Genomic DNA, 230,686 nt, shown 5'->3' on the forward strand with positions numbered 1-230,686 from the left:
CAGATCGCCGAACTCGCGCCCGATCAGCAATAGATCCGGTTGCAAAGCCTCACTACGGATCAGCCCGGCAATCTGGTGACTACTCAGCTGTGCATCCCACAAACAGCAGGGTTGCAGATCGAGACGGCGCAGCCGGTCCGGCTTGAATGCCGCCACACTGCGCAACAGGTTGTCGCTGTTGCTGCCACCCAGCACCAGCACCTCCAGGCGGTAGTCGCTGTGCTTGTCACGCAGCTTCAACGCCAACTCCAGCGCGCCCTCATCGAACGGACTGAGAATCCGCCGTGACTGCGCACTTTCATCGATCTGCCCGTCAGCGCCAATCGCAATGGGGTGCAACGGATAGCGATTGTCAGCGACACCGGCCAGCAGCACCAGAATGTTCATCACAGCCTCCCCCGCTTCAACCTGAAATTACCGTGGCCGCAGCCAAGCGCCCGAAAATTGCCGCCTTGCCCAGCGCTGATCCGGTCATGTAGGCCGCACCATGCAGTCCGCCGACCATTTCACCTGCAGCCAGCAGCCCATCGATAGGCTCGCCGAAAACGTCATGCACCCGCATCTGCGGATCAACACGCACGCCACAGTAGGTGCCGAATACGGCTGCGGTAGAGGGATAGGCATAAAATGGTGGATGACTGAGAGGGCGCAACTCGCCGTGCATATGCACCAGATGCCGGCGGCCAAAGGCCGGTGCCTGGCCCTGGATCACGGCCTGGTTATAGGCCTGCACTTCAGCAAGAAAGTCTTCTACCGGCAGCTCCAGCATCTGCGCCAGTTCTTCCAGGCTATCGGCTTCGACAAACAACCCTTCCTCCAGCCGGCGCTGAAAATCGAGAATCCGTACCCGGTTGTCACCGTCGGCCATGATCTCGCGATCTAGAATCTGGTAGGTCACACCATAGGACTGCTGCATGCAGGCATCGCCGAGCAGCTTGTAGGACAGCGACTCGTCAACATAGCGCCGACCTTCCTGATTCACCGCAATGGCGCCCTTGTAAACCGCCAGACAGGCGTGGTGGTTGTGTTCGTCCATCGGGTGTTTGCCATAGGTACCCTTGATATGCACCATATCCCGCACATCGGCGCCCAGGGCCCAGGCCATGCGCAGCCCGTCACCCTCATTGCCCTCACCACCGATAAACACTGCATTGTCATACAGCGGGGAGAAGCGATGGATCATCTCGCGGTCATGCACAAAGCCGCCGCTGGCCAGAATCACCCCGCGCGACGCCCGAACCTCCAGCGGACTCCCGGCCTGCTCGGCAGCTACTCCGGTAACCCGCCCGCTGACATCGCGTTGCAACCGACGGGCTCGCGTATCGCGCAGCAGTTCAACCTTGCCGGTCGCCAAGGCGGCCCGTTCCAATTGGCGTATCATGTCGGCAGGATCAACATTGTGTACTCTGGGCACCGACTGCCCTGAGGCGGTTTCAATGACAGGCAGGAAACTGACACCGTGGTGCTTAAGCCACTCATAGGTTGCCAGTTGCTGGTCGACGTAGGCCTTGACCAATGCCTCGTCACATTCACCCTTGCCCACCTCGATCAGATCCCGATACAGCAGTTCAGAGGAATCCTCGATACCGCGTTCCTGCTGCAGATCAGTACCAGCGAAGGCCAGACAACCTCCGCTCATGGCTGAGGAGCCTCCTGTCGCCGAGGTCTTTTCCAGTATCAACACCTGAATTCCCGCTTCAGCCGCCGTCAACGCGGCAGTAAAACCAGCCAGCCCCCCACCGATCACCAAGAGTTCAGTCTCAAGACGGTTGCTCATGCCGTGCGCTCCTCGGTGGTTTCGAGCAGACGTTCGCCCAGCCCGTAAAAATCAAAAATCTCTCTGACTCGTAGTGGGTCTGGGCGGGCCGAAAAATAGTTGCGATTGCAGCTGCGGGTGCCGTTGGCCCGCTGCAGGTCGACCATCGCCTCGGCCTGCTTGATCCAGGCACCAAGCGAATCGAGCACCGGTACGCCGTCCACCTCACTGATACCGTGAGTAGCCAGCAGCACATTCAGCGGTGCCTCACCGGGAATGATCACTTCGGCGCCAGCGGTAATCAGTGCCCGTGCCGCACTGCGGAACTGCTCGATCAAAGGCTCAGGATCGCTGAAGGCCGCCAACACATCGGCGAAGCGGAAGCCAACGTGACGCACACCGGCCAGTCGCCCACCCAGCCCATGCCGAGCCGCGTTGTCGCTGACCAATTCAGCCAGTTCGTCGATGAACACCAGTACGCCAAAACGCCGGCCAAGCATGCAGGCAGTCAGCATGGCCGACTCACCGTAACCAACCACCGGGATGTTAAGCAGGCTACGGATTTCCCGCAGCGCCGGCTCCGGCAGGGTGCTGATCGCATAGGCGTCGTAACCCTGAGCTTCGGCATTGATACCGTTGGCCATGAACTGCAAGCCATGCAGGTACTGGAGAGCGCCGTACTTGATATCGTCGCCCGGATAATTGCTGCGGTAGGTGCCAGGCTGCATACCGTGCATATCGATCACGGTATCGGGGCGGGCCACTTTGCGGAAGTGAGCCCGCAACGCAGCGTCATAGGCGCCCAAGTCGCTGAGAACGGTAAAACTCTGATGCCAGATGCGAATGCTCATGGTCAGTCCCTGGTTGGCTGATTGTCGATGGACAGAGTGTCGGTGACGCTGTATTGCGCAGCATCGGCGCCGGCCAGACGGCCCAGCACCGACCCCGAGGTGAGCCCGGCACCACCGGCGTATTTGACGTAGTAAAGGTTGCCGACCAGCTCGCCGGCGGCATACAGCCCTTCGATCGGCTGACCCTGTTCGTCCTGAACCCGCGCCTGGCTGTCGACCTGCAGGCCGCCAAAGGTAAAGGTGATGCCACAAGTAACGGCATAGGCAACGAACGGCGGTTTGCTCAGCGGGTTGGCCCAGTTCGACTTCGGCAGACTCAAACCCTGAGTACAACGGCCATCACGTACCGCCGGGTTGAAGGGGATATCGGTACGCACCGCTGCGTTATAGTCGGTCAGGGTCTGCAGCAATGCTGCTGCATTTATGCCTTCGAGCCTGGCCGCCAGCGCTTCAAGGCTGTCGGCCTCGATACGGGTGGCCTGACGCACCCGGTACTCATCCGGCAGCAGGTGCTCGCTGTGCTGATCGAAGATCTGCCAGGCAACACCTCCGGGTTGGCGCAACACCTTCTCACCCATGCCGGAGTAGGTGTAATTGCGAAAATCCTCGCCCTCGTCGATAAAGCGCCGGCCATCGGCATTCACCACCACACCGAGGTGGAAATAGTTCTTCTGCATGTTGAGCAGGTTGATGTCACCCTGCGCCGGGGCGTTGAGGTCGTAGAACACGGCGTGGCAACCGGACCAGTTACCATGAGCCGCCGCACCGACATCCAGCGCCATCTGGATACCATCGCCGGTATTGAAACGTGAGCCACGCACCTTGGCCAGATCCCAGCCCGGCCCCAGGTACTGGGCACGCCAGCGCAGATTGGCGTGAAAACCGCCGGTGGCAACAATAACCGCAGGTGCGGCATACACCTCACCACGGTCGGTCAGCACCTGCCAGCGCCCGTCGCCACAGCGGTTCAGCCGCTTGCCGCGGGTATCATAGACAAGCTCAACTCCCTCCTGCACAGCCCGGCGAGTCAGAGCATCAACCAGTCCCAGGCCACCGCCGGACACCTCGACCGTCAGGCCGCCCCAAAATTTGTACTTACCGTCGACCTTGAACGCCTGGCGGCCATAGATCGGCATGAAGCGCACGCCCTTGCCGGTCATCCAGCACAGGGTATCCAGACTACGGGTAACCACGGTATCCAGCACTTCGGGGTCAGCCCGATACTGACTCATCGCGGCCAGCTCACCAAAGAAATCGTCCTCGCTGTAACTGCCGAAGTCACTGTTGTCCAGCTCACTGTCGAGCAGGTCGGGCATCAGCAGTTTGAGGTCGTTAGCACCCTGATAGGCAACCCGAAAAGCACCGCCAGTATGAGCCGAGTTGCCGCCTTTGAGCGCTTCGGGGGCACGCTCAAGCAGCGCCACTCTCGCCCCCTGCTCACGTGCAGACAGGGCTGCGCAGAGGCCGGCATTGCCGCCGCCGAGAACGATAACGTCGAATGAATGCATGCTGCTCTCCGTCTGTTGCGGTGATGCTGTCATCACCTGACATGGCGGCATTATCCAAGCGTGAAACCGGTAGTAGGAGGCACCAAGACCGAAGGGGTTTTTCGGATTAGCTGCAAAGTAATGCGAGGCTTTCCAGCAAAGCATGACTTTGATAGCAGCTGCGCCCCGGCTAGAATGCGCTCATGTCTATCCAACACGCCCTGCTTACCTCCCTGCTGGAACAGCCCTCAACCGGCTATGAACTGGCCAATCGCTTCGATCGCTCGATCGGCTATTTCTGGCAGGCCAGCCATCAGCAGATCTATCGTGAACTGGCGCGCATGGCCCGTAGTGGCTGGGTGCAGGTCGAGGAGCAGGACAATGGCGGCAAGCGCCGGCGCAAGGTCTACCGGGTGCTACCGGACGGACGTGAAGAGTTGATTCGCTGGGCGCGCAGCCCGGAGCTGTCACTGAACAATACCCAGGATCTGCTGGTAAAACTGCGAGCTGAAGCAGTGATAGGTCCGCTGGGGCTGGATGCCGAGCTGCAGCAACTGATCGAGCAGCATCAGGCACGACTGGAGGTTTACCGCGAAATCGAGCAGCGCGACTTTGCCGCCGCCAATCTGAGCAGGGCCCAACAACTGCAATATGCCATTTTGCGCAAGGGCATCATGACCGAGGAAAACTGGCTGGCCTGGGCGCAGCAAGTTTTGCCCCTGCTGCACCAAAACCAGCCATAGGATTACAGCGCCAGACGTTCCCGCGCGGCCTGATACTCGCGCTTGAGTCGTTCAACCAGCTGTGCCGCTGGTACCACTTCCTTCACTGCACCAACCCCTTGACCAGCACCCCAGATATCACGCCAGGCCTTGGACTTGCTGCTGCCGCCGGAACCAAAGCTCATCTTCGACGGATCAGACTCAGGCAGGCTCTCCGGATCCAGACCGCTGTTGACGATGCTCTGGCGCAGGTAGTTGCCGTGTACCCCGGTGAACAGGTTGGAGTAGACGATGTCCTCGGCGCTACTGGCAACGATCATGTCCTTGTAGGCCTGGTCGGCATGGGCTTCTTCAGTGGCAATGAAGGCCGAGCCAATGTAGGCCAGGTCGGCCCCGGCGGCCTGGGCTGCCAGCACCGCATTGCCGTTGGCAATCGAGCCGGACAGCAGCAGCGGGCCGTCGAACCACTCGCGAATTTCCTGGATCAGCGCGAACGGCGACTGGGTACCGGCATGCCCGCCAGCACCGGCGGCTACCGCAATCAGGCCATCGGCGCCTTTCTCGATGGCCTTCTTGGCGAACTTGTTGTTGATGATGTCGTGCAGCACGATGCCGCCATAGGCGTGGACCCGCTGATTCAGATCCTCACGAGCACCCAGCGAGGTGATGATGATCGGCACCTTGTACTTTTCGCACAGTGCCAGGTCGTGCTCCAGCCGGTCATTGGACTTGTGTACGATCTGGTTGACCGCAAACGGCGCGGCCGGTTTGTCCGGGTTTTGCGCATTGTATTCGTCCAGCTCGCGAGTGATGCGCTCCAGCCACTCTTCCAGCACCGGTCCGGGACGCGCATTGAGCGCCGGGAACGAGCCAACCACCCCGGCCTTGCACTGGGCAATTACCAGATCAGGGTTGGAAATGATGAACAGCGGCGAGCAGACCGCCGGCAACGACAGATTTTGCAGAATTGCGGGAAGAGCCATGAAGCCTCCGGAAACAGGTGGAAATTGATCAGGCCTGGCCAGCCAGAATCGCCTTGTAAGGCTCCATGCGCCGGGCCATTTCCGCACCCAGTGCCTGCAGTCCGCTCAGCGGCCGTACCATGACTTCGAATTCAAGAATCTTGCCCTGGTCATCGAAACGCAGCATGTCGATGCCCTTGAGCGCCTTGCCGTTGACCTCGGCACTGAACTCCAGAACTACGCTGGAGCCGCAGTCACTGACGAAGCTGCGATGATAGCGGAAATTCTCGAAAACCTGATTGACGTTTTTGAGTACCAGCTTGATGGCCGCTCGCCCTGGATAGGGGGTATGGGCTACCGGCGAGCGAAACACTATGTCATCGGCCAGCAACGGGTCCAGCTCTTCCATTGCATTACGTTCGAGAATCCGGTGCCAGGTATCAAGGGTGGCCTGGGCAGCCGGAGCAAGGGTATTGGATGACATGGGCGGCTCCTGTTGTTGGAATATTTATGCAACTGGTTGCATATCAATACCCCAAGCCACCCGATTTTGCAACGGGCACGACCAGCCACTCGTCATTACCAGCGGCTTAGCCGTGTGGTGATCCATGCACACTTATGGATGGCCACGCCGCTTCGCGACTCGCCATGACGATGCTGGAGCTAAATAATCCGCGAAAACCGCTGACTACCATCAACCTGCTGGTAGGCGTCGAACACCATGCACACCGAGCGCACCAGCAGTCGCCCGGCCGGCAATATTTCGATGTTGTCGACATCCAGCCGGATCAGGCCATCACGGTGCATTTGCTGAAGAATCGGCCAGCAATCGGCAAAATAGTTCTGAAAGTCGATGCCAAAGCGCCGCTCGATATCACCGAAACGCAATTTGAAATGACAAATAAGCTGGCCGATCACGGCCCGGCGCAACCGGTCGTCAGCATTGCAGCTTAAGCCGCGCCGGGTCGCCAGCCGGTCATGGTCGAGGCTGTCCTGATAAACCTTGATGTCGGCCGTGTTCTGGCAATACAGATCACCGATCTGACTGATGGATGAAACTCCCAGACCGATCAAATCGCAGTGGCCATGGGTGGTATAGCCCTGGAAGTTGCGCTGCAACTCACCCGACTCCTGGGCCAGGCTCAAGCTATCGTCGGGCAGGGCGAAATGGTCCATGCCGATATAACGGTAGCCGGCATCGGTCAGTTGCCGGATGCTGGTTTCCAGCATCTGTAGTTTGGCTTCCGGGCTGGGCAGATCGGCTGCGTTGATCCGCCGCTGCGGCGGAAAACGTTCGGGCAGATGAGCGTAGTTGAATACCGACAACCGATCCGGCTTGAGCGCGATGATCGCCTCTACGGTCTTGGCAAAACTCTCCGGGTTCTGCTTGGGCAGGCCGTAGATCAGATCGATGTTGATCGAGCGGTATTCCAGCGTGCGCGCCGCATCCATCACCGCCTGGGTCTGCTCAGGGCTTTGCAGCCGGTTGACCGCGCGCTGCACTTCGGGATCCAGATCCTGGACCCCGAAACTGACCCGGTTGAAGCCGATTTCACGCAACATGCCCATGGTCGACCAGTCCGCCTCACGCGGGTCGATCTCGATACTGTAGTCGCCGATATCGTCATCGTGCAGGTTGAAATGCGCCCGCAGCTTGGCCATCAGCCCACGCAGCTCCTCATGCCCGAGGAACGTGGGCGTGCCGCCGCCGAAATGCAGTTGTTCAACCTGCTGGTCCGGATCAGCATGGGCCGAGACCAGCTCGATCTCGCGGAACAGGCTCTTGAGGTAAGGCTGGGAGCGGCTGCGGTCCTTGGTAATGACCTTGTTGCAGGCGCAGTAGTAGCAGATGTTGGCACAGAACGGCACATGCACGTACAGCGACAGTGGCCGGCGTGCAAAGCGGCTACCTTCCAGCGCCTGAAGCAGATCGGCAGGCTCGACACCGTCATGAAACTGCACGGCGGTGGGATAGGAGGTATAGCGCGGCCCTGCGGTATCGTAACGGCGGATGAGTTCGGCATCCCAGCGGATGGTATTGAACATGGGAGGACGCTCCGAATGTATGACTCTGATGTCGTACAGCCTACCGCCAGCGCCTTGCCGACACCTTGACGCATATCAACGGTGCGCCATTTGCCTGTACCACCGGTCACTCACCGAGGCTTTTCAGCCCCAGCCGCCGAGCCAATTTGTGCAGGTTGCTCGGGTCCAGATCCAGCATTCGCGCCGCGGCGCTCCAGTTGCCATCGGTCACCGCCAGTGCCCGGCGAATCTGCTCGCGCTGACAACTGTCCACGCTGATACGCATGGGCTGCACACCCGTAGGTGCCGCGCCAACACTGCGTTCGTCCCTGAGCACCGGGGCGACACTGGCCGGCACATCCAATACTCCCGTATCCAGGACCAGCATGGCCTGGCGCGAGCCTTCACGCCCCAACGCCCGGATCGCCGCCCGACTGATCACGTGCTCAAGCTCACGCACATTGCCGGGCCAGTCATAGGCCAGCAGTGCCTGTTCGGCATCGCTGGCCAGACGCAGGCTGCGCACGCCCAGACGCGCCCGATTGAGTTCAAGAAAGTGCCCGGCCAGCAGCAGGATGTCATTGCCACGCTCACGCAGGGCCGGGATCGGCACCGGGTAGACCGAAAGCCGGTGGTACAGATCGGCCCTGAAGTCGCCCTTGGCCACCGAGTCGGCCAGATTACGGTTGGTGGCTGCGATGATCCGCACATCAACCCGCAACGGCTGGTCAGCGCCCAAACGCTGAATCTCGCCATTTTGCAGGGTTCTCAGCAGCTTGGCCTGGACACTCAGAGGCAACTCACCGACCTCATCGAGAAACAGGGTGCCGCCGTCAGCGGCATCGAATCGGCCACTGCGATCGTTGGCCGCCCCGGAGAATGCGCCTTTGACATGGCCGAACAGCTCGCTTTCAGCCAGCGACTCCGGCAACGCCGCACAGTTGACCTGAACCAACGGCTTATCCGCACGCGCCGAGTGGCGATGCAGCCAATGGGCAAACAGCTCCTTGCCCACCCCGGTTTCGCCACTCAACAGTACCGGCAAGTCTGAATCGGCCACCACTGCCAGCTCCTCGAGCAAGCGGGTGACCGCCGGGCTCTGACCGACAATGCCATGCTCGAAGCGACCAGGCAGCGTCTCGGGCGCAGTCACCCGGTCCAGACGCAAGGCCCGGTTTTCCTGCTCCAGGCGTGTTACCCGCAGTAGCGCCTCAACCAACGGCAACAGCTCCTGAAGACGCAACCTGGCCTGTTCGTCAAAGGTACCGGCGCGCAGTGCGTCAAAGGTCAGAGCCCCCCACAACTCACCTTCCACATACAGACTGACACCCATGCAATCGTGTACCGGCAGCGGCGCACCGGGGCTGTCGTCGAGCAAGCCGTCATAGGGATCCGGTAGCGGGCTGCCCGGCTCGAACCAGGTCGGCTCACGGCGCGACAGCAAGGCTGCCAGACGTGGGTGGCGTGCAATCTCGAAACGCCGGCCCAGCGCATCCTGCACCAACCCCACCGCCGCCAGAGGCCGCAGGCAGTCATCTTCGCGCTGTAGCAGCACCACCGCGCCACAGGCAAACGCCTCGCGCAATACGTGCACCAGGCGCTGCAAACGTACCGCAGCGGGCAGATCCGCAACCAGGTCAGGTAAAAGCAGCTTGTCGATCATGGTTCAATCTACCCTGTGACGGTCAAATAAACCCTATTTTTGATGAGTAATAATGACCATAAAAATCAAAATGCCAATAAATATCAACAACTTAAAAACTGGCACAGAGCTTGACATGGTTCAGTTAGATCCACTGAACGGAGCAAGTGCATGAACATCGACTATCTCAACAGCCCTTTGGGCGATCTGGCCCGCAGTATTCCCGGCGCCACCAAAGTGTTTCACGACTACCGCCTGGACTTCTGCTGCAATGGTCATCGGACCCTGGCCGAAGCCAGTGCCCGCAAAGGCCTGGAGCCAGATGCAGTGATCAATGAATTGCAGCGCCTGAGCGCCGGCCCCGGCGATACCCAGGACTGGAGCAGCGCCAGTGCCGCGGAACTGATTGATCACATTCTGCATCGCTATCATGCCCGGCACCGCGAACAACTGCCGGAACTGATTCGCCTGGCCCGCCGGGTCGAGCAGGTACATGGTGACCGGCCCGAGTGCCCCAACGGCCTGGCCGATCATCTGTGCGCCATGCTTCAGGAACTGGAAAGCCACATGCTGAAAGAGGAGCAGATCCTGTTCCCGTTATTGGCCCGCGGGCATGCCGCCATGGCCTCCGGCCCCATCAGCGTGATGCGCTTCGAGCATGAGCAGCATGGCGATGCGCTCGAAGGGGTTATCAACCTGACCAACGACATCACCCCGCCACCCGGTGCCTGCAACACCTGGCAGGCGCTGTACCGCGGGTTGGAAGAACTGCGCCAGGACCTGATGCAACACATTCATCTGGAAAACAACATCCTGTTCCAGGCCTGACCGGCATTACAGCACGAACATTGCCTTGGCACAGATAACCAGCAGCACGGCATGCAGCAACAGACTGACGTTCAGCCAGTGCATGCCGCGCTCGGCAATCAACTGGCGGCGGCGCAACACGATCAACGCCAGGTAATGACCGATGATCAGCAGCGCCAGCAGAATTTTAAGACTCAGCAGCGTGCCGAAGGTGGTCGCCAGTGGGTCGGCCAGCAACCGCCGATAGGGCCAGGCCAGGGCGATACCCGCGCCATACAGCAGTAAGGCCACCCAATGGATGACATGGCGCGCACGCTGGCCCAGCAACTCTGCCAGTCTGGTTCGGCTGGCTGGCTCCAGTTCACGCACAGCAGGCCAGAGAATCAGAACCTGGAAAAATAGTGCGCCAATGAAGGCGATAGCCATCAGCAAATGCAGGCTCTTGAGTAGCAGATAGGTCATTGTTCGGGTCCGTCGGCCATGGCTGGTTTCAGCTTACTAGAAGTACCTCCCAAATAAAGGCTGCTACCGAGGTACCCCCAAGGACATATTGTCGCAACCGCTCCTGTAACGGCAGCATGCGGCAACAGCAAGGAGATTTCCATGGCCCTATTCGGTCTGGGCTTTCGCCCCTTTTTTCTAGCCGGCAGCCTGTACGCCGCACTGGCGGTCCCCTTGTGGATCGCCGCCCTGTTCGGCCTGATCGACTGGCAGCCGGCCGGTGGCTGGCTGGCCTGGCACCGGCATGAAATGCCCTTCGGCTTCGCCGTGGCCATTGTGGCCGGTTTTCTGCTGACTGCCGTGCAGAACTGGACCAGCATCGCCGGTCTGGCCGGGCGTCCTTTGGCACTCCTGGCCGGGCTGTGGCTGGCTGCCCGCCTCGCCTGGCTGCTCGGCGCGCCCAACTGGCTGCTGATCCCCCTGGATCTGATCTTCCTGCCGGCAGTGGCGATCGTGCTTGGCCTGCGTCTGTGGCAAGTGCGCCAGGCACGCAATTACCCGATCGTGCTGGTGCTCGGCCTGCTGACATTGTGCAACCTGCTCAGTCTGATCGGCCTGGAACGCAACGATCACGGCCTGCAACGCCAAGGCGCGCTGGCGGCCATCTGGTTAATTGCCGCGCTGATCGGCCTGATCGGTGGCCGGGTCATCCCCTTCTTCACCAGTCGCGGGCTGGGGCTGAACGCCCAGGTCACGGCCTGGCCCTGGCTCGATCACACTCTGTTGATCGGCGGCTTGTTGCTGGCACTGTTGGTACTCAGCGGTATTGGACTGGTTGCCGCTCCCTGGCAAGCCGTACTGTTTCTGGTGTTGGCCGCAGGACACCTAATCCGCCTGCTGCGCTGGCACCACCCGGGCATCTGGCGCGTGCCGCTGCTCTGGTCCCTGCACTTGGCTTATGCCTGGCTGGTACTGGCCCTGCTGATCAGCGGCTTTTGGCATCTGGGCTGGCGTCCCGGCTTCAGCCAGGGCCTGCATCTGCTGACCATCGGGGCCATGGCCGGCATGATTCTGGCCATGATCGCCAGAGTCAGCCTCGGCCACACAGGTCGGCCGCTGCAGCCACCCCTCAGCATGGGAGTGGCCTTCGCCCTGCTCAATCTGGCGGTACCACTGCGCGTCTGGCTGGCGCCCAGTCAGCCGCTGGCCGGTTTCTGGCTGAGCAGCCTGTGCTGGACAGCAGCCTTCGCCCTGTTTCTCTGCCACTACGCGCCCATGCTCTGGGCCCCACGTGCAGATGGAAAGCCAGGCTGAACTGCAAACCAGTTACCTCTTTGGGGGCATGGCTTGATGGCCGTCAAGAATTTACTCTGAAACTCTGCCTTCGATGATGGAACGCTCATGCCACTCAGCAAACCGCACCGCCTGCAGGTCCTCCACCACCCACTGCTGGCTCATTTCAGCCCCGCAGTGCAAGACCAACTGCTGGCCGACGCTCACTACCGTGAGTATCACTCCCACGCGCAGATTTTGCGCCAGAGCGATCCTGCCGAGCGTTTCTTCATGGTGCTGGAGGGCCGCGTCAAGCTGTATCGCATATCTGCCGATGGCAAGGAAAAGGTGGTGGAAATCATCCAGCCGGGCCACACCTTCGCTGAAGCGGTGATGTTCATGCGCAAGTCGGTCTATCCGGTCTGCGCCGAAACCCTGGATGCGGTCAAACTGGTCGCCTTCTCCAACCGCCTGATGCTGCATCATTTGCAGGAAAACCCGCAGACCTGTCTGCACTTGCTTGGCCACCTGAGCATTCGTCTGCATCAACGCCTGGACGAACTGGAAAATCTGACGCTGCAAAATGCCACTCAGCGCCTGGCCCTGTACCTGGCTGGCCAGGTCAAGGACCACTCGCAGGACAGCGCCGCCATCGACCTGATGCTGCCCAAGGGCCTGATCGCCGCGCGGCTGTCAATCAAGCCGGAAACCCTGTCACGGGCCATGGCAAATCTGCGCGAACGCGGGCTTATCGAGAGCAAGGCCCGGCATATCCGGATTCCCAGCCTGTCGCGGCTGCTCAATGAATTCTCCCAGGGAGACTGCTCGAACGTTCAAGCAGACTCTGGAAAGCCTATACTTTGCAGCGACAGATCCTGACCCAGAGAACCAACCCCACCCATGTTCTGGTTTTGGCGCACACTGGCCTCCCTGTGTCTCGGCCTGGCTAGCCTGGGCGTAGTACTGCCCGGCCTGCCGACCACGCCCTTTCTTCTGGTAGCGGCCTGGGCTGGCGCTCGCGGCTGGCCAGAACTGGAAGCCCGCCTGCTCGCCCACCCGCATTACGGTCCGCTGATCCGTAACTGGCGCGAGCACCGGGCCGTTCCGCGCCGAGCCAAATGGCTGGCCAGTGCCCTGATGCTCAGCAGCGTGCTGATGATCTGGCTGCTACCAGCACCACAACTGCTCCGCTGGCTGTTGCCGGCCTTCCTGCTGTGCGTCGCGCTGTGGCTTTGGACCCGGCCGGAGCCCTCCAGCCACACTGGATAGATCGCCTGCCTCTACTACAGTTAGACCTGACGGCGTTCATATCTGACTGAGTAATGAAGGAAAGGAGAACTTCATGGCCTTGCCCACCCCTGTGCCACGGAGCCGGCAATATCAGGCTCTGGGCCTGTCCACCCTGGCCTTCACGTTGTGCTTTGCGGTCTGGACGGTGTTTTCCATCATCGGCCTGAGCATGAAAACCGAGTTCGGCCTGAGTGATACCCAGCTCGGCCTGCTAATGGCCACGCCAGTACTGACCGGTTCGATCAGTCGGCTGTTTCTGGGGATCTGGACCGACCGCTATGGCGGCCGCTGGGTATTCGGCCTGCTGATGCTGACCAGCGCCGCCTGCACCTACCTGCTGACCTATGCACAGAATTACCCCATGCTGCTGCTCGGCGCACTGGGTGTAGGCCTGGCGGGGGGCGCCTTCATTGTCGGCGTGACCTACACCGCCGCCTGGTTCGAGCCCGAGCGTCAAGGCACGGCGCTGGGCATCTTCGGCGCCGGCAATGTCGGGGCGGGGGTCACCAACTTCGCCGCCCCCTTTCTGCTGGTCGCCCTCGGCTGGCAGGGAACGGCTCAGGTCTATGCAGCTATCCTGGCCATCATGGGCGTGGTGTTTTTGCTCGCCGCCCGTGAGGACCCTCTGGCCGCCGAACGCAGACAACAAGGCGCGCCGGGAATGCTCGAGCAACTCTCGCCCCTGGCCGACCCCAGGGTCTGGCGCTTCTCGCTGTATTACTTCTTTGTGTTTGGCGCTTTCGTTGCCCTGGCCCTGTGGCTGCCGCACTATCTGATGGGCGTCTATAAGGTCGACATCAAGACCGCCGGGATCATTGCCGCGCTTTATACCGTACCTGCCTCGCTGTTTCGCATTCTCGGCGGGGTGCTGTCAGACCGCTACGGCGCCCGCAAGGTTATGTACTGGACCTTTCTGGCTTCGGTAGCCTGCACCTTTGTGCTCAGCTATCCGGCTACCGATTTCATCATTGCAGGTGTCCAGGGCGAGGTTCGCTTTCACTTTGAAATCAGCCTGTATGCCTTCACCGTGCTGATCTTCATCCTCGGATTCTTCATGTCGCTGGGCAAGGCGGCGGTGTTCAAACATATTCCGGTCTACTATCCCAAGCATGTCGGCGCGGTTGGCGGGGTGGTCGGCATGGTGGGGGGGCTGGGCGGTTTTTGCCTGCCACTGACCTTCGGCATGCTCAATGACGTCATCGGCATCTGGCAAAGCAGCTTCATGCTGCTGTTTCTGATCGTCGCTGCGGCACTGGGCTGGATGCACTACAGTATTCGCCGGGCCGAGCGGGTCGAATGGCAAACCCAGCAAGTCTCGACCGATCTGCCGGAGCTGGCCACCCCCAAGGCCTTTGTGCTGGACGACTGGCGTCCGGAAGATCCAGAGTTCTGGGACACCACCGGGCGACGCATCGCCACTCGTAACCTGTGAATCTCGATCCCCAACCTGTTGCTGGCCTTCGCGGTCTGGACCATCTGGAGCATTCTGGTAGTAAAGCTGCCAGCCCTGGGCTTCAGTTACAGCGCCAACCAGTTGTTTTGGCTGGCCGCCTTGCCGGCACTGTCCGGCGCCACCTTACGGATCTTCTACAGTTTCATGGTGCCGATCTTCGGTGGTCGGCGCTGGACGGCATTGTCCACCGCCAGCCTGCTGCTGCCCTGCCTGTGGATCGGGGTTGCTGTGCAAAATCCGGATACGCCCTACCTGATTATGCTGATCCTGGCCTTGCTGTGCGGTTTTGGTGGCGGCAATTTTGCCTCCAGCATGGCCAATATCAGCTTCTTCTACCCGCAGGCACACAAGGGCGCAGCCATGGGCATGAATGCCGGGCTCGGCAACCTCGGGGTGTCCGCCATGCAGTTGCTGGCACCGCTGGCCATTGCCAGCAGCGTCTTCGGCGGCATGGCCGGTGAGCCGCTGATCATTCAGGAGGGCAGCAACGCTGGCAATCCGGTCTGGCTGCAGAACGCCGCCTTCATCTGGGTGCCACTGATCGTAGTGGCCGCCCTGGCGGCCTGGTTCGGCATGAACGACATCGCCGACGCCAAGGCCAGCTTCAAGGATCAGGCGGTGATCTTCAAGCGTCAGCACAACTGGCTGATGTGCTGGCTGTATATGGGCATGTTCGGCAGTTTCATCGGTTTTGCCGCCGGTTTCCCGTTGCTGGCCGGCATGCAGTTCCCGGAAATGGACCCGGTCAAGTATGCCTTCCTTGGGCCTCTGGTTGGCGCTCTGGCGCGCCCGGTCGGCGGTGCCATGGCCGACAGGCTTGGTGGCGCACAAGTAACCCTCTGGGCCTTCGTGGTCATGATCGGCGGGGTCATCGGTGTGCTGAGCTTTCTGCCGAGCGACCAAGGGAGCGGTAACTTCTGGGGCTTCTTTGCCATGTTCCTGCTGCTGTTCGTCTGCTCGGGTATCGGTAACGGCTCGACCTTCCGCATGGTTCCGGTGATTTTCCATGATCTGCTACTGCGCGAGCTGGGCAACGAACGCGCCGAAGAGGCCCAGAAGGCCGCCAACCGCGAATCGGCGGCGGTCATCGGTTTCATCTCGGCGATTGCCGCCTATGGCGGTTTCTTCATCCCCAAGGCCTACGGCAGCTCCATTGAACTCACTGGCAGCGTGGCCGCGGCCTTCATCGGCTTCATCCTGTTCTACGCCAGCTGCATTGCCGTAACCTGGTGGTTCTATGCCCGGCGCGGAGCACCCGCGCCGTGCTGAGGGAGGTAAAAAATGGGTTGCTTATGCGGCCCCAAGGGAGATGATCTTTGCCGGTCAGCCACCACTGGCGTTCATGAACCGCAGAATCTGTACCTGATCCACTTCGAACTGGTGACGGGCCGGTTTGAGCTGCATGGCCCGGTCCAGGGCCTGATGAATCGGTGCGTCAGTGGTCGGGTGGCGGCGCACCAGCGCGCGCAGATCGATGGCGTTTTCATGCCCCAGGCACAGCAGCAGCCGACCTTCGGCAGTCAGCCGCACGCGGTTGCAACTGGCGCAGAAGTTGTGCGAGTGCGGCGAGATGAAACCGATACGCGAGGCCGGGTAATCCGCTACCCGCACATAACGGGCCGGGCCACCGGTGCTTTCGGTGCTATCGAGCAAACTGTAGCGTTCAGCGATCCGGGCACGGACTTCATCGCTGCTGCACAGCGACTCAGCGCGTGAACGGCCCACTTCGCCCAGCGGCATCTCCTCGATGAAACTGATATCCAGCCCGTGGTTCAGGGCGTAGTCGACCAGCGCCGGGACTTCGTCGGCATTGCGCCCTTTCATCACCACCACATTGAGCTTGATACGTTCGAAACCCGCACTGCGCGCGGCCTCAATCCCGGCCAATACCTGCGCCAGCTCGCCAGTGCGGGTGATCGCCCGGAACCGGGCGGGGTCGAGGCTATCGAGGCTGATGTTGAGGCGTTTGACACCGGCATCGGCCAACGGCCGGGCCAGCTTGACCAGTTGCGAGCCGTTGCTGGTCATAACCAGTTCACGCAAACCGGGCAGCGCGCTGATGCGCTCACACAACCCGACAATACCCTGACGCACCAGCGGTTCGCCGCCGGTCAGGCGGATTTTCTTCACCCCGCGGGCGACGAACAGCCGGGCCAGCCGTTCAATCTCCTCCAGGCTCAAGACCTGCTGGCGTGGCAGAAAGGTCATATCCTCGGCCATGCAGTAGACGCAGCGAAAGTCGCAGCGGTCGGTCACCGACAGCCGCAGATAATCGATACGTCGGCCCAGGCCGTCGATCAGCGCTGCCTCAGTCATGACGCCCTCCTATTGCACCAGTGGCGAATCAGCGGCACGCAGAACGATACCTTCGATCTCGGCCTCAGCCATCAGGGTTTCCAGATACTGCACTACCGCCTTGCGCCAGACCCGCTCACCCAGCTCCCGGGCGATGCTGTCGCGAACATGCTCATAGGGCAGTTGGCGGCCATCAATACGCTGATCGACCCTGACGATATGCAGACCGTAACGCGACTCCAGTGGCTGCGCCGACAAGCCTTCTGGCAGACGCAGCAACTGCCGCTCGAACTCGGGCACGGTCTGGCCCTGGCTGATCTGACCCAGCGCCCCGCCCTGCTCTTTGGATGGGCAATCGGAATGCCGCTTGGTCAGTTCGGCAAACCGCTCGGGCGCTTCCTGCAACTGACTGATCAACTGCAGCGCCACCTCACGCTGCTGGCTGCGCCCCACCGCATCCTCGGCCGGCACGGCCAGCAGGATATGACTGGCCGCCACCAGTGGAGCACTGCAATAGCGCGCCTGATTGGCCTGGTAGAAACGTTGCAGGCTGGCCTCATCGGCTTCCGGCACCTGCACCTCGCACTCCAGCAAGCCACGAATCAGGGCCTCTTCGGCCGTTTCACCCGCAGCGGGCCGTACTTCCACACCCAACTCGGCAGCCCGCTGGTCCAGCAACTCTCGAATCACCAGTGCCTGAGCCGCCAGATAAATCGCATCCTCACGATTCTCGGCCGGGTGATACTGCATTTCCCGGGCAATCGCCTCGGGGTCCAGCTCGATACCGTTGACCCTGACCTGCGGCCACTCGGCACGCTCACTGCTGGCAATGATCGCAGCGTTGTTCATCGCTCTACTCCTGTACGGGTCTGAAAGCGTGCAGGTAACTGCCCTGCACGCACCAGGCTCTCAACCACGTTGACGGACGATCTGATAACGGCGACCCAGATACCACACCGGGGCACTGATGATGTGCACCAGCCGGGTAAAGGGGAACAGCACGAACAGCGTCAGGCCGAGGAACACGTGCAGTTTGTAGACCAGGCTGACCGGCTCGATCGACGCAGCCGCCAGGAACGGCTGGAAGGTCACGGTGTACTGTGCCCAGTTGGCCAGCAACACCATCACCGAGCCATCCATGTGTCCGGCCGAGGCCGGAATGGTGGCCAGACCCAGCAGCAGTTGCGCCAGCAGCACCCAGAGAATCATGATGTCCGAGAAGCTCGACTGGGCACGTACCCGCGGGTTGGTCATGCGCCGGTGAATCAGCATGAGCAGACCGACCAGACACAGGATGCCGAAGAACCCGCCCGACACCATCGCCAGCAACTGCTTGTTCGAGGTGCTGATGACATGGTGATAAATCGCCTCCGGAATCAGCAGGCCAACGAAGTGCCCGGCCAGAATGAACAGGATGCCGATATGGAACAGGTTGCTGGCCAGACGCAGGCCCTTGTCATGCATAAGCTGACTGGAGTGCGCCTTCCAGGTGTATTGCGACAGATCGAAGCGCGCCCAACTGCCGATCACGAACACCGCCAGGGCAATGTAGGGATACACGCCGAACAGAAGAAAATTGAAGTTTGACATGCTTGCCTCCTAGGCCTTGCCGGCCGATACGGCGTTATCGTTGAACCCGACCCAATGCACCGGCACCGCCTGCTCTTCACGCGGTTTGCCCGGTGCCCGGCTGGTGCCGCAGGCACCCTGGCTGTCGCCATTGAGGAAGGTCACTTCCTCTTCCTGCCAGTCCCGGTCGAGTGCTTCCAGACTGTGATCGGGCTGGCCCGGTTCGATACCGGCGGTGGCCGTTTCCGGCTCACACCCGGCAATCTGCAACAGCGCCTGCAAGCAAGCGGCATAGTCCGACTCACGCTCGGCCAACCGGGCAGCCAGCAGCGCCAGCAGGTGCTGTACGTCGGCCAGACCTTCGCGGGCCTCCAGATCCTCTCGACTGGCAAGAAACTCCAGGTACAGCGGGATGTAGTCCGGCAGCTCCTTGACCCCGATGGCAAAACCGGCAGCCTCGTACTGGGCCATCAGATCGACCATCGCCTGACCGCGATCGCGCGACTCGCCATGCACATGCTCGAACAGCAACAGCGACAGGTAGCGGCCACGCTCGAACAGCTCGGTCCAGGCTTCCTGCACGTCCAGCAATGGCTGGCCAGCAACACGCTCCAGCAGCGCCTGCAGGGCCTGACGCTGGGCCGGGCTGACCTCCCGGGCAGCGGCAATCGCTTGGTTCAGCTCATCCCGGGCCGCCTGGACGGCGGCCTCGGGGTAATCGAGCAACAGGGAAATTACCTTGAGAATTCGCATGTTCAGTTCTCCCAGATCTGCACGGTCTTGAGCACGTCACGGCGGCTGGCCTTCTTGCCACCGAACATGTTGACCTCGGAACTGCCATTGCAGCCGCTGCCGAAGCTGAAGCCACAACCATTGCGCTCGGCAAAGACTTCGCTCAGCGCCTCTTCGCGGTGCGCGGTGGGGATCACGTAGCGGTCCTCGTAGTTGGCAATCGCCAGATAGCGGTACATGTCTTCGGCCAGCGCCTTGGTCAGACCCACCTCTTGCAGTGCCTTGAGGTCTTCCACCCCGTCGACCTGCTGGGCCCGCTTGTACACGCGCATGGCCAGCAGGCGCTTGAGCGCCAGCTTGACCGGCGCTTCATCACCGGCAGTCAGCAGGTTGGCCAGATAGCGCAGCGGAATGCGCAGGCTGTCGACATCCGGCAGAATGCCGTTCATCCCGACCTTGCCAGCCTCGGCTGCATTCTGGATCGGCGACAGCGGCGGCACGTACCAGACCATCGGCAGCGTGCGGTATTCCGGGTGCAGCGGCAGCGCCAGCTTCCAGTCCACCGCCAGCTTGTACACCGGCGATTGCTGAGCCGCCTCAATCACCGACATCGGCACGCCATCGGCCAGCGCCTGCTTGATCACCTTGGGATCATGCGGATCAAGGAAAATCTCCAGTTGCTTCTGGTACAGGTCCTGCTCGTTCGGGGTACTGGCCACCTCATGAATCCGGTCGGCGTCGTACAGCAGTACGCCGAGGTAGCGAATCCGGCCAACACAGGTTTCCGAGCAGACGGTCGGCATGCCCGACTCGATCCGCGGATAACAGAAAATGCACTTCTCGGATTTGCCGCTCTTCCAGTTGAAGTAGATCTTCTTGTACGGGCAGCCGCTGATGCACATGCGCCAGCCGCGGCACTTTTCCTGGTCGATCAGGACGATGCCATCCTCTTCGCGCTTATAGATCGCGCCACTCGGGCAGGCGGCCGCACAGGCCGGGTTCAGGCAGTGCTCGCACAGACGCGGCAAGTACATCATGAAGGTGTTTTCATACTCACCATAGATGTCGGCCTGGACCTGGTCGAAGTTCTTGTCCTTGCGCCGTTTGGCGAACTCGGTGCCAAGAATTTCTTCCCAGTTCGGGCCCCATTCGATCTTCTCCATGCGCTTGCCGGAAATCGCCGAACGCGGCCTGGCGGTCGGCTGGTGGGCCGACTCGGGTGCGGTGTGCAGATGCTGGTAGTCAAAATCGAACGGCTCGTAGTAGTCGTCGATGGTCGGCATGTCGGGGTTGGCGAAGATGTTCGCCAGCACCCGGAACTTGCCACCGATCTTCGGGTTGATCGAGCCGTCCTTGTTGCGTACCCAGCCACCCTTCCACTTGTCCTGGTTCTCCCACTCCTTGGGATAGCCAATGCCGGGTTTGGTCTCGACGTTGTTGAACCAGGCGTACTCCATACCTTCACGGCTGGTCCATACGTTCTTGCAGGTAATCGAGCAGGTATGGCAGCCAATGCACTTGTCCAGGTTCAGCACCATGCCCACTTGTGAACGAATCTTCATGGCTGTCTCCTCAGTCGATATCACGCGGCAAGGGTTGCGGCAGAGCGTCGCCGCCCAGTCCGCCATGTTCGGCACCATCCAGCCAGTCGACCTTGCTCATCTTGCGTACCACAACGAACTCGTCACGGTTGCAGCCCACGGTGCCGTAGTAGTTGAAACCATAGGCCTGCTGGGCATAGCCACCGATCATGTGAGTCGGCTTGAGCACCACCCGGGTGACCGAGTTGTGGTGACCGCCACGAGTACCGGTCATTTCACTGCCCGGCATGTTCACGATCCGTTCCTGGGCGTGGTACATCATCACCATGCCCTCCTTGACCCGTTGACTGACCACCGCCCGGGCGACCAGCGCACCGTTGGCGTTGAAGCACTCGACCCAGTCGTTGTCTTCGATACCGGCTTTTTGGGCATCGATTTCCGACAGCCAGATGATCGGCCCACCCCGACTGAGAGTGAGCATGATCAGGTTGTCCGAGTAGGTGCTGTGGATGCCCCACTTCTGGTGCGGGGTGATCCAGTTCAGCACGATCTCGGTATTGCCGTTGGGCTTCTTGCCCTTGACGTACTCAATGGTGCGGGTGTTGATCGGCGGGCGATAACTCATCAGCTGCTCACCGAACGCCTGCATCCACGGGTGATCCTGATAGAACTGCTGACGACCGGTGATGGTGCGCCATGGAATCAGCTCGTGGACGTTGGTGTAGCCGGCGTTGTAACTGACCTTCTCGTCTTCCAGGCCAGACCAGGTCGGGCTGGAAATGATCTTGCGCGGCTGCGCCTGAATGTCACGGAAGCGGATCGCTTCGTGCTCCTTGGCCAGTGCCAGATGGGTGTGATCGCGACCGGTGAATTTCGACAGTGCCGCCCAGGCCTTGACCGCCACATGACCATTGGTCTCGGGTGCCAGGCTGAGTACGACCTCGGCAGCATCAATGGCAGTATTGATCTGTGGCCGGCCCTGGCTGACACCCTCTTCCTGCACCACATGGTTGAGCTTGCCGAGGAACTCGACCTCATGCTCGGTATTCCAGCCGATCCCCTTGCCACCGTTACCCAGCTTGTCCAGCAGCGGCCCAAGCGAGGTGAACTTCTTGTAGGTGTTGGGGTAGTCACGCTCGACCACCATCATGTTCGGGCAGTTCTTGCCCGGTACCGGCGCTTCACCGGCGGTTTTCCAATCCGTACCACCGAACGGCTGAGCCAGTTCGCCGGGGCTGTCATGCAGCAGCGGCACGGTGACCAGATCCTGTTCGACCCCAAGCACACCCTCGGCCACCTGGGAAAACTTCTTGGCGATGGCCTTGTAGATTTCCCAGTCCGACTTCGACTCCCAGGCCGGGTCCGCCGCCTGCGACAGCGGATGGATGAACGGGTGCATGTCCGAGGTGTTGAGATCGTCCTTTTCGTACCAGGTGGCGGTCGGCAGCACGATGTCCGAATACACGCAGGTACTGGACATGCGGAAGTCCAGCGTGGTGACCAGATCCAGCTTGCCGATCGCACCCTCATCGACCCACTCGGCCTCATGTGGCTTGAAGCCGTCTCGCTTGCCCAGATCCTCGTTGAGCACGCCATGCTTCTCAGCGCCCAGCAGGTACTTGAGCATGTACTCATGGCCCTTGCCGGAGCTGCCCAGCAGGTTGGAGCGCCAGATGAACAGGTTGCGCGGGAAGTTGTCCGGGTTATCGGGCTGCTCACAGGCGAACTTCAGACTGCCGTCCTGCAACGATTGCAGTACATAGTCCTTCGGCTCCAGGCCTTTGGCTGCCGCTTCACGGCAGATCTGCAGCGGGTTGCGATTGAGCTGCGGCGCGCTGGGCAACCAGCCGGCACGTTCGGCGCGGACGTTGTAATCGAGCATGTGCTCGGGGAACTGGCTCTTGTCGGCCAAGGGTGAGAGCACTTCATGAATGCTCATCTTCTCGTGGCGCCACTGCGAGCTGTGGTTGTAGAAGAAGCTGGTGCTGTTCATTTGCCGCGGCGGACGGCTCCAGTCCAGGCCGAAGGCCAGTGGCAGCCAGCCACACTGCGGGCGCAGTTTTTCCTGACCCACGTAGTGCGCCCAGCCACCCCCGGTCTGACCCACGCAACCGCACAACATCAGCATGTTGATCAGGCCGCGGTAGTTCATGTCCATGTGGTACCAGTGGTTCATCGCCGCACCGACGATAATCATCGACCGGCCATGGGTCTTGTCGGCGGTATCGGCGAACTCGCGGGCGATCTGGATCACCTTCTCACGCGCAACACCGGTGATCTGCTCCTGCCAGGCCGGGGTGCCGGGAACGCTGGCATCGTCGTAGCTGCTGGCAACGTTGCCACCACCCAGGCCACGATCAATCCCCAGACCGGCGGCCTGAATATCAAATACCGTGGCGACCTTGACCGCCCGGCCGTCACCCAGGGTCAGGCTGCGGGCCGGCACCCGGCGCAACTGAATTTCCTCGCCCTCGACGTGCTGGAAATGCTCGTGCAGTTGGCCGCCAAAATACGGGAAGGCCACCTCGACCGCTTCGCCGCCATCGAGCTGTGACAGTTGCAACTCGACATCGCGGCCGTCACGCCCTTCACGGGCCTCGATATTCCATTTTCCGGACTCGCCCCAGCGATAACCGATCGAACCCAACGGCGACACCAGCTCACCGGTCGGGCCGTCAACCGCCACGGTTTTCCACTCGGGATTGTTGTCCTGGCCAAGCTTGCCATCCAGATCGGAGGCGCGCAGGAACCGGGTCGGCTGATAGCCGCCGGCCAGGGGCTCAAGCAGCACCAGCATTGGCAGGTCGGTATAGCGGCGCACATAGTCGGTGAAATAGGCGCTGGGTTTTTCCAGGTGAAATTCCTTGAAGATCACATGGTTCATGGCCTGGGCCAGCGCCGCATCGGTGCCCTGCTTGGGGTTGAGCCACAGGTCGGTGAGCTTGGCCACCTCGGAGTAGTCCGGGGTTACCGCCACGGTCTTGGTGCCCTTGTAGCGCACCTCAGTGAAGAAGTGCGCATCCGGGGTCCGGGTCTGCGGTACGTTGGAACCCCAGGCAATGATGTAGTTGGAGTTGTACCAGTCGGCCGACTCCGGCACGTCGGTCTGCTCGCCCCAGACCATCGGCGAGGCCGGCGGCAGGTCGCAGTACCAGTCGTAGAAGCTCATGCACACCCCGCCAATCAGCGACAGGTAGCGGCTGCCGGCGGCGTAGCTGATCATCGACATGGCCGGAATCGGTGAGAAACCAATCACCCGATCCGGGCCGTACTGCTTGATGGTATAGACGTTGGCAGCGGCGATGATCTCGGTCACTTCCTCCCAGCTGGAGCGCACAAAGCCGCCCAGACCACGCTTGCTCTTGTACGAGCGGGACTTGGCCGGATCCTCGACAATACTGGCCCAGGCCTCGACCGGGGTCTTGCCCGCCCGGGCCTCACGCCAGAGTTTGAGCAGCGACTTGCGCACCTTGGGATACTTGACCCGGTTGGCGCTGTAGATATACCAGCTGTAGCTGGCACCGCGCGGGCAACCACGGGGCTCGTGGTTGGGCAGGTCCGGACGGGTGCGCGGATAGTCGGTCTGCTGGGTTTCCCAGGTGATCAGGCCGTTCTTGACGTAGATCTTCCAGGAACAGGACCCGGTACAGTTGACCCCGTGGGTCGAGCGGACGATTTTGTCGTACTGCCAACGCGCACGGTAGACGTTCTCCCAGTCACGCGACTCCTCGCGGGTCTCGCCGTGACCGTCAGCGAATTCGCCCTGCTTCCTCTTGAAGAAGCGCAGTTGATCGAGCAGATGGCTCATGGTGGTTCTCCTCATTCCGAACGGATAAGCCGTTCAGTGGCTATCGGGATTGCTAGCGGAACTGCTGCCGTTTTTTGCTTTATTTGATCGTCACTTCCTGTTGACGGAGGGCCTCAAGCTCACGATCCACCGAGGACACGTAGTACTCCTCGGAGAACGCCCCCTCAGGTTCCTTGAGCCAGACAAAACAGAGGGCGAAGCTGATGAAGGCCCCGGCGGCAATGATCATGAAGAACTGCGACGGGGATACGAACGTATAGAGAGTAAGGTAGCAGACCGCCCCGACATTGCCATACGCGCCCGCCATCCCCGAGATTTGCCCGGTGATGCGCCGCTTGATCGAGGGGATGATGCCGAAGGTCGCGCCCTCAGCCCCCTGCACGAATACCGAGCAGGCCACAGTCACCGCCACGGCAACCAGCAACGGCCACTTCTCGCTCATCAGCCCCATCATCAGGAAGCCGACACCGATACCGAACATGTAGGCCAGCATCACGAAGCGGCGATTACCCAAACGGTCGGACACCAGCCCGCCCATTGGTCGGGCAACCAGATTGACGAAGGCGAACGAGGCGGCAATGATCCCGGCGGTTGTCGGAGTCAGCCCCCAGGTCAATTCGAAGAACATCGGCAGCATCGACACCACCGCCAGCTCGGCACCGAAGTTGGCGAAATAGGTCGAGTTCAGCGCGGCGACGCTGTTGAACGGATACTTGTCATCCTCCGGCACGCCCTTCTTCAGGATCGGCACGTTGACCCGCAGGATCTGGATGATCTGGTACAGCACCACCAGGGCAATCACCACGTAGCAGACCGTTGCGCCGGTTGCTGACAGGTAGCCCATGTCCTCAATCCGCCAGACCAGGATGCCCAGCACGCCGACCATGGGGATGGTCCAGAGAATCAGCTTGATCATGTCGGCCCAGGTACTGACCTCCATGGCACTGGCCTTCTTCGGCTTGTGATGCACGGTACCGGGCGGGCCGTCGGAAATCGCAAACCAGTAGTAGACCCCGTAGGCCGCCATGATCAGCGCCGAGCTGGCAATCGCCCAGCGCCAGCCTTCCGGACCGCCGAAGATATGGATCGCGATAGCCGGCAGGCTCATGGCTGCAGCAGCCGAACCGAAGTTGCCCCAGCCGGCATAGAAGCCTTCGGCAAAACCGATGTCCTTGGGCTTGAACCACATGGCGGTCATGTGGATGCCGACCACAAAACTGGCGCCAATCGAGCTGAGCACCAGGCGTGATACCAGCAGTTGTACGCGGCTGTCACCAAAGGCGAAGAACAGCGCCGGCAGCGCCATCACCACCAGCAGCACCGAGAACACCCGGCGCGGCCCCCAACGGTCCAGCGCCATCCCGACGATGATCCGCGCCGGGATCGTCAGCGCCACGTTGGCAATGGCAAACAGCTTGATATCGTCCGGGGTCAGCCAGTCGAGGCTTTTCAGCATGCTCGACGCCAGCGGCGCCATGCCGAACCAGACGAAGAAAGTGATGTAGAAAGCGATCCAGGTCAGATGCAGCGCCCTGATTTCCGGATTCTTCCACTTGAACACATCAGCAACTTTCATGTTCCGTTACTCCTTGCAACTCAGGGGCAAGCCTGGATCAGCACCGGGCACGGAGCCCGGCGCGCCAGGAAGGCACTGACACTGCCAAAAGTCATGTAGTCGAGTTCATCGACCAGCAGATTGAGCGAGCGCGATATGAAGCCACCGTCCGGCTCGTTGCTGTGACGGGCAATCACCAGCAGGTCGGGCTTCTTGTGCTCGGCAGCCTTGAGGATCATCTTGCGGGCGTCGCCTTCGGCCAGAATCACATCGGCATTGAGGCCGGCCTGACCGACCCGCTCGGCCGCCTCGCGCAGAAAGCCCTGGAACTCGGCGCGTTGCTGGCTGAACAGTTCGGAACTGGCGTCACTGGTGTCCAACGAGCCTTCAACCACCCCGATCAGCATGATCAGCGGGTCGAGCGGCTTGAACATGGCGATGGTGGCATCCAGCGCCTTGCGGGAATTACGTGAGTTGTCGTAAGCGATCATGATTCTCATGGTCTGTCTCCGCTCAGGGGTTCTTCACATAGGCATTGCGGCGCAGGTAGAACCACCAGTTGAGAACCAGGCACAGGGCGTAGAACACCGCGAACCCGTACATGGCCACCTCCGGGGTGCCGGCCTTGACCTGCTCACCAATCACGATCGGGGCAACGAAGGAGCCGTAAGCGGCCACCGCCGAGGTCCAGCCCAGTACCGGGCCAGCCTTCTCGCGGTCGTAGATCACACCGATGGTGCGGAAGGTCGAACCGTTACCGATGCCGCTGGCAGCGAACAGCACCAGGAACAGCACCAGGAACAGGAAGAAGTACTGCTCAGGCTGGCTGGAGCTGTAGGCCTGCTGCAGCACGTAGCCGACCGCCACCGAGGCTGCGACCATCACCACCGAGATCACCTGGGTGACAATCGAGCCGCCAACCTTGTCAGAGATCCAGCCACCCAGCGGGCGGATCAGCGCACCGATGAACGGGCCAATCCAGGCATAGGTCAGCGCGCTGGGCGCATTGGGGTTGGCCACCCGGGTTATCGTGCCGTCGGCTGCCACCTCGGTAACGAAGCCGAAGATCACCGTGATTGACAACGGCAGCGCCATCGAGAAGCCAATGAAGGAGCCGAAGGTAAGGATGTACAGCACGCTCATCGACCAGGTGTGCTTGTCGCGGAAGATCGCGAACTGGCGCTTGATGTTCGGCTGAATGCTGCCCGGCAGCAGCCGCAACAAGCCCAGGGTCAGCCCCATGATCAGGATCATGGTCAGCCACATATTGAGTACACCCAGCCCCACCGGAGCCGGCAGATACAGATACAGGCCCACCGCAGCGGCAATGAAGCCCACGCCGTACAGGCCAAGAATTTTGCCGAAAGCACCCAGGGCGCTGCCCGGATTCGGGGTAATTGGCTCAAGGTTGTTCATGCCGAACCAGCCGGCAAACGCCAGCGGAATCAGAAACACCAGCCAGACCCAACCGGCGTTCTGAATCCAGGTTTCAGTCCCGGCCGGAATTCGTCCGATCAAAGTGCCGCTGTCCTGGGTCAGCACCATGGAACCACCGGCAAAAGCTCCAAACACCCCGGCGGTCATTACCAGCGGAATCAGAATCTGCATGGTGGTCACCCCGAAATTGCCCAGCCCGGCATTCAGGCCCAGGGCCAGACCCTGCTGGTTCTTCGGGAAGAAACCGCTGATGTTGCTCATCGAGCAGGCGAAGTTGCCGCCGCCGATACCCGAGAGAAAGGCCAGCAACTGAAACACCCACAACGGCGTATTGGGATTTTGCAGCGCCATGCCAGCACCCGCGGCCGGAATCATCAGCAGCGCGGTGGTCAGAAAGATGGTGTTGCGACCGCCAGCGATGCGGATCATGAACGAGGCCGGAATCCGCAGGGTCGCCCCGGTCAGGCCGGCGATGGCGGTCAGGGTGAACAGTTCAGCCGGAGCAAAGGGAAAGCCCAGGTTGATCATCTGAACGGTGACGATGCCCCACATCAGCCAGATGGCGAACCCCATCAGCAGACTTGGGATAGAAATCCATAGATTGCGGTTGGCAATTTTCTTGCCGGTGGACTCCCAGAAAACCGGTTCCTCCACATCCCATTTCTTGATCATGCTCATGGCGCATCCTCTGTCTGGTGCAAGTCGGGACCGGCCATACCGGCTCCATGGCTCGCACGCTAAGGGGATGTGGCCTGGCAAAACTTGATCTGGATCAACACGACCATTTCGCACAGGCGAGCAAAATCGGGCTCATACCTCTTTTTGGATACCTATTTAAAACAAAATAAATCCATTAAAATCAAACAATTAAAAGACTGAGACACAACATAGGGAGTAGCCCGCCAGCAGCCCGGCTTATTGGAGATACCTACCGCCGGTGATTGCAAAAATCGGCGTCTGGCGCACAATTGGTTCTACCTGCCGCCAGAATCTGCCAAGCTCTCATGCCCAACACCCCGCCTGACCCGCTCACTCCCCGCCATTCAGTGGTGTTCCACACGCTGCTGGCGTTTGTGGTGATCATCGGCGTGTCGGTGTTAAGTCTGCTCGGCAACCTGTACATGGCTGATGCCCTGGAAGGTGACGCCGCCGCCATCAACCAGGCCGGCAGCCTGCGCATGCAGGCCTACCGTCTGGCCCTGACTGCCACCCAGGGCGATGACGAGCGGCTGGCCGAACGCCTGCAACGGCTGGACGATACCCTGACCTCGCCGGCGCTACTGCTGACCGTGCGCCGCCACCCCAACAGTGCGCTCCCGGAGCGCTACGCCACCATCGTCAGCCATTGGGCCTATACCATGCGCCCACAACTGGCCGACCAGCCCCGTGATCTGGCGCGTTATCTCAGCGAACTGGATGCCTTTACCCAGGAGCTGGACGGTTTCGTGCGCAGCCTGCAGGAAGCCTCGGAACGCAAACTGGGGGTGATTCGGGTACTGCAGGTCGGCACCCTGTTCATCATCGTGTTGATCGCCTTTTTGCTGATCAACCGCCTGCACAACAACCTGGCGACACCGCTGCGCGCGCTGACCGCCATGGCCCGGCAGATCGGGCGCGGCAACTTCAGCAGCCGGGTCGAGGTTGCGGGTGATACCGAGCTGAGTCTGCTGGCTCGCACGCTCAACCAGATGAGTCAGGAGCTGGCCGAGCTGTACGCCCAGATGGAACAGAAAGTCAGCGACAAGACCGCCGAGCTGCAACGCAGCAACGCCAGCCTGCAACTGCTGTTCAACGGCGCACAGATGCTCTACAGCCAGCCCCAGGACCCCGGTCAGATGATGGGTCAGTTGCTCAGCAAAGTGCAGGAAGCACTGGGCAGTGGCCCGGTCAGCCTGTGCCTGAACCGCCCCGGGGAAGCCGGCAGTCACACCGCTATCAGCTCGCTCGATATGCTGCCACCCTACTATTGCGACCTCCCCCAGTGTGCAGCCTGCCCGGCGCAGGCCAACCAGGGGCTGCTGGCCAACGGCAACCGGCTGATCAGCTTTGCCATGCGCTCCGGGGCCAGCGAGCTGGGCACCCTGCGGGTTGAGCATCCGGCCGATCAGGCACTGGAGCCCTGGCAGGAACAGTTGATGCTCACCCTGGCAGACCTGTTTGCCGCCTCACTCAGCCTTGCTGGTCAGGGCGAACAACAGGCACGCATGGCGCTGATGGAAGAGCGTGCAGTCATCGCCCGCGAACTGCACGACTCGCTGGCCCAGGCACTGTCGGCGCAGAAGCTGCAGTTGGCACGACTCAAACGCCTGGCTGCACGTGGCGCCGACAGCGAGACCCTGAGCGCTACCGCTGGCGAGATTGAACAGGGATTGAATGCCGCCTATCGACAACTACGCGAGCTGCTCACCACCTTCCGTATCAAGGTCAACGCCCCCGGACTCAAGCCAGCCCTGCACGCCACCGTGGAAGAGTTCAGCAGCAACTCCGGGCTGGACATTCATTTCAACTACCAGCTCGATCACTGCCCGCTGACCCCCAACGAGGAAATCCACTGCCTGCAGGTAGTCCGAGAAGCCCTGAGCAACGTGCTCAAACACGCCAAGGCCAGCCAGTGCTGGCTGAGCCTGTATCAGGACCGCAAGGGCATGATCCATGTCCAGATCGAGGACAACGGCATTGGTATTGGCGACAGCGTCAGCCCTAGCGGTCACTATGGGCTGACCATTTTGCGTGAACGTGCCGAAGGTCTGCATGGCGAGGTCAGCATCGACCCACGCGAAGCTGGCGGCACCCGGGTCTGGTTACGCTTTGCCCCCGACTATCGACGAATCCCCCTGAGACAGGAGTCAGTCTGAAATGAGTGAAGAGGACATCACCCGCATTCTGTTGGTCGACGACCACCCGATGATGCGTCGCGGTTTGCGTGACCTGCTGGAACTGGAAGACGACCTGCAACCGGTCGGTGAAGCCGGCAGTGGCGCAGAAGCCCTGCAGCTGGCCGAGCAGCACGAGCCCGACCTGATTCTGATGGACCTGAACATGCCCGGTATGGATGGCATCGAAACCGTCCGCCAACTGCGCGACGCCGGCTGCGATGCCCGAATCGTGATGTTTACCGTTTCCGACGAGCACGGCCATGTGCTTGAGGCCCTGCGCCAGGGGGCCGACGGCTATCTGCTCAAGGACATGGACGCCGATCACCTGGTCGAGCAGATCCGCAAGGCCGCCCACGGTCAATTGGCCCTGAGCCCGGACCTGACCATGGTGCTGGCCCAGGCCATTCGTGAGCGCCCCAGCAAGCATCAGCCTAGTTCAGCCGCGTCTCTGACCAAGCGGGAAAAGGATGTGCTCAAGCTGATCGCCAAGGGCCACAGCAACAAGATGATCGCGCGCCGCCTGGATATCACCGAAGGTACGGTCAAGGTCCACGTCAAACGCCTGCTCAACAAGCTGGGCATGCGCTCACGCACCGAAGCGGCGGTCTGGGTAGTGGAAAACCATCTGAACTGATCAGCCGCTGGCAATACGGGTCTTCAACTCCCAGATCTGCTCGACCAGCCGGTCCTCAAGCAGGTCAGCCTGCTCCTGGGTACAGTCCGTGCCAAAGCGCTTGCGCAGGCCCAGGTCACTCAACACGATGTGTTCATCCGGCTGCACCTGGCAGCGAGCCAGGCAGGCTTTGACGCAATGCAGCCGGCAGCCATCGATGGCGACGATCGGACGCCCGGAGCGGGCCAGTTTGACCAGCGCCGCAACGCCACCACCAACGCCGGCAATACAGGACATTTCCGCCACTCCGGCCCGATCCAGGCGCAGCGCCAGGTTATTGGCCAACTGTGCGACATTGGAGCAGCCGGAACAGGAGTAGATCAAAGGGTGTTCAGATGTAGACGACATGTTTGTCACCTCGCTGAGGTTACATGTAACAGAGTCAGACAAGCAGTTGCTCGAATGGCCAGTAGCGCACCAGATCTCCCTGTTTCAGGGTCCGCTCCGGCTCGATCTCCACCAGCCCTGCGGCCCAACAGGCTGCGCTGAGCATGGCCGAGCCCTGGTTCTCGTGCAGCACCGCCTGTTGGCCAGTTGCACAGGACTCGTGGCGGCCACGCAGAAACTGACGTCGTGGCCGGGCCTTGGGCCAGTCAAAACCGGCCGGCAGCAAATACGGCATGGGGTTGTCGGTCAGGCAGCCCTGAGCCTTTAGCAACCAGGGCCGCGCCACCATCAATGCGGTAACCAGAACCGCCACCGGGTTCCCCGGCAAACCGATCCACGGCGTCCCGGCCACCTCGCCAAAGGCCAGCGGCTTGCCCGGTTGAATCGCCAGCCGCCACAGTTGCAGACTGCCCAGATCCTGCACTGCCAGTTTCAGATGATCTTCTTCACCAACCGAGACGCCACCCGAACTGAGCAGCACGTCAGCCTGTCCGGCCAGTTCGGCCAGACGGTTGCGGGTGAGCGCCAGATCATCGGCCAGGCATCCACCATCGATCACCTCCATCCCCCAGCCCTGCAACAGACTGAGCAATGTATAGCGATTGGCATCGTAGATCTGCCCGCCGGCCACCGGCTGCCCTGGCTCACGCAGCTCATCACCACTGCTCACCAAGGCGACCCGCAGACGCCGGTAGACCGGTATCCGGGCCAGCCCATGACTGGCCAGCAGGCCAATGTCCTGAGCCCGCAAGCGCTGCCCTTTGGGCACCAGAAGATCCCCACGGCGCAATTCTTCAGCCTGACGGCGAACATGCTGACCCGGCGTCAATGCCGGCAGCAAAACCTGCCCACCTTCGACCCGGCACTGCTCCTGCGGCACGACACTATCGGCCCCAGGTGGCAATGGTGCACCGGTAAAGATCCGCACTGCTGTCTGCGGCGCCAGAAGATCAGCCTGATCACCTGCCGCCACCCGCCCCAAAACCGGCAACCAGCCGCCCGCAGCCGGCAGATCACTGGCCCGCAGCGCGTAACCGTCCATCGCACTATTGTCCCAGGCCGGCACATCCAGCAGCGCGTGCTGATCCATGGCCAGCACCCGGCCAAGCGCCTGGTGCAGCTCCACCGGCTCGCTGACCAGCGGGTCCGGCATGAACTCAAGCAGATGGGCCAGTGCCACTTCCAGCGGCAACAGATGCTGGCTGGTCGTGCAGTCGCATTGGCTCATGACCGACTCCCGCAACATGCCACCTGCTGTTCAATCGGCTTGAGGTGAGGCACGGCGTTGCACGGTCGGGTCCGACTATCCAGTTGCAGCGCCAGAATCCCATCCCATGCAGTGCGACAGGCACCCGGCGAGCCCGGCAAACAACACACCAGCGTGCCATTGGCAAAACCGGCCAGCGCCCGGGACTGCACGGTCGAAGTACCAATTTCCTGGAACGACAACTGACGAAACAGCTCGCCAAAGCCATCCATGCTCTTGTCCAGCAGCGGGCTGATGGCCTGGGGTGTATTGTCCCGCGCAGTAAACCCGGTCCCCCCGGTGATCAGCACCACCTGAACGTCCGGCGCAGCAATCCACTGCGACACCTGGGCCCGCAGCAGGTAGATATCGTCGATCACCAACTGCCGGTCAGCCAGCACATGGCCTGCAGCCTGCAAGCGCTCAACCAGAGTGCGACCGGAGTCATCGGTTTCCAGAGTACGGGTATCGCTGACCGTCAGCACAGCGATGCGCAAGGGAATAAAAGCCTGAGAAGCCAGGTGGGCCATAAGCCAAACCTCCTAGAAAGTCTGGCTTTGAGCATGCAGTTGATCAGCACTGACCGATAGTGCCCTATGGAGGTACATACCCGGAGCATTGGAGGGGTATGGCACTACCCCCTCACACATCCCCACCCTGGATTGCCACGCCGCTGCGCGGCTCGCAATGACAGTTTGGGAGTAACAACCCCAATCGCCACACACCGCCTCCACCTACCCGTCATTGCGAGGACCTCAGGTCCGTGGCAATCCATAGGCCACCTCATACGCACCCCGGTTGCACCCACCATCAAACCTGCGCAACACTGCCCCTCCCGAAAGCACCCCAAGGATGGCCGTATGATCAGGGAACCCTGTGTCTACATCATGAGCAACAAACCCAACGGCACACTGTACGTTGGCGTCACCTCCAACCTACCTGCCCGCGTCTGGCAGCATCGAACCGGAGCAGTACCCGGCTTCACCTCCCGGTACGGACTCACCAAACTGGTCTGGTATGAAAGACATGAACAAATGGCAGAAGCCATAAGTCGAGAGAAACAGCTAAAAGCCGGCAACCGCGCAGGAAAAATCCGCCTGATCGAAGAAAGCAACCCACACTGGAACGATTTGTATACGACCCTGTAAGAGTGCGGCAGCGAAACCCTGGATTGCCACGCCGCTACGCGGCTCGCAATGACGACCGGGAGTAACAGCCCCAATCACCACACACCGCCCCCACCAACCCCGTCATTGCGAGGGCCAAAGGCCCGTGGCAATCCAAGCGCCCTCATCAACAACACTCCTGGATTGCCACGCCGCTACACGGCTCGCAATGACGGCCGGGAGCAACAAACCCCATCACCGTGCCCACGCCCCACCCCCGTCATTGCGAGGGCCGAAGGCCCGCGGCAATCCAAGCGCCCGCATCAACAACACCCCTGGATTGCCACGCCACTACGCGGCTCGCAATGACGGCCGGGAGCAACAGCCCCAATCTCCGTGCCCACTTCCCGCCCTCGTCATTGCGAGGGCCGCAGGCCCGTGGCAATCCATAGGCGGCTACACAACACCCCACCTCAAACCCAGCGCTTCAACGCCGCATCATCGCTCTCACGGGCATCGACCCAGCGTGGGCCGTCCGCGGTGTCTTCCTTTTTCCAGAATGGGGCCTGGGTCTTGAGGTAGTCGATGATGAAATGACAGGCCTCAAAAGCTGCCTCTCGGTGAGCAGAGCTGACGCCAACAAACACGATTGGCTCACCCGGCTCCAGGCGTCCAACCCGGTGCAACACTTCAACGGTCAGCAGCGGCCAGCGCTCACGGGCCAGATCGACAATCTTGCCCAGCGCCTTCTCGGTCATCCCCGAATAGTGCTCAAGCAGCATGCCGGCCACTTCCTGGCCGTCATTGAAATCACGCACATAACCAACAAACCCGACCACCGCACCAACCCCAAGCTGATCGGCATGCAACTGGTTGAGTAACTGGCCAGGATCGAAGCAGGCCGTCTGCACCCGTATCGCCATATCAGCCTCCGGTTACCGGCGGAAAAAACGCCACTTCATCGCCATCGGCCAAAGGCTCATCCAAACCACACAATTCCTGATTGCGAGCGCACATCAGACGCGGTTCGGCCAGCACCTGCCAGGCTTCACCCCGGGCCAGCAGCAAGTCACGCACCGCAGCAACGCTATCGAGTTCAGCCGACCAGGGCAGTTGCTCCTGATCACAATTGAGGGTTTCCCGGTAACGGGCGAAATAGTTGAGGGTCAGCATCAGTCCGGCTCCGCCTGGTAGTCGCCACTCTTGCCGCCGTGCTTGCTGAGCAGCCGGGTCGATTCGATCACCATGCCCTTGTCCACCGCCTTGCACATGTCGTACAGGGTCAGTGCGGCGATACTGGCGGCGGTCAGGGCTTCCATCTCTACCCCGGTCTGACCGGCCAGTTTGCAGCGCGCCTCGATCCGTACCGCATCCGGCGCCTCGGCAAACAGTTCGACCTTGACCCCGGTCAGCAGTAGCGGGTGACACAGCGGGATCAGTTCATGGGTGCGTTTGGCCGCCTGGATGCCGGCGATCCGGGCTACGGCAAATACATCCCCCTTGGGATGGCCGCCGGTCTGGATCAGCTCCAGGGTTTGCGGGAGCATGCGCACCCGGCTTTGCGCCACGGCTTCACGGAAAGTCACCGCCTTGTCGGTGACATCGACCATATTGGCCCGGCCCTGGCTGTCGAGGTGAGTAAGCATCGATGATTCCTGTAACGTCGTCATGCCTCTACTCTACCGCAACCGCCCAGGCCGGGCATTACCTCTAACGAGGGGGTTACCTGGATTGCCACGGACCTACGGCCCTCGCAATGACGGAGTAGAGCCAACGCACCACACTCTACCCTCACCCCAAACCGTCATTGCGAGCCGCACAGCGGCGCGGCAATCCAAAAGGCGGCTCTGCACACCCGAACACCTGGATTGCCACGGGCCTGCGGCCCTCGCAATGACGGAGTAGAGCCAACGCACCGTACTCCCCCCACCCCAAACCGTCATTGCGAGCCGCGAAGCGGCGCGGCAATCCAAGGGACGACTCTGCACACCCGAACACCTGGATTGCCACGGGCCTTCGGCCCTCGCAATGACGGAGTAGAGCCAACGCCCCGTACTCCACCCCTCACCCCAAACCGTCATTGCGAGCCGCGCAGCGGCGCGGCAATCCAAGGGATGGCTCTGCACACCCGGGCACCTGGATTGCCACGGGCCTACGGCCCTCGCAATGACGTAGTAGAACCGACGCCCCCCACTCCACCCCCACCCCAAACCGTCATTGCGAGCCGCACAGCGGCGCGGCAATCCAAGGGATGGCTCTGCACACCCGGGCACCTGGATTGCCACGGGCCTTCGGCCCTCGCAATGACGTAGTAGAACCGACGCACCGTACTCACCCCTCACCCCAAACCGTCATTGCGAGCCGCACAGCGGCGCGGCAATCCAAGGGACGGCTCTGCTCGCCCGGACACCTGGATTGCCACGGGCCTGCGGCCCTCGCAATGACGGAGTAGAACCGACGCACCGCACTCTACCCCCTCACCCCAAACCGTCATTGCGAGCCGCGAAGCGGCGCGGCAATCCATGGCCCACGAATGAGCCCCAACTCAGCTCACCCGCAACACATCCGGCGGCGTCAGGTAATCGCTGCTGGAGCCACGCCGTTCGGCACTGTCATCAATCTCCAGCCGAGCAATACTGCGCAGGTGTACCTCGTCCGGGCCATCGGCGATCCGCAGTGAGCGGGCGCTGGTCCACAGATCGGCCAGTGGGGTGTCCGGGGTCAGGCCCATGGCGCCGAATACCTGCATGGCGCGATCAACCACACCACCCAACATCGCCGGCACCACCGCCTTGATCATGGCAATTTCGCGGCGGGCCTTGCGCGCGCCAACCTGATCGATCATCCAGGCGGTCTTGAGTACCAGCAGCCTGGCCTGCTCAATCTCCATGCGTGAACGGGCGATCCACTCACTGATGCTGCCATGCTGATGCAGGTAGCGGCCAAAAGTCTTGCGCTCCTGAGCCCGGTCAACCATCAGTTCCAGCGCCAGCTCAGCCATCCCGATGGCACGCATGCAGTGATGGACTCGCCCCGGCCCCAACCGGGCCTGGGCCATCATGAACCCATCCCCCTCATTGCCCAGCAGATTCTCGACCGGCACCCGAACATTGCGCAGCAGCAGCTCACAATGACCTTCGGCCGAAACGTGGTTCATCACCGGAATATTGCGCACAAGCTCAACGCCGGGGGTATCGAACGGGACGATCATCATGCTCTGCTGACGGTGACTGTCCGCATCCGGGTCGGTCTTGCCCATTACAATAAGAAACGCGCAGTCAGGATGAGCCGCATTGGTGATGAACCACTTGCGCCCATTGATCACATAGTGATCGCCATCACGGCGGATCAGCGTCTGGATATTGCTGGCATCCGAGGACGGTACATCCGGCTCGGTCATGGCAAAGGCCGAGCGAATCTCACCATTAAGCAAGGGCAGCAGCCAGCGCTGGTACTGCGCATCCGTGGCAAACAGGTGCAGCAACTCCATGTTGCCGGTATCCGGCGCATTGCAGTTGAATACTTCCGAAGCCCAGTGAATCCGGCCCATGATTTCCGCCAGCGGGGCGTACTCCAGATTGCTCAGGCCGGTCCCCGGCTCATCCTCGCGCAACCCAGGCAGAAACAGATTCCACAGCCCCTCTTCCCTGGCCAGGGCCTTGAGGTCAGCCATGAACGGCGGCGGATAGTCACCCGCCGCCACCGCCCGGTGCCACTCAGGGATGCGTGGCACGATGTAACGCTCCATGAACCCACGCAACTGGGTCATCAGCGCCTGGGTCCGTTCACTGTATGCAAAATTCATGAGGTCAACTCCAATCGAGGGGGTTGAACTCACGTTAATCCAGTCAATTAATTTTGATTTTGATCAGAATCAAAAATAAAAGCCGTGAATACCACAGGGCGCACCACTGCGGCGGAACAAAAGTCCAGCACAGCTTGAGAGCGACACCTTTAACACTCTGCCCCTACGTCGGGTTGGTTTACAAGGCCACGGATGACGCTTTTGCTTATCGCCCAGCTTCGGTATCACTACTGATTTGACGCTTTGCTCACCGGAAAATCAGGAGCGTAGCGAGTGATTTTCCGAGTGCAGCAATTTGTTATGTGTTTAATTTAATGTTGGATTCAATTACAACTTCGCCATTGGTGTAATTAACTGATGAAGCCTTGCACTCCCTCATACCCCTTATACTCACACCATCTTCGAGCACTTCCATAAGCTTAACCTGTTCCCCTTCCTTGATTTGCTTTATGCCCTCTAAATCTTCGACTTTAAGGGTGACAACTGAGTTTGCGTCGCTTTTAATAGAGCCAACAGAAATAATTCGTTTAGACTGGGTGTATATTTTTACAATCAGGCCACTTTCGGAGGATAATATTTTTGAAAGCTGTTCCCCTCCTTTTATTGGCTCTCTCACTGATGAATAAACCTTACTATAAGAGTCAACAATCGAAAAGTAATTCAAGTAGAAAATATTTTCGAGATCAATATCGGAAAAATGGAGGCTTTCTTGACCTTTTAACATCTCACATGACAAATATGCGATGTTTGGACTCAAAGGAAAGAAAAAGAACGCAACCTCCGTGCTTTCATCTTCCATTTCCAGGAGATATCTCTTAGGAATAACTCTTAATGCATCTGTGATATTTACCTGTCTTCTTACCACTGGATTGTCAGATGTCACGAACGGAAATTTTGTTGAATTATAAATGATTGTCGCATGTGGATGTATCACATGCCCTAAATCAGTGCTAACAAGCAGCCTTTTTGCAACGTCCTTTAAAGCAGATTGATAGTTATCCTTCCCTTCAAAAGCATCCATCCATTCAGCAATTTTATCCCAAGCACCTTGGAAAATTTCAACGAAAGCCTCTACCCTCATAAGCTGGAGAGTGACAAAGTAAGACATAAATGACATGTTTTCGTTTCTAGTCCTACCCTTTCTAATTTCATCAAATACTTTAGGATAAACACCTTCAACTTTAGACAAATAGCTTTCAATTACTGGCTGTTTAGAATCATCTTCAGGGAGATTGTAGAAGTAGGATTTTACAAGTGTTTTATGCCTAATAGATCTCAGCTTCCAGCCAGCCGTTAAATTTTTGTCATTGACGTATATTCCACTAGTAAAATTTGGATTTACCTTCTTCTCATAAGATACGTCAGCAATAAAATTTTTTAAGTAGCAAGCTGGCACTAAATGTTGGTTCTTTTTCTCTGGCATACGCAACAGCTCTCTAAGACACATAACAGTGAAGTGGATCGACGGCTTTATGACCACATACCAAAGGTTTTTTATGATCACGCTTATGGCGACGGCCGCTTCCAAACAACCCCCAACTAAATCAACCATCTAGGCAGTTACGTATTACTCGATTGTGTAATCGCGTGACGTCTCTATTTTGTTTGTGCCGGCGGCGTTGAATGATGTCAGTGTGCCTTGCGCGAGCGTTGTTGCCAAGGGCATGGGTTTACCCCGTTTCCAAGGCAAAAAAACGGCTGCCTTCTTGCGTTGGCAGCCTAATCGAGAGCAGGAGATATCCGCTATCGGGGGGAGCAGCGCATCACGCTGATTGCAACATCATTGCCTTGTGCTCGTTGATCAACTGTTCGACCACGCTCGGGTCGGCCAGGGTGGAGATATCGCCAAGCCCTTCATACTCGCTGGCAGCGATCTTGCGCAGGATACGGCGCATGATTTTGCCCGAGCGGGTCTTGGGCAGACCTGGAGCCCACTGGATGCAGTCGGGCGAGGCAATCGGACCAATCTCGCGGCGAACCCAGTTCTTCAGCTCCAGACGCAGTGCTTCACTGGGCTCGACTCCAGAGTTCAGGGTCACGTAGACGTAGATGCCCTGGCCTTTGATGTCGTGGGCAATACCCACCACCGCGGCTTCGGCCACCTGCTTGTGCGCGACCAGTGCGCTTTCGATTTCGGCGGTGCCCATGCGGTGCCCGGAGACGTTGAGTACGTCATCGACCCGGCCGGTGATCCAGTAGTAGCCATCCTCGTCGCGGCGTGCGCCGTCTCCGGTGAAGTAAGTGCCCTTGAAGGTCTTGAAGTAGGTTTCGACAAAGCGATCATGGTCGCCAAAGATCGAGCGCGACTGCCCCGGCCAGGAATCCAGCAGTACCAGATTGCCTTCGGTGGCGCCTTCGAGCACCTGACCTTCGTTGTCGACCAGTGCCGGCTGTACGCCAAAGAACGGGCGAGTGGCCGAGCCCGGCTTGAGCGCGGTGGCGCCCGGCAGCGGGGTGATCAGAATGCCGCCGGTCTCGGTCTGCCACCAGGTGTCGACAATCGGGCAGTTGCCCTTGCCGACGGTCTGGTGATACCAGTTCCAGGCTTCCGGGTTGATCGGTTCACCGACCGAGCCCAGCACCCGCAGGCTGCTGCCATCGGCGCCGCGCATGGCGGCATCACCCAGGGCCATCATCGAGCGGATGGCGGTCGGTGCGGTATAGAGGATATTGACCTTGTGGCTGTCGATGACCTGAGCCATGCGGGTCACGTCCGGGTAGTTCGGTACACCCTCGAACATCAGGGTAGTCGCCCCGTTGGCCAGCGGGCCGTAGATCAGGTAGCTGTGGCCAGTCACCCAACCGATGTCGGCGGTACACCAGTAGACATCGCCGTCCTGATAGTCGAATACATACTGGTGGGTCAGCGAGGCGTACAGCAGATAGCCGCCGGTGGTGTGCAGAATGCCCTTGGGCTTACCGGTCGAGCCGGAGGTGTAGAGGATGAACAGCGGGTCTTCGCTGTCCATCGGCTCCGGCGCGCACTCGGCGTCGGCGGCGGCCATTAGTTCGGCGTAATCCAGATCGCGGTGATCGTGCCAGGCAATATCGGCACCGGTATGGCGCACCACGATGACCTTGTCGACCGTCTTGATCTCGGGATGGGTCAGGGCTTCATCGACGTTGGCCTTGAGCCCGGTCTTGCGACCCGCCCGCACGCCTTCGTCAGCGGTGATCACCACATTCGAGCGACCGTCGAGAATCCGGCCGGCCAGTGCCTCGGGCGAGAAACCACCAAACACCACCGAGTGAATCGCGCCGATCCGGGTACAGGCCAGCATGGCCACCGCAGCCTCGGGGATCATCGGCATGTAGATGGTCACCACATCGCCCTGGGCCACGCCCTGGTGCTTGAGCGCGTTGGCGAAGCGGCAGACCTGCTCGTGCAGTTGGCGGTAGGTGATGTGCTTGGACTGGCCCGGCTCGTCGGCTTCCCAGATGATCGCGGTCTGATCGCCACGGGTTTCCAGGTGGCGGTCCAGGCAGTTGGCCGAGACATTCAGGTGCCCGTCAAGAAACCACTTGATATCGACATTGTGGTCATCGAAGGAGGTCTGCTTGACCTTGGAAAACGGCTTCATCCAGTCGATGCGCTTGGCCTGCTCGGCCCAGAACGCCTCCGGATCGCTGACAGAGGCCTGATACATCTGCTGGTAGCGTTGCTCGTTGATCAGTGCCTTGGCGGCAAACTCCGGGGATACCGGATGCAAGGTCTCGGTGGTCATGGGCACCTCATGGGAGAGTTTTAAAATTGTGGCCCTAGTGTCGTAGCCACACCCCTCCCATTCCATTCGACCAAGGTCTTAGCGGGATTAGACCTTTGGTGAACGGGTGCCACGCGGTTGACCTGCAGCGGCTTCCAGCTTACGTTAACGTCAATATAGACCGGGCTCGCAGCCCATTGGCTACCCGAGGCACCGATGTCCGAAACCTACAGCATTTCCGATCTGGCCCGCGAACTGGACATCACCACCCGCGCCATCCGTTTCTACGAGGAACAGGGCATGCTCAGCCCCGAGCGGCGCGGCCAGGAACGCATCTACAGCCCACGCGACAAGGTCACGCTCAAGCTGATTCTGCGCGGTAAAAGGATCGGCTTTTCCCTGGCTGAGTGCAAGGAGTTGATCGAGCTGTACGACCCCAGCCATGGCAATCGCAAACAGCTGGAAACCTTCCTGCACAAGATCAGCCAACGACGCCAGCAACTGGCCCAGCAACTGCTGGATATCCAGCAGATGCAACTGGAGCTGGACACCGCCGAAGAGCGCTGTCTGGCGGCATTGGCAGGGGGCCAGACCAGCGCCTGAGCACTCTCACTCCGGCTTCCATCTCCTACACTCCCATGAAAACACTGATTAATTGCACGCGAGCCCAGCAGCCCTGTTGGCGCTGACCTGTTCTGGACCGTTAGATGCCAGGGATGGCATCTAAGAGCGTACAGGGATGTATTTACAGCGTGTCCAGAACAGGTCAGCGACAATTGGGCCAACACCGAAATTGCTTTAATCAGTGTTTCCCTATTAACAACCATTGACGTTGGTCGCAAGCAAGTTTACGTTAACGTAAAGGTAAGCAAAATTACCGGTACTGGAAAAACTCTGACAACTACAAGCACAGGAGCCGCCATGTACTACCCCAGCCTCAACTTCGCCCTGGGCGAAACCATCGACATGCTGCGCGAACAGGTCCAGCATCTGGCGGCTGCCGAACTGGCTCCACGGGCGGCGCAGATCGACCGTGACAACAGTTTTCCGCATGACATGTGGCGCAAATTTGGCGACCTGGGTCTGCTGGGCATCACGGTCAGCGAAGAGTACGGCGGCGCCGGGCTTGGTTATCTGGCCCATGTGGTGGCCATGGAGGAAATCAGCCGGGCTTCGGCCTCGGTAGCGCTGTCCTACGGGGCCCACTCCAACCTGTGCGTCAACCAGATCTTCCGCAATGGCACCGCCGCACAGAAAGCCCGTTACCTGCCCAAACTGATCAGCGGCGAACAGGTCGGCGCGCTGGCCATGAGCGAGCCGAATGCCGGCTCCGATGTGGTCAGCATGAAACTGCGGGCCGAACAGCGCGGCGACCACTACGTGCTCAACGGCAGCAAGATGTGGATCACCAACGGCCCGGACGCCGATGTCTACGTGATCTATGCCAAGACCGAACCAGACCAGGGCCCGCACGGCATCACCGCCTTCATCGTCGAGAGTAGCGCCAAGGGCTTTTCCCGGGGCGACAAGCTGGACAAGCTGGGTATGCGCGGCTCCAACACCTGCCCGCTGTTCTTCGATGACGTTGAAGTGCCTGCCGAGAATGTCCTGGGCGCGCTCAACGGCGGGGTCAAGGTGCTGATGAGCGGGCTGGACTACGAGCGCGTAGTGCTGTCTGGCGGCCCAACCGGCATCATGCAGGCCTGTCTGGATGTGGTGGTGCCTTATATCCACGACCGCCAGCAGTTCGGTCAGAGCATTGGCGAGTTCCAGTTGATCCAGGGCAAGGTCGCCGACATGTATACCCAGCTCAACGCCAGCCGCGCCTATCTCTATGCAGTCGCCCAGGCCTGTGATCGCGGCGACGCCACCCGCAAGGATGCCGCCGGGGTAATCCTCTACAGCGCAGAAGCAGCCACCCGAATGGCGCTGGATGCGATCCAGATTCTCGGCGGCAACGGCTACATCAACGATTACCCCTGTGGACGTCTGCTGCGCGACGCCAAACTCTATGAGATCGGCGCCGGCACCAGCGAGATCCGGCGCATGCTGATTGGCCGGGAACTGTTCAATGAGACCCGCTGAAGCCCGGAGCCGGCCATGACCATACTCGCCTCGCATCTGAACCGGCACGCTACCGAGTTCGCCAGCAACAGCAGCGCCATGCAGGCGCTGGTCGCGGACCTGCGTTTGCAACTGGCACAAATCGCTGAAGGCGGTGGCGCCAAAGCCCAGCAGCGCCATCTGGAACGCGGCAAGTTGCTGCCGCGCCAGCGCATCGACACCCTGCTTGATCCCGGCTCGCCGTTTCTGGAAATCGCGCCGCTGGCCGCCCATGAGGTCTACGACGAGCAGGTGCCGGCTGCCGGGCTGATCGCCGGTATCGGTCGGGTTTCGGGGGTCGAGTGCCTCATCGTCGCCAACGATGCCACAGTCAAAGGCGGCACCTACTACCCGCTGACCGTGAAAAAGCACCTGCGCGCCCAGGCGATTGCCCGCGAGAACCGCCTGCCATGCATCTATCTGGCCGATTCCGGTGGCGCCAACCTGCCGCGCCAGGACGAGGTGTTCCCTGACCGCGAGCACTTTGGCCGGATTTTCTTCAATCAGGCCAATCTGAGTGCCGCCGGCATCCCACAGATTGCCGTGGTCATGGGTTCCTGCACCGCCGGCGGAGCCTACGTGCCGGCCATGGCCGACGAGGCGATCATGGTCCGCAACCAGGCGACCATTTTTCTCGCCGGCCCGCCACTGGTCAAAGCAGCTACCGGCGAGGTGGTCAGCGCCGAAGAACTGGGCGGTGCTGACGTGCACTGCAAGACCTCCGGGGTGGCCGACCATTACGCCGAGAACGATGAACACGCTCTGGCGCTGGCCCGGCGCTGCATCGCCAACCTCAACTGGCGCAAGCAGGGTCAGTTGCAGGTGCAGCCCCCTCGCCCGCCGCGCTACCCGGTCGAAGAACTGTACGGCGTGATCCCCAGCGATAGCCGCCAGCCGTTCGACGTTCGTGAAGTGATTGCCCGGCTGGTCGACGACAGTCAGTTCGATGAATTCAAGGCGCTGTACGGAGCCACCCTGGTCTGCGGCTTCGCCCACCTGCACGGCTACCCGGTCGCGATTCTGGCCAACAATGGCATCCTGTTCAGCGAGTCCGCCCAGAAAGGTGCGCACTTCATCGAACTGGCCTGCCAGCGCGGCATCCCGCTGCTGTTTTTGCAGAACATCACCGGCTTCATGGTCGGCCAGAAATACGAAGCAGGCGGCATCGCCAAGCATGGCGCCAAGCTGGTCACCGCCGTGGCCTGCGCCCAGGTGCCGAAATTCACGGTGATCATTGGCGGCAGTTTCGGTGCCGGCAATTACGGCATGTGCGGGCGCGCCTACGACCCGCGTTTTCTGTGGATGTGGCCTAATGCGCGGATTTCGGTCATGGGTGGCGAACAGGCCGCCGGTGTGCTCGCCCAGGTCAAGCGCGAGCAGGCCGAACGCGCCGGCGAAAGCTTCAGCAGTGAACAGGACGCCGCCATTCGCCAACCGATCCTCGACCAGTATGAACACCAGGGCCACCCCTACTACTCCAGCGCCAGGCTCTGGGACGACGGGGTCATCGACCCGGCGCAAACCCGTGAGATTCTGGGCCTGGCCCTGTCGGCAGCGCTCAGTGCGCCGATCGAGCCGACCCGCTTCGGGGTCTTCCGGATGTAGGGCCAGGGTCACAACAGACACAACGAGCGAGACAGCGCATGACCACCTTCAACACCCTCGAACTCGACTTCAGCCCGCGTGGCGTGGCGACCCTGTGGCTCAACCGGCCAGAGAAGAACAATGCCTTCAATGCCGAGATGATTGCTGAACTGCTGCAGGCCTTTGATCGCGTGCAGCAGCACGACGCGGTGCGCTTCATGCTGCTGCGCGCCCGTGGCAAGCATTTTTGCGCCGGGGCCGACCTGGAATGGATGCGGGCCGCCGCCGCGCTTGATTACAACGCCAACCTGGAGGATGCCCAAGAGCTGGCCGAGGTCATGGCCCGCCTTGAGCAGTTGCCGGTCCCGACCCTGGCCGTGGTGCAAGGCGCAGCTTATGGTGGCGCACTGGGGCTGATCAGTTGCTGTGACATGGCCATCGGCACCCCGGACAGTCAGTTCTGCCTGTCGGAAGTGCGTATTGGCCTGACCCCGGCAGTGATCAGCCCGTTCGTGGTCAAGGCCATTGGCGAGCGTGCCATGCGCCGCTACGCCCTGAGCGCCGAGCGCTTCAGCGGTGAAACCGCCCGCGAGCTGGGGCTGCTGGCTGAATGTCACCCTGCCGCGGAGCTGGAAGCTGAAGTGCAACGCTGGACCGACAACCTGCTGCTCAACAGCCCTGCCGCACTGCGCAGTACCAAGGCGCTGCTGCGGGAGGTCAAGCATGGCGAACTGTCACCGGCGCTACGCCGTTATACCGAGGAGGCCATAGCCCGCATCAGGGTCAGCCCCGAAGGTCAGGAAGGGCTCAAGGCGTTTCTGGAAAAACGCCCGCCACGGTGGCAGCAGTCATGAGCCTGCGCCAGTCTGGATTGCCACGTCGCTACGCTCCTCGCAATGACGGTGGGGTACGGCAGGCGGTGCCTCGTCGTCGCCATACCCCGCGCACCCGTCCGCTGCTATCTCGTCATTGCGAGGGCCAACGGCCCGTGGCAATCCATTGGCCCCATACACATCCAGCCAAGGTAACCCCGTCATGATCCAAACCCTGCTGATCGCCAACCGTGGCGAGATCGCCTGCCGGATCATTTGCACCGCCCGGGCGCTGGGCATCACCACGGTAGCCGTCCACAGTGACAGTGACCGCGATGCCCGCCATGTCCGTGAGGCCGACCGCGCCATCAGTCTGGGCGGAGCCAAGCCCGCCGACAGCTACCTGCGCAGCGCAGCCCTGATCGAGGCGGCCCGGGCCAGCGGGGCCGAAGCCATCCATCCAGGCTATGGCTTTGTCTCGGAAAACGCCGGTTTCGCCCGCGCCTGCGAACAGGCCGGATTGATTTTCATCGGCCCGCCAGCCAGCGCAATTGAAGCCATGGGCAGCAAATCAGCGGCCAAGGCCCTGATGGCAGAGGCCGGAGTACCACTGGTGCCTGGTTATCACGGCGACGAGCAGAGCCTGCAGCGATTTCGCGCCGAAGCCGCCCACATCGGTTACCCGGTACTGCTCAAGGCCGCCGCCGGGGGCGGTGGCAAAGGCATGAAGGTAGTCGAACGCGAAGCCGACCTGGAGCAGGCCCTGGCCTCAGCCCAGCGCGAAGCCCAGGCGGCCTTTGGCGATGCCCGCATGCTGGTGGAAAAATACCTGCTCAAGCCGCGGCATGTGGAAATTCAGGTATTCGCCGACCAGCATGGCCACTGCCTGTATCTCAACGAGCGCGACTGCTCAATCCAGCGCCGTCACCAGAAAGTGGTGGAAGAAGCCCCGGCTCCCGGCCTCAGCCCCGAGCAGCGCCAGGCCATGGGTCAGGCAGCAGTACGCGCGGCCCAGGCCATTGGTTATGTCGGGGCTGGCACCGTCGAGTTTCTGCTGGATCAGCGCGGCGATTTTTTCTTCATGGAGATGAACACCCGGTTGCAGGTAGAACACCCGGTCACCGAGGCCATTACCGGTCTGGATCTGGTTGACTGGCAACTGCGCATCGCCAGCGGCGCCCCCCTGCCCCTGAGCCAGGAGCAGGTGCCGCTGAACGGTCATGCCATCGAAGTGCGCCTGTACGCCGAAGATCCGGCCAACGAGTTTCTGCCGTCGACCGGTACCCTGGAGCTTTACCGTGAAGCGCCCCCCGGCCCGGGCCGGCGTATTGATAGCGGCGTGAGCGAAGGTGACAGTATCTCGCCCTGGTACGACCCGATGCTGGGCAAGCTGATCGCCTGGGGCGAAGACCGCGAACAGGCCCGCCGCCGGTTGCTGGCCATGCTCGATGAAACTCTGGTTGGCGGCGTCAGCACCAACCTGGCCTTTCTGCGGCGGGTGCTCGCGCATCCAGCCTTCGCTGCCTGTGAACTGGACACCGATTTCATCCCACGCCATCAGGCCGAACTGCTGCCAGCCACCACGGACTTGCCAGACAGCTTCTGGGCGCTGGCCGCCGACGCCTGGTTGCTGACCCTGCCCACCGAGATCCGATCTGATGACCCCTACTCACCCTGGTCCGCCCGGAGCGGCTGGCGCGCTGGCCTGCCCTGCACCCAAGCCCTGTATCTGCAGTGCCGCAATCAGCAGCGCCGGGTGATGCCAGGGTTGCACAGCCGGCTGGAGGGCAATTGGCTGATCGCTGACGACGGCCAACGTTATCGTGTGCTACGCCAGGACCGGCACCTCTATCTGGATTGGCACGGAGAGCTGTACCAGCTTGCCGAGGTCGACGCGCTGGCAGCCGCCGAACAGCATCAGCATCCCGGAGACCTGAGCGCGCCAATGAACGGCAGCATCGTCAAACTACTGGTCAACCCAGGCGATCAGGTCGAGGCCGGGGCCACGCTGGTGATTCTCGAAGCGATGAAAATGGAACACAGCATCCGGGCCCCGCAAGCCGGTACCGTGCAGGCGATATATTGCGCCGAGGGGCAGTTGGTGAGTGAGGGGGAGCCTTTGGTGGAGCTTGGGGGTGACTGAGTGCCCAGCGCTTTCTGGATTGCCACGGGCCTGTGGCCCTCGCAATGACGCAGTGGAACCAATACACCGTGCCCTACCCTCCACCCCATACCGTCATTGCGAGCCGCGTAGCGGTGCGGCAATCCAGGGTGCGGTTGTGCTGTGCCCCTTCCCTGTGCGCCGCTTATGCGAAACACTAGGACTATGAGCATACAACTATCAGGAACCCCATGACCCAGTCCCTACCCCAGCACGTCCGTCTGGTCGAAGTCGGTCCGCGTGACGGGCTGCAGAACGAACAGCAACCGATCAGCGTGGCCGACAAGGTCCGGCTGGTCGATGATCTGAGTGCCGCCGGTCTTTCCAGTATTGAAGTGGGCAGCTTCGTCTCACCCAAGTGGGTACCGCAGATGGCCGGCTCGGCCGAAGTGTTCGCCGCCATCAAGCAGCGCCCCGGCGTCAACTACAGCGCTCTGACCCCGAACCTGAAAGGTTTCGAGGCGGCGCTGGCTGCCGGGGTCAAAGAGGTTGCGGTGTTCGCGGCCGCCTCCGAGGCGTTTTCGCAGAAGAACATCAACTGTTCGATCAGCGAAAGCCTGGAGCGCTTTGCCCCGGTCATGGCCGCGGCCAAGGCCCATAACATCCGGGTACGCGGCTATATCTCCTGCGTACTCGGTTGCCCTTACGACGGCGAAGTCGCCCCCGAGCAGGTCAGCAGCATCGCCCGCGAGCTGATCGCCATGGGCTGCTATGAAGTTTCGCTCGGCGACACCATTGGCGTGGGCACCGCTGGCGCTACTCGCCGGCTGTTCGAGATAGCGGCCCGTGACATTCCCCGAGAACAGTTGGCCGGACACTTCCACGACACCTACGGTCAGGCCCTGGCGAACATCTACGCCAGCCTGCTCGAAGGCATCAGCGTGTTCGACAGCTCGGTCGCCGGGCTGGGCGGCTGCCCCTACGCCAAGGGCGCCACCGGCAATGTCGCCACCGAGGATGTGCTCTACCTGCTCAATGGCCTGGGTATCGACACCGGTATTGACCTGGACCGCCTGATTGCCGCCGGCCAGCGGATCTGCGCGGTATTGGACAAACCCAACGGCTCACGGGTAGCCCGCGCCTGGCTGGCCAAAGCCTGAGGAACCTGCTTAGGAGATCGCCTTGAACGCGCCACTATGGACCCCCAGCAGCGAACGGGTTGCGGCCAGCCGGATGACTGCGTTTCGCCACTTCGTCAATCAGCGCCACAACCTGCAACTGAGCGATTACCCAGCCCTGCATGCCTGGAGCATCGAGTCACGGGCCGCGTTCTGGCAGGCGATCACCGATTTCTTCGCCGTGCATTTCCACCAGCCGGCTGAGCAGATCCTCGAAGAAGGCCCATTGATGCCCGATGCACGCTGGTTCCCTGGCGCCACCCTGAACTTTGCCGAGCATCTGCTGCGCCGCCGCGACCAGCATCCGGCGCTGGTGGCAGTGGCCGAAGACGGCAACCGCGAGGTGCTCAGCTACGCTGGTCTGGCCGCCGAGGTTGCCGGACTGCAACAGCGGCTCAAGGCCATCGGCGTCGGGGTCGGCGACCGGGTGGCGGCGTTCATGCCCAATACCTGGCAAACCGTGGTCGGCATGCTCGCCACGGCCAGTCTCGGCGCCACCTGGTCATCCTGCTCGCCGGACTTCGGCACCCAGGGCGTGATTGACCGTTTCGGCCAGATCCGGCCCAAGGTCCTGATTGCCTGTGCCGGCTACCGTTACGCCGGCAAGACCCAGGATGTCAGCGCCAAGCTCAACGAGATTCTCGCCCAGTTGCCGGATTTGCAGCAGTTGCTGGTCGTGCCCTACGCCCGCGCGCAGACCCGTGCTGACGAGTTTCACACCCGCGCCGCCGTCAGCCTGTGGCAGGACTTCTACCAGCCCGGCGGTGAGCCTGACTTCACTCCGGTAGCGTTCGAGCAGCCGCTATACATTCTCTACTCCAGCGGCACCACCGGAGTACCCAAATGCATCGTGCATGGTGTGGGCGGCACCTTGCTGCAACATCTCAAGGAACTCGGTCTGCATACCGATCTGGACGCCGAGGATACCCTGTTCTACTTCTCCACCTGCGGCTGGATGATGTGGAACTGGCTGGTTTCAGGATTGGCACTTGGCGCCACCCTGGTGCTGTTCGATGGTTCGCCCTTTCACCCCGGCGCCGAGCGTCTGATCGACCTGATCGACGCTGAGGACATCAGCGTATTCGGCACCAGCGCCAAGTACCTGGCGGCACTGGAGAAGGCCGGTGTACGTCCCGGCCAGAGTCATCGTCTGGAGCGGCTCAGGACAGTCCTCTCGACCGGTTCACCGCTGGCCCACGAGGGTTTCGATTATGTCTACCGCGAGTTCAAGACCGACCTGTGTCTGGCCTCGATTTCCGGTGGCACTGACATTGTTTCCTGCTTCGCCCTGGGCAACCATACCCTGCCGGTGTGGCGCGGTGAGCTGCAATGCAAGGGCCTGGGCATGGCAGTCGAGGTCTGGGACGATGACGGTCAGCCGCTGAGCCAGGGCAAGGGTGAACTGGTCTGTACCCGGCATTTCCCCTCCATGCCGGTGGGATTCTGGAACGATGCTGACGGCAGTAAATTCCGCGCTGCCTACTTCGAGCGCTTCCCGGGCGTCTGGGCCCATGGCGATTATGCCGAGGTGACCGAACATGGCGGGCTGGTGATTCATGGCCGCTCGGATGCAGTGCTCAATCCCGGCGGCGTGCGCATCGGTACGGCGGAAATCTATCGCCAGGTGGAAAAGATCGACGAAGTGCTGGAATCCCTGGCCATCGGTCAGGACTGGCAGGGCGATGTCCGGGTGGTGCTGTTCGTGCGCCTGCGTAACGGCCTGACGCTGGATGAACCATTGCGCGAGCGCATCCGTCAGCAGATCCGCCGCCACACCACGCCGCGCCATGTACCGGCGCGCATCGTGGCGGTAGCCGATATTCCACGCACCCTGAGCGGCAAGATTGTCGAGCTGGCGGTACGCAACGTAGTCCATGGCCGGGCGGTGAAAAACACCGAGGCACTGGCCAACCCCGAGGCGCTGGAGCTGTTTCGCGACTTGCCGGAGCTGCGCTCCTGAGCCTCAGGAGCGCCCGTGATCGGCCGGATCTACCCCCTTGATCCGATGCCAGCCATCGTCGGCGCGCTCAACCCTATAGCGCGCCCAAAGAGCAAACTCGGACAACCGGCAAATACCCTCGGCTCCCAGCCCATTGCCGGCCACCACCCGATAGCGTACCCGGCCACTGCGACCGGGCCGGCGTGGCAGAATGAACAGTATCTGACGCACCGCCCAGTTGCTGCCCGGCAGGCCATTGCTGTAGCAGCCTGACTCGACCAGATCGGCCTCACTCACCCCGTGGCTTTTGGCATGTTCGTTGGCCAGCTCGACCAGATGCAGCAGGTCATCGAACTCGATATCGACATAAGCGTTCATCTGCCGCAGGGCATAGTGAAAGTCCTCTGGAGCAATCCCCGGTGTGCGCTGGACCTGATAACGAGCCAGTGCCAGCGGATAGCGACGCCAGTGAAACAGATTATTGAACAGCAGCGCGGCCGCCACGATTACCAGCGCATCGAGAAGAATCGGGTAGAGCAGAAAGCCGAAACCGGCCTGCTGGATAGCCGGACCACCCAGGACCGCAATCATCGCCGTTGCCCCACCCGGTGGATGCAGGCAACGTAAAACCATCATCAGGAAAATACTGGCACCAACCGCCAGCGCCGCAACCCAGGCTCCCAACGGCAGCCAGGTGGCACAGGCTACACCTACCGCGGCAGAAACCAGATGACCACCCACCACCGACCAGGGCTGCGACAACATCCCGTGCGGCATGGCGAAAACCAGCACCGTGGTTGCCCCCATTGAACCGGTCACCCACAGTGCAGTATCACCGCCCAGTGCCTGATGAGTGATCCAGTAGACCAGCAGCAATGCCAGGGTGGCACCAACAGCGGAGATCAGTTTTTCCTGGTAGCTGGTACTGTCGGGAGTCCAGCCGATCCCGCTCAGCAGCCAGCGAAAACCTGTACGCCCCATGCACGCCCCCAAAAAAGCGACCATGATAACGGCTGCGACCACTGATCGCACCATTTTGGGGCAATCACACGCAACACCAGAATGACCTATGCTCTGAGAAATGACTTTGTATGAGGTAAACAACCATGCTCGCGCTGGCTGACGAACCCCTGAACATGAGTGATGCCGCTGCCGTGCTGCTCACTCAGGAGCAGATCGATGAACTGCTCGAACGACTGCCCGGCTGGACCCTGCGTCAGGTCGATGGCATTCCCAGAATCGAAAAAACCTACAAGCTCAAGGACTTCGCCCAGGCGCTGGCGTTGACCAACCGGATCGGCGAGCTGGCCGAACAAACCGGCCACCACCCGGCACTACTGACCGAGTGGGGCAAGGTCACGGTAAGCTGGTGGACCCACTTCCTCGGCGGCCTGCATCGCAACGACCTGATCATGGCGGCGCGCACCGAACAGCTGGCGGATTGAGCCGCCGTTATTCACCAGCACTCAAGGTGCCGATATTGCAGGCCAGCGTTGCTATCCATAGGTCGCGGAACACCGGGATTCCGAATGGCGCCCAGGCGGATTTTTTCTCTGGTGGGGTCTGGGCCATGCTCGGGAGCTCTCATTCAGGAAGAGGGATGAACTCGTCTTCATCTCCCGGCACGGTGGGGAAGCGCCGGGCTTTCCAGTCCGCTTTGGCTTGATCGATACGCTCCCTGCGACTGGACACGAAATTCCACTCCACAAACCGTGGTGCCATCTTCTCACCACCCAAAATACCGATGCGGGATTCACTGACAGCCTCCACGACTACACCGGGGTGGTTGCCAATGATCGCCAGGCAATGCTCGGGCACTTCCGTGTCCCGCGCTTTCAGCTTGCCACTGGCCACATACACCGCCCGCTCTTGCGCGTCAGGCAGCATCAGGGTCTGTCCAGCCTGCAGATGAGCTTCCACATAGAGGGTTTCGGCAAAGGTCTTCACTGGCGACACCTGACCATAGGCGCTGCCCATCAGCACACGGACCGACACCCCCTCTACAGTGAGCGCAGGTATTTGCACCGCAGGATAGTGGTAGAAGGCAGGCTCGACCTCTTCTGCCGCTTCCGGCAGCGCCAACCACAGTTGCAGCCCATGCAAACGATGGGATTGTGCCTTGACCTCGGGACGCTCCCGCTCGGAATGCACGATACCTCTGCCGGCCACCATCAGGTTGATGTCGCCCGGACGAATCGGTTGCAGACTGCCAAGGGAATCACGATGCAGGATCTCGCCCTCGAACAGATAGGTCACCGTCGCCAGATTCACATGCGGGTGGGGACGGACATTGATACCCTGACCCGCTGGAAACTCTGCCGGCCCCATGTGATCGAAGAATATCCAGGGGCCCACCATCTGGCGCTGGGTACTGGGTAGCGCCCTGCGCACGGAAAAACCACCAAGATCCTTTTCATGAGGCTGAATAATCAACTCAATCGCGCCACAGCCCAGAGAAAAATCACACTCAAGCTCAGTACGTACCGTTTCATTACTCATAACCCCCCCTCCATTTATGGGCCCCCGATATGGCGTGCCCAAGGTGCCGGTTCAGGCGCTATCGGTCATATCAAAGAGCAGCACTTCAGCGCGCGTATTGGCTTGTAATTCAATCTCCCCGTCTTCCTGAATGGCCACGCCATCCCCGGCAGACAAGGCCAGATCGCGCAATTGCAACTGCCCGCTCACAACCTGAAGCCAGGTTTTTCTTTTCGCGGAAAGTGCGCGACTGAGTGAGTCCCCGCTCTCAATGATCGCGGCGTACAGGTTGATATCCTGATGAATTGTGACCGCCCCATCCCGGCCATCGGGTGCACCGATCAACCGCCACTGGCCACGCCGTTGGTCGTCACTGAAATGTTTCTCTTCGTAGCTGGGCGCAAGACCGGACTGCTGGGGAATAATCCAGATTTGCAAAAAGTGCACGGGGTCCTGGTCGGAAGCATTGAACTCGCTGTGTAAAATGCCGGTACCTGCCGACATCCGCTGTACATCACCCGGTCGGATTACCGAGCCGCTCCCAGTGCTGTCTTTGTGCGCCAACGCACCTTCAAGCACATAGGAGATGATTTCCATATCCCTATGGCCATGGGTTTCAAACCCTTTCCCCGGCTGCACCTTGTCCTCATTGATTACCCGCAAGGGGCCATAGCCCATATGCGCAGGATCGTAATAGTGGCCAAAGGAAAAGCTGTGCCGGCTGTTAAGCCAGCCAAAGCTCACGGCTCCCCGCTCGCTTGCTAGACGCACCTGCAACATGAGACCTCCATCAATCCCAGCCCTGGTTTTACCTTCGAACCTCAGCATCAGGACTGGAAACAGCTGATCAACAAGTCGACAGTCCGTGTTTGTATCAGGGTAGCCATAATGGGGAGACTTGCCACTGCTCATAGTGCATGGAAACTAGTCTGAAATCTGTTGTAGCCAAATTGTCTAATTACCAGCCCACAACGGGGCTAACATCAGTGAACGGACCGCGAAAACTATGGTCCGAATCTGTGACCAGCCGTATACGAGCAGCGTACAAGGTCATCGACGACGAATCGTTCCATCACACCAATGACGGAACGTGGCAAGGAACCCACAAGGTCACTGCTAAAAATAAGAAGGCACCCACTATGAAACAACTTATCAAGGGCAAATTGCCCACCATTACGCTGATTTTTCTGGCAACCGGACTGCTGTTGATCCTGCCAAATATCCATTGAAAGACGCTGTTGAGGTTCACGGTTAAAATGGCGCTTTATTTTGTGCCGGAGTAACCGTGAACCCCTCAAAGCCTTTTGCCGATTTGGTCTGGTCCGATGATGGCCAGCCCTATTCCAGCCAGTTCGACGACGTGTATTTCTCACGCGAATCAGGCCTGGAAGAAACCCGGCATGTGTTTCTGGCCAACAACCAACTGGCCGAACGCTGGGAGAAGCTCAGGGCTGGCGAGCGCTTCTGCATTGCCGAGACCGGTTTTGGTACTGGCCTCAATTTTCTCTGTGCCTGGCAGCTATGGGATCAGTCCGCCCCGCCAGATACCCACCTGCATTTTGTCAGTACCGAAAAATACCCCCTGAGCGCAGCGGATATGCAGCGCGCCGCAGTACTGTGGCCGGAGCTGGCGCTCTGGTCAGAGCAGTTGCTGGCTCAGTACAGCGACCTGACACCCGGCTGGCACCAGTTTCAGCTTGATCAGGGGCGGATCACCCTGACCCTACTGATCGGCGACCTGCTGGACAGCCTGCCGCTGCTCGACGCCAGCGTTGACGCCTGGTTCCTCGACGGCTTCGCCCCGGCCAAGAATCCGGACATGTGGCAACCAGCGCTCTATGCCCAGATGGCCCGGCTGTCGCGCCCGGGAGCGACACTGGCAACCTTCACCAGCGTCGGTGCTGTACGCCGTGGCCTGCAGGACGCCGGCTTTGTCATGCGCAAGGTTAAAGGCTATGGCCGCAAGCGAGAAATGCTCGCGGGCACGTTTGCTGGCTCAGCCAGCGCGGCCTGGCAAGCCCCCTGGTATGCCCGCCCGGCTGCTCCCAGCCTGCCTCAGCGCCAGGCGCTGGTGATCGGCGCGGGCCTGGCTGGCTGTGCCACGGCGTTTGCCCTGGCCCGGCGCGGCTGGCAGGTCACTGTGCTGGAACGCCATGCCGAGCCAGCACAGGAGGCCTCGGGCAACCCTCAGGGGATTCTCTATTGCAAGCTGTCGGCGCATCAAACACCGCTGTCACGGTTTGTCCTGAGCAGCTACGCCTACGCCCTGCGGGTACTGCATGAACTGCTTGAACAAGACGGCCGGCAGTGGCAGCCCTGCGGTGTTCTGCAATTGCCAACCAGTGACAAGGAAGCCCAGCGCCAGCAGGCACTGGCCGATCTGGGCTGGCCCGATACACTGCTCAGACTGGTCGATCAGGCCGAGGCCAGCCAACTGGCCGGGGTAGCAACGCCCAGTGGCGGGCTGTGGTTCGAAGGCGGCGGCTGGGTCAATCCGCCGAGCCTGTGTCAGGCGCTGTTGCAGCATCCAAACATCCAGTTGCTGGCCCACCATCAAACGCTGAGCCTTGCCGCCAGCGAATACGGCTGGCAGGCGCTGGATCATGAAGGGCAGATACTGGCCAGTGCGCCTCAGGTCGTGATCTGCGGCGCGGCCGACAGCCTGCGTCTGGCGCCCAGTGCGCACCTGCCACTCAAGGCCATTCGTGGGCAAGTCACTCATCTGCCAGCCACAACAGCAAGCCAGGCATTGCGCACCGTGCTCTGCGCCGAAGGCTACGTTTCACCAGCCCGGCTGGGCGAGCATCACGTAGGTGCCAGCTTTCGTTTCGACCGGCTGGACACCCAACCCAGCCAGGAGGAAACCGAAAGCAATCTGGGGCTGCTGCTGCAGCTTTCCCCCGCCCTGGCGGCCAGCCTCCAGGTCGAACAACTCGACCCCGCCAGCCTGCCGGCGCGGGCCGCGCTGCGCTGCACGACTCCGGACTACCTGCCGGTCATTGGTCCGTTGGTGGACGCCAAAGTTTTCCGTGAACGCTATGCCGAACTGGCCAAAGACGCCTCACGCCAGCCGACAGCAGGCGCGCCCTGGCTGGCCGGGCTGCATATCAACGCAGCGCATGGTTCACGCGGGCTGATCAGCGCGCCCTTGAGTGGCGAGCTGGTAGCGGCCTGGATCTGTGATGAACCCCTGCCCCTGCCCCGCGACCTGGCCGAAGCAGTACACCCAAGCCGGTTTCTGCTGCGCGAACTGATTCGCGGACGAGGCCGTGCGGGCCAGGCTTGAGGTATTAAACTAGAGCCGTCACGCCCTCATACAACAGCTTGCCGCCGGTCAGGAACAGAAAGATGTAGCACAACTGATAGATCAGCTTTTCATTGCTGCGTTGCAGCAGCCAGAAGCCCAGTCGCACTCCGATCGGCGCCAACGGCAGCAGTACCAGTGCGGTCAGCAGGTTGGCGGTATTGAACTGGCCAAGATAGATATAGGCCGGCACCTTGGCCAGGTTGGTGATGGCGAAGAACACCGCGATGGTGCCCATCAGAATGGTCTTTTCCAGTTTCTGTGGCAGCAGGTAAACATTGATCGGCGGCCCACCGGCATGAATCCCGAAGCTGGTGAAGCCGGCTACTGCCCCCCAGAAACCGCCGCGCAGTCTGCCCGGCCCACGCTTGGGCGGCTCGCCGCGGCGCAACCAGATATTGAGGGTGAAGACCAGAGCGATGACTCCGATGATGATCTGGATGTGTGCATCATTGAGCATCCGGAACGTCAGCGCGCCAATCACCACGCCAGCCAACGACGCCGGAATGATGATCCGCAAATTGACCGCATCCCAGCGGCCACGAAAGGTCCGCAGAGCCATCAGGTCCATGGCACAGAGAATCGGCAGCAGAATGGCCGCTGCCACCTGCGGCGAGACCACCAGGGCCATCAGCGGTACCGACAGAATCGAGATATTGCCGCCAAACCCACCCTTGGCAAGACCGTATAGCAGGACGGCGGGAACGGCACAGAGATAGAAAAACGGATCGGTGATCATGACAAAGCGGGCTTAGGGCATACCTGAATAACTGGCCCGGCAGTGTATCATCTATGACTCAACCGACCATGGCATCATCCGAGAAGTAGACCATGCTGATTCCCTATCAAATGCTCGAAGCCGATACCCTGCAGCGTCTGCTGGAGGATTTCGTCACCCGCGACGGCACCGACAACGGCTATGACGACACGCTCGAACAGCGCGTCGCCCGTCTGCGCACCATGCTGGAACGGCGTGAGGTGTTGATCGTATTCCACCCCGACACCGGCGATACCAGTCTGGCTCACCGCCGTGACGTCCCGCGCGAGATGCTGGACGAGTTGGAGTAAGGGAGCCTCTGCATCGCGGGCACAACAGCGCCTCAGCGCAACAAATCCGCCAGCGCCATCATCGCCGGACGAGTAGTCGGGAAGGTGTAGCCGCTGCTGGCGATCGGGTGGGATGACAAGCGCACCACTACCAGGCCGACCGCCGGGTTGACGTGAATCATCTGCCCATGCACCCCCAGCGCCTCATAGCCACCATCGGCGTTGTGGCTGATCCACCACTGGTTGCGATATGAGTAGCCTGGCTGGAAGTCCCGACCCGAGGCCTTGAAGGCTTCCCGATCGGCGCCTTCAAGAATGCTGCGCACCACACTGGCATTGACGATCTGCCGACCATTGAAGCGCCCCTCGTTGCGCATCATTTCGCCGAAGCGGGCCAGATCGCGCAGCGTGGCATTCATCCCGGCCCCGGCCCAGCCGGTCCCATGCCGATCCAGCAGCATGTAGGCGTCCTGTTCGGCCCCCAGTGGTTGCCAGATCCGCTCGCTGATCAGATCGGACAGGCGCTGACCACTAGCCCGGCGTACCAGCCAGCCCAGCACTTCGGTGTGCACGGTGCGGTAGATAAAGCCCTGGCCATGCTCACCGGCGGCACCGATCGTGGGCAGGTAACTGTACAGTTCACGGGCCCCCGGATAATCGGCCGGAGCTGGAACCATGCCGGCGGCCACGGCGTACTGCAGCACATCGGAGCGCTCATCACCGTAGATTTCGCTGTAATCGATGTCAGCGGTCATGTTCAGCACCTGCTGCACGGTCGCGCCCTGCCAGCCGCTGCCTTCCAGTTCCGGCAGATAATCGGTCACCTGCGCATCTGCCTTGATCAGACCTTCCTCGATCAACATGCTGGCAATCAGGCCGGTAAAGGACTTGGTCACCGACCACAGCTGGTGTGGCAGATGGGCAGTCTGGCCCTGGTGATAGGCCTCGTATATAACCTTGCCGTCCTTCATGATCAGGGTCGAATCGGCGTAGCTATCGGTCAGATAGTCGATAAAGCTCAGTTCATTGCCATCGGGTCCGGTAAAACGCAGCGCCTCGATCCGCTCACGCCAGTCCTCACCAACTGGCAGCTCGGATACCGGTCCTGCACCCCGGGCAATATTGCGACTGGGCAACAGCTCGCGCATGTGGTGGAAGGCCCAGCGAACATTCGGGTACTGAGACAGAAAGTTGGCCGCGGTAACCTGACGTTCAGCCGGTGGCGGGAAGCCCTGCATCAGTTGCAGACGGTCCAGACGCACGCTATCAGGGCTGGGCAAGCTTGGCGATTGGGCCAGAAGCGGAGTGGAAAAGCTGGACAGCAACACACACAGAGCCAGAGGACGAAGACGCATGGACAACTCCCATTGTCATTGTTGTTTGCATCCAGCCTAGCGGCCCTTGGGCGTTGCGTCATCATCGAACACAGTCAGTGATAACGGCCAATAAGCCTTTTGGCCAGACACAAAAAAGGGGCCGGCAAGCCGGCCCCAAAAACAACAGGAGCAGTTTTACTTCAGATCAACGCTGGGCCACGGCCGCCGATTTCGGCAGTTTGAAGGTCCAGAGCATGCCGCCCTGGTTGAAGTCCTTCACCCGCTCGGCCACTTGGCCACCCCACAGCGGTACCGCGCCACCCCAGCCGGACAGGACAGATACATACTGTTCGCCGTCCATTTCCCAGGTCACCGGCGAGCCGATTACCCCGGAACCAGTGTTGAATTCCCAGAGCTTCTCGCCGTTCTGGGCGTTGAACGCCATCAGGTAGCCTTCCGGGTTACCGGTAAATACCAGGTTGCCGGCTGTGCTCAGTACCCCGCCCCACAGCGGTGCCGGGTTCTTCACGCGCCAGATTTCCTTGCCCTGAACCGGGTCGATGGCACGCAGGACACCGATGTAGTCGTCATGCAGCGGCTTGATGGTAAAGCCCGCACCCAGATAGGCGGCGCCTTTCTTGTAAGCGGTGCCTTCGTTCCAGATGTCCATGCCCCACTCGTTGGAAGGCACATAGAACAGCCCGGTCTGCTGGCTGTAGGACATCGGCATCCAGTTCTTGCCACCCAGGAACGCTGGCGCGCTGAATACGGTCCGGCCGGCTTCGCCTTCGGCAGTCGGCGCACCTGGACGGTTGCTGTCATCGAACACCGGCCGGCCATTGCGATCCAACCCCTTGGCCCAGGTGATCTTGTCAACGAATGGGAAGCCACGAATGAACTTGCCGTTAGTACGATCCAGGACGTAGAAGAACCCGTTACGGTCGGCAGTGGCAGCGGCTTTCACTTCCTTGCGACCATCGCGGTAGTTGAACGAAATCAGTTCGTTGACACCGTCATAATCCCAGCCGTCGTTCGGGGTGGTCTGGAAGTGCCACTTGATCTCACCGGTATCCGGGTCGAGTGCCAGACGCGAGGCGGAGTACAGGTTGTCACCACGGCGCATGTGCGAGTTCCAGGGAGCCGGGTTACCAGTACCGAACAGCAGCAGGTTGGTTTCCGGATCGTAATAGCCGCCCAGCCAGGGTGCCGAGCCGCCGGTCTTCCACAGGTCGCCCGGCCAGGTCTTGTTGGCCTGACCACCGGAGATACCAGCTTCAACCGCTTTGCCGTCCTTGTAGACATAACCCATGTGACCTTCCACGGTCGGACGGGTCCACAGCAGTTCACCGTTGGTCGGATCATAGGCCTCGATCTTGCCGACTACCCCGAACTCGCCACCGGATACCCCGGTGATCAGCTTGCCGTTGATGATCAGTGGTGCGGCGGTAATCGAGTAACCGGCCTTGTAGTCTTCCACGGTCTTGCGCCAGACCACTCGGCCAGTGTCCTTGTTCAGGGCAACCAGACGCGCATCCAGAGTACCGAAGATCACCAGGTCGCCGTACAGAGCGACACCCCGGTTGATCACGTCACAGCAGGGCATGATGCCGTCGGGCAGGCGGTGGTCGTATTGCCACAGCTTGCGACCGGTCTTGGCGTCCACGGCAAACACCCGCGAATAGGAACCGGTGATATACATCACCCCGTCCTTGATCATCGGCTGGGCTTGCTGGCCGCGTTGTTTTTCACCACCCAGAGAAAACGCCCAGACCGGTTGCAGTTGGTCGACGTTGCTGGCGTTGAGCGCGGTCAGCGGGCTGTAACGCTGGCCCTGCAGGCCCATGCCATTGGTGACGATCTGGTGGGTGGTAGTGGCATCCGTCAGGATGTCTTCATCGGTCACGTTGGCGGCGGCCATGCCAGAGAAAGTCATGGCACTCACCAAGGCGGTGAGGATGAAGGGCGAGCGTACACGTTGTGTCATTGCTGCTACCTCTGAGTGATTGTTGTGTGTTGTTCATGTCAGCGGCGAAACGGGAAATTTTCCTGCTTCTGGCTGTGATTCTTCGCCGCGGGGGGCTTGGCAACAATTCAACCCAGGGGTGATTTATCTCATCACTTGGTAGCAGTACCGAGCTGGGAGCCACCAGCCAGAGCGGCTGAATAGCAGGCAAAAAAAACCGGCTTGCGTGAGGAGGTGAATACGCAAGCCGGCGGCAAATAAAGCCAAGTCACACTATCGATTCAGATATCCTCGTACAGCCCAGGCCGCATATAGCGCAGGCCATGGCGCGCATAGAGTTCCGCCATGCGACCATCGAGAATCATTTCCTCAGCCACATCTGCCAGCGCATAAGCCAGCTGGCGGTTGGCTTCATGCACCGCCATACCCAGATCCCAGACCTGCTTGCCCATGCTGGGATAGGCGTTCTCGGTCAGCTGCATGCCGGCATCAGGGTGCTGGGCCAACAGCCAGTCGATCTCGGCCTGGGTCCCCATGACCGCATGCACTTCACCGTCAATCATGGCCTGAAAAGCCGCACGAACACTGCGATAGTGGCGAGTCATCTTACTGAGCTGACCGTTCATCACGGTGGTCAGGTAGAACGACGGCACGGTGTCTTCCTCCACCCCGATCGGATGGTACTGGAACACCGAGATGCTCTTGACCTCCTTGATCTTGCGCGGGTCGTAGGCAGCCTGCCAACGCTCGCGCTGGTAAGGGCCAAACATGTGCACCAGCTCGAAGGCCGGATGCCCCAGGTCATCGCGCTTGCTGCTGAAGGCCCGGTCATTGGGTACCCGCAGCATCACATCGGCAATCTGCCCGGGGCGCAGATAGTGACCACGCCACAAATGATTGCGGAAATCGCCGTCGATGCTCTCGTCAGCGACCATCCACTGGATCTCCAGCCGGGTGCCAAGGCCATCGGCTAACGCCTGAGCCAGCTCGACATCGACGCCGCGGGGGGTATCACCATCCATGAAGCTGTACGGCGGGAAGTCCTGATACAGGGCTACCCGCAGCACACCCGACTCGATGATCTCGTCATATTCGCGGATATGGGTAATGTTCAGCGCCTGTGCCGGCAGACATACCAACAGGCACAGCCACAACCAGCATCGCCGCAGGTTCATGACTTATTGCTCCACGGCAACGGTTTCCAGCCAGGTCCGAATGGCCCACAGGGCTTCCTGACTGAGGATATCGGCCATTTTCGGCATATATACCCGGCCATCGCGCACTGCACCGTTGATTACCCGCTCCTTGTACCACTCGTCGCCGTAATCACCGACCTCAAGGTAGCGCAGGTCCGGGGTCATGCCGCCGGAAATGCCCTCCAGGCCATGGCAGGCTGCACAGTTCTGGTTATAGGCTGAAGCCCCGATCCGCACCGCCAGATCATGATCCGGATGCGGCTCGCGGTAGGGATTGCTTTCATGCCACTCATCACCCAGCTTCTCCAGGCCCTTGGTATCCACCGGCTGGGGAGTCACATCACCATGAGCGAAGGCCTGACCGGCTGCCAGACACAGCCCCAGGGCGGAAACTTTCAGAAGGTTCTTGTAATGATTCATACTGCTCACCTCGCGGCCGTGTGGTTCACGGAATTTTTTCAAGTGTCGTGACCATGGTAGGAAGCCCCGGGTAGTAGCCCAATCCTGCTTTGGTGGTCGGGGTTTAGTTCCTTGGTAGTAGATAAATCAGCCTCCCCCGGTGGTTGGCCGTCCAGTGTTATTTTCCTGCGTAGACCGGGTGTTTTTCCGTTTCTTGATTGAGCCGCGCTCCCGAAGATGAAGGCGAGGCACAGCATTCGCTGACCGCTCAACCAACAGGAAAGATGCCATGACAACAAAAAACCAGCACAACCCGAGGCCTGTCGCCCACGCCGTCAGAAGCCTGATTCTTGCTACCAGCCTGGGCCTGGCCAGCGGCGCCGTTCTGGCCAAGCCGGTGACCTGGGACGACATTGCCAACGATCACCTGACCACCCACGACGTACTGATGTACGGTCTGGGCAACAGCGCCCAACGCTGGAGCCCGCTTAAGCAGGTCAATGCCGACAACGTGTTTCAGCTCACCCCGGCCTGGTCCTTCTCCTTTGGCGATGAAAAACAGCGCGGCCAGGAATCCCAGGCCCTGGTTCATGACGGCGTGATCTACGTTACCGGCTCCTATTCACGCATCTTTGCCATCGACGCCCGGACCGGCAAACGCCTGTGGAGTTACGCCCACCGCCTGCCCGATGACATCCGCCCATGCTGTGATGTGGTCAACCGCGGCGCCGCCATCTATGGCGACAAGGTGTTCTTCGGCACCCTTGATGCCGGCATCGTAGCCCTGAACAAGGACACCGGCCGGGTAGTCTGGCGCGAGAAATTCGGCGACCATCGCGCCGGTTACACCATGACCGGCGCACCGACCATCGTCAAAGACAAGAAAACCGGCAAGGTCCTGCTGATCCATGGCAGCTCCGGCGATGAATTCGGTATTGTTGGCAAACTGTTTGCCCGCGATCCGGACACCGGCAAGGAAATCTGGATGCGGCCTTTCGTTGAAGGCCACATGGGTCGGCTGAACGGCAAGGACAGCACACCGACTGGCGACATTAAAGCACCGAGCTGGCCGGACGACCCCAACTCACCGACCGGCAAGGTCGAGGCCTGGAGTCACGGTGGCGGCGCGCCCTGGCAGAGCGCCAGTTTCGACCCGGAAACCAACACCATCATCGTCGGCGCCGGCAACCCCGCGCCCTGGAACGGCTGGGCCAGAACGTCACCAAACGGCAACCCGGCCGACTACGACAGCCTCTACACTTCGGGTCAGGTCGGTGTTGACCCGACCACCGGTGAAGTGAAGTGGTTCTATCAGCATACCCCCAACGATGCCTGGGATTTCTCCGGTAACAACGAGCTGGTGCTGTTCGACTACAAGGACGCCAAGGGCAAGACCATCAAGGCCACCGCCCACGCCGACCGCAACGGGTTCTTCTACGTGGTCGATCGCAGCAACGGCAAACTGGTCAATGCCTTCCCGTTCGTCGACGGCATTACCTGGGCCAGCCACATCGACCTGGAAAGCGGCCGCCCGGTAGAAGTCGAAGGCCAGCGCCCACCCCGCCTGCTACCCGGACAGGAGCGCAGTGAGGCAGTCGAGGTATCTCCGCCGTTCCTGGGTGGCAAAAACTGGAACCCCATGGCTTACAGCCAGGACACCGGTCTGTTCTACGTGCCAGCCAATCACTGGAAAGAGGACTACTGGACCGAGCAGGTCAGCTACAACAAGGGCTCGGCCTACCTGGGCATGGGCTTCCGGATCAAGCGCCTGTATGACGATCACGTTGGCATCCTGCGGGCAATGAACCCAACTACCGGCAAGGTCGAATGGGAGCATAAGGAACCGCTGCCACTGTGGGCCGGGGTGCTGGCCACTGCCGGAAACCTGGTCTTCACCGGTACCAGCGACGGCTATTTCAAGGCCTTCGACGCCCGGACTGGCAATGAGCTGTGGCAATTCCAGACCGGCACCGGAATCATCTCGCCGCCGATCACCTGGGAGATGGACGGTGAACAGTATATTGGCGTGACCACCGGTTATGGCGGCGCTGTACCGCTATGGGGTGGCGATATGGCCGAGCTGACCAAACCGGTCGCCCAGGGTGGCTCGTTCTGGGTCTTCAAGCTGCCGGGCTGGAGCCAGTCCACCGCCAAACGCTGACCACCACATGACGCGCCCGGCCCGCCGGGCGTCGTCACAGGAGACATAGCATGCCAAACCTTAACTACCCACTGATGTTGCTGGCACTGAGCAGCCTGCCGGTCAGCGCCCAGTTTGCCGATATCGATCAGGCTGATGCCGAAGTCATCAACGGCTGCCTGCTGATGCCCGGTACCCAGTGCGCTGGCAAGGATCTGCGCGGTGCCGATCTGCGCCACCAGGATCTGCGCAAAGCTGATTTCACTGGTGCCGATCTGCGTGATGCCGATCTGCGTCACGCCCGGTTCGACCAGGCTCGACTTGACGGTGCCGATTTGCGCGGCGCCAACCTCAACCGCGCCAGCCTGCAACAGACCGCTATGCGTGGCGTCAACGCCAGCAATGCCAGCTTTGTCGGCGTGCAGGGCTGGAATCTGACCGCCCAGAACGCCCGCTTCAACGACGCCGATTTCACCGGCGCCAACCTGGAGTTCGCCCGTTTCAGCTCATCGATCATGCACAAGGTGATCTTCCGCGCGGCCAATCTGGAGATGGCCTGGCTACCGAAAACCGATCTGGCCGGCGCCGATCTGCGCGATGCCAATCTGCAAGAGTCGAAAATGAATCACGCCAATCTGGAGAATGCCGACATGACCGGGGCCCGGCTGCATTATGGCACCTATCTGAACCTGCACATGACCGGCTGCACTGCCTGCCCGTTCGACTGGGAAAAGCAGTTGCCTATGACTCAGTTGGGTAAGTGAGAGCAGGCCTCGGAATAGCGCTATTCCACAACGCCTCTGGAAACCTCAAACGCCGCTGGCGAGAGCAGATGCTCCCGTTTCCCAGGGATGATGACGCGTGATCTGGCGGAGTTCTGCGTGGGCTGAACTGCGTTTCCTGGGAGCCTCGAGCATCTGCTCGAGGTCGGCGGTGCAACGAGACCGCGCGGGAGCAGATGCTCCCGCCTCCCGGGGGTGTTCCCCGACCAACAGCAACTACCCCGCCGCCTGCACCCGAATCACTCCGGCATCGATAGCCAGGTGCACCAGTTCGGTCAGTGAGCTGACCGCCAGTTTCTGCTTCAGCACGGTGAGATTGTTCGACACTGTCTTGCCGCTGATGCACAGCCGTTCGGCGATCTGCTTGGGCGGCATGCCCTTGGCCAGCATGACGAAAATCTCGAACTCACGCTGGGTCATCTCCCGCAAGCGTGGGTCGAGCTGGTCATCACTGCCGGCACAAGCCAGCTGGGTAGCCAGCTCCTGTTCGATATAACGCTGCCCGCCCAGACAGCGGCGTACCGCCTCCAGCAGCACTTGCGGCGCCGCACTCTTGGTAATGAACCCCAGGGCGCCGGTCGCCAGCGCCTGACGCACCAGCGGCAACTCGTCATGCATGCTGAAGAACAGAATACGCAGCGACGGCCAGCGTTGCAGCAACCGGCGGGCGGTTTCAATGCCGCTGATGCCCGGCAGGCCAACATCCAGAATCACCAGATCCGGCACTTGCCGCTGGGCTGCCGTCAGCGCGTCCTCGCCACTGGTTGCTTCCTCGATCTGCGCCTGGCCCAGCATCATCGCCAACAGGCTGCTGTAACCCTGGCGCACAATGGCATGATCATCAACCAACAGAATGTTCATCAGAGTACTCCCTTGAGAGGAATATTCAGGTTGAGCAACAGGCCCTCTCCAGGCCGGGTAATGATCCGCAGCAGACTATTCAGGCAACGGGCACGCTCCTGCATCGAACGCAACCCCAATCCCGACTCTGGTTCAGCCGACAGCCCGCAGCCATTGTCCTGCACGCTGACCACCAGACTGTCGCCCCGGCGCTGCAAGCGTACCCAGACCTGATCAGCCTGAGCATGCCGGGCAACATTGTTGAGCGCTTCCTGCAACAGCCGGTACAGATGGGTTCGGGCCTGCGGTTGCAGTTCCGGCAGATCCTCATCCAGTTCCAGATGGCAGTCGATGACCTGCTGATGCTGCCACTGCTCGGTCAGCTGACGCAGCGCCTGTTCCAACCCCAACCGCTCCAGCACCACCGGATGCAGCTCGCGTACCAGTCGGCGAAAACCCTGTTGCAGGCCGTCACAGGCCTGCAACAGGCGTCCAGCGTGATCGCGCACATGCTCAGGGCGATCTGCGGCCTCGCGCAACATGAAGGCTTGGGCACGGATACCGGTCAGGTACTGGCCCAAGTCGTCGTGCAGGGTATGCGCCAGTTCGGTACGCTCGCGTTCCTGCAGATTCATCAGCGCATGGGTCAGTTGCCGGTTGCTGGCCTCGGCCCGCTGCAAGGCGGCAGCCATGCCGTTGAAACGCTCGGCCAGATGGTTGAGCTCGGGCTGCTGGCTGGGCATCAGCCGGGCATCCAGATCACCGGTACGGATCTGCTGCAAGCCGCTGAGCAGTTCGTTGTAGGCCCGCAGCCCACGGCGCAGACCAAGCTGGATTACCAGCAGCGACAGAACAAAGGCAATGGCAAACACTACCAGCAACTGAATGACCGACTCCCAGGCCTCCTCCAGCTCGTCATGCGGGTCCGGGCTGATCATCCATTGCTGACTATCGGGAAAGGTCACGTATACGGGCGGGAAACCACGTTCGATCGCGGGCCGCATCCAGTGCAACAGCCAGTCGGGAAACTCGTCACTGCTGGTCAGCACCAGTGGCTGGTCTGGACGGGAAATACGCACGTGGCGAATATTCTCGAACGGTTCCAGGGTACTCAGGTCGGCACTGCGTGACAGCCCGTCGAACAGATGCAGGGCCAGGGCCCGGCCGCTCTCCAGTTCGCGCACCACATCCTTTTCGGCCTGACGCAGCAGTACCAGCAGGGTTACTGCCAGCACCAGCGCGAAAGCCGCGCAAACCCACAATTGCAGGCGCGCGGCGGTCGACAGACGCATCTCACTTGACCACGAAGTGGCCAGTCATCCCGCGACTTTCCAGACCCTTGAGATAGAACTCATAGCGCCCAGGTACCAACGGGGTGAAAAAGATTTCCGCCTGTCCGGGCTTTTCGAACTCCAGCTCGTGCAGGTAGGCGGTCTTGATCTCGACATCTCCGGCCTCAACCTTGCGCAGGTGCGTGACCTTGAAGAAATCCGGCGCCTGGAAGGCGTATTCCTTCTGCCCGGACGAGATGATCTTGAGCCGATAGGCCTGACCGGTTTCGACCTCATATTCCTTGTGCGTCATGGCGAAGTCACTTTCTTCGTTACCCAGCACCAGATCAGGCAATGTGACCGGGCGGCGAGTCAGATCACCGGCAGCCAGGGCGCTGTTGGCCAACAGCAAGCTGGCACTCAGAATCGCGGCAGACAGGAATATTGGGGTGTTTTTCATGGTTATGGCCCTTGTTCTCATGTTGTCGAGGTTCATGCTCGGACATAGGACAAGTCACCGAAATAGTACCTTGGTACTGGCGCGTTGGTACTTTCTTCATATTTACCCCCGACTTGCGCAGCACCATGCTGGAGCCATCACAAGAAGGAGGCTCTATGCGCACATTCGCCCTGCATACTCTGATCGGCCTGCTGATGCTGTTCAGCGCCACTCTGATCGCCACCCGGGCCCACGCCAGCCTCGAAGTCTCGATTGGCTATGTGGCCTGGACCCCTGATCCCGGCCCGATCATGTCCAATGTGATTCCGGAACCTGAAGATGCCGGTCTGCAAGGCGCGCAGCTGGCAATCGTCGATAACAACAGCACCGGGCGCTTTCTCAAGCACAATTATCAGTTGCAGGTGGCCAGCGCCAGTGAACTGGATGCCACCCTGGACGCCGCCCGTGCCTTGCACGCCGAAGGTGTACGGCTGTTCGTCACCAACCTGCCGGCCGCTCCGTTGCAGCAACTGGCTGGCGAGTTCAGCGACAGCCTGCTGTTCAATGCCGGTAGCTACGATGATGGCCTGCGCAGCCAGAGCTGCCTGCCCAACGTGCTGCACACCCTGCCCAGCCGGGCGATGCTGACCGATGCCCTGGCCCAGTTTCTGGCGGTACGCAAGCAAACCCGCTGGCTGCTGATCAGCGGCAGTACCGAAGACGACCTGGCCTATGCCGAGGCGGTCAAGCGCAGCGCCAAGCGTTTCGGCCACCGGATCGTCGCCGAGAAACAATGGAGTTTCGATACCGACCTGCGCCGCGCCGCCCAGGCCGAAGTACCGCTGTTCACCCAGACCCGCGAATACGACGTGGTGATCGTCGCCGACGAACGTGGCGATTTTGGTGAATACATCCCCTACAACACCTGGTACCCGCGCCCGGTAGCCGGCACCCAGGGCCTGACTCCGGTTGGCTGGCACAAGACCGTGGAAACCTACGGCGCCGCGCAATTGCAGAAGCGCTTCGAGGATCAGGCCGGACGCTGGATGAACAGCCTCGACTTCGCCGCCTGGCTCGGGGTGCGCAGCATCGGCGCCGCCGTGACCACCCTGAAGCATGCCGACGTTGACGAGATTCGTGCCCTGAGCCTGTCCGACCGCTTGCCACTGGACGGATTCAAGGGCCGGCGCCTGAGCTACCGCACCTGGAACGGCCAGTTGCGTCAGCCGATCCCGGTGGTCCATCCGCGTGCGCTGGTGACCAACTCGCCCCAGGAAGGTTACCTGCACCCGGTGACCGACCTGGACACTCTGGGCTTCGATCAACCGGAAAGCCAGTGCGATCTGCTGGCGGGCCGTTGAAGGTTACTGGCCGCCGAGGCCAGACACCTTCAGATAACTACAACGACAACAGGAAAACCAACATGAAAACCTCATTTCTCAAAACCGGGTTACTGACCGGCGCTCTGCTGCTCGGCGGCTTCAGCCTCAACGCCCTGGCCGAAACTGCCTATGTCACCAATGAAAAGGACAACACCGTCTCGGTGATCGACCTGACCAAGATGGAGGTTGTCGACACCATTGACGTCGGCATGCGCCCACGCGGCGTGCTGCTGTCCAGTGACAACAAGCTGTTGTACATCTGCGCCAGCGACTCCGACCGGGTCCAGGTGATTGACCTGGAAACCCGCCAGATCATCAAGGAACTGCCCTCCGGCGCCGACCCTGAGCAGTTCGCCCTGCACCCCAATGACCGCTGGCTGTATATCTCCAATGAGGACGATGCCCTGGTGACCGTGATCGATGTAAAAACCAATGAAGTGCTGGCCCAGATCGACGTTGGCGTCGAACCCGAGGGCATGGCGGTCAGCTACGACGGCAAGTGGGCGGTCAATACCAGCGAAACCAGCAACATGCTGCACTGGATCGACACCAGCACCAACGAACTGGTCGACAACACCCTGGTCGACCAGCGCCCGCGCCACGTCGAGTTCACCAAGGACAGCAAGACCCTGTGGGCCTCGGCAGAGATTGGCGGCACCGTGCATGTGGTCGATGTCGACAGCAAACAGATCCAGCACACCATCAACTTTGCGATCAAGGGCATTCACCCGGATCGGGTTCAGCCGGTCGGGGTAAAACTCTCCAGTGACGGCAAATATGCCTTCGTCGCCCTGGGGCCGGCCAACCATGTTGCGGTGGTCGACGCCCAAACCTATGAAGTGCTCGACTATATCCTGGTCGGCCGGCGGGTCTGGCACATGTCGTTCAATACCGATGAAAGCCTGCTGCTGACCACCAACGGCGTCAGCGGCGATGTCACCGTGATCGATGTCGCCAGCCTCAAGCCGGTCAAGAGCATCAAGGTCGGGCGCTATCCCTGGGGCGTGGTGGTGACCCCCTGATGCAACTCGACGTACGCGATGTCAGCTTCGCCTACGGCCAGCGGCTGGCGCTTCAGGGCGTCAGCTTCACGGTGCAGTCCGGCCGGCTGAACGCCCTGCTCGGCCCCAACGGCGCCGGCAAGAGCACACTGATGGCCCTGTTCAGCCGCCTGTACCGGTTGCAACAGGGCGACATCCTGCTCGGCGAGCTGTCGATCCGCCGGCAACCGCGCCAGGCCCTGCGTCAGCTCGGTGTGGTGTTTCAGCAAAGCACGCTGGATCTGGATCTGAGCGTGCGTCAGAACCTCGCCTACCATGCCGCGCTGCACGGCCTGTCACGCCGCCAGGCCGCCCCACGCATCGAAAGCGAGCTGCAGCGCCAGGGTCTGCTCGAGCGCCAGCATGAACAGGTCCGCCAGCTCAATGGCGGCCATCGCCGCCGAGTCGAGATCGCCAGGGCGCTGCTACATGAACCAAAGATTCTGCTGCTCGATGAGCCCAGCGTCGGCCTTGATCAGGCCAGCCGCCTGGCTCTCAACCAGCACATCCGCCTACTGTGTGCCGAGCGCGGGCTGACGGTGGTCTGGACCACCCACCTGCTCGATGAGATTCAGGCCGAAGATCCGGTTGTGGTGCTGCACCAGGGCCGGATACTGGCCGAAAACAGCGCCGCCGAACTGGTACACAGCAGTGGCACAGCCAGCCTCGGCGATGCCTTCGCCCGGCTTACCGGGCAAACGGAGGCGGCATGAACCTGCGCGCTTATCTGGCCTGCCTGGGCGGCATCCTGCAACGCGAATGGCTGCGTTTCATTCTCCAGCGCTCGCGGTTTCTCAGCGCCCTGGTCCGGCCGCTGCTATGGCTGCTGGTGTTCGCCGCCGGGTTTCGGGCGGCGCTGGGTGTCTCGATCATTGCCCCCTATGACACCTACATAACCTACGAAACCTACATCCTGCCTGGGCTGTGCTGCATGATTTTGCTGTTCAATGGCATGCAGGGCTCACTGTCGATGGTCTACGACCGTGAAATGGGCAGCATGCGGGTACTGCTGATGAGCCCGCTGCCCCGGCCGTTTCTGCTGGTCGGCAAACTGCTCGGCACCTCGCTGATCTCGCTGATTCAGGTCTATGCCTTTATCGGCATTGCCTGGCTGTTCGACATCCAGCCCCCGCTCTTCGGCCTGCTGACCGCCCTGCCCTCGCTACTGCTGGCAGCCTTGCTGCTCAGCGCCCTGGGCCTGCTGCTGTCAAACGGGATACGTCAGTTGGAGAACTTCGCCGGGGTGATGAACTTCGTGATCTTCCCGATGTTCTTCCTGTCCTCGGCGCTCTACCCGCTGTGGAAAATGCGCGAAGCCAGCGAATGGCTGTACTGGCTGTGCAGTTTCAACCCCTTCACCCATGCAGTGGAACTGGTGCGCTTCGCCCTTTATGAGCGTTTCAACGCCATGGCCCTGATCATCTGCCTGGGCCTGCTGCTGGTGGTCACCAGCCTGGCGGTACTGACCTTTAACCCGCAGCATGCGGCGCTGCGGCGCAAGTCGGAATAGGCGGCGGGCATGCTTTGCGCTGTGCCCTTAAAGCATTTACTACTTTAGTATCGATTTTTTGTCCCAATGTATCATTTGCAAATCACCATCCCAGGGGTGTAATACATAAACATACACAAGAAGCAGCGGCCTTCGAGCAAGCTGCCCTAGCCACAGGTTGGAACAGCCATGTACAAGATACTCATCGCCGATGATCACCCGCTGTTCCGAGAAGCCATTTGCAATGTGATTCGCGAAGGCTTTCCCGGTACAGAGCTCATGGAAACCTCGGACCTGGACAGTGCTCTTGAACTCGCCAAGGAACAGGACGATCTGGACCTGATCCTGCTCGATCTGAACATGCCCGGCATGCACGGGCTCAACGGCCTCATCACCCTGCGCAACGAGTCGCCCTCGATTCCGGTGGTGATTGTCTCCGCCGAGGAAGACAAGCAGGTGGTGCTGCAGGCGATCACCTACGGCGCGGTCGGCTTCATCACCAAATCCTCACCACGTACGCAGATGACCGAAGCCATCGAGCAGATTCTCGGCGGCAATGTCTACCTGCCCTCGGATATCATTCGCGCCAACCGCACCATCACCCGGCGCAGCCCGGAAGAAACCCCGATCTCCCCCGAACTGCTGTACGCCCTGACCCGTAAGCAGCTGCTGGTCCTCGAGCGTATGGCCAAGGGCGAGTCGAACAAGCAGATCGCCTATCACCTGGATATCGCCGAAACCACGGTCAAGGCCCACGTCTCGGCGATTCTGCGCAAGCTCAATGTCCACAACCGGGTACAGGCGATTCTCTCGGCCAGCGACGTGGATTTCAGCGCCTATCTGCGCCGCTAAGGCGGCGTGGAAGGCTGTTGCAGCGTGGTTGCAATCAGCCCTGTTGCGCCAGCAAATGGCTCATCGCGGTTTTCAGCTTCATGGGTTTGACCGGCTTGTGCATCAGCACATGGCCGAGTTCGCGCACCTGCTGTTTGAGTTCGTTGCTGTAGTTGGCAGTGATCAGCAGCACCGGTAACGGCTTGCCGCGCCGGGCGTTGATACGGGCAACCACATCGACGCCGTTCTCATCGTTATCCAGGTGATAGTCGGCGATCAGCAGGTCGGCCGGCGCGTGGAACTGATCGACCTGCGCAGCCAGATCATCTTCAGACAACGCGGTAACCACCTCGCAGCCCCAGCCTTCGAGCAGGGTGCGCATGCCGGCACAGATCGAAGCATCGTTATCCAGCACCCAGATTCTGGCCTGCTCCAGATGCTGACCGATCATGGCGGTCACCGGTCGCTCACTGACCGGCTCGTGACGCAGCCGGCCAAAGGGCACATCGACCGAGAACACCGAGCCCTTGCCCTCAACCGAATGTACCCGAATGCGATGGCCCAGCATGCGGGCGATCTTGTCGACAATTGCCAGCCCCAGGCCCAGGCCCCGGTCCTTGGTATTCGCCGCCGGATTGACCCGTTTGAACTCCTGAAAGATCTCCTGCAGCTTGTCCTGGGGAATCCCCAGCCCGGTATCCCAGACCTCTATACGCAGGCCATGGGCATGCCGACGACAGCCCAGCAGGATTCGACCACTGCGGGTATAGCGGATGGCGTTGGACAAGAAGTTGCGCAGAATCCGCGCCAGCAACTGCGGGTCGCTGCGCACCACCGCCTGGCTGCCAACGAAGCTGAATGTCAGCCCTTCGCTGGCCGTCACCTGACGGTACTCGTTGGCCAGATTGTCGAGCAGCTCTGACAGGGTGAAGTCGCAGATATCCGGCTTGATCACCCCGGCATCCAGTTTGGAAATATCGACCAGAGTACCAAGCAGGTTTTCCACATCCTCGAGCGAATGACTGACCTGGCGGATCAGGCCAGCGCTATGATCGGGTACCGGCTGTTCGAGCAAGGCTCCGGTAAACAGCCGGGCGGCGTTGAGCGGTTGCAGCAGGTCATGGCTGACAGCAGCAAGAAACTTGGTTTTCGACAGGTTGGCCTGCTCGGCCTCGCGCTTGGCCTCGCGCAGGCGCGACTCGGCCTGGGCCCGCTCGCTGATTTCCTGACGAAGCTGGTCGTTGAGCGCGGTCAGTTCCTGGGTACGCTCGCGCACCCGCTGCTCCAGATGCTGATAGGCCTGATGCAGGGCCTCGGCGGTTCGCCGCCGATCAGTGATATCGCGGATCAGTACAAAGATGCCGATCACCTCGCCTTCGGCATTGCGGTTGGGCACATAGGAGCGCAACAGGTAACGTTCCTGCTCCTCAAGGTTCGATTCGGCGAACTCGAAGGTCACGCTTTCGCCGTTGAAGGCCCGCTCGATGTAGGGTTCCAGACGGGCAAACTGCTCCTCACTGTGAGCCCGGCGCAGGCTGTGGCCGTGAATGTCGCCACGCGGCCAGCCGTACCACTCGTCATAGACCTTGTTGGTGAACTGATAGGTCAGGTCGTCACTCACATAGGCGATCATCGCCGGCACATGATCGGTGATCAGTCGCACCCAACGCTCGCTTTCCAGCAAAGCATTGGCGTACAGGTCATGCTCGGTAATATCGGTATAGGTGTTGACGAAACCGCCAGTCGGCATCGGGTGGGTGCGCACTTCCAGCACCCGACCATTGCTCAGGCGCTGCTCGCTGCTGAGCAATGGCTCACCATCCTCACACAGGGTGTAGGGCGTGAACAGATCCAGCTCGCTGTCTTCCATTACCTCGGCAAACGGTCGATGGGCCTCGATCGGCGCCAGTCCGGCCAGCTCCAGGAAACGCCCGTTCCATAACTCCAGCGCGCCTTCGTCGTTGACCACCGCCACACCTTGCGACAGGCTGTCGACCGTGCGCTGCAACAACCGGGTCTTCTGCGCCAAGGCCTTCTCGCGGCGTGCCGCTTCGGAATGCTTGAGGTCGGTGATGTCGGTGTACATGATCACCAGTCCGCCTTCACGGGTCGGCCGCTCGCTGACCTGCACCCAGCGCTGGTTACGCAACTGATAAAGCAAATGACCGTCGGCCCCGGCCTCGATATCCACCACCAGCCCGGTCGAAGTCGCCAGGCGCTTGACCTCGCTCAGAGTGGTGCCTTCCACCACCCGCGCCCGGGTTCCTTGCCAAAAGGCAGCAAACCGGCTGTTGAACAGCACGATGCGCATATGCCGATCAAACAGGACGAAGGCATCGGACACGCTTTCGATTGCATCGATCAGGTAATGATGGGCGGTCTCGGCCCTGGCCCGGGCCTCGCTAAGCAGGCGGTTGCTGGCCTGCAGTTCGGCCATGGTTTCGTTGAGCGCCTGGGTCCGCTCGCGAACCTGCTCGGCCAGTTCCACCGAATGCTGGAACGCCGCGTAGCTCTCGGTGCGCTGGCTGGAGCTGGACTCGACACGCTCGATCAGCGCCGCGTTAATCCGCCGCAACTTGTTGACCTCGGCCCGCAGCGCCAGCAGCTCATCATCGCTGCTCGGCAGCAACGCCTGTTCAGTGTGGTAAGGCAAAGGCCACCCCGGTGAAGGTCTGATTGATGTGCATGCCGTTGTACTGCTCGCCATAGGTGTTGAAACCAATCACCCGGTTGTTGGCGAGAAAGCGACCGAGGCTGTCGGCTTCACCGCGTAGCTCACTTTCCATCCGACGCAGAAAACAGTCGCAGCCAATGATCAGTACCGGTTCACCCAACTGCTGACGCAAACGCTCAATCTCCAGCCGCAAATCAGGCAGCAGCGGCCCCGGCTGCATGGCGGTCAGCACGATGCCGGTATCCACCGCGCAGTAGAAAGTCAGGCTGCCATCCGGGTTGACCCGCTGGATCGAGCGCACATAGAACTGATCACGAATGCGCACCGCCAGCACATTGAGGGCAAAATGGCTGAGGCTCAGCTCGCTCAACGGCACCCCGACCAACCGGGCATACTCCTCAGCGGCTGGCTCGGCATTAAGCTCCAGCACGGTGCGGGTTTCGCTGTCAGCGGCGGTGACCACCAACTTGTCGGCCAGAGGTTGCAGGTGATGGGTGGTGAATACCTCGAAATTGAGCCAGGTATTGAACATCACCACCACCGCCGCGCCGGTATGAAAGCGGCCCTGATGGTAAACATGGGTATGGCTGAGGTGATTATCGTCGCCGGCCGAGCCGCCAAAATGCGGGATGCTGCCCAACGCTGCGCTAAGGGTCGAGAGCACGACTTCCTCACGACTGGACAGGCCATCGAGCAGAGTCAGGGCGAAGGTGTGATCCTTGATTGGCGCCAGACCGGTATGCCGGCAGTGACTGAGCATGCGCTCGACCGCCTGCTGGGCATCGACCAGGCTGAAGTTGTCCAGCTCACGGATCAGCGTGCAGTCGACGGCAAAGGCCCGGTGATCAAAACCGATGGCCGTAATACAGCCGCGGCCATAGCCCTGCGAGGTAATTTCCCCGGCACTGGTGCAACCGGTCAGCGCCACTCCGCCGAAATGCTGCTCCAGCGCATCCGCCAGGGTCGCCAGGTCGTACTCGGCCGAACAGAAAAACAGCACGAAGCCCAGGTGCGGGTGCAGCAACTGGCTGGCCAGGTCCTGAGCCGCCTGTTCCGGCTCTGCCGCGTCGGTCATCGCGGTCTTGAAACAATCGGCCAGCTTGTGCGGCATATCCGCCTCCCCACCTTTGACTATCTGCCTACCAGCACCACACCACCGCCCCTTCCTCGTCATCGCGAGGGCCGCAGGCCCGTGGCGATCCAGCCCTTACTCCCAGCAACCCCGATGGATTGCCGCGGCGCTTTGCGCCTCGCAATGACGGTGGGGTGAAACACGTCACCGGCATTCTCTTGCCCCGTCATCGCGAGGGCCGCAGGCCCGTGGCGATCCAGTCCGTACTCCCAGCAACCCCGATGGATTGCCGCGGCACTTCGTGCCTCGCAATGACGGTGGGGTGAAGCACGTCACCGGCATTCTCTTGCCCTCTCATCCTCTTCCCCGTCATCGCGAGGGTGGGTCTAGTTTGATTGTAGGGAGCGGCCACCGGGCTCGACATACTACTTCGGTACTGGGTGAATAAACCTTGGAAGTAATGGCCACCCGCCGTGACCCAAAACGCAACAACCGGGGCAAGCCCCGGTTGTTGGTAGTGCCTTGCCGGTTTTACCAGCTCAGCGCGACACCCAGCGCCACAGTGCTGGTTTTCTCCAGCTTCAGGCTGTTAGTGCGATCATCCAGCTCGAAGCGGTTGTACTCGCCAACCAGGGTCAGGTTGTCGTTGACACTGTGGAACAGCGCCACACCACGGGTCTTGTAGTCAGCCTTGACGCCAATACCGTTGCCGTCGTCCTTGGTCTTGCCGTAGGACAGCGCCAGACGGTTCTTGCCGAACTTGTAGGAACCCTGCAGCAGGTGACCCTTGCTGTCGATCTCGCGCAGTTGCGCCTGACCGGCGTTATTGGTGAAGAACGGGTTGACACCCTCGGCATCAAAACCGGAGGCGGTCAGCGACAGGTTGCCCATCTTGGCCTGGACACCGTAACCAAGGCCCTTGGAGGTCACAGAGTCAACGCTGCTGTCGGTGTTCTTCGAAGTCTGACGCTGGCCGTTGATCCAGGTGAACAGGTCGACACCACCCAGTTGGGCCTGATAGGTGATCTCGGTCTCGAAACGCGGACGGTCCTGATAGTTCTTGCCCACCAGCGAATCATCGGTGGTATCGACCGGATCCATGATACCGGCAGCCACCCGGAAGCCATTCATGACCGGCGAGCGGTAGGTGATCTGCGCAGTCGGGAACGGATAGGGATAACCGCTGCCAATGTTGCCAAAGGACACGCCACCGAAATCAACCAGCCCCAGGGTGTCGCTGACCTGACCGTAGCCGGCCAGGAACTCGTCGACGAAAATGTTGGAACGGGCGAACAGACCGAAGTCCTTACCTACCAGGAACTCACCCCAGTCGCCACCGATGGTGCCGTAGAACTGACGCACATCGATGTCGGTCGCGGTGCCGTTGGTTTCGCTGTCATTGATGGTGACCCAGAACGAGGAGCGTGCGCCCAGTTGCAGATCGCCCATGTCCTTGCCCATGTTGAAACCGATGTAGTTGGGCAGAAAGCCCATTTTCACCCGCGACTGCTTGCGCTCGCGGGCCGGATCGGCGCTGTCGACATCCGAATGGACATAGAAAACGTTGATGTAGCCGTCCGCAGAGAAAGTCGTGCCATCCTGATCGTACAGGGTGATGGCGGCGGATGCGGGTGCGCTGATGATGGCTGCGGCCAGTGCAGTCAACAGCGGGCTGGCAATCTTTTTCTTGTTCATTGTGCTCTCCGATGGATTCATGGCTGACGTTGTAATGCCGTCGGGCCGATTATCGGAAAGCCTCGGGAACCACCCCATTCTGCCAAGGGCGCGAATCCACCAGTCTTTGGTGGCAGGCAAAAAGCCTCGACCAATCAATGCTTTGGCATGTGCTACCAGCACTACCTTGGTAGCGGTCCAGGCACTAAACAGCTCTTGAATCAACCCGGCTGGGCACTGACCAGACGGATACGCCGGGCCTTGATGAAGAAACTGTGCAGCAGGTGCTGCCAGTCCCGCTCGGAGAGGGTGCGCAGCGTCAGCAATTGCTCGTCCAGCGACGACTGCAGTGGGTAGAGTGCCGCCTGCCAGGCAGCGTCGAAAGCGCCGTCGGCGGTTTGCCGCCGGGTCTGGATACTTGCTGCCAGGCGAGCCGCAGCCTGGCGCACCTGCTCGAACGGCAGCTCCCGCAAATACTGGTGCTGTTGTTCAAGACAGGCTATTGCCGCCTCATCGATCAGAGTCAGCGGCTGGTTCGGTGACTGGACCAACAGCAGTATGCCCGGCCAGCCGGACAATGGATGATAGCGCGCAACCACCCAGTAGCCGAGTTGCTGGCGGGTGCGCAACTGGTCGAAGAACGCCGGCGCCAGCCAGTGTTCAAGCAAGCGCCAGCCGATGTGCATCAGTGACCCGGCAGTCGGCGCCGGCAACCAGACCACCAGGGCCCGATCCGGATGGGCACAAGGCACCGGTCCGGACTGCATGAACGGCAAGCTCCAGTCCCAGGAGAACGGCGCGGCCACGGCCGGGAAGCGTTCACTCAGGTGGCCAGCAATGACGCCGTCAGACTCGCCCGACCAATCTTGCGGATGCAGCCAGAGCAACTGAGCCTGGGCACACAAGCGCCGCCAATCCGCCAGCGTCAACACCGGGGCGTTCAACAGTTGATCCGGCCCATCCTGCAAGCGCTGCAACAGCCGGTAGGCCGGCAAGGCCTGCACACGCTGACGATGATCGTGCTGCTGCAAGCGCCAAAGCACCGTCAGTTCAGTCTCGCTCGGAGGGTTCAGGCTCGCCAGCAGTTCGCCGAGCAATTCGGGCAAAACCTCGCGCGGGCCGCTCAAAGTCAGCTCTATACGCCCTTCCAACGCCTGCCAGTCGAGCTGCACGGCCCGCAGGCTCGCCTGCTCGGCCAGCACTTCGCATTGCAACTGCCAGAGCCTGACCAGCCCGCTCAGACTGTTGAAGTCGGCCTGCTCGGCAGGCCAGCACCAGGCCAGGCGGGTCCGTTGCCAGGTGCCAACCGGCTCATTGCCGAGCCGGCGCACACCTGGTGGCATTGTTGTCTGAGCCGCCCCCTGCTCTGCGCGGCTCCGGCGTCCCCAGGCCGGCCAGTCGTCCGGTGCAAGTGCAATACCAGTGATCGGCGGGGGCGTCCGTCGCAAGGGCTGGCAAGCATAGGAGGTAGCTGTCCAGCGGCACTGCTCAGGCGTAATCTGGCCAGCGTTGCAACGCAGTACATGCGGTGCATCCTGTAACGCGGTCAACAACACTTGCCATAGCTGTGGCTCAGGACGCTGCCAGTCTTCGCTCTTCAGAAGCTGCTCGGCGCCCTGACGCAGCAGCCGTTCGGCCAACTGGGCGCACCAGATCAAGGGTTCACCCTGGGGCCCACGGCTGAACGCCTGATCAGCCCAGTCTTGCCGTTGCTCACAAGGCCAACCCTCTGGACCGGTCGCGGCCAGCGCGGCCAGCCATTGCTGCCAGGCACTGAGCAAAGTGGCGACGTCCAGCGCTGGTGACAACGGCTCCAGTTCAATCACCAGCAGCGCCGGACCGCTGACACCCGGCTCGATCCGCGCCTGCCAGTTCAGCACCACTCCCTGGCGCCGCAACCAGCCCAGAGCCGCAGCCGGCGCCGCACTGTTGAGCCAGGCCAGAAGCCAGTTGGCCGCGGCCGATTCGGCCGGCAGATTCGCCAGTGACCACAGCAGGGTCCAACTGCTGGAGCCTCCGGGGCCAGACCAGTCAATCAGCTGCGCGGGCGAGCGCAGCATGAGCTGTGGCCGTTGGCGCGGCTCACGCTCGCCCGCCGACAAGCTCCGTCCAAGCTGCTCAACCAGTCTCGATAAATGCTCAAGACTCGCTGGTGCATGCACCACCAGAGTCATTGCCCCGGCGCGGTAGTAGCGTCGATGAAAATCGTGCAGTTCGTTCGCCAGGCGTTGCGGCTCGGCAGCCAGACTCTCGGCATTGCCGGCAGAGAAACGCCCCCCCGGATGCCGGGGATCGAAACACAAGCCCAGCACCGCCTGACGATGAATGTCCGGGTCGGCCAGCCGGGTACGGAATTCGGCATCGATCACCTGACGTTCACTGGCCACCAGCGCCGGGCTGAACAATGGCTGCGCCAGCATATCGAGCAGATGCGCCAGACACTCGTCCAACCCCTCGGGGCTGACGCTGAAGTGCAGGCGCGTGCGCTCCGGCGCGGTGCTGGCGTTGAAACGTCCGTCCCAACGGCTGACCCGTTCAGGAAAGCTGCCCGCTTGCGGATAACCGGCCGAGCCCATGAACAACAGGTGCTCGAGCAGATGGGCAAGCCCCGGATAGGCATCGGGCTCATCGTGACTGCCAACATCGACCAGCGCCACCGCCGTGGCCCGACTGGCCGCCGGATCAGCGATCAGCAGGCAGTGCAGACCGTTGGCATGCCGATACAGTTGATAGTCACGCCCGTCTGCCGGTGTGACAGGCAAGGCCAGGGCTTGCATGACGCATCACTCCGTTATGGATTTCCAGTCATGGTGAAAGGCGGTTTCGCCGCTGGGTACTGTGCTTTGGTACCGACAGGCGCAATACCAAAGTCGCAAATGATCTCAGCTTTTGAGCATCTGCCCGAGCATGGCTCGCAACTTGCCGGCCTTGACCGGCTTGTTCAGCACCGGGATGCCCAGCTCACGCAAGGTCTGCTGGCAGTGCTCGCTGCGATCGGCGGTGATCATGATGGCCGGGATCGGCCGCTGGAAATGCTCGCGCAACAGACTGACCGCCTCATCACCAGTACGCCCCTCATCCAGGTGATAGTCGACCAGAATCACATCCGGCATGTCATCGCCCAAGACTTCCAGCGAGCTTGCGGCATCCAGCGCCAGATAGACCAGCGCGCCCCACTGGCCAAGCAGGTCACGCATGCTGTCGAGAATGATCGGCTCGTTGTCGATCACCAGCAGCCGTCGCCCCTGCAACGGGGTACTGAGCTGTTCGATCAGGCCGGGAGCAACCTGGGGCGTGGCTGGGGCCATACGGGCCAAAGGCACATCAACCGCGAACATCGAGCCACGCCCTTCTATCGAGCGCAATGTGATACGGGTGTCGAGCAGATTGGTGATCCGTTCGACAATGGCCAGCCCCAGCCCCACACCCTTGCGCTGGCCGGCTCTGGCGCCCTGAAGCTGGTTGAACTCCTGAAAAATCTCGTCGAACTTGTCCGCCGGAATCCCCCGCCCGGTGTCCCAGACCTGAATGCTCAGTCGGCTACCCCAGAGCCGGCAGCCAATCAGCACCCGGCCCTGGTCGGTGTAGCGAATGGCGTTGCTCAGCAGGTTGCGCAGAATCCGGCTGAGCAGCCGATAGTCGGTCCTTACTGCCCAATTCCCCGGACGTGAACGTAACTGCAAGCCTGCGACATCGGCCACCGCCCGGAACTCATCAACCAGCGGATCAACAATGTCGGCCAGAGCATAATCGCCCCACTCCGGCTTGACGCTGCTTTGGTCCAGACGAGCGATATCGAGCAAGTCTGTCAGCAGATCCTCGGTGCTTTCCAGGGCACTGTGAGAGCGCTCGACCAGTTGCGCCTCAGCGGCTTCCAGCGAGCGCTCGCGCAAGGTCGCCAGCAGCAACCGGGCGGCATTCAGCGGTTGCAGCAGGTCATGACTGGCTGCGGCCAGGTAGCGGTCCTTACTGCGATTGGCCTGTTCAGCGGCATCGCGAGCATCGCGCAGTTCCCACTGTACCCGCTCACGCTCGATGATCTCGTGGCGCAGATGATCGTTCAGCGCTTCCAGCTCACGGGTGCGTTCCTGTACCCGCTGTTCCAGCTCATCATTCAGCCGCTGCATCGCCACCTGAGCCTGCTTGCGCTCGGTGATATCGGCCACGAAAGCCTCAACCACCGACTCAGCGGCATCCGGCTTGAGCAGCAGGCTCATGCGCACATCGATGGCCCGGCCATCTTCGCGCAACAATTGGGTTTCATAGCCGGTAAGCTCGCCGTTGAGCAGCAAGGTCTTGCGAATACTCTGAAACTCTTCGCGGCCACCGATGAAAAAGCCTTCTGCCAGGCTTGGGTAGGCCTGCACTACATCATCAACCGTCGGATAGCCCAGCAGTTTGGCCATTGACGGGTTGGCGGCCAGCAACCCGCGCTCCAGGCTGGCCTGAAAAATCCCCAGGGCAGCATTCTCGAACAACCACTTGTAGCGATTGCGCTCGGCCTCCAGCTCTTCCAGCCGGATCAGCAGTTCGGGGTAATAGTTCTTGCGCGAAGAATGCGAACCCAGGCCCAGCAGGCCGGTGAGCACATCACCGCGCTGATCAGAGCGCTTCGGCATACACCACTTCGACATCGCGCAGGTTGGACTCACGCGGGTTGGTGAGGATGCAGGGGTCATCCATGGCATGGAGCGACAGCATCGGCAAATCACTGGTGCCAACCCCATGCATCGACAGGGTCTGCTGGAAGCCAACCGCCTGCTTCAGCTCGATCAAATGTTGCACCAGGCGCTGGCGTACCTGTGGCGTGGTCAGCCCACGGGTATCGATCCCCAAAGTCTCGGCGATGACCTTGAAACGGTCGGGCGCTGCATCGAAATTGAACGCCACCACATGCTCGACCAGAATCGCGTTGCACAGCCCATGCGGCAGATCGAGAAACCCGCCCAGGCTGTGCGACATCGCATGCACCGCACCGAGAATCGCGTTGGAAAACGCCAGACCGGCCTGCAGGCTACCGAGCATGACCTTCTCACGCAGCGCCACATCCTGTGGGTTGGCGATCATCGGCACCAAGTGGCTGTTGAGCAGGCGCATGGCCTCCAGCGCATGGGCGTCAGTCATCGGCCCGCTGCCGGTGGAGACGAAGGCCTCAATGGCATGAACCAGCGCATCGACCCCGGTGCAGGCAGACAGAAACGCATCCATGGTCATGGTGGTTTCCGGGTCGATCAGCGAGACATCGGGCACCACCGCCTTGCTGATGATCGAGAACTTCACCCGTTCCTGCTGATCGGAAATGATCACGAACTGCGAGACATCGGCCGAGGTGCCGGCGGTGGTAGGAATGCAGATCAGCGGCGGGCCTGGGGCACGAATAGTATCGACCCCTTCAAAGGTGAGAATGTGCCGATCATGCGCAACCACGATGCCGATGGCCTTGGCGCAATCCATAGGGCTACCGCCACCGATGGCGACGATGACGTTGCAGCCCGCAGCCCGGTAAACCTCGGCGCCGTGCATCACCTCTTCGGTGCGCGGGTTAGCCGAAACCTGGGTGAACAGCACATAGTCGATGCCCTGCTCCTGCAGGCTATGCTCGACATCGGTCACCCAGCCGGCGGCTTGCACACCGGGGTCGGACACCAGCAAGACCTTCCTGGCGCCAAAGTTGGACGCATAGTTGGCAACGGTTTTGCGCGACCCTGCGCCGAAAATGATCTCCGGGGTAACGAACTTGCGAAGCATACTGATATCGTGGGGCATGGCGCTGGCATCAAGTGTTGTAGTTATAGGTATGCAGACTACCGCATTAAGCAACGCTTTTTAAGCATCTGGACCGTCACCCTAGACTGAAGTAGCGGTTTTACCCTCCCCAAGTTGCATGGCGAGCGCAGCGCCACTGATCAAGCATTGACCCCATCACACAGGACTATGGATCGCCACGGGCCTACGGCCCTCGCGATGACTGGAGTTAGTGCAAGGCCGTACTGACCCGATGACGGGAGTTGGTGCGAGGCTGTGCTGGCGGGCCCGCACCCACACCGTCATTGCGAGACGCGTAGCGTCGTGGCAATCCAGGCGACCGGCTGGCCGTCACCCTATAACAAACAAGAAGCCACGGAGGCACCCATGCTCGCTCGTCTGATCCTGCTCGGCAGTCTGCTGCTCAGCAGCGCCCTGCACGCCGTACCACTCAAGGACGAGATTCAGAGCCTGTTTCCCAAAGCCACCCGGATCGACGACAAGCTGGCCAGCCCGGCGGTCTACCCGGTTTACCAGTTGGACGAGCTGATCGGCTACGCCTTCGAGTCCAATGACTACTCGACCCTGCAGGGCTTTTCCGGCAAGCCGATCCGTCTGCTGATCGGCATGGACCCACAGGGCACGCTCACTGGCATCCACATCCTCGAACACCACGAGCCGGTGTTTCTGCATGGCCTGGGCGAGCAGTCGCTGTTCAACTTCATCGACCAGTACCGTAACACCAACATCGGCAAGCCGATCATCGTCGGTGGCCGACGCAGCGGCGGCAGCGACTCGGTGCATCAGTTCGACGGGGTCAGCAAGGCCACGGTCTCGGTGGTGATTCTCAACGAAACAGTGATGATTTCCGCTATGGAGGTCGCCCGCAATCTGCTTGAGGGGTTTGCCCAGGGACCGCTGGCGATCGCCCGCCCGGAGCTGTTCGAGCCGCTGGAGTGGGGCCAGTTGTTGCAGCGCGGCTACCTCCAGCACTGGCGCCTGGACGATGCCCAGGTAGAACAGGCTCTGGGCCACTCGCTGAGCCATTACAGCCAGCTCGATGATGACCCTGAGCTGCCCTTCAGCGAGCTGTGGTTCGCCTACCTCAACGCGCCCAGCATTGGTCGCAACCTGTTGGGCGAACCGGCCTTTGGTCAAGTGATGGAACAACTCAAGGATGGAGAACAGGCTCTGCTGATCATCTCACGTGGACGTTACCGGCATGTACCGGACGACTTCATTCCCGCCAGCGCGCCGAGCCGGGTAGTGCTGGTGCAGAACGGCCACCCGATCGAGCTACATGACATGGACCTGGGCAGCGACCTGCTGCCGGACATCCCCGGACTCGAAGCCGAGCAACTGACCGCGCATATCTTCCGTATCAAGCCACATGCCGGCTACAACCCGGTTGGCGACACCGCGCTGCAACTGAACGTGACCCTGCAACGCAACCATCTGATTTCCAGCAGTACCCAGTTCACTCAGCCGTTCAGCCTGGATGAAACCCTGTTCGAGATTCAGGCCCCACCGGTGGCAGCCAAATCCGTGCCCATGTGGTTGCGCATGTGGCAGGAGCGCTGGTGGCAGATTGTGGTGGTGATCGCCGCGCTGGCGCTACTGAGCTGGATCTTCATCAACCAGCACCAGTTCAGCCGCAACAGCCGCCGCTTCCATCAGTTGCGCGCCGGTTTTTTGATCTTCACCCTGGTGTTTCTCGGCCTGTATGCCCAGGGCCAGCTCTCGGTGGTCAACATCTTCACCCTGTTTCTGGCGCTGTGGCAGGACTTCGATATCACGGTATTTCTGATGGACCCGGTGATCTTCATCCTCTGGAGCTTCACCTTCGTCAGCCTGTTCCTCTGGGGCCGCGGGCTGTTCTGTGGCTGGCTGTGCCCATTCGGCGCGTTGCAGGAAATGCTCGGCTGGGTGGCGAAAAAGCTCCGGATCAAGCAGTGGAAAGTACCTGACCCGCTGCACCAAAAACTGCAGTGGCTGAAGTACCTGATCCTGATCGTTCTGGTGCCGGTATCATTTTATTCGCTGACCCTGGCCGAGCGCCTGGCCGAGGTCGAGCCGTTCAAGACCTCGATCACGTTGTTCTTCGTCCGCACCTGGCCGTTCGTACTCTACGCCGTGGGCCTGCTGGCACTGGGGCTGTTCATTCACAAGTTCTACTGCCGTTATGTCTGCCCGCTGGGCGCCGGTCTGGCAATCCTCGGCAAGCTGCGGCTGTTCTCCTGGCTAAAGCGCATCGACGCCTGCGGCCAGCCTTGCCAGCACTGCAAGAACCACTGCGAGATCAACGCCATCCACAAAAACGGCAAGATCGACTACGACGAATGCATCCAGTGCCTTGAATGCATCGTCATTCTCAATAACGACGACCAGTGCGTCGCCAGCATCAGTGCCCGCAAAAAAGCCGAAAAGGCGCGCAAGAACGATAATCTGATTGCCAGTGACTGGGTGCCGGCCAAATAGCAGGCCGCACCCACCCCATATCGAACCGGCATACCAACCATCAATTTGTTGTATTGGCAGGCGTTTAACCGGCGCTTGTAGGATTGCCTCCAAACAACAACCGATGCAGAGGAATGCCCGTGAATCTGGGAAAAATCCTGACCCGTAGCGCACGCTACTGGCCAAACCACGAGGCCGTAGTCGATTCGCGCAAACGCCTCACCTATGCCGAACTGGAATATCGCAGCAATTGCCTGGCCTCAGGCCTGCTCAACCTGGGTCTCAGTGCCGGCACCCATATCGCCATTCTGGCCCCCAACCGGGTCGAGCTGGTGGAAGCCGAAGTTGCCTTCTACAAGGCCGCCATGGTCAAGGTGCCGATCAATGCCCGGCTGTCGATTGAAGAAATCGTCCGGGTACTGGAAGACTCGTGCAGCAGTGCAGTCATCACCATCCCGGCGTTCGCCAAGGCCCTGCAACAACAATGCGAGCGGCTACCCAAGCTCCAGTGGATCATCAGCCTGGACGACGATGGTGGCGACATTCACTACCAGGACCTGCTGCTCAAAGGCAGCCCCGAGCCGATCAACGCCGACCCGGCCGATGAGCAACTGGCCGTGCTGCACTACACCTCCGGCAGCTCCGGAGTGCTCAAGGCGGCGATGCTCAGTTACGGCAACCGCAAGGCGCTGATCCGCAAGAGCAGCAACAGCCCTACCCGCCGCGCCCAGCCCGGCGAGGTAATGGCCCATGTAGGCCCCATTACCCATGCCAGCGGCATGCAGATCATGCCGCTGCTGGCGGTGGGCGCCTGCAACCTACTGATCGAGCAATACGACGATCAGAAGCTGCTGGAGACCATTCAGCGCGAGCGGGTCAACCGCCTGTTCCTGGTCCCGGCGATGATCAACCGTCTGGTCAACTTCCCCGGGGTCGAGAACTACGACCTCAGCAGCCTGAGCCTGGTGCTCTACGGCGCTGCTCCGATGGCACCCGCGCTGGTCAAGCGCGCCATGCAGGTATTTGGCCCGATTCTGGCCCAGGGCTACGGCGCCGGGGAAACCTGCTCGCTGGTCAGCGTGCTGACCGAGCGCGATCACATCGACAGCCTCAATGGCGACAACAAGCGTCTGGCGTCCTGTGGGCGCTGCTATTTCGAAACCGACCTGCGGGTGGTCAACGACAACTTTGAAGACGTCAAGCCAGGCGAGATCGGTGAAATCGTCGCCAAGGGCGAAGACATCATGCAGGGCTACTGGCAGGCCCCGGAACTGACCGCCGAGGTCATGCGTGACGGCTACTACCTGACCGGCGATCTGGCCACGGTGGACGAGCTTGGCTACATCTTCATCGTCGACCGCAAGAAGGAAATGATTATCTCCGGCGGCTTCAACGTGTATCCCACCGAAGTCGAGCAGGTGCTCTACAGCCTGCCGCAGATCTTCGAGGCGGCGGTGGTCGGCGTACCCGACGAACAATGGGGTGAAGCGATCAAGGCGGTGGTGGTCCTCAAGCCCGGTCAGCAGCTCAGCGCCGAAGAGATCATCCAGTATTGCGGCCAGCACCTGGCCGGCTTCAAGAAACCGCGCAGCGTCGACTTCGTCAACGAACTGCCCAAGAACCCCAACGGCAAGGTGGTCCGCCGCCTGGTACGCGACGCGTACTGGCAGGGCGTGGCGCGCAAGATCTGATCCGGAGACAACTCATGATTCAACCCAGTGAAAAAGCTCAGGCGCTGATCGAGCGCATCAAGGCCTTCGTCAACGACGAAATCAAACCGCTGGAGCAACGCGAGGGCCTGCAGTGGGGTGAGGCCCCGCCCAAGGCACTGCTGCGCGATCTGTGGAAACGCTCCTGCGAGCAAGGTTTCTACAATGTGATGCTGCCCGCCGAACTGGGCGGCGCCGGGCTCAGTGTGGTCGACCTGTGCGCGGTCAAAGAGGCCACCGTGCTGAGCGGCACCCAACTGGCGCCGCATATTCTCGGCGAACTCAGCGGCCCGCCACGCATCGGCCACCTGTTCAAGGTCGCCAGCGAGCTGCAGATCGAGCAGTTCCTGCAGCCGGTGTGCCGTGCCGACAAGGCGGTGTGCTTCGCCCTGACCGAAAGCGATGCAGGCTCCGACGCCTCGGCGCTGAAAACCACCGCCGTACGCGACGGCGATCACTATTTGCTCAGCGGCAGCAAGCGCTACATCTCCGGCGCCTCCTACGCTGATATCGCCGTGCTGCTGGCGCAGACCGAAAGCGATGGCAAACCAGGCGGCATCTCGGCGTTCTTCGTCGATCTGCATGCACCCGGCGTGACGGTAAAGGATGATTACGGGGTAATGTCCGGCAAGGGCAGCCATGGCGATATCGTTCTGGATAACGTCAAGGTGCCGGTCGCCAACCTGATTGGTGAAGAAGGCCAGGGCTTCAAGCTGGCTATGGGGCGGATTACCCTGAACCGTCTGCTGCACTGCCCGACCATGCTCGGCATGGCCGGACTGGCGCTGGAACTGTCAATCCAGCATGCCCGCAGCCGCAGCCAGTTCGGCAAGCCGATCGCCATGTTCCAGGCCGTCAATCACATGATTGCCGACATGGCCACCGAGCTGACGGCTGCGCGCAGCCTGGTCTACACCAGCGCCGCGCAATACGATGCCGGCGGTGATATCCGCACTCAGGCCTCGATGTGCAAGCTGTTCGTCTCGGAGACCTGTTTCAGCATCATCGACCGCGCCGTGCAGGTGCATGGCGGGGCCGGGCTGATCCAGGGCCATCCGGTGGAGCTGCTGTTCCGCGCCAGCCGCATGATGCGCATCCTCACCGGCACCAGCGAGATTCAGCGCAATACCATCGCTAAGGGCATTTTGATGCCCTAGTCGCCATCAGCCGCCGGGCCAGGCTCCACCGGCTCGGCGTGCCAACGGCCGGAGCGTGCCAGATCCAGCAGCAGGTTACGCACCAGATCGCGCATGCAGGAAGCGGCAAAGGTCAGCGGCCGGTGTACCGAGTAGGCAATCGACACAGTGCGGCGGATGCTCGGCTCGATGATTCGGCGCGCCTGTGGATGGAACTGCTCCTCCAGCGCCGGCCAACTGGTAATGGTCGCCGCCAGCCCGCTCCTGACCAGGCTACTGATGCCCTGGGCCGAATGCTGCTCGTAGCAGATATTCAATACCACCCCCTGCTGCATCGCCACCTGCTCCAGGCGCCGGCGCAAATGCAGCGAACGCGGCCCCATCACCAACGGCGAAGCCGCCGCCTCGGCAAACCGGATAGTCGGGCCCTGGGTTGGCATGTCGATACGCCCGTACCAGCACAGTTCCTCCACCAGCACCGGCTCGGCACGAACATGCTCAAGCTCCTCGGCATTGGGCACCACACCGAAATCGACCTTGCCCAGTTCAATCGCCTGCCCGCCTTCAGTACTCAGGCCGTCACGTACATGTACCTCGATACCGGGAAACTTCTCCCGCGCCTGGGTGATGATCAGCGGCAGCAACAGCGCCGATGCCGCTACCGGAATGGCAATCGACACCTGGCCTTTGGGATCGCCCTTGGTGGAGACCAGCTCGTCCTTGACCGAGTCGATTTTCTGGATCACCGAGCGCGCCACTTCGTAGAGCCGACGCCCGGCATCGGTCAGCACCACGCCGTCATGCTGGCGTTCCAGCAGGCGCATTTCCAGCTCCTCTTCGAGCATGCCGATCTGCCGGCTCAAGGCCGGCTGGGCGATATAGGCATTGCGCGCCGCCGCCGAGAAACTGCCAGCCTCGGCGATGGTGATCAGATAACGCAGTTGCTTCAGGGTCATGGCAACGGACCTTTCAGGGGCATATCAAAACGGCATGGAGCATATCGAAATACTGTATTTGTGAGCACTTTTTAGCCGCCCTAGTATGACAGCCATCACGAACAAGCATAAACCACCCATAACCTACTTATAATAAAAAGAGGTTCACAGTGTTGATAAACAGAACGGGCAACCAGCCCCCCTTCCGTCTGCTGCTGTTGTCTCTGGCCTGTGCCGCCGCGCCTGTCTCAGCCGCCAACTTCCAGTGGGGCGAAATCGACGGCCAGATCACCTCCTCGCTGTCGATTGGCGCCAGCATCTCGACCGCCAACCCGGACCCGGACCTGATGCGGGCCGCCAGCGGTGACGACGGTCGACGCAACTACCGCTCCGGTGATGTCTTTTCCAAGCTGTTCAAGGGCACTCATGACCTGGAGCTGCGCTACGCCGACAGCGGCGTGTTCCTGCGTGGCACCTATTGGTACGACTACGCCCTGCGCGATGAGAACCAGCGTTTCAAAAACGTCGAGGACTCCGGGCGCAAGAACGCTGCCAAGTCGGCCGGTTTCGAGTTGCTGGATGCATTTGTCTACCACAACTACAGCATTGGTGATCAACCCGGCTCGGTGCGCCTGGGTCGCCAGGTGATCAACTGGGGCGAAAGTACCTTCATCCGTGGCGGTCTGAATGTCATCAACCCGGCCAACGTCGCCGCCCTGCGCCGGCCCGGCTCGGAAATCAAGGAAGGCCTGACCCCGGTCAACATGCTCTACGGTATGCAGAACCTGACCGACAACCTGTCCGCCGAGGCGTTCTACCAGCTCGAGTGGGACCAGACCGTGCTGGATAACTGCGGCACCTTCTTCGCCGGTAACGACACCCTGCCCGATGGCTGCGACGGCCTGTTCGTCGGCGGTGATTTCAGCGGCAACGCCACCGCCCGTCAGGCCCTGGACCCGTTCGGGGTAAATCTTGATCCGCAAGGCATCCAGATTCGTCGTCGTGGTGACAACGATGCACGTGACAGCGGCCAGTGGGGCATGGCCCTGCGCTGGTTCGTACCGGCACTGGATACTGAACTGGGCTTCTACGCTGCTAACTATCACAGCCGCCTGCCCTACAGCAGCTCGATCGCCAGCCCCTACCTGACCAACACCGACTTCGCCCCGCAACTGTGTGCCAACCTGGGCCTGGCTGGCGCAGCCTGCTCAGGCTTTCTCGCCAGCGATGCCGGACGCAATCTGGCTGGGGTTCTGCGTATCGGCACTTCGGGCTACTTCGCCGACTACCCGGAAGATATCCGCCTGTACGGCCTGACCTTCGCCACTACCCTGCGCAGCGGCACCGCACTGCAGGGCGAGCTGAGCTATCGACCGAATCTGCCGCTGCAGTTCAACGGCACCGATCTGGTCCAGGCCTCACTGAACAATCCGGATCGCTCGCCGCTGGTTGCCAGTGGCGCCGTGAACTCGGTCGACAATGGCGTCTCCAGCGGTTATCGGCGCAAGGAAGTCACCCAGTTGCAGGTCAGTGCTACCCACGGTTTCACCCGGGTGATGGGCGCCGACAGCATGATTCTGATCGGTGAAGTCGGCATGACCTGGGTTGGCGGGCTGGAGGGCCGGTTCGGCCCGCGCTACGGCCGCAACAGCACCTATGGCCAGGGAGAACTGCGTGACAACAGCATCTGCCTGGCCAACTCGCAGACGCCACAACACTGCAACAACAAGGGCTTCGTCGCCCGCCACTCCTGGGGCTATCAGGCCCGGGCAGTCTGGAACTACCTGGATGTAATCGCCGGCATCGACCTGCGCCCCAGCCTGTCCTGGTCGCATGACGTAAAAGGCTATGGGCCGAATGAGACGTCCGCCTTCAACGAAGGCTCACGCGCCATCAGCCTGGGCCTGAACGCCGCCTTCAACAGCACCTACAACGCCAGTGTGTCGTACACCAATTTCATGGATGGCGATTACGGCGTACGCGCTGATCGTGACTTCGTCAGCGTCAGCTTTGGCATTACTTTCTGAGCGAGCCATACAATGACAAACTTCAAACGCACCCATGGCCTGATCCTCTCTTCCATCCTGCTCAGCCTGCCGACTCTAGCCGCAGCTCAAAGCGAGCAGGCCGCCCGTCTGGGCGACGACCTGACACCCATCGGCGCCGAACGCGCCGGCAATGCCGACGGCAGCATTCCAGCCTGGACCGGCGGCCTGGCGCAAGACGCCGCGCAGGTCCATGCCAACGGCACACCCACAGATCCCTTCGCCAGCGAGCAGCCACTGTTCACTATCACGTCCGAGAATCTTGAGCAGCATCGCCAGCAGCTCAGCCCCGGCCAACTGGCCACCTTCAATCGCTACCCAAGCAGCTACCGGATACCGGTCTACCCCACGCATCGCAGTGTCGATCTGCCGGATCACGTCAAGCAGTCGGCCGCTCGCAATCTGGGCCAGGCCCGGCTGGTCAATGACGGTAATGGCCTGGAGGGTTTCGCAGGAGCCATCGCCTTCCCTATTCCGAAAAATGGCCTGGAGGTAATCTGGAACCATATCACCCGCTACCGTGGTGGCAGTTCACGCACCGTTAGCGATACCGCCGCCCCCTACCCCAATGGCAGCTACAGCATCACCACCACGGAGCAGTTTTTTACCCAGCGCGAATACCTGACCGATCACGCCCCCGGTAAAGCCGATGACCTGCTGTTTCTCTACAGCCACAAGATCATTGCCCCTGCCCGCCAGATCGGTGAGGTAGTACTGGTGCATGAAACTATCGACCAGGTTAAGAATCCACGCCGCTCCTGGATCTACAACGCCGGCCAGCGCCGTGTGCGTCGGGCTCCGAGTCTTTCCTACGATTTCACCGGCGCCACCACCGCCGGGTTACGTACTGCCGACAGCCGCGACATGTTCAATGGCGCCCCGGATCGTTACCACTGGGAGCTGGTCGGCAAACGCGAGCTGTATGTGCCGTACAACAGTTATCGCCTGGCCTCTCCGGAGCTCAAGTACAGCGACATCGTGCACCAGGGCCACCTCAACCAGGAGCACACCCGCTACGAGCGGCACCGGGTCTGGGAAGTGGTCTCCACCCTCAAGGATGGCCAACGGCATATCTACTCCAAGCGCCGCTATTTCATCGACGAGGACAGCTGGGCGATTTTGCTGGCCGATCATTACGACAGCCGTGGCGAGCTCTGGCGGGTAGGCGAGAGCCATGCCTTCTACAATTACCAGCAACAGGCTCCCCTCAGCGCTGGCGACCTGTTCTATGACCTGCACAGTGGCCGCTACATCATCACCGGCATGGGCAACGAACAGCGCAGTGCCTACGACTTCAGCTACCGCGCCAGCAGCTCCGACTATTCACCCGGCGCGCTGCGCAGTGCTGGCGTGCGCTGATCCGGAGCCTCTGGTGAACTCGCGTCTCCAACAACTGCGGCTGTCATTCAGGAGCCTGAACCTGAATGACGGCCAGGCACCCGACCCGCGCTTTACCCTGGCCAACGAGCGAACCTTTCTGGCCTGGATCCGCACCGCGTTGGCCTTGCTTGGCGGTGGCGTGGCTATCGAAGCCTTCACCGTGGAGTTGCTCGAACCGCTGCTGCGCACCTTGCTGGCCACCGCACTGATCGGCCTGAGTGCCACACTCAGCCTGGGTGCCTGCTGGCGCTGGCTGAGGGTCGAACGGGCGCTGCGGCATCGTCAGCCACCACCGATCTCCGAACTGGTGCCGTTGCTGACCCTGGCCGTAGCCCTGCTGGCCATGGTCAGTGCTGGCCTGTTCTGGGGGCTGGCATGAGCGTCAGCCGCGATGAGGGCTTGCAGGTCGAACGGACTCTGCTGGCCTGGGTACGCACTCAGGTGGCACTGGCCATGTTTGCCGGCCTGACCCTGCACTGGTTCGGCCTGCATCACCTCAGTGCCCTGTTCATGGCCGTACTGCCATTGCTATTGTCATTGTCTCTGTATGTCGGCCAGCGCCGCCGCTTCAAGCGCCAACTGGCGATGCTCGCTGCCGAACAGGGACAACCTTCGCTGCTGCCGGTGATGAGCGTGGGCCTGGGTGTGAGTGTGCTGGCGCTGATCGCGGTCAGCGCGCTCTAGAAGTATCCGGCTCGCCGCCAGGGCGCCCGGACAACCAATAACAATGATTCAGAAGGTGCTATTCATGCTGTCTGCCCTCACCCGGCTCAAGGATCGAAGCCGTTTGCCCCTGCTGATGATCTGGCTGCTGGTCATGGCTGGCGTTTCCTCCGCCCAGGCCGACACCGACTGGCCGAACAAACCGCTGAATCTGCTGGTCGGCTTCAGTCCGGGTGGCGGTGCCGATACCCTGGCGCGGCTGGTCGCCCGGGAACTGGAAAGCGAACTCGGGCAGCCGGTCATCGTGCGCAACATTGCCGGTGGCGGCGGGATCGTCATGGCCACCAGTCTGAAGTTCGCCGCCGCTGACGGCTATACCCTGGGCATGGCCGCCAACTCGGCGTTCGATGGCATGCCCTGGGTAGCCCCGCTGCGTTACGACACTTACGACTTCGACTACCTGACCACCATCAGCCAGTTGCAGAACGCCCTGGTCGCCAGCGGCAACGCGCCGTTTTCCAACTGGGACGAAATGATCGCCTATGGCCGCCAGCACGGGCTGAACTACGGCTCGGTGTCGCCGATCACCCGCGAGGTACTGAACATGGTGGCCGAGCGCGAAGGCATCCGCATCCGCATCATTCCAATGCGCGGCGGCATGGAGATCATGAACAGCCTGATTGGCGGCCATATCGACATTGCCTGGAGCGCCGGGATCCACCAGGCCTTCCTGCGCAACGGCAAGATTCGGGTGATCGCCTCACTGAACGATGAGCGGCTGCGTACCTCACCACAGCAACCGGCCATCACCGAACTGGGCTACCCGATGGGCTATACCGGCTATTTCATGTTCGCGGTACCCAAAGGCATGCCAGCGCAGATCCATGAGCGTCTATCGGCAGCCCTGATCAGGGCCAGCCAGTCGCCCACTGTGGCGCAACTGGCCGAACAGCGCATGGGCTTTCCCAATATCGTGATGAGCCCTGAGCAGCTTACCGAGTTCATTCACAGCGCCGCCGAGGATTATCGCCGGGCCGCTGCCGACTCAGCACCCTGACCCAAGGAGCCTGCTACTGCCATGCTTGAACGTAACCTTGACCTGTGGGCCGGCCTGCTGATCACAATCGCCGGCCTGATTGGCCTGTTCTATCTGATCCCGAACCATATCGGCGCCGGCTTCGGCTTTGGCCTGTCACCGCGCTTTTTCCCCTACCTGTGCGTGGGCGCCATCACCGTGCTGGGCGCGCTGCTGTTCATTACCCGGCTACGCGACAAGCAGCCTTCGACCCGGCGTATCGAACTGAACCGCCGCAGCCTGCTGCGTCTGTTGTTGCTGATCGGCCTGATGGCCGTAAGCCTGTTGCTGCTGCAACTAATCGGCTATCTGGCTGGCGCCATGTTCCTGGTGGCCACCTTCATGCTGGCGATGGGCGAGCGCCGACTCAGCTGGATTCTGCCAACGGCGGTGGTCTGGCCGCTGCTGCTCTGGCTGTTGTTCAAACTGGCGCTGGGCGCCCCCCTGGACTGACGAGGATTGACCATGCACGATCTGCTGCTGGGGCTGGCCGACGCCTTTACCCTGACCAATCTGCTGTACATCGCCCTCGGCGTACTGATCGGCCAGATCTTCGCCGCCGCACCGGGCGTCGGCGCACTGATGGCCATCACCATCGCTGTGCCCTTCACCTTCTATCTCAGCCCGGTCACCGCCATTGGCCTGCTGGTCGGAATCAACAAGGGCGGCACCCTGGGCGGGGCGGTCTCGGCCATTCTTATGAACACCCCAGGTTCACCGGAGGCCACCGCCACCACCTTCGACGGCTATCCAATGTCGCGCAAGGGCCAGGCACTCAAGGCCCTGCGCACCGCTCACGCCTCATCGGTGACCGGCGACGCTCTGAGCGATCTGGTGCTGTTCCTGGTCGCAGCACCGCTGGCACTGGTGGCCATGCGCATGGGCCCGCTGGAAATGGCCGCAGTGGTACTGGTCGCCTTCGTGGTCGTTGGCGGCATGGTCGGCAACTCCGTACTCAAGGGCCTGATTGCCGCCGCCCTTGGCGTGCTCCTGAGTCTGGTCGGCACCGATCCGGAAACTGCCGGTGAGCGGCTATCTTTCGGCATCCCGGAACTGATGGATGGTCTGGCCATCAGCGCGGTGGGCATCGGCGTGCTGGCACTTGGCGAAATCTTTCGTCAGGCCATCTATCACCAGCGCGGCAGCCTGCACCGGCTACCGGATGCCGGCCTGGGCAATCCGGCACAGAACCATTTTGGCTGGCGCGACTATCGCCACATCGCCCCCACCATTTTCAAGTCGACCGGCATAGGCACCCTGATCGGCGCCATTCCGGGGCTGGGTTCGACTGCCGCCGCCTTCCTCGGTTATGCCTCGGCCAAGCGCTCGGCGAAAAACCCGGAGAACTTCGGCAAGGGCGATATCCGTGGCGTCGCCGCCACTGAAGCGGCCAACTCGGCGGTCGTCGGCTCCAACTTCATCCCGCTGCTGTCGCTCGGAATTCCCGGCAACGTCGCCGCTGCGCTGATTCTCGGTGCCTTCGTCATCCACGGCATCACCCCCGGCCCGCAACTGTTCACCGATCAGGCCCGGCTGGTATACGCGATCTTCGGCGCCATGGTTATCGGCACCCTGTGCAATCTGTTCTTCGGCCTGTTCACCATGCGCCTGTTCGCCAAGATCATCCGCCTGCCGCTCCAACTGATTCTGCCCTGCGTCGTGCTGCTGTGCGTGACCGGCATCATCGTCGCCAGCAACTTGTTCAGCGCCTGGCTGCTGATCGGCTTCGCCGCGCTGGGCTTTCTGATGCGCATGCTGGACTTCTCCTTCGTCACTTTCATCATCGGCTTCGTACTCGGCCCGATGTTCGAACTCAACGTGCGCCAGAGCGTGCTGCTGGCTGACGGCAACATTGGCTATCTGCTGGACCGGCCCATTGCCTGCGCCTTCATTCTCCTGGCGCTGGTACTGATCTGGCGCCTGAGCCGGCGTCAGGCACAAGCCGGCAAACGATTGGCTGTCTGAACCCTCCCTTTCCGCGAGCGTATGCTCGCGGATTCTCCATACTCAGTTCATGCCTGGGCCGCTCTGGCCCGAGCAAGTCCCAAGCCCAACAACAACTCACGCACGCCATCGCTGCTGCCCAGCAGCGGCGCCCGCAACTCATCGGCAATCAGCCCCTGCAAGGCCAAGGCCGTCTTGACCGGGGCCGGATTCGGTTCGCTGAACAGGGTCTGAATCAACGGTAGCAAGCTGAAAAAAGTCGCCCGGGCGGCCAGCCACTGCTGGCTCTGCACCTGTTCATACAACGCCACGAACTGTTCGGGATGAATATGCGCAGCAGCAGCGATCGCCCCCTGAGCGCCCAGGCACAGGGCCGGGAAGATCTGGGCGTCTTCGCCGACCAGAACCGCCGCATTGCCACTGGCCAGCAGCGCCAGGGTGTTAGCCGGGTTGCCGCCGCAGTCCTTGACCGCCACGATGCGCTCATGCCGGGTGATATTCAGCAACGTCTCACAGGCCAATGTGGCCCCGGTACGATAGGGAATATCGTAGAGAATGACCGGCAGCCGGCTGCGCTCGGCCACGGTATTGAAAAAGCTCTCCAGCGCCGCCTGCGACGGGCGGATGTAATACGGCGCCGGCACCAGTACAGCGGCCAGCGAGCGTTGCTGGATCTCGTCCAGCCGGCCCAGCAGATCCGCCAGGTGATTGCCCGCCAACCCCATGACCACCTGCTCAGCCGGGGCCAGTTCCAGCACCGCATCCAGCACCGCCAACTGTTCAGCCTGGCTCAGGGCCGCGGCCTCACCAGTGGTGCCACACACCACCAGGCCATGCACCCCGGCATTCAGCAGATGGCCAACCAGGCGCCGCAAACCGACAAAGTCGACCTGGCCCTGATGAAACGGGGTAACCACAGGTACCCAGATACCTTGAAACGATGACATGACACTCCTCCTGATCAATGACCGATTCGGTGCTGTCAGAGGAGAGAAAGGGGCTAGCGGGGATCGAGTCCGGGGCAGGTTCCTGTCAGCTCATCTGACAGGACAGTGCGCCCGGTCAAATAAGCGACTGTTTCTTTGATTTCTTGGCGACCACGGCGCAACGCTCGCAACCGGCCTGGCCGGTACGGGAAACAATTGCACTACTGAGCAGGGTTAATAACATGACATTGCCTGATATGGGTCGCTCAGCACTTTTAACGGTTCGGAGGGATCGGCGTCAAGCCGGTGACCGTTTTTTTACCTCAGTCATGCTGGCGGCAAGTTGGCTTCGGTCTGTATACCGCTGGCTGGCTCACCAGTCTGTTGATAGCCGCAGCGACTTGACAGCCCTCCTGCCCTCAGCGAACCTTGGCGGCAACGCCGCCAGGCGTCTCCGTCCGCGGAAAGGGCTGCGCCCAAGGCATCAAACCACAGTTCCATACGAATCCCGGCCTGCCGGGCGGACACAGGCTTGTCAGGGGAGTCGTATGTCCGCACAGCACACCATTCGTCACGGCCGTTTCAATCTCGAGCAGCAGCGCAAACGCGCCAAGGACCTGCTCAAAGCCATCAACCGCCAGGAACCCGAAGCACTGGCCCGTGTAGTCCGGCATATTCCGCCACGCGAACAACCACTGAAACTGGCCGATGCCCAGTGGGTGATTGCCCGTGAGTGCGGGTTCAGCAGTTGGCCCAGGCTCAAGGCGCATATCGATGCGCTGGATTTTGCCAGTCGCCATGCGGGGCTGCATGGCGATCAGGATGCCAGGACCCTGCATATCCGTTGTGGCTCGGACATTCAGCACAGTCTCAAGGTCGCCGGTTTCAGCGGTGACTTTCTCGAGTTTTCCGACCCGTTCTGCATCGGCCCGGTGCCGGCCAGCGATGACCAGACCCTGATCCAGCAACGCGCCGCTTTCCTCGCCAGCGCCTTTGATCTGAAACCGGCCGATTCACTGGCCCGACTCAGACAGGCCTACTCGACCCTGGAGCGACTGGACGAGTACGAACGCCTGGTGCTGTGGTTCGAGCATGACAGCTACGATCAGTTGATTCTCGCCTACCTGTTGCACCGGCTGCATCATGAGCCGCCCAAAGCACGCATTGAGCTGATCGCAGTGGACAGTATTCCCGGTGTCGAGCGCTTCATTGGTATCGGCCAACTGGCGCCAGATCTGCTGGCCTGGCTCTGGCCCCAGCGCCAGCCGGTCAGCACGGAACTACTACGGCTGGGCAGCCAGGCCTGGGCAGCGATCAGCGCAGACACGCCGCACGCCCTGACCGAACTGATTGCCACAGGCACCCCGGCACTGCCGATGATGGGCCGAGCACTGCATCGACATCTGCGTGAGCTACCGGCCCGGAACACCGGCCTGAGCCTGAGCGAAAGCCAGATTCTGCAGATCGTCGCTGAGCACGGTCCATTACCGGTCGGCAAGGCCTATGCGCATCTGATGGCTGAACGCGAGCCCCTGCCCTATCTCGGCGACCTGATGTACTGGTGGCTGATTCAGCCACTGCTCAACGCCGCCGAACCGTTACTGGCAATTGTCGCGGACGCCGAGGCCAACTGGCCGCAACGCCAACTCGCCCTGACCGCAACCGGACAACGGGTGCTTGCCGGCCAAATAAACTGGCTGAGCCTGCCCCATAGCGAGCGTTGGGTCGGGGGTATACGCATCGTTCCCGGCCAACCGAACTGGTGCCTGTCCTGCGACCTTATGCCACGCGCCGAAAGGCGCTGAATTCCATCTGATATGGTTTTTATTTGAAAACCTGAGTCTGTTACGTATCAGCCGCGCCAACGATCATCCTCATCAGCCTGATAACGACTGATGGGGTAACACCATGAGCGAGAGAATTCCCGCCAAGATCATTGACACCGGTACCGCCTATGGCCCCGACGGCCCTATTCACACCCGCAGCTTCAGCGGTCGCTACCGTCTGTTGCGGTTGCTCGGCGCCGGGGCGCTGTTTGTGCTGTTCTTTGGTACGGCCTGGCTGAGCTGGAATGAACGGCAAGCGGTGCTGTGGGACTTGGCCGCCCGCAAATTCCATATCTTCGGCGCTACCTTCTGGCCGCAAGACCTGATTCTGCTGTCAGCGATTCTGATCATCGCTGCCTTCGGCCTGTTCTTCATAACCGTGGTCGCCGGTCGCATCTGGTGTGGCTACACCTGCCCACAAAGTGTCTGGACCTGGATTTTCATGTGGGCGGAAAAGGTCACCGAAGGCGATCGCCATCAACGCATACGCCTGGATGCCGCCCCCTGGTCGGCCAACAAGTTGCTGCGCCGCAGCGCCAAACACGCCATCTGGCTGGCCGTCAGCCTGATCACCGCGTTGACCTTTGTCGGTTACTTCACCCCGATCCGCGAACTGGCCAGCAACCTGCTGACCTTTAACCTGGGTACACAGTCGGCTTTCTGGCTGTTCTTCTTCACCGCCGCCACCTACATCAACGCCGGCTGGCTGCGGGAAAAGGTCTGCCGCGACATGTGCCCCTATGCCCGCTTCCAGAGCGTGATGTTCGACCGCGACACCCTGGTCATTGCCTATGATGCCGGTCGCGGCGAACAGCGTGGCCCCCGACGCAAGGACAGCGACCCGAAAGCCCAGGGCCTGGGTGACTGCATCGACTGCACCCTGTGCGTACAGGTGTGCCCAACCGGGATCGACATTCGCAATGGCCTGCAATTCGAGTGCATCGGCTGCGCGGCCTGTATCGATGCCTGCGACAGCGTGATGGACAAGATGGGGTATGCCCGTGGCCTGGTCCGCTACACTTCGGAACGGGCGCTGGCGGGTGAGCGCACTCACTGGCTGCGGCCACGGCTGATCGGCTATGCCGGTATGCTGGTGTTGATGATTGGACTGTTTGTCGTCGCCCTGATCGAGCGGCCACTGATGTCGCTGGATGTCACCCGCGACCGTAACCTGTTCCGCGAGAACAGTGCCGGACAACTGGAAAACGCCTATAGCCTGAAAGTCATCAACAAACGCCAGCAGGCTGGCCACTACCAACTGAGCCTGGACGCGGCAGAGGATTTCCAGCTGGCAGCACCTGGCCCCGTATTGCTGAGCGCTGAAGACATCCGCGACATTCCGGTCAGTGTCGTCTGGACCGGTGAGCAGGCTCCCGCTCCGCGCCAACACATCCGTTTCGTGTTGACCGCGCTGGATGACAGCGGCCCGCCAGTGGTGGCCAAATCCACCTTCGTGGCGCCGGTACGCCGCTAGCTGCACAACGCTGTAAGTCTGGAGACGCTGATGAAACGCTATGAACGCCTGGCCGATGATATCGCCGGCCTGATCCGCAACGGTATTCTGGCCCCCGGAGAGAAAATCCCCTCGGTGCGCCATGCCAGCCAGACTTACGGGGTGAGCCCGTCCACCGTGTTTCAAGCCTATTATCTGCTTGAGGACCGTGGGCTGATTCAGGCCAGAGCCCGCTCCGGTTATTTTGTCCGGGCCCTGGCCGGTCTGCCGCTGCCGGAGCCACAACCCAGCCCGGCCGCACATGAAACCACCGATGTCGACGTCAGCGAACTGGTCTTTTCGGTACTCGGCTCACTGAAGAACCCACATACTGTGCCCTTCGGCTCAGCCTTTCCCAGCCCTGACCTGTACCCGCTAGCCCGACTGGCACGCTCCATGGCGCACAGCCTGCGCACGCTGGCACCGCATGACATCATTGCCGACATGACCGCCGGCAATCCGGATCTGATGCGCCAGATTGCCCTGCGCTACATGGTCGGCGGGGTCAGGCTGCCGATGGAGGAGCTGGTCATCACCAACGGCGCACTGGAGGCCCTCAACCTGTCGTTGCAGAGCGTGACCCAGGCCGGTGATCTGGTGGCCATCGAATCCCCGGCCTTCTATGCCTGTTTGCAGGTACTTGAACGCCTGCAGCTGAAAGCTGTGGAAATCCCCGTACATCCGCGTGACGGGGTGGACCTGAACGTTCTGCGTGATCGACTGCGCAGCTTGCCGATCAAAGCCTGCTGGTTCATGAGCAGTTTTCAGAATCCGGTGGGCTCCAGCCTGAGCGAACTGCGTAAGCTGGAACTCTACGGCTTGCTGCGCGAGCATCAGGTACCGCTGATCGAAGATGATGTGTATGCCGAACTGTACTTTGGCGAACGTCCGCCCAGGCCGATCAAAAGCCTCGACGACGACGGCCTGGTGATGCATTGCGGCTCATTCTCCAAAAGCCTGGCGCCCGGCTACCGGGTTGGCTGGGTAGCCGGCGGGCGCTTTGCCGAACGGATTGCCCGGCTCAAGCTGATGACCACCATATCGCCCTCAGTGCCGGCCCAGACCGCCATTGCCGATTACCTGCAGCATGGCAGCTATGACCGCCACCTGCGCAAGCTGCGCTACACCCTGGAGCGCCAGCAGGATGCCATGCTGGCGTCGGCGGCACGGCACTTTCCCCAGGGCACCCGCGTAACCCGCCCCAGCGGCGGCTATTTTCTCTGGTTCGAATTCCCCGAACAGGTCGACTCATTGCAACTGTTCAAGCTGGCCCTGGCCCAGGGCATCAGCCTGGCACCGGGGCCAATCTTTTCCGCCAGCCAGGGCTTTCGCCACTGCGCGCGTCTGAACCACGGCCACCCCTGGAGCACTGATAGCGAACAGGCCATGGAACTACTCGGGCGCATGCTGCGGTCGTTCTGACAGGCAATCTGCGGTGCCGCTCAGCCAAGGCACAGCCCGCACCGCCCAGCCTGATCAGCTAACCGACGACGACTCCAAGCGGCCAGCGGCTGCGACAGCCTGCTGCCTGCGCCGCACCAGCACCACCAGCCCGGCGCTGACATACATCACCAGTGAATACAACGCCGCCGGCACCGCCAGTTGCTCGTCCTGCAAGAAACTGGTGGCGATCAGGATGGCCAGGGTGCTGTTCTGGATGCCGGTTTCCAGGGTGATCGACGTGGTCTGCGCCGCATTCAGGCGCAGCGCCAGGGCCAGCAGCAGGCCCAGCGTCAGCATGCCCAGATTGAGCAGAACGATGGCCGCGCCGGTCTGGTGCAGCCCGGCCAGCACATCGTCGCCCTCACGTACCAGTACCCCCAGTACCAGCATCGCCAGAAACAGCGCACCGAACAGGCTGATCTTCGGTTCCAGCCAGCGCGCCACTCGCTCGCTGCGGGCCCGGACCCACATCCCAATTACTACCGGCAGCAGAGTCATCAGCAGCAAACTGAGCATCATCTGCAACGCTGGCACCTGCACGCTTTGATAGCCGCCACCAAAGACCATGAACGCCAGCCCGACCAGCAGCGGAATACTGATCACCGCCAGCAGGCTGCTGACGGCGGTCAGACTGACTGACAGCGCCAGATCACCGCGCGCCAGCCAAGTCACCAGATTGGAGGTCACCCCGCCGGGACAGGCCGCCAGCAGCACCAGGCCGATGGCCAATGCCGGCGTCGGCATCAGCCAGGCCGCCAGAGCAAAGCCAACCAAGGGTAACAGCAGCATCTGCCCGCCGAGCCCGGCCAGAGCCGGGCGGGGAAAACGAAAGATACGGGTAAAGTCGCCGGGGCTGAGCGTCAGACCCATTCCCAGCATGATGACAAACAGACACAGGGGCAGCAGCACCTGTGCAACAAGATCGCCGGCCATGAATTATCCTCGCCGGGTGCGATGCTTGCGCCCCGCCCCGGCTTGTCGTTATGTCGAGGTCAGTCGAGCAGATCGGGCTGCAGCCGCGCGATCATCTCGTACTGCGGCTGGAAGTTGCCCCACACCACCAGGTCCGAGCCGGTGAAGGCGCGGGTCTTGCGCGCGATCTCGGCCGGAATCGGCTGGGCATCGGCACCGGCTGCCTGAACCAGCAACTGGGTCTCGCAAGCCTTCTCCAACTGGATGAACAGCGACACCGCGCTGTCTACATCCTTGCCCACGGTCAGCAGGCCATGGTTCTGCAGAATCAGTCCAACATGGCCCTCGGCCAACTGATCGGCAATCGCATCACCTTCACCCTGCTGATGCACCACGCCGTTGAACTGCGAAAACACCGCATGCCGCTCGAAGAACACGCAGCCATCCTGAGTCAGCGGCTGCAACGGCTTGCCGAACGCCGACCAGGCCCGCCCCTTGGGCGAGTGAGCATGGGCCACGGCATTGATCTGCGGGTAACGGGCATGGATACGTGAATGGATCATGAACGCCGCCAGATTGACCAGGGCTTCACCTTCGACCAGCTTGCCGCTGTGATCCAGACGCACCAGATCGCTGGCGCGAATCAGCGCAAAGTGCACACCCACCGGATTGACCCAGAAGGTGTCCGGCTCGACCGGATCGCGCACGGTGATGTGCCCGGCCAGTCCTTCATCGAACTGGTACAGGGCAAACAGCCGGAATGCCGCCGCCAGCCGCTGCTTGAGATAGGCGCGGTGCTGGCAGGGATCGGTGAAACTTGGCGGCAGCGGAATCTTCGCTGCACGCTCGCCACCCACGGTGCTCATTTTTACCTGCTCGATCATGCTGCTGTTCATTGTTATTCCTCAGTCAGGCTCGCAAGAACCTGCGACACTAACGCGGCACAACCTATGTGTATAATGGCTATTTTTCAGGAATTTCTATGCAGGAAATTCATTCAAAGGGCGATCTCAACCTGTTTCGCGTGTTGCTGGCCGTGGCTGATAGCGGCAGTACCATCGAGGCCGCCAATCAACTGCACCTGTCGCAGTCGGCGGTCTCGCATGCCCTACGGCGGCTGCGCGAGATGCTCGGCGACCCATTGTTCGTCAAGCATGGCCGGCAACTGGTAATGACCGCCCACACCCGCAGCATCCTGCCCAGAGTGCGCAGCGCCCTGGACGAACTGGCCACCACCACCCTGCGGCACAGCGCCTTTGACCCCACCCGTTCAGCCATGACCTTCCGCTGCGGGCTGCGTGATGCATTGGAGTTTCTGCTGATGCCGACCCTGCTGCAACGCGCCCGCACACAGCACTGGCAAGTGCGTTTTCATAGTCAGCGGGTGCTGGGCGAAGACATCGAGGCGCGGATTCTGGCCGGCGAGCTGGATGTGGCGGTCAATCTGGAATATCCGGTCAGCGAGCAACTGGCCAGCCGCGAGCTGGTGCGCGAACAGCTCAGCGTCATGGTCGGCCCCCAGCACCCGGCCTACCACAGCGGCCAGTTGAGTCTGGACGACTACGCCAAGGCCGAGCATGTGCTGGTGACCCTGACCGAACGCGAACGCAGCCTGGTTGAGCAGGACTTGCTCGGCCTGCAAGGCCAGCAGCGGCGCATCGCCCTGCACTGCGAGCACTACCATGCCGCTGCCCAGGTGGTCGCTCAGACCGACCTGCTACTGACCATGCCGCGCAGCTACGCGCAGAATCTGGCCCGGCTCAACGGCAACCGGTTACTTGCGCTGCCCTTCCCCAGCCGACCGATTCCGGTACGTCTGTACTGGCGCAAGTCACTCGGCCAGGAACCTTATATGCGCTGGCTGCTGGCGGAACTGGAAGCCTTGCTGCGCGGCATGCAGTCAGCCGCTGCGCCATAGGCCCCAAAACCGGGTAATCCACCGCCACTCACCGCACTCACACAGCCTGCGGGTGACTTGAGCATTTGCTCATATCCGCAGTGTTGTTGAGCATTTGCTCACTCTTTTCGGCCTCTGCATGGCAGAACACCCGCTGAACAGGCGGCTGGCACGCTTGATGCTTGATCACAAACATACCAACGAATCGACAAAGCCCCCCAGGCAGGAGATTCCCATGTTCAACGCTCAGCCCATCGCCATGAACTTCACCGACGACCCGCATCTGGCTCTCTGGGATCTTGGACGTGAGCTGGAGCCGGCTGCCGGGACCCATCTGATCAGCCCGCGCAATGGCTATTGGCACCATGGCATCTATGTTGGCCGAGGCCGGGTGGTTCACTACGCTGGGTTGTGCCGTGACATTCATGGCGGACCGGTAGAAGAAGTCGGCATCGACCGTTTTGCCGCCGGCGAACCAGTGTTGATCCACCAGCGCCCTGACACGACGTTCAGCGGCCGCGAAGTTGTGCACCGCGCCCGCTCACGCCTGGGAGAACGCCGCTATCACATCCTCACCAACAACTGCGAACACTTCTGCAACTGGTGCCTGAGCGGTCAGCACCGCAGTTATCAAGTGCGCAGCTACCTGATCCACCCGCTGGCCGCCTACCGCCTGGCCCGGCGGCTGGCACCGCGCTGGCTGGGTCAGCTTGGCGGCGTGCAAAGCTGGCTGGATGGGCTTGTCAGCCGCTGGAGTCTAAACACTATCAAGTTGGGCTGGCCGCATTGGGGTAGCCTGAACAGACTGCGTACATGGCTCGGCTACTGACGACAAGATCTGGTTCTGATCAATATCAGCCAGATCAGCATTGAAACATTTAGAAATATCTGTACGCAACAGCCAGCACAGCTGTTAACACACAACTGGAATAGAATATTCACTCTATTGGCCACCACCCCCCATACATGACTCTCCTGATAGCGTTTGCTGTCCTATCCATTCTGGTTTCCTTTCTCTGTTCCGTACTTGAAGCAGCGCTGCTGTCAATGACACCAAGCTTCATCGCCAACCAAAAAGCCGAAAAGCCTCGGCTCTACGAGCGCCTCAAGCACCTCAAGGAAAACGTCGACCAGCCACTCGCGGCGATCCTCACACTTAATACTGTGGCGCACACGGTCGGCGCCACCGGAGTCGGTGCGCAGGTCACTATAGTGTTCGGCGATGGCTACCTGGGTATTGCCTCCGCAATCATGACCCTGCTGATCCTGGTTCTCTCTGAAATTCTGCCCAAGACTTTGGGGGCACGCTACTGGCCAATACTTGCGCCAGTACTGCCGTCTTTTCTTAACGGCATGATCGTACTGCTCAAGCCGTTCATTCTACTATCCGACCTGGTTACCCGCAGTCTCGGCGGCAAGACACCCGAACATAACATCCGCGAAGAGATCAAGGCGCTAGCGCTGCTCGGCCGTGAACTGGACAAACTCGACGACGACGAACAGCGCGTGATCAGCAATGTGCTGGACCTGCATATGATTCGCCTGCGAGACATAATGACTCCACGCACCGTGTGTGAAGCGCTGGCTCCAGAGATGTCGCTGGCCGACGCCCTGACCCGCGTGCAAGACAGTCAGTTCTCACGCTACCCGGTGATCAGCGACGACGAGACCCCCCTCGGCGTAGTGTTCAGGGTCGATATCCTTGGCACCGACGACCTAAGCGCACCTGTGTCCTCGGTAATGAAACCGGTCAAGGTGGCGCAAGACTCACAGAATGTCGAAGCCCTGCTTAGTCAACTGCTCAACGAACAGCAGCACCTGTGTCTGGTATACGACGAGTTCGGTAGTTGGGGTGGACTGGTGACAATGGAAGACATCATTGAGACGCTGATTGGCAAACCGATTCTTGATGAAACGGACGACATCCCGAACATGCGCCGACTGGCCAAGCGACTGTGGGAGCACCGACTAAAAGCGGTGCGCTGAACACAACAGATCCCGGCCTAAAGCCCCCCCGCCTTAACCACCGCGGGGGGGGGGGGGCTTTAGTTCACTGCATCGCTGCCTCAAGCCCGGTCTTCACGCTGCTCTGAGCGTCAGGACCGATCTCGACAAAGGTGTCATTCTCGCGTGTAAACACCGGCCAGTCGAAGCCTTCGATACTGGGGTTACCGGTTTTGGCGAAGTTGGTCCACATGGTCATGGTCAGATCAGCGATCTGATCATCGTCCGCGCCGTACTCCATTGACAGAAACACATCCTGCGCATCGCCCTGGCTACCGCTTACGCCATTACCGTTGAGGTCCCCAATTACCGGGCGCTGACCCTCGGGCGTCAGGACCAGCCCCAGCTGATAGTTCTGCACCATGCCCGCTGGATGGTTGAACAGATAGGGCAGCTCGCAACCATGACAACTGCGCAGGCCCATGTCCGCCCAGCCATCAGGAACACGGCTGAACTTGTAGATGAACTGCTCCGACTGATAGGTATCGGAGCGCTGGGCCAGCCAGATTGGCAGAAATGCTCTGAGCGTGTCGTAGTCGCCGGACGTGACACCGGCCATCAGGGGTACATCGCTGGGCATTCCATCGAGCGCATTGCGGTAGTAGGTATCAGGCTGGTAGTAGTTGTCGGCATTGGGCCGGTAGGTCTGACGCGGAATGCTGTTGATCAGGTCGGCCTGCGCAAAAGCAGTCCAAGGCAGTGCCCGGGCTTCCTCCAGGGTTGTAACCCCGGTCCGCTCGAACAACGCCATACCGATAGCCTCCGATTCGGCCAGCGACACCTCCGGGCCGCTGATGGTGTCGAGCGGGGCAAAACCGCTCATCACAATCGCCTTGTGGAACAGCCCGGTGGCCTGCGGCGAATTCATCAACGAATAGGTTTTGCCACCGCCGCCGGACTGGCCGAACAGCGTCACGTTATTCGGGTCACCACCAAAAGCAGCGATATTGTCCCGTACCCACTCCAGGGCCATGACCAGATCCATCTGACCGTAATTGCCTGAGCCGTTATAACCGCTCTCTTCAGTCAGCAGCGGGTGGGCAATGTAGCCGAATGGTCCCAGCCGATGATTCACGGTTACCAGCACTACACCCTTTTCAGTAAGCCCTTCAGGGTTGTTGTACTGACTGGAGTTGGCCGACAGGATGGCGAAGGAGCCACCGTGAAACCAGACCATGACCGGCAGATTGTCGGCATCCTTGGGAGCCGTGATGTTCAGATACAGCGAATCCTCGCTCATGCCGCCCTTGTTGACCGCCTGCAAGGTCGGATCCTGAGCCGACTGATCAGCCCAGGCCACCGCCTCCCGCACCCCGCTCCATGGCTCCGGCGCTACCGGCGGGCGCCAGCGCAGATCACCCAGCGGCGGTTTGGCATAGGGAATACCCAGGAACTGCCAGGTATCCTCATTAGCCTCGAAACCACGCAGCTCACCCCCGGTGGTTGAAACCACGATGCGCGGGCTGGTTGAGCGGGCGAAATGCTCCAGAGCATTGGCCACGGTAGTCACTGTGCGCGGCCGTGGGTCAGTATCGGTAAAGGCTCCGGCTTGTTGCAGCTCATCCACCAGGGTTGCCAGACTGGCTCGGAAATCCGCCGGCGGCTGGTCAAAGTAGATGCTGTCAGCGTTCAGCGAGACGTGCTCACGAATTGCCTCACTGATCTGGATGCCGTTGTTGAGGTCACCATCGGCATCCAGGCTCTGCAACAGGATCAGCATATTGACCACCCGCTGATCGTCCGCCGAATCAGCCTCCGGGGTGATACTCAGCGGCGTGAGGATATTGGCGCCAACCGCCGAGCCAAGCTCCAGATCACCAATGGCGAAGCTGATGGTCTCCCCTTCCCGGTAGCTGAACTGTCCTTGCTCATCGGTCTGGCCGGCGTCAGTCTGACTGCCCTGATAATCCAGCCCGGCAACAGGGCTATCGACAAAGGTACCGGTTTGTACCTGGGGGCCGGATCGGGATGATGACGATGAACCGCCGAGGCAGCCACTCAAGGCCAGAAACAGCGGAGCGAAAGTGATCCCGATCAGGACCGGAGAGAACCGCGGGCGTGTTTTGATACGGTAAATCATGATTGCCTCCATTCTTGTTGTTATAACGGCCTGTTAACGGAAGATGTCCGCCAGGTTGTCTTTGACATCCACTCCATCGCTCAACTCGACATAGCTCTGGCTACCCGCATCGTAAATCGGGAAGTCGATCTCACCCGGAATGCTCGGGTCCCCGGTCTTGGCGAAGTTGGTCCAGATAGTCATCATTCGATCAATCACCACCTCATCCACCTGATCAAAACCGGCAGATGCAAAAATATCGTCCGGGTCACCCTGCGAGCCGCTGATACCGTTGCCGTTCAGGTCACCAATCACCAGCGACTCTCCAGTGGCCGGATCAATCACCAAGCCCAGTTGGTAGTGGGTAATCACGCTTTCAGGCATGTTGAACAGATAAGCCAGTTCAGCGGCGTGATAAGCCTCTACACCACGCGCTTTCCAACCGGCAGGCTGATGGCTGAACAGCACGGCGTAATGATTGGAACTACTCAGCGGCGCCATCCAGGGGAACACCTCCCGCACCGTATAGATTGGATCGGGCGTGTCATTGGTGTTGATCAGGAACATGAAGGGCACATCGTTCTGGATGCCGCTTTCAAAACTGACTCGCTCGGCATGGGGCTGGTAGTAGTTGTCGATATTGGTATAAGGCACCAGCGGTGCCGCTGCCGCCACCACTTGCAACCAGGTGCGCTGACGCATTTCCTCCAACGAGGCCGCGCCGAGCCGGCTCTGCAACTGACTGCCGATTTCCTCGGCCGCGCTCAGGCTGCGAGTATCCGGGAACAGCGTGCCGCTCTGACTGACCGCCCGGTGAAAAAGGCCCTTGGCCTGAGGCGAAGCCATCAGCGACAGTACCTTGCGACCACCTCCAGACTCACCAAAAATGGTAACGTTGCCAGGGTTGCCGCCAAAAGCAGCGATATTGTCCCGTACCCACTCCAGGGCCATGACCAGATCCATCTGACCGTAATTGCCTGATCCGTTGTAGCCGCTCTCGGCACTCAGTTCCGGGTGAGCGATATAGCCAAAGGGCCCCAGCCGATGGTTAACCGATACCTGTACGACCCCCTTGCTGACCAACGCCTGCGGATTGTTGAACGGCCGGGTATTGCTGGTCAGGGCAGTGAAGCCGCCACCATGGAACCAGAGCATGACCGGTAGATTGTCGGCATCCTTGGGCGCAGTCACATTCAGGTACAGTGAGTCCTCACTCATGCCACCTTCACCGAAACGCTCCAGCCCAGGATTCTGGGCCGCCTGATCACTCCAGGCCACCGCCTCCCGCACCCCGCTCCATGGCTCCGGCGCTACCGGCGGGCGCCAGCGCAGATCACCCAGCGGCGGTTTGGCATAGGGAATACCCAGGAACTGCCAGGTATCCTCATTAGCCTCGAAACCACGCAGCTCACCCCCGGTGGTTGAAACCACGATGCGCGGGCTGGTTGAGCGGGCGAAATGCTCCAGGGCATTGGCCACGGTAGTCACTGTGCGCGGCCGTGGGTCAGTATCGGTAAAGGCTCCGGCTTGTTGCAGCTCATCCACCAGGGTTGCCAGACTGGCTCGGAAATCCGCCGGCGGCTGGTCAAAGTAGATGCTGTCAGCATTCTGCGAGACGTGCTCACGAATTGCCTCACTGATCTGTATGCCGTTGTTGAGGTCACCATCGGCATCCAGGCTCTGCAACAGGATCAGCATATTGACCACCCGCTGATCGTCCGCCGAATCAGCCTCCGGGGTGATGCTCAGCGGCGTGAGGATATTGGCGCCAACCGCCGAGCCAAGTTCCAGATCACCGATGGCGAAGCTGATGGTCTCCCCCTCCCGGTAGCTGAACTGCCCCTGCTCATCGGTCTGGCCAGACTGAGTCTGACTGCCCTGATAATCCAGCCCGGCAACGGGGCTATCGACAAAGGTACCGGTATGCACCTGCGGCGCTGACCGGGATGATGACGAACTGCTCAAACAGCCGGATAGTGACAGCAGAGGCACCAGAGAAAAAACCAGAATTGCCGAGCGCGCCCCTGATTTCGAGGGTATGGCATATGACATGCGGGTCTCCGTTTATTCTTGTAGTGGAGTTCCTTTCAGGCTCCTGAATAGCTGCCAACCCCAAGACAACCGCCCGGACCTGACACAGGTAACCTACTGACGTCAGGCTTGGGCGTCGAACATATTGCGAAAACAACCCAAACCTGACTCTTGACCTTAGATGTCACTCTCGTGAGACACAAACCAAATCAGAAACGGTTATGAACGTTCATTCACATGAGAATGATTATAAATAGATATCAACCGGCCCCCATGAACGACCGCTTCGTCATGTTTTCTGTCGCGTCTAGTCAGAGGAAATGGCGGAAGGACATGGGAGTCGAACCCACCAGACGCGCGTTGCGCATCTCACCGGAGTTGAAGTCCGGGCGCCCCACCGGGGACGATGTCCTTCCCTGTATGGCGGCTGGTCAGCCGGCCACGAGAAAACGTTGTTCACGCACAAAGCGGGTGATGCCGGCGCGATCGAGGTATTCCAGCACCTGAATCGTCAGGTTACGGCCGATGCCGGAGGCATCGCGGTATTCGGCGGCATTGAAGCTGCCGCTGGGTGAGTCCGCCACCAGTTGCCGAGCCACAGCCGCCAGCCCCTCAACCTGCTCTGGCAGGTAATAGCGGTTGGGCGCGACCGCAATCAGTTCACCGGCACGCTGCATACGCCGCAAAAAGGCCTTGAGGGTTTCCAGCTCGATACCCAGCGCCTGGCTCAGCTCACCGACAATTGGCGGGCGCAGGCCGCCCGGCAACAGCTGCGCACTGACCCGCTCCAGCAGTGTCCGATCCTCAGCCAGCAATTGCGGTTGGTGCTCGGGTAGATGCCAGGCCCAGGCCTGGCGTCGTAGTCGGCCGTCACCATGCCAGCGTTGCAACAGCGCCCGGGCCAGGACCAAAGGCAGTTGCAGCGTGCTGGCCAGCGCCAGCTCGCCCTCGCCAGGGCCGAGCCGTTCCGGGTGCGCAGCATGCCAGTCCTGCAACCGCTGGTGCAAGCGCGCCCAGGCGCTGTCGATCTGCCCGGCCAGCATCAGCCAGTGCTGGCGAGCCGCGTCCAGCAATTCGATACCGGCCGCGCTGTGCCGCAGTTCATCCAGCAGTTGCTGCTGCTCGCCCGGCGTCAAATTGAAGCGCACGGCAAAGCCGTCCAGTGCCACCGGTGCCTGTTGCAGCGCTGCCAGCAGCGCAGCACGCGGGCCATCGGCCTTCTGCCAGTGACGCAGCAGTGCCAGACGCTCGGGCTTGCTGCGCCCGCGTTGCAGCCCCTGCGGGTCGAGCACTCGGCCACCGCCCAAGGTCTGGTTGGCAGCCGGGTCGCGGATGATAAAGCGATCCCCCCAGAGTGCCTGCACCGGCTGTTCCAGCAGCAGTTGCGCCAGCACCGGCTCACCCTCCTGCAAGATCACCGCACGCAGCGGATAGACTCCGGTACCCAGATGCAGTTGCAGCACGCCGCGATGCCAGCGGCTGCCTGGCAGTTGGGTCAGCGCTACATCCAACCGGCTGCTGGTGGCCACTGGCACCTCACTCAGCCAGTCGCCGCGTTGGGGCTGCGCAGCATCCACATCGCCCGCCAGATTCAGCGCGCAGCGCTGCCCGGCCAGCACCTGATTCACCTCATGGCCGGCCATCTGCAGGCTGCGCACCCGCAGACTCTGGCCGTTGCAGTGCAGGCTCTGACCACTGTGCAACTGGCCACTGACCAGCGTACCGGTGACCACGCAACCGGCACCAGCGAGGCTGAAGCGGCGGTCGATCATCAGCCGCGCATGCCCGCTCGGCGGGCGTTGCCGGTGTTGCTGTGCCCGGCTGAACAGATCCGCATGCAGAGCCTCAAGACCCTCACCAGTCAGACTCGATACCGCAAAGGGCGCGGCCTGCGGCCAGCCCTGCTGTTTCAGCAGTTGCACCAGCTCGACGCTGGCCGCCTGTTGGCGCTCGGGCGTGACCCGGTCACAGCAGCTCAATACCGGTACGAGTTGTTCAACCCCGAGCAGGTGCAAAATCGCCAGATGCTCCAGCGTCTGCGGCATCGCCCCGTCATCGGCGGCCACCACCAGCAGCGCCAGATCCACCGCCGCCACGCCGGCCAGCATAGTGCTGATAAAGCGCTCATGCCCCGGCACATCGACAAAGCCCAGCGGCGGGCCACCCTCAACCGCCAGCCAGGCAAAGCCCAGCTCAATGCTCAGGCCGCGGCGTTTTTCCTCGGCCAGGCGGTCGGTATCGACCCCGGTCAGCGCCTTGATCAGGCTAGTCTTGCCGTGATCGACATGCCCGGCGGTAGCTATGATCACGCCCCGGCCTCCCACTGCTGACGCAGCGGTTCCGGGTCTTCCACGCAGCGGCAATCGAGCAGCAGGCTGTCGTCAGCGATCCGCCCGATTACCGGCGTTGGCAACTGGCGCAGACGCTCGGCCAATTCCCGCAATTCACGGCTGCGCGTGCGTTTGTTGCTGCTGATGCTGCTCAGACGCAGCGCGGCGCTGGGCAGAGTTTCCAGCGGCAGCGAACCGGAGCCGATCTGGCTGTATACATCACATACATCCGCCTCGAATCCCGCCCCGGCCCAGCCGCGCAGTGACGGCAACAATGCCTCGGCGGTCTGCCGGATGGCCGCCGGTTCACGGGTCAGCAGCCGCAGAGTCGGCACCCGCTGCACCAGGGTGTCCGGGTCGGCGTACAGCCGCAGCACCGCTTCCAGCGCCGCCAGGGTCAGCTTGTCGCAGCGCAGTGCCCGCTTGAGCGGACTGTTGCGGATTTTGCTGATCAGCTCGGCACGCCCGGCGATGATCCCGGCCTGCGGGCCACCGAGCAGTTTATCGCCGCTGAAGGTCACCACATCCACACCCTGAGCCAGAATCCGCCCAACCACCGGCTCGGCCGGCAAGCCCAGCGCCTGCATGTCGATCAGCGAGCCGCTGCCCAGATCGACCACCAGCGGTACGCCCTGGGCGCGGGCAATCCCGGCCAGTTGCGCCTCATCAAGCGAGGTAGTGAAACCCTGCACCTGATAGTTGCTGGTGTGCGCCTTGAGCAGCAAAGCGGTGCGCGCAGTGACTGCCTCGGCATAGTCGCGGGCATGGGTGCGGTTGGTGGTGCCAACCTCGCGCAGCTTACAGCCGGCGCGGGCCATGATATCCGGCAGCCGGAACGAGCCGCCGATTTCGATCAGCTCACCGCGTGACACCACCACCTCACGGCGCGACGCCAGCGCATTGAGCACCAGCAGCACAGCGGCAGCGTTGTTGTTGACCACGGTAGCGGCTTCGGCGCCGGTCAGGCGGCAGATCCAGTCCTCGACGTGGGCATCGCGGTCACCACGTTGGCCGCTGGCCAGATCGTATTCCAGATTGCTCGCCCCGGCGGCCACCGCAGTCATGGCGGCAAGCGCTTCGGGGGGTAATGGGGCACGGCCCAGATTGGTGTGCAGTACCGTGCCGGTGAGGTTGAGCACCGGGCGCATCGACGGCGCCAGGGTGCGTTCGATGCGTTGCTGGACAGTGGCTACCAGAGTTGGTTGATCGCTGATCTCGCCGCTGCGCCAGAGTTCCAGCGCGGCGCGCAGGGAGTCCAGTACCAGCGCCCGGCCGTGGCTGGCGATCAGGGTCTGCATGCCGGGCCAGGCCAGGGCCTTGTCTACTGCCGGGGGGCGTTGCTGCATGTTCATCGCCAGCCTCCCCGAGGCCGTCGTTGGCGGCCTTGGTTCGAGCAGATGCTCGAACGCTCCCAGGAGAACCCAGCCCTGTCCCCGTGAGCTACACGCGCCCCCTGGGAGCTGTGAGCATCTGCTCGCAGCGGGGATGCACCAGCACGATCACTCGCCCGCGCCCTCCTCGGCGCGCAACAGACGCAGGATGTCAGGCAACGCGCCATCGGCCAGGGCGCGCATTTCCTCATCGGTGCGGTCCTGGATCGGGTGCGGCACGAAGACCATGGCCGGGTCAAAGCCCAGCGCCTTGGACTGCAACGCGGCAGCATCAACAAACTCACTGGAGGCGACCCCTACTCCCGGGATCTGACGTGACTCCAGGTCGGCGATGTCATGCATACAGCACGACGTACACGACCCTCAGTCAGCCAGACCTTCGACCAGTAGATCCACCTCAGCAGCCATCTGCTGCTTGAGTTCGGTTGGCGCGATGCGGGTAAAGGTCGGCTTGGCGTAGCGCTTGACCTCAATCCCCATGGCCGCCAGTTGTTCCTCGATACGGTCGAGAAACACATTGCCGCGCGGCTTGGAAATATCCAGCAGGCCAACCACCTTACCCTCCAGACTGGCCGGACGCGCCAGCCGTGCCCGCTGCGCAGGCGCACGCTCGGCCGTGGGGTCGAGCAACAGGGTTTCGTTCATACAGTTACCTCACGTGTTACCGGAGACGAACCAACCGGGCCAGAAGCAGCCCAGCCAGCAATAATGGCGGAAAACAGGCCGGCAGTGCCGCCAGCCCGGACGATCAGCAGGCCGCCGGGGCGAAACTTGGGCACCTGCAGATCCTTGAAACGTTCGGGAATGCCCTCGGCAATGCCGCCAGCCCCGGCGACCAGCTCGGCACCCGGCGCCAGCAGCAGGCGTTCCAGCTCTTCGCGCAGGCGCTGCTTGGACCAGCCAGCCTCGATAAACACTCGCGCATGTTCGGGCGACACCACCAGCACCGCATCACCGGCCATCGCCAGCTTGGCGTGATCAACCGCGCGCAGCGACAGGGCAAAGGAGCGTGCCAGCGATTCAGGATCGCGTGACTTCTGATCGACAATACCCTGCACCCCTTCACCGGGGAACAGCGTCACCGCCGACCGTCCTGCCTCGATGCCACGTTCCTGGGCCAGCGGCAGCCAATCGCTGTCTTCTGCCTCGGCAAAGCAGAAACTGTACTTGCCGGGATTGCCCAGGGTCGCGCGGTCGATCTCGCCGGGGCGGCCACCACCAACATTGCGGATGATCAGTTGCAGCGCCCGGCCGATAGTGGCGTTGGCGCGATTGCCCTGGCCCAGTGCATTGACCCCGGAATTCATACCGATGGCCCGTGCCGCCGGGCCGTTGACCACGATCATCGGGCTACCGAACATGGTGGTACAGATCAGCCCGTGCAGGCCGAACTCATCGGTCAGCGCAGCTTCCAGCGCCGCCAGCAGCACCGGCATGTACTCAGGTTTGCAACCGGCCATAACCGCATTGATGGCAACCTTCTCCACCGTGCAGGGCACCAGATCAGGTGGCATCAGCCCGACCACTTCATCCGGCGCACGGGTGGTGCCCTTGAGCATCCTCAGCACCCGTACCGGAGTCGGCGGCACCACCGGCAAGCCATCACTCCAGCCGCGCTCGTAGCAGGCTTCGATGGCATCGTCGGCAGAAGAAATATCGATTTCACGCGACTGCAGGCGAATATCGCCAAAGGCCAGTTCCAGCTCCTCGGCAATGCCCGGCTCCAGGGTCTTGGAACCGCAGCCGGGGCGCATCACCGGCAACTCCTCACCCAGGGTCGGCACCCCACTCAGGGCACGCCAGTCTTCCTTGTGCCAGCCATAGGTGCGCTCGACCTCCTGGCCGTTCTCGACCCGGATCAGGGTCGGCACGAACTCAATGCCAAGGCGGTAGGAATGTTCCAGGGTCTGGTCATACAGAGTACCGGGCAGCGCGGCGGCGTATTCGGCCGAGTCCTGCACATACACGGTCAGCGCTCCGGCACCAGCCAGCTCCGCCAGCAGCGGTTCAACCAGCCGGCAAGTCGGGCAATCGGCCTTGGCCACCACAATCAGGCCATCGGGAAGTGCTGTAGTCATCGGAAGCCCTTCTGCGGGTCTTGTGTCTCGTAATGATTCAGCATAGCGGATGCCAACCGCCGGGCGAGGATCATGGGTGGGATGATTGGTGGGGTATCAGCGCTGGCAAGACCGGGCCGTGGAGCAACGCCGGCTCAGCTGTAACGCGATATGGATTGCCACGTCGCTGCGCGACTCGCAATGACAGTTGAGTGCATAAAGGCATACACCACCATCGACACACACGCCGTCATCGCGAGGCCGCAGGCCGTGGCGATCCATCGGCCTGCAGCAGCACTATGAGCCTTAGCCCATCCGGTACAGGGCACAGATCTTGTTGCCTGCCGGATCACGCAGGTAAGCCAGGTACAGCTTGACGCCATTACCCTCACGCACACCCGGCGGGTCTTCGCAGGTCACGCCACCGTTAGCCAGACCGGCAGCGTGCCAGGCGTCAGCCTGCTCCGGGCTGTCCACGGCAAAACCAATGGTGCTGCCGTTGCCGCAGGAAGCCGGCTCACCATTGATCGGCTTGCTCAGGGCAAAGGTGCCGGTTTTGGTGAAGTAGAAGCAGCGGCCCTTGGGGTCGATGACGCCCGGCTTGGCGCCGATAACGCCGAGCACCGCATCGTAAAAGGCCTTGGACGCCTCGATATCGTTAGCGCCGAGCATGACGTGACTGAACATGATGAATTCCTTGCTGATGGTTGTTGTTGGGTCCAGCCCAACAAGACTTCAGGGAATCGGTGTCGGCGTCAAGCACGATCTGCGGACTGAATAGTTACCCGCTCAAATGCCAACAGCTCTGGCCTATGGTCTAAACGGATATCGCAGAAAGATCGTTTGATATATCGGTTCGACGACAAGTCCATTTATATCTTCGCTATTGGTGGTCACTACGATCAGCCCTAATTGTTGTTTATCAACACAACAATTAGCGGCTTAGCCGTGCAAAATCCGCTGGGGCATTACCGTTCGGCATACCAACGTTGTGGTCAGGTCGAGCGCTGCTACGCTTGATGAACACGCCTAGGTCTATCAACCCAGGCGTGAAGGCAAGGACCAAATTATCAGGGAGACGCTCATGTCCTTTTTCAACAAAATCCTCAGCAAACTCGGCATCGGCAGCGCGGAAGCAGCACCCGCAGAGCCTGGCGCGGCAGCACTGGCAGAAACCCCAGCCGCCACAGCAGCGGAGGCATCCCCCAGTGCCATCCCTGTCGTAGACGTGGTTGCCCAGCTCGAACAAAAAGCCGCAGCCAATCCGCAGCAACTGAACTGGAAGACTTCAATTGTCGACCTGCTCAAACTGCTTGATCTGGACAGCAGCCTCGGCGCACGTAAAGAGCTCGCCACCGAATTGGGTTGCCCGGCTGAGCTGATGTCTGATTCAGCGCAGATGAACATGTGGCTGCACAAGCAGGTGCTTGCTCGCATCGCCGCGAACGGCGGCAATATCCCTGCCGAGCTGGCTAACTAACCCAAACCGATACGCCGTGCGGCGCTCGACGGAGCAGAGTCATGCCGATTACCGACATTCCATTTGCACTCAGTCGCCAAGCTGCTGCCGGGTGCTGTTGATGCCATAGTTCAGCCAGCCGGACTCGTTGAGATTGGAGGACTGCCGGCGCAGTTGGACGAGAATCTGCAGTTTCAGGTTCAGTGCTTCACGGTCGTCAGGGGCTGCGGACAGGGCGGCATCGAGCAAGCGCAGCGCTTTGACCTCGTCATTCTGCTCTAAGGCGACCCGCGCTTGGCCGATGACAGCCTGGCTACCGCCGGCCAGGGCGACCAGATCGGGATAGATGCCTTCGGGTGGCAGGTCATACATATTGACCGGGTTGCCGTCGAACCAGCCCATGTACCCCTCGTAGATCCCGCGTACCGACCAGGCAATCCGGCCATAGGCTTCGCTCATCTGCAGCGACTCGGGCAGCTTGATCTCGCGCATCAGGGTATAGACGTCCTTGCCCTGGTTCATGCCAATCACGGTCTGATCGTGTACGTACTGGATAGCGTCTCGATAGTGGGTCAGCGCACTACGAATGGCCTCTTTGCCGCGAATCGGCGCGCCATGACCGGGCAACAGGATTTCCGGTTCCAGCGCCAGCACCCGGTCAATCGAGGCGACGTAGTCCAGCGCCCAACGCGGTTTGGTGCCGCGCAGGGTGTAGATGTTCGGGAAGGCGGCATAGTACAGGTCGCCGACAAAGGCCGTTTTGTATTGTGGCAACCAAACGGTCAGGGCGTCGTCGGTTTCGCTGGGAGTGTGGATCAGCTCGAATTCGACGTCGCCCAGAGTGAAAGCCATGTGGTCGTCGAACAGGGTATCGGGCAGCATGGGTGCGGCAAAGTTCTGCACTGTGGCGGCCTGGCTCTGACCGGCGTCCAGGGCGAAGCCGAACTGGGCCCGATTGCGCTGATTGAAAATACCTTCCAGACGCTGCTGATAATGCAGGAATTCGACCATGTTGCGCTGCCCGATCACCCGGGTGTCAGGCTGTTTCCAAAGGTCGACTCCACCGGTATGGTCGCCATGACCGTGGGTCAGGATGATGCTGTGGATCGGTCCGTCATCCACCGCGCCGAGCAACTGCCTGTGGTGCCGGGCCATGCTCCGGAGCGAGGTGTCGATGACCACATTGCCTGCGCCAGTGACCACCATGAAGCTGTTGCCGAAGCCAGTGGCCATGTAGCTGACCTCGTTGATCCTTTGCGCTTCGGTCTGAGTGCTGCCCTGCTGCAGGTGCAGGCTCGGATCGGCACGACCACTGCTCAGGGCCTCGGGGGTGTAGGTATCGGCGCTGGCCAGGCCGGTGACCAGTACCAGCACTGCCGCCAGATGACAGGTGTTGTGTTTCAGCATTGATGGACTCCACGTATTCTTGTTTATCTATGGTTCAGCAAGGGCGCTATCCGGTGATGCGTGCATTTGCCCGGATAGCCTCGGATGATCATGATAGGCAGCAGACAATCGCAGGCCGTGTCACATTTGTTACATCGCACAGGCTTTATTTAGGGGCTGACGCTTGGCTGAGTTTTATCGGAAGGGCAACTGGTTCGCTGAACTGCCGGTGCAGGTGCAGGCGGCGATCCGTGAGCGCATGCGGATTCGCCACCTGAACAAGGGCGAGCACCTCTACCGTCAGGGCGCCGGGGCCGTCGGGCTGTACCAGGTGCTGAGCGGTTTTGTGCAATTGCGGGCAATCGGCAGCAACGGCAATGAAATACTGATAACCATCTACGGGCCGGGTTGCGTGCTGGGTGAGATCCCCTTGATGTCGAGCATCAAGCGCGCCTTCGATGCTCTGGCGCTAGGCCCGGTGCAAATAGCCGAACTGCCTCGCCAGGACTTCGACGAGTTGTCCCGGCGCTATCCGGAAATCTACCAGCGCCTGACCGAGAAGCTCTGCCAAACGATTGTCGGCCTGCTCGCCCACATCGAAGACACCTCGCTCCTGAGCCTGAACCAGCGGCTGGCCAAACTGCTGCTCTCGGCCGCGCGCGCCTACGGCCGAGAGGAACAGGCTGGCCAGTTGATCGATCTGCCTTTGACTCAAGCCGATATGGGCAAGATGCTGGGCGTCAGTCGGCAAAGCGTCCACCGCGAACTGACCCGCTTGAAAAGCGCCGGCCTGGTGAGCAAACGGCAGGGTTGCTGGTTCATCAGCGACCTGCCAAAGCTGCAGGAAAGCCTGTCGCCCCCACACAGATCCCAGGCCGATTCTGACTGACCTGGCAAAAACTGTCCGGCCTGTACACATTGGCCATGGTCACTCGATCAGCTTTAGCGCCTGACGTACACGCTGAGCCAGATGCTTGGGATAAGCCTCTGCCAAACTCACCCTGTCGCACTCCTGAAACTGACAGAATTTTTTGAGGGCAGCTAAAAATGCAGCCAGCAGCAGCTCTTCATCAAAGTTGAACTTCTCAAAATACAGTGACTTGATCTCTAACAACCTGAGCCTGCGGTGGGCTTTGCAGTCCATCCGCCCGACAAACTCATCACGGTAAAGAAGCGGCAGGCAAAAGTAGCCGTACTGACGCTTGGCTGCGGGCACATAGCATTCTATTTGGTAATCATATTGGAAAAGCGCTTTCAGCCGTTCGCGCTGAATCACGCTATTGTCGAATGGAGACAAAATGACCATGCGATTGCTCAGCCGTGGAAGCGGGCCATCAAGCGCGCCTGCTTCCACGATGAACGTTTCGCCGCTGCGGAGCTTTATCTGCTCCAGAACACCCTGGGCCAACCTATCGTCAACCAGATTTTTAACCGCTTTGCGGAGTTCAGCATTGCGGCGTTGGTATGTAATCCCCTTGAGCGCAACAACCCCATGGCAGCGTAATTGCTGATCGACGATATGCGTGGAAAACTCTTCCATGCTGGGATTTTTGGTATTGACGTGGGATGGCAGTACCCGCTCGGTCAGGTCATAGGTTTTCTGGAAACCGGTGCGATCACTGATCATCAGGTCGCCTTGCATGTACAGCTGTTCAAGCGCCTTTTTAGCTGGCTTCCAGTCCCACCAGCCTGCACGTTTCGTCGTATTGGTTTCTATATCACGCGAACGCATCGGGCCATCTGAACGTATACGCTCTAACAGCTCTCCCATCAGTTTCTTATCGGGATTTCTATACCAATGCGTCTGGCCGCTCTTAATCGCATGCTTGTAGGGCAAGGAGAACCTGAAATCGGCAATTGGTAGAAATGCAGCCGCATGCGCCCAATACTCGAAAATCTCGCCATCAGCCAACATCTTGTTCGTCATGGCGGGGCTGAACTGCGGAACCCTAGAGTGCAAGACATGGTGATGCGCTCGCTCCACAACCGATATGGTATCGATCTGCACATAACCGATGTGATTAATCGCCTCCCGCGCTCCCGCCAAACCGCGCCCAAAGGGCTGAGCCTGTAGCAAGCCTTGAGCGCTCAAGGCTAGACGACGTAAACGGGTCAGATCTGGTGGGCGCTCAATTTCAATCATGGGCTGGGAGTATTCACTTTAGTGGGGGAAGTCCACGCCCACTGGTTAAGCCAGTATGTGCTGAGTTGGGATGCTGTGGTGCAGATTGGCATCCTTGCCTCAGAGGTGGGCTGCATGATGGCAGTTAGCTAGATACTGCAACGTTTTGCCGGGCTTGCCAAGTCGAATGCCGGCTAGCGCAGAGTTTCCAATACCGCCTCCAACCTACCCCGCTCCCACACACTCAACAGCTCCAACGGGTCAGTGCCGCGCTCAGCCCAGGAGTGCATGTCGGAGTGGCGGCCATCGGGGGTTGTGCAGGCGGCGCAGTAGTCCAGGGCGCCGGCTTCCTTGTTCAGGGTGATGAGCCAGCCGTCGATATCGATGGTAACCAGACCGCTATGCACATCGTTCCAGTTTTGCTGCCCATGACGGCGGGCAGTGGCGGTGCCCAGGCAGACGTCCTTGAGTCGCTGATAGACCTCGCGGGCCGGAAGATTGGTGACGTTGGCGGCTGGCTGATTCACGGGCTCATGTCCTGTTCGGGTTTGTGGGTATACTGAGCGGCAACTGTCACCCGATGCAATATTTCCATGCCTTCACGATTACGTCTGCGCCAGCGATTGATGTTCGGCAATGCCATTGCCCTTGGGCCGGGCAAGGCCGAGTTGTTGCAGCACATCGCGGACTGCGGTTCGATCTCGGCGGCGGCCCGGCGCATGGGTATGAGTTATCGCCGTGCCTGGCTGCTGGTGGAAACCATGAATCAGTGCTTTCGGGCCCCGCTGATTGAAACCGCTGCCGGTGGTAAAGGTGGTGGTGGCGCGGCACTGACCTCGCTCGGTCAGCAGGTGCTCATCCACTATCAGCGCATTCAGACGCTGGCTGAGGCGGCGACGGCTGGTGAACTGGATGAGTTGGAGGGGTTGCTGGCGGCGGCCCCGCCTGCCGATCCCCACTAGGGAAACGCTGATTAAATCAGTTTTGAGCACTCCCAGGGGATTGCACGGAGATTGGTCTGTGGCTTGAGTAGCGTCGCACGTAATCAGTGTTTACCTAGCCCCCCTGAAAACTACCCATACCTCCAACGGCAGATTGACGCCTTAATTCTTAGCCGGCTACCCTGCGTCATATTCAATTGTATATAGCGAAGCAGTTGCCTTTCCCTACTCGCTCACGCAAGGAGCCCGCATGTCCTTTCTGAGGATGATCCGTTGGATCGCCGCTTGTGCAGCGCTGCTGTTGGCCAGCACGCTGCAGGCCAGTGAGCCGGTGCGGATTGCTGCGGCTTCTGATCTGCGCTATGCCCTTGATGAGATTCTGGCGGTTTACCGTCAGGCCCACCCGGATGCGGCCATCGATGTGATCTACGGTTCTTCCGGCAAGATGACCACCCAGATCATCAACGGGGCGCCCTACGATATTTTCTTCTCTGCCGACATTGCCTTCCCCAGGCAGTTACAGGAGCGCGGCATGACCGTGACCGAGCCGGCGGTGTATGCCCTGGGCCGGATCGTGCTGTGGAGCAATTCGCTGGATACCAGCCAGCTCAGCCTTGCGGACCTGACCGACCCGCGCATCCGGCGCATCGCTATTGCCCAGCCCAGTCATGCGCCCTATGGCCAGCGGGCCCAGGAAGCGCTGCAGGCCGCTGGTGTCTGGGAAGCGGTGCAGCCCAAGCTGGTGTTCGGTGAGAACATCGCGCACACCGCTCAGATGACCCAGTCAGGCGCGGCGCAGGTTGGCATCATTGCCCTGTCGCTGGCGAGGTTTCCGGACCTGGCCAGGCATGGCTACACACTGATTGACGATGCCCTGCACAACCCACTGACTCAGGGCTATGTGGTCACCAGGCGGGGCGCTGACAAGCCGGCGGCGCTGGAGTTTGCCGAGTTCATGGCTACCGGGCCCGCGCATGAAATCATGCGGCGCTATGGCTTTCTGATGCCCGGCGAGCAGGAGCCATAAGCATGCTCGGACTCAGCCCGGCAGACTGGCAGGCTATCGAGGTCACCTTGCGGCTTTGCCTGTACACCACCCTGATTCTGCTGGTGATCGCCACGCCGCTGGCCTGGTGGCTGGCGCAGGGGCGTTCTCGCACGCGGGTTGTTGTGCAGGCGATTGTCGCGCTGCCATTGGTGCTGCCACCCACGGTGCTGGGGTTCTATCTGCTGGTCACGCTGGGGCCGCATGGTTTTGTTGGCCGCACGCTGGAGAACATGGGGCTTGAGCATCTGGCCTTTTCGTTCGAGGGCATTTTGTTTGCCTCGGTGCTGTACTCGATGCCCTTTGCCGTACAGCCGCTGTGCGAGGCGTTCAGCAATCTCGGCCGGCGTCCGGTGGAAGTGGCCGGCAGCCTGGGCGCTGGCGCGCTGGATCGCTTTCGCAGCGTCATTTTTCCCCTGACCCGTGGCGGCTTTGTGGTCGCGGCGACCCTGACCTTTGCCCATACGCTGGGCGAGTTCGGGGTGATTCTCATGCTGGGCGGCAGTATTCCCGGGGAGACCAAGGTGCTGTCGATCCTCATCTATGACCATACCGAGGCCATGAACTACGCTGCGGCACACCGGCTCTCGCTGATGCTGCTGATCTTTGCCTTTATCACCCTGTTTATTGTCTACAGCATCAACCGGCGCTTTCAGGTGGCCAGAGCATGACACTGCATATTCAGGCCCTGCTGCGCCATGGCGATGACTTTCAGTTGCAGGTCGATACCGAGCTGCCGTTGCAGGGTGTCACCGCGTTATTCGGCCGCTCGGGCTGCGGCAAGACCACGCTGCTGCGGATCATTGCCGGGCTGGAGCGGGTGCCGGGTGCCACACTGCGGTTTGGCGAGCAGATCTGGCAGCAGGGACGCAGTTTTGTGCCGCTGCACCGGCGCCGCATCGGTCTGGTCTTTCAGGAAGACAGCCTGCTGCCGCACCTGTCGGCGCGTGACAACTTGCTGTATGGCTACCGGCGTACCCCCGCGGCCCTGCGCCGGCTGCATCCCCCCGAGGTGTGCGCCATGCTGGATATTGAAGGCCTGCTCGAACGGCGGATCGACCAGCTTTCCGGCGGCCAGCGCCAGCGATTTGCCTTGGGGCGGGCGCTGCTGATCAGCCCGCAGCTGCTGTTGCTCGATGAGCCGCTGTCTGCGCTGGACACCCAGACCAAGCGGGAAATCATGCCGTTTCTCTCACGCATGGCGGCGCAGTCCGGGGTGCCGATCATCATGGTGACCCATGCTCCGGACGAGGTGGAGCGGCTGGCCGACCGCATCGTGTTCATGCGCGACGGCCGGATCGAATGTATTGAGTCGCTGGGCGCCGCCCTGGCCCGGCACGACTCGCCGTTGTTTGCCGATGAAGGGGCCGCCAGTGTTCTGCACGGCGTGCTGGGTGAAGCCGCGGCCGATGGTCTGCGGCCCTTCGGCCCGGCCGAGGCGCGCCTGTGGCTTTCAGCGGCGGCTTCGGGGGCAGACACACGCCCGCAACGCCTGCAGATACGTGCTCAGGATGTCAGCCTGGCGCTTGATGACCCGCAACGCATCAGCATTCAGAATCACCTGAAAGTCACCATCGAACGCATCGACCCGATCAAGCTCCAGCATGTTCTGGTGGCCTGCCGGACCGGCGACGGCCAACTGCTGCTGGCCGAAATTACCCGGCGGGCCACCCAGCAGCTGCAACTGGCCCCCGGGCAAAGCGTGTTCGCCCTGATCAAGTCGGTGGCGCTGCTGGAGTAACGGGCCAATTACTCCAGCAACTCATTCAAGGCCCAGGTATCCAGAAATGCCGTAACGCGGGTGATCCTGCCCCCCTCCAGCACCATATGCCAGGCATAACTGTTGAGGTATTCCGATCCATCGCTGGCCGTGGCGCGGCCATCCCATAGCACCACAACATTGTTGTCCTGAGCTATGACCTGCTTGACCTCTGGCGTTATCGGCGTCGCCAGACGGGCATTGATAGGGCCTACCGCCTCATCGATCAGTGCCTGCCTGCTGCGATAGACCGCAGATACCGGGCTAAATCCGGCTACGGTCCATTCGGCATCCTCTGCCAGCAGGTCAAACACGCTGCCGCGTCCCTGCCGCCAGTCTTCAAATGCCTGCCGAACCAGCGATTCGGCACTGTGTGGCGGTTGCTCCGGGCTTTTGGCATTCGCCACAACAGTCAGGCCAACACACAGAAAAAGCGTGCAGCAGGCTCTGGCCAGGTGGGTTCTGTTACTCATGGGAGTCTCCTTGGTCGGGCTGGCACTGGTTTCAATGCGCGCTGGCAGTGGGCCGCACGATGATCTCGCTGGTATCGACATCCTCGGGTTGCTCAATGGCAAACCGAATGGCGCGCGCAATCGCAAACGGGCTGATGGCAACCTGTCTGAAGGTTTTCATTGCTTCCCGTCCCTGCGGGTCAGAGATGCTTTCAGCCAGCTCGGACTCGGTTACCCCCGGGCTTACCGTAGTAACGCGAATGTTCGGATGTTCCTGACGCAAGCCATCGGAAATTGCCCAAACCGCGTACTTGGTCGCGCAGTACACGGCTGCCGTGGGTGACACGGCATGCGCGCCAATGGACGCCACATTGATAATCTGGCCGTAACCTTGCGCCTGCATCATTGGCAATACGGCGGCAATGCCGTGCAGTACGCCGCGGATGTTAACGTCGATCATGCGATCCCACTCGTCCACCTTAAGGGCCGCCAGCGCGGAAAGCGGCATGACTCCGGCGTTATTGATGATCACATCAACTCTGCCGCACTCGGCTCTGGCGAAATCGACAAAGGCCTGAACCTGATCGCGCTGGGTAACATCAAGGCGCTGGGCCCAGGCCTTACCACCGCGGGCGTGGATCTCGGCTACCAGTTGCTCCAGGCGCTCGATACGCCGGGCACCGAGCACAACGTGCGCGCCCTGCTCTGCCAGCACTCTGGCAGTCGCCTCACCGATGCCACTACTGGCTCCTGTAATCAGTACAACCTTGCCCTGGATATTTTCTCTTGCTGTCATAAGACCTCCGATCCGAATACATGTGATGACTGCCCGGATAATCCTAGGGAGCCTGGTGCAGGCGGCGAAGGTCAGTTCATATGCCAGTCTTGCCTATTCGTATTGACCGGGACACACGGCGTGTAAACCTGTGTTTTCATAGGCTCTGGTGGTTATGGAGAGAACAGCCGATGAGCAGCAACAGCGCCCAGCAGTTACGCATGGTCGAGTTGATCAAAAGCCTGGCACCTACCGAGGGTTACACGGAGTCGATGCTCGACGGTGTTACCTTCATGCGCTCAGATCAGGCTGTGCCCAACACGCCAGCACTCTATGAGCCCAGCATCGTTATCGTGGTGCAGGGACGCAAACGCGGATTTCATGGTGGCCGGATGTATGTTTATGACGCCCGCCACTATCTGGTGCTGGCCGTTCCCCTGCCCTTCAGCATTGAGACCGAGGCCAGTGCCGCAGAGCCCTTGCTGGGTCTGATCCTGCGCATTGACTCGGCTATGGTTGCCGAGCTGGCCATGGAGATCGACGAGACCTTGCTGCAACGCCCGCTCAACCCCGTCAGTCTCAACGCGACACCGATTGACGACAAACTAGAGAGCGCCACCCTCAGACTGCTGGAGGCGCTAAGCTCGCCGCTTGAGTGCAAGCTGCTGGCACCAGCGATTGTGCGTGAGATTACTTACCGGGTATTGACTGGCGAACAGGGTGACGGATTGCGCGCAGCCCTGGTGCAGGGCAGCAACTTTGGGCGCATCGCCAGGGTACTGCGGCGCATACACGACCAGTTCGATCACAACCTGGATGTTGGCACACTCGCCCAGGAGGCCAGCATGAGCGTTCCGACCTTCCATACACACTTCAAGGCTGTGACCCTGACCTCACCGCTTCAGTACATCAAGACGATACGCCTGCATCAGGCCCGGCTGATGATGATCCGCAATGGCATCAGCGCAGTTGCCGCCTCGCAGCAGGTCGGCTATGAGAGCACGTCGCAATTCAGCAGAGAGTTCAAGCGCCTGTTTGGCCGCAGCCCGAAGGATGAGACCAGACACCTGAAAACCTTGCTGTCGTTATCAGAGCCAGTAACTGCCGACACAATAAAGTGAAGCAAAAGGCGTTTACTGCGCCACCACCCGATTACGCCCACAGTGCTTGGCCTGACAGAGCGCCTCAGTTGCCACCATCAGACCAGTGTCATCAAACCTCGCCGGGCCCGGTTAGCATCATGTCCAGCAACGCGGCGCTCTCCGACTCGGCGTTCAGCCCGTCGATCACGCCCTGGCGGTTGGCCGGGCTCTGGTTCTGGCTCATCTTCCATTTGCCTTCGATCGCTGCAATCGGAATTTCCACCCCGACAATGCCTCTGAGCTGGGCGGAGATATAGTCCGCCGGGGCATCAGAGACTTGCCAGGGTTGCGAGCGCTGGTTTTCGTGGTTGGCCGTCAGTTGTTCAAGCTGCTCACGCAACCAGCCGGCCTGTTCAATTACCTGCGGCTGCCCGCGTACCTGCACCATGCAGTAGTTCCAGGTTGGCACGGCTTTGCCATGCTCGGCCTTGCTCGGATACCACGACGGGGTGACATACCCCTGCGGGCCCTGGAACAACACCAGCACTTCGGCCCCCTCACGCAGGGCCTCAAGCTGCTGATTGTTGCGGGCCAGGTGGGCACGCAGCAGGCCATGTTCGCCGCCACTGTGCAGCGAGAACGGCACCAGATTGGCGATCAGGCCACCACTGCCGGCAGTGATCAGGGTGCCCAGCGGATGCCTGGCCATCAGCTCGTGCAACACGGGTAGCCGAGTTTCTCGGAAAGCGGATGGGCAATGCATGACGGGCCTCGCGGTATTCAGGTGTTTGGCCGCTATTGTGCCGTCTGTACTGCTGGCCGGTAAGGGACAGTTGCCGGTCAAATCAGCCGTGCAATTCAGGCTGGTGCCGGATGCCCCCTACAACCACGCCCGATAAAACCCCAGCTCCTGCTCCAGCACCCGGGCCAGGTTGTCGGGGCGGCGAAAGCCATGGCGTTCTTCAGCGAAGGTGACGCACTGCACCGGTACGCCGTTATCTTCCAGGGCCTGGACCATTTGCTTGGTCTGCTCAGGCAGAACCACGGCGTCCTGCAAGCCCTGGAAGAAGATCACCGGAGTGCGGATGCGTTCGGCCTGGGCCAGCGGTGAGCGTTGTTGGTAGCGTACGGCATCGGTTTGCGGGTGGCCGATCAGCCAGTCGATATAGTCGGCCTCGAACTTGTGGGTAATGGCGCGCAGGCGCAACGGATCACTGACGCCGTAGAGACTGGCCGCAGCGCGAAACCGCTCGCTGGCTGCCACCAGGCTGCACAGGGTGGTATAGCCACCGGCGCTCTGGCCTCGAATGAAGACCCGCTCGGGGTCGATGCTGCCCTGGTGTGCCAGATGATCGATGACTGCCAGTACGTCTTCAACATCCACCTGCCCCCAGCCATGGCGCAGCTTGTCACGATAGGCCCGGCCAAAGTTGCTGCTGCCCCGATAGTTGAGGTCGGCGACGGCGAAGCCGCGCTGGGTCCAGAACTGAATGCGATTATCGAGGGTGGCGTAGCAGGCCGAGGTCGGGCCGCCGTGGGTGAAGATCACCAGTGGCGGACGCTGATCGGCAGGGCCGCGCACCTGGCTGTTGCAGGGCGGGTAGAAGAAACCATGGGCGGTGTCACCCTGCCCGCTCAGGTACAGCAGGCGTCGCGGCTTGGCGATATCGGCTTCGGCCAGCGCACTGGACGCCTGGCTGAGTACGCTCAACTCGCCGTTATGTGGATTGATCCGCACAATCGCGGCGCTGCAGGTCGGCGAGCCGGCAATACAGAACAGCCAGTGGCGGTTGTGGGTCAGCGCCCGAAACCGGGTATAGCCATGCGCCAGCCGGCGCTCCTCGGCGGTTTCCCGCTGACGCAGGGCCAGATGGCCCAGCCCACCTTCGAACCAGCTCAAGGCCAGCCACCGGCTGGGCAAGTCAGCATAGTGCTGCGGGTTGAGCTGCCAGGGCGCCGAGGCGTGGTCGGCAGTCTGGGCCGGCAACGGCTGCCAGCCACCGTCGCCATCGATGCGCCAGGGCATCCAGTAACCACGTCGGTCGGACAGACAGATCAACTCCCCTTCAGGACTCCAGGACGGCTGCTGGATCGACTCATTCCCGGTACTGTCGGCGTAGTGAAACATCACCACCCGCCCCGCCTGATCTAGCTGGCCAATCCCCAGCCGGGTCCGCGTCCATGGTAAATCCGGGCGTGACCATTCGATCCAGGCCAGTTGATCACCGTCTGGACTCAGGCATGGGCTGTTGTAGAAGTCGGCGCCTTCGATCAGGACCTGGCGCAGGCCATCAAGGCCAATACTGACCAGCCGGTGGGTTACCCGCTGACCGGCATGGCACTCCTCGACCGCCAGCACCTGCCGACGCCGGGCATCGAAACGCAGGCCGCCATAGCGGCAGTGCTCGCGGCCGAACAGCCGCTGGCAGTCATCGCTGTCCAGGGCCTGGTAATACAGAGCCTGATCGGCGTCGTCGATGAATACCAGCGCTTCACCGGCCAGGCACAATGCCCCGCCGCCGTATTCATAGACCCGGCTGTGAACGCTGTAGCCCTCGGGGGTGAGCCGACGCAATCCGGCTTCGGTCCATTCGACAACCACATTACGGCCATCGCCAGGCTGAAATTCGACCCACAGCAGTCGCTGCTCATCGCAGCAGAGGTCGGCGTAATCGGTGCCGGCAACCACTGCCTGCCGGGCGCTGAAATCAGTGTTCCAGTGGCCGTAGGGTTCAACCTTTACAGATGATCCTCGAGGTACGCTCATTGCGGAATGTCAAAGCCTCTATCGGCGGCTGGGGCTGCTCGGCCTCGGCGCGGGCGGCGAGGATCTTGTGGTGGTGCGGCGATTTGCTGCACACCGGGTCGGCCTGGCTGGCGTCGCCGGTCAGCATGTAGGCCTGACAGCGACAACCACCGAAGTCACGTTCCTTCTCGTCGCAGGAGCGGCACGGTTCGGGCATCCAGTCGTAGCCGCGAAACCGGTTGAAGCCGAACGAGTCGTACCAGATGTGCGACAGGCTGTGTTCCTTGACACTGGGGAAGCTCACCGGCAGTTGCCGGGCGCTGTGACAGGGCAAGGCCGTGCCGTCGGGCGTGATGGACAGGAAAATATTGCCCCAGCCATTCATGCAACCCTTGGGCCTCTCTTCATAATAGTCCGGTGTGACGAAGATGAGTTTGCACGGGTGGCCTTCGGCTTCCAGTTGGGCCCGATAACGGTTGGTCACCGCTTCGGCATGGTCGAGCTGGGCCTTGGTCGGCAACAGGCCGGCGCGGTTCAGATGGGCCCAGCCGTAATACTGACAGGTGGCAAGTTCGACGAAGTCGGCTTCCAGCGCCAGACACAGTTCGATGATGCGCTCAATCTGATCGATGTTGTGCCGGTGGGTAACGAAGTTGAGCACCATCGGGTAGCCGGCGGCCTTGACCGCGCGGGCCATTGCCAGTTTCTGCTCGAAGGCCTTGCGTGAGCCGGCCAGCAGATTGTTGACCTGTTCGTCAGAGGCCTGGAAGCTGATCTGGATATGATCCAGCCCAGCATCCCGGAAAGCCTCCAGCTTGGCCTGGGTCAGACCCATGCCGGAGCTGATCAGGTTGGTGTAGTAACCCAGGTCACGGGCGGCCGCGATCAACTCGACCAGATCCTCACGGACCAATGGCTCCCCCCCGGAAAAACCGAGCTGGGCGGCCCCCAATGCCCGTGCCTGGGTAAACACGTCGATCCACTCGCTGGTGCTGAGTTCGGTCTTGTACTGTGCAAAATCCAGCGGGTTGGAGCAATACGGGCACTGCAACGGGCAGCGATAGGTCAGCTCAGCCAGCAGCCATAGCGGCGGCCCCTGGCTGGCCGAGGTCTCAGTGCAACTGGAGCCAGTGTTGGGCATGGGCCACCTCGATAAAAGCCAGCACGTCCTCATCGAGGCCGGGCACATTGGGGAAACGCTCATCGAGCTGGGCAATGATGGTCTCGACTGCGCGGGTGCCATCGATCAATTGAAGAATCTCGGCGGCGCTGTCGTTGAGCTTGATCATGCCTTCCGGATAGAGCAGCACATGGCAGTTCTGTACCGGCTCCCACTGCAAGCGGAAGCCGCGGCGCAGGCTCGGTACCTGATCACGGGTAATCGGCGTCACAGGGCTATCCCCCGATGCCAGACGGCATCCTTGGTGACCGTGTGATACGGCGGGCGCTCCAGTTCATAGGCCATGCTCATGGCGTCGAGCATGCTCCACAGCACATCCAGCTTGAACTGGAGGATTTCCAGCATGCGCTGCTGGGCTTCCCAGGTGGTGTAATGGCCAAGGGTGATGCGCAGGCCGTGCTCGACATCGCGGCGCGCTTCTTTCAGGCGCTTGCGGAAATAGTCATAGCCAGCCGGATCGATCCACGGGTAGTGCTGCGGCCAGGTGTCCAGACGCGACTGGTGGATGGTCGGGGCAAACAGTTCGGTCAGCGACGAGCTGGCCGCCTCCTGCCAACTGGCACGGCGGGCAAAGTTGACATAGGCATCTACGGCAAAACGCACGCCCGGTAAGACCATCTCGCCAGACAGCACCTTGTCGCGCGGCAGACCGACCGCTTCGCCCAGTCGCAGCCAGGCTTCGATGCCGCCTTCACTGCCGGGCTCGCCGTCGTGGTCGATGATCCGCTGAATCCACTCGCGACGGGTGTCACGGTCCGGACAGTTGGCCATGATCGCCGCGTCCTTGACCGGAATGCTGATCTGGTAATAGAAGCGGTTGGCGACCCAGCCCTGGATCTGCTCGCGTGTAGCCCGGCCCTCGTACATGGCGACGTGGAACGGGTGATGAATATGGTAGTACTGGCCCTTGGCGCGCAGCGCCTGCTCAAAGGCCTCGGGGCTCATGGGTGCGGTCATGGCCAACTCCTTACAGCGTGATGTGCATGCCGTCGTGGGCGACTTCGATGCCATGGCGGGTCAGCTCCGCGCGCTCGGCCGAGTCTTCATCCAGGATCGGGTTGGTGTTATTGACGTGAATCAGAATCTTGCGGGCCGCCGGCTGGTCGTCGAGCACGTCGATCATGCCGCCGGGGCCATACTGGTACAGGTGGCCCATCTCGCTGCCGAGTTTGTCGCCAACCCCTGCGCGGGCCATTTCGTCGTCGTGCCAGAGCGTGCCATCGACCAGCAGGCAGTCGGCATCACGCATCAGAGCCGTCAGGCCGTTATCGACCTGGCCCAGACCGGGGGCGTAGAACAGCACCCCGCCGGTGTTCAGGTCACGCACCAGCAGGCCGATGTTGTCACCGGGGTGCGGATCGTGGCGGTGCGGCGAATAAGGTGGCGCGGCGCTGCGCAGCGGTATCGGGGTGAACCGCAATTGCGGGCAGGCCGGAATCACGAACTCGCCCTGCAGCGCGATACAGTTCCACACCAGCCCGCCGTTCCAGTGCTCCAGCATGTTGAACAGCGGGAAGCCACTGGTCAGATCCTGATGTACCATCTCGGTACACCAGACCTGATGCGGGCAGCCTTCGCGCAAGGTCAGCAGGCCGGTGGTATGGTCGATCTGACTGTCCATCAGGATGATCGCGGCAATCGCGGTATCGCGTACCGCCCGGGCCGGCTGCAGTTCAGGAGTATGTTCCAGTTGCGTACGAATATCCGGTGAGGCGTTGCACAGAATCCAGTTGACTCCATCATCAGACAGGGCAATGGACGACTGGGTACGGGCGCGGGCGTTCAGTGTACCGTTGCGCAGACCAGCGCAGTTGCGGCAGTTGCAGTTCCACTGCGGAAAACCGCCGCCAGCGGCGGAACCGAGAATCTTGATATGCATGGGGCTGCTCCTGTGACACTGCCACGTTGGCGGGTGGACACCCCGGCAAGCCGGGGCGCCAGACTACTCAACGGTTAGCGAAGTACATGGTGACTTCGAAGCCGATGCGCAGGTCGGTGTAGCTCGGTTTAGTCCACATAGGTTGATCCTCTTGTTATTACTGAAGTGGTTGCCGGCAAGTGCCGACAGAGCCAGTTAAACACCGGGATCAGGGGCTACGAATGGTACTTTGGGAGTAGATATGGTCGTGATTTGGTGGGGGTTGGCCAGGGCGGCCAGTCAGCGATAAGGCGGGATGTTAGCGGGAGGCGGGAGCAACTGCTCCCGCTAGAGATTCCCGAAAGACTCAGGAAGAGGAACTGGCGCAGCGGCGGCGCTCAGCATTGACCGGAGCGTATGACAGCCCCCGTTCTTCCTGATGGAAGGCTTTGAACAGGCAGTAGCAGATCACCAGCAGAACCAGCGAGAACGGCAGCGCGGCGGCAATGGTCGCGGCTTGCAAGCCTTGCAGCCCACCCGCCAGCAGCAGCACCCCGGCCAGCGCACCCAGTCCCAGCCCCCAGATCACCCGGTAGCGCTGCGGCGGGTTCTGATCACCACTGGACAGAATGGTGCAGATCACCAGCGTCGCCGAGTCGGCCGAAGTAACAAACCAGCTGACAATCATCAGGGTAGCCAGGCCCGCCATCGGCAGGGTCGCCCAGTGTACGTTCAGGCCTTCGATGGTCTTGTACAGCACCATGGTCAGGTCGTTGTTGGCGACGCTGCTCAGATCAGTGCCATTAAGCTGCAGATACACACCGGTACCGCCCATGATCACGATCCACAGGAAAGCGCCCAGGGTCGAGGCCAGCATGCCACCGATTACCACCTGACGCACGGTACGACCACGGGAGATGCGAGCAATGAACATGCCGACGAACGGACCCCAGGACAACCACCAGCCCCAGTAGAAAATGGTCCACCAGCCCTGCCACTGACGCTCCGGGTCAGAGTCGGTCCACAGCCCCATAGGAATGAAGTGGGCCAGATAGTCGCCAATGCTGGTGGCGTACAGCCCCAGCAGAAATACCGTCGGACCAGCCAGCAGCAGGAACAGAAACAGGATCGCGCTCAGGCGGATGTTCCACTGGCTAAGCCAGAGAATCCCGCGCCGCACCCCGGACACCGCTGAAAAAGTGGCGACAATCGAGGTCGCGGCAATCAGCAGCAACTGATTGGTGGTGGAGATTTCCCAGCCGAAGATGTAACTCAGGCCGGCATTCATCTGCGATACCCCAAGCCCCAGGGTGGTCGCGGTACCGAACAGAGTGCTGAAAATGGCCAGCAGATCCACGGCGTGACCGATGGGGCCGTAGATGCGCTCACCCAGGATCGGGTACAGCGCCGAACGAATGGTCAGCGGCAAGCCATGACGGTAGGTGAAATAGGCCAGGACCAGGCCCATCAGAATATAGACGCACCAACCGTGCAGCCCCCAGTGGAACATGGTGATGCGCAGGGCTATCTGTGCCGATTCGGCACTGCCGACCTCTGCTCCAGCCATGTCCATGAAGGGGTTGCCCTGCATGTGCATCAGTGGCTCGGCAATACTCCAGAACAGCAGGCCGGTACCGACCGCAGCACTGAACAGCATGGCGAACCAGGAGAAGTTGCTGAACTCGGGCCGTTCGTCATCCTTGCCCAGGCGCAGATTGCCGTAGCGACTGAGCCCGACCCAGAAGGTGAAGAACATAACGGCACCTACCACCGTCACGTAGTACCAACCCAGCGAGCCTTCGATCCAGGCCTTGATGCCGGTGTAGATACTGTTGGCCAATTCCGCATTGGTCACCGTGAACAGCACGAAGGCCAACACCATGGCTATGGAGGCTATCGCCATGGTTGGGTTAACACCTGCAAACACATGCTCCAGGCGTTTCATCGGACGATCGCTCACTGTCGTCTCCTTTGTTTTTGTCATTGAACCGACGGCTCAGCCGGCCCCGATCCGAACATGCCAGATCTTCATTAGCCGCCGGGCGGCCCCGGCAAGACACATGAAATCTGAACCCCTTTGTGGCCTCTGAACCCTGATCGGGGACGAAAGCCATATCAAGCGTATTATGGTATACCATCATCCAAAACACCTTTTCAACGCTTTATTTTCGTCATCCTGATCAATGGCATTTACTTGGGTATATCTCGGAAATAAAGGGCATACAAATCAATCCGACGCTTGACTTGCCAATATTGTATTATGGTATACCATGAATAAATACCGGACTGGCCGGTCAACAACACCCTCACCCAGCAGGAGTACCCAATGAGTTTCGAGATTCGCAAGATCGTCAGCTACAGTGAAGAAACCCTGATCGAAGGCGGCAAGGCGACCGACAAGCCGGTGACCATGATTGGTCTGGCCGTAGTCATCAAGAACCCCTGGCTCGGGCGCGGCTTCGTTGAAGATCTGAAGCCGGAAATCAAGGCCAACTGCTCGGAACTGGGTGCCATGATGGTAGAGCGCCTGACGGCGGCAATCGGCGGGGCCAACAAGATCGAAGCCTACGGCAAGGCCGCAGTGGTCGGTGCTGACGGTGAAATCGAACACGCTTCAGCAGTAATCCATACCCTGCGCTTCGGTAATCACTACCGCCAGGCGGTCGACGCCAAGTCTTATCTGTCGTTCACCAACAAGCGCGGCGGCCCGGGCACTTCGATCCAGATCCCGATGATGCACAAGGATGACGAAGGTCTGCGCTCACACTACATCACCCTGGAAATGCAGATTGAAGACGCCCCGCGCGCCGATGAAATCGTCGTGGTTCTGGGCGCCTCCGATGGTGGCCGCCTGCACCCGCGGATCGGCAACCGCTACATCGACCTGGAAGAACTCGCCGCTGAACAGGCGCAGTGATCCGCCGGCTAGTCAGGAACAATAAATGATTCGGCTTACCACTCAATACACCCCGGCCGGTACCAGTTATCTGGTAACCGGCCAAGGCAGGCCCGTGGTGTTGATCCACGGCGTGGGCCTGAACAAGCACATGTGGGGCGGCCAGATCGTAGGACTGGCGCCACACTTTCAGGTAATTGCCTATGACATGCTGGGCCATGGCGACAGCCCCAGGCCTGACGCCAACGGCGGACTAGAGGCCTACGCCGAGCAACTGCGCGAGCTGCTGGCGCATCTGAACATCGCCAGCGCCACCGTGGTCGGCTTTTCCATGGGTGGTCTGGTGGCACGTGCCTTCGCCCTGGAATACCCTGAACATCTGGATGCCCTGGTGGTACTCAACAGCGTGTTCAATCGCAGCCCTGAACAACGTGCCCGGGTTATCGACCGGACTCGCCAGGCTGCCGAACACGGCCCGGACGCCAACGCCGAAGAAGCTTTGTCGCGCTGGTTCAGCCGCGAATACCAGGCTGCCAACCCGGCGCAGGTCGCCGCCATTCGCCAGACTCTGGCCAGCAACGACCCGCAAGGCTACCTGACCACCTATGAGCTGTTCGCCACCCAGGACATGTATCGGGCAGACGATCTGCACAGTATCCAGGTACCGGCCCTGATCGCTACTGGCGAACTGGACCCCGGCTCAACACCGCAGATGGCACAGCAACTGGCCGAGCGCATGCCGCGCGCGCGCCATGCGGTATTGCCGGAGCAGCGGCACATGATGCCGGTAGAGTCGCCACGGCTGGTCAACCAGTTGCTGCTCGACTTTTTTCAGCAGGCCAACAGCCTGTGCAACCCAGCAAAGGGGGTATTGGCATGAAGCTGGAACGTTTTCAGATGTGCATCGACGGCCAGTGGGTCGATGCTCTGTCCGGCAACACCTTTGAGAGTCTGAATCCGGCTGTGGCCGAGCCTTGGGCGGTCCTGCCCGATGCCGATGAAGCCGATGTCGAGCGCGCCGTCCAGGCCGCTCAGCGGGCTTTCGAGAACCCGGCCTGGCGCGGGCTGAACGCTACTGCCCGGGGCAAGTTGCTGCGCCGTCTGGGCGACCTGATCGCCGAGAATAAGGAACACCTGGCGCAACTGGAAAGCCGCGACAACGGCAAGCTGATCCGCGAAACCCGCGGTCAGGTTGGTTATCTGCCAGAGTTTTTCCATTACACCGCCGGCCTGGCCGACAAGCTTGAAGGTGGCACCCTGCCGCTGGACAAGCCCGACCTGTTTGCCTACACCGTGCACGAACCGCTGGGCGTAGTGGCCGGGATCATTCCCTGGAACAGCCCGCTGTATCTGACCGCGATCAAGCTGGCCCCGGCCCTGGCCGCCGGCAACACCATTGTGCTCAAGCCCTCCGAGCACGCCTCGGCCACCATTCTCGAACTGGCGCGTCTGGCGCTTGAAGCCGGGATTCCGGCCGGAGTGGTGAACGTGGTTACCGGCTTTGGCCCAAGCACCGGTGCCGCCCTGACCCGCCACCCGCTGGTGCGCAAGGTTGCCTTCACCGGCGGCACCGCGACCGCCCGTCATGTGGTGCGCAGCAGCGCCGAGAACTTCGCCAAGCTGTCGCTGGAGCTGGGCGGCAAGTCGCCCAACATCATCTTTGCCGATGCCGATCTGGACAGCGCCATCAATGGCGTGGTGGCCGGTATCTATGCCGCCTCCGGACAAAGCTGCGTGGCCGGCTCCAGATTGCTGGTACAGGACGAAATCTATGACCAGTTCGTCGAACGCCTGATTGAGCGGGCCAAGCGTATCCGCATCGGCAACCCGCAGGACGAAACCAGCGAAATGGGACCGCTGGCTACCGCCCAGCAGTTGGAGGTGGTCGAAGGCCTGGTTGCCGACGCTCAGGCCGAGGGCGCTCGACTGCGCCTGGGGGGCAAGCGCGCAAACATCGACAGCCAAGGCTGGTATTACGAGCCAACCCTGTTCGAATGCGACAGCAACTCGATGAAGATCATGCAGGAAGAAGTCTTTGGCCCGGTTGCCTCGGTAATCCGCTTCAAGACTGAAGCCCAAGCCCTGGCTATTGCCAACGACTCGCAGTTCGGCCTGGCCGCCGGCATCTGGACCCGCGACCTGGGTCGCGCCCACCGCCTGGCTCGGGACGTGCGCTCAGGAATCATCTGGGTCAACACCTACCGGGCGGTCTCGGCCATGGCGCCGATTGGCGGCTTCGGCAACAGCGGCTATGGCCGCGAGAGCGGGATCGATTCGGTCCTGGCCTACACCGAACTCAAGACGGTCTGGATCAATCTGTCGCAACAGCCGATGCCCGACCCCTTTGTCATGCGTTAAGCGGAGAACCGAGATGATCGATCCCAATGTCTACAAAACCGTAATGGGCTCCTTTCCCTCCGGTGTGACCGTGGTCACCACCCTGGACACGGAAGGCGATATCGTCGGCATCACCGCCAGCGCCTTCAGCGCCCTGTCGCTCGATCCGGCGCTGGTACTGTTCTGCCCCAATTACTCATCGGACACCTATCCGATTCTGCGCGACAGCAAGCGCTTCGCCATTCACCTGCTCAGCGCCGAGCAGCAGACCGAGGCCTACGCCTTTGCCAAGAAAGGCAAGGACAAGACCGCCGGCATCGAGTGGCGCATGAGCGAGCTGGGCAACCCGCTGCTGGATGGTGCCACCGCCATCATCGAGTGCGAACTGTGGCGCGAGTATGACGGTGGCGATCACGCCATTATCGTCGGCGCGATCCAGAATCTGATCGTCCCCGAAGACGAGGTGGTGCCGATGATCTACCACCGCGGCAAGCTCGGCGCCCTGCCCGCGTTCGCCTGAGTTTCCATTTGGTCGCGCCCGGCCCCTCATCGGGCGCGGCCTGTTTTATTCATGCCCCTGACCGGCCCATGGCCGGCAGTGGGCAGCGTTTGACGGAGCCAACATGAACCCACTGTTTCGCCAACAGGCCTTTATCGATGGCCAGTGGCTGGATGCCCAGAACGGCGCCACCACCACGATCACCAATCCGGCCAACGGTCAGGCCATCGGTCAGGTGCCCAACATGGGAGCCACAGAAACCCGTCAGGCGATTGCCGCCGCTAACCGGGCCTGGCCAGCCTGGCGGGCGTTGACCGCCAAGGAGCGCAGCACCCTGCTGCGCCGCTGGCATGCACTGATGCTTGAGCAGGCCGACGCCCTGGCCGAGCTGCTGACCCTGGAACAGGGCAAGCCGCTGGCCGAGGCCAAGGGTGAAATTCTCTATGCCGCCAGCTTTATCGAGTGGTTTGCCGAAGAGGCCAAGCGCATCTATGGCGATACTATCCCCAGCCACAAGTCCAATGCCCGGATCATCGTCAGCAAGCAGCCCATCGGCGTGGTGGCGGCAATCACCCCCTGGAACTTCCCCGCGGCAATGATCACCCGCAAGGTTGGTCCGGCGCTGGCCGCTGGCTGTCCATGCATCATCAAACCGGCGCCGGAAACCCCGTTCACCGCTCTGGCCCTAGCAGCGCTGGCCGAGCAGGCCGGGATTCCGGCCGGCATTATCAACGTGATCACCGGCGATGCGGTCGCTATTGGTGGCGAGCTGACCGCCAGCGCCGATGTCCGCAAGCTGTCGTTCACCGGCTCGACGCCGATCGGCAAGCTGCTGATGGCACAAAGTGCCGATACCCTGAAAAAGGTTTCGCTGGAACTCGGCGGCAACGCGCCGTTCATCGTCTTCGATGACGCCGATATCGACCGCGCGGTCGAGGGCGCGCTGATCGCCAAGTTCCGTAACGCCGGGCAGACCTGCGTCTGCGTCAATCGCTTTCTGGTGCAGAGCGGCGTCTATGACACCTTTGCCCAGCGGCTGGCAGAGCGGGTGGCGGCCTTCACCATCGGCGACGGCTTCGGCGATGGCGTCAGCATTGGCCCGCTGATCAACGAGCGTGCGGTCAGCAAGGTCGAGGATCATGTTCAGGATGCGCTGAGCAAGGGTGCCAAGCGGCTGTGCGGTGGCGAGCGCCATCCGCTCGGGCATGGTTTCTTCCAGCCTACCGTGCTGGCTGACGTCAGCGCTGACATGAAGGTGGCCAGCGAGGAAACCTTCGGTCCGCTGGCCGCGCTGTTCCGCTTCGACACCGAGGAACAGGCCATTGCCATGGCCAACGCCACCGAATACGGACTGGCAGCCTACTGCTATACCCGCGACCTGGGCCGCGCCTGGCGCCTGTCCGAAGCGCTGGAATATGGCATGGTCGGCATCAACGAAGGGCTGATTTCCACCGAAGTAGCGCCCTTTGGCGGCATCAAGTCCTCAGGACTGGGCCGCGAAGGGTCGAAATACGGTATCGAAGACTACCTGGAAATCAAATACACCCTGATGGGCGGGCTTTAAACTGCCGGAGGATTGGTCATGAGCAACGAAAAATACACCCGCGGTCTGGAGATTCGCACCCAGGTTCTGGGCCAGGAATACGTCGATAAGTCGCTGCAGAACGCCGATGAGTTCAGCCGCCCACTGCAGGAACTGGTCACCGAGTACTGCTGGGGCCATGTCTGGGGCCGCGAAGGCTTATCCCTGAAAGAACGCAGCATGATAAACTTGGCCATGATTTCGGCGCTGAACCGGCCCCATGAGCTGAAACTGCACATTCGCGGTGCCCTGCGTAACGGCCTGAGCCCTGAGCAAATCCGTGAAATTCTGTTGCAGGTCGGCATCTACTGTGGCGTACCGGCTGCGGTCGACAGCTTCCGCATCGCCCGTGAGGCGCTTGCCGAGGCCGACAACGAGGCCCAGGGCTGAAGCACGAAAACCGAACCGGCGGCGTCCCGATACGCCGCCTTCAGCCCTACGGATAGCCATAACCAGAGCGGACCCTATGAAACGCCTGCCACTCGACGATACTTTCAAGATCAATCGCACCCCCGTGACCCTGCGCGAAATCGTGCTGGATAAACTGCGCGGGGCTATCCTCAATTTCCAGTTGCTGCCCGGCGACCGGCTGGTGGAGCGTGATCTGTGTGAACGCCTGGGCGTAAGCCGCACCTCGGTACGCGAAGCCTTGCGCCACCTCGAGTCCGAAGGGCTGGTGGAGTTCGACGGCAGCAAGGGACCGCGCGTCGCTATCATCACCCTGGAAGATGCCCGCGACATCTACGAGCTGCGCTGCGTGCTCGAAGGGCTGATCGTGCAGTTGTTCACTCTCAACGCCAAGGCCAAGGACATTCGCGCCCTGGAACGCGCACTGGAAGAAAACCGCAAGGTGCTGGAAAGTGGCAACCTGCAACAGGTGCTGGATTCGGTGCAGGGCTTCTACGACGTGCTGCTCGAAGGCTCGGGCAACCAGATCGCTGCCGCCCAGTTACGCCTGCTGCAGGCCCGGATCAGCTACCTGCGCGCCACCTCGGTCTCCCAGGCCAATCGCCGGGACGCCAGTAACCATGAGATGGAACGTATTGTTGAGGCGATCAAGAGCGGTGACCCGATGGTTGCCCACCAAGCCTCGGTCGACCACGTCCGCGCTGCTGCCAAGGTGGCTCTTGAGTATCTCAAGTCCAAGCAGGGTGAGCAGGGAGACATGCGCGAGTTCGTTACCCCCATCGCTCTGAAAGAGCCCCGCATAGGACGCTAGCACCATGCGTACGCCCCGCTTCTGCCCGCAATGCGGTGGGTCCACCCTGCAGCGCGGCCTACCGCCGGGTGATACCCATGAGCGGCTGATCTGCATGGGTTGTGGCTATATCCATTACGAGAACCCCAAAGTCATCACCGGCTGTATCATCGAGCAGGAAGGCAAGTACCTGCTGTGCCAACGAGCGATAGCGCCGCAGGCCGGCACCTGGGTGTTGCCGGCAGGGTTCATGGAGAATGGCGAAACCACTGAACAGGCGGCGCTACGCGAGGTCTGGGAAGAAAGCGGCGTGCGGGCTGAAATCCTCTCGCCCTACTCGATCTTCAGCGTGCCGAAGATCAACGAGGTCTACATCATCTTCCGCGCCATCGCCCTGGAAATCACTGGCCAGTATGGCCCTGAGACCGCCACCTGCCGGTTTTTCGCTCCCGAGGATATCCCCTGGGACAGCATCTACTACCCGGCCATCCGACAGATTCTCGAGCGCTACATCTGTGAACGCCAGGCTGGCGTCTATGGCATCTACGTCGGGAATGACGACACCGGCATGGTGCACTTCATTCACTGACAGCCGCTCACAGACCTTCGACGATAATCACCTCGGCCTCGGCCACCCCTTCACGCTGCGCCTTGGCCTGCTGGTATTCGGCCGAGTGGTAACAGGCGATAGCCTGCTCATAGGAATCGAACTCGATCACCACGCTACGCTGTGGCGTGGCTCGCCCCTCCAGTGCCTCGGACCGGCCACCCCGAGCCAGCATACGTGCGCCATACTTGGCGAAAGCCGCTGGCGCCAGGCGGATGTATTCGCTGTACTGATCAGGGTTGCTGACGTTGACGTGGGCAATCCAATAAGCCTTCATACTGACCTTCTGAATTCGTGGTAATTTGGTATTATGGTATACCATTAATACGATAAAACAGCCAGACCAGGAGCACCCGTCATGCCATTCGACCGCATCGAAGACATCATTGAAGACTTCCGCCAGGGCAAGATGGTGCTGCTGGTTGACGACGAAGACCGCGAGAACGAAGGTGACCTGTTGCTGGCGGCGGAAAAATGCACCACCGCAGCGATCAACTTCATGGCCCGTGAGGCCCGCGGCCTGATCTGCCTGACCCTGACCGAGGAGCATTGCCAGCGCCTGGAACTCAGCCCCATGGTGCCGCATAACGGCAGCCCGTTCGCCACCGCGTTCACCGTCTCGATCGAAGCAGCCCAGGGCGTCACTACCGGCATTTCCGCCGCTGATCGGGCCCACACCGTTCTCACCGCGGTAGCACCGGATGCCCGCGCTGAAGATCTGGTGCAACCAGGACATATCTTCCCCCTGCGAGCCCGTGAAGGCGGAGTGCTGACCCGCGCCGGACACACGGAAGCCGGCTGCGACCTGGCCCGGCTGGCGGGCCTGACCCCAGCAGCGGTAATTGTCGAGGTCATGAACGAAGACGGCACCATGGCCCGACGACCCGAGCTGGAGATCTTCGCCAAGCAGCACGGCATCCGTATCGGCACCATCGCCGACCTGATCCATTACCGGCTTAGCACCGAGCACACCGTTACCCGTATTGGCGAGCGCGAAATGCCAACGGTGCATGGCAACTTCCGCCTGGTGACCTACGAGGACCGCATCGAAGGCGGCGTTCACATGGCGATGGTCATGGGCGATATCCAGCGTGAACAGCCGACCCTGGTGCGGGTCCATGTCATCGATCCGCTGCGCGATCTGGTTGGTGCCGAATACACCGGCCCGAAGAACTGGACCCTGTGGGCAGCGCTGGAAAAAGTCGCCGAGGTCGGTCATGGCGTCGTAGTGGTGCTGGCCAACAACGAATCGTCCCAGGCCCTGCTGGAACGGGTGCCGCAACTCACTCAGCCACGCCGGCCCTACAACCGCTCCCAGTCACGAATCTATTCCGAAGTCGGTACCGGGGCGCAGATTCTTCAGGACCTGGGCGTCGGCAAACTGCGCCACCTGGGCCCGCCACTGAAATACGCCGGCCTGACAGGCTACGATCTGGAAGTAGTGGAAAGCATCCCGTTCGAAAGTTGAACAGGATCAGGGCCGTCACTGACGGCCCTGGAAACCTGGACTCAGGTCTTGAAGCGTCGAACCAGACTATTGAGAGTATCCGACAGACCAGTCAGGGTCTGGGCATCGGCCCGGGTGGCATCGGCCAGTTCAGCCACCTGCTGTGAGTCACCGTGGATCTGACTGATGTGGCGATTGATGTCTTCGGCAACCTGATGCTGCTCTTCAGCCGCTGTGGCGATCTGGGTATTCATATCGCGGATCCGGTCCACCGCCTCGCGAATCAGCTCGAAGCTCGAGCGCGCCTCGCTGATTGAGCTGACCGTCTGCTGGGACACCTCCAGGCTACTGTGCATCTGCCGGGCGGTAGCCTGGGTGCGCTGAGCCAGACGACCAAGCAAATCATCAATCTCTTCGGTGGAGTCGGCCGTACGCTTGGCCAGCGCCCGCACCTCATCGGCCACCACGGCAAATCCACGCCCTTGCTCACCTGCCCGGGCAGCCTCAATCGCGGCATTGAGCGCCAACAGGTTGGTCTGCTCGGCAATCGCATTGATGGTGCCAAGAATCGACTGGATGGCATTGCTGTCCTGCTCCAGTTGCTGCATTGCCTGAGCCGCCTGTTCAATCTCGCCACTCAACCGGCCAACGCTGTCAACCGACGCATCGATCTGCTGTTGCCCGGCATGCGCCTGACTCTGCCCTTGATCGGCCGAGTTGGCGGCCTGACTGCAGGAGCGGGCCACCTCATTGGCGGTCATCACCATTTCATGGAAAGCGGTCGACACCATATCCACCGCCTCACGCTGTCGGGCCGCCACCTCGGCCAGCTCCTGGGACACCTGAGTGGCACTGCCTGAGCTGCTGTGGATTTGCCCGGCCGCCTGGGCGATACGCTGCACCAGTTCGCGAATGGCGCCGAGAAACTGGTTGAACCAGCCCGCCAGTTGCGCGGTTTCATCCCGGCCACGCACCGCCAGATTGGTGGTCAGATCGCCCTCCCCCTGAGCTATCCCCTCAAGCCCATTGCTAACCGCCTGGATCGGCCGGGTAATCAAGCCCGCACTCAGGGCCCCCAGAGCGGCAAAAGCGAATGCGGCCAGGGCGGCAATCAGGGCAATGATCCAGGTCAGTCGGGTTGCGCCGGCCATCACCTCCTGCTCGCGGATCAGCCCAATGAACTGCCAGCCCAGGGCCTGCGAGGTATAGACGTTGGCCATATAGCGCTCGCCGGCCAACTCCACTTCGACCGAACCACCGTTGGCGGCTGCCAGCCTGGCATAACTGGGCCCAAGATCGGCCAGTTGACGAAAGTTGTTCTCTGGCCGGCGCGGATCGACCAGTACGGTGCCGTTACTTTCGATCAACATCAGATAACCGCTCTGCCCCAACTCGATATCACGAACGATATCGGTAAGCTGCTGCAGTGATACGTCGATATTGACCACTCCACCCTGATTGCCCAGGCGGTTGGAGAAGCTGCGCACCGTGCTGACCAGTACCACATCATCATCAGCCCAGTAGTAGGCTTCGGTGCGCTGGGCCTTGCCCGGCTCGGCCATAGCCCGCTGATACCAGGGCCGAGTGCGTGGATCGTAGTCGCTCAAATTGGGGTCGCCGGGCCAGAACAGGTAGCCACCTTCACGCGTTCCCAATGACACATAGGCATAGGCAGGATGGCTGGCGGCCAGCCCCGCAAACAGCTCAAACACCGCCCGGTCCTGCTCACCTTCGGGCTGACGGGCGCTGCGCGCATCGACATAACGCTTGAACTCTCCGTCAATGTTCTTCAGCAGCGGATGCGCCGCTAGGAATTCAACATTCTGACTGATGCCCTCAAAAAACAGCTGCATGGCGGTTTCGACCTGCCGGATTTCGCGCCCACTGCTATCAATAAAATCATCTCTGGCGGCTTCACGCAGGTTCAGTACAACCAGCAACGCCACCAGCATGACCGGCAAACTGGCAATGATCGCAAACGTCATGATGAGCTTGTGTCGGATGCTCATGGCCCCTCCCTAGATAAACGGTACGGTGAAATGGTTTTAAGATATCCCGTATTATGGTATACCAATATCCAGTGATCTGCTGCACTTTGCTAGTACGCCAAGATCAGGCGTGATCGACACCCGATAGCCGCGCAGGGACACTTAAACCAAGCCGGCCAAACGATGGTCAAACCAACAAGTACAGGTTCGAGGACAGTCATATGAAGTTTTCATTGTTCGTGCATATGGAGCGCTACGACGATCAGGTCAGCCACCGGGAGCTTTTTGAAAACCTCACCGAACTGACCCTGATGGCCGAAGCCGGTGGGTTCTCCACCGTCTGGATCGGCGAACACCACTCGATGGACTACACCATCGCCCCCAGCCCTATGCCGCTGCTGGCCAACCTCGCCGCTTGTACCACTACCATTCGCCTGGGTGCCGGCACTCTGATCGCCCCGTTCTGGCACCCCATTCGGGCTGCCGGCGAGTGCGCCCTGCTGGATGTGATCAGCAATGGCCGGATGGAAGTGGGTCTGGCCCGTGGCGCCTATCAGTTCGAGTTCGACCGCATGGCAGGCGGCATGCCGGCCACCGACGGCGGTCAGCATCTGCGTGAGATGGTGCCGGTGATCAAGGCACTCTGGCAGGGTGACTACGCTCACGATGGCGCGCTCTGGAAATTCCCGACCTCGACTTCCTCACCGCGCCCGATCCAGCAGCCGCATCCGCCGGTCTGGATTGCCGCACGCGATCCAGACTCGCACAACTTCGCGGTCAAGAATGGCTGCAACGTGATGGTCACCCCGCTGATGAAGGGCGATGAGGAAGTGGTCGACCTGAAGAACAAGTTCGACACCGCACTGGCCAACAATCCGGACGTCCCCCGCCCGCAGATCATGGTGCTGCGGCATACTTTTGTGCACAGTCCGGATCAGCCGGATGGCTGGAAAATCGGTGCTGAAGGCATCTCGCGCTTCTACCGCACCTTCGACGCCTGGTTCGGCAACAAGCAGATACCAGTCAACGGCCTGCTGCCGCCCAGCCCGGAAGAGAAGTTCAAGGAGCGCCCGGAGTTCGAACTGGAGAACATCCGCAAGAACACTATGGTCGGCACACCGGACGAGATCATTGCCCGCCTGCGTCACTATCAGGAACTGGGAGTGGACGAATTCAGCTTCTGGACCGACAACACCCTGTCGCACGAAGAGAAGAAGAAGTCACTCGAACTGTTCATCAACCACGTAGTGCCAGCGTTTCGCTGAGAACTGGCCGCGCTCTGAACAGGGAGTGCGGACAAAAAAATGCGCGGCCGAAGCCGCGCCAATCTCACGAACATTAGGACAACGACCGGGCTCTGCCGAGCCCGGGTATCGCAATCATGGCCGGAGGAGCAGGACCGGCCATGATTTACCCAGGCTTAGAAGAAGCCCAGCGGGTTCACGTCGTAGCTGATCAGAAGGTTCTTGGTCTGCTGGTAATGGTCGAGAATCATCTTGTGGGTCTCGCGGCCAACACCGGACTTCTTGTAACCACCGAACGCGGCATGTGCCGGGTACATGTGGTAGCAGTTGGTCCATACCCGACCAGCCTGGATGCCGCGACCCATGCGGTAGGCGCGGTTGATGTCGCGGGTCCAGACCCCGGCGCCCAGACCGAACTCGGTGTCGTTGGCGATCGCCAGCGCTTCTTCCTCGGTCTTGAAGGTGGTGACGCTGACCACCGGGCCAAAGATTTCTTCCTGGAAGATACGCATCTTGTTGTGACCCTTGAGCAGGGTCGGCTGGATGTAGTAGCCATTGCCCAGCTCATTGTGCAGGTGCTCGGCACCACCACCGATCAGGAACTCGGCACCCTCTTCACGGGCCACTTCCATGTACGACAGGATCTTGTCGAACTGCTGCTCGGAAGCCTGGGCACCAACCATGGTCTCGGTATCCAGCGGGTTGCCGCGCTTGATTTGACGGGTACGCTCGACCACCCGGGTGATAAAATCGTCGTACATGCTTTCCTGAATCAGCGCACGCGACGGGCAAGTGCAGACTTCGCCCTGGTTGAAGAACGCCAGCACCATGCCTTCAACGGCCTTGCTGATGAACGATTCTTCAGCCTGCATAATGTCGGCGAAGTAGATGTTCGGCGACTTGCCGCCCAGCTCCACGGTAGAAGGAATAATGTTCTCGGCGGCGCACTTGAGAATATGCCGGCCAACCGGGGTCGAGCCAGTGAACGCCAATTTGGCGATACGCTTGCTGGTGGCCAGCGCTTCGCCAGCTTCACGGCCGTAGCCATTGACGATATTGAGCACGCCGGGCGGCAGCAAATCAGCGATCAGCTCGGCAAATACCAGGATGCTCAGCGGAGTCTGCTCGGCCGGCTTGAGCACGATGCAGTTACCAGCAGCCAGAGCCGGCGCCAGTTTCCAGGCAGCCATCAGCAGCGGGAAGTTCCACGGAATGATCTGCCCAACCACGCCCAGCGGTTCGTGGAAGTGGTAGGCAGCGGTGTTTTCGTCGATCTCGGCGGCAGTACCTTCCTGAGCACGAATACAACCGGCAAAATAGCGGAAGTGGTCGGCTGCCAGCGGGATATCGGCATTGAGGGTTTCACGCACGGCCTTGCCGTTGTCCCAGGTTTCGGTGACAGCCAGCTTTTCCAGGTTCTGCTCGATACGGTCGGCAATCTTCAGCAGGATATTGGAACGGGCCTGTACCGAGGTCTTGCCCCAGGCATCCTTGGCGGCATGGGCGGCATCCAGAGCCTTTTCGATATCTTCGGCGGTGGAACGCGGGATTTCACAGACTGCGCCGCCAGTCACCGGAGTGGTGTTGGTGAAATACTGACCTTTGACCGGAGCAACGAATTCACCGTTGATGAAGTTGCCGTATCGGTCCTTGAAAGTAACGACGGAGCCGGGTGCTCCAGGATTGGCGTAGATCATTGTTATGTCCTCTGAGCTTGCCTGACCCATCACGGGCCAAGTCATGAGTCGATACTAGGACTGCCCGGCGGGTGCGTGTATGCGTCCTTGGCAGGGACGACTTCGTTATTTAGTAGTAGGCAGGCGCCAGAACAGCGGTCTATTAAGGCTAGCTCAGAAATCCGCATACCGTGCTTCGATGCGCTGATAACGGCCACTCTCGCGCAACCGTTGCAACCCCAGATTGAAGCGGTCACGCTTGTCCGGATCGGTGAAGCCGACGCTGTAAGGCGATGGCGGAAATAACCGGTGCACGCGGATCGGCTGCCGGGTATCGACCTGATCGCCAATCTCATGATTGAAGGCCTGAAAAATTCGCAGATCAGCAATTACCACATCGACCCGGCCGGCATACAGCAACAGGTTGCGAATAACCTGGCGGGCCTCCTCACGATAGCGTGGATTGCTCACAGTCATGGCCTGGAACTCCTCGCCGAGCAGAAAGCGAGCCCGCTGAAAGGCACTGACCGAGTAATTGCCCAGCTCGCCGATACTGCCCAACTCGATCTCGCGCCGGGCAAGAGTGATAGCCACATTCTGGTACTCGACATAGGGCACAGAGTAGAACGCCGGAATACCACTGACCGGGCTGGTGGTAGCAATCGCATCCAGCTCACCGCGCGCCAGCAGCACATGCAAACGCTCCATTGGCCCGTAGTAAAGCTCCATCTGGAATCCGGCCAGCTCAAAGGCAGCCTTGATCAGATCGTGCTCCAGCCCACGGAGCTGCCCCTCATAGATATAAGGTGGCTTATGGGTGCCCATCCCTACACGCAAAACCTCAGCCCAGCTCACCCCGGACTGCAGCCCAGCCAGCAACAGGACACACGCGACGATAAGTCCTCTCATGCACTTATCCTAGCTCGGACCTGTCGCCTTTTCCGGGTGCGTCACATGGACCCGGTGCCAAACCATGGTTGGAGGAACGCAGCCAAGCGGCTACCATAACCCTTTATCGCCTACGGGCATTACGAGGTAAGACATGAAAATTCGCTCTACCCTGGCCATCAGTTGCGTGCTGGCCCTGCTCAGCCAGCCCAGCCTGGCCTGCTCGCCGGAAGACGCCATCGAGATGGCTGAGAAAGTCGCCCAGACCATCAACCGCATCGCTGCCGGCGATCCGGACAAGGCCAACCAATTGCACACCCAACTGCTGGAGCTGCAACAACGCGATCCAACCCGCAGCGAACATGGTCCCTGCCGCGCCTATGAGCGGATCATTGAGGAACTGGAAGCCCGGGAACGTGGCGAGAGCCCAGGCGAAACATCGAATTAATCGATGCTTTTGGTGGATTTTTTGCGCTATTAAACCAAAAAATCCACTTATAGAATGGCCACATATCTAAAGGGTGTTTACAAATGTCACGAGCGACGGCCAGGCAAGGCGAAATCAGCCGAACAAGCGCAGTTTACGTGGTGTAAATGAGCATTGTGAGGCTGATTTCAACGCTGCATGGCCGAGCGCAGTAATTTGTAAACACCCTCTTAATGGAGGTGAGCCATGCACAAACGCGATGTGATTGAACTGCTTCAGGGTCGTCCAGCCTCCGATGGCGACGGCGTCAAACTGGTACGTGTATTCGGCGGCCAGGGCCCGGAACGTTTCGACCCTTTCCTGATGCTCGACGAGTTCGGCTCCGATGAGGCTGCCGACTACATTGGCGGCTTTCCGCCGCACCCGCATCGCGGCTTCGAAACCGTGACTTACATGCTCGAAGGCAAGATGCTGCACGAGGACCACATGGGCAACCAGGGTTTGCTGGAGTCCGGTGGTGTGCAGTGGATGACCGCCGGGCGCGGCATCATTCACTCGGAAATGCCGCAGCAAAGCTCCGGCCGCATGCGCGGGTTCCAGCTTTGGGTCAACCTGCCGGCCAAGGACAAGATGCAGCCTGCCAGCTATCAGGATCTGCCACCCTCGGCCCTGGCCGAAGGGCAATTGCCCGGCGGTGGGCAGGTGCTGGTGATTGCCGGCGAGTTGACCATCAACGGGCAAACGCTGTCAGGGCCGATTCAGGGCAAAGCCACCGAGCCGCTGTACCTGGACCTGCATCTGGGTGCCGACGAAGCACTGGAGTTGCCGCTGGAAAGCCAGCTCAACGTGCTGCTGTATGCCTATGAGGGTCAGGTCAGCGTGCACGGCGAGCAGCGCAGTGCCGAACTGGCACCCAAGCAATTGGCACGGCTGGGCCAAGGTGGCGGGGTTAGCCTGCGTGCCGGTAGTTCAGGGGCGCGGTTGCTGCTGATTGCCGGCAAACCGATCGGCGAGCCGGTGGTGCAGTATGGTCCGTTCGTGATGAACAGTCGTGAGGAGATCGAACAGGCCCTGCGCGACTACCGCGACGGCCGCCTGGCCAGCTGACCCACAGCCCTGTTTCGTGGCCCTCGGCCACGAAACAGGGCGCCAGCATCAACCAATCGGGGTACGCCCGGCCAAGGCATGGGCCAGCGTACCGCCGTCAATATATTCCAGCTCACCGCCCAGCGGCACACCGTGAGCAATGCGTGAAACCTTGATACCACGCGGTTTGAGCAGATTGGCAATATAGTGCGCGGTGGCCTCGCCTTCCACGGTCGGATTGGTGGCCAGAATCACCTCGGCCACGTCGCGATCCTCAAGGCACGCCAGCAACGCCGGAATACCAATCTCCTCAGGCCCCAGCCCGTCAATCGGCGACAGATTACCCTTGAGCACGAAGTAGCGGCCATGAAAGCCACCGGCCTGCTCCACCGCCCAGACATCAGCCGGGCTTTGCAAAATACAGAGCAAACTGTCATCCCGGCGCGGATCAGCACACAAGTTGCAGATCTCGGTTTCACTCAGGGTGCGGCAACGCGAGCAATAGCCGACGCCATCCATCGCCGCCTCCAGTGCCCGGGCCAGATGTCGGGCTACTTCACGATCGCGCTCAAGCAAATGCAGGGCCATGCGCTGGGCGGTTTTAGGCCCAACGCCAGGCAACCCCCGCAGCGCATCAATCAACTGCCGGATCAGCGGACTGAAACTCATGCAGGCAGGCTCAGAACGGCATCTTGAAGCCGTCGGGCAGATTCATCCCGGCGGTCAGACCAGCCATCTTTTCCTGATTGTTCTTTTCCAGTTTGCGCACCGCATCGTTGAACGCTGCGGCAATCAGGTCCTCGAGCACTTCCTTGTCTTCGCTCATCAGGCTGTCGTCAATGCTGACCCGGCGCACATCGTGACGCCCGGTCATAACCACTGACACCAGACCGGCACCGGATTGACCGGTTACTTCGGCGTTGGCCAGCTCTTCCTGCATTTTCTGCATTTTTTCCTGCATTTGCTGGGCCTGCTTCATCAGACCCGCCATGCCACCTTTCATCATCTGCTTGTCCTCTTCAATTATTTCGCTGTATCAATGGGCCGGATACTGTCATCGCAGATCCGGGCCGAGAAATCCCTGATCAATGCCTGGACCAGCGGGTCAGCCTGAATGCTGGCCTCGGCCTCTTTCTGCCGGGCGACCTTGCGCCGCGCCGCAGCCACGGCCGGTGTTTCCTGATCCGGGGCCTGAATCTGCACGTCCAGCGTCACCGTCTCGCCGACATGCTCGCTGAGCGCCTGCTGCAGGCGCTGACGATGATTTTCGTTGTACAGCGCGCTATGCCCAGGGTCCAGATGCAGCCGCCAGACGGTCGCTTCACGGCTGATCAACTGGCAATGGGCGGCAATGCTCTGGGTCAGACCACTCAAGCCCAAACTCGGGAACATCTCCAGCCATTCGGCGGCGATGCCGCTGGCAACCGGCAGATCACTGACCTCATCGGCTTCCGGCTCTTGCGAGGGTTGTGCTACAGACTCGGCCTCGGGTTGCCAGTCACCCAGATACTGGCTGACATCGACATCATCCTCGTCCTGCTCGGCACCATCGGGGCCATCCTCCAGCGGCGGCGCTTCCAGCCACTCTGGCGGGCTGTCTTCGACCGGCGGCTTGACCGGCGTACTCGGGTTCAGCGGCCTGGTCACATTAACAGGCAACGGCGGTTCAGCCTGGGGTTGCGGCTCAGACACTTGCCGCTCCGGGCTCGCCGGCATCGAAGGGGCTGGCGCAGGGGCCGGTGCAACTGGCTCGGCTGGCGGCAAACTGGAACTAACAACCGGTGCCGCTACCGCGGCTGGCCCTGTCGTCTGGGGATCAGCCTTGGGCTGGCTCGATCCCGGGGACTTTCCCGTCAGTGGCGTTGGCGGTGCGGCCGGACCATCTGCCTGGGTGCCTGGCCGGAACGCCAGCATGCGCAGCAAAGCCATCTCGAAGCCGCCACGCGGGTCCGGCGCCAACGGCAGGTCACGACGCCCGTGCAAGGCCAACTGGTAAAACAGTTGCACATCTTCAGCGCTGATACGCCCGGCCAGGTCCAGCACCCGCTCACGATCACCCTGGCTGTTGTCGGCAGCCTCCGGCAACACCTGGGCTATCGCCAGGCGCTGCAGGGTGGAAATCAGCTCGGCCAGCACACCGGCAAAGTCGGCGCCCTGCTCGGCCAGTTCGGCCACCGCCACCAGCAACGCCCGGGCATCATGGGCGGCCAGCGCTTCGAGCAGACCAAACACCTGGCCGTGGTCGATGGTGCCGAGCATGTTGCGCACCTCGGCAACCCGCAAGGTGCCGTTACCAAAAGCGATAGCCTGGTCAGTCAGACTCAGGGCATCGCGCATCGAACCATCGGCGGCGCGGCCCAATAGCCACAGTGACTCATCATCATGGGGAACGTTCTCTTCGCCCAACACATGGCGAAGGTGCTCAACCACTCGCTCCGGCGGCATATTCTTCAACGAGAACTGCAGGCAACGCGACAGGATGGTGACCGGCAGCTTTTGCGGATCGGTGGTAGCCAGCAGGAATTTGACGTGCTCGGGCGGCTCTTCCAGAGTTTTCAACAAGGCGTTGAAGCTGTGGCTGGAAAGCATGTGCACTTCGTCGATCAGGTAGACCTTGAAGCGCCCGCGAGTAGGCGCGTACTGCACGTTGTCGAGCAGCTCACGGGTATCCTCGACCTTGGTCCGGCTGGCGGCGTCGACTTCGATCAGGTCGACGAAACGACCTTCGTCGATCTCCCGACAAGCCGCGCACTGGCCGCAGGGTTCGGAACTGACGCCGACCTCACAGTTCAGGCACTTGGCCAGAATCCGCGCAATGGTGGTTTTGCCAACCCCACGGGTACCGGTAAACAGGTAGGCATGGTGCAGACGATTGTGATCCAGCGCGTTGATCAGGGCCTGGAGCACATGGGTCTGGCCGACCATTTCACGGAACAGGCGCGGACGCCATTTACGGGCTAGTACCTGGTAACTCATCGGGGTCCGTTCGGTCATGAATGCAAGCGGGTAATGTACCGAATGCCGGCGGACATTGCGAGGGAGAGATACGTCAGAAAACACGGCGGGGAAATTGGGGGCGACCCTACCAGCCACACCCCGGCACACGATGTCACCGCTGTGGCTGCTCCCTTCCGGGCCTGACCAGGTTCACGGCTAATCATTGCGAGGGGACCGGCAGGGCCACCATAACAAACCCGCCTTGGGCGGGCCGCGCTATTGTAACGACTTGGCGTCAGGATACAACCGCAATCTTTTCCGGGCTTTACTTATATATGGAAATACGTATATTCACATTCAACCATTTGCATGGAGCATTCGCATGTCATCAGTCACTGCCAGCAGCCCCCTTGGCCTGTTCGAGCGCTATCTGTCACTCTGGGTCGCCGGATCAATCATCAGCGGTGTAATACTGGGACAGTACCTGCCCGGTCTGTTTACCCAGGTTGCCGCCTTGGAGCTGGCCAACGTCAACCTGGCAGTAGCCGTGTTGATCTGGGTGATGATCTTTCCGATGATGGTGCAGATCGACTTTGCTGCAATCAAGGATGTCGGACGCAAGCCCAAAGGGCTGATTCTGACGCTGGTGATCAACTGGCTGATCAAGCCGTTCAGCATGGCAGCGCTGGGCATCCTGTTCTTCGAGTACCTGTTCGCAGGCTGGGTCGACCCGCAAAGCGCTCAGGAATACATCGCCGGGATGATTCTCCTGGGGGTGGCGCCCTGTACGGCGATGGTGTTCGTCTGGAGCCAGTTGACCAAGGGCGATCCGAACTACACCCTGGTACAGGTCTCGATCAACGACCTGATCATGATTTTTGCCTTTGCGCCGATTGCCGCCCTGCTACTGGGGGTGACGGATATCAGTGTGCCTTGGGAAACCCTGCTGCTTTCGGTGCTGCTGTATGTGCTGCTGCCGCTGATTGCCGGAGTCTGGACCCGCCATCGGCTGAACCAGCGTGACCCGCATGGCGTCGAGCAGTTCAGCGCCCGGATCAAACCTTTCTCAATCATGGGCCTGCTGCTGACCGTCGTGTTGCTGTTCGCCTTTCAGGCGCAAACCCTGATCGACCGGCCGCTGATCATCCTGCTGATCGCCATCCCCTTGATGCTGCAAACCTACGGCATCTTTGCCATAGCCTATGTGTGGGCCAGGTTGTGGAAGCTGCCACACAACATCGCCGCTCCGGCCTGCATGATCGGCACCTCTAACTTCTTCGAGCTGGCGGTAGCCGTCGCCATTTCCCTGTTCGGCCTGCACTCGGGCGCCGCTCTGGCCACCGTCGTCGGGGTACTGGTCGAAGTACCAGTGATGCTATCGCTGGTCTGGTTCGCCAACCGGACCCGGCACTGGTTTCCCGCTATTTCTTCAAACTGATCCAGGTGGCCTCGGCGCAGGCCACCAGCTCGCCATCGGCACGATATAGGGCAGTACCAGCGTGGTGTTTGCGTCCCTCATGCCCCAGAGCCCAGCCCAGCACCACCAGATTTTCTTCTGCTTGCACCGGAGCGATCAGCCGAGCAGCGAAACGTCCGAGCAGAGCGGCATCGGAGCGCGACTTGACGGCGAAAAAGCCGGGGCAATCGAGCGCGGCCCAGAGATATTCGTCGGCAACCCGGCCGCTGCTGTCAGCCAGATCAGCAGCCGGGCGCCAGAGCGCGGCGACCTGGCCATCAGCCACGGGGCCGGCAAAGATTCGCAGCCCATCACCGGGCTCACGCTGGGTTCCGCATACGAAACAGCCCGGCAAGCCGTGAAACACCAGCCCCTCGAAACGCTGCTGAGCCGCTTCGGCCACCGCTACCGCAGGGGCCGGTGGTACCTTGAGCTCGAACTGATAAGGGACTGCCGAGCCCAGCAACCGATCGCCCTGACGCAATTCAGCCCCGGTTTCAGTGCGCTGCAGTTGCAGCTCGGTATCCAGCGGCGGCGGCGCATGCAGGGTAACCTGACACCCTGTGTCCATGGCACTGGCCAACAGGCCAGAAACATAGCCGCCATTGCCGCTGTGCGGCGGGCCACAGAAACGCTGACGAATGATCACTGAACGAACCGACATGCTGACGCTCCAGTTAGGGCCAAAACCCCATGGTACTCTGCCTGGACAGGCTGTGGCGCAGGCTTATGCCCGTCCATAAGTCAGACGCAGGTGATGATCAAAGTGGCAGACTGAAGAAGAACCGAGCGCCCTGCCCCGGCTGCGAATGCACGCCAATGCGACCACCGTGCAGCAACACGATTTCCTTGCACAGCGCCAGCCCCAGACCGGCCCCACCCTTGCGCTTGCCGACCTGAACAAAGGGCTCAAATACCCGCGCCTGCTGGCCGTAAGCGATGCCGTCACCGGTGTCCTCAACCGCCAGCACTACCCGTTCGCCCTGACGACCGGCCTGCAGACGGATACGCCCGCCGGCATGACTGTGGCGCAAGGCGTTGCCAAGCAGATTGTCCAGCACCCGCTCGATCTGTAGCCGATCCAGCCGTACCCGAGGCAACTGCGTGTCGGCCTCGCAGCTCAGCTCAACGCGCTGCTGCACCGCCGCAGCCTCAAAGCGCTGGCAAGCCTGAGCGAACAACTCAGCAATATCACAAGGCTCCAGCTCCAGTTGCTGCAGGCCACTCTGATAACGGGAGAAGTTGAGCAGATCGTTGATCAGCAACAGCAGGCGCTGCATTTCCTCGTCGACAGTCCGCAACAAGTCGGCCTCACGCGAATCCTCGGTAAAATGCAGTCGCTCACAAAGCAAGGCAAATCCCATGTGCATACCCGTCACAGGCGTGCGTAGCTCATGCGAGGCGCGCAGCACGAACTCGCTGCGCACTCGCTCAAAATCACGCTGTTCGGTGACATCGCGCAGCACCATGACCGCACCACGGATCGGCTCATCCGCCTGACTAACCGGTGTCAGGCTGTAGGCCAGCAAGCGCTGTTCGCCTGCAACATCAACCTCGATATCCTCAGTAGCACTGGCCAGCCCCTGCCCCTGCAACACCTGACGCAATTGTTCATCGATCTGCGGTGTGCCGAGCAAGCCGCCGGGCATTTGCCCCAGCTCAGCCTGGGTCCAGCCCAGTTGCCGTTTGGCTACCGGATTGAAATGTTCTAACCGCCCGCCATGGTCAAAGATCAGCAAACCGTCATCAATACTATCGAGCACGGCCTGCAAGCGGCGCTGCTCGGCCTGCAAGGCCTCGATATCACTGTTCTTGAACTCGCGCAGAGCTTCGGCCATAAAGCCAAAACGGCGGATCAAGGCTGCCAGCTCGGCAACCTTGGAGATCGGCAATGTGACCTGAAAGTCGCCGCGTCCGATCTGGTCAGCCGCCAGCGCCAGGGCCTCGATAGGCTCGGCGAAGTGACGGGCCACGCTGTGTGCGGTAACCAGCCCAATGAGCAGAACTGCCACGCCAATCCCGCCAAGCAGCCAGACGATTACCCAGGCATTCTCACGGGTCGCCTGTTCGCTGCTTTGCACCGCGTTGGCATACCGGGTCTGCATGCCATTGAGGCGATCACGCACAGCGGCAATCGAGCGCGCATATTCGTCATGGCTGAACAGCTCGCTGCGCACCGACAGCGGCCGCTCCAGCAGATCGTCGTAGGTTGCATAGGCGCGGCGAATCTCACTGACGGCCTGACGGTCGGCATCTTCGATGGCCATGTCCGCGGCCCGATTCAACCATTCGCGAAAACGCCTATCAGACCCCTCCAACGCTGGCATATCGAGCACTTCGGCAAGCAGCAGGGTGGTCTGTTTGCTCAGCTCATGCCCCATCATCTGGCTGGCCTGGAGAATACCCAGGTTGCGGGTCATCGCCTGCCCCTGGGATTTAGTCAGGCTGAGGACACTGAAAATCGCCAGCAGCAGGCCGACCAATGCCACAGTCAGCAATGCGCTGCTACTGAGAAACAGGCGCGAACGCAGTTTCATAGGCCGAATTGTTTGCGCTTACGATACAGGGTGGAGGCGTCGATACCGAGGGTTCTGGCAGCCTGATCAAGTGTCTCACTGGCGGCCAGCACTGCGGCAATATGCGCTTTTTCCAGCGCTTCCAGGCTCATGTCGGCACCCACTCTTGGCACATCGTCACGGGCCGAGCCGTTGAGCCCCAGATGCTCAAGGCTAATGCATTCCCCCTGACAGATGATGCTGGCCCGCTCGATGACATTGCGCAGTTCACGGATATTGCCCGGCCAACCGTAGCCCTGCAGCGCGGCACGCGCCTGATCGTCGAAGCCCTTGGCCGGGCGGGCATATTCGCTGACAAAGCGCGCCAGAAAACGTTCGGCCAGATCGAGGATATCCTCACGCCGATCACGTAGCGCCGGCAGGGTCAGGGTAATGACGTTAAGCCGATAGAGCAGGTCTTCGCGAAACTGACCTTCATTGACCATCGCCTGCAAGTCCAGATTGGTGGCGGCTAGAATGCGTACATTGGCCTGACGCGTGACCGGATCGCCAACCCGTTCGTACTCGCGATCCTGAATAAAACGCAGCAGCTTTGGCTGCAAGGCCAGGGGAAAATCACCGATCTCGTCGAGAAACAGCGTTCCGCCATCGGCCTGATTGACCCGCCCCAGCGTGCTTTCACTGGCACCGGTGAACGCCCCACGAGCGTGCCCGAACAGCTCGCTCTCCATCAAGTCAGCACTCAGCGACGGGCAGTTGATTGTAACCATGGCCTTATCGGCACGCTGGCTCCAACCATGAATGGCGCGCGCCAGCTCTCCTTTGCCTGTACCCGACTCGCCAAGAATGAGGATATTGGCATCGGTGCTGGCGACCTGGCGGGCCGTGTCGAGTACCGCCATCATCGCCGGGCTGGCCGATTGAAGTTCGCTGCGGGCCTGGCGTACCTCACCTTCCAGCGCCTCTAGCCGGGCGGCCATATGCCGAACTTCCAGTTGCTGGGCAGCAGACAGGCGCAGTTGATCAGGACCGCAGGGCTTGACCAGATAATCGGCGGCACCAGCCTGCATAGCATCCACGGCGGTGTCCACCGCCGAATGGGCCGTCACAATCACCACCCGCATCCAGGGGGCCTGCACACGCATCTGCGCCAGCACATCGAGGCCGTTGTCATCGCCCAGCCGGAGATCGAGAAAGCACAGGTCAAAGACCTGCTGCTGTAGAGCCGCGAGCGCCTGGGGCGCGCTGCTGGCGGTACTGACTTGATAGCCCTCGTCTTCCAGACAGTAACGAAAGGTCCGCAGAATGGCGGCTTCATCATCGACCAGCAAAATACGTCCGTTGTCCGCAGTGGCGGCATCCATGATGCAGGCTCCTTGTCGAGAGTTACCTGCGTTAGTCAACGAAAAGTCGTGCAAGTTGCACGGCTGGCCATCCGCAGATCATGCAGAACGCATGCCACTCCAATCTCGCCACAAAATTCAATTTATTGATTTAAAAGGAATAAACAAAATAAAAAAGTTGGCATGCAGGTTGCGACAGAGTCACTACAGCCCGCCCGACGACTCGGCAGGCCTCACGAGAAAAAGGAGTAACTCACCATGCTTAGCTGGGCTCTGACATTTCTGATCATCGCCATCATCGCCGCGGTTCTCGGCTTCGGTGGTATCGCCGGCACCGCAACCGGTATCGCCAAGATCCTGTTTTTGGTGTTTCTGGTGCTGTTCGTAGTGTCTCTGATTTTTGGCCGCCGACCTCGGGTCTGAGGTTTATCAACCGCGCACAACACACAAACCCGCCACTGGCGGGTTTGTCATTAGCGCTCAGAATAACAGGGTCACCATCAACGGAATGTACAACAGCGCGAACAGTGTGCTCAGCAATACCGTACCGGCCACCTGCCGGGGAGCGGTATCCAGCAGGGTGGCAATCACCACAGTATTGGCGGCAATCGGCGTGATTGAGATAAGTATTACCGCCTGATGCACCGCCGAGCCGTAAATACCCAGCCACTGGCTGTCGAGCCAGCAGAACCCCAGTGCCAGCAGCGGCCAGCCAACGAACTTGCCGGAAAAGGCCAAGGCGCTGAAGCGCAGATTGCCAGCCAGCCCATGAAAGCTGAGGATGCTCATGCCGATAATCATCATGCCCAACACACTGTAGGCGCCGCGCAAATTATCGAACAGCGGCAGGAAAATCGACGGCAGCGTGACCCCGGACAGGTTCAACAGCACCGCCAGCGCGAAAGCATACAGTGAAGGCAATCGCGCGACCTTGCGCAGACAATCGGCTACGCCGTAGCGTCCGCGCGCCGCCAGGTAGAAACCCAGCGAATTTTCGAACAGGGTGGTGCCGAGCATACAGACGATATACAGGCTCAAGCCCTGCTCACCGAACAGCAACAGCGCCAGCGGAATACCGAAGTAACCGGTATTGCCACTGCCGACCGACACCGGAATCAAGTTGGCGCTGGCATCGCCCAGCCAACGTCTGGCCAAAGGCAGGTGCAATAGCGCATTGAGGCTGCACAGAGTGAAGGTCAGAACCGGCAGCAGGATAACGCTGGGGCTCAGTGGCGCGGTCATTACCCCGTAAAACACCACCGACGGGGTCAGGATATAGAGCATGATGCCGGCGATATGACTGCCGCTGGCATTAAGAAAGCGTCCGGCCAGCCAACCGAGGGCGATGGTGACATACAGCGGGAGTAGCTTGAACAGCAAAGTCAGGGCTGCGGCCATTCAGAAATTCCAGTCAGGCAGACACTCACACCGTTGGTGCCTGAATGGCATATACCCGTTCGCGCAGACTGGTCATGCCCTGCTCACGAAAAACCGGGTGCTCGGCCAGCACGTCCGTGTCCTCCAGAACATCTATGCGACAACCAGTAAACAGTAGCCGCACCTCGTCATCCGGCACGCTGAACGGCGGACCAGGGCGCTGCTCCTGCGGATAATCCAGGGTAACCAGCAGCATTCGCCAGGCGCGCCCCAGCAAAGTACGCAGGTGCGCCACATAGCGTTCGCGCATATCCACCGGCAAGGCAATCAGCGCCGCCCGGTCATACACAGCCCGTACGCCATGCAAATGCTCAGGGCATAAGGCGAAAAAATCGCCACACAACAGCTCAAACCCCTGCCCGGCAAGACAAGCAAAATCGTCCCGCTGACTCCAGTGCAGATCCAGACCCTGCTCCCGGGCAAAGGCATCCAGCGCACTGCGCGCCAGCTCCACCCCGATGACCGGATGTCCCTGCTCGCGCAACCAGAGCATATCCAGACTTTTGCCGCACAACGGCACCCAAACCGGCTCATCAGCAGCCAGCCCCAGGCTCGGCCACCAACGGGTCAACAGCGGATTGGTACTCTGCTTGTGGAACCCAATCTCGCCACGTTGCCAGCGGGCATGCCAGAAATCTGCTTCCATACTCACTCTCGTATTATTTAGTCGATTGACTATACAGCATTTTTTCCCACAGGCCCGGACCTGCGTTATATAGTGGTTGCTTGTGTGTCACCCGCCTGCAAGGACCCTTCAGCCGCCCAATGGATAGTATCAACACTCTGTTTCTGATCGGCGCCATTCTGCTGTGCGCCAGCATTCTTGCCAGTTCGCTGTCATCGCGACTGGGTATCCCCTTGCTGTTGGTGTTCCTGGTGATAGGGATGCTGGCCGGCGTCGACGGCCTGGGCGGCATCGTATTCGACAATGCCGACACCGCCTTCATGATCGGCAGCCTGGCACTGGCCATTATCCTGCTCGATGGCGGCATGCGCACCCGGGTAGAGAGCTTTCGGGTCGGACTATGGCCAGCCCTGTCACTGGCAAGCCTGGGGGTTGTGATCAGTGCCGCTCTGACTGGGGTGCTGACCGCCTGGTTGCTGGACCTGAGCTGGATGTACGGCTTGCTGCTGGGCGCCATCGTCGGCTCTACCGATGCCGCTGCGGTGTTCTCTCTACTACAGGGCAAGGGTCTGAACCTCAAACAGCGGGTCGGCGCCACTCTGGAAATCGAATCCGGCTCGAACGACCCCATGGCAATCTTCCTGACTATCGCCCTGGTCGAAAGCCTGGCCGCCGGGCAGGACAGCCTGAGCTGGAGCTTTCTGCTGATTCTGATTCAGCAGTTTGGCGTAGGCGGAGTTTGTGGTCTGGCAGGCGGTCTGTTACTGGCTTGGCTGGTCAACCGGGTTCACCTGGCCACTGGGCTGTATCCACTGCTGATTACCAGCGGGGCAATTCTGGTCTTCGCTGCCACCAACAGCATTGGTGGCAGCGGCTTTTTGGCCATTTATCTGACCGGTCTGGTACTGGGCAACCGCCGGGTACACAACCTGCAGAACATCCTTCACGTTCAGGACGGCATGGCCTGGCTCAGTCAGATCGGCATGTTCCTGATGCTGGGGCTGCTGGTAACCCCCAGCGAAATGCTGCCGATCGCCCTACCGGCAGTGGGCATCGCCCTGTTCCTGATTGTGGTCGCCCGCCCCATTGCAGTGCTGATCTGCCTGGCACCCTTTGTGTTTTCCTGGCGTGAGCGGCTGTTTATCAGCTGGGTCGGTCTGCGCGGGGCGGTACCGATCATCCTGGCGATCTTTCCGTTGCTGGCCGGCCTTGAACAGGCTCAGTTGCTGTTCAATCTGGCGTTTGTGGTGGTGCTGGTGTCATTGCTGCTGCAGGGCTCGAGCCTGCCGCTGGCAGCCCGCTGGTGCAAAGTAGAAATTCCACCGCAACCCGAACCGCTGCAACGTACCAGTCTGGACGTGGCGGTCGATGGTGATTACGAACTACTGATCTATCAACTGGACAATGCCAACTGGTGCGTTGGGGTGCAATTGCGCGATCTGCACATGCCGACCGATACCCGGATTGCTGCGCTGTTTCGTGGCAGTCATCTGCTGCATCCAACCGGCAGCACCCGGCTGGCACTCAATGACGTGCTCTGCGTAGTCGGTCGGCCGCGCGATCTGCCGGCACTGTCAAAACTGTTCAGCAAAACCCAGGCGCCGCGCTATCTGGACTCACGCAAGTTCTTCGGTGACTTTATTCTCGAAGGTGATGCGACGCTGGGCGAGGTCGGCAAGTTCTATGGCTTCCCTGTTCCTGAAGAGCTGGCGAATCAGACCCTGGCAAGCTTCTTCAGCAAACAGTTCGGCGGCCACCCGGTGGTCGGCGATACCATCGAGTGGGGCGGGCATACCTGGGTAGTCGCCGCCATGGACAACGACTGGATCCTCAAAGTCGGCCTACGACTCGGTGACGGTTCAGGCAAGCCTCCGATGGGGTTTATCTAGGGTCTGTGCAATTTTCTGGGGGCGTCGTGCGCCTGCGCGACATGGAATTTCCTACGGCAGCAGGGCCAGCGACTCGCGACACAGCTGAGTAATCCGCGTCCAGTCCTGGGCATCCACCGCACTCTGCGGCGTCATCCAGGTACCGCCGGCGGCCATCACGTTAGCCATAGCCAGATAGCTGGGCAAGTTGCTCAGGGTAATACCGCCACTAGGGCAGAAACGGATATCGTGAAACGGCCCGGAGAAATACCGCAGAGCCGTTACCCCGCCGACAACCTCAGCAGGAAACAGCTTGAAGCGGCGGTACCCGAACCGATAACCCATCAGGATTTCCGACGGCGTGGCCACTCCTGGCAACAGCGGCACCGGGCTGTCCAGCCCCAGCGTCAGCAATTCTTCGGTACTGCCCGGGGTCACCACGAACTGGGCACCGGCATCCAGCACTGACTGAAACTGCCGGCCATCGAGCACAGTACCGGCACCAATGCACAGCTCAGGGCGTTCACGGCGCAGCAGCTTGATCGCCGGCAGCCCCCACTCGGTACGCAGGGTGATTTCCAGAGTGCGGATACCGCCAGCGGCCAGCGCGTCGGCCAGCGGCAGGATATCGCTCTCACGGCGAATACTCATGACCGGCAACAGCCGGGCTTGAGCCAACAAATTGTCCAGGGTTTGGGTATTGTCTGCCAGACTCATGCCTGTCCCGTCAGCCCGGCGGGCTGTAGTAAATGTCCAAAGGAGGCGCCAGAAACGCACTGATCGGCAGACCCGCGTCCCTGGATTCCAGCGCACGGATCAATGTCCGGCGCTTATCGTCGCCGGAGATGGCCAGCAGTTGCAAGCCCGCCGTGCGCAGAGCCCGGCCACTCAAGCTCAAGCGCTCAGCTCTGCCGGCCTGCGCCGGGATCGCCAGGCACAGCTGCGGCGCATCCACGGCCAGCGCCTGGGCCAGCCCCGGCATGCCAGGGAACAGCGAGGCGGTATGCCCATCATTGCCCATCCCCAGCACCACCACATCCAGCGGCAACCAGCCCGCCAGATGCAGATCCACCTGCTCGGCATCAGCTTGCGGGCTGATACCCTGATACAGCGGCATCCACTGGGCAGTCTCCAGCGCTTGCGGCAGACAGCGGCGCAACAGCCCGGCATTGCTGTCCGGATGCTCGACCGGCACCCAGCGCTCATCCACCAGGGTGACCCGAATCCGCGCCCAATCCAGCGGCAAAGTCGCCAGATGTCGCAGAAACGGCTCCGGGCTGCGCCCGCCGGATAACGCCAGGCTGGCTACACCACGCTCGGCCAAAGCGGTGTTCAGCGCCGCAGCCACCCGGTTGGCCAGCTGTGCGGCCAACTCGTCCGGCCCTGCCGTCTGAAACAGCCCTACCCCACTGGCGCAAGCCAGCGTCGCCAAAGTCATGCCCGAGACTCCTGATCGGTATCTCGCAGGCATTCGGTAAAACTGCTGCCGCCCTCTTCCGCACTGCTGATCTGGGCACGCATGAAGCCGAACAGTTCACGCCCCCAGCCTCGGCGAATTGGCTGATCATGACTGACTGCCTGGCGCTCTCGCCACTGTTCGTCCGCCAGCTCGACACGCAGCAGGCTGCGCTGGGCGTCCAGGGTGATCATGTCTCCCTCGCGCAGTCGCGCCAAGGGGCCACCTTGAGCGGCCTCAGGACAGACATGGATGGCTGCCGGCACCTTGCCTGAGGCTCCGGACATCCGTCCATCAGTAACCAGCGCCACCTTGAAACCACGATCCTGCAGCACGCCCAGGTAAGGCGTCAGCTTGTGCAACTCCGGCATGCCGTTGGCCCGCGGTCCCTGGAACCGCAATACGGCCACCAGATCACGCTCCAGCTCACCGGCCTTGAACGCCTCGACGAAAGCTTCCTGACTGTGAAAGATCCGGCACGGCGCACTGACCCGCCAGTGTTCAGGCTTGACCGCCGAGACCTTGATTACCCCGCGCCCCAGGTTGCCTTCGAGCAGCCGCAACCCGCCATCGGCAGAAAACGGCTCGGCCTGGCTGCGCAGGATGCTGTCATCCAGACTGGCGCCCGGCCCTTCACGCCACTCCAGGCGCCCATCATTGAGTATCGGTTCCTGGGTATAGGCTTGCAGCCCCGGTCCTGCCACCGTCTGCACATCGGCATGCAACAGCCCGGCATCGAGCAACTGGCGAAACAGCCAGGCGGTGCCGCCAGCAGCCTGAAACTGGTTGATATCAGCCTGACCATTGGGATAAATCCGCGCCAGGGTCGGCACCACCTCAGACAGCGCCGCCATATCTTCCCAGCGCAGTTGCAGGCCAGCCGACTGACCAATAGCGACCAGATGCAGGGTCAGATTGGTCGAACCGCCAGTTGCCAGCAGCATGACCACGGCATTGATCAGAGTCCGCTCATCGAACATCGCCATCAGGTTCTGGCCATTGCGCGCCAGCCGCGCCGCCTGCTCGGCGGCGTGGACCGTCAGTGCATCGCGCAGCGCAGTATTGGGGTGAACGAAGGACGCCCCCGGCAGTTGCAGCCCCATGGCTTCGAGCAGAATCTGATTGGTATTGGCCGTGCCGTAAAAGGTGCAGGTGCCCGGGCCATGGTAGGAGCGGCTTTCCGCCTCCAGCAGCTCCTCACGGCTGGCCTTGCCCTCGGCAAAGCGTTGACGCACGGCAGCCTTCTCGCTGTTGGGCAGGCCACTGGGCATTGGCCCGGCTGGCACAAAGACCACCGGCAGGTGAGCAAAGCGCAGGGCCCCCATCAGCAGACCCGGGACGATCTTGTCACACACGCCCAGGCATAGCGCGGCATCGAACATGTTGTGCGACAACGCCACCGCCGTGGCCATGGCGATCACATCGCGGCTGTGCAACGACAACTCCATGCCGGGCTCGCCCTGAGTCACCCCATCACACATCGCCGGCACCCCACCGGCGACCTGGCCCGTAGCGCCGAACGCCCGCAGCGCCTGGCGAATCAGCTCCGGAAAGCGCTCGTAGGGTTGATGGGCCGACAGCATATCGTTATAGGCTGTGACCATTGCCACATTGACCTCGTCCACCATACGCAAGCGGTCTTTGTCGGCTGCCGGACACGCTGCCATACCGTGGGCCAGATTGCCGCACGACAGTGCCCGACGCCCGCGCGGCATAGCCGCCGCCTCGGCCATCTGCGCCCGCCAGGCCTGGTGCGAACCCTGACTGCGCTGGCGTAGTCGCTCGGTCACTTCAACGACCCGTGGATGCATGCCTCCTCCTCGCGGCTGCCGTACTCGACAGCCTGTCATCTTGGATTGGTATGTTCTATTGTAAGCCGCAAACCGCTGAACTTTTCATCCGACCCCAAGGAAAGTCGCCCATGCCCCTGCGCCGTACCAAGATTGTTGCCACCCTCGGCCCCGCCAGCAGCAGCCCTGAACGCATCGCCGCCCTGATCGACGCCGGCATGAATGTCGCCCGCCTGAACTTCTCCCACGGCACCGCCGATGAACACCGCGAGCGCGCCCGTCTGGTACGTGCAGTCGCCGCCGACAAAGGCTGTCACGTCGCCCTGCTCGGCGACCTGCAAGGCCCGAAGATTCGGATCGCGCGCTTCGCCAATGGCAAGATCCAGCTAGAGGTTGGCGACCACTTCCGGCTCTCCACCAGCCACCCGCTGAACGCCGGCAATCAGGATGTAGTTGGCATCGACTATCCGGAACTGGTCAACGACTGCCGCACTGGGGATGAACTGCTGCTCGATGACGGTCGGGTGGTGATGCGGGTCAACAGTGTCGAGGCAGACGAGGTGCGCTGCACCGTTACCGTGGCCGGCCCGCTATCCAACCACAAGGGCATCAATCGACGCGGTGGCGGACTGTCGGCGGCGGCGCTGACCGACAAGGACCGCGCCGATATCGTGTTGGCCGCCGAACTGCAGATGGAGTATGTCGCGGTATCCTTCCCGCGCGACGCGGCCGACATGGACCTGGCGCGCTCGCTGCTGACCGAAGCCCAGTCCCAGGCCTGGCTGGTAGCCAAGATCGAACGCGCCGAAGCGGTCGCCGACGACGAGGCGCTGGACGGCCTGATCCGCGCCAGCGACGGGGTGATGGTGGCGCGTGGCGATCTGGGGGTGGAAATCGGCGACGCTGAACTGGTGGCGATCCAGAAACACATCATCAGCCGTGCCCGCAAACAGAACAAACTGGTGATCACCGCGACCCAGATGATGGAATCGATGATCTCCAGCCCATTGCCAACCCGCGCCGAAGTATCCGACGTGGCCAACGCCGCGCTGGACTACACCGATGCCGTGATGCTGTCGGCTGAATCAGCCGCCGGGCAGTTTCCGGTCGAAGCCGTACAGGCCATGGCCCGTATCTGCCTGGGCGCGGAAAAACACCCGACCAGCCAGCGCTCCGGTCACCGCCTATATCAGTCGTTCGAGCGCTGTGATGAAACCATCGCCCTGGCCGCCATGTACGCCGGCAATCACTTCCCCGGCGTGACCGCGATCATCAGCCTGACCGACAGCGGTTTCACCCCGCTGATCATGTCGCGCATTCGCTCGCACCTGCCGATCTTCGCCCTGTCACCCAACCCCCAGACCCTGGGTCGGGTCGCGCTGTTCCGCGGCGTCCAGGCCATGGCCTTCAACCCCGCCAACATTCCGGCCGAACAGCTCTACCAACAGGCCATCGGCACCTTACTGAAGCACGGCCACGTCAAGCCGGACGACTGGGTCATCCTGACCAAAGGCGACAGCTACAACGCCAGCGGCGGCACCAACTCACTGAAGCTGCTGCAGGTGGGTGAGCAGTTGGTGTAGTCGCAGCAACAGGTGGCGGCATAAACACGAAAAACCCCGGCCCCAATCACCTTAACCGTGAACAGGCCGGGGTTCCTCCAACGGTTCAAGCCAAGCCGCAACAATACGTACGTTAGCTGACTACCCCACCAACGCACCCTGCTCAATGCGCCCCCGGGCAGACGGAAGTTGAGCCAATTGCACCTGCGCCTGGTTTTCATCATGCGCCTGCCAGCGTACCAAAGCCTCGGATAAGCCACTCTCCGCAGACAGATTGCCATAGACATCCACTAGGCTGACTTGACGATAGTGCAGCCGGGTCACGCGCTGCTGCGTTTCATCCAGTTTGCGCATCTCGGCACGCAAGGCACTCATGGCCAACTCCAGCGCGCTATCATCCTGAGTGCGTCGACCAGTCCACTGCTGGCGGTAAGTCTGATACAAATCACTCATCGCCTGACGATTCTGTGCCAGATACCCGCTCAATACCTCCAGCTCACGCTCGGTGACCAGCGTGCCGCCACGTTCCTCGGTCTGTTGCCAGCGCCGCAGAGTGGCCCAGGTATGAGGAATGTAGCCAGCCACCATGAAATGATCGGCTGCCTGTAGCAACTGATTGATGAACCCAGCCCTGACGGGCAGATCATTGTTGCGGTTAAGACGCAACGCCCGACTGCATGCATTTTGTTCAATCAGGTCACAGCCTGGCTCCCAGAGTACCGAGGACTGCTGGCCCTGACCCAAGTCAAGCGGCGTGAAATGCAGCAACTGCCCCTGATGCTGGTAGGGCTCACCGCCAAAGCGCAGCAACCCTATGGTAAACAACACCGCACCACCAACCGGGTTGAACACAGCCAGTAGCCCTCCAGTACCCAGCCAGCGAGGCTTAACATTCATCCAGGGCGCCGGCAGGCTGGGTACCGGATCGTTATGGCTGACGATTCGGTAATGTTCCAGCGCGGCCGCGCCCCTGACGAAGTCGGCATCACCGGCCCGTGGTGCGCCATAGGTGTAGAGCTGGACGCTGTATGTTTCATCCCGACTCCTGCGCAAAGCTTCTGCCAAAAGTTGGGCTATCGCTCCACCTAGACTATGGCCACAGATCACGACTTTCTGGCCATTGTAGAATTTTTGGAAATACTTGAGGATAAAGCTCTCAATCGCTAAATACCCGCCATAAAACCCGCGATGCACCTTGCCTTCACCCTCACGGAAGGCCACCTGCCGGGCATCGATATCGCGCAAAATATCCTCTTTGCTATCGACCTCAGTGCCGCGTACGGATATCAACACAACGTCATCGTGGTGAGTGATAAAAGCCTGGGTATGGGTACCGCCATCGGCGTCATCGAAAAAGTGCAGCCGGGCCGGGTGCTCCTGTTCAGCGCCCAGATCGGGGTCGTTCTCGGCATACAGCGACGGGTCGAAGGGCAATATCTCGAAACGCCGGGAATAGGCTACATCCTCATACAGAGGGTAATAGCGACTGGACTGCGCCGGATCTACCCGCCAGGCTTCCACGCCATTACCCAGAGCGGTAGCAAAGAAATGCCCCACACTGGGGTCAAGAGGGAAACTGACCTGATCCACGGGCCTGCTCGCCGGCTCCTGGCCAAAGGGGTTGTAGCTCATCGCCGCCATCAGGGCCAACTGGTAGAGATTGAGCGCACAGAAGCCGGAAGCGGTTGACAGCATCGGACGCAACGCCCGTAGCGGTCGCACCTCCAGCACATAATGTCTGTTCGGCAACAGCCCCAACCCAACGGGCTCTTCGTGCAGGTAAGGTGCAGTGCGCATGGCCGCGATCACCCCGGACTCGGGCGGATAATGACGCGCCACTGCCGGCGGCAGGTGCGCGGCATGGCGTACCAGCTCCCGCACCTCAACCTGGTAAAACGCATCGCCTCTGGATCTGGCCGGATTGTCCCGGGTACGGCTGGCATCGGCCTGAGCAAAGCGGGTTTTCTCGGCGCGGACCTGGAGTTCGGTGATGGGGAGAGGATAGGACGGACGGGACATCAAATCCGTATACAGCTTCTCTCCGCTTTGATATGGCTTATCCAGCAATACCGTAGCTGGGCCACGAAAGAAATCATCGACCCGTCCGATGCCATCGGCATCCAGCTGTCCTTGATAACGCTGCCCAGTACAGTCCAGCAACTCAAAGCTCAAACCGGCATAAGCCGCGCCATCACCCTGTTCATCAACCAACTGAAAACTGACCCAATGCCCACGCTGAGGGCAAGCCAGCAACTCACTGCTGAGAAACACGTTATCGGCATCATCCAGATGCTCATCATTCGCCATCAGAACACTCCTTATTCCGTGCAGTTGGGGTAAACCGTGCAGGTTTGGCCATCAAGCTTGAAGTCCGTGAACTGAGGCGGGTCTAAACAAAGCTCCTCATTGTCCGATCCCCAACGCCCTGTGCAGGGCTTCCAACCTTGCTCTGTCTGGAACCAATAGCCTTTAAAGCCCGGCATCTCATGCTCAGCCATCCCAATTACCAGCCGAATGGTTTTGCCCGCTGCCTCGTCACGCAAGATCAACCCACCCGCTCGCCGTTCCTGAATTTCGCCTTCGCTCTGTGCCCGGCATTGGAGTAGCTTGATAATATTTCGCTGTTGCCCATAAGTCCTGAACAGCCACATGCACTGCCCATTCAAAACCTTAGTCCCGGCCGACCATGTATTGGGGTATCCATCCGGCAGGGCCTCGCGGAACGACAACATTGCATGATCTTCGCTTGAGTCCATTTGATTCGGCGTTGCATCAAGCCGCCACTTCCCCTGCAGATCCATCTTCACACTGCGTAGCTCCAACTCGCAGCCCTGCACCCGATACCCCAGCGGCACCTCAAAGGCCACCCGGTGCTCCTCGGCTACATACTCGCTACGATAAATCCGCCGGTTCGGGCGCTTGCCGTTGATGCGCTCCGGCAATTCGCATTCAGCCTCCGCCACCGGCACGTAATAGGCATCGGCCGTCAGCTTGAAATGCGCCGGCAAGTCGGCCTCCAGGGTAAAACTCGGGGTGCGCTCCAGGCTGCCGCAGCCAGCCAACAACAGCAACGCAACGGATAACGGAATCAGCGCTTTCATCTTGCCGACATCATCCAGATGCTCATCATTCGCCATCAGAACACTCCTTATTCTTCATTCCTCGCAATTGGGATAAATCATGCACTCTCGCCCATCAGGCATTCTGAAGGGTTTGAAATCTGTGCTATTACCCCGGCAAAAACCATAGGGGTCGTCGAGGCCACGACCCATGCAACGCTTCCAGCCTTGAGGAAAGCGGATCCAATTGTCGTCCACCGCCGGCCATTCCTCTTCAGCCATCCCAATGACCAGCCGAACGGTTTTGCCCGCTGCCTCGTCACGCAAGATCAACCCACCCGCTCGCCGTTCCTGAACTTCGCCTTCGCTCTGTGCCCGGCATTGGAGTAGCTTGATAATATTTCGCTGTTGCCCATAAGTCCTGAACAGCCACATGCACTGCCCATTCAAGACCTTAGTCCCGGCCGACCATGTATTGGGGTATCCATCCGGCAGGGCCTCGCGGAACGACAACATTGCATGATCTTCGCTTGAGTCCATTTGATTCGGCGTTGCATCAAGCCGCCACTTCCCCTGCAGATCCATCTTGACACTGCGCAGCTCCAATTCGCAGCCCTGCACCCGATACCCCAACGGCACCTCAAAGGCCACCCGGTGTTCCTCGGCTACATACTCGCTACGATAAATCCGCCGGTTCGGGCGCTTGCCGTTGATGCGCTCCGGCAATTCGCATTCAGCCTCCGCCACCGGCACGTAATAGGCATCGGCCGTCAGCTTGAAATGCGCCGGCAAGTCGGCCTCCAGGGTAAAACTCGGGGTGCGCTCCAGGCTGCCGCAGCCAGCCAACAGCAGCAGCGTGCCTGACAATGGGGCCAGCAGAACTTTTATCGCTAATCGCATACCTGAACTCTCCGGATTACCTGCCAGCCACGCGCACATAGTGCTGCTGAGCCGTTTCATTCATTTCTGGGTACCAGTGCCTGGGTATTTCGCCGTCATGGGCTGATAGACTTTCACGAACAAGAAAAACCAGTTGCTGCGAGGCATGCCATCCCCACTGGCGGGCCAAGCCTGCCATCTGAACTACCCAGGTGCCTGGATCGCGCTGCGCGGCAAGCCGGCTGTAGGCTTCAGGATGCTCACTCAGCAGGTAATGGCGCAGGTTGCTACACAACACCTCGTCATTCAACGCTGCGTTTTCCAGCCAGGCCGGCTGCTTCGGCAGTGGATATAGTCCCGGCTTGGGATTGTCTTGTGTCCTGCAACCCTGCCCGGTCCAGACACAAAGACTCTCAACAGGCCCCAGAAATGCGGGAAGCTCCTCGTCCGACAATCGGCTCAAGGCACGCAGCATTACCCGGTAATCATGCAGCCGAAACAAAACTGGTGATGCACCACGATCGATAATCAGCCGTTCCTGCCAATGGGTCGCCAATGCATGCAAGCGGCCTGACGGCGCTGCAATCAACCACTCCCATGTGTGCGCGGACTCATTGAGCAAATCGGCCTGCGCGGCGATGGCACTCCCCAGTGCGTACAGGCAAGGTCCCTGATCCGCCAGCTTTTCAGCTACGGTGCCTGCATAGAGCCTTAGAGACTCTTTACCTGCCAGCGCTTCAATCTGCTCCTGATAGCAAGCCGATACATTGCTCGCATCCATGACCAGATAAATTTCACGGGCATGCTCGCCCTGCTCTGCAAGCCAGCTTTGTACGCAAGCCATTACTGTTCTCCTGCGGCACAAACACCGTCCAGGCAGGGGCCGCATACCGGACAGAAATCACTATCCAATTGGCTGGCCGTACGCATGATTGCATGTTGAGCACTACTCAGAGTCATTAGGGGGTTACCCGGCTGTTCTGCAGGCGCAGTATGGACATCCCCCGGCAGTGCCGGTCGGGCTCTGGCCAACCGCCCAGCCGCACCACCGGAGTTGATCCGAATACCCGGCCCGTTCAGGGTCACGCCACTGGGGTCGAGTTTGAGGAAGGAGCCGCCGCCTCTGGCAGTCAGCTCAATACCCGCCTCGATCACTACTTTGTCGCCAGCGTAATAGTGAATCTCCCGGCCGCTGTCGATGAACTGCCCCTGACCCAGCTTGACATGCTGACTGTTGGCCACGGTCAGGTGATCGTCGGCCTTGATCTCGGTTTTTCGGTCGGCATGGGTGGTGTGGTGTTCTTCGGCCAGGTTTTCGCTGTAGCGGTTGGCTTCGATGCGTTCGTGACGTTCATGGCCGACGCGGATCTTCTGGTCGTGTTCGATGTCCTGGTCCCAGTCGCGCTGGGCGTGGATAAAGATCTGTTCCTGCCCGGCCTTGTCTTCGATCCGCAGTTCGTTGAAGCCGTTACCGCCAGGGCTGGAGAGGCTTTTGAACAGGCTGCGGGTTTTGTGTTCGGGCAGCTCATAGGGCACCGGGTGGGCGCTGTTGTACAGGCAGCCGGAGACCAGTGGCTGGTCGGGGTCACCTTCGAGGAAGCTGACCAAGACTTCCATGCCGACTCTGGGGATGGTCACGGCGCCCCAGCCGTTGCCGGCCCAACTGCTGGCGACCCGTAGCCAGCAACTGGTGTTGGCGTCGGCCTGGCCTTCTCTGTCCCAGTGGAACTGGACCTTGATCCGGCCTTCGTTGTCGCAGTGGATTTCTTCGCCTTCCGGGCCGGTGACTACAGCAGTTTGCTGGCCGAGAACCTTGGGTTTGGGGTGGATAAGGGCCGGGCGCCAGGCGCTGTCCCAGGGGGTGGCGGTGAAGTGGTTGCGGTAGCCTTGGGTGAAGTCGTCTGAGTCGTTTGGGTTGTTCTGGTTATTCTGGTTGTTCTGGGTGTCACTGGTGACCGACTCTTCCAGTACCTGGGGTTGTTTGCCCTGATGCTGGATGGCGGTGATCAGCCAGAGGTCGTTCCAGCTCTGGGTGGGGTGGCCTTCGAGTTCGAGGAAGTGGCCGCTGCGCAGGCTCGGCTGGTCGCTGTCGCCGCTGGCCTGGCGGTAGTCGCTGCGGTGGCGTTCGAGGGCGCGGCGGGCCAGCTGTTTGCCGCGCTCGCGGTCTGTGAAGCGACCGGGGTAGTCGTAGTCTTCCAGATCCGGCAGGTGCTCGCTGCGGGCTTCGCTTTCAAGCAGCAGGCGGGCTTTTTGGTGGTCGTAGTCTCGGCGGCTGACCCGGCTGCTGCGGGTTTCCAGGCGCAGGCCGAAGCGTTTGACTACCGGGTCGTCGGCGACCATGCCGTTGCCCTGATCGAACCCGGTTGGCTCTAGGCGCGGAAAGCCGGTCTGGTCGTCGCCGAACACCAGCAGGTGGCCGTCCTGGGTGTGGCGGAAGTGGTAGTGGATGCCTTCTTCTTCACACAGGCGCTGGATGAAGTGCAGGTCGCTTTCGTCGTATTGGGTGCAGTACTCGCGGGCCGGGTAGTCGCTGCCGAGCTGGAACTGCCAGGCGTCGGACTGGATGCCGTGTTCGGGCAGGATCCGGGCGATGATCTCGGGCACGCTCAGGTGCTGGAAGATGCGCTGGTTGTGGCGCAGGCCGAGGTAGTGCAGGTGCGGTACCAGTTCCAGCTGGTAGCGGGTCAGGCGCTGGCCGGATTCGCTGACGGCGGCGTGGTGGATCAGTCCGTGCAGGCCGCTGCCGTTGCCCAGGTCCAGCCAGGCGCTGTGCTGCAACAGGGCTTCGAGGTCGATGTCGGGCTGTTCGCTGACCAGTTGCAGCTCGATGCGGTAGCACTGGCTGATGGCCTCGCGGGCGGTAAAGGCCAGGACCTTGAAGTCGTGGTCGAGGCCGTCGAGGGTCAGGCTGAAATGGGCTTGATTGGCTGGGGCGAACATGGCTTCAATCCTTGAAGTCGGGGGGCAAGTCGGTGCAGCAACGTCGCAGTGTAGAGATATTGCGACTCAAGACAAGGGCAGCCCATGGCTATCATCTGGAAACTTGAACCACTTCATACCTCCTGGAAACACTCGGCATAATCAAGGCGAACTGTGGCTGCAAAAAAGCCCACTCCGATATCGGCAGTGGGCTTTTTCTTTATCGCCTGTCGAAGCCGATAGCGGTTCTTCAGATCTCTACGGCCAGGCTCTTGTCGGCGATCTTTTTCTGCCAGATCTGCGGGCCGGTGATGTGCGCCGACTCGCCGGTGGTATCAACCGCCACGGTGACCGGCATGTCCTTGACCTCGAATTCGTAGATCGCTTCCATCCCCAGTTCGGGGAATGCCAGCACCTCGGCCTTCTTGATCGCCTGGGCCACCAGATAGGCGGCGCCGCCCACGGCCATCAGGTACACGGCCTTGTGATCCTTGATCGCTTCGATGGCGATCGGGCCGCGCTCGGACTTGCCGATCATGCCCAGCAGGCCGGTCTGCTCGAGGATCTGACGGGTGAACTTGTCCATCCGGGTGGCGGTGGTCGGACCAGCCGGTCCCACGACCTCGTCACGCACCGGATCGACCGGGCCGACGTAGTAGATAAAGCGACCTTTCAGATCGACCGGCAGTTGCTCGCCCTTGTTGAGCATGTCGACCATGCGCTTGTGCGCGGCATCGCGGCCGGTCAGCATCTTGCCCGACAGCAGCACGGTTTCGCCGCTCTTCCAGCTCAGCACGTCTTCCGGGGTCACGGTGTCGAGGTTGACCCGACGCACGCTGGAGCCCACTTCCCAAGTGATTTCCGGATAGGCGTCCATCGGCGGTGCTTCGAGTACCGCCGGGCCGCTGCCATCGAGCACGAAATGCGCGTGACGGGTCGCCGCACAGTTGGGGATCATGCACACCGGCAGGCTGGCGGCGTGGGTCGGGTAGTCCTTGATCTTGACGTCCAGTACCGTGGTCAGGCCGCCCAGACCCTGGGCACCGATGCCCAGCGCATTGACCTTGTCCATGATTTCCAGACGCAGCTCCTCAACCCGGTTCTGCGGACCACGGGCACGCAGTTCATGGATATCAATCGAATCCATCAGTGATTCCTTGGCCAGTACCGCGGCCTTCTCGGCGGTACCACCGATACCGATGCCAAGCATGCCTGGTGGACACCAGCCAGCGCCCATAGTCGGTACGGTCTTGATCACCCAGTCGACGATCGAGTCGGAGGGGTTGAGCATGACCATCTTCGATTTGTTCTCGGAGCCGCCGCCCTTGGCCGCAACGTCGATTTCAACCTTGTCGCCGGGGACGATCTGGTAATGGATCACCGCCGGGGTGTTGTCCTTGGTGTTGGTCCGCTTGCCAGCCGGATCAGCCAGAATAGAGGCGCGCAGTACGTTCTCCGGCAGGTTGTAGGCCCGACGCACACCTTCGTTGATCATGTCGTCCAGGCTCATGGTTGCGCCGTCCCAGCGCACATCCATACCAATCTTGGCGAACACGGTGACGATACCGGTGTCCTGACAGATCGGCCGGTGACCGGTGGCGCACATGCGCGAGTTGATCAGAATCTGGGCCATGGCGTCACGGGCCGCCGGTGACTCTTCACGCAGATAGGCCTCATGCACGGCCTGGATGAAGTCCACCGGGTGGTAGTAGGAAATGTACTGCAGCGCGTCGGCCACGCTCTGGATCAGATCGTCTTGCTTGATAACGGCCATGCTCGGACAGGCTCCTCTATATAGGCACCGGGCCATGCAACCAGGAAATTGCATACCGGGTTCACGGATAAGACAGGCCATCTGCACCGCTTGAGGATAGCTGCGCCCAACGACCCGCCAGAAAACGGGGCTAGAGTATACCCGAGCTTGACGAGCAGGCCAGTGCCAAGGCTATAGCTTTATTCAATGACTAGACAAAAGGACTAGGCAAAGCCTACGGGGAGCGCTACATTGGCGTCAAAATGCCATCATTGGACAATAGGCATATACGATGACAATGGACTCCGCCCAGATCAAGTTCCAGGCCCTGCGCCTGCAGCGCTTTTACATGGCCCAGCTCAACTACCTGATCACCTATACCGTGATCTGCGCATCCTGGCTGGCCGGTCAGTATCAGGCTTCAGCGCCAATGCTGGCAGTCCATATCGGCCTGGGGGTGGCGACTCAACTGGGGTTCTACTGGCTGATCCGCAGCGGCCGCAACCTGCGCTATCGCGACCCGAGCCTGACCAGCGGCCAGATCATCGTCGCCACCCTGCTATTGACCTATCTGCTGGCCTACCTGGGCAGCTTTCGGGGCAGCCTGATCATGGTCTACCCGATCATCCTGATGTTTGGTGTATTCCAGCTCTCACGTCGGGAGTTTCTCAGCCATTCACTGCTGGCCCTGACCGGCTATGGCAGCCTGATAGCCTATGACTACATCTACAACCCTGGCACCCAGGATTTGCCCCTGACCCTGCTACAATGGTTCGTCCTGGCCTGCATCCTGGGCTGGCTGAGCATGTTCTGCAGCTATATCCGTGAACTGCGTGAACGCCTGCAGCGCCGCCACCATACCCTGCAAGCCCACCAGGAAACCCTCAAGGGCATGATGGGACAACTGCAGAACCTGGCCACCACCGATGCCCTGACCGGGCTGGCCAACCGCCGCTACTTCATCGACGAAACGCGTCGCCGGATGGCTCTGCTTGGCCCGCGCCAGCAACTGGGTCTGGCGCTGATCGACCTTGATCATTTCAAGCGAATCAACGACCTTTATGGACATGCGGTGGGTGATGAAGTGCTGCAACGCTTCGCCCAACTGGCCCGCGACAAGCTGCGGAGCGACGATGTGATAGCCCGCTTTGGCGGTGAGGAGTTCATTATTCTGTTGAGTAACTGCGACCTGGAAACCCTGCACCAATGCGTGGAACGGATTCGCCAGGCCTTTGCCAAGCTGCAGTTTTCCGGTTTGCCGGAAGATTACTCATGCACGCTGTCGGCCGGCCTGAGCGTGGTCCGCCCTGAAGATGATCTGGAGGAGCGTATCAACCAGGCCGACCAGGCGCTTTACCAGGCCAAGCAGGGTGGTCGCAACCGCTGCAACACCCACCAGGCCGCCTATGCCTGAACTACGCATTGGCCCACAGCGGTTGCAGGTCGCCAGTGGCAGCAATTTGCTGGACGAACTGCTCGCTGACGGCCAGCCTGTCGCCTGGTCATGCCGCTCAGGGCACTGCCAGAGCTGCCTGGTCCAGGCCCAGCCAGGGCAAGCCCCCGAAGCAGCCTGCAGCGAACTTGATCCCGAACAGCAGGCCCAGGGCTGGCTACTGGCATGCCAGTGCCAGGTCCGGCAGGATATGGACCTGCATCTGCTTGATCCGGCCCAGGATGGCCTACCAGCGCAAATCAGCCGCATGGAATATCTGGCTGAGAACATCCTGCTCCTGGGCCTGCACCCCGAGCGGCCACTACGCTATCAGGCCGGCCAGCACCTGAGCCTGTGGCTGGATGCGGAACTGGCCCGCCCCTACTCTATCGCCAGTTTGCCGGGCGAGCCGGAATTGCAGTTTCATCTGGCGCTCAAGGCTCAAGGTCAGTTTTCCCAGCGCATTCAGCGCATGAATATTGGCGAGCGGATTTATCTCGGCCGGGCCAACGGTCATTGCCATTACCAGAGCGACTGGCAGGACCGACCGTTACTGCTGCTAGGGCGTGGCACCGGCCTCTCACCACTCCAGGCAGTGGCCCGCGACGCCTTGAAACATGGGCATCGCGCCGCTATCGAACTGTGGCACTGGCACCCCGAAAGCGGCGACTGCTACCTGCGTTCCGAGCTGGAAAAGCTCGCCCAGGCACACCCCCAAACCCTGCGTCTGCACCTGCACCCACAGTCCCAACTGTCCTCCGATATGGCCAGCCTGCGGCTTGCCTCACGCCATACCCTGGCGCTAGTCTGCGGTCATCCCGAATTTGTCGAACAATGGCGCAAACCGCTATTTATGGCCGGCCTGCCACGCCGGCAAGTATTCGACGAAGCCTTCGTGAGCCGCCAATAAGCCCAAGGAGCCACCGTGAGCCAAACCCTGCTGATCGACCGCAGCGATGCAGTCCTGACCCTGACCCTGAACCGCCCGGAAACCAAGAACGCCCTGACCCGCGAAATCTACAGCGGGCTGGCCGATGCCATCAATGCGGCTCAGGATGACCCGGCCATCCGCACCATCGTCCTGCAGGGCAGCCAAAGCTGCTTCACCAGTGGCAACGACGTCAACGACTTCCTCAATGTACCGCCGGCCGGCCAGGACAGCCCGGTCTACCGCTTCCTCCGAGCCATTCTCAGCTCAGAAAAGCCCCTGATCGCCGCAGTCAACGGCCCAGCGGTAGGCGTGGGCACCACCATGCTGCTGCATTGTGATCTGATCTATGTGGCCGAGGATGCCCGGCTGAAGATGCCCTTCGTCAACCTCGGCCTGTGCCCCGAAGCCGGCTCCAGCTTCCTGCTGCCGCGCCTGCTCGGTCATCCGCGCGCAGCCGAATTGCTGCTGTTGGGCGAAGAAATCAGTGGCCGACGTGCCGTTGAGATCGGCCTGGCCAACCATGCCTTGGCTGCTGGCCAACCAGTACTGGACGCCGCCCGCCAGGCCGCCCTGCGACTGGCCGCGCAGCCACCCAGCTCGGTCCGGCTAACCAAGCGCCTGCTCAAACAGCACAGCCAGAAACAGGCACAAGAGGTTATGGAGCAGGAAGGCGCCCACTTCGCCACCCTGCTACAGGGACCGGATGCGCGTGAGGCGTTGAGTGCGTTTCTGGAGAAGCGCAAGCCGGTTTTTAGTTAAGGAAACGCTGACCAACTACACCTGAGCCTGACGGCTTGGGTGTCTGTTAAGGGAACACTGATTAATTGCAAGCCCGGTTGTCGCTGACCTGTTCTGGACTGTCGATGCCCCGGACGGGCATCGTCAAGCCCCCAGGGATGGGTTCACGGCGTGTCCAGAACAGGTCAGCGACAAGTGGGCCAGCACCGAAACCGATTTAATCAGTGTTTCCTTAAATGCCAGCACCGCCTTCAGCGACGAATCCCAAACCACAAAACCGCCAGCCGGTTGACCCAGCTCCACAGTCGTATTTTCAGCCGATGCCCCCAGCCCAAAGCCTTCCAGGCACCCAGGCTCCACTCCCGACTCTGGGCGAAGTCACGCTGAAAACAGTCCCGCACTGCAGCGTTGAGAGACGGATCGACAACCTGCTGATTGGCTTCCAGATTCCAGTGCAGGGTCCAGTGATCGAAATTGCATGAACCCAGGCTGACCCACTCATCAACCAGCACCATCTTCAGATGCAGAAACCGCGGCTGGTATTCGTAGAGCCGAACACCGGCCTTGAGCAAGCCTGGGTAGAAGCGCTGCCCGGCATAGCGAACCGGAGCGTTATCGGTAATCTGACCACACAGCAGCAAACGCACATCCACCCCGCGCCGAGCCGCGCGCTTGAGTGCCCGCCGCACGCGCCAGCCTGGCAAAAAATACGGTGTTGCCAACCAGATCCGGGTCCGCGATCTTGAGACGGCCGCCAGCAGCGCCTGAACCACCTCGGTATGCTCGCGGGCATCGGCATAGGAGACCCTGGCGTAGCCTGAAGCATCAGGCGCAGGCGGCGCCGGGACGCGCACCCGGTGCCATTTTGGTGGTGCCAGCCGCAGGCGCCGGCCGGATACCTGCCACTGCCGCTCGAACAACTCGGCCCAGTCATGCACCACCGGGCCACGCACCTCCAGCATCAATTCATGCCAGAGGCTCTGGCGCTGATCCGGACGGTAAAAGTCATCGGTCAGCCCGGCCCCACCGACAAACGCCAACGTCTGGTCAATGACCAGAAGCTTGCGGTGGTCCCGATGCAGATTGCCGCGCCCGGCCAGCCAGTACAGAGGATTGTAGAAACGCAACTCGACCCCGGCCTGAAGCAGATACTGGCGGTCGGTTGCGGACAACTGCAGGCTGCCGAAGCCATCGAGCAGGCAGCGTACCCGAACGCCGCGCGCCACGGCCGCGACCAGGCTATCGAGCACCTGACGGCTGGCCTGCCCGGAACTGATCAGATAGAGCTCAAGATCGATGCTGCTACGCGCCGCGTCCATGGCCTGCAACATGCGCGGAAAAAAGCTCTCGCCATCGACCAACAACTCGAAGGTGTTGCCTTTACGCCATGGATAGATAGGGCCAGCCATGTACCGCCTTAGGGAATCCGGTAATCCTCCTGCTCGAGCAGATCCATGCCACACTGCAATTGGCTGATCCAGTCGAGGAACGCCTTGATCATAGCAGGCCCGACGAACGGCCGCCCGTGCTGCGGCACGATCATCGACGGGTTGAGAGTGCGGATCATGTTGGCCCACAACCGGCAGGCCTTGTTGCCAGCCATGTAGCGCCGGTGAAAGCCCTCCATGCTGGGCACATGGGCGGCGAAGTCGGTTACCGGTTCGGCATCATCGACCATTGAGGCGCCCATATCGCCGGAAAACAGAATGCCGCTGACCGGATCGAAGAACTGCAGATTGCCCACCGAGTGGAGAAAATGCGCTGGCAAAGCCTTGATCATGGTTTCGCCCAGCGGAATGGTCTGACCACGATCCGGTACCGCGATCATCCGCTCCATGGTGCTAACCCCGTGCCTGGCGGTCAGATAGCCGGCAGACAGGTGCGGCAGAAAGCGCGCCCACAGCCGCGAACAGACCACCTTGCAGCGAGTATGCAAAAACCACTTGTCCAGAGAAGCAATGATGTCCGGATCCTGGTGCGAGGCAAACACATAGGTCAGATCCTGTAACGGAATATGCTGGCTGACTGCCAACGACAGAGGCATGTAGGTCAGATCGCCGCCCGGATCAAGCAGAGCGTGCTGATCATGATCGATAATCAGAAACTGGTTGGACTGGATGCCGTCACCGGTCACCAACTGGTCGAAGCACAGTACCTTGTGCACACCATTGTCGAACAGCACGCGCGGAGGATGGGCCATAGCGTTAAACTCCTGTAACAAACCAGCCGCCGTTATATAGAACTACTTACAAGTGGGTACTGACCTGCATCAACCCTGACATCCGTCACTCAACTGCCATCAAAGTTTCACCGTCCTGACACGCCAGCTTCCTAGCATCGACACTGATGCTAATGGCTGCCTTGCGGAGGTACCCGATGACAGATGCTGCGCTCGCGTTGGACACACAGGACAATCGTCACCTGCAGACCGAACTGGTCAAAGACCATGCCACCCTCAAAGAAGCGCTGGCACTGCGTTTCAAGGTCTTCAGCGAGGAATGCGGGGCCAGCCTGCCCAATGCCGACAGCGGCCTGGATCAGGACAGCTTCGACCTGCACTGCGAGCATTTGGTCGTGCGCGATCAGTTCAGCGGCCAGGTGGTCGCCACCACTCGCCTGCTAGACAGCCAGCGGGCTCGCCATGCCGGTGGTTTCTATAGTGAAGGCGAGTTCCAACTGATCGGTCTTGGTGAACTGCGCGGCGATGTCCTTGAGATCGGTCGGACCTGCGTTCACCCCGACTACCGCAATGGCGCTACCATCGGAGTACTGTGGGCCGGGCTGGCACAACTGATGAACGAGCGCCAGTACGGCTACCTGATGGGCTGCGCCAGCATCGGCATGGGCGATGGCGGGATTCAGGCTCACGCCATCATGCAGCGACTGCGCGAGCGCTACCTGTGCCGCGATTGGCTCAACGCCATACCGCGCCTGCCAATCCCCGAGCGCGACCTGCCGGCCAACGTCACTGCTCAGTTGCCGCCGCTGCTCAAGGCCTACATGCGCCTGGGCGCCAAGATCTGCGGCGAGCCCTGCTGGGATCCCGAGTTCAACGTTGCCGACGTGTTCATTCTGCTGCGCCGTGAACAGCTGTGCCCACGCTACGCCCGACACTTCAAGGCGGTATGAACAGCATGGGCGTGAAACGTAGCTGGCGAGCCTTGTGCGTTGCCGGGTGGATTCTGACCGGGCTGTTACTGGCCACCTGGACAGCCCTGCTGCAACCGTTCAACCCTCGTTGGCTGGCAGCTCATCGTCAACGTCTGACCCGCCATTGGATGCGTACGCTCATCCGCCTGCTACCTCTGCGCATCCGCTGCCACGGCACGCCGCCCAACGGCACCACGCTTTGGGTCAGCAACCATGTGTCCTGGCTCGATATCGTGGTACTCGGCGCCCAGGCGCCGGTGCACTTTCTGTCCAAGGCCGAAGTTCGCCATTGGCCGGTAATCGGCTGGCTGGCGGCTGCGGCCGGCACCCTGTTCATCAAGCGCGGCCAGGGCAGCGGCTCGCAGTTGCAGGAGCAGTTGAGCCACGCGCTGAATCAGGGCCGCAGTCTAGTGCTGTTTGCCGAAGGCACGACCACCGCCGGCGATCAGGTGCGAACCTTCCACGCCCGCATGCTGGCCTGCGCTCAGACTACCGGCACCCCGGTTCAACCGGTGGCCATCGCCTACCGCTACAACGGTCAACGTGACCAGTACGCGCCCTTTATCGGTGACGACGAGTTCACCCGCCATCTGTGGCGGCTGCTCGGCTGCCCCGGTGTGATTGAGGTTGAAGTGTATTTTCTGCCGCTGCTGGCCAGCCAGGGCAACGAGCGCAACCAACTGGCCCGCCAGGCCCAGTCGGCAGTAGCTCAGGCGTTGGGGCTGCCCGACAGCAGCGCGCGCAAATCCGGATCGGATTTCAAGGCCGCCGCCTGAGTGGCAGCATAGTCGATAACCTCGGGCATGAACGCCAGAAAGTCAGCCTCGAATCCGCCGTAGTCCCGCTCCAGCTCGAGCACCGAGCCGGCCAGCCGGTTGTCGCGGCGCAAACGCCGCCCCATATTGGTCAGGGCTCGTTCCAACTGCTCCAGCTCGGCATAACTGCTCAGCCAGTCCTGCTCGGCCATACGCTGGATCACCGGCCAGGCATGCTCGGGGATCAGCGCCTGTTGGGCCAGTAAGCCGGCATACATCTGCTGGGTGAAATGCTCGATCGGCTGGGCTGAAAAGCGCGCCCAGTGCCTTGCCAGCAGGTGATCGTAGAACATGTCGACCATGATCCCGGCAAACCGCCGCCGCTCGCTGCTGACTCGAGCCTTACTGGCCAGAACCAGCGGATGGCTGTCGGTAAAGACATCGATCCGCCGGTGCAGCCAGACCCCTTCACGCACCGCAGGCGGCAGGGCCAGGTTCGCCACCGGTCCCTTGACGAAATCGCCCAGCAAGCTGCCCAGCGCCTGCTGGGGCTGAGGCGGCCCCAACAGCAGATGGGCGAGGAAGTTCATCAGGGCTGCCCCACACGCTGCTGCAGGGTGTTGAGCTGGTTCTGCAGGGTGTTGAGGGTACGATTGGTCTGCAACCGGTAACTATCGATGGCTGCCAATGCATCCTCGGTCGAACTCAGACGCTGGTCTATCTCACTGCGCAACACCAGCATTTCCTGGTCCAGGTTACGCGCCGAGGCCTGATTCGACAGACTCTGCAGCGTACTTTGCTGACGCCGGAGCTGCTCAGCCTGCTCACCGATACGCTGCTCCAGCCCCGCCAGCGCCCGGATCTCTTCACGCAGCCCGCCCAGCTCACCAGCCAGTGACTCATGCCGCTGACCACCTTGCTTCAGAGCATCATCCAGACTCCCCAGACGACCGCTCTGGGCCTCCAGGCGCTCCTGCAATTCATTGGCCTGACCACTGATGCCATCCAAACGACGCTGCCGCGCCTCACCACTTTGCTGCAGACTGGCCAGGGTGCTGGCTTGCTGCTCCAGCTTGCGGGTCAGTTCCTGCACGCCTTTTTCCAGCGCCGTCAGCTGCGCCGCACGAGCCTGTTCGGTTTCGCTCAGGGTAGACTCGGTAGCACTGACCTTGCCAGTGATGTCCTGAATCCGCCCAGCCGCCTCCTCGCTGATACGAGCAAAACTGTTCTGGGTAGCCACCAACTGCTGCTGCAAACGGGTCTGCTGTTGATGGCTCCAATAACCCAGGCCCACCAGCCCAAGACTCAAGGCCGCACACAAAGCCCACAAGGCACCATTACCAGAGCCTTTGGGTTCACTGCGTACAGGCGAGCGCAACGGCTCGTTCGGTATCTCTTTATCAGCCTTCTCCGCCTGGGGCTCCAGCGTGCCCGGCCGCTCATCTGCGGTCGCCCGGATACTGGGTAGCTCGCCCTCAAACTCACGATCTCTCATTGACTCCCCTCAACTGCAAAAAGAGCGCACCAAAGCAATGCACGGCGCACCACAAGATCGCACGCCATCGCCTTTAGTGCCTGTTTCAGAACACTTTGACCGGCCCCAGGCAGCATAAATCCCCGGATCGACCGATCTGGTACATATTCTGCTTGCAAGGCTCTAGCCTGGCTACCGGAACTGCTTTCCGAACAGCACGAAAGGGAGAATCAGCATGATCGCCGAAGCCCAGTTCAATCGCGCCACCCTCGATTGTATGACTGCACTGCGCAGACGCCTGAAACAAAGCCTGGGGGTTACCGTCCATCTGAGCGAGCCGGATGCTGCCGAACACATGATCGACCTCAGTCGCGACTGCGCCCAGGACGACATCCGCGACCTGGGTGAACGTCTGGCCAGCATGCTCGAACCAATCGCTCCCGAGCCCGAGGAAGCGTTCGGCCTGCAAAGCGCGATTGCCGCGCGCCAACGCCAGATGAGCCAGCCCCGCGCCACTCGCCCACCCGAGCCTGCCCCCGCCAGCATGGGCGCCGGCAGCGTGCGGATCTATCGTGGCCAGGTTATTCGCAGCTAACCCAGCGCATGGCCTGCACGCTCGTTGCTACTCCAGGCACTTTCCAGGCCAGCCGGCATTCCGGCTTCCCACCAGCGGGCAAAGGCCTCAAGCCCATCAGCCACACTGACCTGAGGTTGATAACCCAACTGCGCCCGCGCGGCGTCGATGTTCAGATTGAAATCACGCGCCATGACCGCCATCCCCAGCCGCAGGATAGCCGGCTCAGGCTGACCAGGAGTCAGGTGCGCACGCCATTCGGCCAGGCAGGCCATGCCGTAAGCCAACGGATAGGGTACATGACGGGTCAATGCTGGCATGCCAAGACGCTCCAGCAAACGATTGAAAGTCGGCCAGAACGCCACCGGCTCGCCATTGCTGATGTTGTAGGCTTGCCCCAACGCCGCTTCGGGTGCGCGTATGGCCAGATCCAGAGCCAGATTGAGGTTTTCCACCGGCGTCAGGTCAACCTGATTCTCACCACGGCCAATGATCTTCAGACGCCCGCTTTGATGAGCCCGCAGCAAACGTGGAAAGATGGCCGTGTCGCCAGCACCAATCACGAATCGCGGCCGCAAGGCAATCACTTCGAGCCCCTGACGCCCGGCAGCGAAGACCTTCTGTTCGGCCAGATACTTGGTGGCCCCGTAATGGTCGAAAAACCGGGGCGGGACGAAGTCTTCGGTAATATCGCGGTGATCACGACCATCGAAATACATCGACGGTGACGACAAATGCACCAGGCGGCGTACCTTGCTACGCAGCGCGGCGGCCAACACATGCTCGGTCGTGCGTACATTGGCATCGTGAAAATAACTGTAAGGGCCCCAGGTGCCCACCGCACCGGCGCAATGCACGATGACCTCGCATCCCTCAGCCAGGCGCTCGGAGAATCCCGGATCCAGCAGGTCGCCCGCCAGGCACTCGGCGCCACGCTGCTTGAGCCAGCTCAGCGGCTCGGCCCGGCGTCCGCTGCAACGTACCTCATAGCCCAGACTCAGGGCATGCGCCGCAAAGCGACCACCGATAAAACCACTGGCTCCGGTTACCAGAATTCGCATTATTGTTCTCCCTGTCGGACTATGACTTTCCCCACCTTACTCCGCAGCGCCAGCCGGTACCAGTGGCGCGACGCCATCGCCTCAGCCCTGGCCCGCCGCCAACAGTGCGCTGGCGCGCTGAGCCAGTTCTGCAGTCAGGGTATCCAGCAGCCGACCACCATGACGCCAGTAGTGCCAATACAACGGCACATCCACCACCGCCCCCGGCACCAACTCGCGTAGAGCGCCGCTGGCCAGTTCCACCGGGATTTGCAGTGCCGGCACCATACCCCAGCCCATACCGGCACTGAGCAAACGGACAAACCCCTCGGACGATGGGCACAGGTGGTAGCGAAACTCACCGCCATAGTCCAACCCACTCAGAAACCGGTGCTGGAGCTGGTCATCAGGCCCAAAAACGATTGCCGGGGCGCGCCTGAGCGCCGTCTGACTCACCCCATCGGCAAAGTAGCGGGCTATGAACTCCGGGCTGGCCACCGCCAGATAACGCATATTCCCCAAGGCCAACACCCGGGCGCCAGCCACCGGCTGGGCACTGGCGCATACGCAGCCGGCCACCTCACCGGCACGCATGCGCCGCAACCCGACATCCTGGTCATCGACCACCAACTCGAACTGCAAGGCTTCACGAATACTCAACTCGGCAACCGCCTGGGCCCACCAGGTGGCCAGGCTGTCGGCATTCAAGGCAATGCGCAGGCGTGGCGGCAGATCGTCTTCACCAGCCATAGGGACAGCCTCGCGCAAGTCGCGCTCCAGCAACCGCACCTGCTGCACATGGTTGAGCAAACGCTGCCCGACTTCGGTGGCCTGGGGTGGATTCAGGCGTATCAGCACCGGAGCGCCGACCCGTGCCTCCAGCAACTTGACCCGCTGTGACACCGCTGATTGTGAAAGCCCCAGCATCTGGGCCGCCCGCTCAAACCCACCTTGCTCGATCACCGCCGCCAGGGCAGCCAACAACTTGTAATCCAGCATAAAATTTCCTTATGTGATATCAGGATTATTTGTTTTTCTTATTAAAGAGTCCAGCGCAGACTCAGCAGCATCTTTCCTGTTATGAGTGAGCCCATCCGCCATGCCCGTACTACACAGCTATTTCAACGGCCTGCTGGTCGCCGCCGGACTGATCATGGCGATCGGTGCCCAGAACGCCTTCGTTCTCGCTCAGGGGCTGCGCCGCGAACACCATTTGAGCGCCGCGCTGGTATGCATGAGCTGCGATATCGTGCTGATTCTTGCCGGCACGCTGGGCCTGGCGGTACTGCTTCAACAATCGCCGCTGGCCATGGAAATCACTCGCTGGGGTGGGGTCGGGTTTCTTTGCTGCTATGCCTTTCTGGCCATGCGCCGGGCGTTTTCCAGTCAGGCACTGGGGGCCGATCAACAGCCGCCACGCAGCCGCAAGGCAGTACTGTTGGCGACCCTGGCAGTGACCTTGCTCAACCCGCATGTCTATCTGGATACCGTAGTACTGATCGGCTCGATCGGTGCCCAGCAAAGCTGGCCACTGCTGTTCGCTCTGGGCGCGGCCAGCGCCTCGATCATCTGGTTCTTCAGTCTGGCGCTGGGCGCCGCCCGGTTGGCTCCGTGGCTACGACGCCCATCGACCTGGCGCTGGATCGATCTGGGCGTGGCCGCCATGATGCTGAGTGTCGCCTGGAGCCTCGCCGCCCCGGCCCTGAAACAGCTCTGAATCGCTATATCCCTACACTTGTTACGTGGATAGCAGACCGCACAGGTGCTATGATCAGGCTCTTCCGTGCACCTGATAAATGGAGAAACACCATGGCTTTTGAATTGCCTGCACTTCCTTACGAAAAGAACGCTCTGGAACCGCACATCTCCGCTGAAACCATCGAGTACCATTACGGCAAGCACCACAACACCTACGTGGTCAACCTGAACAACATGGTTCCCGGCACTGAGTTCGAAGGCAAGACCCTGGAAGAGATCGTCAAGAGCTCCAGTGGTGGTGTATTCAACAACGCCGCCCAGGTCTGGAACCACACCTTCTACTGGAACTGCCTGAGCCCGAACGGCGGTGGCCAGCCGACTGGCGCCCTGGCTGACGCCATCAACCAGGCTTTCGGCTCCTTCGACAAGTTCAAGGAAGAGTTCACCAAGACTGCCATCGGCACCTTCGGCTCCGGCTGGGCCTGGCTGGTCAAGAAATCTGACGGTTCCCTGGCCCTGGCCAGCACCATTGGCGCCGGCTGCCCGCTGACCTCCGGTGACACCCCGCTGCTGACCTGCGACGTCTGGGAACACGCCTACTACATCGACTACCGCAACCTGCGTCCGAAGTACGTCGAAGCCTTCTGGAACCTGGTTAACTGGGATTTTGTGGCCAAGAACCTCGCCGCCTGAGACCCCAAATGAGCAGTACCACACACCCCGCTTTTGCGGGGTGTGTCATTTTATAGCAATGTCAAAGTGACTTTATTTTGACCTCAGCCCAGCACGATGTTAATACTCTAATACCGAAGTGCAGCCTGCGGGCCAGAACGCTTGCATGATCATAATAACTACTTGCATGATGCAAGGATTGCCAACCACAAGCATTGGATAGAGCACTAACTTGAAACTGGAGCGTCGGCACAGCCTTTCCATCAAACTGCTGCGTCTGGTCCTGATGTGGGCACTGCTGGTAGGTTTGATTCTCAGCTTTGCGCAGATCCTCTATGACCTGCGCAAGGAACGCAGTCTGATCGACAGCACAGCGACTCAGATCCTGGCCATGGCTCGTGATCCAGCTACTCAGGCGGTCTACAGTCTTGATCGGGAGATGGCCTTACAAGTGGTTGAGGGCCTGTTCGAGCATCAGGCCGTGCGCTTTGCCTCCATCGGCCACCCCGACGAATCGCCGCTGGCCATAAGAGAACGCCCCCTGATCGATACCCGCTCACGCGGGCTGAGCGACTGGCTGTTCGGGGTAGACCAGGACTACACCATCAAGCTCTTTGGGCGCGCGCCCTACAATGAATACTATGGCGATCTGCGCATCACCCTGGATACTGCGCCCTACGGCCAGGAGTTCCTCCAGCGTTCACTGATCATCATGGTCTCCGGCACCCTGCGAGCCATGGCCATGGCCTTCATGCTGTATCTGCTCTATCACATCCTGCTGACCAAGCCGTTATCGCGGATTATTGAGCACATTGCCGAGATCAACCCAGATCAGCCAGGCAAGAATCTGATCCCGATGCTGCCGGGGCACGAGCGCAACGAACTGGGCATCTGGATCAACAAGGCCAATCAACTGCTCGATTCGATTGAGCGCAACAGCAGCCGGCGCCGCGAAGCCGAGGCAAGCCTGCTGCACATGTCCCAACATGACCATCTGACCGGCCTACCCAATCGCAGCATGTTGCAGGAACAGCTCAATCGCATTCTCGCCGATGCAGGCCGCCGTCAGCGCGGCGTAGCAGTGCTGTGCTGCGGCCTGGATGACTTTAAGGAAGTCAACGAACAGTTCAGCTATCAAAGCGGCGACAGTCTGCTGGTGGCGGTGGCTGACCGCTTGCGCGCCAACAGTGCCCAGTTGGGCTGCCTGGCACGCCTGGGCGGCGACCAGTTCGCTCTGGTTCAGACCGGCGTCAGCGAACCCTACGAAGCGGCCGAACTGGCCCAGACCATCCTTGACGATCTGGTCCGTCCGTTCGAACTCGGCGCCCATACCGTAAGCTTACGCGCCACCATCGGTATCACCCTGTTCCCTGACGATGGCGACAACGCCGAAAAGCTGCTGCAAAAAGCCGAACAGACGATGATGCTGGCCAAGGCCCGCTCGCGTAACCGCTACCAGTTCTACATTGCCAGCCTGGACAGCGAAATGCGTATTCGCCGCGAGCTGGAAAAGGATCTGCGTGGCGCGCTGCAACGCAACGAATTTCACCTGCTCTACCAACCCCAGGTGTGTTTCGATACACACCAGGTAATCGGTGTCGAGGCCCTGCTGCGCTGGCAGCATCCCGAGCGTGGCCTAGTACCGCCGGACCTGTTCATCCCACTGGCCGAACAGAACGGCTCAATCATCGAAATTGGCGACTGGGTCCTCGACCAAAGCTGCCGGCAACTGCGTCAGTGGCACGATAGCGGCTTTCCACAACTGCGGATGGCGGTCAACCTGTCGACCGTGCAACTGCACCATGGCGAACTGTCCAAGGTCGTCACCAACCTGATGCAACGCTACCAGCTCCCGGCCCAGAGTCTGGAGCTGGAAGTCACCGAGACCGGTCTGATGGAAGACATCAGCGCCGCCGCAGGACATTTGAACAGCCTGAAAAAGGCCGGGGTGCTGATCGCCATCGACGATTTCGGTACCGGCTACTCGTCACTCAGCTACCTACGCGGCCTGCCGCTGGACAAGATTAAGATCGACAAGAGCTTCGTTCAGGATGTGCTGGTTGATGTCGATGACGCCACAATCGTTCGCGCCATCATTCACCTGGCTCGCAGCCTCAACATGCAGGTAATTGCCGAAGGCGTGGAAACCAGAGAGCAGGAAGCCTACATCATCGCCCAGGGCTGCAATGAAGGTCAGGGCTATCTCTACAGCCGCCCCCTACCGGCCAGCAGCCTGATCGACTGGCTGCGCAGCTATCAGAGCGAGATGGCCAGACAGACCGCGACCCAGGCCAACTGAAGCGTTTTAGCCAGCCTGGACCAGCGCCAGCAACAGCCAGCCACTGGCCGTAGCGCAAAGCAGAAATCCACCAAGACTCAACAGCGATGCCCGGCGCATGCGCCGGCTCAAATGCTCTTCATGGTGATCCGACAACAGAAACGGCAGCCCCCGATGAGGTGGCTTGCCCAGCGCATGCACCACCGGCGCCTGCCCCGCCACCCGAGCCTGACGTCGCGCCTCCTCACCGGCAGCCTGACGCACCTGCTCCCATTCACGCTCATCCAGCCTTCCATCACCATTACGGTCGAACCGACTGAGCAGATCCGGGTAGTCGGCTTTCCACTGGCTGATGATCTGACGGGCAATGGCCTGCTCATCGATCGCCTCACGCCCACCGCCACGGCTTTGGAACCAGCCCAGAGCGTACAGGGTTTCGCCCTCCTGCAACCATTCCTCGGTATAGCGATAACGCCGCCCAAGCAGGCTGCTCATGATGCCGGTACGCACCGAGCGCCCAGCCGGCCAACGCTGGCTGCCTTCCCAGCGTTTACGCTGACGCGGATGCACTTCGGCCCCCAACGGATTGATCCAGCAACTGCCGGTCGCATCGCGCAACAGAAACGGCCGTTCCGAGACACCCCGCTCAACGGTGCGCCAGTTGCTGTTCTTGCCCGAACGACGGTATTCCTCGACCTGAAACCGATACCACAGGCATGAGATTTCGCTGAGTGGCGACAACAGCGGGGCATACCCGCCAGCATCGACCTGACCCTGTAACTCGACCAGCCCTTGAGCCGCCGAGCGAATCCGCGAGGTCGGGGTATCTTCAATCCAGCGCGCCCGGCGCAGCCGGGTCAGCCAGTTGTACAGCGTGATCAGGGTGAATAGCCCGGCCAACCCAACAGCCATGGCGTAATGCGGGTACGACAACAGCATGACGCCGTGCACATCAATCATGAAAACAGAGCCCGGATATCCACATCGGCCTTTTCAGCCTCAGAAAATTGCAGCAGATCAGCCGATGGAAAACTGAACATCCGTGCAATCAAAACATCGGGGAACTGTTCAATCCGCACGTTGTTGATGTTCACCGCCGCGTTATACAGCTCACGCCGATCGGCAATACCATTCTCCAGACCGGTGATCCGCTCCTGCAGATGACGAAACGACTCATTGGCCTTGAGTTCAGGATAATTCTCAGCCAAGGCGAACAACTGACCCAAACCGGCTCGCAGTACGGTTTCAGCCTGCCCAAGTCCCTTGACGTCGGAACGCTCACGGGCCTGAGCCACGGCACCACGGGCAGCGACCACCCGTTCCAGCGTTTCCTGTTCATGCTGCATGTAGCGCCGGCAGGCCTCCACCAGTTTCGGCAACTCCTCATGACGCTGACGCAGCAGTACATCGATATTGGCCCAGGCCTGGCTGACCGCATGCTTGATGCTCACCAACTGGTTGTACAACACGATGGCATACAGCCCGGCAACTACCAGCACGGCGATGATCGCCCAGGTAACGGGATTGGTCAGATCCATTAGCATCTCCCTCTATCATTTGTCATTATCGGCACCTCTGCGGCTCCATTGCGCCAATTTCATGAGACGTTTTGCAACAGGCGGCACTGGATAATAGCCGCATTCGGCGCATAATAGGCAGCTTGCAATCTGCCCTTGTGCCGCACTGCCTGGAAGGATCCGAAAATGTTGTTGCGCCGCTTCGTTGTCATGCTGGTACTGTTCTTTCTCGTGGTACTGGCCCTGGCCGCCTATAAAGGCTGGTCAATCTATCAGCAAATCCAGATGTTCAGCGCACCGCAGCCCCCGATTCAGGTAGCCGCGGCGGCCGCAGAACAGAAACTCTGGGAAACCCGTCTGCCTGCGATTGGTTCGCTGACCGCCGCCCTTGGTGTGGAACTGACCGCCGAAGTCAGTGGCACCGTCGAACAGTTGCACTTCCACTCCGGACAGCGGGTCGAGGCCGGTCAGCCGCTGCTGAGCATGAACACCGCCGTTGAACAGGCCAGCCTGAAAACCGCTCAGGCCCAGGCCGAACTGGCCCGACTCGAGTTCAACCGGCAACAGAACCTGTTCGAGCGCCAGAGCATTTCCCGCAGTCAGTTCGACCAGGCCCGCTCTACCCTGCAACAGGCCAGTGCCCAGGTCGAAGAACTGCACGCCATCCTTGAACGCAAACGCATCGTCGCACCGTTCAGCGGTCGCATCGGCATCAGCCAGATCGACCCCGGCGACTACCTGTCACCCGGCACCGTAATCGCCACCCTGCAGAACCTCGAGGATTTGTTTGTCGACTTCTTCGTGCCTGAACAGCTGTACCCGCAGCTGGCACTGGAGCAGTCGGTACTGGTGCGGGTTGGGGCCTATCCGGGCGAAGAGTTCAAGGGCCAGATCGCCGCCATCAACCCCCGGGTTGAGACCGGTTCGCGCAATTTGCAGGTCCGCGCCAAGGTTGGCAATCCGGATGAGCGCCTGCTGCCCGGCATGTTCGCCGACCTGGAAGTGGTGATGCCTACTCCCGAACCGCAGATCGTGCTACCGGAAACCGCCATCACCTACACCCTCTATGGCAACTCGGTATACGTAGTCAAACCCCGGCAGGATGAGGCTGGCAACGAACTGAGTGACGAAGACGGCCAACCGCAACTGGAAGTCGAGCGACGGTTTGTCAAAAGCGGGGACCGGCGGGCCGGTGAAGTGGTCATTCTCGAAGGGCTTGAAGCCGGCGAACTGGTCATCACTGCCGGTCAGCTCAAGCTGGATAACGGTGCGCATGTAAGCATCAACAACAGCAATCCCCTGTAAGGCGAACCCAGCATGGCTTTTACCGATCCTTTCATCCGTCGCCCGGTACTGGCGACGGTGATCAGCCTGCTGATCGTCCTGCTCGGCCTGCAGGCTTTCACCAAGCTGACCATCCGCCAGTATCCACAACTGGAAAATGCCCTGATCACGGTGACCACCGCTTACCCAGGCGCCAACGCCGAGGTCATTCAGGGCTACATCACCCAACCGATCCAGCAAAGCCTGGCCAGCGCCGAAGGTGTCGATTACATCAACTCGGTCAGCCGCCAGAACTTCTCGGTGGTGCAGGTCTATGCCCGTCTGGGCGCCGATACCGACCGGCTGTTTACCGACATCATGTCCAAGGCCGCCGAAGTCCGTAACCAGTTGCCGGCCGAGGCTCAGGACCCGGTAATCAGCCGCCAGGCCGCCGACTCCACAGCGCTGATGTATGTCAGTTTCTTCAGTGAAACCCTGACCAACCCGCAGATCACCGACTATCTGTCGCGGGTGGTCCAGCCGCGTCTGGCAACCCTGCCCGGCATCGCCGAAGCCGAAATTCTCGGCCAGCAGAACTTCGCCATGCGCCTGTGGCTGGACCCGGTACGCATGGGCGCCCATGGGGTGACGGCAAGCGATATCAACCAGGCCGTCAGCCGCTACAACTTCCTCTCCGCTGCGGGTGAAACCAAGGGCGAGTACGTGGTGACCAGCGTCAACGCCTTCACCGACCTGAAAGACCCGGAAGCCTTTGCCGCCATCCCGATCAAGACTGACGGCGACACCCGGGTGCTACTCAGAGATGTTGCCCGGGTCGAACTGGGCGCGGAAAGTTACGACGCCATCAGCTTCTTTGACGGCATACCCTCGGTCTATATCGGCATCCAGGGAACCCCCACCGCCAACCCGCTGGAAGCCATCCAGTATGTCCGCGAGGCCATGCCGCTGATCGAGGCGCAGTTGCCACCGGAGCTGAAGCTGTCGATTGCCTACGATGCCACCGAGTTCATCCAGGCCTCGATCGACGAAGTAATCAACACCCTGGCCGAAGCCGTGGTCATCGTCATCGTGGTGGTATTCCTGTTCCTGGGCTCTCTGCGCTCGGTCCTGGTGCCGATCGTCACCATCCCGCTGTCGATGATCGGGGTACTGTTTTTCATGCAGTTGATGGGCTACTCGATCAACCTGCTGACGCTGCTGGCCCTGGTCCTGGCTATCGGCCTGGTGGTCGACGACGCTATCGTCGTGGTGGAAAACATCCATCGGCATATCGAAGAAGGCAAGCAGCCAGTGCAAGCGGCACTGGAAGGCACGCGCGAGATCGCCATGCCGGTGGTGGCCATGACCATTACCCTGGCGGCGGTCTACGCTCCGATCGGCTTTCTGGAAGGCCTTACCGGCGCACTGTTCAAGGAGTTCGCCTTCACCCTGGCCGGCGCCGTGATCATTTCCGGCATCGTCGCCCTGACCCTGTCACCGATGATGTGCTCCAAGCTGCTGCGCCACGAGGAAAACCCCAGCGGGCTGGCTGCCCGCCTGGACAAGCTGTTCGACGGCTTGCAGCAACGTTACCGGCAACTGCTGCACCACAGCCTCAACACCAAGAGTGTCACCCTGACCTTTGGCGCTCTGGTACTACTGCTGATTCCGGTGCTGCTGGCCTTTACCCGCAGCGAACTGGCCCCGGAAGAGGATCAGAGCATCATCTTCATGATGGCCAGCGCACCCAAGAGCGCCAACCTGGAGTACCTAACCCACTACACCGACGAACTGACCCGTAAACTCAAGGAATTCGACGAGTATGAGTCGCACTTCCAGATCAACGGGTTCGACGGAGTGCAAAGCGGTATCGGTGGTTTTCTGCTCAAGCCCTGGGATCAGCGCGAGCGCAGCCAGATGGAGCTGCTGCCGATAGTCCAGCAGGAACTGGACAGCATCGCCGGCCTGCAGATCTTCGGCTTTAACCTGCCATCGCTGCCCGGCACCGGTGACGGGCTGCCACTGCAGTTCGTGATCAACACTCCCAACGACTACGAAACCCTGTTACAGGTTACCGAGCGAATCAAGCAACGGGCGCTGGAAACTGGCCAGTTCTATTTTCTGGATATCGATCTGGCATTCGACAAGCCGGAGCTCACCGTGGAAATCGCCCGCGAGAAAGCGGCTCAGATGGGCGTGACGATGGAAGATATCGGCTCGACCCTGGCCACCCTGCTCGGCGAAGGGGAAATCAACCGTTTCACTATTGACGGACGTAGCTACAAGGTAATCGCCCAGGTCGAGCGTCCGTTTCGTGACAACCGCGATTGGCTCAAGCATTACTACGTGCCCACCGTGGATGGTGACATGGTCGCGCTGGGTACCCTGATCACGATGGGCGAGCAGGCCCGGCCAACCCAGCTCAACCAGTTCCAGCAACTCAATGCAGCACGGATTCAGGGGGTTCCCGGTGTCAGCATGGGCGAGGCGCTGAAAACACTGGAGCAGATCGCCGCTGAAGAACTGCCCCAGGGCTTCACCGTCGACTATGCCGGCGCCGCGCGTCAATTCAAGCAGGAGGGTGCGGCGCTCTACATCACCTTCGGCCTGGCGCTGGCGATCATCTATCTGGTCCTGGCCGCCCAGTTCGAAAGTTTCCGCGATCCGCTGGTGATCCTTGTTACCGTACCGCTGTCGATCTGCGGCGCGCTGATCCCGCTGTTCCTCGGGTTCTCGACCATGAATATCTATACCCAGGTGGGTCTGGTGACTCTGATCGGCCTGATCAGCAAGCACGGTATTCTGATCGTCGAGTTTGCCAACCAGTTGCAGCGTGAACAGGGCATGGCCCTGCGCGAAGCGGTCGAAGCCTCGGCGGCGATCCGCCTGCGTCCGGTCTTGATGACTACTGCGGCAATGGTCTTCGCCATGATCCCGCTGCTGTTGGCCCAGGGTGCCGGTGCGGTCAGCCGTTTCGATATCGGCATGGTGATTGCCAGCGGCCTGACCATCGGCACGCTATTCACCCTGTTCGTACTGCCAGCGGTATACCTGGCAGTAGCCAGGCAGCACGAACAGGTCTGAGCAAAGCAGGTTAGGGAGACGCTGACTAAACCAGCTTCAGTGTTAGCCCAATTGTCGCTGACCCGCCCTGCACACGCCGGGGCCCCTCCGGGCCCGGCCAATCGAGCGACTGAGCTTGTGTGCAGTTGTGCACTCCGGAGTCATGGCGAGCCGCGTAGCGGCGTGGCCATCCAGACTTACTGAAACAGCGACTCCCCGGTCAGCCCATGCTGTTCGAGAATATCGCGCAGGCGCTTGAGCGCTTCGACCTGAATTTGCCTGACCCGCTCGCGGGTCAGGCCGATCTCCCGGCCGACTTCTTCCAGCGTGCTGCTTTCATGGCCGCGCAAGCCGAAACGCCGGGTCACCACCTCACGCTGCTTCTCACTCAGCTCGGACAGCCACTGGTCGATACTGGAATTGAGGTCATCATCCTGCAGCAGTTCACAGGGATCGGTGACATGGTCGTCGGTCAGGGTGTCGAGCAGGGTCTTGTCCGAGTCGGGCCCCAGCGACATGTCCACCGAGGCCACCCGCTCGTTTAGCCCAAGCATGCGTTTGACATCCTCGACCGGCTTGTCGAGCAGTTGGGCAATTTCTTCTGGCGACGGTTCGTGATCGAGCTTTTGGGTCAGCTCACGCGCAGCGCGCAGGTAGATGTTGAGTTCCTTGACCACATGAATCGGCAGACGGATGGTGCGGGTCTGGTTCATGATCGCCCGCTCGATGGTCTGGCGGATCCACCAGGTGGCGTAGGTCGAGAAGCGGAAGCCACGTTCCGGGTCGAATTTCTCGACCGCCCGGATCAACCCCAGATTACCCTCTTCGATCAGATCAAGCAGAGTCAGCCCACGATTGACGTAGCGCCGGGCAATCTTCACCACCAGTCGCAGGTTGCTTTCAATCATGCGTTTGCGCCCGGCCGGGTCACCCTTCTGCGCCAGTCGCGCAAAGTGGACCTCTTCCTCGGGAGTCAATAGCGGGGAAAAACCGATTTCATTCAGATAAAGCTGGGTGGCGTCGAGTTGCTTGGTGAACTCGAACGCATTCTCGCGCTTGTGGTTACGCGGTGTTGCGGTCTTGGTGCGAGTATCAGAGCCTTCCATGTTGCCCTCCTCATCGTCCATGCCGTCGCCCTCGAACAGTACGACATCGTCCTCTACAACGTGTTCAGGCTCGTTATTATTATTGCGTGCCATTATTGCGTGCCCCATTCCAGTCGAATCACGATTCGGTACCAGATCCCGAAGGATCACAGCGGTCCCCCACAACCTGTCAGCAGGCCAAAGCATCACCCTCCTGGTAACCCTCCTCAGCCTATCTGGCAGCCTGCCTATAATCTATGACAACCATATTGCGATTATTCACCGGCCTTCACAGTTTGGGTAAATACGTCAAAGGATCAACCGGTTGCCCCCTGCGACGTATTTCAAAATGCAACTTAACCCTGTCAGTGCCGGTACTACCCATCTCGGCGATCACCTGCCCCGCCTTGACCTGGTCCCCCTCATTGACCAACAAACGGTTGTTGTGGGCATAGGCACTGAGATAGGTGTCATCGTGCTTGATGATAATCATCTCGCCATAACCGATGAGACCACGCCCGGCATAGACCACCGCACCGTCTGCAGCAGCCTTCACAGGCTGTCCCAATTGGCCGGCAATATCAATCCCTTTATTCAAACTTCCGTTTGACTGAAACCGGGCGATCAACGGCCCTTGAGCTGGCCAGTTCCAACCGGACACCCGCGAAGGCACGCTGGGTGATGCTGGAGTGGCTGCTGGCGTAGCAGGACGGCTGGCCGGGGCCGGGGCGGTAGCTCTGGGCTGGGTGGCTGGAGCGGTTGTCCGGGGTGGCGTTGTCGCTGGCCGGCTAGTGGCTGCGGTCGTGGCTGGCCGCGCGGTTTGGGTAGTGCGGGCGGGCGTGCCGGCAGTACCTGGACGCAGGCTGATGCGCTGACCCGGGTAGATGGTATAAGGCGCGTTGAGGTTGTTGTTGGCGGCCAGCGCACGCCAATCCCAGCCGTAGCGGAAGGCGATTTGATACAGCGTCTCACCGCGCTGCACGGTGTGCTGGCCGGAAGTGACCTGTTGCGCCGTCTGGGCCCGCTGGCCACCGCGGCTGCGGTCATCGATCGGTACCGTGGTCGACGGTCCTGCGCAGGCAGCCAGCAGCCCGGCCAGCAGCATCAACCCCAGCTGCCGCCCCCGCGCCATTAGCGGTCCGCCCACCACAGACATCCCCATGACCCATTCAGCTCCTAACGGTTCCGCATCAGCGCTCGGCCTGGCGTCCCCAATATTCCAGTGTCAACACTAATACCACGGCAAGCAGCATCAACGCCAACCCACCCTGCCAGTAGGCTGGCTCACCGGTGAGCTGCTGAAACTGGGCCGGCCAGACATTGCTCTGCACCAACGGTTCAAGCTGACCCTGTGAGTTCTCACGCCAGCTCAGGGTCTGCTTCCACGGCCAGACTTTATTCAGCGAGCCAATCAGCAAACCGGTCAGAAACGCCAGGGTGACACTGCGGGCATGGCTCAGCAGCCAGGACAGCAACCGCGAGAAACTCAGCAAGCCGGCCACGCAGCCCAGAATGAAGATTGCCAGCAACCCGACATCGAAGTTTTTGACCGCCTGCAACACGCTTGCGTACAGCCCCAGCAGCAACAGAATGAAGCTACCGGAAATGCCGGGCAGGATCATCGCGCAGATAGCAATCGCTGCGCCCAGGAAGATCACCGGGCCGGTAACCGGTAACTGCAGCGGAACCGCCACGGTAATCAGATAGGCAAATACCGTGCCGAGCAGCAGAGCCAGCACGCTCCAGGCGCTCCAGCGTGGAATCTGCCGTCCAACCAGCAATACCGAGACCACAATCAGACCAAAGAAGAACGACCAGATCAGTTGCGGGTGCTGTTCCAGCAAGTAACTGATCAGTCGTGCCAGACTGGCAATACTGGTAAAGATGCCGGCCAGCAGAATGCACAGAAAGGTTCCGTCAATGGCCTGCCAGGTCTCGCGCACACGCCCACGGGCCAGCCACAGCAACTTGTTCGGCGTGCAGGCAGCAACCGCCGCCAGCAGCCGATCGTAGATGCCACTGATGAATGCGATAGTCCCGCCAGACACACCAGGCACCACATCCGCAGCGCCCATGGCCATGCCCTTGAGAAAAATGGCCAGAAAAGCCAGACCACGCTTGATCGGGTTACTCAAGAATTGATGGCTCCTGCCAACAAGGGAACAAAACGTACCGGTTCGACCTGCTGACGGATGAACTGTTCCCCGTCACGAATGATCAGGGTCAGGTATTGCTCACGCGCGCCGACCGGGATCACCATGCGGCCTCCGTCGGCCAGCTGTGCCAGCAGCTCGGCCGGCACTTCGGCCGGTGCTGCGGTAACCATGATCGCGTCATAGGGTCCGTACTGAGGCCAGCCCCAGTTGCCATCGGCATGCCGAAACACCACGTTACGAATATTGATGTCCTTGAGCACCGCCTTGGCCCGCTCCTGCAGTGGCAGGATGCGTTCAACGGTAAAGACCCGTTCGACCACCTGGGCCAGAATCGCAGTCTGGTAACCCGAGCCGGTGCCGACCTCCAGCACCTTGTCCAGCGGCCCGCCACCGAGCAGCAGCTCGGTCATACGCGCGACTATGTAGGGCTGCGACAGGGTCTGATTGTGGCCAATCGGCAATGCGGTATCTTCATAAGCCCGGTGCGCCAGCGCCTCATCAACGAACAGATGCCTGGGGGTACGGCGAATCGCTTCGAGTACCTGCAAGTTGCGGATGCCCTCCTCGAACAGCCGTTCCAGCAAACGTTCGCGGGTACGCTGCGAGGTCATGCCAATGCCGTGTTTATAAAGATCTTCGCGCACGCTCATATACCCAGGTCGTTCAGCCAGTCACCGAGGCGGTCGAATACCTCGAAATGGGTCTTGTCGATCCGCAGTGGCGTTACCGACACGTAGCCCTGCATAACCGCATGGAAATCGGTGCCGTCGCCACCATCCTCGGCATCGCCAGCCACCGAAATCCAGTAGCCTTCCTTGCCGCGCGGGTCGACCCATTTGACCGGCTTGGCAGCCCGCGCCCGGTGCCCCAACCGGGTTAGCTGAATGCCTTTGATATGCTCCAGCGGCAGGTTGGGAATATTGATATTGAGCACCGTTCGCGGTGGCAATTCAAGCTGCTCGTGGGCCGTCACCAGTTGCCGGGCGATGGCCGCAGCCGCCGGAAGATTGTCCGGCTGACGCCCGACCAGGGAAAAGGCCATGGCCGGTCGCGCCAGGAAGCGTCCTTCCAACGCAGCCGCCACTGTGCCGGAGTAGAGCACATCATCTCCCAGGTTGGCGCCCAGGTTGATACCCGCAACCACCATGTCGACGCTGTCGTCGAACAACGCATTGAGCCCCAGGTGCACGCAATCGGTCGGCGTACCGTTCAAACCGATAAAGCCGTTGTCCAGGGTGAACGGGCGCAAGGGCTTGTCCAGGCTCAGGGCGCTGCTGGCGCCGCTGCGGTCTTCGGCCGGAGCCACTACCACGCAGTCGGCATAATCCTCGAGCGCGCCATGCAGCGCCTTGAGCCCCGGCGCCAGTACGCCATCGTCATTGGCAATCAGAATACGCATCAGATATCACTTTGCAGGCTGCCCTGCGAGTTGCTGGTCAACTCAACCAGCTCACGCAATACCGCTGTAGCGAAACAGCCGGTCGGCAGGGTGAATTCAAGTTCAAGACAATCCGCTGACGGATAATGCCACGTCAGGCCGCTGATGGGGAGGCGCAAAACACGTCGCTCCTGCTTCAGGCCAGCGGCCGCCAGCCAGGCGACCAACTCGGCCTCGGCTGCCGCCTGCGTCAATTCCAGGGTCAGGGTATCGGCACCGACCGCCGGCTCGCCCTGCCCCCACAAGGGACCGGTGGGATGCAGATCCAGCGCGGCCAGGCGCGGGTCATCCGCTACCAGCTCAGTGGCCGGGAAATGGCTACGACTATCGGTAAAGGCCAACAGATCGCCGGGCAATACCTGATCCCAGCTTCCGGCCCCAACCCGCTCAGCCAACACCCGATTGAACAGCAGACTACGGGCGCTCGACAGCAGCCGCGAGCGCGTACCCCTGGCCGGTGGTAAGGCCGCGCGCTGAGCCCAACTGCGCGCCTGTTCGATATTGCCGCCCTGATGGCCAAAACGCTGGGGCCCGACATAGTTGGGCACACCGGCGACCGCCAGTTGCTGCAAACGCTGCTCCAGCGCTGCGCGATCGGCCTGCAGTTCATGCAGGCGAATGAGGAACCGGTTGGCGCTGTGAGCGCCACGCTGCAGCTTGCGTCGATGCCGACCCTGAGCGCTGCAACGCAGCTCATCCGACCACAGCGCAGACAGATCCGGGTCAGCCTTGCCCGGTAGTTGCACGCTGAACCATTGCCGAGTCAGGGCCTGGCGATCCTTGAGCCCGGCATAGCTGACATCACGCACAGCCACACCCGCCGCCCGCGCCAGTCGGCGGGCCACTTCTTCGGTATTGAGACCGCGCTTTTCCAGCAGCAACCACAGATGCTCGCCCTCGCCGCTGAGCGGAATATCGAGCACTTCGGTTACCTGAAAGTCGTCCGGCGTAGCCTTGAGCCACGCGCTGCCGCAAGGGGCGCCCCAGGCCCGGGGGCCAAGTAGTTGCTCTTCGGTCATCGGGGCAACAACAGGGCCACAGCGTGAACGGCGATACCCTCCTCCCGTCCGGTGAACCCCAGCTTTTCGGTAGTAGTGGCCTTGACATTGACCTGATCGAGCTCAACGCCCAGATCAGCAGCGATATGAGCACGCATGCTCTCGATGTGTGGCGCCATCTTCGGCGCCTGGGCAACGATGGTGGCATCGACGTTGCCGACCTGCCAACCCTTATCCTGCACCAGGCTCAGCGCATGGCGCAGCAGCACCCGGCTGTCGGCACCTTTGAAACGGGGATCGGTATCAGGAAAGTGCCGACCGATATCGCCCAGCGCCGCAGCGCCGAGCAAGGCATCGGTCAGGGCATGCAGCAATACGTCACCATCGGAGTGGGCAATCAGCCCATGGTGATGAGCAATCCGAACCCCTCCCAGGGTAATGAAATCACCATCCCCAAAGCGGTGAACATCGTAACCGTGACCTATGCGCATTGCTTACCCCGCCTGCAGAAAACCGGGGGGTGATGTTACCCTGTTTACCCTCTACAAGGTAGGAGCGGCCTTGCTCCTGCCCCCTTGTTTCGCGGCTGCCAGGCGCCCCTACTGAAGCTATTTACCGTGCGACCTAAGCATCAGTCAATGCACGGGCATGATGACTCAGGTGGTCATCGATGAAGCTGGCAATGAAGTAGTAACTGTGGTCATACCCCGGCTGGCGCCGCAGTGTCAGCGGATGCCCGGCCTTCGATGCCGCCAGGACCAGCGCCTCAGGCTTGAGCTGCTCAACCAGAAAGCTGTCGTCCTCGCCCTGATCGATCAACAGCGGCAACTGCTGCTCGGCAGTGGCAATCAGCTCACAGGCATCCCAGGCCTTCCAGGCCTCACGATCAGCCCCAAGATAATTACCCAGCGCCTTGTGCCCCCAGGGGCAATTGCTTGGATTGCTGATCGGCGCAAAGGCCGACACCGATTGGTAACGCCCGGGATTTTTAAGTGCACAGATCAACGCTCCGTGCCCACCCATCGAATGACCGCTGATCGCGCGTCGATCCGACACCGGGAAGTTGGCCTCGATCAGCGCTGGCAACTCGCTGACAACATAGTCGTACATGCGGTAATGCCGTGCCCAGGGCTGCTCGGTGGCATTGACATAGAACCCGGCGCCCAGGCCGAAATCGTAGGCGCCCTCGGGGTCGTCCGGCACACCATCGCCTCGCGGGCTGGTATCCGGCGCAACAATCACCAGACCCAGCTCGGCGGCCAGTCGCTGGGCTCCAGCCTTCTGCATGAAGTTTTCATCAGTACAGGTCAGCCCCGAGAGCCAATACAACACCGGCAGCGGCCCGCCCTGGTCGGCCTGCGGCGGCAGGTAAATGGCAAAGACCATATCGCAGCCCAGCACCTGCGAGCGGTGCCGGTACCGCTTGTGCCAGCCGCCAAAGCTTTTGTTGGCGGCAACCAGTTCCAGAGCCGTTGTCATGCCTGCTCCTTGAAATGAATCACCGTGCGAATGCTCTTGCCTTCGTGCATCAAATCAAAGGCCTCATTGATCCGCTCAAGCCCCATGGTATGGGTGATGAAGGTATCCAGCGGAATTTCGCCGGTCTGAGCCTTGGCCACATAGGACGGCAGTTCGGTCCGGCCCTTGACCCCACCGAAGGCGCTACCACGCCAGACCCGACCGGTAACCAACTGGAACGGACGGGTGCTGATCTCGGCCCCGGCTGGCGCCACGCCGATGATGGTCGACTCGCCCCAACCCTTGTGGCAGCACTCCAGCGCCGCACGCATCAACTGCACATTGCCGACACACTCGAAGCTGTAGTCCACGCCGCCATCAGTCATGTCGACGATGACTTCCTGAATTGGCTTCTCGTGCTCCTTGGGGTTGACGAAATCGGTGGCGCCCAGCTCCTCGGCAATGGCGAACTTGGACGGATTGATATCGACGGCAATGATCCGGCTGGCCCCTGCCATCTTGGCGCCAATGATCGCCGCCAGACCGATGCCACCCAGACCGAAAATGGCCACGGTAGCGCCAGCCTCAACCTTGGCCGTATTGAGTACCGCGCCGATCCCGGTGGTCACCCCACAGCCCAACAGGCAGACCTTTTCCAGCGGTGCTTCTTTGGGAATCACTGCCACCGACACTTCCGGCAATACGGTGTATTCAGAGAAAGTCGAACAGCCCATATAGTGGTAGACCGGCTCGCCGTTGTAGCTGAAACGGCTGGTACCGTCGGGCATCAGCCCCTTGCCCTGGGTGGTGCGCACCGAGCTGCACAGGTTGGTCTTGCCGGATTTGCAGAATTTGCACTCGCGGCATTCGGCGGTATACAGCGGAATCACGTGATCACCGACCTTGACCGAGGTCACGCCCTCGCCCACAGCCTCGACAATCCCACCGCCCTCGTGGCCGAGAATGCACGGGAACACCCCTTCGCTGTCCTGCCCCGACAGGGTGTAGGCATCGGTATGGCAGACGCCACTGGCAACGATACGCACCAGCACTTCACCAGCCTGGGGCGGCGCGACATCCACCTCAACGATCTTCAACGGTTCATTGGGGGCAAAGGCTACAGCGGCGCGAGACTTGATCATGGGGCTCTCCATGGAAGGTTGGTGTTTAATTGCACCAGTGTAGTAGAGCCATCAATTGTGGATAATCTCCCAATCAACAAAACATTATTGCTAGTCAGGGATAATCATGAACCAATGGGAAGGCATCGATGAGTTCGTTGCGGTCGCCGAACTGGGCCACTTCAGCGGCGCCGCCACACGTCTGGGCGTGTCCTCCTCACACGTCAGCCGCCAGGTAGCCCGGCTGGAAGATCGCCTGCAGACCCGCCTGTTCTACCGCAGCACCCGCCGAGTCAGTCTGACCGAAGCTGGCCAGACCTTCCTCCAGCACTGCCAGCGGCTGATCGATGCCCGCGACGAAGCCCTGCAGGCGATCACCGATCTGGGCGGCGAACCCAAAGGCCTGCTGCGCATGACCTGCGCGGTCGCCTACGGCGAAAGCTTCATCATGCCGCTGGTCAACGAGTTCATGCAGCAGCATCCGCAACTGCGGATCGAGATGACCCTGACCAATCAGACCCTGGACCTGCTGCACGGCAGTTACGACCTGGCAATCCGTCTGGGCCGGCTGCAGGACTCCAGCCTGATCGCCACCCGTCTGGCACCCCGACGCATGTATCTGTGCGCCGCACCCAGCTACCTGGCCCGCTATGGCGCCCCGCACAGCCTGTCGGAACTGCCGAGGCACAACTGCCTGATCGGCAGCAGCGATACCTGGACCTTCCAGCAGGATGGCCGCGAACTGCCGATCCGGGTACACGGCAACTGGCGCTGCAACAGCGGCCAGGCGGTATTGGATGCGGCGCTGCGCGGCTTCGGCCTATGCCAATTGCCGGATTACTATGTGCGCGAACACCTGCGCAGCGGCGCCCTGCGCGCCCTGCTCAACCAGCACCAGCCGCCACACACCGCGGTCTGGGCACTGTATCCCCAGCAGCGGCATCTGTCGCCCAAGGTCCGGCAACTGGTCGATCACCTCAAAGCCGGCCTGGCCCAGCGCGCGGAATACCAGCAAGACTGAAAACACTGCTTTGTGATGGTGCAACGCCAGTAGGCGCTGCACTAAAAGGCAGAGCGACCAGCCAGACCATCACCCCCGCCTCCCGGCAAGTGCCCGGTTTAGCCGCATCCGGCGACTTGGCACAGTTTTTTCATTCCTCCAGAGAAAGTTTAATTCCTGAAACTCACCAGCCCTGCTGGTCAACAACCCTCTGGGGAGCCAAAACCGATGGATGGATTATCTATAGAAGTCGCCTACGCGCTGGATACCTTCTACTTTCTGATGTGCGCCGCCCTGGTGATGTGGATGGCAGCCGGCTTCGCCATGCTCGAAGCCGGACTGGTCAGGGCCAAGAACACCGTTGAAATCCTCAACAAGAATGCCCTGCTGTACGGCATCGCCTGCACCGTCTACCTGCTGGTCGGCTACAACGTCATGTACCCGGACAGCCCGATCAGCTCGGTAATCCCCAATCTCGGCTTCCTGCTCGGTGAGGACAACAGTGCCGAGGCCGTGTTAGCCGGTGGTGATGACGCACCCTACTACTCGAACATGGCTGACTTCATCTTCCAGGCGGTGTTTGCCGCCGCGACCATGTCGATCGTCTCCGGCGCCGTGGCCGAACGTATGCGCCTGTGGCCGTTCCTGGTGTTTGCAGTATTCATGGTCGGCTTCATCTACCCGGTCGAAGGCTACTGGAAATGGGGTGGCGGCTTCCTCGACCAACTGGGCTTCCAGGATTTCGCCGGCTCGGTCGTGGTACACATGGCTGGTGCTGCCGCTGCTCTGGCTGCGGTGATTCTGGTTGGCCCGCGCAAAGGTCGCTACGGCAAGAACGGCGAAGTTTTCGCGATTCCCGGGGCCAACCTGCCACTGGCCACCCTCGGCATGTTCATCCTGTGGATGGGCTGGTTCGGCTTCAACGGCGGTTCGGAACTGAAGATCGCCAATGTCGAAGAGGCCAACGCAGTCGCCAAGATCTTCGTCAACACCAACGCCGCAGCCGCCGCCGGCATGGTCGTGGCCGCGCTGTTCTCCCGCGCCCTGTTCGGCAAGACTGACCTGACCATGACCATCAACGGTGCGCTGGCCGGCCTGGTCTCGATCACCGCCGAGCCGCTGGCGCCAAGTGCCGGCCTGGCGGTAATGATCGGGGCCGTGGGTGGCATCGTCGTGGTGCTATCGGTCCTGGCCCTGGACAAGTGCAAGCTGGATGACCCGGTAGGCGCCATCTCGGTTCACGGCACCGCCGGTATCTGGGGCATCTTCGCGGTGCTGCTGAGCAACGAAGACGCCACTTTCTTCGGTCAGTTGATCGGCACCGTGGTGACCTTCGCCTGGATGTTCGGCATGTCCTTCATCGTACTGTTGGCGATCAAGGCGGTGATGGGGCTGCGGGTCAGCGAAGAAGAGGAACTGGTCGGCATGGATCTGGAAGAGTGTGGCATGTCGGCCTATCCGGAGTTTGCCCCGGCCAGCCAGCCGATGGTCACCCCGCCCAAGGCACCGGGTGCCCACAGCAAGGAACCGCTCGCCAGCGACAACCCACTCACGGCCAAGTAACCGGCACACAGCAAAAAGGGGCCGCAACGGCCCCTTTTTGCATGCCCGCCTCAGACTCAGTTGTGCTGCTGGGCTCGCTGCTGCAGCTCAGGATCGGTTTGAATACGGGTGGCGATTTCGTTGTAACGCCCCACATCCAGGCCTTCATCCTGTACAGCTTCGACCATTTTCTCCTGGGCCTCCAGTTGCAGTGACTGGGCCTCTTCCTGGTTGTCTACCTGACCCAGGCGCTGGGAGAAATCATCGCGGATCTCGTTAACCTTGCTTTCAGCACTGACAAACTTCTGCAGATCGGCATCGCTAACCGGTGCGGCGGCCTGCTGCTCAGGCTGGCCATACTGCTGCCCGGCGGCCGGATCCTGGGCCTGGGCCATGGCCACAGGGGCGGCGATGGCGAATGAAGCAAAACCCATGGCGATAGTCAGTTTTTTCAAAGTAGTCATGCACTTCTCCTTTGTTGAAGTCACCCAACACATTCCAAGAGCCGTGCCAATTCACCAAAATCAACAACAAGACCATGATTTAAAAGGAAAAAACAATAAAAAATCGAAATTTTAAAACACGCTGGAGCTGGCGACTTTTCCAGCAATAATGTATACATTTTAAACATGAGCAAAAAATACCCGTTCAGATTCAACACAGTTACCCGCCCCGTAGGCCTGCGACGCTTGAGTAGTCTGCAACGTACCCTGCTGCTGTTTGTGGTTCTGCCTTTGCTGATCCTTACCGCCCTGGGCATCCGCTTTGGCCTGGGCCAGGCCAGCCAGTTTCAGGAGCAACGGCTGAAGAACGATCTGGAGCTGATCGGCCGGGCAATCAGCATTCCGGTCGGCGCCGCACTGGGCCAGGATGATCGCCAGGCCATCGAACTGGCCCTGGGTTCAGTGTTTGTGCTTGGCGAGGTCTATGGCGCCTCGGTGTTCGATGTCAACGGTACCCGCATCGCCTCGGCCGGCATTACCGAAAGCGACCTCAGCCGCACCACCATTCCCGAACGGATCGTCGCCACCGGGGAAAAGCAGGAAGCCTATAGTCGGGTGGCCGGGCGCGAGCTGTTCTCACACTTTCTACCTCTGTTTGACAACGCCGGGCAGATCAAGGGCCTGATTCAGATCACCCGCCGTGCCAGCGATTTCAGCCGGGCGCTGGACCAGTTGAAGATCATCGCCTGGCTGCTCTGGGGGCTGCTCGGGCTGAGCATCCTTGGCGCCGTGCTACTGGGTCATTACGGCGGTATTGGCCGGCATGTCGACAAGCTGCTGGCCCATATGCAACGCGTCGCCCAGGGCGATCATTCACACCGGGCCGCGCTGGAGGGTCCAAGCGAGGTCGCCACACTGGCCGCCGGCCTGAACCAGATGCTCGACAGCATCGAACGCACCCAGCGTGAGCTTGATGAACACAGGACCGCCGAAACCCAACTGTTGGCCCGGCTCAAAGACAACGAAAAAATGGCCGCCATTGGCGGCATGGCCCGGGGCATCGCACATGAACTGGGCGCGCCACTGAGCGTGATTGACGGCCGTGCCAGACGTCTGCAACGCAGCGCTGAACTGGATGAGCAGCAACAACGCCAGCTCGACGGCATCCGCTCTCAGGTAGCCCGCCTGACCCATACCGTGCGCCAACTCTTGGACTACTGCCGGCCCATGGCACCGCAACCGCGCAGCCTGGAACCGGCCCAACTGATCGAAACCGTGACCGAAGCCATGCGTCCGGAACTGGAAGCCAGCGGCAAACAGCTCCAGACCGAGATTCCCACCGGGCTGCCGACTCTGACCGGCGATGCCGGACGCCTGGAACTGGCCTTGCTCAACCTGTTGCGCAACGCCCTGCAAGCAGCCCACCAAAGCATTCAGCTCAGCCTCAAGACTGAAGGCGAACACCTGCTGATCCTGATCCGTGATGACGGCCCGGGGCTACCGCCCACAATAACGGTCGAGCAACTGCTGGAACCCTTCTTTACCACCAAATCTCCTGGCGAGGGCACTGGCCTGGGTCTGGCCATCGTCCAATCGGTTGCCGAAGAACACGGCGGCCAGCTGGAACTGAGCAACGCGCCCCAGGGCGGCTGCCTGGTTCGCCTGAGCCTTGCACTGAATCCGGAGAACTCCCATGCCCCAACCTGAACGCATTCTGCTGGTGGAAGATGACAGCGGCCTGCGTGAGCTGCTGCAGGAAGAACTCGAGGCCGAGGGCTATCAGGTCAGCGCCTGCGCCGATGCCGAACAGGGCGCACGGCTTCTGGCCGAGATGCAGCCAGACCTGCTGGTCAGTGATCTGCGCCTGCCCGGCGCCGACGGTCTGACCCTGCTGCAACCCAGCCATCAGCTCAGTCGCCCACCGGCAGTATTGATCATCACCGCTTTCGGCTCAGTACAACAGGCGGTTCAGGCGCTCAAGGCAGGAGCCGATGACTTTCTCACCAAACCGCTGGAAATGGATCATTTCCTCCTGACTGTCAGTCGACTGCTGGAAAACCGCCGACTGCGCACCGAAGTCCAGCGTTACCGCTCGATGCTCGCAGTCGAGCAGTTCAACGGCATCGTCGGTCAGAGTCCAGCCATGCAGCAACTGTTTCACCAGATCCGCCAGATTGCCCCGGCCGACGGCCCGGTACTGATCCAGGGCGAAAGCGGCACCGGCAAGGAACTGGTAGCCCGCGCCCTGCACGACCTCAGCGCGCGCAAGGACAAGCCCTACCTTACGGTCAACTGCGGCGGCATACCTGGCGAGCTGATGGAAAGCGAATTCTTCGGCCACGCCGCCGGAGCCTTCACCGGCGCCCGGCAGCAACGCGCCGGGCTGTTCCAGCAGGCCAACGACGGCAGCCTGCTGCTCGACGAACTCGGTGAAATGCCGCTGGCACTACAGGCCAAGTTGCTCAGGGCCCTGCAAGACGGCCGCGTCCGCCCGGTCGGCAGCGATCATGAAATTCAGGTCGACGTGCGGGTCATTGCCGCCACCAACCGCAATCTGAGTGACGCAGTTGCCGCCGGCGAGTTCCGCGAGGATCTGTTCTACCGGCTGGAAACCTTCACCCTCCAGGTGCCCCCGCTACGCGCCAGGGGCGATGATATCCAGCGCCTGGCCGAGCTGTTTCTGACCCGCTTCAACACCCGGCGCCAGCGACGTATTCGCGGGTTTACCGATGAAGCGCTGGCGTTGCTGCTCAGTTATAACTACCCCGGCAATGTCCGCGAACTGGAAAACGCCGTCGAGCGTGCCGCCACTTTCTGCAGCGGTCCCTACATAGACGCCGCCGACCTGCCCCAGCGCATCCGTGACAATAGTGCTGAACAGGAAACGTCCAGCTCCAGTCAAGGCTCGGCCTTCAACCTCCCGCTCAACCAGGACCCGAGCGGCCTGCCCGACCTGGAAAGCGTCCAGCGCCAGTACATCCACCAGGTACTAAAAGCCACCGGCGGCAACAAGCGCAAGGCCGCCGAGATTCTCGGCATCACTCGTCGCACGCTGTATCGCTGGCTGGAATGACTGACGATTCCGCTGCTGATTGACAGTGTCGCCAGCGGAGCCTGGCGGCTAGTCTGGCGGCACCTTGTACAGGAGCACCGCCATGGCTTTCGTCAAACCCTTCTTCGATGTCGGGCTGTTCAGCAACCGTGCAGAACAGCAGCAACAGTTCTGGACCGAACAGGTCGGCCTGAGTCTGGACCACACCCTCAAGCTCGGTGGCGGCGTACTGCAACACCGCTACCAGACCGACGCCGCCGTCATGAAAGTGAATGTCGCGCGGGATCCTCTGCCACCTGGCGGCGACGGCCCGCTGCAACAGGTGCTGGTCGCCTGCTCCGACTGCACGTCAGTCGAATCGCTGCGCGACCCTGACGGCAATCGTATAACCCGGGTGCCACCAGGCCACAGAGGCATTCAGGGTCTGGCCGTGGAGCTGCAGGTAGCCGATGTGGCTGCCAGCAGTGCCTATTACCAACAAGTGCTGGGGCTGACGCTGCAAGCGCCTGGAATTCTCACCTGTGGCCAGGGCCTGGTGTTTCTGCAACAGGGTCAGCCTGCCAACCCGTCCGGCTCAACGCCCCTGGCAGCCACCGGCTTGCGCTACCTGACCCTGCAAGTGCCCGACTGTGACGCCGCCTATGCCCAGGCGATCGCCGCAGGAGCCACTTCTGGCCGTGCGCCGGTGACGCTCGGCAGCACCGCACGGATTGCCTTCGTCATAGACCCCGACGGCCTCTGGATCGAGCTGTCCGAACGCGCCTCCTTGACCGGCAAGGCGGTCTGAAAGGCCCCAGCCCCGACGCACTCATTTACAGATTCTTTACCGAGCTCCAGCTCCCAGTTGACACTGGGGGCTTTACACTTGGCCCATGATAACTCTCTGGACCAAGCAATGAGCGCCGCAAAACCCAATCGCAAACGTCGCACCCCCTGGATCATCGCCATCGCCGTGGCCGCTATCGGCCTGTCTGGCTGGTACTGGATCAGCAATGGCCAGGGTAACCCCGAGTACACCGTTGTCAGCGTCACGCGTGGTGATATCGAAGATAGCATCACTGCCCTCGGCACTCTGGAGCCACTCAATTATGTCGACGTGGGTACCCAGGTTTCCGGCCAGCTCAAGGTTCTGCATGTCGAACTCGGTGATCAGGTCGAGCAGGGGCAACTGTTGGCCGAAATCGATCCGACCGTGTACCTGGCCCGGGTAGAAGCCAGCACCGCGCAACTGGCCAACCAGCAGGCCCAGCTCAAGGACCGCGAAGCCCAGCACGATCTGGCACGACTGCAGGCCGAACGGCAACGCAACCTGTTCCGTGAAGACGCCACCAGCCGCGAAGCACTCGAGACCGCCGAAGCCAGCCTGCGCTCAGCCGCTGCCCAGATCGATGTACTCAAGGCCCAGATCCGCCAGACCGAATCAAGCCTCAAGGCCGACCAGGCCGATCTGGGCTATACCCGGATCTACGCACCGATGACCGGCACCGTAGTCCAGCAACTGGCCAACCAGGGCCAGACCCTGAACGCCAACCAGACCGCACCAGTGGTGGTACAGATCGCTGACCTGTCGACCATGACCGTGCGCACCCAGGTATCCGAGGCCGACATCAGCCAGCTCCGCGTCGGCATGCCGGCCTACTTCTCCACTCTCGGCCAGCCGACCCGGCGCTGGGAAGGCGAGCTGCGCCAAATCCTGCCGACCCCAGAAGTGATCAACAACGTAGTGCTGTTCAACGCCCTGTTCGATGTACCCAATCCTGGCGGCGACCTGCTGCCGCAAATGAGCGCCCAGGTGTTCTTCGTCCGCGCCGCCGCTGACAATGTACTGACCGTGCCGGTGTCCGCTCTGCGTCAAGTCAACCACGCGGAACGTGGCCGTCAGGCCGACGGTATGGACCAGAGTAAGCAAGCCAGTCGCGGCCGCCCCTATGAAGTACAGGTACTGGACGCCCAGGGCCGCCCGCAGAACCGCATGGTACGTATCGGCGTGCGCACTCGCGTGCTGGCCGAGGTTATCGACGGCCTGGAAGAAGGCGACCGGGTGGTAACCGGCAACCTGCGCACCAGCGCCCAAAGCAGCCAGCCGCAAGGCGGCCCGCCGCGCAGGTTCATGTAATCATGAGTACCCCACTGATCCGCCTCGAAGGCATCGGCAGAACCTACCGCAATGGCGAGCTGGCCACGACGGTGCTGCGCGACGTCAATCTGGATATCCAGCAGGGCGAATTCGTCGCCATCATGGGTACCTCCGGCTCCGGCAAATCGACCCTGATGAATTTGCTCGGCTGCCTGGACCAGCCCAGCACCGGACGCTACCTGTTCAATGGCGAGGACATTGCCCGGTTCAGCAGCGACGAGCTGGCCAGCCTGCGGCGCAAGACCTTTGGCTTCATCTTTCAGAGCTATCACCTGATCCCCTCGGCCACCGCCACCGAGAACGTCGAGGTACCGGCTATCTACGCCGGCCTGCCGCGTGAACAACGGCACCAGCGGGCCCAGGAACTGCTTACCGAACTGGGCCTGGGCGAACGCCTGAACAACCGGCCCAGCCAGCTTTCCGGTGGTCAGCAGCAACGGGTATCGATCGCTCGGGCGTTGATGAACGACGCCCAGGTAATACTGGCCGACGAGCCCACCGGCGCACTCGACAGCCAGAGCGGCCGCGATGTACTGGCCCTGCTCAAACAACTGCACCAGCGCGGCAAAACCGTCATCGTGATCACCCACGACCGCGACGTGGCCAGCCATGCCGACCGGCTGATCGAAATCCGCGACGGCCAGATCATTCATGACAGCGGCAACCCGACGCCGGAGCAACAGACCCTAGCCACACCGGTGGCCGACGAAGATCACCCCGCCAGCGCCGCCCTGGCCGATACCGGCGAGGCCGTGCGCATGGCCCTGCGGGCACTCAAGGCCAACCTGTTCCGTACCGTACTGACCCTGCTTGGTATCGTCATCGGCGTAGCCTCGGTGGTGGTGATGCTGGCAGTTGGCAACGGCGCCCGCCAGGAAGTGCTGGACCGCATCAGTTCGATGGGCACCAACCTGCTGCTGGTACGCCCCGGCGCGCCCAACACCCGGCGCTCGCAGGACGGCTCCACCAACACCCTGACCGTGCAGGATGCCGAACAGGCCGCCCTGGTCGACAACGTGGTCGCCGCCGTACCGGAAATGAACGGCCGGGTCACAGTGCGCAGCGGCAACACCGACTACCAGACCCAGGTCACCGCCACCAGCGCCGACCTGCCCATCGCCCGCGACTGGCCGGTGGCCTCGGGCGTGTTCATCAACGACGAGGACGACCAGCGCTATGCTGCCGTCGCCGTGCTCGGACGTACCGTGGCCACCAATCTGTTCGGCAACGCCGACCCGATTGGTGAATACGTGCTGATGAACAATGTCCCGTTCCAGGTCATCGGGATCATGAGTGAAAAAGGCGCCGCCCCTTGGGGAGCCGATCAGGACGACGTGGTCTTCGTCCCGCTCAACACCGGCAGCCTGCGCCTGATCGGCCAGCGCTACCTGAACTCGATCACCGTCATGATCGACGATCTGCGCCAGGCAGATGCCACCCAGGAAGCGGTGTTCCAGGCCATCCTGCAGTCGCATGCCGGGGTCGAAGACTTCCAGATCCGTAACATGGCCTCACTGCTGGAAAACGTCGCCCAAACCCAGAACACCTTCACCGTGTTGCTCGGCTCGATCGCCGCCATTTCCCTGCTGGTAGGCGGCATCGGCGTAATGAACATCATGCTGGTCAACGTCACCGAACGCACCCGCGAGATCGGCATCCGGGTCGCCACCGGTGCCCGTACCAGCAACATCCTCCAACAGTTCATCGTCGAGGCCGTGGTGGTCTCGGCCATTGGCGGCGCCCTGGGCGTGATCGGCGGCCTGGCCTTTGCCGGCGGCCTGCAGTTCTTCGGCACTGCCATCCAATTTACAACCGGCCCGGTACTGCTGGCCTTCGGCTGCGCTTTCGCTACCGGCCTGATCTTTGGCTACATGCCCGCCCACAAGGCGGCGCACCTTGACCCTGTGGTGGCTCTCAGTGCGGATTAAACCGACCTTTCTTAAACCGACTCTGATCACCGCAGCCCTGGCCCTCAGCGGCTGCGCCATCAACGCACCGCTGCCAGACGCTCAGATTGCTGCGCCGACCCAGTGGAGCCAGCCAGCTGATCAGTCAAGCTGGCCGACCAGCGCCACTTGGGACAGTTACGGTTCCGCCGAACTCCAGGCGCTGCTGCAACGCGCCCGCACCAACAACCTGGATCTGGCCAGCGCTGCCAGCCGCCTAGTGCAGGCCGATGCTCAATTGCGCCAGACCGGCGCCAGCCTGCTACCTCAGGCCAGCGGTGGCCTGGGCACCACCCGCAGTGACAGCAGCCGAACCGATGCCAATGGCGACAGCAGCCGCACCAGCTACAGCGCCAACCTGAATGTCAGCTATGAAGTCGACTTCTGGGGCCGCAACCGCAATCTGGTGGAGTCGGCCCGGGCCAGCCTGGACGCCAGCCGCTTCGACTACTCGACCCTGATGCTCAGCATCGAGGCCAGCGTCGCCAACACCTGGTTCCAGCAGTTGGAAACCGAACGCCGCCTGCTCCTGGCGCGCGAGAATCTGGCAGCCGCCGAGCGGGTACTGGAACTGGTCGAAGCCCGTTACCGCTACGGCGCTGCCGACAGTCTGGAACTCAGCCAGCAGCGCACCCTGGTCACCCAGCAGCGGGCCAGCCTGCCAAGCCTGGAGCAGCAACAACTGGCCCTGCGCAACGCCATGGCCCTGCTGCTCGGCGAAGCACCGGACGCCGAACTGCCAGTTCCCGGCGATCTGCAAAGCCTCCAGTTCCCGGCTATCGAAGCCGGCTTGCCAGCCGAGCTGTTGCAGCGCCGCCCGGACATCCGCGCCAGCGAAAGCCGGCTGGTCGCCGCTAATGCTGATCTGGGCGCCGCCCGCGCAGCCCTATACCCCAGCATTCAGTTGACCGGCCAGTACGGCGCCCAAAGCCTGGCGCTCTCGACCCTGGTCAACAACCCAGTCACCAGTTGGTCACTGGCCGCCGGCCTGACCCAGCCGATTTTCCAGGGCGGGCGCCTGCGTGCCCAGGTAACCCAGGCCGAAGCCCGGCAGGAAGAACTGCTGATCGACTATCAACGCAGCATACTGAGTGCCTTTGGCGAGGTGGACACCGCCCTTGGCGCCCTGCGTCAGGCTCAGGTGCGTCACGACTATCTGGCCCAGGCCACCGAAGAAGCCGAACTGGCCTTCCGCCTGGCCGAAACCCGTTACCGCGCCGGTGCCATCACCCTGCAAACCCTGCTCGACACCCAGCGCACCCTGTTCCAGAGCCAGGACAGCCTGGCCCAGCAACGCTCAGCCTGGCTGCAGGCCAGCGTTGATCTGTTCCGGGTACTGGGCGGCGGCTGGGCCGAAACCAGCGATAGTTAAGTGGGCGCGCATGCGCCCAACAAAAAAGGCCCCATCGGCGTATGCCGTGGGGCCTTTGCTCTACCCTGTGATCAGAGCTTGTCGCTGAAGTCGCGCAGCTCCTGCTGGGCCTTCTCCTTGGTCCAGCCATAGCGTTCTTGCAGCTTGCCGGTCAGATAATCGCTGTGGCCTTCGACCACATCCAGATCGTCGTTAGTCAAGTTGCCCCAACGCTCCTGAATCCGGCCGCGCAACTGCTTCCACTTACCCTTGATGATATCGCTGTTCATGTTGCCTCCTGGTCGACTGAACCGGGCCGGGAGTCTCCCGGCCCACGGTGTCATGACTTATTCGGCTACTTGCAGAGCGTCAGCGGAAACGTCCTGGACACCCTCGATGTTCCGGGCAGTGCTGATGGCCAGATCACGCTCGGCCTCGGTAGCCACCACACCCGACAGCGTCACCACGCCCTGCTTGGTCTCAACCCCGATATCCATCGCGCTCAAAGCCGATTCGGCAACGAAGCTGGATTTGACCTTCCCGGTGATCCAGGTATCCGAAACACTCTGCTGAGCAGAGTCCATGGCATCAGCAGCCCTGTCGCGGGTAGTGTATTCATCGGCATGTACGCTGGCGGACATGGCAAGACCCAGCGCAGCGGCAGTCAGGGTGGCAATGGCAAAACCTTTGGTAGACGTTTTCATGGATTCAACTCCTGTTGCTTTCCAGTCAACTCTGCAACTCAAAACAAGCTGCAGGCTCACAGGGACTGTCGCAAGCCCTGTGCCAACTCGACAAACAACACAAAATCCATATTTTTCAATTATTTAAAGAACACACAAAACTATATGAATCGTGCAATTCACCGAATCGGCTCGCCTCCGGCCGTGCAAATTGCATGACCCGGCCACGGACTCCAGCTAGCCGCAGCCGAACGACGGCGGTAAGCTACCCATCCCGAGAGTACACGGGCAGCTCCCCGGCGAGCAGCGCTTATCAACCGGCTCTCAACCTGTTTTCAGCCAAGGGAGAACACCGTGTCAGCCATCCTGCACATCGCCACCCTGTGCAATCGCCAGTTCCAACTTCATCCGGCTTCACTACGTCAGGTAATCGTGCATCTGGATGGCCTCGACGCCCTGTGCAAAACCCTTGGCGTCACCCCGATCAGCCACTTCATCGACCTCACTGCAGTGGAATTCGAAGAAGCGGCAGCCCTGGCTGGCGACACCAATACCTCCAGCAGCCTCGATCCGGAAACCGGGCTGGCCTATGGCATCGAAGACATGGAATGGCTGCCGATCAGTACCGGCATGATCAGCTTTGAAGCCCTGATCAGCCATCTGCAGCGCAACCACCCGAAGGAACTGAACGGCGCACCGTTAATGCAACTGGTGGAAGAACTGCAACGCTGCGAAACAACCCTGGCACCGCTGGAGATCGAAGGCGGGCAATTCAATTTGAGCGCCTGCACTCGTGCCTAGGGTCTAACGTCAACAGACCCTAATGATTTACCGCCAACAACACCTGGCCGAAACCATCCACCAGATCGTTTCCTGACAGCACTGGCAGGTGCTGTAAGGCACTGATGCTCCACAGAGAACGTAAGAAAATAGGAAATGAGCCTGTTTAGCGATAACAGAGGACTGCAATCAGGCTCGCGATAGCACCCACACCCAATGAGAACCAAGGTTCGCCGGGCGACAGCAGACTCATCCACCCCCACGACAAAAGTGCGCCCAGCACCATCGTCAGCGGCAGCACCTGATGCCAGTCCCAGCGCAGCCGCATCACCCCGTGCAAACACCCCGTTAACAGTGCCGGCACACCCCCTAACACATACCCCGCCATCACCATGACCAGAAAGACCCGGTACTCATGCACAGCCAACTCGCCTAGAAGTTGCACCATAAATGGCCCAATCACCAACAAAGTCCCGAACAAGGGTCCTATCAACGCAAAGCACAACCCTGCACGCAGTACTGGCCAGACTGATTTCATAAATCAGCCTCGTAGCGCGCCAGCATCTGCGCCTGAGTTTCCGGTTCGGCGGTATCGCCAGTCTGATCCTTGATCATTTGTCCCATGCTTGGCAGCACCTCGCGCGGCTGGCGGCTGGACTTAGCCCACAGGCCAGAGCGCATCAACGCCTTGGCGCAGTGCAGATAAGCTTCGCGCACTTCAACCCTGATCACTAGCCGTGGCGCACGCTTGTCGTCGGCAAAACGAGCGCACAATGCTGGCTCGGCCAATAAGCGCGCAATTCCGTTGACCCGAAGGGTTTCATCAATACCAGGGATCATGAACAGTAACCCGACCTCAGGCCGGGCAATCAGGTTTTCCAGAGAGTCCAATCGATTGTTGCCGGGTGAATCAGGAATCAGCAGGTGACACTCATCTTCCACCTGCACAAACCCCGGAGCCCCACCACGCGGCGAGGCATCCAGTCCAGAACTGTTGCCCGACGCCAGTACCACGAACGGTGACAGGGCAATAAAACGCTGACAGTGCTCATCCAGTTTCACCAACTGCTTTTTCAGCGCCCGCTCCTTGGCCGGCGGGTACAACGCGCGCAACGCCTCAACTGACTCAATCAACATGCCCCACTCCCTGGCAAAAAAACGAAAGCGACACTTTACCGCTCGCAGCGCAACCGGCAAGCCCCGCCCTCTGATCACAGAGCAAGAACCACAATCTCATAGCGCAGCATGCGCATTACCCCTCAAAAATGGCAGAAACAACACTTACCACTAGACCGACCGGTCTACATACTATTCCCATGAAAACCCATGACACCAAACAGCGTCTGATTCTTGCCATGGTCGATGCGCTTCAGCGCAAGGGCCTGCACGGGGTTGGTCTGAACGAATTGCTTGAGCGTGCAGAGGCGCCCAAGGGTAGCCTTTATCACCACTTTCCCGGCGGCAAGACCGAGCTGGCGGTGGCGGCCATTGAGCATATCAGCCGCAAGATCGACGTTTTCTTTGTGCAGTTGTTCAACGAGCAGCCCGACCCGTTGCAAGCCATGGAGCGCTGGCTGGAGAGCATGCTTGAACAACTGGAACACAGCCGCTTCGAGCGCGGCTGCCCGCTGGCGACCATTGCCCTGGAAAGCACCCCGGACGATGTCGAGATTCGCGCCGCCCTGGCCCAGACCTTTGCCAGCCTGCGCACAGCCCTGGCCAAGCAGCTGCACGGTTTGGGCTTTGCTGCAGAGCAGGCCGACAGTTTCGCCAGCCTGTATATCGCCCTGTACGAGGGCGGCCTGCTGCAGGCCCGTGTCGCCGGCAGCGGCGAACCGCTGAAACAGGCCGGTCAGGCCCTGTTTCGGCTCATCCATCATTACCCGCGAGATACCAGTCATGACCACAGAACTGCCGCAGATCAGGCGTGAAGACTTCCGCCTGCTGGCTACCGACGGCTACCCGCTGGCCGCCAGCATCTACCATGCCGAGCAACCCAAGGCCCACCTGCTGGTTGGCGCGGCGACCGGCGCTCCGCGCGGTTTCTATCGACGCTTTGCCGAATACGCCGCGCAGCAGGGCTTCTCTACTCTGACCCTGGACTATCGCGGCATAGGCGAATCCAAGCCCGACAACCTGCGCGGCTTCGACATGCACTATCTGGACTGGGCGACCAAGGATCTGGCCGCCGCGCTGGACTACCTGCACCGGCCCGAACTGCCGCTGTTCATGGTCGGCCACTCGTTCGGTGGCCATGCCTTTGGCCTGCTGCCCGGCCATGAACGGGTCAGCGGCCTCTACACCTTCGGCACCGGTGCCGGCTGGCACGGCTGGATGCCAGGCGTCGAACGTTATCGGGTGGCGTTCATGTGGAAAGTCGTAGCCCCGCTGATCGTCGCCAGCAAGGGCTATCTGGCCTGGGCCCGGCTGGGCATGGGTGAAGACCTGCCCAAGGGCGTCTACACCTGGTGGAAACGCTGGTGCAGCTTCCCACGCTACTTCTTCGAAGATCCCAGCATGGCCGGCATTGATGAGCAGTTCGCCCAGGTACGCACGCCGATCATTGCCGCCAACAGCCTGGACGACCTCTGGGCCCAACCGGCCTCGCGTGAGGCCTTCATGGCCGGCTACCGCAACGCCCCCTACCAGGCCCGCGATATCGACTCACAGGCCGAAGGTCTGGGTGCGATTGGCCACATGGGCTACTTCCGCGGCAACGCCCAGCCACTCTGGGACGAAGCATTGAACTGGTTCCAACAACTACAGGGTCAGGCCCAAACGGCCTAACAGGAGACACAATGAATCCGAAAAACATGACCGGCCTGGAAATCATGCAGGCCTTCGCCCAGGGGCTGTTTCCCCGCCCCGGCATATCCAGCACCATGCCGATGGACATGCAGCATGTGGAAGCCAACCGCGTAGTTTTTGCCGTCACCGCTGATGAGCGCCACACCAACCCGCTCGGCGGCGTCCACGGCGGCTTTGCCGCTACCGTGCTGGACTCGGTCACCGGCTGCGCCATCCATACCGCGCTGGCTACGGGTGAAAGCTATGGCACCATCGAACTGAACGTGAAGATGTGCAAACCCATCCCCTTCAACAAGACCCTGACCGCCGAAGGCAAGGTCATCAACATCACCTCACGCCTGGCCATCTCTGAAGGCAGCATCCGTGATGAAAACGGCACCCTCTACGCACATGCCACTGCCACCTGCATGATCTTGCGCTGAGACAAAAGATACCCAGAACGCCTCAAGAGGCGCGCCGCGACGTGGCAATCCAGCCTTTTACCAGGCAACTGGATTGCCACAGGCCAAGACCTTCGCAATGACCGCAAGCCAGTATCACCTCGGCGTTGGCACCACCTGCGAAAACACGCCCGCCCGCACCGCACTCGACCCTGCCACCATCCTCGGTCATCATGGGCAACGGCAGACTTGTTGCTGAACTCTCTCGCTAGCGGGACCCGACCATGACCCCGGAACGCCTCAATACCGAACTCGACCAACCCGCAATCATGCACAGCCAAGACCTGCCCTGGCTGGCCAGCCCGCTGGCGGGTGTCGAGCGTCGGCCCTTGTACCGCCTGGGCGGTGAACAGGCGCGCGCCACCAGTCTGGTGCGTTATGCACCCGGCAGCCATTTCAGTGCGCACCTGCATGACGCCGGGGAAGAGTTTCTGGTGCTCGAAGGCGTTTTTGAGGACCAACACGGCCAGTACCCGGCAGGCACCTATGTGCGCAACCCGCCTGGCAGCAGCCACACCCCCGGTTCAAGCACCGGCTGCATGATCTTCGTCCGGCTACGGCAGTTTCACCCGCAGGACCGCGAGCAGTTGGTGCTGCCACTGCGCACCGACGCAACCCAGCCCCTGTTCGAGAACATCCACGAACGGGTCTGGGTAGAAAAGCTCATGCCCGGCGCAACGTTCAAGCAGGACAATGCACGCGGTCTGGAGTTACTGGTGCTGGACGGCGCGGTCAACGGCAGCGACTTCGCCCTCAAGCCGCTGAGCTGGATGCGCCTGCCCGCGGGCACGCCCCTGGAAGTGGTGGCCGGTGCTCAAGGTGCGCGCCTGTGGATTAAGGACGCCACGCTTGAGCTGGGGCTGCCCTGACCCCAAGCACATAACGCCAACCCTGTGTCGCGCCCGAACGTAGCACACCAGACTGCACGCCCACCTGGGAAGCGTTGCGCGCCTGCGCAATGCTGAAACTCTCAGCCCATACAGCTCAGCAAACACCCCACAAACCGCCCCACCCCTCAACCAAACCGCGGCGCACGTTTGCCCTTGAACGCGGCGATGCCCTCGGCTGCCTCTGCCCCGCCCAGCGCCTGCGCCATCAACTGCTTCTCACGCTCCAGCTGACGCTCGAACAACTCACGCCCCGGCCCGTCCAGCAGTTCCAGAATCGCCGCCTGCGACTCACGCGGCCCGGCGGCCAACTCCTGCGCCAGCTCCAGCGCCACATCCAATGCCGCACCCTGCTCCACCACCCGGTTAACCACACCCGCCGCCGCAAAGCGCTCCACCGGCAAACGACCGCCAAACAGGGCAATCTCTGCCGCCAACTGATGCGGCAAGGTCAGGGCCAGAAAGGCCGAGCCACCACCATCGGGTACCAGCCCGGCCTTCACATAGGCCATGGAAATGTAACTGCCCTGCGCCGCCACAATCAGGTCGGCGGCAAACGCCAGTGACGCCCCGGCCCCGGCCGCGCCACCTTCGATCGCGGCAATCACCGGTTTGGGGAAGAATTTCAGCTTGCGCACCAGGCTATGCAGCCGCTCAATCAGCGCGGCGCGCTCCTGCGTCGGCAGCGCCGCACGGGTCGCCAGTGAGTCCAGATCACCACCGGAACAGAAGAAATTACCGGCCCCGGTCAGCACCACATTGGCAATCGCCGGATCAGCCAGCGCCGCGTCCAGATACGCCTCCATCTGCACATACATCGCGGTTTCCAGCGCATTGCGCTTGTCCAGGCGATTGAGGGTGAGCACGCAGGTCGGGCCATGGTTGTGGGCCAGCACGCTGGCGTTGGCAGCAGGTTGGGTCATTATCGATTCCTCAGCTATCTGTCTGCGCAGTGTGTGCGCCGCTGGCCCAGGTGTCCATGCATCGTGCCGCGACAGAAAGCCCGTGAATGACCGGTCAAAAGCATTCCTTGGTAGTCATACCCGGCGATCAGGCATACTGCCGCACTCACTCCCCACCGAGACCGTCATGAAACGCTTCGTCCTGCTCGATACCACGCCCATCCCCAACAACGGCGGCGCCCTGTCCCTGTTTGAGTACGGCGAAGACTTCGTCATCAAGCTCGAAGGCGGCAAGGGCGGGCAACTGATGAATACGCGCATGCACGGCTCCGAAGACGCTCTGGCTGAAATCCCCTGCAAGCAAGTCGCCGCCAGACCCGCCGCCCGGGTGCTGATCGGCGGGCTGGGCATGGGTTTCACCCTGGCCTCCGCACTCAAACACCTGGGCCCGGATGCCGAGGCGCAGGTCGCCGAACTGGTGCCCGGCGTCATCGAATGGAACCGTGGGCCACTGGGCGCCAAAGCCGGCAACCCGTTGAACGATCCGCGCACCACAGTGCTCAATGCCGACGTGGCCCAGGTACTGCAAGCCGAGCCCAAGGGCTATGACGCCATCATGCTGGATGTCGACAACGGCCCCGAAGGCCTGACCCATAGCGCCAACACCTGGCTCTACTCGCTCGACGGCCTGCGCACCTGTGCCCGCGCCTTACGCCCCAAGGGCCTGCTGGCCGTGTGGTCCGCCAGCGCCGACCGGCAATTCTCCCAGCGCCTGAACCAGGCCGGCTTCAAGGCCGAGGAAGTGCAGGTCTACGCCCACGGCAACCGCGGCCCCCGTCACACTATCTGGATCTGCCAACTGAAATCCGCCGCTGGCAAAGCCTGAGCGCTAGACTGAATACAGAACCCATCACGCGAGAGCGACCATGAGCAAGCACAGCAGCGCCGACAGCCGCGAACAGGGCTACCGGGAAAAAGCCCTGAAAATGTACCCCTGGGTATGCGGCCGCTGCGCGCGTGAATTCAGCGGCAAACGCGTCAGCGAACTCACCGTGCACCACCGCGACCACAATCACGACAACAACCCCGAAGACGGTTCCAACTGGGAGCTGCTTTGCCTGTACTGCCACGACAACGAACACGCCCGCTATACCGACCAGCAGTACTTCAGCGAATCCTCGACAGCTACCCCCAAAACCCAGAAAGCCACGCACAAAGGGTTGGCGGGGTTGGGAGCGTTACTGGGTAAGACGGAAGACAAAGAGGCCTGAAAAGCCCCTTCCCGGTCATTGCGACGGTCGTCGGCTAGGTGGCTGTCCTGCGGTCACTGCGACAGTCGTCAGGCAGGTTGCCGCCCCTGCCGTCATTGCGAAGACCGTCAGGTCTGAAGCAATCCATGCGGCTAGACCTTACCGGAACCAGAATCGCCGCTACCCGGCTGCAGCGTCAGAATGTGATCGGTAAACACCCAGTCCACCCCACGACTCACCTCGCGGTTGAGCACAAACCTATTCTCGACCAACCCGGTGCCGATCTGCCGGCCCTGTTCACGCAACTGACGCAAACACCCCGCCCCCATCAATACGAACGAGCCCGCCAGCGCGCCGTGCCCCAGCGCCAGATTTTGCCTGAGAATCTCAGCCGTATTGGCCTCGGCCACATCGACAAAAGCCGAACGCGGGATATCCCTGAAGCCTTCAAGATGGTCAGGCACCAGGCTGAGCAGATGGTAGTCCTGACCAGGAGTCAATGAAGCCAGCCACGGCGTGATGCGCTGCGGCAGGCTGGCACGGTCGCGCCAGGACTCCTTGATTTCCAACATCAGGTGCATGCGCCCGGCGCTTAACTGCAACACTTCATCCAGATGCGGAATCTGCGGCACCGCCGCACGCAGATCACGAAAGCGGGTCTGGGCAATGATGATGTCCGGCCGGTTGAACAGACGGCCGCAATCCGCATCATGATGCACCACCGGCTCGCCATCGCGGGTCAGGTGGATATCCATTTCTGCCCCCCAGACACCCATGTGCAAACACAGCTCGAAGGCTTCCAGGGTGTTCTCCAGCACCAGACCGCGAGGCCCATCACCGTGCGCACCACGGTGGGCTACCAGCCCTACATCCGCACAATTGACCGGCACTCTGCTCTGCGGCGCCCAAGCCCACAGGCGATTTGCCAGGGTGTTGAGTCTGTCAGCGATGGTGGTCATAGACTTTATATGAGTTATTGCCTGTGCTCAGGATATGCCTTTGGAGGGGGAAGTGCTATGTGTGGTTGGTTACCGTGATGGTGTTGGCAAGCTGGCTTTATACTCAGAAATTGCAATACTTGGAAAGATATTAATAAATCCTCTCTTTCTCATCTTTCCACCCTGTAAGAATACCTCTAGCGTGTTAGCTAGAGCAGCGACTGAGTGGAAACTGGCTCAATTGTCCATTTTATTTCAGACAATGCCGATCCTCTCGAGCACATCAAATAGTTCCGTGCTATACAACAGGCACTGCGACCTAAATAACAGCATTGATAGCCTTTTTTTGCGCGGTCTGTAAGAATTTTCAAGACGTCCCCCGAGGTAATACATCCGAATTTAACGGACAACAGAGGGTTAAGCATGTTTAATCTGTCGGCATTTCGCAGGGCCAGTGACACACTGCAGGCCATAGAGGCCACCCAAGGAGTGATCGAGTTCGATCTTCGCGGCAATATCGTTCGCGCCAACGACCTTTTCCTGCAGTTGATGGAATACCGACTGGACGAGGTGCGTGGCAAACACCATCAGCTGTTTGTCGAGCCGGAACTAGCTGCCAGTAGCGACTACCGGCATTTCTGGGAAGCCCTGCGAGCGGGCAAAGCGCAAAGCGGTGAATTCCAGCGGGTCAGTAAAAGCGGTCGTCGTGTCTGGATTCAGGCCACCTACACACCGATACGTCGCGCCGGCCGGGTGGTGCGCATCATCAAGTTCGCAAGCGATATCACGGCCCAAGTTAACCAACGGGCCGACATGGAATCGCAGATGGCCGCCATCGATCGCGCCCAAGCAGTAATTGAGTTTACCCCGGACGGCATTATCCGTTATGCCAACCGCAACTTCCTGCAATTAATGGGCTACCGGCTGGAGGAGATTCGCGACCAACACCACCGCATGTTCGTGAGTGACCAAGAAGCACGCTCGCAAGCCTATGCCGACTTCTGGGCGCAGTTACGCCACGGTCACTTCCAAACCGCGGAGTACCCACGTCTGGCCAAAGATGGTAGTACCGTGTGGATACACGCTACCTACAACCCAATCCTCGATGCTGACGGTAAGGTAGTCAAGGTCATCAAGTTTGCCAGTGATATTACCGCTGAAATTATACGCAAGCAGGAGTTCGAACTGCTGTCACTGGTTGCCAACGAAACCAGCAACTCGATCATCATAAGCGACCCGCAGGGAAGGGTGCAGTACGTCAATTCAGGTTTTACAACACTGACAGGCTTCACACTTGAGGAACTCAGGGGGAAAAAACCCGGCGACTTCCTGCAGGGGCCGGGTACCGACATGCAGACAGTCACCGAGATTCGTCAGCACCTGCAAAATCACTCCCCCTTCTACAGCGAAATTCTCAACTACAATAAACAACGCGACCCCTACTGGGTCTCACTGGCGATCAATCCAGTATTCAACGAACAGCGCCAACTAACCCATTTCATCTCGATCCAGGCCAATATTACCAGCAGCAAGCAACACGCTATCGAGGCCGAAAAACGCTTCTCTGCCATCGGCGTCAGCAATGGAGTGGCCGAATGGAGCAGCGACGGGCGTCTCATTAAAGCTAACAGCTACATGCTCCAGCACCTTGCCCATAGCAACGAAGCGGAACTGCTGGCATGCAACCACAACCTGCGCAACTTGATCAGCAGTGAGGCTTTCCGCAGCCTGCTCGCAGGCCAGCAGTTCGTCGGCGAATTTGCTGTACCCGATGTCAACGGCAAGCCAATTCAATTCAAGGGTACGCTCTGCCCAATCACCGACGCCGAAGGACAGGTGCGTCAGATCGTCAGCTACGGCACAGACGAGCACGCTCAGCACGAGGCAGCCAAGGTCACCGAGCATGAAATGGGGCTTGTACAAGAATCCAGTCGCAAAGTGGCGGACATCGTTGGCAGTATCAACAGCATCACCGAAAAAACCAACTTGCTGGCCCTGAATGCGGCGATCGAGGCCGCCCGCGCCGGTGAGCAGGGTCGCGGCTTCGCCGTGGTGGCCGACGAGGTGCGCAAGCTGGCTCAACAGTCATCCGCCTCGGCGGCAGAAATCGGTGTGCTGATCAAAGAATCGAGCGAGCGCATCGAACGGCTCGGCGCAGCTCTGTATAATCTACGCAACAAATGAGGAACAACAGATCAGGCACAGACCAGTGCGCCACCGCCGGCATCCTTGACCTGATACAAGGCATCGTCTGCCAGACGCAACAGCGTCTGGCAGTCAGGACAATCCGCCGCTTTACCCGGCACCCGGGTTACCAGACCGACGCTAGCACCAACCTTCGCGCCATCCGGCGACGCTAGGGCCAGAGCAGCCACGCCGTCAATCACACCCCGGGCCACCCGCAGAGCACCCTCAGCATCGGTATCGCGTAACACCAGCACAAACTCATCGCCCCCGTAACGGACTGCTAAATCCGTGTCACGCCGAGCACAGCGCTGCAGCACCGCCGCCACACGCACCAATGCACGATCACCATCTAGATGCCCGTAACTATCATTGAAGGGTTTGAAATTGTCCAAATCGATCATCAGCAGACTCAACGGACTCACCGCACGCTGACCACGACGCCAACTTCTGGCCAGAAAACCCTCAAACCGACGTCTATTAGCGAGCCCAGTCAATGGATCATGTTGTGCCGAGTGTTCGACTGCCTGCTCGACTAGCTTACGCTGGGTAATATCTTGATGGCTTACGGCAAAACAGCGAATACCCGGATACTGCACTGGCAGCACTCGCAAAATAAACCAACGCTGCTCACCGGGACTATGACAGGGGTACTCATGACGAAAGTGCTTAAGCCGGCCAGAGAGCACCGCCTCCAGGCCTGCAACAACCTGAACAGCATCATCATCGCCGCAGCTGGTCGCAGCCTTGCAGACACTCAGATAATTTTTCCCAACCCAATCGAAATCGTAGGTCAACCCGTTACACTGGGCAAAATTTATCCAGCTACGATTAACGAAAAAAATCTGCCCCTCAACATTAATAAGCGCAAGCTGATCTTCCAAAGAATCGAGTACGGCACGATAAAATTTCTTGTCCAAGTGCGCCTCGGGTGCAACACCTTCAAACAATTCAACGTCCATAGCGTCTCCGAAAACATTGTCGACCATGCACACCTGCGTAAGCACTTAAATGACGCAGAATAACAGCTTGCAAGCAAGGGTTGACAAATGACAAACCTCCAAAATTTTAGAAATATGATCTTGATAAGACTTCACATATTACGCCCCTTCTGAGCATACCCGTCAGGTGGCTGATAATGCATTTTGTGGGCTTGAATATGGCTCAAAAATATACGCAGCCCAGCACTCGTCGTATAAAGAGAAATGACATACAACTTATACCTCAACAATCCCCCCTACGCCGCCATATCCTCACAAGCCAGGAAAA

Annotated in this window: 209 protein-coding genes, 1 tRNA gene, 1 other RNA gene and 1 pseudogene (2 of these 212 only partly in view); 95 read left to right on the forward strand and 117 right to left on the reverse strand. The window is 60.9% G+C overall.

Going from position 1 to position 230,686, the window contains the following annotated elements; translation table 11 throughout:
- The 4 genes in view from BVH74_RS16435 to tcuA are tightly spaced (at most 16 nt apart) and all read right to left on the reverse strand, a layout consistent with a single transcriptional unit that may run on beyond the window.
- Positions 1-387, reverse strand: partial view of an electron transfer flavoprotein subunit beta/FixA family protein gene (locus BVH74_RS16435; RefSeq protein WP_080051148.1) — the 5' end (the start) only. The gene continues 402 nt to the left of window position 1, outside the view; the window shows 387 of its 789 coding nt (coding positions 1-387); the start codon lies at positions 385-387; its stop codon lies off the left edge, out of view.
- 16 nt (positions 388-403) lie between these two features.
- The gene (locus BVH74_RS16440; protein WP_080051149.1) at positions 404-1,777 is read right to left on the reverse strand and encodes an FAD-dependent oxidoreductase; all 1,374 of its coding nucleotides are present in this window, start codon (positions 1,775-1,777) and stop codon (positions 404-406) included.
- Positions 1,774-2,607, reverse strand: coding sequence for an aspartate/glutamate racemase family protein (locus BVH74_RS16445; RefSeq protein ID WP_080051150.1), 834 nt, complete (start codon positions 2,605-2,607; stop codon positions 1,774-1,776). Before BVH74_RS16445 ends, BVH74_RS16440 begins: the two co-directional genes overlap by 4 nt.
- A 2-nt stretch (positions 2,608-2,609) precedes the next feature.
- Entirely contained in the window at positions 2,610-4,115 is a 1,506-nt protein-coding gene (gene tcuA / locus BVH74_RS16450; RefSeq protein ID WP_080051151.1) for an FAD-dependent tricarballylate dehydrogenase TcuA, read from the reverse strand.
- A 182-nt stretch (positions 4,116-4,297) separates the two neighbouring features.
- Between tcuA and BVH74_RS16455 the strand changes: the two genes are divergently transcribed.
- Entirely contained in the window at positions 4,298-4,837 is a 540-nt protein-coding gene (locus BVH74_RS16455) for a PadR family transcriptional regulator (protein WP_080051152.1), read from the forward strand.
- A 2-nt stretch (positions 4,838-4,839) separates the two neighbouring features.
- Here the strand turns inward: BVH74_RS16455 and BVH74_RS16460 are convergent, their stop codons facing one another.
- The 4 genes from BVH74_RS16460 to norR form a co-directional block, all read right to left on the reverse strand.
- Positions 4,840-5,799, reverse strand: coding sequence for an NAD(P)H-dependent flavin oxidoreductase (locus BVH74_RS16460; protein WP_080051153.1), 960 nt, complete (start codon positions 5,797-5,799; stop codon positions 4,840-4,842).
- A 28-nt stretch (positions 5,800-5,827) separates the two neighbouring features.
- Positions 5,828-6,262, reverse strand: coding sequence for a nuclear transport factor 2 family protein (locus BVH74_RS16465; RefSeq protein ID WP_080051154.1), 435 nt, complete (start codon positions 6,260-6,262; stop codon positions 5,828-5,830).
- Between the two features lie 179 nt (positions 6,263-6,441).
- Entirely contained in the window at positions 6,442-7,824 is a 1,383-nt protein-coding gene (gene hemN, locus BVH74_RS16470; protein ID WP_080051155.1) for an oxygen-independent coproporphyrinogen III oxidase, read from the reverse strand.
- A gap of 106 nt (positions 7,825-7,930) precedes the next feature.
- Positions 7,931-9,466 carry a nitric oxide reductase transcriptional regulator NorR gene (gene norR / locus BVH74_RS16475; protein WP_080051156.1) on the reverse strand — a complete coding sequence of 512 codons (1,536 nt, stop codon included), beginning with the start codon at positions 9,464-9,466 and terminating at the stop codon, positions 7,931-7,933.
- Positions 9,467-9,616: 150 nt separating this feature from the next.
- Between norR and ytfE the strand changes: the two genes are divergently transcribed.
- Positions 9,617-10,273, forward strand: a complete 657-nt coding sequence (ytfE, locus tag BVH74_RS16480) for an iron-sulfur cluster repair protein YtfE (RefSeq protein ID WP_080051157.1) — start codon at positions 9,617-9,619, stop codon at positions 10,271-10,273.
- Positions 10,274-10,279: 6 nt separating this feature from the next.
- Here the strand turns inward: ytfE and BVH74_RS16485 are convergent, their stop codons facing one another.
- On the reverse strand, positions 10,280-10,714 hold the full coding sequence (locus tag BVH74_RS16485; protein ID WP_080051158.1) for a hypothetical protein: 435 nt from the start codon (positions 10,712-10,714) through the stop codon (positions 10,280-10,282).
- A gap of 141 nt (positions 10,715-10,855) precedes the next feature.
- On the opposite strand from BVH74_RS16485, the gene BVH74_RS16490 reads away from it, so the two are divergent.
- From BVH74_RS16490 to BVH74_RS18995, 5 genes are all read left to right on the forward strand, one after another.
- Positions 10,856-12,007 (forward strand): NnrS family protein, encoded by a 1,152-nt coding sequence (locus BVH74_RS16490; protein ID WP_080051159.1) that lies wholly within the window; start codon positions 10,856-10,858, stop codon positions 12,005-12,007.
- A gap of 87 nt (positions 12,008-12,094) precedes the next feature.
- Positions 12,095-12,844 (forward strand): Crp/Fnr family transcriptional regulator, encoded by a 750-nt coding sequence (locus BVH74_RS16495; RefSeq protein ID WP_080051160.1) that lies wholly within the window; start codon positions 12,095-12,097, stop codon positions 12,842-12,844.
- Between the two features lie 21 nt (positions 12,845-12,865).
- Positions 12,866-13,234, forward strand: a complete 369-nt coding sequence (locus tag BVH74_RS16500; RefSeq protein WP_080051161.1) for a YbaN family protein — start codon at positions 12,866-12,868, stop codon at positions 13,232-13,234.
- Positions 13,235-13,307: 73 nt separating this feature from the next.
- A complete protein-coding gene (locus BVH74_RS18990; RefSeq protein WP_080051162.1) occupies positions 13,308-14,687 on the forward strand; it encodes an MFS transporter in 1,380 nt (459 codons plus the stop codon).
- A gap of 6 nt (positions 14,688-14,693) precedes the next feature.
- A complete protein-coding gene (locus BVH74_RS18995; RefSeq protein ID WP_308417524.1) occupies positions 14,694-15,977 on the forward strand; it encodes a NarK family nitrate/nitrite MFS transporter in 1,284 nt (427 codons plus the stop codon).
- 54 nt (positions 15,978-16,031) lie between these two features.
- Here BVH74_RS18995 and moaA read toward each other — a convergent pair whose 3' ends face one another.
- The 9 genes from moaA to BVH74_RS16555 form a co-directional block, all read right to left on the reverse strand.
- Positions 16,032-17,024, reverse strand: a complete 993-nt coding sequence (gene moaA / locus BVH74_RS16515) for a GTP 3',8-cyclase MoaA (RefSeq protein WP_080051164.1) — start codon at positions 17,022-17,024, stop codon at positions 16,032-16,034.
- 9 nt (positions 17,025-17,033) lie between these two features.
- Entirely contained in the window at positions 17,034-17,852 is an 819-nt protein-coding gene (locus BVH74_RS16520; RefSeq protein ID WP_080051165.1) for a peptidylprolyl isomerase, read from the reverse strand.
- Positions 17,853-17,912: 60 nt separating this feature from the next.
- A complete protein-coding gene (gene narI, locus BVH74_RS16525; RefSeq protein ID WP_080051166.1) occupies positions 17,913-18,593 on the reverse strand; it encodes a respiratory nitrate reductase subunit gamma in 681 nt (226 codons plus the stop codon).
- A gap of 9 nt (positions 18,594-18,602) precedes the next feature.
- A complete protein-coding gene (narJ, locus tag BVH74_RS16530) occupies positions 18,603-19,325 on the reverse strand; it encodes a nitrate reductase molybdenum cofactor assembly chaperone (protein WP_080051167.1) in 723 nt (240 codons plus the stop codon).
- A gap of 2 nt (positions 19,326-19,327) precedes the next feature.
- Positions 19,328-20,866, reverse strand: coding sequence for a nitrate reductase subunit beta (narH, locus tag BVH74_RS16535; protein WP_080051168.1), 1,539 nt, complete (start codon positions 20,864-20,866; stop codon positions 19,328-19,330).
- Positions 20,867-20,876: 10 nt separating this feature from the next.
- A complete protein-coding gene (locus tag BVH74_RS16540) occupies positions 20,877-24,653 on the reverse strand; it encodes a nitrate reductase subunit alpha (RefSeq protein ID WP_080051169.1) in 3,777 nt (1,258 codons plus the stop codon).
- 79 nt (positions 24,654-24,732) lie between these two features.
- Entirely contained in the window at positions 24,733-26,229 is a 1,497-nt protein-coding gene (locus BVH74_RS16545; RefSeq protein ID WP_080051170.1) for an MFS transporter, read from the reverse strand.
- Positions 26,230-26,249: 20 nt separating this feature from the next.
- The gene (locus tag BVH74_RS16550; protein ID WP_080051171.1) at positions 26,250-26,708 is read right to left on the reverse strand and encodes a universal stress protein; all 459 of its coding nucleotides are present in this window, start codon (positions 26,706-26,708) and stop codon (positions 26,250-26,252) included.
- Between the two features lie 13 nt (positions 26,709-26,721).
- Positions 26,722-28,323, reverse strand: a complete 1,602-nt coding sequence (locus BVH74_RS16555; protein WP_080051172.1) for an MFS transporter — start codon at positions 28,321-28,323, stop codon at positions 26,722-26,724.
- A gap of 326 nt (positions 28,324-28,649) precedes the next feature.
- On the opposite strand from BVH74_RS16555, the pseudogene BVH74_RS16560 reads away from it, so the two are divergent.
- Both BVH74_RS16560 and narL read left to right on the forward strand, forming a co-directional pair.
- Positions 28,650-30,572 (forward strand): annotated as a pseudogene (locus tag BVH74_RS16560) (type IV pili methyl-accepting chemotaxis transducer N-terminal domain-containing protein).
- Positions 30,550-31,155, forward strand: coding sequence for a two-component system response regulator NarL (narL, locus tag BVH74_RS16565; RefSeq protein ID WP_373279495.1), 606 nt, complete (start codon positions 30,550-30,552; stop codon positions 31,153-31,155). Before BVH74_RS16560 ends, narL begins: the two are co-directional and overlap by 23 nt.
- Here narL and BVH74_RS16570 read toward each other — a convergent pair whose 3' ends face one another.
- From BVH74_RS16570 to moaB, 3 genes are read right to left on the reverse strand one after another with little or no spacing between them, the layout of a single operon-like run.
- Positions 31,156-31,542 (reverse strand): putative zinc-binding protein, encoded by a 387-nt coding sequence (locus BVH74_RS16570; RefSeq protein WP_080051174.1) that lies wholly within the window; start codon positions 31,540-31,542, stop codon positions 31,156-31,158. It abuts the gene before it with no gap.
- 34 nt (positions 31,543-31,576) lie between these two features.
- Positions 31,577-32,809: a molybdopterin molybdotransferase MoeA gene (locus BVH74_RS16575; RefSeq protein WP_080051175.1), complete on the reverse strand. Its 1,233-nt coding sequence runs from the start codon at positions 32,807-32,809 to the stop codon at positions 31,577-31,579.
- Complete coding sequence (gene moaB, locus BVH74_RS16580) at positions 32,806-33,357, reverse strand: molybdenum cofactor biosynthesis protein B (protein ID WP_080051176.1); 552 nt, start codon at positions 33,355-33,357, stop codon at positions 32,806-32,808. The genes BVH74_RS16575 and moaB overlap by 4 nt, the downstream gene beginning before the upstream one ends.
- A gap of 330 nt (positions 33,358-33,687) precedes the next feature.
- Between moaB and BVH74_RS16585 the strand changes: the two genes are divergently transcribed.
- Complete coding sequence (locus tag BVH74_RS16585) at positions 33,688-33,975, forward strand: GIY-YIG nuclease family protein (protein ID WP_218189147.1); 288 nt, start codon at positions 33,688-33,690, stop codon at positions 33,973-33,975.
- Between the two features lie 431 nt (positions 33,976-34,406).
- Here BVH74_RS16585 and moaE read toward each other — a convergent pair whose 3' ends face one another.
- The 6 genes from moaE to acs all read right to left on the reverse strand — a co-directional run bounded on the left by moaE (position 34,407) and on the right by acs (position 41,463).
- Complete coding sequence (gene moaE / locus BVH74_RS16590; protein WP_080051177.1) at positions 34,407-34,856, reverse strand: molybdopterin synthase catalytic subunit MoaE; 450 nt, start codon at positions 34,854-34,856, stop codon at positions 34,407-34,409.
- Between the two features lies 1 nt (position 34,857).
- Positions 34,858-35,106 carry a MoaD/ThiS family protein gene (locus BVH74_RS16595; protein WP_080051178.1) on the reverse strand — a complete coding sequence of 83 codons (249 nt, stop codon included), beginning with the start codon at positions 35,104-35,106 and terminating at the stop codon, positions 34,858-34,860.
- Positions 35,106-35,579 carry a cyclic pyranopterin monophosphate synthase MoaC gene (moaC, locus tag BVH74_RS16600; protein ID WP_080051179.1) on the reverse strand — a complete coding sequence of 158 codons (474 nt, stop codon included), beginning with the start codon at positions 35,577-35,579 and terminating at the stop codon, positions 35,106-35,108. Before moaC ends, BVH74_RS16595 begins: the two co-directional genes overlap by 1 nt.
- 899 nt (positions 35,580-36,478) lie before the next feature.
- Complete coding sequence (locus tag BVH74_RS16605; protein ID WP_080051180.1) at positions 36,479-37,738, reverse strand: acyl-CoA dehydrogenase family protein; 1,260 nt, start codon at positions 37,736-37,738, stop codon at positions 36,479-36,481.
- A 298-nt stretch (positions 37,739-38,036) separates the two neighbouring features.
- On the reverse strand, positions 38,037-39,161 hold the full coding sequence (locus BVH74_RS16610) for a DUF4238 domain-containing protein (RefSeq protein ID WP_177344547.1): 1,125 nt from the start codon (positions 39,159-39,161) through the stop codon (positions 38,037-38,039).
- Positions 39,162-39,501: 340 nt separating this feature from the next.
- Positions 39,502-41,463: an acetate--CoA ligase gene (acs, locus tag BVH74_RS16615; protein ID WP_080051182.1), complete on the reverse strand. Its 1,962-nt coding sequence runs from the start codon at positions 41,461-41,463 to the stop codon at positions 39,502-39,504.
- A 195-nt stretch (positions 41,464-41,658) separates the two neighbouring features.
- Here acs and BVH74_RS16620 point away from each other — a divergent pair, with 195 nt between their 5' ends.
- The 7 genes from BVH74_RS16620 to BVH74_RS16650 all read left to right on the forward strand — a co-directional run bounded on the left by BVH74_RS16620 (position 41,659) and on the right by BVH74_RS16650 (position 51,180).
- Complete coding sequence (locus BVH74_RS16620) at positions 41,659-42,045, forward strand: MerR family transcriptional regulator (protein ID WP_080051183.1); 387 nt, start codon at positions 41,659-41,661, stop codon at positions 42,043-42,045.
- A 318-nt stretch (positions 42,046-42,363) separates the two neighbouring features.
- Positions 42,364-43,527 (forward strand): isovaleryl-CoA dehydrogenase, encoded by a 1,164-nt coding sequence (locus BVH74_RS16625; RefSeq protein WP_080051184.1) that lies wholly within the window; start codon positions 42,364-42,366, stop codon positions 43,525-43,527.
- Between the two features lie 15 nt (positions 43,528-43,542).
- Positions 43,543-45,150 carry a carboxyl transferase domain-containing protein gene (locus BVH74_RS16630; protein ID WP_080051185.1) on the forward strand — a complete coding sequence of 536 codons (1,608 nt, stop codon included), beginning with the start codon at positions 43,543-43,545 and terminating at the stop codon, positions 45,148-45,150.
- A gap of 38 nt (positions 45,151-45,188) precedes the next feature.
- Positions 45,189-45,983 (forward strand): gamma-carboxygeranoyl-CoA hydratase, encoded by a 795-nt coding sequence (locus BVH74_RS16635; protein WP_080051186.1) that lies wholly within the window; start codon positions 45,189-45,191, stop codon positions 45,981-45,983.
- Positions 45,984-46,164: 181 nt separating this feature from the next.
- A complete protein-coding gene (locus BVH74_RS16640; RefSeq protein WP_080051187.1) occupies positions 46,165-48,084 on the forward strand; it encodes an acetyl/propionyl/methylcrotonyl-CoA carboxylase subunit alpha in 1,920 nt (639 codons plus the stop codon).
- 209 nt (positions 48,085-48,293) lie between these two features.
- The gene (locus tag BVH74_RS16645) at positions 48,294-49,202 is read left to right on the forward strand and encodes a hydroxymethylglutaryl-CoA lyase (protein WP_080051188.1); all 909 of its coding nucleotides are present in this window, start codon (positions 48,294-48,296) and stop codon (positions 49,200-49,202) included.
- A 22-nt stretch (positions 49,203-49,224) separates the two neighbouring features.
- Entirely contained in the window at positions 49,225-51,180 is a 1,956-nt protein-coding gene (locus BVH74_RS16650; protein ID WP_080051189.1) for an acetoacetate--CoA ligase, read from the forward strand.
- Between the two features lie 3 nt (positions 51,181-51,183).
- On the opposite strand, the gene BVH74_RS16655 is transcribed toward BVH74_RS16650, so the two are convergent.
- The gene (locus BVH74_RS16655) at positions 51,184-52,140 is read right to left on the reverse strand and encodes an HPP family protein (protein ID WP_165443828.1); all 957 of its coding nucleotides are present in this window, start codon (positions 52,138-52,140) and stop codon (positions 51,184-51,186) included.
- A gap of 125 nt (positions 52,141-52,265) precedes the next feature.
- Here BVH74_RS16655 and BVH74_RS16660 point away from each other — a divergent pair, with 125 nt between their 5' ends.
- Positions 52,266-52,604 (forward strand): 4a-hydroxytetrahydrobiopterin dehydratase, encoded by a 339-nt coding sequence (locus BVH74_RS16660; RefSeq protein WP_080051191.1) that lies wholly within the window; start codon positions 52,266-52,268, stop codon positions 52,602-52,604.
- Positions 52,605-52,743: 139 nt separating this feature from the next.
- Here the strand turns inward: BVH74_RS16660 and BVH74_RS16665 are convergent, their stop codons facing one another.
- Together BVH74_RS16665 and BVH74_RS16670 are read right to left on the reverse strand one after the other, a co-directional pair.
- Entirely contained in the window at positions 52,744-53,658 is a 915-nt protein-coding gene (locus BVH74_RS16665) for a pirin family protein (protein ID WP_080051192.1), read from the reverse strand.
- Positions 53,659-53,709: 51 nt separating this feature from the next.
- Positions 53,710-54,417: a pirin family protein gene (locus BVH74_RS16670; protein ID WP_080051193.1), complete on the reverse strand. Its 708-nt coding sequence runs from the start codon at positions 54,415-54,417 to the stop codon at positions 53,710-53,712.
- A gap of 239 nt (positions 54,418-54,656) precedes the next feature.
- Here BVH74_RS16670 and BVH74_RS18830 point away from each other — a divergent pair, with 239 nt between their 5' ends.
- Positions 54,657-54,866: a hypothetical protein gene (locus tag BVH74_RS18830; protein ID WP_131038222.1), complete on the forward strand. Its 210-nt coding sequence runs from the start codon at positions 54,657-54,659 to the stop codon at positions 54,864-54,866.
- A gap of 56 nt (positions 54,867-54,922) precedes the next feature.
- Positions 54,923-56,923, forward strand: a complete 2,001-nt coding sequence (mnmC, locus tag BVH74_RS16675) for a bifunctional tRNA (5-methylaminomethyl-2-thiouridine)(34)-methyltransferase MnmC2/FAD-dependent 5-carboxymethylaminomethyl-2-thiouridine(34) oxidoreductase MnmC1 (RefSeq protein ID WP_080051194.1) — start codon at positions 54,923-54,925, stop codon at positions 56,921-56,923.
- A 4-nt stretch (positions 56,924-56,927) separates the two neighbouring features.
- On the opposite strand, the gene BVH74_RS16680 is transcribed toward mnmC, so the two are convergent.
- Complete coding sequence (locus BVH74_RS16680) at positions 56,928-57,680, reverse strand: sulfite exporter TauE/SafE family protein (protein WP_080051195.1); 753 nt, start codon at positions 57,678-57,680, stop codon at positions 56,928-56,930.
- Positions 57,681-57,772: 92 nt separating this feature from the next.
- Here BVH74_RS16680 and BVH74_RS16685 point away from each other — a divergent pair, with 92 nt between their 5' ends.
- Positions 57,773-58,009: a YheU family protein gene (locus BVH74_RS16685; RefSeq protein WP_080051196.1), complete on the forward strand. Its 237-nt coding sequence runs from the start codon at positions 57,773-57,775 to the stop codon at positions 58,007-58,009.
- Positions 58,010-58,041: 32 nt separating this feature from the next.
- On the opposite strand, the gene BVH74_RS16690 is transcribed toward BVH74_RS16685, so the two are convergent.
- The 4 genes from BVH74_RS16690 to pedF all read right to left on the reverse strand — a co-directional run bounded on the left by BVH74_RS16690 (position 58,042) and on the right by pedF (position 62,883).
- Positions 58,042-59,343 carry a serine hydrolase domain-containing protein gene (locus BVH74_RS16690; protein WP_080051197.1) on the reverse strand — a complete coding sequence of 434 codons (1,302 nt, stop codon included), beginning with the start codon at positions 59,341-59,343 and terminating at the stop codon, positions 58,042-58,044.
- Between the two features lie 166 nt (positions 59,344-59,509).
- Positions 59,510-61,288 carry a PQQ-dependent methanol/ethanol family dehydrogenase gene (locus BVH74_RS16695; protein ID WP_080051198.1) on the reverse strand — a complete coding sequence of 593 codons (1,779 nt, stop codon included), beginning with the start codon at positions 61,286-61,288 and terminating at the stop codon, positions 59,510-59,512.
- A 260-nt stretch (positions 61,289-61,548) separates the two neighbouring features.
- A complete protein-coding gene (locus BVH74_RS16700; protein ID WP_080051199.1) occupies positions 61,549-62,442 on the reverse strand; it encodes a substrate-binding periplasmic protein in 894 nt (297 codons plus the stop codon).
- 3 nt (positions 62,443-62,445) lie between these two features.
- Positions 62,446-62,883: a cytochrome c-550 PedF gene (pedF, locus tag BVH74_RS16705; protein WP_080051200.1), complete on the reverse strand. Its 438-nt coding sequence runs from the start codon at positions 62,881-62,883 to the stop codon at positions 62,446-62,448.
- 268 nt (positions 62,884-63,151) lie between these two features.
- Between pedF and exaA the strand changes: the two genes are divergently transcribed.
- Complete coding sequence (gene exaA, locus BVH74_RS16710; RefSeq protein WP_080051201.1) at positions 63,152-65,023, forward strand: quinoprotein ethanol dehydrogenase; 1,872 nt, start codon at positions 63,152-63,154, stop codon at positions 65,021-65,023.
- Positions 65,024-65,073: 50 nt separating this feature from the next.
- On the forward strand, positions 65,074-65,766 hold the full coding sequence (locus BVH74_RS16715) for a pentapeptide repeat-containing protein (RefSeq protein WP_080051202.1): 693 nt from the start codon (positions 65,074-65,076) through the stop codon (positions 65,764-65,766).
- Positions 65,767-66,000: 234 nt separating this feature from the next.
- Here BVH74_RS16715 and BVH74_RS16720 read toward each other — a convergent pair whose 3' ends face one another.
- The 3 genes from BVH74_RS16720 to BVH74_RS16730 are packed head-to-tail and all read right to left on the reverse strand — an operon-like array spanning position 66,001 to position 68,355.
- Positions 66,001-66,645: a response regulator gene (locus BVH74_RS16720; protein ID WP_080051203.1), complete on the reverse strand. Its 645-nt coding sequence runs from the start codon at positions 66,643-66,645 to the stop codon at positions 66,001-66,003.
- Entirely contained in the window at positions 66,645-67,916 is a 1,272-nt protein-coding gene (locus tag BVH74_RS16725; protein ID WP_080051204.1) for a HAMP domain-containing sensor histidine kinase, read from the reverse strand. Before BVH74_RS16725 ends, BVH74_RS16720 begins: the two co-directional genes overlap by 1 nt.
- 1 nt (position 67,917) lies before the next feature.
- Positions 67,918-68,355, reverse strand: coding sequence for a cupredoxin domain-containing protein (locus tag BVH74_RS16730; RefSeq protein ID WP_080051205.1), 438 nt, complete (start codon positions 68,353-68,355; stop codon positions 67,918-67,920).
- 155 nt (positions 68,356-68,510) lie between these two features.
- Between BVH74_RS16730 and pedA1 the strand changes: the two genes are divergently transcribed.
- The 5 genes from pedA1 (at position 68,511) to BVH74_RS16755 (ending at position 73,097) form a co-directional block, all read left to right on the forward strand.
- Positions 68,511-69,695, forward strand: coding sequence for a lanthanide ABC transporter ABC transporter substrate-binding protein PedA1 (gene pedA1 / locus BVH74_RS16735; RefSeq protein ID WP_080051206.1), 1,185 nt, complete (start codon positions 68,511-68,513; stop codon positions 69,693-69,695).
- A gap of 62 nt (positions 69,696-69,757) precedes the next feature.
- On the forward strand, positions 69,758-70,738 hold the full coding sequence (locus BVH74_RS16740; protein WP_080051207.1) for a YVTN family beta-propeller repeat protein: 981 nt from the start codon (positions 69,758-69,760) through the stop codon (positions 70,736-70,738).
- A complete protein-coding gene (pedB, locus tag BVH74_RS16745; RefSeq protein WP_155121740.1) occupies positions 70,735-71,469 on the forward strand; it encodes a lanthanide ABC transporter ATP-binding protein PedB/LutE in 735 nt (244 codons plus the stop codon). The genes BVH74_RS16740 and pedB overlap by 4 nt, the downstream gene beginning before the upstream one ends.
- A 2-nt stretch (positions 71,470-71,471) precedes the next feature.
- Positions 71,472-72,266 (forward strand): lanthanide ABC transporter permease protein PedC, encoded by a 795-nt coding sequence (gene pedC / locus BVH74_RS16750; protein ID WP_080051774.1) that lies wholly within the window; start codon positions 71,472-71,474, stop codon positions 72,264-72,266.
- A gap of 168 nt (positions 72,267-72,434) precedes the next feature.
- Positions 72,435-73,097: a response regulator gene (locus BVH74_RS16755; RefSeq protein ID WP_080051209.1), complete on the forward strand. Its 663-nt coding sequence runs from the start codon at positions 72,435-72,437 to the stop codon at positions 73,095-73,097.
- Between the two features lie 34 nt (positions 73,098-73,131).
- Here BVH74_RS16755 and BVH74_RS16760 read toward each other — a convergent pair whose 3' ends face one another.
- The 6 genes from BVH74_RS16760 to ercA all read right to left on the reverse strand — a co-directional run bounded on the left by BVH74_RS16760 (position 73,132) and on the right by ercA (position 84,262).
- Entirely contained in the window at positions 73,132-75,783 is a 2,652-nt protein-coding gene (locus BVH74_RS16760; RefSeq protein ID WP_080051210.1) for a hybrid sensor histidine kinase/response regulator, read from the reverse strand.
- Positions 75,713-76,861 carry a nitric oxide-sensing protein NosP gene (gene nosP, locus BVH74_RS16765; RefSeq protein ID WP_080051211.1) on the reverse strand — a complete coding sequence of 383 codons (1,149 nt, stop codon included), beginning with the start codon at positions 76,859-76,861 and terminating at the stop codon, positions 75,713-75,715. Before nosP ends, BVH74_RS16760 begins: the two co-directional genes overlap by 71 nt.
- 492 nt (positions 76,862-77,353) lie before the next feature.
- Positions 77,354-78,517, reverse strand: coding sequence for a porin (locus BVH74_RS16770; protein ID WP_080051212.1), 1,164 nt, complete (start codon positions 78,515-78,517; stop codon positions 77,354-77,356).
- A gap of 200 nt (positions 78,518-78,717) precedes the next feature.
- Entirely contained in the window at positions 78,718-81,273 is a 2,556-nt protein-coding gene (locus tag BVH74_RS16775) for an insulinase family protein (RefSeq protein WP_080051213.1), read from the reverse strand.
- Between the two features lie 105 nt (positions 81,274-81,378).
- Positions 81,379-83,115 (reverse strand): hybrid sensor histidine kinase/response regulator, encoded by a 1,737-nt coding sequence (locus tag BVH74_RS16780; RefSeq protein ID WP_080051214.1) that lies wholly within the window; start codon positions 83,113-83,115, stop codon positions 81,379-81,381.
- On the reverse strand, positions 83,099-84,262 hold the full coding sequence (ercA, locus tag BVH74_RS16785) for an alcohol dehydrogenase-like regulatory protein ErcA (RefSeq protein ID WP_080051215.1): 1,164 nt from the start codon (positions 84,260-84,262) through the stop codon (positions 83,099-83,101). Before ercA ends, BVH74_RS16780 begins: the two co-directional genes overlap by 17 nt.
- A gap of 366 nt (positions 84,263-84,628) precedes the next feature.
- On the opposite strand from ercA, the gene BVH74_RS16790 reads away from it, so the two are divergent.
- From BVH74_RS16790 to BVH74_RS16800, 3 genes are all read left to right on the forward strand, one after another.
- A complete protein-coding gene (locus BVH74_RS16790; RefSeq protein WP_080051216.1) occupies positions 84,629-86,719 on the forward strand; it encodes a NosR/NirI family protein in 2,091 nt (696 codons plus the stop codon).
- A 119-nt stretch (positions 86,720-86,838) separates the two neighbouring features.
- Positions 86,839-88,389, forward strand: coding sequence for a class I adenylate-forming enzyme family protein (locus tag BVH74_RS16795; RefSeq protein WP_080051217.1), 1,551 nt, complete (start codon positions 86,839-86,841; stop codon positions 88,387-88,389).
- Between the two features lie 14 nt (positions 88,390-88,403).
- Positions 88,404-89,564, forward strand: coding sequence for an acyl-CoA dehydrogenase family protein (locus BVH74_RS16800; protein ID WP_080051218.1), 1,161 nt, complete (start codon positions 88,404-88,406; stop codon positions 89,562-89,564).
- Here the strand turns inward: BVH74_RS16800 and BVH74_RS16805 are convergent.
- The gene (locus tag BVH74_RS16805) at positions 89,561-90,499 is read right to left on the reverse strand and encodes a LysR family transcriptional regulator (RefSeq protein WP_080051219.1); all 939 of its coding nucleotides are present in this window, start codon (positions 90,497-90,499) and stop codon (positions 89,561-89,563) included. The two genes, BVH74_RS16800 and BVH74_RS16805, sit on opposite strands and share 4 nt — an antisense overlap.
- A 155-nt stretch (positions 90,500-90,654) precedes the next feature.
- Here BVH74_RS16805 and BVH74_RS16810 point away from each other — a divergent pair, with 155 nt between their 5' ends.
- The 7 genes from BVH74_RS16810 to BVH74_RS16840 all read left to right on the forward strand — a co-directional run bounded on the left by BVH74_RS16810 (position 90,655) and on the right by BVH74_RS16840 (position 97,606).
- Complete coding sequence (locus BVH74_RS16810) at positions 90,655-92,505, forward strand: DUF1302 domain-containing protein (RefSeq protein WP_373279496.1); 1,851 nt, start codon at positions 90,655-90,657, stop codon at positions 92,503-92,505.
- Between the two features lie 12 nt (positions 92,506-92,517).
- Positions 92,518-93,882 (forward strand): DUF1329 domain-containing protein, encoded by a 1,365-nt coding sequence (locus BVH74_RS16815; protein WP_080051221.1) that lies wholly within the window; start codon positions 92,518-92,520, stop codon positions 93,880-93,882.
- Between the two features lie 13 nt (positions 93,883-93,895).
- On the forward strand, positions 93,896-94,282 hold the full coding sequence (locus BVH74_RS16820; protein ID WP_095623729.1) for a YidH family protein: 387 nt from the start codon (positions 93,896-93,898) through the stop codon (positions 94,280-94,282).
- Positions 94,279-94,587 carry a DUF202 domain-containing protein gene (locus BVH74_RS16825; RefSeq protein WP_080051223.1) on the forward strand — a complete coding sequence of 103 codons (309 nt, stop codon included), beginning with the start codon at positions 94,279-94,281 and terminating at the stop codon, positions 94,585-94,587. The genes BVH74_RS16820 and BVH74_RS16825 overlap by 4 nt, the downstream gene beginning before the upstream one ends.
- A 64-nt stretch (positions 94,588-94,651) precedes the next feature.
- The gene (locus BVH74_RS16830; RefSeq protein WP_165443829.1) at positions 94,652-95,623 is read left to right on the forward strand and encodes a Bug family tripartite tricarboxylate transporter substrate binding protein; all 972 of its coding nucleotides are present in this window, start codon (positions 94,652-94,654) and stop codon (positions 95,621-95,623) included.
- A 21-nt stretch (positions 95,624-95,644) separates the two neighbouring features.
- Positions 95,645-96,094, forward strand: coding sequence for a tripartite tricarboxylate transporter TctB family protein (locus BVH74_RS16835; RefSeq protein WP_080051225.1), 450 nt, complete (start codon positions 95,645-95,647; stop codon positions 96,092-96,094).
- 12 nt (positions 96,095-96,106) lie between these two features.
- Positions 96,107-97,606, forward strand: a complete 1,500-nt coding sequence (locus BVH74_RS16840) for a tripartite tricarboxylate transporter permease (RefSeq protein ID WP_080051226.1) — start codon at positions 96,107-96,109, stop codon at positions 97,604-97,606.
- A gap of 47 nt (positions 97,607-97,653) precedes the next feature.
- On the opposite strand, the gene dapA is transcribed toward BVH74_RS16840, so the two are convergent.
- Positions 97,654-98,532, reverse strand: coding sequence for a 4-hydroxy-tetrahydrodipicolinate synthase (dapA, locus tag BVH74_RS16845; RefSeq protein WP_080051227.1), 879 nt, complete (start codon positions 98,530-98,532; stop codon positions 97,654-97,656).
- Between the two features lie 527 nt (positions 98,533-99,059).
- On the opposite strand from dapA, the gene BVH74_RS16850 reads away from it, so the two are divergent.
- From BVH74_RS16850 to mapR, 3 genes are all read left to right on the forward strand, one after another.
- Positions 99,060-100,316: a DUF1835 domain-containing protein gene (locus BVH74_RS16850; protein ID WP_080051228.1), complete on the forward strand. Its 1,257-nt coding sequence runs from the start codon at positions 99,060-99,062 to the stop codon at positions 100,314-100,316.
- A 103-nt stretch (positions 100,317-100,419) separates the two neighbouring features.
- Entirely contained in the window at positions 100,420-101,811 is a 1,392-nt protein-coding gene (gene ccoG, locus BVH74_RS16855) for a cytochrome c oxidase accessory protein CcoG (RefSeq protein WP_080051229.1), read from the forward strand.
- Positions 101,812-101,841: 30 nt separating this feature from the next.
- Positions 101,842-103,251: a GntR family transcriptional regulator MpaR gene (gene mapR, locus BVH74_RS16860; RefSeq protein WP_080051230.1), complete on the forward strand. Its 1,410-nt coding sequence runs from the start codon at positions 101,842-101,844 to the stop codon at positions 103,249-103,251.
- Between the two features lie 54 nt (positions 103,252-103,305).
- On the opposite strand, the gene BVH74_RS16865 is transcribed toward mapR, so the two are convergent.
- Both BVH74_RS16865 and BVH74_RS16870 read right to left on the reverse strand, forming a co-directional pair.
- Positions 103,306-104,205 carry a bile acid:sodium symporter family protein gene (locus BVH74_RS16865; protein WP_080051231.1) on the reverse strand — a complete coding sequence of 300 codons (900 nt, stop codon included), beginning with the start codon at positions 104,203-104,205 and terminating at the stop codon, positions 103,306-103,308.
- A gap of 59 nt (positions 104,206-104,264) precedes the next feature.
- Positions 104,265-105,080: a class II aldolase/adducin family protein gene (locus BVH74_RS16870; protein ID WP_080051232.1), complete on the reverse strand. Its 816-nt coding sequence runs from the start codon at positions 105,078-105,080 to the stop codon at positions 104,265-104,267.
- Positions 105,081-105,166: 86 nt separating this feature from the next.
- On the opposite strand from BVH74_RS16870, the gene BVH74_RS16875 reads away from it, so the two are divergent.
- The 3 genes from BVH74_RS16875 to BVH74_RS16885 all read left to right on the forward strand — a co-directional run bounded on the left by BVH74_RS16875 (position 105,167) and on the right by BVH74_RS16885 (position 108,067).
- Positions 105,167-106,102, forward strand: a complete 936-nt coding sequence (locus tag BVH74_RS16875) for a LysR family transcriptional regulator (protein ID WP_080051233.1) — start codon at positions 105,167-105,169, stop codon at positions 106,100-106,102.
- 214 nt (positions 106,103-106,316) lie between these two features.
- Positions 106,317-106,910 carry a lecithin retinol acyltransferase family protein gene (locus BVH74_RS16880; protein ID WP_205890225.1) on the forward strand — a complete coding sequence of 198 codons (594 nt, stop codon included), beginning with the start codon at positions 106,317-106,319 and terminating at the stop codon, positions 106,908-106,910.
- Between the two features lie 137 nt (positions 106,911-107,047).
- On the forward strand, positions 107,048-108,067 hold the full coding sequence (locus BVH74_RS16885) for a CNNM domain-containing protein (RefSeq protein WP_080051234.1): 1,020 nt from the start codon (positions 107,048-107,050) through the stop codon (positions 108,065-108,067).
- 64 nt (positions 108,068-108,131) lie between these two features.
- On the opposite strand, the gene BVH74_RS16890 is transcribed toward BVH74_RS16885, so the two are convergent.
- The 8 genes from BVH74_RS16890 to BVH74_RS16925 all read right to left on the reverse strand — a co-directional run bounded on the left by BVH74_RS16890 (position 108,132) and on the right by BVH74_RS16925 (position 118,640).
- Positions 108,132-110,165, reverse strand: a complete 2,034-nt coding sequence (locus BVH74_RS16890) for a carboxylesterase/lipase family protein (protein WP_177344549.1) — start codon at positions 110,163-110,165, stop codon at positions 108,132-108,134.
- Between the two features lie 33 nt (positions 110,166-110,198).
- Positions 110,199-112,196, reverse strand: coding sequence for a carboxylesterase/lipase family protein (locus tag BVH74_RS16895; RefSeq protein WP_080051236.1), 1,998 nt, complete (start codon positions 112,194-112,196; stop codon positions 110,199-110,201).
- 300 nt (positions 112,197-112,496) lie between these two features.
- Positions 112,497-112,591 (reverse strand) — tRNA-Sec (locus BVH74_RS18835).
- A 15-nt stretch (positions 112,592-112,606) separates the two neighbouring features.
- Positions 112,607-114,484, reverse strand: a complete 1,878-nt coding sequence (gene selB, locus BVH74_RS16900) for a selenocysteine-specific translation elongation factor (protein ID WP_177344550.1) — start codon at positions 114,482-114,484, stop codon at positions 112,607-112,609.
- On the reverse strand, positions 114,481-115,851 hold the full coding sequence (selA, locus tag BVH74_RS16905) for an L-seryl-tRNA(Sec) selenium transferase (protein ID WP_218189148.1): 1,371 nt from the start codon (positions 115,849-115,851) through the stop codon (positions 114,481-114,483). Before selA ends, selB begins: the two co-directional genes overlap by 4 nt.
- A 153-nt stretch (positions 115,852-116,004) precedes the next feature.
- A complete protein-coding gene (locus tag BVH74_RS19080; RefSeq protein WP_276310927.1) occupies positions 116,005-116,541 on the reverse strand; it encodes a UGSC family (seleno)protein in 537 nt (178 codons plus the stop codon).
- Positions 116,538-117,974: a thioredoxin family protein gene (locus tag BVH74_RS16920; RefSeq protein ID WP_080051241.1), complete on the reverse strand. Its 1,437-nt coding sequence runs from the start codon at positions 117,972-117,974 to the stop codon at positions 116,538-116,540. The genes BVH74_RS19080 and BVH74_RS16920 overlap by 4 nt, the downstream gene beginning before the upstream one ends.
- 285 nt (positions 117,975-118,259) lie before the next feature.
- The gene (locus tag BVH74_RS16925) at positions 118,260-118,640 is read right to left on the reverse strand and encodes a VOC family protein (RefSeq protein ID WP_080051242.1); all 381 of its coding nucleotides are present in this window, start codon (positions 118,638-118,640) and stop codon (positions 118,260-118,262) included.
- A gap of 90 nt (positions 118,641-118,730) precedes the next feature.
- Here BVH74_RS16925 and BVH74_RS19065 point away from each other — a divergent pair, with 90 nt between their 5' ends.
- A complete protein-coding gene (locus BVH74_RS19065; protein ID WP_080051776.1) occupies positions 118,731-118,865 on the forward strand; it encodes a type II toxin-antitoxin system YoeB family toxin in 135 nt (44 codons plus the stop codon).
- Between the two features lie 172 nt (positions 118,866-119,037).
- Positions 119,038-119,433, forward strand: a complete 396-nt coding sequence (locus tag BVH74_RS16935; protein ID WP_080051243.1) for a DUF3597 domain-containing protein — start codon at positions 119,038-119,040, stop codon at positions 119,431-119,433.
- Between the two features lie 69 nt (positions 119,434-119,502).
- Here BVH74_RS16935 and BVH74_RS16940 read toward each other — a convergent pair whose 3' ends face one another.
- A complete protein-coding gene (locus BVH74_RS16940) occupies positions 119,503-120,819 on the reverse strand; it encodes an alkyl sulfatase dimerization domain-containing protein (protein ID WP_080051244.1) in 1,317 nt (438 codons plus the stop codon).
- Between the two features lie 163 nt (positions 120,820-120,982).
- Here BVH74_RS16940 and BVH74_RS16945 point away from each other — a divergent pair, with 163 nt between their 5' ends.
- Positions 120,983-121,687 carry a Crp/Fnr family transcriptional regulator gene (locus tag BVH74_RS16945; protein WP_080051245.1) on the forward strand — a complete coding sequence of 235 codons (705 nt, stop codon included), beginning with the start codon at positions 120,983-120,985 and terminating at the stop codon, positions 121,685-121,687.
- Positions 121,688-121,726: 39 nt separating this feature from the next.
- Here the strand turns inward: BVH74_RS16945 and BVH74_RS16950 are convergent, their stop codons facing one another.
- Together BVH74_RS16950 and BVH74_RS16955 are read right to left on the reverse strand one after the other, a co-directional pair.
- Complete coding sequence (locus BVH74_RS16950; RefSeq protein ID WP_080051246.1) at positions 121,727-122,941, reverse strand: winged helix-turn-helix domain-containing protein; 1,215 nt, start codon at positions 122,939-122,941, stop codon at positions 121,727-121,729.
- A gap of 173 nt (positions 122,942-123,114) precedes the next feature.
- Positions 123,115-123,447: a DUF7693 family protein gene (locus tag BVH74_RS16955; protein ID WP_080051247.1), complete on the reverse strand. Its 333-nt coding sequence runs from the start codon at positions 123,445-123,447 to the stop codon at positions 123,115-123,117.
- 66 nt (positions 123,448-123,513) lie between these two features.
- Between BVH74_RS16955 and BVH74_RS16960 the strand changes: the two genes are divergently transcribed.
- The 4 genes from BVH74_RS16960 to modC all read left to right on the forward strand — a co-directional run bounded on the left by BVH74_RS16960 (position 123,514) and on the right by modC (position 126,647).
- Positions 123,514-123,882 (forward strand): winged helix-turn-helix domain-containing protein, encoded by a 369-nt coding sequence (locus tag BVH74_RS16960; protein WP_080051248.1) that lies wholly within the window; start codon positions 123,514-123,516, stop codon positions 123,880-123,882.
- Between the two features lie 229 nt (positions 123,883-124,111).
- A complete protein-coding gene (modA, locus tag BVH74_RS16965; protein WP_218189149.1) occupies positions 124,112-124,888 on the forward strand; it encodes a molybdate ABC transporter substrate-binding protein in 777 nt (258 codons plus the stop codon).
- Positions 124,889-124,890: 2 nt separating this feature from the next.
- Positions 124,891-125,577, forward strand: coding sequence for a molybdate ABC transporter permease subunit (modB, locus tag BVH74_RS16970; protein ID WP_080051249.1), 687 nt, complete (start codon positions 124,891-124,893; stop codon positions 125,575-125,577).
- Entirely contained in the window at positions 125,574-126,647 is a 1,074-nt protein-coding gene (gene modC, locus BVH74_RS16975) for a molybdenum ABC transporter ATP-binding protein (RefSeq protein ID WP_080051250.1), read from the forward strand. The genes modB and modC overlap by 4 nt, the downstream gene beginning before the upstream one ends.
- A gap of 8 nt (positions 126,648-126,655) precedes the next feature.
- Here the strand turns inward: modC and BVH74_RS16980 are convergent, their stop codons facing one another.
- The gene (locus tag BVH74_RS16980; RefSeq protein ID WP_080051251.1) at positions 126,656-127,138 is read right to left on the reverse strand and encodes a nuclear transport factor 2 family protein; all 483 of its coding nucleotides are present in this window, start codon (positions 127,136-127,138) and stop codon (positions 126,656-126,658) included.
- A 31-nt stretch (positions 127,139-127,169) separates the two neighbouring features.
- On the reverse strand, positions 127,170-127,913 hold the full coding sequence (locus BVH74_RS16985) for an SDR family oxidoreductase (protein ID WP_080051252.1): 744 nt from the start codon (positions 127,911-127,913) through the stop codon (positions 127,170-127,172).
- A gap of 170 nt (positions 127,914-128,083) precedes the next feature.
- On the opposite strand from BVH74_RS16985, the gene BVH74_RS16990 reads away from it, so the two are divergent.
- Positions 128,084-129,013, forward strand: a complete 930-nt coding sequence (locus BVH74_RS16990) for an AraC family transcriptional regulator (RefSeq protein ID WP_231705535.1) — start codon at positions 128,084-128,086, stop codon at positions 129,011-129,013.
- Between the two features lie 91 nt (positions 129,014-129,104).
- Here the strand turns inward: BVH74_RS16990 and BVH74_RS16995 are convergent, their stop codons facing one another.
- The 8 genes from BVH74_RS16995 to BVH74_RS17030 form a co-directional block, all read right to left on the reverse strand.
- Positions 129,105-129,737 (reverse strand): FMN-binding negative transcriptional regulator, encoded by a 633-nt coding sequence (locus BVH74_RS16995; protein WP_080051253.1) that lies wholly within the window; start codon positions 129,735-129,737, stop codon positions 129,105-129,107.
- A 117-nt stretch (positions 129,738-129,854) separates the two neighbouring features.
- Complete coding sequence (locus BVH74_RS17000) at positions 129,855-131,741, reverse strand: S9 family peptidase (protein WP_080051254.1); 1,887 nt, start codon at positions 131,739-131,741, stop codon at positions 129,855-129,857.
- Positions 131,707-132,861, reverse strand: coding sequence for a pyrroloquinoline quinone biosynthesis protein PqqE (pqqE, locus tag BVH74_RS17005; protein ID WP_080051255.1), 1,155 nt, complete (start codon positions 132,859-132,861; stop codon positions 131,707-131,709). Before pqqE ends, BVH74_RS17000 begins: the two co-directional genes overlap by 35 nt.
- Positions 132,833-133,111: a pyrroloquinoline quinone biosynthesis peptide chaperone PqqD gene (pqqD, locus tag BVH74_RS17010; RefSeq protein ID WP_080051256.1), complete on the reverse strand. Its 279-nt coding sequence runs from the start codon at positions 133,109-133,111 to the stop codon at positions 132,833-132,835. Before pqqD ends, pqqE begins: the two co-directional genes overlap by 29 nt.
- On the reverse strand, positions 133,108-133,857 hold the full coding sequence (gene pqqC, locus BVH74_RS17015; RefSeq protein WP_080051257.1) for a pyrroloquinoline-quinone synthase PqqC: 750 nt from the start codon (positions 133,855-133,857) through the stop codon (positions 133,108-133,110). The genes pqqD and pqqC overlap by 4 nt, the downstream gene beginning before the upstream one ends.
- 10 nt (positions 133,858-133,867) lie before the next feature.
- Positions 133,868-134,779 carry a pyrroloquinoline quinone biosynthesis protein PqqB gene (pqqB, locus tag BVH74_RS17020; RefSeq protein WP_080051258.1) on the reverse strand — a complete coding sequence of 304 codons (912 nt, stop codon included), beginning with the start codon at positions 134,777-134,779 and terminating at the stop codon, positions 133,868-133,870.
- 67 nt (positions 134,780-134,846) lie between these two features.
- Complete coding sequence (gene pqqA, locus BVH74_RS17025; RefSeq protein ID WP_063607997.1) at positions 134,847-134,918, reverse strand: pyrroloquinoline quinone precursor peptide PqqA; 72 nt, start codon at positions 134,916-134,918, stop codon at positions 134,847-134,849.
- 207 nt (positions 134,919-135,125) lie between these two features.
- Entirely contained in the window at positions 135,126-136,718 is a 1,593-nt protein-coding gene (locus BVH74_RS17030) for a BCCT family transporter (RefSeq protein ID WP_231705536.1), read from the reverse strand.
- A 366-nt stretch (positions 136,719-137,084) separates the two neighbouring features.
- Between BVH74_RS17030 and BVH74_RS17035 the strand changes: the two genes are divergently transcribed.
- The 8 genes from BVH74_RS17035 (at position 137,085) to BVH74_RS17070 (ending at position 143,859) form a co-directional block, all read left to right on the forward strand.
- On the forward strand, positions 137,085-137,675 hold the full coding sequence (locus tag BVH74_RS17035; protein WP_080051260.1) for an amino acid synthesis family protein: 591 nt from the start codon (positions 137,085-137,087) through the stop codon (positions 137,673-137,675).
- A 25-nt stretch (positions 137,676-137,700) separates the two neighbouring features.
- Positions 137,701-138,534 carry an alpha/beta fold hydrolase gene (locus BVH74_RS17040; protein ID WP_080051261.1) on the forward strand — a complete coding sequence of 278 codons (834 nt, stop codon included), beginning with the start codon at positions 137,701-137,703 and terminating at the stop codon, positions 138,532-138,534.
- Positions 138,531-140,012 (forward strand): aldehyde dehydrogenase, encoded by a 1,482-nt coding sequence (locus BVH74_RS17045; protein WP_080051262.1) that lies wholly within the window; start codon positions 138,531-138,533, stop codon positions 140,010-140,012. The genes BVH74_RS17040 and BVH74_RS17045 overlap by 4 nt, the downstream gene beginning before the upstream one ends.
- Positions 140,013-140,025: 13 nt before the next feature.
- Positions 140,026-140,511, forward strand: coding sequence for a flavin reductase family protein (locus BVH74_RS17050; RefSeq protein ID WP_080051263.1), 486 nt, complete (start codon positions 140,026-140,028; stop codon positions 140,509-140,511).
- Positions 140,512-140,614: 103 nt separating this feature from the next.
- Positions 140,615-142,054 carry an NAD-dependent succinate-semialdehyde dehydrogenase gene (locus BVH74_RS17055; protein ID WP_080051264.1) on the forward strand — a complete coding sequence of 480 codons (1,440 nt, stop codon included), beginning with the start codon at positions 140,615-140,617 and terminating at the stop codon, positions 142,052-142,054.
- Between the two features lie 18 nt (positions 142,055-142,072).
- Positions 142,073-142,462, forward strand: coding sequence for a carboxymuconolactone decarboxylase family protein (locus BVH74_RS17060; protein WP_080051265.1), 390 nt, complete (start codon positions 142,073-142,075; stop codon positions 142,460-142,462).
- Positions 142,463-142,538: 76 nt separating this feature from the next.
- Positions 142,539-143,291, forward strand: coding sequence for a GntR family transcriptional regulator (locus BVH74_RS17065; protein WP_080051266.1), 753 nt, complete (start codon positions 142,539-142,541; stop codon positions 143,289-143,291).
- Between the two features lie 4 nt (positions 143,292-143,295).
- A complete protein-coding gene (locus BVH74_RS17070; protein ID WP_080051267.1) occupies positions 143,296-143,859 on the forward strand; it encodes an NUDIX hydrolase in 564 nt (187 codons plus the stop codon).
- 7 nt (positions 143,860-143,866) lie between these two features.
- Here BVH74_RS17070 and BVH74_RS17075 read toward each other — a convergent pair whose 3' ends face one another.
- Positions 143,867-144,154, reverse strand: a complete 288-nt coding sequence (locus BVH74_RS17075; protein WP_080051268.1) for a DUF1330 domain-containing protein — start codon at positions 144,152-144,154, stop codon at positions 143,867-143,869.
- 81 nt (positions 144,155-144,235) lie between these two features.
- On the opposite strand from BVH74_RS17075, the gene ribBA reads away from it, so the two are divergent.
- Entirely contained in the window at positions 144,236-145,345 is a 1,110-nt protein-coding gene (gene ribBA / locus BVH74_RS17080; RefSeq protein WP_080051269.1) for a bifunctional 3,4-dihydroxy-2-butanone-4-phosphate synthase/GTP cyclohydrolase II, read from the forward strand.
- A 41-nt stretch (positions 145,346-145,386) separates the two neighbouring features.
- On the opposite strand, the gene BVH74_RS17085 is transcribed toward ribBA, so the two are convergent.
- On the reverse strand, positions 145,387-147,333 hold the full coding sequence (locus BVH74_RS17085) for a methyl-accepting chemotaxis protein (RefSeq protein ID WP_080051270.1): 1,947 nt from the start codon (positions 147,331-147,333) through the stop codon (positions 145,387-145,389).
- Between the two features lie 200 nt (positions 147,334-147,533).
- Here BVH74_RS17085 and BVH74_RS17090 point away from each other — a divergent pair, with 200 nt between their 5' ends.
- A complete protein-coding gene (locus BVH74_RS17090) occupies positions 147,534-148,577 on the forward strand; it encodes an LLM class flavin-dependent oxidoreductase (RefSeq protein ID WP_080051271.1) in 1,044 nt (347 codons plus the stop codon).
- Between the two features lie 155 nt (positions 148,578-148,732).
- On the opposite strand, the gene exaC is transcribed toward BVH74_RS17090, so the two are convergent.
- Positions 148,733-150,253: an acetaldehyde dehydrogenase ExaC gene (gene exaC / locus BVH74_RS17095; protein ID WP_080051272.1), complete on the reverse strand. Its 1,521-nt coding sequence runs from the start codon at positions 150,251-150,253 to the stop codon at positions 148,733-148,735.
- Between the two features lie 153 nt (positions 150,254-150,406).
- Positions 150,407-151,141, reverse strand: coding sequence for a substrate-binding periplasmic protein (locus BVH74_RS17100; protein ID WP_177344551.1), 735 nt, complete (start codon positions 151,139-151,141; stop codon positions 150,407-150,409).
- 133 nt (positions 151,142-151,274) lie between these two features.
- Between BVH74_RS17100 and BVH74_RS17105 the strand changes: the two genes are divergently transcribed.
- Positions 151,275-151,568 carry a hypothetical protein gene (locus tag BVH74_RS17105; protein ID WP_080051273.1) on the forward strand — a complete coding sequence of 98 codons (294 nt, stop codon included), beginning with the start codon at positions 151,275-151,277 and terminating at the stop codon, positions 151,566-151,568.
- Between the two features lie 225 nt (positions 151,569-151,793).
- A complete protein-coding gene (locus BVH74_RS17110) occupies positions 151,794-152,654 on the forward strand; it encodes a pirin family protein (protein WP_080051274.1) in 861 nt (286 codons plus the stop codon).
- 48 nt (positions 152,655-152,702) lie between these two features.
- Here BVH74_RS17110 and recR read toward each other — a convergent pair whose 3' ends face one another.
- From recR to ffs, 4 genes are all read right to left on the reverse strand, one after another.
- Positions 152,703-153,302, reverse strand: a complete 600-nt coding sequence (gene recR, locus BVH74_RS17115) for a recombination mediator RecR (RefSeq protein ID WP_080051275.1) — start codon at positions 153,300-153,302, stop codon at positions 152,703-152,705.
- 10 nt (positions 153,303-153,312) lie between these two features.
- Positions 153,313-153,639 (reverse strand): YbaB/EbfC family nucleoid-associated protein, encoded by a 327-nt coding sequence (locus BVH74_RS17120; RefSeq protein ID WP_080051276.1) that lies wholly within the window; start codon positions 153,637-153,639, stop codon positions 153,313-153,315.
- Between the two features lie 17 nt (positions 153,640-153,656).
- Positions 153,657-155,609, reverse strand: coding sequence for a DNA polymerase III subunit gamma/tau (gene dnaX / locus BVH74_RS17125; RefSeq protein WP_080051277.1), 1,953 nt, complete (start codon positions 155,607-155,609; stop codon positions 153,657-153,659).
- Positions 155,610-155,713: 104 nt separating this feature from the next.
- An RNA gene (gene ffs, locus BVH74_RS17130) (signal recognition particle sRNA small type) lies at positions 155,714-155,810 on the reverse strand.
- A 142-nt stretch (positions 155,811-155,952) separates the two neighbouring features.
- On the opposite strand from ffs, the gene arsB reads away from it, so the two are divergent.
- Positions 155,953-157,008, forward strand: coding sequence for an ACR3 family arsenite efflux transporter (arsB, locus tag BVH74_RS17135; protein ID WP_080051278.1), 1,056 nt, complete (start codon positions 155,953-155,955; stop codon positions 157,006-157,008).
- On the opposite strand, the gene BVH74_RS17140 is transcribed toward arsB, so the two are convergent.
- The 3 genes from BVH74_RS17140 to algB all read right to left on the reverse strand — a co-directional run bounded on the left by BVH74_RS17140 (position 156,992) and on the right by algB (position 160,906).
- Positions 156,992-157,690, reverse strand: a complete 699-nt coding sequence (locus BVH74_RS17140) for a hypothetical protein (protein ID WP_205890268.1) — start codon at positions 157,688-157,690, stop codon at positions 156,992-156,994. The genes arsB and BVH74_RS17140 overlap by 17 nt on opposite strands.
- Positions 157,691-157,787: 97 nt before the next feature.
- Positions 157,788-159,563: an ATP-binding protein gene (locus tag BVH74_RS17145; RefSeq protein ID WP_080051279.1), complete on the reverse strand. Its 1,776-nt coding sequence runs from the start codon at positions 159,561-159,563 to the stop codon at positions 157,788-157,790.
- On the reverse strand, positions 159,560-160,906 hold the full coding sequence (gene algB / locus BVH74_RS17150) for a sigma-54-dependent response regulator transcription factor AlgB (RefSeq protein ID WP_080051280.1): 1,347 nt from the start codon (positions 160,904-160,906) through the stop codon (positions 159,560-159,562). The genes BVH74_RS17145 and algB overlap by 4 nt, the downstream gene beginning before the upstream one ends.
- A gap of 237 nt (positions 160,907-161,143) precedes the next feature.
- On the opposite strand from algB, the gene BVH74_RS17155 reads away from it, so the two are divergent.
- Positions 161,144-161,308, forward strand: a complete 165-nt coding sequence (locus tag BVH74_RS17155; protein WP_080051281.1) for a DUF1328 domain-containing protein — start codon at positions 161,144-161,146, stop codon at positions 161,306-161,308.
- Positions 161,309-161,365: 57 nt separating this feature from the next.
- On the opposite strand, the gene BVH74_RS17160 is transcribed toward BVH74_RS17155, so the two are convergent.
- Both BVH74_RS17160 and BVH74_RS17165 read right to left on the reverse strand, forming a co-directional pair.
- Complete coding sequence (locus BVH74_RS17160) at positions 161,366-162,283, reverse strand: AEC family transporter (RefSeq protein WP_080051282.1); 918 nt, start codon at positions 162,281-162,283, stop codon at positions 161,366-161,368.
- A 25-nt stretch (positions 162,284-162,308) separates the two neighbouring features.
- Positions 162,309-162,968 (reverse strand): thiopurine S-methyltransferase, encoded by a 660-nt coding sequence (locus BVH74_RS17165; RefSeq protein WP_080051283.1) that lies wholly within the window; start codon positions 162,966-162,968, stop codon positions 162,309-162,311.
- Between the two features lie 119 nt (positions 162,969-163,087).
- Between BVH74_RS17165 and BVH74_RS17170 the strand changes: the two genes are divergently transcribed.
- The gene (locus BVH74_RS17170; protein WP_080051284.1) at positions 163,088-164,836 is read left to right on the forward strand and encodes a potassium/proton antiporter; all 1,749 of its coding nucleotides are present in this window, start codon (positions 163,088-163,090) and stop codon (positions 164,834-164,836) included.
- Between the two features lie 51 nt (positions 164,837-164,887).
- Here BVH74_RS17170 and BVH74_RS17175 read toward each other — a convergent pair whose 3' ends face one another.
- From BVH74_RS17175 to edd, 3 genes are read right to left on the reverse strand one after another with little or no spacing between them, the layout of a single operon-like run.
- Positions 164,888-165,532: a bifunctional 4-hydroxy-2-oxoglutarate aldolase/2-dehydro-3-deoxy-phosphogluconate aldolase gene (locus BVH74_RS17175; RefSeq protein ID WP_080051285.1), complete on the reverse strand. Its 645-nt coding sequence runs from the start codon at positions 165,530-165,532 to the stop codon at positions 164,888-164,890.
- Between the two features lie 10 nt (positions 165,533-165,542).
- Complete coding sequence (pgl, locus tag BVH74_RS17180) at positions 165,543-166,253, reverse strand: 6-phosphogluconolactonase (protein ID WP_080051286.1); 711 nt, start codon at positions 166,251-166,253, stop codon at positions 165,543-165,545.
- Positions 166,250-168,082 carry a phosphogluconate dehydratase gene (edd, locus tag BVH74_RS17185; RefSeq protein ID WP_080051287.1) on the reverse strand — a complete coding sequence of 611 codons (1,833 nt, stop codon included), beginning with the start codon at positions 168,080-168,082 and terminating at the stop codon, positions 166,250-166,252. The genes pgl and edd overlap by 4 nt, the downstream gene beginning before the upstream one ends.
- A gap of 110 nt (positions 168,083-168,192) precedes the next feature.
- Here edd and pyk point away from each other — a divergent pair, with 110 nt between their 5' ends.
- Positions 168,193-169,644 (forward strand): pyruvate kinase, encoded by a 1,452-nt coding sequence (gene pyk, locus BVH74_RS17190; protein WP_080051288.1) that lies wholly within the window; start codon positions 168,193-168,195, stop codon positions 169,642-169,644.
- Between the two features lie 120 nt (positions 169,645-169,764).
- Here pyk and BVH74_RS17195 read toward each other — a convergent pair whose 3' ends face one another.
- The 6 genes from BVH74_RS17195 to BVH74_RS17220 form a co-directional block, all read right to left on the reverse strand.
- On the reverse strand, positions 169,765-171,930 hold the full coding sequence (locus tag BVH74_RS17195) for a lipase family protein (protein ID WP_080051289.1): 2,166 nt from the start codon (positions 171,928-171,930) through the stop codon (positions 169,765-169,767).
- A gap of 11 nt (positions 171,931-171,941) precedes the next feature.
- Positions 171,942-172,760, reverse strand: coding sequence for a hypothetical protein (locus BVH74_RS17200; RefSeq protein ID WP_080051290.1), 819 nt, complete (start codon positions 172,758-172,760; stop codon positions 171,942-171,944).
- Between the two features lie 18 nt (positions 172,761-172,778).
- A complete protein-coding gene (locus BVH74_RS17205) occupies positions 172,779-173,582 on the reverse strand; it encodes a hypothetical protein (protein ID WP_080051291.1) in 804 nt (267 codons plus the stop codon).
- A gap of 16 nt (positions 173,583-173,598) precedes the next feature.
- Positions 173,599-174,405 carry a DUF4123 domain-containing protein gene (locus BVH74_RS17210; protein ID WP_165443869.1) on the reverse strand — a complete coding sequence of 269 codons (807 nt, stop codon included), beginning with the start codon at positions 174,403-174,405 and terminating at the stop codon, positions 173,599-173,601.
- Positions 174,405-176,501, reverse strand: a complete 2,097-nt coding sequence (locus tag BVH74_RS17215) for a type VI secretion system Vgr family protein (protein ID WP_080051293.1) — start codon at positions 176,499-176,501, stop codon at positions 174,405-174,407. The genes BVH74_RS17210 and BVH74_RS17215 overlap by 1 nt, the downstream gene beginning before the upstream one ends.
- A gap of 229 nt (positions 176,502-176,730) precedes the next feature.
- Positions 176,731-178,254: a fumarate hydratase gene (locus BVH74_RS17220; protein ID WP_080051294.1), complete on the reverse strand. Its 1,524-nt coding sequence runs from the start codon at positions 178,252-178,254 to the stop codon at positions 176,731-176,733.
- 271 nt (positions 178,255-178,525) lie between these two features.
- On the opposite strand from BVH74_RS17220, the gene BVH74_RS17225 reads away from it, so the two are divergent.
- The 3 genes from BVH74_RS17225 to BVH74_RS17235 are packed head-to-tail and all read left to right on the forward strand — an operon-like array spanning position 178,526 to position 181,355.
- Positions 178,526-179,647 (forward strand): GGDEF domain-containing protein, encoded by a 1,122-nt coding sequence (locus BVH74_RS17225; RefSeq protein ID WP_080051295.1) that lies wholly within the window; start codon positions 178,526-178,528, stop codon positions 179,645-179,647.
- Positions 179,640-180,575, forward strand: coding sequence for an iron-sulfur-binding ferredoxin reductase (locus BVH74_RS17230; protein WP_177344552.1), 936 nt, complete (start codon positions 179,640-179,642; stop codon positions 180,573-180,575). Before BVH74_RS17225 ends, BVH74_RS17230 begins: the two co-directional genes overlap by 8 nt.
- Positions 180,576-180,590: 15 nt before the next feature.
- Entirely contained in the window at positions 180,591-181,355 is a 765-nt protein-coding gene (locus tag BVH74_RS17235) for an enoyl-CoA hydratase (protein ID WP_080051297.1), read from the forward strand.
- A 230-nt stretch (positions 181,356-181,585) separates the two neighbouring features.
- Here the strand turns inward: BVH74_RS17235 and BVH74_RS17240 are convergent, their stop codons facing one another.
- Both BVH74_RS17240 and BVH74_RS17245 read right to left on the reverse strand, forming a co-directional pair.
- The gene (locus BVH74_RS17240) at positions 181,586-182,743 is read right to left on the reverse strand and encodes a phospholipase D-like domain-containing protein (protein ID WP_080051298.1); all 1,158 of its coding nucleotides are present in this window, start codon (positions 182,741-182,743) and stop codon (positions 181,586-181,588) included.
- Positions 182,744-182,751: 8 nt separating this feature from the next.
- Positions 182,752-183,534: an oxygen-binding di-iron domain-containing protein gene (locus BVH74_RS17245; protein WP_080051299.1), complete on the reverse strand. Its 783-nt coding sequence runs from the start codon at positions 183,532-183,534 to the stop codon at positions 182,752-182,754.
- Between the two features lie 176 nt (positions 183,535-183,710).
- On the opposite strand from BVH74_RS17245, the gene BVH74_RS17250 reads away from it, so the two are divergent.
- The gene (locus tag BVH74_RS17250; protein WP_080051300.1) at positions 183,711-184,463 is read left to right on the forward strand and encodes a GNAT family N-acetyltransferase; all 753 of its coding nucleotides are present in this window, start codon (positions 183,711-183,713) and stop codon (positions 184,461-184,463) included.
- A 5-nt stretch (positions 184,464-184,468) separates the two neighbouring features.
- Positions 184,469-185,260 (forward strand): lysophospholipid acyltransferase family protein, encoded by a 792-nt coding sequence (locus BVH74_RS17255; protein ID WP_080051781.1) that lies wholly within the window; start codon positions 184,469-184,471, stop codon positions 185,258-185,260.
- On the opposite strand, the gene BVH74_RS17260 is transcribed toward BVH74_RS17255, so the two are convergent.
- Positions 185,194-185,829: an acyl carrier protein phosphodiesterase gene (locus tag BVH74_RS17260; RefSeq protein WP_080051301.1), complete on the reverse strand. Its 636-nt coding sequence runs from the start codon at positions 185,827-185,829 to the stop codon at positions 185,194-185,196. The two genes, BVH74_RS17255 and BVH74_RS17260, sit on opposite strands and share 67 nt — an antisense overlap.
- Complete coding sequence (locus tag BVH74_RS17265; protein WP_080051302.1) at positions 185,829-186,734, reverse strand: coiled-coil domain-containing protein; 906 nt, start codon at positions 186,732-186,734, stop codon at positions 185,829-185,831. The genes BVH74_RS17260 and BVH74_RS17265 overlap by 1 nt, the downstream gene beginning before the upstream one ends.
- A 214-nt stretch (positions 186,735-186,948) precedes the next feature.
- Here BVH74_RS17265 and BVH74_RS17270 point away from each other — a divergent pair, with 214 nt between their 5' ends.
- Positions 186,949-187,308: a hypothetical protein gene (locus tag BVH74_RS17270; RefSeq protein WP_080051303.1), complete on the forward strand. Its 360-nt coding sequence runs from the start codon at positions 186,949-186,951 to the stop codon at positions 187,306-187,308.
- Here BVH74_RS17270 and BVH74_RS17275 read toward each other — a convergent pair.
- Entirely contained in the window at positions 187,305-188,348 is a 1,044-nt protein-coding gene (locus BVH74_RS17275) for an NAD-dependent epimerase/dehydratase family protein (protein WP_080051304.1), read from the reverse strand. The two genes, BVH74_RS17270 and BVH74_RS17275, sit on opposite strands and share 4 nt — an antisense overlap.
- 81 nt (positions 188,349-188,429) lie before the next feature.
- Positions 188,430-189,326, reverse strand: coding sequence for a LysR family transcriptional regulator ArgP (locus BVH74_RS17280; RefSeq protein WP_080051305.1), 897 nt, complete (start codon positions 189,324-189,326; stop codon positions 188,430-188,432).
- Positions 189,327-189,426: 100 nt separating this feature from the next.
- Here BVH74_RS17280 and BVH74_RS17285 point away from each other — a divergent pair, with 100 nt between their 5' ends.
- From BVH74_RS17285 to BVH74_RS17295, 3 genes are all read left to right on the forward strand, one after another.
- Positions 189,427-190,044 (forward strand): LysE/ArgO family amino acid transporter, encoded by a 618-nt coding sequence (locus BVH74_RS17285; protein ID WP_080051306.1) that lies wholly within the window; start codon positions 189,427-189,429, stop codon positions 190,042-190,044.
- A gap of 92 nt (positions 190,045-190,136) precedes the next feature.
- Positions 190,137-190,718: a superoxide dismutase [Fe] gene (sodB, locus tag BVH74_RS17290; protein ID WP_080051307.1), complete on the forward strand. Its 582-nt coding sequence runs from the start codon at positions 190,137-190,139 to the stop codon at positions 190,716-190,718.
- Positions 190,719-190,929: 211 nt separating this feature from the next.
- Positions 190,930-192,996, forward strand: coding sequence for a putative bifunctional diguanylate cyclase/phosphodiesterase (locus tag BVH74_RS17295; RefSeq protein ID WP_080051308.1), 2,067 nt, complete (start codon positions 190,930-190,932; stop codon positions 192,994-192,996).
- Between the two features lie 6 nt (positions 192,997-193,002).
- On the opposite strand, the gene BVH74_RS17300 is transcribed toward BVH74_RS17295, so the two are convergent.
- A complete protein-coding gene (locus BVH74_RS17300; RefSeq protein WP_080051309.1) occupies positions 193,003-193,935 on the reverse strand; it encodes a GIDE domain-containing protein in 933 nt (310 codons plus the stop codon).
- Positions 193,932-194,513 (reverse strand): LemA family protein, encoded by a 582-nt coding sequence (locus tag BVH74_RS17305; RefSeq protein WP_080051310.1) that lies wholly within the window; start codon positions 194,511-194,513, stop codon positions 193,932-193,934. Before BVH74_RS17305 ends, BVH74_RS17300 begins: the two co-directional genes overlap by 4 nt.
- A 165-nt stretch (positions 194,514-194,678) precedes the next feature.
- On the opposite strand from BVH74_RS17305, the gene BVH74_RS17310 reads away from it, so the two are divergent.
- Together BVH74_RS17310 and BVH74_RS17315 are read left to right on the forward strand one after the other, a co-directional pair.
- Positions 194,679-195,797: an efflux RND transporter periplasmic adaptor subunit gene (locus BVH74_RS17310; protein WP_080051311.1), complete on the forward strand. Its 1,119-nt coding sequence runs from the start codon at positions 194,679-194,681 to the stop codon at positions 195,795-195,797.
- Positions 195,798-195,809: 12 nt separating this feature from the next.
- Complete coding sequence (locus BVH74_RS17315) at positions 195,810-198,839, forward strand: multidrug efflux RND transporter permease subunit (RefSeq protein ID WP_080051312.1); 3,030 nt, start codon at positions 195,810-195,812, stop codon at positions 198,837-198,839.
- Positions 198,840-199,015: 176 nt separating this feature from the next.
- Here the strand turns inward: BVH74_RS17315 and rpoS are convergent, their stop codons facing one another.
- The 9 genes from rpoS to BVH74_RS17360 all read right to left on the reverse strand — a co-directional run bounded on the left by rpoS (position 199,016) and on the right by BVH74_RS17360 (position 207,095).
- A complete protein-coding gene (gene rpoS, locus BVH74_RS17320) occupies positions 199,016-200,017 on the reverse strand; it encodes an RNA polymerase sigma factor RpoS (RefSeq protein ID WP_080051313.1) in 1,002 nt (333 codons plus the stop codon).
- Between the two features lie 175 nt (positions 200,018-200,192).
- Positions 200,193-201,065, reverse strand: a complete 873-nt coding sequence (locus tag BVH74_RS17325; protein WP_231705537.1) for a peptidoglycan DD-metalloendopeptidase family protein — start codon at positions 201,063-201,065, stop codon at positions 200,193-200,195.
- Positions 201,066-201,093: 28 nt separating this feature from the next.
- Positions 201,094-202,038: a polyprenyl-phosphate transporter gene (locus BVH74_RS17330; RefSeq protein ID WP_465261939.1), complete on the reverse strand. Its 945-nt coding sequence runs from the start codon at positions 202,036-202,038 to the stop codon at positions 201,094-201,096.
- A complete protein-coding gene (locus tag BVH74_RS17335) occupies positions 202,035-202,709 on the reverse strand; it encodes a protein-L-isoaspartate(D-aspartate) O-methyltransferase (RefSeq protein ID WP_080051314.1) in 675 nt (224 codons plus the stop codon). Before BVH74_RS17335 ends, BVH74_RS17330 begins: the two co-directional genes overlap by 4 nt.
- Complete coding sequence (surE, locus tag BVH74_RS17340; RefSeq protein ID WP_080051315.1) at positions 202,706-203,458, reverse strand: 5'/3'-nucleotidase SurE; 753 nt, start codon at positions 203,456-203,458, stop codon at positions 202,706-202,708. Before surE ends, BVH74_RS17335 begins: the two co-directional genes overlap by 4 nt.
- Positions 203,458-204,516, reverse strand: a complete 1,059-nt coding sequence (truD, locus tag BVH74_RS17345) for a tRNA pseudouridine(13) synthase TruD (RefSeq protein WP_080051316.1) — start codon at positions 204,514-204,516, stop codon at positions 203,458-203,460. The genes surE and truD overlap by 1 nt, the downstream gene beginning before the upstream one ends.
- Entirely contained in the window at positions 204,513-204,986 is a 474-nt protein-coding gene (ispF, locus tag BVH74_RS17350; RefSeq protein ID WP_080051317.1) for a 2-C-methyl-D-erythritol 2,4-cyclodiphosphate synthase, read from the reverse strand. Before ispF ends, truD begins: the two co-directional genes overlap by 4 nt.
- A 133-nt stretch (positions 204,987-205,119) precedes the next feature.
- Positions 205,120-205,974 carry an S-formylglutathione hydrolase gene (gene fghA / locus BVH74_RS17355; protein ID WP_080051318.1) on the reverse strand — a complete coding sequence of 285 codons (855 nt, stop codon included), beginning with the start codon at positions 205,972-205,974 and terminating at the stop codon, positions 205,120-205,122.
- A complete protein-coding gene (locus BVH74_RS17360) occupies positions 205,971-207,095 on the reverse strand; it encodes an S-(hydroxymethyl)glutathione dehydrogenase/class III alcohol dehydrogenase (RefSeq protein ID WP_080051319.1) in 1,125 nt (374 codons plus the stop codon). The genes fghA and BVH74_RS17360 overlap by 4 nt, the downstream gene beginning before the upstream one ends.
- A 106-nt stretch (positions 207,096-207,201) precedes the next feature.
- Here BVH74_RS17360 and BVH74_RS17365 point away from each other — a divergent pair, with 106 nt between their 5' ends.
- Positions 207,202-208,095 (forward strand): LysR substrate-binding domain-containing protein, encoded by an 894-nt coding sequence (locus BVH74_RS17365; protein ID WP_080051320.1) that lies wholly within the window; start codon positions 207,202-207,204, stop codon positions 208,093-208,095.
- A gap of 207 nt (positions 208,096-208,302) precedes the next feature.
- Positions 208,303-209,637, forward strand: coding sequence for an ammonium transporter AmtB (amtB, locus tag BVH74_RS17370; protein ID WP_080051321.1), 1,335 nt, complete (start codon positions 208,303-208,305; stop codon positions 209,635-209,637).
- A gap of 56 nt (positions 209,638-209,693) precedes the next feature.
- Here amtB and BVH74_RS17375 read toward each other — a convergent pair whose 3' ends face one another.
- A complete protein-coding gene (locus tag BVH74_RS17375) occupies positions 209,694-210,080 on the reverse strand; it encodes a DUF4168 domain-containing protein (RefSeq protein WP_165443858.1) in 387 nt (128 codons plus the stop codon).
- Between the two features lie 225 nt (positions 210,081-210,305).
- Here BVH74_RS17375 and BVH74_RS17380 point away from each other — a divergent pair, with 225 nt between their 5' ends.
- The 6 genes from BVH74_RS17380 to BVH74_RS17405 all read left to right on the forward strand — a co-directional run bounded on the left by BVH74_RS17380 (position 210,306) and on the right by BVH74_RS17405 (position 218,566).
- Positions 210,306-211,766, forward strand: a complete 1,461-nt coding sequence (locus tag BVH74_RS17380; RefSeq protein WP_165443859.1) for a sensor histidine kinase — start codon at positions 210,306-210,308, stop codon at positions 211,764-211,766.
- A complete protein-coding gene (locus tag BVH74_RS17385; RefSeq protein ID WP_080051324.1) occupies positions 211,753-213,132 on the forward strand; it encodes a sigma-54-dependent transcriptional regulator in 1,380 nt (459 codons plus the stop codon). The genes BVH74_RS17380 and BVH74_RS17385 overlap by 14 nt, the downstream gene beginning before the upstream one ends.
- Before the next feature lie 82 nt (positions 213,133-213,214).
- Entirely contained in the window at positions 213,215-213,898 is a 684-nt protein-coding gene (locus BVH74_RS17390; RefSeq protein ID WP_080051325.1) for a VOC family protein, read from the forward strand.
- A 108-nt stretch (positions 213,899-214,006) separates the two neighbouring features.
- Positions 214,007-215,227, forward strand: a complete 1,221-nt coding sequence (locus BVH74_RS17395) for an efflux RND transporter periplasmic adaptor subunit (RefSeq protein ID WP_080051326.1) — start codon at positions 214,007-214,009, stop codon at positions 215,225-215,227.
- Positions 215,228-215,229: 2 nt separating this feature from the next.
- Positions 215,230-217,176, forward strand: coding sequence for a MacB family efflux pump subunit (locus BVH74_RS17400; protein WP_080051327.1), 1,947 nt, complete (start codon positions 215,230-215,232; stop codon positions 217,174-217,176).
- Positions 217,145-218,566 carry an efflux transporter outer membrane subunit gene (locus BVH74_RS17405; protein WP_177344553.1) on the forward strand — a complete coding sequence of 474 codons (1,422 nt, stop codon included), beginning with the start codon at positions 217,145-217,147 and terminating at the stop codon, positions 218,564-218,566. Before BVH74_RS17400 ends, BVH74_RS17405 begins: the two co-directional genes overlap by 32 nt.
- A gap of 71 nt (positions 218,567-218,637) precedes the next feature.
- On the opposite strand, the gene BVH74_RS17410 is transcribed toward BVH74_RS17405, so the two are convergent.
- Both BVH74_RS17410 and BVH74_RS17415 read right to left on the reverse strand, forming a co-directional pair.
- The gene (locus BVH74_RS17410; RefSeq protein ID WP_080051329.1) at positions 218,638-218,835 is read right to left on the reverse strand and encodes a CsbD family protein; all 198 of its coding nucleotides are present in this window, start codon (positions 218,833-218,835) and stop codon (positions 218,638-218,640) included.
- 57 nt (positions 218,836-218,892) lie between these two features.
- A complete protein-coding gene (locus tag BVH74_RS17415; protein ID WP_080051330.1) occupies positions 218,893-219,249 on the reverse strand; it encodes a BON domain-containing protein in 357 nt (118 codons plus the stop codon).
- Between the two features lie 333 nt (positions 219,250-219,582).
- Here BVH74_RS17415 and BVH74_RS17420 point away from each other — a divergent pair, with 333 nt between their 5' ends.
- On the forward strand, positions 219,583-220,029 hold the full coding sequence (locus BVH74_RS17420; RefSeq protein ID WP_080051331.1) for a hypothetical protein: 447 nt from the start codon (positions 219,583-219,585) through the stop codon (positions 220,027-220,029).
- A 145-nt stretch (positions 220,030-220,174) separates the two neighbouring features.
- Here the strand turns inward: BVH74_RS17420 and BVH74_RS17425 are convergent, their stop codons facing one another.
- Both BVH74_RS17425 and BVH74_RS17430 read right to left on the reverse strand, forming a co-directional pair.
- The gene (locus BVH74_RS17425) at positions 220,175-220,546 is read right to left on the reverse strand and encodes a hypothetical protein (RefSeq protein ID WP_080051332.1); all 372 of its coding nucleotides are present in this window, start codon (positions 220,544-220,546) and stop codon (positions 220,175-220,177) included.
- On the reverse strand, positions 220,543-221,145 hold the full coding sequence (locus tag BVH74_RS17430) for a pyridoxamine 5'-phosphate oxidase family protein (protein WP_218189150.1): 603 nt from the start codon (positions 221,143-221,145) through the stop codon (positions 220,543-220,545). Before BVH74_RS17430 ends, BVH74_RS17425 begins: the two co-directional genes overlap by 4 nt.
- Before the next feature lie 179 nt (positions 221,146-221,324).
- Between BVH74_RS17430 and BVH74_RS17435 the strand changes: the two genes are divergently transcribed.
- From BVH74_RS17435 to BVH74_RS17450, 4 genes are all read left to right on the forward strand, one after another.
- A complete protein-coding gene (locus BVH74_RS17435) occupies positions 221,325-221,939 on the forward strand; it encodes a TetR/AcrR family transcriptional regulator (protein WP_080051333.1) in 615 nt (204 codons plus the stop codon).
- Complete coding sequence (locus tag BVH74_RS17440; protein ID WP_080051334.1) at positions 221,908-222,795, forward strand: alpha/beta hydrolase family protein; 888 nt, start codon at positions 221,908-221,910, stop codon at positions 222,793-222,795. Before BVH74_RS17435 ends, BVH74_RS17440 begins: the two co-directional genes overlap by 32 nt.
- Before the next feature lie 11 nt (positions 222,796-222,806).
- On the forward strand, positions 222,807-223,238 hold the full coding sequence (locus BVH74_RS17445; protein ID WP_080051335.1) for a PaaI family thioesterase: 432 nt from the start codon (positions 222,807-222,809) through the stop codon (positions 223,236-223,238).
- A 242-nt stretch (positions 223,239-223,480) separates the two neighbouring features.
- Positions 223,481-224,125 (forward strand): cupin domain-containing protein, encoded by a 645-nt coding sequence (locus BVH74_RS17450; protein ID WP_080051336.1) that lies wholly within the window; start codon positions 223,481-223,483, stop codon positions 224,123-224,125.
- Positions 224,126-224,271: 146 nt separating this feature from the next.
- On the opposite strand, the gene BVH74_RS17455 is transcribed toward BVH74_RS17450, so the two are convergent.
- Positions 224,272-225,066, reverse strand: coding sequence for an enoyl-CoA hydratase family protein (locus tag BVH74_RS17455; RefSeq protein ID WP_080051337.1), 795 nt, complete (start codon positions 225,064-225,066; stop codon positions 224,272-224,274).
- Between the two features lie 166 nt (positions 225,067-225,232).
- Between BVH74_RS17455 and BVH74_RS17460 the strand changes: the two genes are divergently transcribed.
- Both BVH74_RS17460 and BVH74_RS17465 read left to right on the forward strand, forming a co-directional pair.
- Positions 225,233-225,931, forward strand: a complete 699-nt coding sequence (locus tag BVH74_RS17460; protein ID WP_080051338.1) for a spermidine synthase — start codon at positions 225,233-225,235, stop codon at positions 225,929-225,931.
- Positions 225,932-225,971: 40 nt separating this feature from the next.
- On the forward strand, positions 225,972-226,316 hold the full coding sequence (locus tag BVH74_RS17465; protein ID WP_080051339.1) for a YajD family HNH nuclease: 345 nt from the start codon (positions 225,972-225,974) through the stop codon (positions 226,314-226,316).
- 131 nt (positions 226,317-226,447) lie between these two features.
- On the opposite strand, the gene BVH74_RS17470 is transcribed toward BVH74_RS17465, so the two are convergent.
- Positions 226,448-227,254, reverse strand: coding sequence for a glycerophosphodiester phosphodiesterase (locus BVH74_RS17470; RefSeq protein ID WP_080051340.1), 807 nt, complete (start codon positions 227,252-227,254; stop codon positions 226,448-226,450).
- 402 nt (positions 227,255-227,656) lie between these two features.
- Here BVH74_RS17470 and BVH74_RS19070 point away from each other — a divergent pair, with 402 nt between their 5' ends.
- Positions 227,657-229,417 (forward strand): PAS domain-containing methyl-accepting chemotaxis protein, encoded by a 1,761-nt coding sequence (locus BVH74_RS19070; RefSeq protein ID WP_080051341.1) that lies wholly within the window; start codon positions 227,657-227,659, stop codon positions 229,415-229,417.
- A gap of 11 nt (positions 229,418-229,428) precedes the next feature.
- Here BVH74_RS19070 and BVH74_RS17480 read toward each other — a convergent pair whose 3' ends face one another.
- Both BVH74_RS17480 and BVH74_RS17485 read right to left on the reverse strand, forming a co-directional pair.
- Entirely contained in the window at positions 229,429-230,406 is a 978-nt protein-coding gene (locus tag BVH74_RS17480) for a sensor domain-containing diguanylate cyclase (protein ID WP_080051342.1), read from the reverse strand.
- 248 nt (positions 230,407-230,654) lie between these two features.
- On the reverse strand, positions 230,655-230,686 hold the 3' portion of the coding sequence (locus tag BVH74_RS17485) for a YeeR family protein (RefSeq protein ID WP_080051343.1). 2,452 nt of this gene lie beyond the right edge of the window; only the last 32 of its 2,484 coding nucleotides appear in the window; its start codon lies beyond the right edge, outside the window — the gene reads right to left on this strand; it ends in the stop codon at positions 230,655-230,657.

Source organism: Halopseudomonas phragmitis, from assembly GCF_002056295.1.
GTDB classification, from domain to species: Bacteria; Pseudomonadota; Gammaproteobacteria; order Pseudomonadales; family Pseudomonadaceae; genus Halopseudomonas; species Halopseudomonas phragmitis.

Coding starts and splice junctions, on each gene's coding strand:
- BVH74_RS16440 (WP_080051149.1), bottom strand. CDS start 1,777: ATGAGCAACCGTCTTGAGACTGAACTCTTGGTGATCGGTGGGGGGCTG.
- BVH74_RS16445 (WP_080051150.1), bottom strand. CDS start 2,607: ATGAGCATTCGCATCTGGCATCAGAGTTTTACCGTTCTCAGCGACTTG.
- tcuA (WP_080051151.1), bottom strand. CDS start 4,115: ATGCATTCATTCGACGTTATCGTTCTCGGCGGCGGCAATGCCGGCCTC.
- BVH74_RS16455 (WP_080051152.1), top strand. CDS start 4,298: ATGTCTATCCAACACGCCCTGCTTACCTCCCTGCTGGAACAGCCCTCA.
- BVH74_RS16460 (WP_080051153.1), bottom strand. CDS start 5,799: ATGGCTCTTCCCGCAATTCTGCAAAATCTGTCGTTGCCGGCGGTCTGC.
- BVH74_RS16465 (WP_080051154.1), bottom strand. CDS start 6,262: ATGTCATCCAATACCCTTGCTCCGGCTGCCCAGGCCACCCTTGATACC.
- hemN (WP_080051155.1), bottom strand. CDS start 7,824: ATGTTCAATACCATCCGCTGGGATGCCGAACTCATCCGCCGTTACGAT.
- norR (WP_080051156.1), bottom strand. CDS start 9,466: ATGATCGACAAGCTGCTTTTACCTGACCTGGTTGCGGATCTGCCCGCT.
- ytfE (WP_080051157.1), top strand. CDS start 9,617: ATGAACATCGACTATCTCAACAGCCCTTTGGGCGATCTGGCCCGCAGT.
- BVH74_RS16485 (WP_080051158.1), bottom strand. CDS start 10,714: ATGACCTATCTGCTACTCAAGAGCCTGCATTTGCTGATGGCTATCGCC.
- BVH74_RS16490 (WP_080051159.1), top strand. CDS start 10,856: ATGGCCCTATTCGGTCTGGGCTTTCGCCCCTTTTTTCTAGCCGGCAGC.
- BVH74_RS16495 (WP_080051160.1), top strand. CDS start 12,095: ATGCCACTCAGCAAACCGCACCGCCTGCAGGTCCTCCACCACCCACTG.
- BVH74_RS16500 (WP_080051161.1), top strand. CDS start 12,866: ATGTTCTGGTTTTGGCGCACACTGGCCTCCCTGTGTCTCGGCCTGGCT.
- BVH74_RS18990 (WP_080051162.1), top strand. CDS start 13,308: ATGGCCTTGCCCACCCCTGTGCCACGGAGCCGGCAATATCAGGCTCTG.
- moaA (WP_080051164.1), bottom strand. CDS start 17,024: ATGACTGAGGCAGCGCTGATCGACGGCCTGGGCCGACGTATCGATTAT.
- BVH74_RS16520 (WP_080051165.1), bottom strand. CDS start 17,852: ATGAACAACGCTGCGATCATTGCCAGCAGTGAGCGTGCCGAGTGGCCG.
- narI (WP_080051166.1), bottom strand. CDS start 18,593: ATGTCAAACTTCAATTTTCTTCTGTTCGGCGTGTATCCCTACATTGCC.
- narJ (WP_080051167.1), bottom strand. CDS start 19,325: ATGCGAATTCTCAAGGTAATTTCCCTGTTGCTCGATTACCCCGAGGCC.
- narH (WP_080051168.1), bottom strand. CDS start 20,866: ATGAAGATTCGTTCACAAGTGGGCATGGTGCTGAACCTGGACAAGTGC.
- BVH74_RS16540 (WP_080051169.1), bottom strand. CDS start 24,653: ATGAGCCATCTGCTCGATCAACTGCGCTTCTTCAAGAGGAAGCAGGGC.
- BVH74_RS16545 (WP_080051170.1), bottom strand. CDS start 26,229: ATGAAAGTTGCTGATGTGTTCAAGTGGAAGAATCCGGAAATCAGGGCG.
- BVH74_RS16550 (WP_080051171.1), bottom strand. CDS start 26,708: ATGAGAATCATGATCGCTTACGACAACTCACGTAATTCCCGCAAGGCG.
- BVH74_RS16555 (WP_080051172.1), bottom strand. CDS start 28,323: ATGAGCATGATCAAGAAATGGGATGTGGAGGAACCGGTTTTCTGGGAG.
- narL (WP_373279495.1), top strand. CDS start 30,550: ATGATGCGTCGCGGTTTGCGTGACCTGCTGGAACTGGAAGACGACCTG.
- BVH74_RS16570 (WP_080051174.1), bottom strand. CDS start 31,542: ATGTCGTCTACATCTGAACACCCTTTGATCTACTCCTGTTCCGGCTGC.
- BVH74_RS16575 (WP_080051175.1), bottom strand. CDS start 32,809: ATGAGCCAATGCGACTGCACGACCAGCCAGCATCTGTTGCCGCTGGAA.
- moaB (WP_080051176.1), bottom strand. CDS start 33,357: ATGGCCCACCTGGCTTCTCAGGCTTTTATTCCCTTGCGCATCGCTGTG.
- BVH74_RS16585 (WP_218189147.1), top strand. CDS start 33,688: ATGATCAGGGAACCCTGTGTCTACATCATGAGCAACAAACCCAACGGC.
- moaE (WP_080051177.1), bottom strand. CDS start 34,856: ATGGCGATACGGGTGCAGACGGCCTGCTTCGATCCTGGCCAGTTACTC.
- BVH74_RS16595 (WP_080051178.1), bottom strand. CDS start 35,106: ATGCTGACCCTCAACTATTTCGCCCGTTACCGGGAAACCCTCAATTGT.
- moaC (WP_080051179.1), bottom strand. CDS start 35,579: ATGCTTACTCACCTCGACAGCCAGGGCCGGGCCAATATGGTCGATGTC.
- BVH74_RS16605 (WP_080051180.1), bottom strand. CDS start 37,738: ATGAATTTTGCATACAGTGAACGGACCCAGGCGCTGATGACCCAGTTG.
- BVH74_RS16610 (WP_177344547.1), bottom strand. CDS start 39,161: ATGCCAGAGAAAAAGAACCAACATTTAGTGCCAGCTTGCTACTTAAAA.
- acs (WP_080051182.1), bottom strand. CDS start 41,463: ATGACCACCGAGACCTTGCATCCGGTATCCCCGGAGTTTGCCGCCAAG.
- BVH74_RS16620 (WP_080051183.1), top strand. CDS start 41,659: ATGTCCGAAACCTACAGCATTTCCGATCTGGCCCGCGAACTGGACATC.
- BVH74_RS16625 (WP_080051184.1), top strand. CDS start 42,364: ATGTACTACCCCAGCCTCAACTTCGCCCTGGGCGAAACCATCGACATG.
- BVH74_RS16630 (WP_080051185.1), top strand. CDS start 43,543: ATGACCATACTCGCCTCGCATCTGAACCGGCACGCTACCGAGTTCGCC.
- BVH74_RS16635 (WP_080051186.1), top strand. CDS start 45,189: ATGACCACCTTCAACACCCTCGAACTCGACTTCAGCCCGCGTGGCGTG.
- BVH74_RS16640 (WP_080051187.1), top strand. CDS start 46,165: ATGATCCAAACCCTGCTGATCGCCAACCGTGGCGAGATCGCCTGCCGG.
- BVH74_RS16645 (WP_080051188.1), top strand. CDS start 48,294: ATGACCCAGTCCCTACCCCAGCACGTCCGTCTGGTCGAAGTCGGTCCG.
- BVH74_RS16655 (WP_165443828.1), bottom strand. CDS start 52,140: ATGGGGCGTACAGGTTTTCGCTGGCTGCTGAGCGGGATCGGCTGGACT.
- BVH74_RS16660 (WP_080051191.1), top strand. CDS start 52,266: ATGCTCGCGCTGGCTGACGAACCCCTGAACATGAGTGATGCCGCTGCC.
- BVH74_RS16665 (WP_080051192.1), bottom strand. CDS start 53,658: ATGAGTAATGAAACGGTACGTACTGAGCTTGAGTGTGATTTTTCTCTG.
- BVH74_RS16670 (WP_080051193.1), bottom strand. CDS start 54,417: ATGTTGCAGGTGCGTCTAGCAAGCGAGCGGGGAGCCGTGAGCTTTGGC.
- BVH74_RS16680 (WP_080051195.1), bottom strand. CDS start 57,680: ATGATCACCGATCCGTTTTTCTATCTCTGTGCCGTTCCCGCCGTCCTG.
- BVH74_RS16685 (WP_080051196.1), top strand. CDS start 57,773: ATGCTGATTCCCTATCAAATGCTCGAAGCCGATACCCTGCAGCGTCTG.
- BVH74_RS16690 (WP_080051197.1), bottom strand. CDS start 59,343: ATGCGTCTTCGTCCTCTGGCTCTGTGTGTGTTGCTGTCCAGCTTTTCC.
- BVH74_RS16695 (WP_080051198.1), bottom strand. CDS start 61,288: ATGACACAACGTGTACGCTCGCCCTTCATCCTCACCGCCTTGGTGAGT.
- BVH74_RS16700 (WP_080051199.1), bottom strand. CDS start 62,442: ATGAACCTGCGGCGATGCTGGTTGTGGCTGTGCCTGTTGGTATGTCTG.
- pedF (WP_080051200.1), bottom strand. CDS start 62,883: ATGAATCATTACAAGAACCTTCTGAAAGTTTCCGCCCTGGGGCTGTGT.
- exaA (WP_080051201.1), top strand. CDS start 63,152: ATGACAACAAAAAACCAGCACAACCCGAGGCCTGTCGCCCACGCCGTC.
- BVH74_RS16715 (WP_080051202.1), top strand. CDS start 65,074: ATGCCAAACCTTAACTACCCACTGATGTTGCTGGCACTGAGCAGCCTG.
- BVH74_RS16720 (WP_080051203.1), bottom strand. CDS start 66,645: ATGAACATTCTGTTGGTTGATGATCATGCCATTGTGCGCCAGGGTTAC.
- BVH74_RS16725 (WP_080051204.1), bottom strand. CDS start 67,916: ATGCGTCTGTCGACCGCCGCGCGCCTGCAATTGTGGGTTTGCGCGGCT.
- BVH74_RS16730 (WP_080051205.1), bottom strand. CDS start 68,355: ATGAAAAACACCCCAATATTCCTGTCTGCCGCGATTCTGAGTGCCAGC.
- pedA1 (WP_080051206.1), top strand. CDS start 68,511: ATGCGCACATTCGCCCTGCATACTCTGATCGGCCTGCTGATGCTGTTC.
- BVH74_RS16740 (WP_080051207.1), top strand. CDS start 69,758: ATGAAAACCTCATTTCTCAAAACCGGGTTACTGACCGGCGCTCTGCTG.
- BVH74_RS16755 (WP_080051209.1), top strand. CDS start 72,435: ATGTACAAGATACTCATCGCCGATGATCACCCGCTGTTCCGAGAAGCC.
- BVH74_RS16760 (WP_080051210.1), bottom strand. CDS start 75,783: ATGGCGAGCAGTACAACGGCATGCACATCAATCAGACCTTCACCGGGG.
- nosP (WP_080051211.1), bottom strand. CDS start 76,861: ATGCCGCACAAGCTGGCCGATTGTTTCAAGACCGCGATGACCGACGCG.
- BVH74_RS16770 (WP_080051212.1), bottom strand. CDS start 78,517: ATGAACAAGAAAAAGATTGCCAGCCCGCTGTTGACTGCACTGGCCGCA.
- BVH74_RS16775 (WP_080051213.1), bottom strand. CDS start 81,273: ATGCAAGCCCTGGCCTTGCCTGTCACACCGGCAGACGGGCGTGACTAT.
- BVH74_RS16780 (WP_080051214.1), bottom strand. CDS start 83,115: ATGCCGAAGCGCTCTGATCAGCGCGGTGATGTGCTCACCGGCCTGCTG.
- ercA (WP_080051215.1), bottom strand. CDS start 84,262: ATGCCCCACGATATCAGTATGCTTCGCAAGTTCGTTACCCCGGAGATC.
- BVH74_RS16790 (WP_080051216.1), top strand. CDS start 84,629: ATGCTCGCTCGTCTGATCCTGCTCGGCAGTCTGCTGCTCAGCAGCGCC.
- BVH74_RS16800 (WP_080051218.1), top strand. CDS start 88,404: ATGATTCAACCCAGTGAAAAAGCTCAGGCGCTGATCGAGCGCATCAAG.
- BVH74_RS16805 (WP_080051219.1), bottom strand. CDS start 90,499: ATGACCCTGAAGCAACTGCGTTATCTGATCACCATCGCCGAGGCTGGC.
- BVH74_RS16815 (WP_080051221.1), top strand. CDS start 92,518: ATGACAAACTTCAAACGCACCCATGGCCTGATCCTCTCTTCCATCCTG.
- BVH74_RS16825 (WP_080051223.1), top strand. CDS start 94,279: ATGAGCGTCAGCCGCGATGAGGGCTTGCAGGTCGAACGGACTCTGCTG.
- BVH74_RS16830 (WP_165443829.1), top strand. CDS start 94,652: ATGCTGTCTGCCCTCACCCGGCTCAAGGATCGAAGCCGTTTGCCCCTG.
- BVH74_RS16835 (WP_080051225.1), top strand. CDS start 95,645: ATGCTTGAACGTAACCTTGACCTGTGGGCCGGCCTGCTGATCACAATC.
- BVH74_RS16840 (WP_080051226.1), top strand. CDS start 96,107: ATGCACGATCTGCTGCTGGGGCTGGCCGACGCCTTTACCCTGACCAAT.
- dapA (WP_080051227.1), bottom strand. CDS start 98,532: ATGTCATCGTTTCAAGGTATCTGGGTACCTGTGGTTACCCCGTTTCAT.
- BVH74_RS16850 (WP_080051228.1), top strand. CDS start 99,060: ATGTCCGCACAGCACACCATTCGTCACGGCCGTTTCAATCTCGAGCAG.
- ccoG (WP_080051229.1), top strand. CDS start 100,420: ATGAGCGAGAGAATTCCCGCCAAGATCATTGACACCGGTACCGCCTAT.
- mapR (WP_080051230.1), top strand. CDS start 101,842: ATGAAACGCTATGAACGCCTGGCCGATGATATCGCCGGCCTGATCCGC.
- BVH74_RS16865 (WP_080051231.1), bottom strand. CDS start 104,205: ATGGCCGGCGATCTTGTTGCACAGGTGCTGCTGCCCCTGTGTCTGTTT.
- BVH74_RS16870 (WP_080051232.1), bottom strand. CDS start 105,080: ATGAACAGCAGCATGATCGAGCAGGTAAAAATGAGCACCGTGGGTGGC.
- BVH74_RS16875 (WP_080051233.1), top strand. CDS start 105,167: ATGCAGGAAATTCATTCAAAGGGCGATCTCAACCTGTTTCGCGTGTTG.
- BVH74_RS16880 (WP_205890225.1), top strand. CDS start 106,317: ATGTTCAACGCTCAGCCCATCGCCATGAACTTCACCGACGACCCGCAT.
- BVH74_RS16885 (WP_080051234.1), top strand. CDS start 107,048: ATGACTCTCCTGATAGCGTTTGCTGTCCTATCCATTCTGGTTTCCTTT.
- BVH74_RS16890 (WP_177344549.1), bottom strand. CDS start 110,165: ATGATTTACCGTATCAAAACACGCCCGCGGTTCTCTCCGGTCCTGATC.
- BVH74_RS16895 (WP_080051236.1), bottom strand. CDS start 112,196: ATGTCATATGCCATACCCTCGAAATCAGGGGCGCGCTCGGCAATTCTG.
- selA (WP_218189148.1), bottom strand. CDS start 115,851: ATGCAGCAACGCCCCCCGGCAGTAGACAAGGCCCTGGCCTGGCCCGGC.
- BVH74_RS16920 (WP_080051241.1), bottom strand. CDS start 117,974: ATGACTACAGCACTTCCCGATGGCCTGATTGTGGTGGCCAAGGCCGAT.
- BVH74_RS16925 (WP_080051242.1), bottom strand. CDS start 118,640: ATGTTCAGTCACGTCATGCTCGGCGCTAACGATATCGAGGCGTCCAAG.
- BVH74_RS16935 (WP_080051243.1), top strand. CDS start 119,038: ATGTCCTTTTTCAACAAAATCCTCAGCAAACTCGGCATCGGCAGCGCG.
- BVH74_RS16940 (WP_080051244.1), bottom strand. CDS start 120,819: ATGCTGAAACACAACACCTGTCATCTGGCGGCAGTGCTGGTACTGGTC.
- BVH74_RS16950 (WP_080051246.1), bottom strand. CDS start 122,941: ATGATTGAAATTGAGCGCCCACCAGATCTGACCCGTTTACGTCGTCTA.
- BVH74_RS16960 (WP_080051248.1), top strand. CDS start 123,514: ATGCCTTCACGATTACGTCTGCGCCAGCGATTGATGTTCGGCAATGCC.
- modA (WP_218189149.1), top strand. CDS start 124,112: ATGTCCTTTCTGAGGATGATCCGTTGGATCGCCGCTTGTGCAGCGCTG.
- modB (WP_080051249.1), top strand. CDS start 124,891: ATGCTCGGACTCAGCCCGGCAGACTGGCAGGCTATCGAGGTCACCTTG.
- modC (WP_080051250.1), top strand. CDS start 125,574: ATGACACTGCATATTCAGGCCCTGCTGCGCCATGGCGATGACTTTCAG.
- BVH74_RS16980 (WP_080051251.1), bottom strand. CDS start 127,138: ATGAGTAACAGAACCCACCTGGCCAGAGCCTGCTGCACGCTTTTTCTG.
- BVH74_RS16985 (WP_080051252.1), bottom strand. CDS start 127,913: ATGACAGCAAGAGAAAATATCCAGGGCAAGGTTGTACTGATTACAGGA.
- BVH74_RS16990 (WP_231705535.1), top strand. CDS start 128,084: ATGAGCAGCAACAGCGCCCAGCAGTTACGCATGGTCGAGTTGATCAAA.
- BVH74_RS16995 (WP_080051253.1), bottom strand. CDS start 129,737: ATGCATTGCCCATCCGCTTTCCGAGAAACTCGGCTACCCGTGTTGCAC.
- BVH74_RS17000 (WP_080051254.1), bottom strand. CDS start 131,741: ATGAGCGTACCTCGAGGATCATCTGTAAAGGTTGAACCCTACGGCCAC.
- pqqE (WP_080051255.1), bottom strand. CDS start 132,861: ATGCCCAACACTGGCTCCAGTTGCACTGAGACCTCGGCCAGCCAGGGG.
- pqqC (WP_080051257.1), bottom strand. CDS start 133,857: ATGACCGCACCCATGAGCCCCGAGGCCTTTGAGCAGGCGCTGCGCGCC.
- pqqB (WP_080051258.1), bottom strand. CDS start 134,779: ATGCATATCAAGATTCTCGGTTCCGCCGCTGGCGGCGGTTTTCCGCAG.
- BVH74_RS17035 (WP_080051260.1), top strand. CDS start 137,085: ATGAGTTTCGAGATTCGCAAGATCGTCAGCTACAGTGAAGAAACCCTG.
- BVH74_RS17040 (WP_080051261.1), top strand. CDS start 137,701: ATGATTCGGCTTACCACTCAATACACCCCGGCCGGTACCAGTTATCTG.
- BVH74_RS17045 (WP_080051262.1), top strand. CDS start 138,531: ATGAAGCTGGAACGTTTTCAGATGTGCATCGACGGCCAGTGGGTCGAT.
- BVH74_RS17050 (WP_080051263.1), top strand. CDS start 140,026: ATGATCGATCCCAATGTCTACAAAACCGTAATGGGCTCCTTTCCCTCC.
- BVH74_RS17055 (WP_080051264.1), top strand. CDS start 140,615: ATGAACCCACTGTTTCGCCAACAGGCCTTTATCGATGGCCAGTGGCTG.
- BVH74_RS17060 (WP_080051265.1), top strand. CDS start 142,073: ATGAGCAACGAAAAATACACCCGCGGTCTGGAGATTCGCACCCAGGTT.
- BVH74_RS17065 (WP_080051266.1), top strand. CDS start 142,539: ATGAAACGCCTGCCACTCGACGATACTTTCAAGATCAATCGCACCCCC.
- BVH74_RS17070 (WP_080051267.1), top strand. CDS start 143,296: ATGCGTACGCCCCGCTTCTGCCCGCAATGCGGTGGGTCCACCCTGCAG.
- BVH74_RS17075 (WP_080051268.1), bottom strand. CDS start 144,154: ATGAAGGCTTATTGGATTGCCCACGTCAACGTCAGCAACCCTGATCAG.
- ribBA (WP_080051269.1), top strand. CDS start 144,236: ATGCCATTCGACCGCATCGAAGACATCATTGAAGACTTCCGCCAGGGC.
- BVH74_RS17085 (WP_080051270.1), bottom strand. CDS start 147,333: ATGAGCATCCGACACAAGCTCATCATGACGTTTGCGATCATTGCCAGT.
- BVH74_RS17090 (WP_080051271.1), top strand. CDS start 147,534: ATGAAGTTTTCATTGTTCGTGCATATGGAGCGCTACGACGATCAGGTC.
- exaC (WP_080051272.1), bottom strand. CDS start 150,253: ATGATCTACGCCAATCCTGGAGCACCCGGCTCCGTCGTTACTTTCAAG.
- BVH74_RS17100 (WP_177344551.1), bottom strand. CDS start 151,141: ATGAGAGGACTTATCGTCGCGTGTGTCCTGTTGCTGGCTGGGCTGCAG.
- BVH74_RS17105 (WP_080051273.1), top strand. CDS start 151,275: ATGAAAATTCGCTCTACCCTGGCCATCAGTTGCGTGCTGGCCCTGCTC.
- BVH74_RS17110 (WP_080051274.1), top strand. CDS start 151,794: ATGCACAAACGCGATGTGATTGAACTGCTTCAGGGTCGTCCAGCCTCC.
- recR (WP_080051275.1), bottom strand. CDS start 153,302: ATGAGTTTCAGTCCGCTGATCCGGCAGTTGATTGATGCGCTGCGGGGG.
- BVH74_RS17120 (WP_080051276.1), bottom strand. CDS start 153,639: ATGATGAAAGGTGGCATGGCGGGTCTGATGAAGCAGGCCCAGCAAATG.
- dnaX (WP_080051277.1), bottom strand. CDS start 155,609: ATGAGTTACCAGGTACTAGCCCGTAAATGGCGTCCGCGCCTGTTCCGT.
- arsB (WP_080051278.1), top strand. CDS start 155,953: ATGTCATCAGTCACTGCCAGCAGCCCCCTTGGCCTGTTCGAGCGCTAT.
- BVH74_RS17140 (WP_205890268.1), bottom strand. CDS start 157,690: ATGTCGGTTCGTTCAGTGATCATTCGTCAGCGTTTCTGTGGCCCGCCG.
- BVH74_RS17145 (WP_080051279.1), bottom strand. CDS start 159,563: ATGAAACTGCGTTCGCGCCTGTTTCTCAGTAGCAGCGCATTGCTGACT.
- algB (WP_080051280.1), bottom strand. CDS start 160,906: ATGGATGCCGCCACTGCGGACAACGGACGTATTTTGCTGGTCGATGAT.
- BVH74_RS17155 (WP_080051281.1), top strand. CDS start 161,144: ATGCTTAGCTGGGCTCTGACATTTCTGATCATCGCCATCATCGCCGCG.
- BVH74_RS17160 (WP_080051282.1), bottom strand. CDS start 162,283: ATGGCCGCAGCCCTGACTTTGCTGTTCAAGCTACTCCCGCTGTATGTC.
- BVH74_RS17165 (WP_080051283.1), bottom strand. CDS start 162,968: ATGGAAGCAGATTTCTGGCATGCCCGCTGGCAACGTGGCGAGATTGGG.
- BVH74_RS17170 (WP_080051284.1), top strand. CDS start 163,088: ATGGATAGTATCAACACTCTGTTTCTGATCGGCGCCATTCTGCTGTGC.
- BVH74_RS17175 (WP_080051285.1), bottom strand. CDS start 165,532: ATGAGTCTGGCAGACAATACCCAAACCCTGGACAATTTGTTGGCTCAA.
- pgl (WP_080051286.1), bottom strand. CDS start 166,253: ATGACTTTGGCGACGCTGGCTTGCGCCAGTGGGGTAGGGCTGTTTCAG.
- edd (WP_080051287.1), bottom strand. CDS start 168,082: ATGCATCCACGGGTCGTTGAAGTGACCGAGCGACTACGCCAGCGCAGT.
- pyk (WP_080051288.1), top strand. CDS start 168,193: ATGCCCCTGCGCCGTACCAAGATTGTTGCCACCCTCGGCCCCGCCAGC.
- BVH74_RS17195 (WP_080051289.1), bottom strand. CDS start 171,930: ATGGCGAATGATGAGCATCTGGATGATGCCGATAACGTGTTTCTCAGC.
- BVH74_RS17200 (WP_080051290.1), bottom strand. CDS start 172,760: ATGGCGAATGATGAGCATCTGGATGATGTCGGCAAGATGAAAGCGCTG.
- BVH74_RS17205 (WP_080051291.1), bottom strand. CDS start 173,582: ATGCGATTAGCGATAAAAGTTCTGCTGGCCCCATTGTCAGGCACGCTG.
- BVH74_RS17210 (WP_165443869.1), bottom strand. CDS start 174,405: ATGGCTTGCGTACAAAGCTGGCTTGCAGAGCAGGGCGAGCATGCCCGT.
- BVH74_RS17215 (WP_080051293.1), bottom strand. CDS start 176,501: ATGTTCGCCCCAGCCAATCAAGCCCATTTCAGCCTGACCCTCGACGGC.
- BVH74_RS17220 (WP_080051294.1), bottom strand. CDS start 178,254: ATGGCCGTTATCAAGCAAGACGATCTGATCCAGAGCGTGGCCGACGCG.
- BVH74_RS17225 (WP_080051295.1), top strand. CDS start 178,526: ATGACAATGGACTCCGCCCAGATCAAGTTCCAGGCCCTGCGCCTGCAG.
- BVH74_RS17230 (WP_177344552.1), top strand. CDS start 179,640: ATGCCTGAACTACGCATTGGCCCACAGCGGTTGCAGGTCGCCAGTGGC.
- BVH74_RS17240 (WP_080051298.1), bottom strand. CDS start 182,743: ATGGCTGGCCCTATCTATCCATGGCGTAAAGGCAACACCTTCGAGTTG.
- BVH74_RS17245 (WP_080051299.1), bottom strand. CDS start 183,534: ATGGCCCATCCTCCGCGCGTGCTGTTCGACAATGGTGTGCACAAGGTA.
- BVH74_RS17250 (WP_080051300.1), top strand. CDS start 183,711: ATGACAGATGCTGCGCTCGCGTTGGACACACAGGACAATCGTCACCTG.
- BVH74_RS17255 (WP_080051781.1), top strand. CDS start 184,469: ATGGGCGTGAAACGTAGCTGGCGAGCCTTGTGCGTTGCCGGGTGGATT.
- BVH74_RS17260 (WP_080051301.1), bottom strand. CDS start 185,829: ATGAACTTCCTCGCCCATCTGCTGTTGGGGCCGCCTCAGCCCCAGCAG.
- BVH74_RS17265 (WP_080051302.1), bottom strand. CDS start 186,734: ATGAGAGATCGTGAGTTTGAGGGCGAGCTACCCAGTATCCGGGCGACC.
- BVH74_RS17270 (WP_080051303.1), top strand. CDS start 186,949: ATGATCGCCGAAGCCCAGTTCAATCGCGCCACCCTCGATTGTATGACT.
- BVH74_RS17275 (WP_080051304.1), bottom strand. CDS start 188,348: ATGCGAATTCTGGTAACCGGAGCCAGTGGTTTTATCGGTGGTCGCTTT.
- BVH74_RS17280 (WP_080051305.1), bottom strand. CDS start 189,326: ATGCTGGATTACAAGTTGTTGGCTGCCCTGGCGGCGGTGATCGAGCAA.
- BVH74_RS17285 (WP_080051306.1), top strand. CDS start 189,427: ATGCCCGTACTACACAGCTATTTCAACGGCCTGCTGGTCGCCGCCGGA.
- sodB (WP_080051307.1), top strand. CDS start 190,137: ATGGCTTTTGAATTGCCTGCACTTCCTTACGAAAAGAACGCTCTGGAA.
- BVH74_RS17300 (WP_080051309.1), bottom strand. CDS start 193,935: ATGATTGATGTGCACGGCGTCATGCTGTTGTCGTACCCGCATTACGCC.
- BVH74_RS17305 (WP_080051310.1), bottom strand. CDS start 194,513: ATGGATCTGACCAATCCCGTTACCTGGGCGATCATCGCCGTGCTGGTA.
- BVH74_RS17310 (WP_080051311.1), top strand. CDS start 194,679: ATGTTGTTGCGCCGCTTCGTTGTCATGCTGGTACTGTTCTTTCTCGTG.
- BVH74_RS17315 (WP_080051312.1), top strand. CDS start 195,810: ATGGCTTTTACCGATCCTTTCATCCGTCGCCCGGTACTGGCGACGGTG.
- rpoS (WP_080051313.1), bottom strand. CDS start 200,017: ATGGCACGCAATAATAATAACGAGCCTGAACACGTTGTAGAGGACGAT.
- BVH74_RS17325 (WP_231705537.1), bottom strand. CDS start 201,065: ATGGGGATGTCTGTGGTGGGCGGACCGCTAATGGCGCGGGGGCGGCAG.
- BVH74_RS17335 (WP_080051314.1), bottom strand. CDS start 202,709: ATGAGCGTGCGCGAAGATCTTTATAAACACGGCATTGGCATGACCTCG.
- surE (WP_080051315.1), bottom strand. CDS start 203,458: ATGCGTATTCTGATTGCCAATGACGATGGCGTACTGGCGCCGGGGCTC.
- truD (WP_080051316.1), bottom strand. CDS start 204,516: ATGACCGAAGAGCAACTACTTGGCCCCCGGGCCTGGGGCGCCCCTTGC.
- ispF (WP_080051317.1), bottom strand. CDS start 204,986: ATGCGCATAGGTCACGGTTACGATGTTCACCGCTTTGGGGATGGTGAT.
- fghA (WP_080051318.1), bottom strand. CDS start 205,974: ATGACAACGGCTCTGGAACTGGTTGCCGCCAACAAAAGCTTTGGCGGC.
- BVH74_RS17360 (WP_080051319.1), bottom strand. CDS start 207,095: ATGATCAAGTCTCGCGCCGCTGTAGCCTTTGCCCCCAATGAACCGTTG.
- BVH74_RS17365 (WP_080051320.1), top strand. CDS start 207,202: ATGAACCAATGGGAAGGCATCGATGAGTTCGTTGCGGTCGCCGAACTG.
- amtB (WP_080051321.1), top strand. CDS start 208,303: ATGGATGGATTATCTATAGAAGTCGCCTACGCGCTGGATACCTTCTAC.
- BVH74_RS17375 (WP_165443858.1), bottom strand. CDS start 210,080: ATGACTACTTTGAAAAAACTGACTATCGCCATGGGTTTTGCTTCATTC.
- BVH74_RS17385 (WP_080051324.1), top strand. CDS start 211,753: ATGCCCCAACCTGAACGCATTCTGCTGGTGGAAGATGACAGCGGCCTG.
- BVH74_RS17390 (WP_080051325.1), top strand. CDS start 213,215: ATGGCTTTCGTCAAACCCTTCTTCGATGTCGGGCTGTTCAGCAACCGT.
- BVH74_RS17395 (WP_080051326.1), top strand. CDS start 214,007: ATGAGCGCCGCAAAACCCAATCGCAAACGTCGCACCCCCTGGATCATC.
- BVH74_RS17400 (WP_080051327.1), top strand. CDS start 215,230: ATGAGTACCCCACTGATCCGCCTCGAAGGCATCGGCAGAACCTACCGC.
- BVH74_RS17410 (WP_080051329.1), bottom strand. CDS start 218,835: ATGAACAGCGATATCATCAAGGGTAAGTGGAAGCAGTTGCGCGGCCGG.
- BVH74_RS17415 (WP_080051330.1), bottom strand. CDS start 219,249: ATGAAAACGTCTACCAAAGGTTTTGCCATTGCCACCCTGACTGCCGCT.
- BVH74_RS17425 (WP_080051332.1), bottom strand. CDS start 220,546: ATGAAATCAGTCTGGCCAGTACTGCGTGCAGGGTTGTGCTTTGCGTTG.
- BVH74_RS17430 (WP_218189150.1), bottom strand. CDS start 221,145: ATGTTGATTGAGTCAGTTGAGGCGTTGCGCGCGTTGTACCCGCCGGCC.
- BVH74_RS17435 (WP_080051333.1), top strand. CDS start 221,325: ATGAAAACCCATGACACCAAACAGCGTCTGATTCTTGCCATGGTCGAT.
- BVH74_RS17440 (WP_080051334.1), top strand. CDS start 221,908: ATGACCACAGAACTGCCGCAGATCAGGCGTGAAGACTTCCGCCTGCTG.
- BVH74_RS17445 (WP_080051335.1), top strand. CDS start 222,807: ATGAATCCGAAAAACATGACCGGCCTGGAAATCATGCAGGCCTTCGCC.
- BVH74_RS17450 (WP_080051336.1), top strand. CDS start 223,481: ATGACCCCGGAACGCCTCAATACCGAACTCGACCAACCCGCAATCATG.
- BVH74_RS17455 (WP_080051337.1), bottom strand. CDS start 225,066: ATGACCCAACCTGCTGCCAACGCCAGCGTGCTGGCCCACAACCATGGC.
- BVH74_RS17460 (WP_080051338.1), top strand. CDS start 225,233: ATGAAACGCTTCGTCCTGCTCGATACCACGCCCATCCCCAACAACGGC.
- BVH74_RS17465 (WP_080051339.1), top strand. CDS start 225,972: ATGAGCAAGCACAGCAGCGCCGACAGCCGCGAACAGGGCTACCGGGAA.
- BVH74_RS17470 (WP_080051340.1), bottom strand. CDS start 227,254: ATGACCACCATCGCTGACAGACTCAACACCCTGGCAAATCGCCTGTGG.
- BVH74_RS19070 (WP_080051341.1), top strand. CDS start 227,657: ATGTTTAATCTGTCGGCATTTCGCAGGGCCAGTGACACACTGCAGGCC.
- BVH74_RS17480 (WP_080051342.1), bottom strand. CDS start 230,406: ATGGTCGACAATGTTTTCGGAGACGCTATGGACGTTGAATTGTTTGAA.